Below are 228036 nucleotides of genomic sequence, written 5' to 3' on the forward strand. Positions count from 1 at the left end.
ACGCGCTGTACGACCAGCTGACGAAGGTGTCCGGCAACCGCGAGCTCGGCAGCTCGCCGGGCGACGTACGCCGGGTTGTCGGCAACGACCTCGGCCCGTTCCCGGCGCCGCTCGCGCTGAACGTCGTACCGTGGGCCGGCTCGCTCAAGGACGACGGCTGGTCCTCCGAGGAGCTGAAGGTCCGCAACGAGTCGCGCAAGATCCTCGGCCTGCCGGATCTGAAGGTGTCCGCGACCTGTGTGCGGGTCCCGGTCGTCACCACGCACTCGTTGTCGGTGCACGCGCGGTTCGTCCAGGAGGTCGACGCCGACGGTGCCCGAGAGGTACTGCGGGACGCTCCCGGCGTACTGCTGTTCGACAACCCGGCCGAGGGCGAGTTCCCGACACCGGCCGATGTCGTCGGCACCGACCCGACCTGGGTCGGCCGGATCCGCAAGTCCCTCGACGACCCGAACGAGCTCGAACTGTTCGTCTGCGGCGACAACCTCCGCAAGGGCGCGGCGCTGAACACCGCGCAGATCGCCGAGGTCGTCGCTAAGGAGTTCGCGCCGGCAAAGGCGTAGAAGAACGGTCGAAGGCCCGCACAGCGCTGCTGTGCGGGCCTTCTGCGCGTTCTAGAGCCAGTTCTCGCGAGCTGCGTGCAGGGCGAGCTGGAAGCGGGTGCTGGCGCCGGTGCGGTTCATCAGGCGTTCGAGGTACCGGAAGAACGTGCGGCGGCTGATGCCGAGCGTGCGGGCGATGGTGTCGTCCGCGGCGCCGGTGGCCAGCAGCGCGAGCAGGCGGCGCTCGATCGGCTCCAGGCGGTCGTCCTCGGTGCCGACCGAGGCGTGCAGCGGCAGCGCGTTGCGCCAGCACAGCTCGAACATCCCGATCAGCGCCGACAGCAGGCTGCTCGGCCGGATGATCAGCAGCGACCGGTTCACGTCGGTGTCGCGCGCCGACATCGACACGAACGCGATCGAGCCGTCGATGATCGTCAGCTTCGCCGGTACGTCGGGCAGCACCCGGGCCTGCTCGCCGGCCTCCACGCACGGGAGGATGTTCTCGGTCAGGTACCCGGGCACCTCGACCGATTCGGGCGAGTAGACGATCCGGTACGAGACGCCGCGCCGGAGGTGCTCGATCTCCTCCTGGTTCGGGCCGCCGATGTAGTACGGCGGGGAGTCGATCGCCAGGATCTCGCGCTGCACACCGCCCTTGATCTGGTGGATCCGCTCGACGATCGCGCTGCCGGTGACGACCTCGATCAGGTGCGTGGTCGACTCGTTGTGCACGGTACGGCGGAACTCGTCGTACGCGTTCAGGACCTCGATCCGGGCCTGCTTCAGCTCGGACTCCCGGCGCAGCGTCATCGCCTCCAGGCCCGCGTCCGGGGGCACCGGAAGGTAGCGGGAGTGGTCCGAGCCGGAGCGGCGGGCCAGACCGGCCTGCACGAGTCCGCTCAGGATGGAGTCGATCGAGCGTTCCCGGTCCGGGACCGCCTCATCCAGTTCGGTGATCGACGACGGTCCGGTCCGCAGCAGATGCTGGTAGACCTCGATCTCGTCGTCGTTGAGCCCGAGCACCTTCAAATGGTCGGCACGCTCCGTGTCCGTAGTGCTCACAACGCTCCCCTCCCTTCCCAGTGCTGTCACCGTCCGCTACCGTCCCTCAAGCGTAGATGGGGCGGTCCAATGCCGTCGGCACGTTCCGTGTCGACGTGTATGCGCCCAGCGATATTTGTTGTCCGATCAACATTCTTGTGCCGTGTCACCATCTGGCCACCATTTCCGCGCAGTTGTGAGCGAGAATTGAGGTCCAGCAGCCCGGCGACGGACCACCTGAGCGCCGCCGGGCTGCTGTTCCAATTCTGGCCCGAGTTGGCTGTCTCGTCAGCGGAGCCTGTTTCGGTTGGGTCTCGATCCCGGCGCATCGGTGCCCTCGCACTTCCGTGCCATCACCGGCTGTGCTGAAGGGTGTACAAACTGTGGCATCTCCAATCGTGAGGCCGATCAGGAGGAGAGCCCGATGCGACCGGTTCCGCCGTGTGCCGCCGCCCCTCGTGTCGGTGCTGCCGTCCCCAGCGCGCTGGCATCTTTGCAGGGATTCCAGCTAGCGCTGTCCTCCGCCGGCCTCCGGTCCCTCCCCACACCAGCTGCGCGCACCTGCCGGCGTCCGCAGCCGCTCTGGGGACGGACCAGAGGTGCGATGACCGCCGCCCTGGTCATCGTGCCGGTTGATCCGGCACGGCCCGCGTCCGCTTCCGCCCAGCGCGGACGCCGCCCCGGATCGATGGTGGAACCCCGGGAGGTGCAGACCGGTGCTCCGTGGATGGTGAGGCTGTCCATGGGGAGCGCGGATGTGATGTTGCGCGTCACGTCCTCCGTCCGGCTCGCTCCGGCCAGGAAGCATCTTCCGGGGTCCTGCCGATAACACCCGTCCCCTGTGACCACAGCAGTCACGGGACCGGTGTGGCAGGTCACGTCAACTTCGCATCGGTGCGTAGCGTCGTACCTGATGAATTGACGGCGATTTGACTTGGCTGCAAGGCGTTTTGGTCGGTGCCGCATGTCAAATGTATATTCCGGATAACGATCGGCGAAGGACGACTCAGGTGTTGCTGACGCAGTGTCGTACGGGGTTTCGTAGCCGTCTGTACGTCGTTGCTCACTAAGGAGGACCGCTGTGTCGTCGGCGTTGAAGCCGATCCGCTACTCTGCTTCCCGGTCTGCGTGGCACGCCGCCGTACCCCGGGCGGCAGTCGCCGAAACCCAGGTGCTCGGCCACGTGGATCCAACTTTCCGGCAGAGAGAGGCGTCGCCTGAATGAACGCGACTAGCGTCGACGAGGAGTTCAACCCGTCGGTGCACGTGTACGAACCACACCGGGTCGGCCTGCCGGCCCTGCGCCCGTACTTCAAGGCGCTGTGGCAGCGGAGAGAGTTCGCAGCGGAGATGTCCCGGACCAACATCCGGGGTGCGCACACGAACACCTTCTTCGGCCAGGTGTGGCTGGTGCTGAACCCGCTGTTGCTCGCCTTGGTCTATTACCTGCTCACCGACATCATCGCCGGTGGCGCAACGAAGGTGGACGCCGGCCTGCGGTTCGCTCACATGTGCGGCGGCCTGTTCGCCTTCTACTACTTCTCGGGTGCGATGACGGCCGGTGCGGCCAGCGTGGTCGGCGGCGGCAAGCTGCTGATGAACCAGTCGTTCCCGCGGATGCTGCTCCCGCTGTCCGCGGTGCGGACGGCGTTCTTCCGCTTCCTGCCGACGCTGGTCGTGTATCTCGCGATCCACGTCATCGTGGGGCTGAAGCTGCACTGGCAGATGCTGCTGGCACCGGTGTTCCTGGTGCTGCTGACGATCTTTGCCGCAGGCATGGGAATGATCTTCGCCGCCCTGCAGGTGTACTTCCGCGACACCACCAGCTTCCTGCCGTACTTCGTGCGCATCTGGCTGTACATGTCACCGGTGCTCTGGTTCGCCGAGCAGGCGCCGGCGAAGTTCAAGGGCTTCATCCAGTACAACCCGCTGTACTCGCTGCTGGGTGGCTGGACCGACCTGCTCGTCAAGGGCCACATCCCCGAGTGGAAGATGTGGGCCGGCGCCGTGGTGTTCGCGCTCGCCGCGTTCGTGATCGGCTCGTTGTTCTTCATGTCGAGGGAGCGTGAGTTCGTTGTCCGTCTCTGAGACCGAGAAGAAGCCGATGCAGAAGAGCCCGTCGGACATCCCCGCCGTCAAGGTGCAGGACGTGTCGATCACCTACCGGACCACGTTCGAGCGGGTGCCGACCTTCAAGAGCGCGATCATCCGGCTCGGCCGCGGCGAGCGGGCGGTCCGCGAGGTCAAGGCCGTCCAGAACGTGTCCTTCGACGTCAACCACGGCACCACGATCGGCATCATCGGCGCGAACGGCGCCGGCAAGTCGACGCTGATGCGGGCGGTGGCCGGCATCCTGCCGCCGACGTCGGGCCGGATCGAGGTGCACGGCCGGGTCTCCACGCTGCTGTCGCTGGGCGTCGGCTTCAACGCCGCGCTGTCCGGCAAGGAGAACGTGGTGCTGGGCGGCCTGGCGGCCGGCCTGAGCCGCAAGGAGATCGAGGCCCGGTACGAGGAGATCGCCGAGTTCGCCGAGCTCGGTGACTTCATGGAGATGCCGATGCGGACGTACTCGTCCGGCATGTTCAGCCGGCTGGCGTTCTCCGTCGCGGTGCACATGGACCCCGACATCCTGCTGATCGACGAGGCGCTGTCCGCCGGTGACGCGTCGTTCAAGTCCAAGGCCGCGGCCAAGATGGGCGAACTGGTCTCGAACAGCCGGACCATGTTCCTGGTCAGCCACGCGATGAGCAGCGTGCGCGAGATGTGCAACGACTGCATCTGGTTGCACAAGGGCAAGCTGATGATGCGTGGCGAGCCCAACGAGGTCATCCAGGCCTACACGAAGTTCCTGCAGGTCGGCGAAGCGGAATCCGTCTCACTCGAGGACCTCTGACCAATGTCACGCAGCACGGCGCCGGACGTGGGGATCATCACGACCGGTCACGACGTCGCCGACGCGCGCCTGCACAAGATCACCGCGGCCCTGCAGCAGCGCGACCTCACGGTCGAGCTGTGGGGCCTGGGTGAGGCCAGTGGCGGGCCCGCGGGCGCGGTCGTGCACGCCGGACCGCGCGGCACGATGGTGCAGCGGCTGGCCCGGACCGCCGTACTGCCGTGGCGGACCAAGGCGAAGGTGGTGATGACGGTCGATCCGGACATGATCCCGATCGCCCGTCTCGTCACCGGCCTACGGCGGCGCAAGCTGGTCGTCGACGTCCACGAGGACTACGAGCGGCTGCTGGCCGACCGGGCCTGGGCCAAGGGCCCTGCCGGTCTGCCGGCCCGGCTGATCGTGCGCGCCGGGTCGAAGCTGGCCGCGGGCGCCGACCTCACGGTCGTCGCCGACTCGCACCTGGCACCGCACCACGCCAAGCACCGCCTGGTGGTGCAGAACCTTCCTGACCACGGCTTCCTGGCTCCGGCCCCGGCGACCGGCGCACCGCGCGCTGTGTACGTCGGTGACCTCCGGGAGAGCCGTGGGCTCTTCGACATGGTCGAGACCGTCGCTGCGGCGCCGGAGTGGTCTCTCGACCTGGTCGGCCCGGTCGCACCGTCGGACCGGGAGCGGCTTGAGGCCCGGATCGAGGAGCCCGAGCTGGCCGGCCGTGTCCGGCTGCACGGGCGCCAGCCACCCGCGGACGCCTGGCGGATCGCGCAGGGTGCCTGGGCGAGCCTGGCCATGCTGCAGCCGACCCCGGCGTTCATCGAAGCGATGCCGTCCAAGATCTACGAGTACCTCGCCAGCGGTCTTCCCGTGCTGTCCACCCGGCTGCCCCGGCAGACCCGGGTGATCGAGGAGTCCGGTGGCGGAGTCCTGGTGGACTCGGTGGCGGAGGCCGCCGAGACCTTGCGGCGTTGGTCCGCGGACCCCGGTGAGCTGGAGAAGTTGCACGACCACGCACTGCAGTGGGCAGCGGAGCACCTGCCGACCAATACGCCGTACGACGACCTGGCCGACGCGATTCTCAATCTTTTAAGAGGAAGTGCATGACCGACCGCCCTCACCTGTTGTACGTCGCCTGGGGCTTCCCGCCCTGCCGGGGCGGCGGTGTCTACCGGGCACTGGCCACGGCCAACCGGTTCGCCGCGCTCGGCTGGAAGGTGACCGTGCTGACGGCCGACCGCGACACGTTCTTCCGGTTCACCGGTGCGGACCTGACTCTCGAGGAGCGGGTCGACCCCTCCGTCGAGGTGGTCCGGGTGCCGTTCGAGTGGCCGATCCTCGAAGCCGATCTGCGCAAGTGGTCCAAGCGCCGGGCGCAGAACCCGAAGCTGTGGAGCAAGTGGCGCACCAAGCAGGACCAGATCCCGTTCCCGGAGACCGGGTACGGGCCCTGGCGCTCGGTGATCGAGAAGGCCGCCGAGCAGATCCACAAGGCGAACAAGGTCGACCTGACCGTCGCCACCGCGAACCCGCATGTCGCGTTCACCGCGGCGTACCACCTGCACAAGAAGTTCCAGGTGCCGTACGTGATGGACTACCGCGACGCGTGGCTGCTGGACGTGTTCACCGGCGACCGGCTGCACGAGCCGAACAGCCGCGCGGCCAAGTGGGAGAAGAAGCTGGTCGAGTCCGCTCGCGAGGTCTGGTTCGTGAACGACCCGATCAAGGAGTGGCACGAGAAGCTCTACCCGGCGCAGGCGTCGAAGATGCACACGGTCGCGAACGGGTTCGACCCCGACCTGGTGCCGGACACCGCCGACCGCGGCGCGGTCACCGATCGCCCGCTGGTCTTCGGGTACGTCGGGACGGTGTCGCCGAAGGTGCCGCTGGCCGAGTTCGTCGAGGGCTGGAAGCTCGCCAAGGAGCAGTCCGAGGAACTGGCCGGCGCGAAGGCCAAGATCCACGGCTACCTCGGGTACTACGCGCAGCCGCGGGCCGACATGCTCGCGACGATCAACAGCGCGGCCGACGCCGGGGTCAGCTACGAGGGCCCGGTCGGCAAGGCCGAGATCGCCAAGGCGTACGACGAGTTCGACGCGCAACTGCTGATGCTGGGCAAGGGGCGGTACGTCACCAGCGGGAAGGTGTTCGAGTACCTCGCGACCGGCTTGCCGGTGGTGTCGGTGCACGACCCGGAGAACGCGGCGTCCGACGTACTGCGGGGTCATCCGTTGTGGTTCCCGGTGTCGGACGTGACGCCGGAGGCGATCGCGGCGGCGCTGGTCGAGGCGGCGCACGCGGCGCGGACCGCGGACGAGGGGATCCGGGCGAAGGCGCGTGAGTTCGGTGCGTCGTACCGGCGGGACCTGCAGCTGGATCCGCGGATCGAGTCGCTGGCAGCGTCTGTGAAGAAGGGGGTTGCCGCATGAGCACCGTCGTACTGCTGTCCACGCGTCGTCTTCCGCCGACGTACTTCGACCAGGTCCGCGAGGACCTCGGCGACCAGAACATCACCATCGACGTCGTCGGCTGGGTAGCCCCGTCCGCGTGGGTCGCCGACAAGGTCAACACCTTCACGCTGATCGGCCCCGGCCGCATGCCCGCCCAGCCGGCCCCGGAGCCCGAGGTCGAGGCGTCGGATGAAGCCCCAGACGCCGTCATTGCACCGGAGGCAGTAGCCAACCCGGAGGCGGTCGTTGCAGACGAGGCGAAGATCGCCCCGGCCGCCGCCGAGGTAGCAGCCGCCGCGCCTCAGCCGAAGCCTGCTCCGAAGCCCAAACCGACCGGTGCCAAGCGGGTTGTGAAGGCGGTTGAGTGGCGTGCCCGCAAGGCTCGTAAGGTTGCCGGGCGGATGTTGCCTAAGGCAATTAAGACGTCGGCGCCGGTGAAGTTCATCCGGGGGCAGCGGGCAACCAACGATCTCGGGAAGAACTACTGGGAGCGCGTGCTCAGCCGTCGTGACGTGATGGCGACCATCGACAAGGCGGATGTTGTCGTGGCGCTGGATGCCGGTGCGATCTGGGCCGGCTGGAACCTCGGCCAGCGGAAGGCGAGCACCCCGGTGGTGCTCGGTCTGCCGGCCGCCCGCCGCGAGTTCGACCAGTTGAAGGCACCAGCAGGTAATGGGTGACACGACGACGATGAGTATCCGCGAGCACCTGCCGGCGCCGCTGGCCCGGACCGCGGGAGCGGTCCGGCGGCGGCTGCGGGGCTTGCGGTACTCGTTCGCGCAGCTGCCGGCGTTCCCGCCGGCAGCGACGACGCCGGTGCGGATGTGGGTCGGACCGACCAACTCCGCCGGTCAGGGCAACGCCTGGGCACGGGCCGCCAGGACTGTCGACGGCGTTGACGCGGTCTCGTTCGTCCTGCAGCGCAAGGGGCAGTTCCAGTTCGCGGTCGACTACGGCGTACCGCTGGCATGGTTCGGCCAGCCCCGTTGGCAGCGCGCGCAGCAGCAGCACATCCTGTCGAACTACACGCACGTGATGGTCGAGTCGCTGCGGCCGGTCTTCGGCGCCCGCGGCTACGCGGACGCAACCCCCGACATCGAGGCGATGCTTGCGAAGGGCATCAACGTCTCGCTGCTCTTCCACGGCTCCGACATCCGCCTGCCCAGCCGGCACGCGAAGCGCGAGCAGTGGTCGCCGTTCACCCCGGGTGACGAGCTGACCGAGCGGCTCGAGACGCAGGCCCGCCGGCACGCCGAGCTGGTCGAGTCGCTGAACCTTCCCGTCTTCGTCTCCACGGTCGACCTGCTGGACGACGTACCGAACGCCCACTGGCTACCGGTCGCGATCGACCCGGTGCCGTGGCAGCAGGCGGCGCGGCCGCTGTTCGGCCACGAGAAGCCCGTCGTTGCTCACGTTCCGTCGAACGCCAAGCTCAAGGGCACCGAAGAGATCGACGCCGTCCTCACCGCGCTGCACGAGAGCGGTCGGATCGAGTACCGGCGGATCACCGGCGTACCGCACAGCGGCATGCCGGCCGTGATCGGCGACGCCGACATCGTTGTCGACCAACTCCACATCGGCCTGTACGGCGTGGCGGCCGCGGAAGCTCTGGCCGCCGGGCGGATCGTCGTTTCGTACGTCGGTGACGGCGTGCGCCAACGGGTGCGTAGTCTGGCCGGGCGAGAGGTGCCGATCGTGGAGGCGGATCCCGACACCCTGGGTGAGGTCGTCACCGGTCTGATCGCCGATCGTGACGCCGCCGCCGAGCGGGCGGCTGACGGCCCCGGATTCGTGACGGAGCTGCACGACGGACGCCGCTCGGCCGAAGTACTGAAACCCTGGCTGACCCAGAAGGAGACCCTGTGACGTCCCGCATCGCGCCATCCGCCGACGTCGACGACAGCGCTCAGATCGGCGACGGATCGTCGGTCTGGCACCTCGCGCAGATCCGCGAGAACGCCGTCCTCGGCAAGAACTGCATCGTCGGCCGCGGCGCCTACGTCGGGACCGGGGTCCGGATGGGCGACAACTGCAAGATCCAGAACTACGCGCTGGTGTACGAGCCCGCCTCGCTCGAGGACGGTGTGTTCATCGGACCGGCCGTCGTGCTCACCAACGACTACTTCCCGCGCGCGGTGAACCCGGACGGTTCGCCGAAGAGCGGGCACGACTGGGAACCGGTCGGGGTGACGATGAAGGAAGGCTGCTCGCTCGGTGCGCGCAGCGTCTGCGTGGCCCCGGTCACCATCGGCCGCTGGGCGACCGTCGCCGCTGGTGCGGTGGTGACCAAGGACGTGCCAGACTTCGCGCTGGTCGCCGGGGTTCCGGCTCGTCGGCTCAAGTGGGTCGGCAAGGCCGGAGTTCCGCTGCTCTCCGTCGGTGACGGCGAGTGGAAGTGCCCGAACACGGGCGAGATGTACATCGAAACCGACGGGCGGCTGCGGCCGGCCGAAGAAAACCTGGAGGAGAACTGATGGTGCAGCCGATTCCGGCCGCGAAGCCGATCATCGGGAAGGAGGAGCGCGAGGCCGTCGACCGTGTCATGCAGTCCGGCATGCTGGCCCAGGGCCCCGAGGTAGCGGCGTTCGAGCAGGAGTTCGGCGCAGCGCTGGTCTCCGGCCGTGCGTGCGTCGCGACGAACTCGGGCACGTCGGGTCTCCACCTCGGCCTGCTGGCCGCGGGCGTCGGACCGGGTGACGAGGTCATCGTCCCGTCCTTCACCTTCGCCGCGACCGCGAACAGCGTCGCGCTGACCGGCGCCACCCCGGTGTTCGTCGACATCGAGCCGACGTACTTCTGCCTGGACCCGAAGGCGGTCGAGGCAGCGATCACCGAGAAGACCAAGGCCGTCATGCCGGTGCACCTGTTCGGTCACCCGGCCAACATGACCGCTCTGCAGGAGATCGCGGACAAGCACGGCATCCAGATCTACGAGGACGCCGCGCAGGCCCACGGCGCCACCTGGAACGGCGCGCCGGTCGGTACCTTCGGCGAGTTCGCGATGTTCAGCCTGTACCCGACCAAGAACATGACGTCCGGTGAGGGCGGTATGAACTCGGTCGCGAACGCCGAGATCGAGCGCCGGATGCGGCTGTTCCGCAACCAGGGCATGCTCAAGCAGTACGAGAACGAGGTCGTCGGCCTGAACAACCGGATGACCGACCTGCACGCCGCCATCGGCCGCGTGCAGCTGACCAAGGTCGGCGGCTGGACCAAGCAGCGGCAGGAGAACGCGGCCTTCCTGGACGCGAACCTCGCCGGTGTCGGCGTCCCGGCCGTGGCCGCCGAGGCCAGCCACGTGTACCACCAGTACACGATCCGGGTCACCGAGGACCGCGACGGCTTCGCGAACGCGCTCCGGACCGAGTACGGCGTCGGCTGCGGCGTGTACTACCCGATCCCGAACCACCGGCTCCCGTCGTTCCAGCGCGAGCTGGACCTGCCGGAGACCGAGAAGGCCGCGGCCGAGGTGCTCTCGCTGCCGGTCCACCCCTCGCTGTCCGAGGATGACCTGAACCGGATCGTGGCCGCGGTGAACACCGTGGCGAAGGCGGGTGCGTGACGATGGCGAACCTGCGTGCGGGCCTGATCGGCCTGGGCATGATGGGACGGCACCACGCTCGCGTGCTGGCCTCCCTCGAGGGCGTCGACCTGGTTGCGGTCGCCGACCCGGGCGGTGACAAGTTCAACGTGGCCGGCGGTCGTCCGGTGCACGAGAACATCGAGCAGCTGATCGGCGAGAACCTCGACTACTGCATGGTCGCGGTGCCGACGCAGTACCACGCCGAGATCGCGAAGGCGCTGGCCGAGGCCGGCGTACACGCGATGATCGAGAAGCCGCTGGCCGGCTCCTCGTCCGAGGCGACCGAGATCGCGAAGGCGTTCGAGGCGGCCGGGCTGGTCGGCGCGGTCGGCCACATCGAGCGGTACAACCCGGCGCTGCAGGCGCTGCGGGTGCGGCTCGAGGCCGGCGAGCTGGGTGACATCTACCAGATCACCACCCGCCGCCAGGGCCCGTTCCCGGCCCGGATCGCCGACGTCGGCGTGGTGCTCGACCTGGCCACCCACGACATCGACCTGACCGCGTGGGTGACGCAGTCGCCGTTCGTCACGGTGTCCGCGCAGAGCGCCCACAAGTCGGGCCGGCAGTACGAGGACCTGATCGCGGTGACCGGCAAGCTGGCCGACGGTACCGTCACCAGCCACCTGGTCAACTGGCTGTCCCCGATGAAGGAGCGGCTCACCGTCGTCACCGGTGAGAAGGGCGCGTTCATCGCCGACACCCTGCTCGCCGACCTGTCCTTCCACGCCAACGGCACGGTTGCCACCGCCTGGGACGACGTCGCGCACTTCCGCGGTGTCAGCGAGGGCGACATGATCCGGTACGCGATCAGCAAGCCGGAGCCGCTGAAGACCGAGCACGAGGCCTTCCGCGATGCCGTACTGGGTAAGGAGGCCGACATCGTCACGCTGCAGCAGGGTCTGCGCACCGTGGCGGTCGCCGAGGCCGTGATCCAGTCGGCCGCCGAGGACCGCACGATCAAGATCGCCGGGGAGTCCGCGTAGTCATGAAGGTTCTGAGTGTTGTCGGGGCTCGCCCACAGTTCGTGAAGCTGGCGCCGGTCGCGGAGGCATTTGCCGCGACCGAGCACCAGCACGTGATCGTGCACACCGGGCAGCACTACGACAAGAACATGTCCGATGTGTTCTTCGCCGACCTGCGCATCCCGGACCCGGACGTCCACCTGGGCGTCGGGTCCGGCAGCCACGGCGTCCAGACCGGCGCGATGCTGGCCGCGATGGACGCCGTACTGGACGAGCACAAGCCGGACTGGGTGCTGGTGTACGGCGACACGAACTCGACGCTCGCCGGCGCCCTGTCCGCGGTGAAGATGCACCTGCCGGTCGCGCACCTCGAGGCCGGCCTGCGCTCGTTCAACCGGCTGATGCCGGAGGAGCACAACCGGGTGCTGACCGACCACGCGGCCGACCTGCTGCTCGCGCCGACCCAGGTGGCGATGGACCACCTGGCGAACGAGGGCCTGACGGACAAGTCCCGCCTGGTCGGCGACGTCATGACCGACGTCTGCTTCCGGGTCCGCGACGCGGTCCAGGACAAGCCGCTCGACCTGCCGTTCAAGCAGGGCGAGTACGTCGTCTCGACCATCCACCGGGCCGAGAACACCGACGACCCGGCGCGACTGGCCGGGATCGTCGACGGTCTGGCCGCGGCCGGTTCGCCGGTGCTGCTGCTGGCCCACCCGCGGCTGGTCGCGAAGTGCGCCGAGCACGGCATCAAGCTCGAGCGTCCGGACGGGTCGCTGCACGTCCGCGAGCCGCTGGCGTACCCGGAGATGGTCTCGGCCGTCCTCGGTTCGGCCGGTGTGGTGACGGACTCCGGCGGTCTCCAGAAGGAGGCCTTCCTGCTCGGCCGGGTGTGCACGACGCTGCGCACCGAGACCGAGTGGGTGGAGACGCTGGAGGACGGGTGGAACGTGTTGACATCCGACGTGAGTAAGCTGCCCGAGTTGGCCGCACGGCCGGCTCCCACGGGGGAACGCCCGATGCCCTACGGCGACGGCCACGCTGCTGAGCGTGTCGTTGCCACTCTCGCGGAGTAACTACATGACGAAGGCCGCCGAAGAGAACCAGACGCCGTCGACCCAGGAGCTGCCTGGGTCGACAGATGTGGGGACCCCGCCGCCCGGCGCGCCGTTCAGTGCCTTCCCCGGGGAGTCCGGCACACCGCCGGCTTCCCGCAGCGGACGGCTACCACGAGTCGAGTCGCTCACCGGCCTGCGCTGGTGGGCGGCCTTCTTCGTGTTCTGCCACCACATGACCAACCTGGCGCCGCTGCCGATCTACGACTTCCTGAAGTACGGCACCTCCGGAGTCACGTTCTTCTTCGTGCTGTCCGGTTTCGTGCTGACCTGGTCTGCCCAGAAGGGCACGAAGATCCGGACGTTCTACCGGCGCCGGTTCGCCCGGATCTTCCCGCTGTACTTCCTGACCCTGGTGGCGGCGTTCTTCGTCTTCTACCGGGCCGATCCGCCGGCCGGGATGTCCTGGATCAAGCCGATCTCGGTCACCGTGCTGGTGCTGTCGCTGTTCCTCGTGCACGGCTGGTCCAACAACCCGACGATCCTGTACGGCGGCAACCCGGCCGGCTGGACGCTGTCGGTGGAGGCGTTCTTCTACGCGTACTTCCCGTTCGTGTGGCGGGCCACGCAGCGGCTGAAGACGACCGGCGGCCTGATCCTGTGTGTCACGGTGATCGTGGCCGGCGGCGCCTATCGATTGGCGTTGTTCCATTACAAGGACGTCGTACCGATCCTGCCGCAACCGGTCCTGCATTCGGTCGCTTTCCTGTTCGGTATCGGTCTGGCGATCTCGCTGCGGTCGGGCTGGAAGCCGCGGATCCCGGTGTGGTTCGCGTTCCTGGTCACCGGCGGCGGCCTCTACATCCTCTGGTACTCCGGTGCGCACCCGGCGAACTTCCCGGGCGCGGTCACCATGGGCCTGTGCCAGAAGGAGATCCTGACCTTCCTGTACGGCTTCCTGATCCTCGCGGTCGCGGCCCGCGACACCCGCGGCGGCCGGTCGCTGCTGCGCAGCAAGCCGATGGTCGCGCTCGGCCAGTGGTCCTACGCCTTCTACCTCGTGCACGCCACGATCCTGTACGCGATCAAGGAGCAGCACGGTGTGGCCGGCCCGATCGGCTGGTCCAACCTGACGTGGTACGCCGGTGTCCTCGTCATCTCGATCATTGCCTCGTGGCTGCTCTACAAGTTCGTCGAGCACCCGCTGGAACGGAAGCTCCGGGGCCCCCGATGAAGAATCACTACCTAGTGGAGAACCTGTGCGTGTCAGTGTTGTTGCCTTAGGCAAGATCGGACTGCCGTTGGCGGTCCAGTTCGCGGCCAAGGGTCATCAGGTCGTCGGCGTCGACATCAACGAGAAGTTCGTCGAGCTGGTGAACGCCGGCAAGGAGCCGTTCCCGGGTGAGGCCCACCTGCAGGAGCTGCTCGCCGAGACCGTGGCCGACGGCCGTCTGCGGGCGACCACGGACTACGCGGACGCCATCCCGAACAGCGACGCGGTCGTCGTGGTCGTGCCGCTGTTCGTCGACGAGAAGACCGGCGAGCCCGAGTTCGGCTGGATGGAGAACGCGACCCGTTCGCTGGCCGAGCACCTCAGCCCCGGCACCCTGGTCAGCTACGAGACCACGCTGCCGGTCGGCACCACCCGCAACCGGTGGAAGCCGATGATCGAGGAGATCTCCGGTCTGACCGAGGGCACGGACTTCCACCTGGTGTTCTCGCCGGAGCGGGTCCTGACCGGCCGGGTCTTCGCGGACCTGCGCAAGTACCCGAAGCTGGTCGGCGGTCTGTCCGAGGAGGGCGCGAAGCGCGCCATCGCCTTCTACGAGGCGGTGCTGGACTTCGACGAGCGTCCCGACCTGCCGCGGGCGAACGGCGTCTGGGACCTCGGTTCGGCCGAGGCGTCGGAGCTGGCGAAGCTGGCCGAGACCACCTACCGCGACGTGAACATCGGCCTGGCGAACCAGTTCGCCCGGTTCGCCGGCCAGAACGGCATCGACGTACACGCCGTGATCGAGGCGTCGAACTCGCAGCCGTACAGCCACATCCACCGGCCGGGCATCGCGGTCGGCGGCCACTGCATCCCGGTCTACCCGCGGCTGTACCTGTGGACCGACCCCGAGGCAACCGTTGTCCGGGCCGCCCGCGAGGCGAACGCCGGTATGCCCGACTACACCATCGGCCTGCTCGAGGGCGCCTTCGGCGACCTGAAGGGCGCGAAGGTGGTCGTGCTCGGCGCGGCGTACCGTGGTGGCGTGAAGGAGACGGCATTCTCCGGAGTCTTCCCGGCCGTCGAGGCGCTCAAGGCGCGCGGCGCCGAGGTGTCCGTGCACGACCCGCTGTACACCGACGAGGAGCTCCAGGGCCTCGGCTTCACGCCGTACACGCTGGGTACTCCGGTCGACGCGGCGGTGCTGCAGGCGGACCACGCGGACTACGCGCAGCTGAGCCCGGCCGACCTGCCGGGTGTGCAGGTACTCGTCGACGGTCGTGACCGCACCGACCCGGCCCGCTGGGCGGGCGTGCGGCGGATTGTGATCGGAAGGTCGGTCAGCCAGTGACCACTGCCGACCTGCGGGTCGTGATGATTGTCGCGAACGACGTCACCAACGACAGTAGGGTCCGCAAAGAGGCCGCAGCACTGGCCGAGACCGGAGCAGAGGTAACTGTGCTCGGGGTCTCGGCCAGCGGCCTGCCGTCGAGGGAGATGCTCGACGGTGCGCTGATCGTCCGGGTGGCGGTGCCGTTCGCACTGCGTGAGGAACGGAAACGAAGCCGTACGGCGCGACGCAACTGGCGGCCGCCGATGGTGGGGTACAAGCACCGCACGAGCTACGTGGCGCGCAGCGAGCGGATCCAGGCCGAGCTGAAGGAGCTCAAGGCCGACTCCGGTCATGCGATCGCGCGGGCGAAAGCGGGTCAGGGAAATCCACTCAAGTTCAAGGCCGGCGTCGGGACCCGCCTGCTCCGCCGGGCGCGCTGGAAGGCCGCCGAGCGGGCCAGCTGGGTCCGCAAGGGCGTGGGCAACAAGGCCGACGCGCCGTTCAAGTTCAGCTGGCGGGCGTACGACGGTGTGCTGCACCGGCTGCCGTGGCCGGCGCCGTGGCGCAAGCTGCACCCCGAGGCGCTGGACCTGGAGGTCGCGTTCGGCGACCTGATCGACCGCCTCGAGCCGGACGTGGTGCACGCGCACGACATGCACGTGATCGGTGTCGCCACCCGCGCTGCCGGCCGGGCGAAGCTGCGCGGCCGCACCTTGAAGGTCGTCTACGACGCGCACGAGTACGTCGCGGGCCTGTCGATGTACGGCGCGCGCACCCGGCGTTCGATCGCGGCCTGGGCCAACCACGAGCGTGAGTACATCGGCGACGTCGACCGGGTGGTCACGGTCAGCCCGGCGATCGCGACGCGGCTGCAGGCCGAGCACAAGCTCAAGCTGAAGCCGACCGTGGTGATGAACACGCCGAACCCTGCTGACGTGTCGGTCGAGGTGGCCGACATCCGCAGCCGGATCGGTCTGGCTTCCGACGTACCGCTGCTGGTCTACAGCGGTGGCGTGACGCGGGCGCGCGGCGTCCACACCGCAGTACAGGCGCTGGTCGACCTGCCGGACGTGCACCTGGCTGTTGTGTGCGTGCCGGGTGTGGCGACGGACGCGGTCCGTGCGCTGCAGTCGCAGGCGATCGAGCTCGGCGTCGACAACCGGCTGCACTGCCTGGAGCCGGTAAAGCCCGACGAGGTGGTCGCGTTCCTGCGCACCGCCGACGTCGGCCTGATCCCGATCCTGCGCTACCCGAGCCACGAGATGGCGTTGCCGAACAAGTTGTTCGAGTACGCCTTCGCCGGCCTGCCGGTGGTGGTCAGCGACATGCCGAGCATGAAGGAGTTCGTCGACCGGACCCGGATCGGCGAGGTCTTCACGGCCGAGAACACCGCGGACCTCGCGGCCAAGGTACGCACGGTGCTCGCGGACCTGGACAGCTACCGGGAGCGGGTCGCGGACCCGGTGTACCAGCAGGAGGTGTCCTGGTCCGGCCAGGCGGCCAACCTGCGCACCCTGTACGGCGAGCTCACCGGGCGTCAGCTGGAGATCGTCCGCCCCGGCGGGCCGGTCGAGAAGAAGCGGCCGCACCTGCTGATCGGTCCGGTCAACAGTGCCGGTCAGGCCTGGCTGTGGGCGACCGCGGTCGAGCGCGAGGTGCCGAACGTCAAGGTCGAGTCGCTGACCACGGGCAGCGGCACGTTCGACTTCAAGGTGCACCGGACCGGGACGTACAAGCAGTACCGGACCGACCTGCGCTGGCAGCTCGAGCTGACGTCGTACGCGTTGCGTGAGGTCACCCATGTGCTGTTCGAGGCGGGGCGGCCGATGTTCGGTCAGCTGCGCGGGCAGATGTGGACCACCGACGTACCGATCCTCGAGCAGGCCGGGATCAAGCACGGCGTGCTGTTCCACGGCTCGGAGATCCGGGACCCGGCCCTGCACCGGGCGCGCTACCGGTACTCGCCGTTCCGCAACCCCGAGGACGAGCTGACCCAGCGGCTGCAGTCCGGCAACGACAACATGCGCCGGCACCTGCAGGGGTACGACGGCCCGGTCTACGTGACCACGCCGGACCTGCTGGAGTTCGTCGAGAACGGCATCTGGATCCCGCTGGCGGTCGACGTCGAGGGCTTCGCGTCGAACCGGCCGGTGCTCGAGCGTGAGGTTCCGGTGGTGCTGCATGCGCCGTCGGCCAGTGCGCTCAAGGGCTCGGCGTACGTCGACCCGGTGCTGACCGACCTCGACGCGCGCGGCCTGATCACGTACCAGCGGGTGCAGGGCGTGCCGCACGCGGAGCTGGCCGAGATGGTCAAGGACGCCGACATCGTCGTCGACCAGATGCTGCTCGGCTCGTACGGCGTCTTCGCCTGCGAGGCGATGGCGGCCGGCCGGGTCACCGTCGGCCACATCGCGGACCCGGTACGGGACCTGCTGCCGACCGATCTGCCGATCGCCGAGGCGACACCGGACGACCTGTCGGAGGTGATCGAGCGGCTGGTCGCCGAGCGCGACTCGGCCCGGAAGATCGCCGACGCCGGCCCCGGCTACGTCCGGGACCTGCACGACGGGCACCGGTCGGTCGAGGTACTGCTGCCGTTCCTGAAGAACGAGCTGGGCCCCAGGCTCGGAGCCGAGACCGAGGCCGGCGGCGAGTAAGTGCGGATTCTGATGATCGCGCAGTCCCCGATCGCCGGGGACTCGCGGATCCTGCGGGAGGCCACGGCGCTGGCCGCGGCCGGTCACACGCTGCACGTGATCGGCCGCGACGTCCCGGACGGCTTTGAAGTCGGCCCGGGGATCACAGTGGAGTCGGTCTCCCGCTCCTCCGGTCTACGGACCGGGAACGGCGGGCTGACCGTCGGGCACGGGCATTCCGGGCCCAAGGTGCTGGCGAAGCGGTTCGGGCGGTGGTTGCTGCTGCCCGAGCACCGCAACCGCACCGAGAAGCACTGGCGTACCGCTGCCGCTCCGGTTGTCGCTGCGGCAGGGCCTGTCGACGTCGTGCATGCGCATGACTTCAACACGTTGGAGCTCGCAGCGGAGTACGCCGCGAAGTGGTCGGCCAAGCTGGTTTACGACAGCCATGAGCTGTGGTTCGACCGGGCGCTCCCGGGCCGGCCGACGCCGTTGTGGCGGGCGCGCGGGCGGCGGTACGAGGTTTCTCTCGCGTCTCGCGCGCGGGTGGTGTTCACGGTGTCCGACGGGATCGCGGAGCGGTTGCGTTCGCGTGGGTTGTCCGACGTACGCGTCGTACGGAACACGTTCCCGCGCGCTGACGACGTACCGGCTGCGCCGGACCGGCCGGAGGGGTTGCTGTACGCCGGTCGCGTGGGTGCGGGTCGGGATCTGCCGACTGTTGTTGCTGCGGCGCGGCAGTTGTTGCCGTTCCGGACTGTGCTGATGGGGTCGGTGGATCCCAACTATCGCTTGGATCTGGGTCCGGTGGAGACCGTCGCGGAACGCTCGATCGACGAGGTCGACGACACGCTGCGGACGTACGGCATCTCGCTTGTCACGCTCACCAACACCTGCGAGAACCACCGCCTCGCCCTTCCCAACAAGCTCTTCCACGCGGTCCGCGCCGGCGTCCCCGTTGTCGCCGCTGACCTGCCCGAGCTGCGTGCGGTCGTGACGCAGTACAAGCTCGGTGGGCTGTACGAGCCTGGCAACGCGCAGTCGCTGACGGCTGCGGTCCGCTCGGTGATCGAGAACTACAGCACGTACACGGACGGCGTCCGCACAGCCGCCGCAGAGCTCAACTGGGAGCACGACGCAGCCACCCTGGTGACTGCCTACTCCGAACTGTAAGAACTTTCTGCGTCCTCCACGCATCAAGCTGGGTGAGGGGGACGCCATGAAGCGACGGATTGCGGCTTTGGCCGGAGGTGCGGCGCTCATAGCCGCCACGGTAGTGCCGACGAACGCAGACGCAGCTGGCAGCGCGGTGTGCCAGGTTTGGCTGGGATCGGTGACTGCGACCGGTATGCAGCGGAGTCTCACTGTGACCGCGAACCTCCCGCCGACGATCGAGCAGGGCCAGTCCCTCGCGGTCTATCAGCCTGGGCAGGTCCGGCTCAGTGCCCGGCAGACGTCCGAGCCGGGGCCTGGAGGCACCGACCGTTACGGGTACGTCGTCGTCGGCGACGGGCTCTACTACGGTGGCTATCGCACGGACATGGCCGGCGGCCTGGACCCGTCGAACCCGCCGGGCCTCGGCCGGATCGGCGGCGGCTGGACGAACTTCACCGCGATCGAGCTCGCCGACTACGCGAGCTATCCGGACGGCAAGATCTACCACACCGTGTTCTACGGACTGCGCAACGACGGCATCCTGTTCCGCTGGAACAAGGAGCGGGGAGGACTGCGGGCCAGCGGTTCGTACCCGGGCTTCGCGTCGGTCAAGTCGATGACGCTGATCGCGAAGACGCCGACGTACGACACCTTCCTCGCGAACACCCGCGGCGGTGCGCTCTACACGATCCGGATCCCACTGACCTCGCCGATGAAGCCGATCGTGACAGCGGTCCGTACGCGCACCTGGCAGGGATTCGAGACGCTGTCGGCGATGTCGTGCGGCAAGAACGGCACGCTGCTGCTGGCAATCGACAAGGACACCAAGACTGCCAACCTGTACGCCGTCGGCCATGCGAACGGCACGGCAACGGTGATCCAGTCGCGGGGCGTGGTCCCGGGCACGTTCGACGACCCTGTCTACTTCCGCTGGGTGCCGATCTCGCTCTTCGACGTCGCCAACGGCGACTGAGCCGCAACCTTTCGTGCTTGCTCTGTATCAGAGTGTGTGAAAGGGGTGGACATGAATCGACGACTGACTGCTTTGGCGAGCTGCGCGGCGCTCACGCTGACTGCATTGATGCCTGCGGCTGCCCACGCGGCGAAGCCTGACCCGACCAAGCCCGGGGCGACGGTCCCCGGGACCAACAAGAAGATCACCGCGGCGCAGGCCAGCGCCTGCTTCGTCTGGCAGGGCGGGGTGACCGCGAGCGGCGGGCACCACTTCGCGGACCCGACTGCGACGACGCCTCCGCTGGTGGCGGACAACTGGACCACCGACGGGGTGTACGCGCCCGGGCAGGTCCGGCTGAGCGCGCGGCAGACCATCGAGCCGGACATCTCCGGCACCGATCGCTACGGGTACGTCGTGATCGGCGACGCGCTCTACTACAGCTACTACCAGGCGTACGAGGACGGCACCATCGACAACCGGTCGCTGACCCGGGTCGGTGGCGGCTGGGGAAGCTTCACGTTCCTGGAGACCTCGGACTACGAGAGCCCGGACAACGGGACGAAGAAGATCTACCGCTCGACGTCGTACGCGCTGCGCAACGACGGCGTGCTGTACCGCTGGAACATCGGCGAGAAGGGCTGGCGGGCCGGCGGGTCGTACCCGGGCTTCTCGTCCGTCAAGACGATGACGCTGATCGCGAAGACCCCGACGTACGACACCTTCCTCGCGAACACACGCGGTGGGGCGCTGTACACCATCCGGATCCCGTCTGCGTCCCCGATGAAGCCGATCGTGAAGCAGGTCCGCACGCGCACGTGGCAGGGCTTCGAGACGCTGTCGGCGATGGGCTGCGGTCAGTACGGCACGCTGCTCCTCGGCATCGACAAAGACACCAAGAAGAACTACCTCTACGCCGTTGGCCACGCCAACGGCCTGTCCACAGTCATCCAGTCCCGCGGCGAGGTAGCCGGCGACCTCAGCGACCCGGTCAACTTCCGCTGGGTAACCATCCCCGTCTACGACACCGCCAACGGCGAGTAGCCCGACACCCCGGCCAAAGGACACCGCTTCGCGGCGGCTGTCTTTTTGGCCGGCTTCGCCGGGGTGCGGGTTGCGGCGATGCGGGACCGCTTCGCCCGGCCCGGCTGAGAGGGGTCGGGGCGACGACGCATTGCGTAACCGTGGTGGGGTGCGGAGCATCGAGGTAGGTGGGGGATCGACTGGGCGGTATCGGTCGACTGGAGGGTGCGGATCATGTGGCGACGGCTGATGGGAGCTGGAGTTGCGGTCGTGCTGGTCGCGGCGATCGTGACTCCGGATGCGGTGAATCTGCCGCACCTGATCATCCAGCCGTCGAAGGAGATCTAGCGCCTGTTCACCCGGGCTTCGTAGCGTCGCGCGTATGATCACGACGCGACGTACGTTGTTGAAGGCCGGCGCCCTGGGGATCGGGCTCGCTGCGACGCCGGGGCTTTCGTTGGCCGCCCGGCCGCGGCGGACTCGGGTGCTGTTGGCAACCAACGAGCCGTGGGGGACGTACCACGCCCAGCCGTTGCTCGCCGAGGCGAAGCGGCGGGGGTGGGAGCTGGTCCAGGTCGTACCGGACCTGACCCAGATCAAGCCGGGCGATCCGGTGACGGTTGCCACGCTCAACGACGTACCGCAGGCTGATCTGCTGGTCGTGAACGGGGCCGAGGACTGGCCGGCCGATGTGGTGAAGGCCCTGAAGCGGTTGCCGATGGCAGCGAGTTCGCTGGCGTACCTGAATCCGGTGGAAGCCGTGCGGGCGAAGGAGTTCCGGCATCGGCTGGAGTTGGTGACGGCGGCGTCGCCGGCCGAGTCCGACGTGTTCGCGAAGTACCTCGGATGGAATCGTCGGGTGCGGATGGTGGGGTCGGCTCAGACTGATGATCTGCCCGACTACAAGCCGCAGACGGATCGCGTTCTAGTGCTGACGAGCGTGACGCACCCGGATCAGACCGGCAATGCGGCGCCCGGCACCCAGCTGTTGCTCGACGCGGCCGCGAAATTGGAGGCCGCGGGCAAGCACATTGTTGTCGGGTTGCATCCGCGCGAGGACCGGACGTTGTGGGAGCAGTACGAGATCAGCGCGCTCGGCTCGGTCCCGGAGTCGGCGACGGTCGAGTGTGCGGTCGGAATTCCGGGTACGGTCTTCCCGATCGTCGCGGCGGTCGGCGTACCGCTGGTCGGGTGCGTGGACCCGAAGTTGCAGGTACCGGAGTACATCCTGAGCGTGTGTTCGTCGATCATCGACGCGCCGGAGCAGGCGGTCGACGCGATCGAGAACGCCGAGCCGGCCAGCCGCGGCGCGGTCTTCAACGCGGTCGGTCCGATCGGCGGCTCGGCCCGGCGGCTGTACTCGGCCTGGAACACGACCATTCAGACCACGAGGTGCAACTTCACCGCGGCCACGCCGACCTCGACGCGCTGACCCCAGCTCAGCGCGAGCGTGTCGGACTCCATCCCGTCGCCGAAGACGACCAGGTCCGACTCGGCTGTGATCGTCAACGAATCCGGTGCCTTCAGCAGCCCTTCGGTGTTGTCGGTGCCGGTCGCCGGTGACGGCCAGGCCTCACGTACGAACCAGCACAGCATCGGATCGGTCGGCCCCGGCAGCCCGAGCGGACTACGTCGTTCCTGCCAGGCCGATCGGCACCAGCCTGTCGATCCGGTGCCGGTGCCGATGAGGATCCCGGACGACGACTGCCGCTCTGGCAGCCCGTCTGGTGAGCTGAGGCGGTACCGGGCGGACTGGTGCGTGCGGTGGCCGACGTACACCTCGTTGAGGGCCAGCAGTTGCTGACCGTCATCGGTGCTGGCGGCAACCATTGTGCGTTCGGCGTACGTTCGAGTGACGAGCAGGTCGGCGATCGCGTCCGGTTCGTGCGGCACGAGTATGCCGGGGTTGCGGGCCGGCTCGGGGTTGATGCCGATCACCGGCTGACCGTCGAGGTACTTCGCGACGTTGGCGACCAGACCGTCCTGGCCGACCGCGATCACCACGTCCTCCGGCCCGAACCCGAACCGGTCGAGATCGTTGCGCTCGGCAACAGCTCGGCGCCAGTCGAGTGGGATCGCCGCCGAGACCGTGGCGAGCGCGTCCTGCTGGGCCTGGTGTCGTGCGTCGAGCTCGGCCAGGTCACGCCCGCGCCCGGCCAGGAAGAACCCGGCCTGCTGCCGCGTCCCGTGCCGGGCGACCAACTCGGTCAGCTCGGTCGCCCGATGCACGATCACCGCCCGGGGCGGGAGGCTCATGGTCGACCTCCCGTGGCGGGCCGCCCCCGGCGCGGCCCGCCACGCCACGGCCTCCGGATCATGCCGTCTCCCCGGAGGTCAGCTTGGTGAGGAGTGGGGTGAGGAGGTCCGGGGTCACGTTGAGGGTGCCGATGTCCGGCAGCGCGCCCTGCTTGATCGCGAGCGCGAGGATCGTGCCCTGGTCCAGGTCGGCGTACGCCTCGAGCAGCGCCTTCTCGGTGACGGCTTCGGCCGCGCCGATCACGCGCTTGGCGTCGGCCTCTGCCTCGGCCAGCGCCCGCTGTCGGCTGGCAGCGGCCTGCGTCTCGATCTGACCGGCCGCCGCGGCTTCGGTCGCGCGCATCCGTTCGTTCTGACCACGCTGGTTGACGAGCTGCTCCTCGCGGCGGGCGAGTTCGATCTGGTTCTGCAGTTCGTTCTCCGCGATCGACCGCTCCCGCTCGACGGCCATCGCGCGACGTTCGTACGTCGCCTTGTCCGCAGCCTGCTGCACCATCTCGCGAGTGGGAGTCTGCAACGCCTTCTCGACATCCCGCTCCGCCCGCACCGCCACCACGCGGACATCCTCGACCCCGATGCCGAGGCCGGTCAGGCGATGGTCCTCGCGCAGTCCGGTGCCGACCGCCTGGCGCAGCGACGTCATGCCCTCGGACAGGGCCTCGGTCAGCATCATGCGGGCCAGCAGGTCCAGCGCGGTCTGCTGTGCGAGCTCGGTCAGCAGGCCGCCGAGCTGCTCGAGCGGAGTGGCTCGCCATAGGCCGGTGTCCGGGTCGATCCCGAAGTCGAGGCGGCTCGAGGCAAGCGCCGGGTCGGTGACGCGGTACGTCACGCTCGCCTGCACGGCGACGTCCTGGAAGTCCTGCGTACGGCCGTGGAACAGCAGCGGCTGCTCGCGGTCGTCGATCGGGATCTCGCTCAGCGACGAGTTCAGCGCCCGGAACCAGAACGCCTGGTCGGCGCCGTCGTGCGCGACCTTGCCGTTGCGCAGGTGCCGCACGTGGGTGGTCGGGTTCGCGCGCAGGTGGCTGATGAAGCGGAACCGGGTGATGTCTGCCATCTCTTCGTTCTCCTTGTCGTCACTATGACGATAAGGGGTTGCGTGACTTCTCGTCAAGGTGACGATTAGAGTGGGTTGTTATGGACTTCGAGCCGCTCGGCCTGGCCGCCGACCTGGTCATCCTGACCGTCCGCGACGGCCGCCTCCAGGTGCTGCTGATCCGCCGGGGCATCGCGCCGTACAAAGGCCGCTGGGCACTGCCGGGCGGGTTCGTCCGGCCGGATGAGGATCTCGAGACGACCGCACGCCGGGAGCTGGCGGAGGAGACCGGGCTGTCCTCGGAGCGGATCCACCTCGAGCAGGTCGCGACGTACGGCGCTCCTGATCGCGACCCGCGCGGCCGGGTGGTGAGTGTCGCGTACCTGGCTCTGGTCCCGGACCTGCCGACGCCGGTTGCGGGGTCGGACGCGGCGTCGGCGCAATGGGTGGATGTGGCGGAGGTCGATGCGGGGCGGCTGGCGTTCGACCACCATCGGATCCTGGCGGACGGGGTGGAGCGGGCGCGGGCGAAGCTGGAGTACTCCCCGCTGGCGACGGCGTTCTGCCCGCCCGAATTCACAATCTCCGAACTTCGCGGCATCTACGAGGCCGTCTGGGGCACGCCCCTCGACCCCCGCAACTTCCACCGCAAAGTCACCAAAACCGCCGACTTCGTAACCCCCGCCGGCACCACCACAACCCGCGACGGCGGCCGCCCAGCCCAACTCTTCCACCGAGGCACCGCCACGACCCTCCACCCACCCATGACGCGGGGTTGACCTCCAGTCGGCTTGAGCTGCTTGCCTGTCGGGCATGACTCATGTCCTAGTCACAGGTGCCGGACGAGACACCGGCCGGAAGCTCGCCCTCGCGTTCGCTGCCCGTGGTGCCCACGTCCTCGCCACTGCCCGCACCCGAGCGGCCGCCGAGGAGACAGCCGGGCTGATCGAAGCAGCAGGCGGTACGGCGACTCCCGCCGTACTGGATCTCGCCGACCCGTCGTCGATCGCGCAGCTATCCATCGACCGCCTCGACATTCTCGTGAACAGCGGTGCGCGCTACCTCGGTCCGGAGGTGACGCCGGATGACATCACCGACACGATCGCCGGCGCCGCGACTGGCACCATCCTGCTCACCGAACGGCTGCTCCCGCTCCTCCGAGCCTCAGACCACCCCGACATCGTCAACCTGATCTCCGCCGCCGGCGAGCCCGGCCAGCACCGGTCCGACGCCCACGCAGCCTTCTACGCTGCAAAGCACGCCCAGGCCGGGTACGCCGAAATCCTCTCCGAACGCCTCCGCCCCGAGGGCATCCGCGTCATCTCCCTGTTCCCACCAGATTTCGTCCAAGCCGGCCCCCGAGAAAGCGCAGCCGACCTGACGGCGGACTCGGTCATCGACTGCCTCCTGTTCGCCGTCAACCAGCCCCGCGACTGCTTCATCCGTTCGTTCTACTTCGAACAGCTAGTTCTTCGGCGGTGATGAGGTTGGTGTGGGTGCCGGGGGAGCCGCAGGACCAGGCGCCGGCGATGGTGCCGGCTTGGGCGGCGGCGGGCCAGGGGGCGCCGTCGAGGTAGAGGGCGAGGAAGGCGGCTACATAGGCGTCGCCGGCGCCGTTGGTGTCTATGACGGGGCGGTCGGGGAAGGTGATGGCGGGGAAGTGGCGGACGGGTTCGCCGCGGACATGGAGGTAGCTGCCGTCGGCGCCGGCCATCGCGACCACGACCTCGGCGCGGCCGTTGGCGAGGATCCACTCGACGCCGTCGGGTGGCAGCGAGGTGGTCGAGACGAAGACGATGTCCGACGCGGTCGCGAAGTCCTTGTGGTGGCCGTTCCGGCCGTCCCAGTCGTGCAGGTCGGTGGAGATCGAGCGGTCCGCGGCGATCGCGTCTCCGAGAGCATCGCGGGCGAAGTCCATGATCGAGACGTGGACGTGCTGCGCCTGCCGGATCACCGGTCGCCACAGGCCCGGGTCGACCCGCAGCCCGGCCGGGTGGCGCCCGTCGTACATCGAGAGGCGGCGGCCGTCCGGGCTGACCAGGTTGACCGAACGCCGCGTGCCGCTCGGGTGCAGCGCGACGCGCAGCGGGAGGCCCAGCTCCTGGTACGTACGGCGGATGCGCGCGCCCTCGGGGTCGTCGCCGATCACGTCCACCAGACCGGCGTTGAGTCCGAGCAGGTGGCAGCCCAGCGCGACACCGTGCCCGGTGTGCCCCAGGTACGACTCGATCGGTTCGACCGCGATCGTGTCCACATCATCCAGCGGCAGGCTCGGCACCCGCACGATCGTGTCGATCCCGATTCCACCGATCACCAGCACATCCAACTCCACGGGTCCCGTCATACCCGACTTTCGGCGGGGATCACAGGTGTCTTTCGGAAGCTGAACGCACTATTCGTATCCGGGCACGGTCAGTCCGCGCCCGATTGCCGGAAGCTCATTGCTTGATCGGGGCGCCGGTCTTCTCCTGGAGTTCGTCGAAGCTGACGCCGTCGGCGAGCTCGACCAGCTGCAGGCCGTCGTCGGTGATGTCGAGTACGGCGAGGTCCGTGATGATCCGGTTCACCACGCCGCGGCCGGTGTACGGCAGGTCGCACTCCTCGAGGATCTTGTGCGAACCGTCCTTGGCGACATGCTCCATCAGCACGATCACCCGCTTGGCGCCGTGCACGAGGTCCATCGCGCCGCCCATGCCCTTGACCATCTTGCCGGGGATCATCCAGTTCGACAGGTCGCCCTTGGCCGACACCTGCATCGCGCCGAGGATGGCCGCGTCGATCGCTCCGCCGCGGATCATCCCGAACGACAGCGACGAGTCGAAGAACGACGCGCCGGGGAGTGTCGTGACGGTCTCCTTGCCGGCGTTGATCAGGTCCGGGTCCTCCTCGCCGGCGACCGGGTACGGCCCGACGCCGAGGATGCCGTTCTCGGACTGCAGTACGACGGTGACGCCGTCCGGGATGTAGTTCGGTACCAGCGTCGGCAGGCCGATCCCGAGGTTCACGTACGAGCCGTCGTCCAGCTCCGCGGCCGCCCGCGCCGCCATCTGCTCACGGGTGAGTGGCATGCTCAGGCCCCCTTCTGAACGGTGAGCTTCTCGATCCGCTTCTCAATATCCTTGCCGACAGCAACAACACGCTGGACGTAAACGCCCGGCAGGTGGATCGAGTCCGGGTCCAGCTCACCAGGCTGGACCAGCTCCTCGACCTGCGCGATCGTGACCCGGCCGGCCATCGCGGCCAGCGGGTTGAAGTTGCGCGCGCTGCGGTCGAAGACCAGGTTGCCGTGGGTGTCGCCCTTGAGCGCGTGCACCAGGCCGAAGTCGGTGGTGATCGAATCCTCCAGCACGTACGTCGTGCCGTTGATCTCCCGCGTCTCCTTCGGCTCCGACGCCTTCGCGACCGAGCCGTCCGCGTTGTACTTCTGCGGCAGCCCGCCCTCGGCGACCTGCGTACCGACGCCGGCCAGCGTGTAGAACGCGGCGATCCCGCAGCCGCCGGCGCGCAGCTTCTCGGCCAGCGTCCCCTGCGGCGTCAGCTCGACCTCCAGCTCGCCGGTCAGGAACTGGCGGGCGAACTCCTTGTTCTCCCCGACGTACGACGAGGTCATCTTGGCGATCCGCTTGTCCGCGAGCAGGATGCCCAGGCCCCAGTCGTCGACGCCGCAATTGTTCGACACCACGCTGAGCCCGCTCACCCCCTTGTCGTGCAGAGCGCTGATCAGCTGCATCGGGTTGCCGCACAACCCGAAGCCCCCGACCGCGAGGCTCGCCCCGTCCCCGATGTCCGCCACCGCTTCCTGCGGCGACCCGTACGTCTTGTCCATCAGCTGCTCCGTTGCAGTCGTCGGTGCGGATTCGCTCCCGACTCTAACCAGCACCACCGCCTCCCGCGATGTGGCTGGCACCACACCGCTAGGCGGAGGCTTCGGACGCGTTCAGCACGCGGAGCTCGTGCAGGGCCTCGAAGTGGGCGTCCTCGAGGTTGGGGAGCGTCAGGACGGCCGAGAGATGGCTACGAGCGGCTGGGACGTTGCCGGAGTACCGGGCTGTGCGGGCCAGTCCCAGTCTGGCCGCGGCGACGGTCTCCGGGAGGTCTGCGTGCTCACCGATGGACAGGGCGCGGCTGTAGTCCGCGTGAGCGTCCTCCAGCTTCCCCAGCCGCCGGTAGAGGTCAGCGCGCTCACACAGCAGCAGTGCGGTCTCCTCAGCCAGGCACAGCTGCTCGGCGAGCTCCAGCGCCTCGGTGGTGATGTCCAGCGGCTCGTCGACGACCTGGCGGAGCGAGCAGAGGGCCAGGAACATGCCCCAGCGGTCCTCGAGCATCCGGAAGCGGCCCAGCGCCGTACGCAGAGCCTGGGCCGCATCGTCCGGCGCAGCCGCTGTCAGCCCCGGGTAGCCCCGGCAGAGCTCCACCGCGGCCCGGGCCCAGGCGTCGCCGCTCTCGTTCCGCTCCAGCACGTCCTCGACCACATCGGCCGGCTCGAACGGTCCGAAGACCAGCGACCACAGCAGCACGGTCACGGAGTACTGGAAGGGGCCCGTGGTCGTCAGGACGATCTGCTGAGCGAGCTCCAGCTGCTCCTGCTCGGCCGACCCGGCGCCGTGGATGACAGCGAGCAGGTACTCCTCGTCCAGCCCGACCGGAACCGTCCGGCCGAGCATGCTGAGTACCCGCTCCGCCGCGGCCGCAGCCTCGTCCTGGAGCCCGTTGGACCACCAGTACGCCGAGTAACGCGCAACGAGCCGCAGGGCGGTTCGCAGGTCGCTCTCACACGCGCGCTCGATCGCGCTGACGACCTGGTCCGCCTCCAGACTGTGTGCCTCTCCGGAGCCCCCCAAGTTCACGTACCTCATTGTTGCGCGGCCCTGTTAACGCCACGTCACGGGGGTCACGGGGGTCACAGAGGTCAGAACCTGAGGACACCCCAGCGGTCCGGCCGGTGCATGTCCTCGATGCCCTGCGGGGACCAGACCCAGAACTCGATCTGGTCACCCTTCACGTACGCACCGTCGACGACGTCGTGCGGCCACTCGCACCGCATCAGGTTCATCCGCCACTCGTCACCCGGGTTCGGCGGGGTCGCCCGGCCTTCGTTGTACGACGCGAGGTCCGCCCACGGTACGGCGAGCTCCACCGACCACGCGGTGTCCGTGTCGGACGGGTCGTTGACCGTGCCGTCGACGTGGATCGCGGTCCGCAGCCCGGGCAGGTTGGTCGGGTCGATCGGCAGGCCGCCGTCGACGTACGGCTTGGGCAGCGTCAGCTCCCAGATCGTGCCGAGCGGGTTGATCTCGAACTCGTAGTAGTTCAGCCCGTCGCCGTCCGGGTCCAGGAACAGCTCGAAGTTGTTCTCGTGGAAGAGCTTGCTGTTCTTCTCGGTCATCGTCGACCAGATGTGCGGCTCCTCGAGCAGGCCGCCGACGTACAGGTACCGGTCGTCGTACATCAGCTTCGCCCGGGTCCGGAACCGCGGCGCGGGGCCGTCGTGGATCGGGACGAAGTCGGTGGTCCAGGGCGCGGCCTCCCAGGCGGGGTCGGTCAGGGTGCCGTCGAGGTTCGGCGCGGTGGTGGTCCGCGGGCACTCGTAGACGGGCAGGTCAGGCATCGGCACGCTCCAGCAGTCGGGCGACGAGATTGGCGAGCAGGAAGGTGATCGCGGTCAGCGCCGGTACGACGGCGATGATCCACGGCGAGTCGAGATGACCGGTCAGGAACGCGACGACGAGCGCCACCATGAACGCGATCCCGAGGAACGGGATCAGCTTCGGGTGCGGCATCGCCAGCCGGCTGAGGGCGAGGCCGCCGAGCACCATCGTGACGGCCACGATGACCACCAGCAGCGGAAGCCCGAGGGCGCCGCAGTTCGTGGTGTCGCGGAACCGGTCGCAGCTGCGCTCGCTCAGCCAGACGAAGGCGATCGTCGCGAACCCGCAGAGCAGGCCGACAACGGCCAGGATCAGCGCCGGCGGCAGCGGCGGGGCGTCGTACCGTCCCTGACTCATTCCCGAAGGTTATCGGGCTCCCAGGGAGTTCGCGATCGCGTCACGTACGTCGGCGTCGGTCGGCGTGCGTACGCCGCGTTCGGCCGCGAGCTCGGCCAGCGAGGTCATCGTGACGTCGTGCAGCCCGCAACTCGTGAACGTGTGAAACACGGTCATGTCCGGGTCGACGTTGACCGAGAAACCGTGACTGGTCACGCCGCGCCGGATCCGCATCCCGATCGAGCAGAGCTTCCGGCCGTCTCCGGTCCAGACCCCGACCAGGCTGCTCGCGCCCTTCGGCGTGTCCCGGCGTACCAGCGGGAAGCCGAGCGAGCCGAGTGCGTCGATCAGCCCGTTCTCGACCCAGCGGACAATGTCGACCGGGCCGCGCTGCTTCAGGTCGATGACCAGGTACCCGACCAGCTGGCCCGGTCCGTGGTACGTCGCGAAGCCGCCGCGATCCACCGCGATCGCCGGGGTGCCGGCGGGCAGATCCTCCGGCGACGTCCGCGGCCCGTAGGTGATCACCGGCGGGTGGCTCAGCAGGAAGAGACGGTCCTCGGCCTTGCCCTCGATCCGCTCCTCGACCCAGCCGCGCATGTCCTTCGCGGCAACGTCGTACTCGACCTCACCCAGCTCAACTCGCTGCATGCTTTCAGCCTAGGCATACGGCGCGCGGTGCAGGATGTCGTACAGCGTGAGGCGGTCGAGCAGCAGTCCTTCCGGCTGCAGCCACGCCTGGAGCTGGCTGGCCGCGGTCTGGGCGGGCAGGCAGGTGATGGCGGCCTCCGATCCCAGCGCGGCGGTGATGCCGCCCTGGCCGTCGACCATCGGGTGGACGACCAGGAAGCCGCGAACCTCGACCGGGGCGAGGCGCTGGCGCCAGGCGGCGACGGCAGCGTCCAGGCCGGAGACCGGGCTGTCGAGTGGTACGCCGTTCAGCTGCAGCGCGCCGTACACGTCCAGCGCGTAGTGCCCGGGCGGTCCGACGACCGATGAGATCAGGGCGACGCGGTGGCCGTTGAGAAGGAGGTGGCTGACGGCCATGTCGCCGATCCGCGCGCCGTGCACCAGCTTCGAGGCGGGGAGTGCGTTGACGACCGGGTCCAGGACGCGGGCGGTACGCCGATGCCGCAGTACGTCGGCCGGCGCGAGCCACGCCGTACGGCCGTCGTCCACGAGCGGTTCGCCGGGGCGGCCCCAGAGGTTGAAGTCGTACGCCGCCGTGGGGTCGATGGTCCGGTCCAACTTGTGCACCTTCGACCAGCGTCCGGTGAGGAAGCGCGTGAGCACCAGGCCGACGAGCAGGGCGATGATCACAACCCGCTGGAGCGCGGTCGCACCGCTCTTCGAGAAGGGAAACAGCACCAGGAAGTACAGGAGGGCGGTGACGATGCCGAACGCCTTGAGCACCCGATGCAGCGGAATCCGTTTGCTCCAGTGCGGCGGCATGGCGACCACGATCATCGCGACCGTGCCGACGGCGAAGACGATGTCCGACACGCCGTTGAGACCGCCGATGGCGATGATCGCGATGTCCAGCACCGTCAGGACAGCGAGCGACAGCAGCGCCGGTAGTCGCCAGCGTCCGAACGCCGGGACGACCTCGATGCCGCCGGACAGCGGCTCTGGCACCGGCTGCGAGGCCTGCGCCGAGGTCTGGGTCCAGGTGAACGGATCCGGTTCGGGCTCGGGCTCCGGGTCGGGCCGGCGGGTGTACGTCGGTTCTTCGTACGTCGGTGGGCTGTTGCGCGCGTCCAGGGTGCGGTCGTAGGCGGCCCGCTTCGCCGGATCGCCCAGCGTCGTCCACGCTTCCTGCACCATCCGGAACAGCGCAGCGTTGCCGCCCTGGTCCGGGTGGACCTGGCGGACCAGGCGCCGGTACGCCGACTTGATCTCTGCCGTCGTGGCGGTTCGCTCGACGTTCAGCACCTCGTAGTGGTCAGACACCCCAGCGCACCTCCACAAACAGGCCTGAAGCGCACTCAGGGCCAGCCACCTAAGTGACTGGCCCTGAGTGTTGGTCGGGCTGACAGGATTTGAACCTGCGACCTCTTCGTCCCGAACGAAGCGCGCTACCAAGCTGCGCCACAGCCCGAAGTCGCGGTTAGCTTACATGGGCCGAGCGTCCGGACGAAATCGGGTTAATCCGTGGGACGAGGGTGAGCAGTGTCGCCTCCGGCCGGCACGCGAACCGCACCGGCGCGTACGGCGAAGTACCGAGGCCGGCGGACACGTGCAGGGCAGCCTGGCGGCCGTCGTATCCCCAGGTGGACAGGCCCTTCACCCGAGACGTGTCGAGGTCGCAGTTGGTCACCAGCGCGCCGTACAGCGGCACCGCCAGCTGGCCGCCGTGCGTGTGACCGGCCAGGACCAGGGGATACCCGTCGCCGACGAACCCGTTCAGGACCCGCTGGTACGGCGCGTGCGTGACGCCGATCGAGAGGTCGGCCGTCGGGTCGATCTCGCCGGCGACCTCGTCGTACCGGTCGCGCTTGATGTGCGGGTCGTCGGTGCCGGCGAAGTCGAGGCGCACGCCGTTGACCTTGAGGGTGGCCTTGGCGTTGTTCAGGTCCGTCCAGCCGGCGCCGGTGAACGCGCGGCGCATCTCCTCGTACGGCAGGTCCGGGCCGTGCGGCTTGTGGCGCTGTTTGTGGGCCGGGAGCAAGTACTTGCCCGGGTTCTTGAAGTGCGGCTTCCAGTAGTCGTTGGAGCCGAACACGAACACGCCGGGCAGGTCGAGCAGGTCACCGTACGCACGGAGCAGCGGCCGGACCGAGTCCTCGTGCGAGAGGTTGTCGCCGGTGTTGACGATCAGGTCGGGCTCGAGCGCGGCGAGCTCGTTGACCCAGCGGATCTTGCGCTCCTGGGTGGGCCAGAGGTGCAGGTCGGACAGGTGCAGCACCCGGAGGGGCGCCGTACCTTCGGGGAGCACCGGGACGGTGACTCTGCGCAGGGTGAACCAGCGCACCTCGATGGCTGCCGCGTAGGCGACACAGGCGGCGCCTACGGCGGTGACAGCGGCCGTCGTCTTCAGGGCGGTCCTGGCGATGCTCATTTCACCAGCCTGCCACAATCGTGGTCATGTCCAACTCCGGAATGAAGCAGCGCCTGCACGACGACATGACCGCGGCCCTGAAGGCGCGCGACGATATCCGCAAGTCGACGCTGCGGATGGCGCTCACCGCGATCACCAAGGCAGAGGTGGCCGGCAAGGAGGCCCGTGAGCTCAGCGACACCGAGATCGTCGACGTACTCAGCTCCGAGGCGAAGAAGCGCCGCGAATCCGTCATCGCCTACCGCGACGCCGGCCGCGCCGAGCTAGCCGACAAGGAACAGGCCGAGGCGGACATCCTCGCCGAGTACCTCCCCGAACAACTCACCGAGGACGAGATCAAAGCCCTCGTCACCGAAACCATCGCGGCCACCGGCGCAGCCGACCTCGGCCCCCGAGGCATCGGCAAGGTAATGGGCGCCCTCCAACCCAAGGTCAAAGGCAAGGCCGACGGCTCGGTTGTCTCCGCCGAAGTAAAGCGCCAACTCGGCGCCTGATCCGAGCTGCCATGGGGATATGGCTGTACATCCTGAGCGTGCCGGTGCCCGGGCTCCTCGCCGCGAGCGTTCCGGTACGACGGATGCGCGCGCGAGCTCTCGCGTCCGACGACCTGTGCTGGCGCTACCTGATCCGGGTTCTGGTCCTGCTCGCGCTCACGTGCGTCGTGGCTGCGATTGCCGCGACGCACGACTACCCGAACAGTCCGATGTACCCGGTGGTCGCGTACGGGCCGGGCCTGGCACTGGCAGCCGTTCGCCTGGGACTTGAGGCGAAATACGTGCGGCAGGTGCTCGCCGGCCCGTGAGCCTTGTTAGCCGTGGCCGCGGCCGCCGCCGCCGCAGTTGGGGTATTTGGGGTTCCAGGGTGGGCAGTTGGGGTTGATGGTGGTGGGGCCGCCCGGGGGTTTGGTGGTGTTCTGGGGTTTGTTCGGCTGGTTCTTGTTGTTGCCGTTGGAGACGTAGATGGTGACCAGGGAGCCGTCGGGGGCGCCGTCGCGTTGGCGGGGATCGGTGTAGGCGACGGTGCCGGCGGTTTCCTCGGAGTTGACGGTGCCAGAGGCGATCGCTACGTCGAAGCCGGCCTGGCGGAGCTTGTTGGCGGCGTCGTCGGGGTTCATGCCGTTGACGAACGGAAGGCTCTTCACGTCACCGCGCTGGATCTTGTCCGACGGCGCGACGAAGTGCGTGGTCGGGTAACCCTGCAGGGCGGCCTTCATCGCGGCCTCCCAGATCGGCCCGGCGGTGCCGGAACCTGTCGGGTCGTGGATGCCGTGGCCGTTGAGCGTCTGGCCCTGCAGCGGCGAGTACGGCAGTGACGCGTCAGCCACCGTGGCAGCAGCGGCGAGCTTGGTCGAGTAGCCGGCGTACCAGACTGCCTTGGCCTCGTTGATGGTTCCGGTCTTGCCGGCCAGGTCGCTGTTACCGAACTTCAGCTTGCCACCGGTTCCGTTCGGCTCCATCACCTGGTGCAGTACGGCGTTGACGCCGTCGGCGACCTCCGGGGCCAGAGCCTGCTTGCAGTCCGCGCCGCGGGTGCTGACCGGCTTGCCGGCCGCGTCCTTGACCGAGGTGACCACCCACGGGTTGCAGTACATGCCGCGCGCGGCGAAGGCGGCGTACGCACCGGCCAGCTGCAGCGGGGTCACCAGGTCGACGCCCAGCGTCATGGACGGGACCTGCTGCAGCGGCCCCAGCGACTGGGCGTTGTACATGCCCAGGGAGGCCGCGATCTTGGCGATCGGGCACAGGCCGGTCCGCTGCGAGAGCTGCAGGAAGTAGGTGTTGGTCGACTTCTGCGCCGCCTGGATCATGGTCGGATCCGCGACGTTCTGCGTCGAGTTCTTCGGCGAGTAGTCGTCGGGAGTCTTCACCGTGCCGTTGCAGGTGCTGAACTTCGTGCCACCCAGCGGCAGCGGGCTCGGTGAGTTGATCTTGTAAGTGAGCGGAATCCCCTTCTGGATCGCCGCCGCGATCGTGAAGGCCTTCATCGTCGAGCCGTTCTGGAAGCCGCCGTACCCGCCGGCATACGTCTTCGGGGCGTTGTAGTTGTACGCCGTCTGCCCGCGCTTGCTGCCGTACTTGCGGCTCTGCGCCATCGCCTTCACCAGCCCGGTGCCGGGCTCGATGATCGTGATCGCGGCGATCGCCTGGTCGGTCGGCTTGGAGTGGGTGTCGATCGAGCGCTGCGCGTCCGCCTGGATCTTCGGGTCGAGCGACGTCCGGATCGTCAGGCCCGCGGTCTTCAGGTAGTTGGAGCGGTCGGTCTTCGTCTTCCCGAACGCCGCGTTGTTCTCGAGCTCGGAGACGACGTACTCGCAGTAGAACGGGTACGGCCCGTTGCCGCAGCCGAGCTTGTTCGAGCGGACCTTGTTCGGGTCGATGACCGGCGTCTTCAGCGCCGAGTTGGCCTGGGAGACCGAGATGACGTGCAGCTCGAGCATCCGCTTGATGACCACGTCACGGCGGTCCTTGGCGCGCTTGGCGTTGTTGGTCGGGTCGTAGCCGGTCGGGTTCTTCACCAGGCCGGCCAGCATCGCGGCCTGCGGCAGCGTCAGCTGGGAGGCGTTCACCGAGAAGTAGTGCTGGGCGGCGGCCTGGATACCCCACGCGCCGTCGCCGAAGTTGGCGAGGTTGAGGTACTTCTCCAGGATCTCCTGCTTCGAGTACTGCTTCTCGACCGCGATCGCGTACCGCAGCTCGGCGACCTTGCGCTGGTAGTTGTCGGCGGTCGCGGCCGCGACCTCCTCCGGCGTCTTCGCCTTCTCGACCAGGCTGATCTTCACATACTGCTGGGTGATGCTCGAACCACCCTGCTGCACCGAACCGGCGGACTGGTTCTGCATCAGCGCGCGCAGCGTGCCCTTGAGGTCCAGCGCGCCGTGCTCGTAGAACCGGTCGTCCTCGATCGCGACGATCGCCTTCTGCATGATCGGCGCGACCTGGGCGAGCTTGACCGGCGTCCGGTTCTGCTCGGCCAGCGTGGCGATGACGGAGCCGTCTGCTGCCAGGATGACGCTCTTCTGTTTGAGCGGCACCTCGTCGAACTGCTGCGGCAGGTCTTGCAGAGTGGTGGATGTCTTCTCTGTGGTGAACCCGGCGAGGCCGGCGAAGGGGATGGCGAGACCGGCGGCAAGAGCCCCCGACAGCACGCTCACCCCGAGGAACAGAACCACAGATTGGACGACTCCCCGGTCACCCTTTTCCCTGACGCGCATGGTTATAGAGACTACGGGACGCGCTGTTTGGGTTACCGCTCCGCTTATGACTTCAGTCACACCTGCTGGACAAAGTTCATCCAAAAGGACGAGGGCCCGAGCAGATCGCTCGGGCCCTCGCTTCGTACTTCGTTACGCGGCGTACTGGTGTGCCTGTACCTCGGCCGGCTCCAGCGCCAGCTCCAGCACCTCACGGACATCGCTCACCGGGTGAACGGTCAGCTCCGCGAGCACGGATGCCGGCACGTCCTCAAGGTCAGGCTCGTTCCGCTTCGGGATCAGGATCGTGGTCAGCCCGGCCCGGTGGGCGGCGAGCAGCTTCTGCTTCACCCCACCGATCGGGAGCACGCGCCCGGTCAGCGACACCTCACCGGTCATCGCGACCTCCGAACGGACCGGCCGTCCGGACAGCAGCGACGCCAGCGCCGTTGTCATCGTCACACCCGCCGACGGTCCGTCCTTCGGGACGGCACCGGCCGGTACGTGGATGTGGGTGTTCCGCTCGGCCAGGTCGCTGACGGGCAGCCCCAGCTCCGCGCCGTGCGAACGCAGGTACGACAGGGCGATCTGCGCCGACTCCTTCATCACGTCACCGAGCTGTCCGGTCAGCGTGACTCCGGTCGGGCCGGTCTCCTTGTCGGCCAGCGACGCCTCGATGAAGAGCACGTCACCACCCGCACCGGTCACCGCCAGGCCGGTCGCCACACCCGGAAGCGCCGTACGCTCGGCCGACTCCGGAGTGAACTTCGGCGAACCCAGGTACTCCTTCAGGTTGTCGCCGCCGATCGTCAGGGCGCCCAGCTCCTCGCCCAGGGCCAGCTTTGCCGTCACCTTCCGCAGTACGCGGGAGATGGACCGCTCCAGCTGCCGTACGCCGGCCTCCCGGGTGTACTCACCCGCGAGCACCCGCAGCGCCGAGTCCTCGATCTTCACCTCGTCCGCCGTCAGGCCCGCCCGCTCCAGCTGACGCGGGAGCAGGTGGTCACGGGCGATGATGACCTTCTCGTCCTCGGTGTACCCGTCCAGCTGCACCAGTTCCATCCGGTCCAGCAGCGGCGCCGGGATGGAGTCCAGCACGTTCGCCGTGGCCAGGAAGACCACGTCGGACAGGTCCAGCTCGACCTCCAGGTAGTGGTCCCGGAAGGTGTGGTTCTGCGCCGGGTCCAGGACCTCCAACAGCGCGGCCGTCGGGTCGCCCCGGTAGTCCGCACCCACCTTGTCGATCTCGTCCAGCAGTACGACGGGGTTCATCGAACCCGCCTCGGTGATCGCCCGGACGATCCGGCCCGGCAGCGCACCGACGTACGTACGCCGGTGACCGCGGATCTCAGCCTCGTCCCGCACACCACCCAGAGCGACCCGGACGAACTTGCGTCCCATCGCACGGGCCACGGACTCACCCAGCGAGGTCTTACCCACACCAGGCGGACCGACCAGGGCCAGTACGGCGCCACTGCGGCGTCCGCCGACCACGCCGAGACCACGGTCCGCGCGGCGACGCCGTACGGCCAGGTACTCGGTGATGCGCTGCTTCACGTCATCCAGACCGGCGTGGTCCGCGTCCAGCACGGCCCGCGCCTCGCGGATGTCGTAGCTGTCCTCGGTCCGCTCGTTCCACGGCAGCTCGAGGACGGTGTCCAGCCAGGTACGGATCCAGCCGACCTCGGGGGACTGCTCAGCGGTCCGCTCGAGCTTGTCGACCTCGGTGAGCGCGGCCTTGCGGACGTGCTCCGGCAGGTCGGCCGCCTCGACGCGGGCCCGGTAGTCCTCTTCCTCGGACTCGGCCTTGCCGTCCAGCTCGGCCAGCTCCTTGCGGATCGCGGCCATCTGCTGGCGCAGCAGGAACTCCCGCTGCTGCTTCTCCATACCCTCCTGGACGTCCTTCTGGATCGTCTCGGAGACCTCGAGCTCGGCCAGGTGGTCCTTCACCCAGCCGATCAGCTTCTCCAGCCGCTCGGACACGTTCGCGTTCTCGACCAGCCAGGACTTCTGCTCGTTGCTGAGGTACGACGCATAGCCGGCCAGGTCGGACAGCTCGGAGGGGTCGTCCACCTGCTTGATGGAGTCGATGACCTGGTACGCGCCGCGACGCTGCAGCACGGAGGTCGTCAGAGTCTTGTACTCGCGGGCCAGCTCGGCGGAGCGGTCGTCGGTGATCTCGTGCATCACCGTCGCGCCCACCCACAGCGCCGCACCCGGGCCGGCCGTACCGGCGCCGATGCGGACCCGCTGGGTCCCGCGGATCACGGCCGCCTGGGCACCGCCCGGCAGCCGGCCGATCTGCTCGATCTCACCGAGCGTTCCGGCCTTGGCATAGTTACCGTCCAGCCGCGGCACCAGGAGCACCTGGTCCTGACCCGCAGCCTGCGCGGCGTCGATGGCCGCCCGGGCCTCGCTGTCGGCGAGTCGGACCGGCACGACCATTCCCGGCAGGACCACGACGTCGTCCAGCGGCAGTACCGGAAGATTCAACGTATCGGTCACGCTGTCACACCCTTTTCCAAGTTGAGTCTGACAGGCTCAACCATTGGCGCCACCAGGTCATTCCCGGGGCCTTGGGGTGTTCGCTGACGGTGAAATCAAGTAATCATGCGGTCAGCAGGTCACCGATCTGGCGCAGACCGGTCAGGTCGTGCACATCGTCCGCGAGCGCCGGCACCTCGACGGTCCGGATCGCACGGTGGCCGCGGCGGAAGCGGTCGGCGCGGCGGTGGTCGCCCACGACCTGTTGCATCTTGTCCGCGTGCAACCGCAGTACTGCGGCCGTCAACGGTGACTTGTCCGCTTCCTCGAGTTTCTCGGCTGCAGCGAGTGACCGCTCCGCCGACAATTCCGTGGCCTGCGAGTTCGTCACCCTGTTCAGCACGACGCCGGCCAGCGGCATTCCCTCCGCCCGCAACCGCTCGGCGAAGTACGACGCCTCACGCAACGCGTCGTTCTGCGGCGCTGCCACCACGAGGAACGCGGTGTGCGGCTCGCGCAGCAACGCGACCGTCTGCTCGGCCCGCTGCCGGAACCCGCCGAACAACGTGTCGAACGCCGCGACGAACGTTTGTACGTCGGTCAGCACCTGCGCGCCGAGCACCTTGTTCAGCACCGACATCGCCATGTTCACGCCGGCCGACATCAGCTTGAACGGACCGCGCGCCGGCGCCAGCAGCAACCGGAGGAAGCGACCCTCGAGCAACGAGGCCAATCGCTCGGGCGCGTCCAGGAAGTCCAGCGCGGATCGCGACGGCGGGGTGTCGACGATGATCAGGTCCCAGTCGCCGGTCTGCTCGGCCTGCTTGTGCAGCTGGCCCAGCTTCTCCATCGCCATGTACTCCTGCGTGCCGGCGAACGACGAGGAAAGCGCCTGGTAGAAGGGATTCGCGAGGATCTGCTCGGCCTTCTCCGGCGTCGCATGCTGCAGTACGACGTCGTCGAACGTCCGCTTCATGTCGAGCATCATCGCGTCCAGCCGCCCGCCGTTGGCCACGTCCACCTCGGCCACCGCGCGCGGAGTGTTGTCCAGCTCGGTCAGCCCGAGTGACTGCGCCAGCCGTCGCGCCGGGTCGATCGTCAGTACGACGACCTTCCGCCCCCGCTCCGCTGCCCGCAGTCCCAGCGCCGCAGCTGTCGTCGTCTTACCGACCCCACCCGCACCGCAGGTGACGATGATCCGCGTCCCGGCATCGTCGATCAGCGCATCCAGATCGAGCTCGGTCATGCGCGCAGCTCCTCGGCCAGGTCGAACAGCGCGCCGTGGTCGATGCCCTCGGGCAGCAGTTCCAGCTCGACGACTTTCTTGCCCAGGGCATCTATCCGGTCGCGGTTCTCGCGTTCGAGCCCGACCCGGATCGCGTGGTCGTGCGCCTCGGCCGCGAGCGTCCCGACCAGGTCGTCGCCGATCGTGATCCCGGCCGCCTTGAGACCTCTGGTCAGCTCGGCGGTGGGCAGTTTCTCCTTCACCGCAAGGGCAAGTGCGTCGTCGTCGAGCGGGCTGTTGCGGACCATGTTCACCACGATCGACCCGATCCGCAGATCGATCTTCTCCAGTTGCTCGACCGCGTCCAGCGTTTCCTGGACCGGCATCTCCTCGAGCAGCGTGACCAGGTGCACCCGCGTGACGTCGGAGCGCAGCATGCCCATGATCGCGTCCGCCTGGTTGCGGATCGGCCCGACCTTGGCCAGTCCGGCGACCTCATGGTTGACGTTCAGGAACCGTCCGATCCGCCCGGTCGGCGGCGCGTCCAGCACGACGGCGTCGTATGCGAGCCGCCCGTGCGCCTTGCGGCGGGTCGCCTCGTACACCTTGCCGGTGAGCAGTACGTCGCGGAGCCCGGGGGCGATGGTGGTGACGAAGTCGATCGCGCCGACCTTCTCCAGCGCTTTCCCGGCGCGGCCGAGGTGGTAGTACATGTCGAGGTACTCCAGCAGCGCGGCCTCGGCGTCGACGGCCAGGGCGAACACCTCGCCGCCGCCGGGGCCCTGGGCGATGCGGCGTTCGACGTACGGCAGAGGAGGTACGTCGAAGAGCTGGGCGAGCCCTTGGCGGCCCTCGACCTCGCAGAGCAGAACCCGCTTACCCTCGTCCGCCAGGGACAGAGCCATAGCGGCCGCAACGGTTGTCTTCCCGGTGCCCCCCTTACCGGTGACCACGTGCAGTCGCGCCATAGGTCCCAGGGTAGGACGTGTCCCACAGCACACCGTTAGAGTCCCCTTCATGAAGAAGTTCGAGTACTTCACCGCGCCGCTGCTGGTCCACTCGACCAAGGAGATCCTGGACAACTTCGGCCAGGACGGCTGGGAGCTGGTCCAGGTCGTCCCGGGGATGAACCCGGAGAACCTGGTCGCCTACTTCAAGCGGGAGATCGAGGACAAATGAGCCACCCCGAGGAGAAGCTCGCCGAGCTCGGCCTGAAGCTGCCCGACGTGGCGAAGCCGGTCGCCGCGTACGTCCCGGCGGTCCGGACCGGTGATCTCGTCTACACGTCCGGCCAGCTGCCGCTGCGCGACGGCACGCTGATCGCCACCGGCAAGGTCGGCGGCGAGGTCAGCGCCGAGGTGGCGAGCGAGTGCGCCCAGCAGTGCGCGCTGAACGCGCTGGCCGCGGTGAAGGCCGAGATCGGCGACCTGGCGAACGTGAAGCGCATCGTCAAGGCGGTCGCGTTCATCGCGTCGACACCGGACTTCACCGGCCAGCCGCAGGTCGCGAACGGCGCGTCGGAACTCTTCGGCCAGGTCTTCGGCGAGGCGGGCCAGCACGCCCGCAGCGCGGTCGGCGTACCGGTCCTCCCGCTGGACGCCCCCGTCGAGGTCGAACTCATCGTCGAGGTCGGTTAACCACCCCGTGCGGGACCTGAACTCCGAACTGATGACCGGCCGAATGGCGGAAGTCGCGCTGGAATACGCCCGCGGCTCCCGCCCTCCGGCCGACCCCCGCCCGGCGTCCACAGTCATCCTCCTCCGCGACACCCCGGCGCCGCCGCCGAAGGCGGACGCGGAGGGAGCGCGCTCCACGCGGGACAGCTCCGGTGGACCGGAGGTCTACCTTCTCCGGCGGCAGCGGACGATGGCGTTTGCGGCGGGGATGACGGTGTTTCCGGGTGGGCGGGTTGATCCGGCTGACTCGGCGATTGCGGACTCGTGGTCCGGGCCGCCGCCGAGCGTGTTTGCCGAGCGGCTCGGGTGTTCCGCGGAGCTGGCTGCGGCGTACGTCGCCGCCGCGGTCCGCGAGACCTTCGAGGAGTCGGGCGTCCTGCTCGCCGGACCGTCCACCGAAACGGTCGTCGGAGACACCACCGGCGTGGACTGGGAAGCCGACCGCGTAGCCCTCGAATCCGGCGAGCTCCGCTTCGCCGACTTCCTCCACCGCCGCGGTCTCCTGCTGCGAGCGGACCTTCTGGGCGCCTGGGCGCACTGGATCACCCCGGAGTTCGAGCCCAAGCGCTACGACACCGCCTTCTTCGTCGCAGCCCTCCCCGCCGGCCAGGTCACCCGCGACGTGACCAGCGAGTCCGACCAGGTCACCTGGATCCGCCCAGCCGATGCGGTCGCCGCCGTCGATGCAGGCGAGGTGCTGATGCTGCCCCCGACCTACCTCTGCTGCCGTGACCTCACGCAGTACGACGACGTCAAGAGCATCCTTGCCGGAGCGGCCGACCGGGAGATCCGGACGATCATGCCCACCGTGCGCATCGACGGCGACCAGGCCTATCTGGAGACCACATGACTGAGTACGCGACCCTGATCCGGGCCGACAACCCCGGCCCGATGACGCTCGACGGCACCAACACCTGGATCCTGAAAGCGCCCGACGGCGAGCGATCGGTCGTCGTCGACCCCGGCCCGATGCTCGAGGACCACCTGACCGCGGTCCTGCAAGCGGCCGGCAAGGTCGCCGTCGTACTCCTGACCCACAAACACCCGGATCACTCCGAGGGCGCCGCCTGGTTCGCCAACCGGGCCGGCTGCGGCGTACGCGCCGTCGACCCCGCCTTCCGGATCCCCACCGATCACGCGCACGGCCTCGGCGAGGGCGATGTGATCACCGCCGACGGCCTGCGCATCGAGGTTCTCCCGACGCCGGGCCACACGCTCGACTCGGTCTGCTTCTGGCTCCCGCAGGACGGCTCGCTGCTCACCGGCGACACGGTCCTCGGCCGCGGTACGTCGGTCGTCGCGTACCCGGATGGTGCCCTAGGCCCCTACCTCGACTCCCTGAACCGCCTCCGCGCCTTCGCCAACTCCCCGGCCGGCGTAGAACGTCTGCTCCCCGGCCACGGCCCCGTCATCGACGACCCCGCCGCCGTACTCACCTACTACCTCGACCACCGCGAGGAACGCCTGAACCAGGTCCGTGCAGCCGTCGCCGAGGGCCACACCACCCCGGAGGCGATCGTCGAACACGTGTACGCCGACGTCGACAAGACCCTCTGGCCCGCCGCCGAACGCTCGGTGCGGGCCCAGCTGGACTATCTGAACGGCTAGCGCGCCCGCCGCTGCAGACGGTCGACGTCGAGGAGTACGACGGAGCGCGGCTCCAGGCGGACCCAGCCCCGGGAGGCGAAGTCGGCCAGCGCCTTGTTCACGGTCTCGCGGGAGGCGCCGACGAGCTGCGCCAGCTCCTCCTGGGTGAGGTCGTGGTGGACGTGTACGCCGTCGTCGGCCGTGCGGCCGAAGCGGCTGGCCAGGTCGAGCAGGGCCTTGGCGACCCGGCCCGGTACGTCGGAGAAGACGAGGTCGGCGACCACGTCGGAGACCTTGCGCAGCCGGCCGGCCAGCTGCAGCAGCAGGCCGCGGGCCACCGCGGGGCGGCCGTCCAGCCAGCGGAGCAGCTCGTCGTGGGTCAGCGACATCAAGGAGGCGTCGGTGACGGCGGTCACGGTCGCGGACCGCGGTCCCGGGTCGAACAGCGACAGCTCACCGAACATCTGGCCCGGGCCGAGCACCGCGATCAGGTTCTCCCGGCCGTCGGCCGACGTCCGGCCGAGCTTGACCTTGCCCTCGACCACGACGAACAGCCGATCACCGGAGTCGCCCTCGTGGAACAGCACCTGGCCGCGCCGCAGCCGACTCTCGGACATCGATGCGGCCAGGGCGTCGGCCGCCTCGTCGTCGAGCTGACTGAACAGCGGTGCCTGTCGGAGCACTGCGGCATCCACTTTGGGCCTCCTAGGACCTTCGACCACGACTGCGAGCGGGGGATCTGCCCCGTCCGGCACCGGGCCGTTCACACCCGGTCGCCACAAAACCGTAGCCCCTCCGGTGTCGGCACCGCCACGTAGGCTTGCCTCCATGCCATCCCCGCGTGTCGCGGAACCAGTCCCGGGAGCCCTCCCGACGGTCTCGCTGAACCTCCCCCGCAAGGCCCCGGTGTTCGTCGACGAGACCCACACCCAGCTGGTCCGGCGGGCCCGCAAAATGCACAAGGTGCTCACCGATACGTATCCGGACGCCCACTGCGAGCTGGACTTCAGCACTCCGCTCGAGTTGCTGGTGGCCACGATCCTGTCGGCCCAGACCACCGACGTCACGGTCAACAGGGTGACCCCGACGCTCTTCGCGAAGTACCCGTCGGCCCAGGCGTACGCCGAGGCCGACCGGGACGAGATGGAGGCCATCCTCAAGCCGACCGGCTTCTTCCGGGCCAAGACCAACAGCGTGATGAAGCTCGGCCAGGCCCTCGTCGACGACTACGACGGCATCGTGCCCGGCAAGCTGACCGAGCTGGTCAAGCTCCCGGGCACCGGCCGGAAGACGGCCAACGTGGTCCTCGGCAACGCCTTCGGCATCCCGGGGATCACGGTCGACACGCACTTCGGCCGTCTGGTCCGCCGGTTCGGCTGGACCGCCGAGGAGGACCCGGTCAAGGTCGAGCACATCATCGGCGAGCTCTTCCCGAAGAAGGACTGGACGATGCTGTCGCACCGGCTGATCTTCCACGGCCGCCGCCGCTGCCACGCCAAGAAGCCGGCCTGCGGCGCCTGCCCGATCGCCCAGTGGTGCCCGTCGTACGGCACCGGCCCGACCGACCCGGACGTCGCCGCGAAGCTGGTGAAGGTCCCGGCGTGAACCTCCCGGCACGATCGCGTACGACGTCCCGCCGCCTGCCACTGGTCTGTACGGCGACGGGCGTCGCGCTCGCGATCCTGCTGGCTGCCTGCGGCACCGAGAAGCCGGGAGCCGCTTCCAGCACGCCCCCGGTCGCTGGCGCCGACAAGCTGACGGCTTGTCCCTCGACGCCCTCGAAACCTCCGACGACCAACGGCCTCCCGGATGTCAGCCTGCCGTGTCTGGGCAGCGGCCCCGACATCCGGCTCGCTGACCTCCGCGGTCCGCTCGTGATCAACGTGTGGGCGCAGTGGTGCGGTCCGTGCCGCGACGAAGCGCCGTACCTGGCCAACCTCGCGAAGGCGGGGACCGTGAAGATGCTCGGGATCGACTACGACGACCCGCGGCCGGAGCTGGCGGTGAAGTTCGCGGCCGACGAAGGGCTGACGTACCCGCACGTCGTCGATCGGGACAAGGCGATCCAGCGCGCGTTGAAGATCGGCGGTCCGCCGCTGACCGCGTTCATCGACAAGGACGGCGCGGTTGCCTTCGTGCATCGCGGCGTACTCACGTCGCAGCAGCAGCTCGACCAGTTGGTGGAGGATCACGCGCGATGACCTTCGACGTGGAGATCCCGGACTGGCTGCGGCCGTTGGCGAAGGCGTCCGACGACGTCGACCCGAGCCAGTTGTCCCGGTTCCTGCCGCCGGATGATCCGTCGGTGCGGAAGTCCGCCGTCCTGATCTTGCTTGCTGATGGCAACGATGGTCCCGAAGTGCTGCTGACCGAGCGGGCCTGGACGTTGCGCAGCCACGCCGGGCAGATGGCGTTCCCGGGCGGGGGAGCCGATCCCGAGGACGGGACCGGCGACGAGGGTCTGGTCCGGACCGCATTGCGTGAGGCCGAGGAAGAGACCGGGCTGGACCCGGCCGGCGTCGTACCGTTCTCGATCTGGCCGGCGCTCTGGGTGCCGGTGAGCAACTTCGGCGTGTCGCCGGTGCTGGCCTGGTGGCGCGAGCCGTCGCCGGTCGTGGTGGTCGACCCGGCCGAGGTCGCGTCCGTGCACGAGGTGCCGATCAGCGCGCTCGCCGACCCGGCGAACCGGATCAGCTGCCTGCACCCGTCCGGTTTCACCGGCCCGGCGTTCGTCGTCGGCGACCTCTACATCTGGGGTTTCACCGCCGGGTTGCTGGATAAATTGCTGCTCCTCGGCGGATGGCGCCGCGACTGGGACCCCTCGGTCGTCGTACCGTTGCCCGACCGACTGGTCGAGGCGGCCTGGCGGAGGCACGGGGACAAGTCGGAAGGCGTGGAATGAGCTGGCTCGACTGGGCGGTGCTCGGCACCGCGGCACTGGTGGCGATCTCGGGGTACGTCGAAGGATTCGTACTCGGGGCGTGCGCCACGCTCGGCCTGCTCGGCGGCGCCGCGATCGGCGTCTGGGGTGTCCCCAGGATCCTGGACCACTTCTCACCGAGCGTGACGGTGTCGTTCGCTGCCCTCGTGCTGGTGGTGGGACTGGCCGCACTCGGGCGGATGCTCGGAGCGATGGTCGGCACCAGAGTGCGCAATCGACTGTCCTGGAAACCGATCCGCTTCCTCGACGCGCTCGGCGGCGCCGCACTGGCGGCCGCGTCGGTGCTGATCGTGGCCTGGGTGCTCGGCGTCGCGGTGAGCGGGGCGCGGATCCCGAGCGTGACGTCGGCGGTCCGCGGGTCGCAGGTGCTGGCGAAGGTCGACGAGTTCCTGCCGAACAGTGCGGACCGGGCGTTGCAGTCGTTCAACGACGTGGTCAACACCGATCTGTTCCCGCGGTTCCTCGACCCGTTCGTCCCGGAGCGGATCCGCGAGACGCAGCCGCCGGACAGCGCGATCGCGCGGCAGCAGCCGGTGCGGTCGGCGTACACCCGGATCGCGAAGGTGACCGGGGTCGCGAGCTGCTCGCGCGGTCTCGAGGGCAGCGGGTTCGTGTACGCGCCGCAGCGGGTGATGACGAACGCACACGTCGTGGCCGGTGTCAGTTCGCCGTCGGTCGAGGTGAACGGGAAGAAGTACGACGCCAGGGTCGTCGTGTTCGACCCCGAGACCGACATCGCGGTGCTGTACGTGCCGAACCTGAAAGAGCAGCCGCTGACCTTCGACTCCACCGGCAAGGCGGACGATTCGGCGGTCGTGCTCGGCTACCCGGAGAACGGTCCGTTCGACTCCGAGCCTGCCCGGATCCGCTCCGAGGAACGGCTCCGAGGCCCGGACATCTACGGTGACAAGACGGTCACCCGCGACGCGTTCTCGATCTGGGCCTCGGTCCGGCCCGGCAACTCCGGCGGCCCGCTGCTGTCGGCCAAGGGCACCGTGTACGGCGTCGTCTTCGCCGCCTCCGTCGAGGACAACCGCACCGGCTACGTCCTCACCGCCGAACAGGTCTCCACCGACGCCCGCACCGGCACCAGCGCCACTCAAGAGGTTTCCACCCAGTCCTGCACCTGATGCAGCAGGACGGAGTGGTCATCGCGTTGAAGGGGTGTGGCGGTGACAACTCGGGCGCTCCCCTTCGACGAGCTGGTGCAGTCGAGTCAGCAGCGGCTGCTGCGGCTCGGGCTGATGCTGACCGGGAGCGTGCACACCGGAGAGGACCTGGTCCAGACGGTCCTCGCGCGGGCACATCGCCGGTGGGAGCAGATCAGCGCGCTCGAACATCCTGAGGCCTACCTGCGGACGATGGTGGTCAACGAGTTCCTGAGCTGGCGCCGGCTGCTGAAGAACAACGAAGTACCGCTCGCCGAGCCGATCGAGCAGCCGACCAGCGAGGACCTCAGCGCCCGCCAGGCCCAGCGCGACGCCACCTGGCGACTGCTGGCCGGCTTGCCGCGCAAACAACGCGCCGTCCTGGTCCTTCGGTACTACGAGGATCTGCCGGACGCGGAGATCGCCGAGGTTCTGGGTATCACGCCCGGCACCGTTCGCTCCAACGCCGCCCGAGCCCTGGCAACGCTTCGCGACCGGCTACCCGAAGAGGAGGCCTGAGATGACCAAGCTGACCGATGAGGAGCTCGGCGACCTCCTCCGCGAAACCTTCGCGGACCGGGAGACCTTGGTCCGTCAGTTGCCTGAGGCGACGAAACGCCGCCACCCCGGCCCGATCCTGCTCGCGGCCGCCGCGATCCTCGCCGTACTTGCCGGCGTTCTGTACGGCGTCCATCGTGCCGACCGACCGGATCCTGCGCCGCCGGTGGCGGCCGCCACCGAGCCGGGCGACATCTGGGGCGCCGCTATCGTCGCCATCGCGCGTCAGTTCGCCCCGGCCGGCGGATGGCAGTCGATCGAGGTGTCCGGGCCGGGGGATCGGCCGTGGACCCTCCCGTCGGGGGCGACCCCGCCCCCCGTCGTGAAGTTCACTGCGGAGGACCGGAAGCGGATCGAGCAGGTGGTCGCGCCGGTCGCACCGGTGGTCTGGAACGGGCGAGACTCCGGAACTGCCTGCGACGGTAGGCGCGTGGCAAGCATCTCGGTCGGTCCGATCGTCGACAAGGGCGATCACCAGGAGGTTGCCGTCAGCATCTTCTACGACTGCGGTCGCGGCTACCTGCCGAAGTACCGCATCGAGAGGGTCGACGGCGTCTGGAAGGTCACCGGAACGATCGGTTATCCGACCGGCGTCGAGCCCCTCGGCGGCTGTCCTACGCCGGAAAAGACTTCAACCAGTCCACGACGAGCCTGTTGAACAGGTCCGGCGTTTCCTCGTGAGGGAAGTGGCCGGCTGGGGCGATGAGCTCGTCCCGTAGGGGCGCGGTGACGAGGCCGGCCGGGGTGGACGTGGTCGGGGAGATGGCGGAGTCCTGGGCGCCGTTGACCTGCAGGACGGGTGCGGCGACCGGCGTACGCATCCGGGACGAGTACTTGCGACCGTCTGGGCGCAATCGCGAGCGCGCGAACCAGCGGTGGTATTCGAGGGCGCAGTGCGGCGCCGGCCACACCTGGAGTGCCGCGCGGTAGCGGCGTGACGCTTCGGCGTCGGGGAAGGCGCCGTCCGGCGCGGCCCAGGCGCGGAGGAGGCCCTCGATGTGGATGCCGTCGTGAGCGAGCAATCGCCGTTCCGGAAAGACGGGTAGCTGGAACCACGCCGTCCGGCTCAACGCCTTGGCCCGGCCCGAGCGGGCCAGCACGAGCGGATGCGGCGCCGACACCGCAGCCAGCCCGCGGACCTGCCGGGGCGCCAGTACTGCGGCCGACCAGCCGATGAATCCACCCCAACCGTGCCCGACCACGACCGCGTCGGTCGCGCCGAGCGAGCGGATCACGCCGGAGACGTCAGCTGCTGCGGTGTACGGGTCGTATCCGCGCGGCGTCTTGTCGCTGGCGCCGTACCCGCGCAGGTCCATCGCCACCGCGCGGTAACCGGCGGCCGCGATCACCGGCAGTTGGTGTCGCCAGGCCCACCAGAACTCGGGAAAGCCGTGCAGGAACAGGACGAGCGGGTCGTCCGCCGCGCCGCACTCCGCCACGTGGAACCGGGCCCCGTTGGCCGCGACGAGCGAGTGCGACCAGGGGCCGTCGACCAGCAGATCGACGACTCCCGCCGGGCTCAGCGCCGTACGCCCGACTCAGGCAGGGCTGCGTGCTCCCCGTCGCCCTTGCCGATCGCCTTGAGCGCCTCGACCGACTCCTTCGAGGTCTCGATCGTCCGCTCCGGGCCCTTAGCGCTCTTCAGCGCCCGCATCCCGATGAACAGCAGGATCGCGCCGATCAGCAGGAAGGCCCCGGCCACGATCAGGAACGCGATGGCCGGGTGCAGGCCGGCCGCGGTCAGTCCGTACGCCGCGGCGATGCTCAGCAGGATGACCGCGAGCAGCGCCAGGAACGCGGCCGCCGCGAACAACCCGGCGCCGGTCCCGGCTGCGACCGCGGTCTTCTTCAGCTCGGTCTTGGCGAGCTCGACCTCACCGCGGACCAGGCTGGACAGTTCCTTGCTGGCGTTCGCGACAAGCTGGCCGACCGTGGGCTCGTCCCCGTTCTGCCCCATCGACATCGCAACTCCTTCCCACACGTCCGTGCCCCGACACTACAGTCCGTACCCGCGGTCAATCGGCGTACGCGCGGTTTCGGCGAGCCAGTAGGAGCGCGGCGATCAATGCGGCCAGCACCGAGGCAACCAGTACGGCGGCCTTGGCGCGCTCGACCTGGGCCGCATCCGATCCGAACGCGAGCTGGGCGATCAGCAGTGCGACCGTGAAACCGATGCCGGCCAGCACGGACACCGCGGCGACGTCGCGCCAGGCGAGGTCGGAGTTCAGCTCGGCCCGCGTGAAGCGCGCGGTCAACCACGACCCACCGAACACCCCGACGGATTTGCCGACCAGCAGCCCGGCGACCACACCGATCGCAACGGGATCGGTCAGCATCTGCCGTATGGCGGTCCCGCTCAGCGTCACGCCCGCGGCGAAGAGTGCGAACACCGGTACGGCGACACCCGCGGACCACGGCCGCAGCCTGTGCTCGATCCGCTCGGCCGGCGCGTGCTCCTCGCCTGGATCCGCGACGACGCGGGTGACGAGCCCGAGCGCGACGCCGGCGATCGTGGCGTGGATCCCGGACTCGTGCATGAACCACCACGTCGCGAGTGCGATCGGTACGTAGAGGAACGGCGTACGGACGCGGCGTCGCTGGAGGAAGTACCAGAGCGCGATCAGGACGACTGCGGCGAGCAGCGAGAGCAGGTGGAAGCCGTGCGAGAAGAACACCGCGATCACGAGGATCGCGCCGAAGTCGTCCACCACGGCCAGCGTCAGCAGGAACGCCCGCAGCGCACTCGGCAACGACGAGCCGACGATCGCGAGCACAGCCAGCGCGAACGCGATGTCGGTCGCGGTCGGCACCGCCCAGCCGTGCGGTTTGCCGTCGTCCGAGACCAGGTTGGTGGTCAGGTAGATGATTGCCGGGAGCACCATTCCGGCGATCGCCGCGACCACCGGTACGACGGCCTCGTTGAGCTTCGACAACGTGCCGACGACGAGCTCGCGCTTCAGCTCGACACCGGCCAGGTAGAAGAACAACGCCAGCGCCCCGTCCGACGCCCACGCCTCGACCGTCAGCGGGCCGAGCTGGATGTCGCGGACGTGGTGGTACGCGTCCTGCCACGGAGAGTTCGCCCAGACCAGCGCGACGACAGTGGCCGCGAGCAACAACAACCCGCCGGTGGTCTCAGCACGCAGCGTGTCGGCGAGGAACGCCCGTTCGCGCCCGAGGATGCGGGGGAACGCGCGCTTCTTCTGCCGGATCCGCGGGTGCTGGCTCATGTCGGCCCTTCATTTCGGGGTCGGTCGGACGGACGCCGACCAGACTTCCCGGCACACCCAGTAGCCGATTCTACCGGGTCGCGTGCGCTTTGCTAGCTGATCCAGACGCGCGGATCGGGACCCTTCGGGACGATGCCCGTCGGGTTGATGTTGGTGTGGGTGACGTAGTAATGCCGCTTGATCTGGTCGAAGTCGACCGTCTCGCCGAAGCCCGGGAGCTGGTACAGCCGGCGCGCGTACGCCCACAGGTTGGGGAACTCGGTCAGCTTCTGCCGGTTGCACTTGAAGTGGCCGTGGTACACCGCGTCGAAGCGGACGAGCGTCGTGAACAGCCGGATATCCACCTCGCGGAGCGTGTCGCCGAGCAGGTACTCACGGTCTGCGAGCCGTTCCTCGAGTACGTCGAGACGCGCGAACAGGGCGTCGTACGCCTCCTCGTACGCCTCCTGGCTGGTCGCGAAACCGCAGCGGTAGACGCCGTTGTTCACGTCGCGGTAGATCTCGTCGATCAGCACGTCCATCTCCGCGCGATCCGGCGGGATCAGCTGAGGCGCGCCCGGCTTGTGGAAGTCGGTCCACTCGGTGGAGAGGTCGAGCGTGATCTGCGGGTAGTCGTTCGTGACCACGTCGCCGGACAACGTGTCGACGATCGCGGGCACGGTCACGCGTCCGTCGTACGTCGGGTCTGTGCGCCGGTACGCCTCGGAGAGGAACTTGATACCGAGAACGGGGTCGGTGTCGTCCGGGTCGAGCGTGAACCGCCAGCCGCGCTCGTCGCGGATCGGGTCGACGATCGCCAGGCTGATCGCGTCCTCCAGGCCGAGCAGCCGGCGGGCGATGACGGACCGATGCGCCCACGGGCAGGCCAGGCTCACGACCAGCCGGTACCGCCCCGGCTCGACCGGCCAGCGACCCTGGTCGTCCGGACCCTCGCCCGGCGCCGACGTCGAGTCCCGCGTGATCCGCCCGGTGAATCTGTTGCCCTGCCGCTTCCATTCACCGGCCGACGACGTCTCCTGCACGAACTGTCCCGGGGTCATAACGACAAAACTACCCCTGCTGGGAATTGGCTGAGGCTGTGGATGGTCACTGGCCGTAAGGCGGCACTGGACGTTACAGTCGGGCTGACAAGGTCGTCCCGGGGCAGCGTGGTCGCCGGGCGTCTTGCGCGGTAAGACACACCGCGGTCCGCGTACCCCGGCAACCGGTTTGCCGGGCAGATTCCCAGGGATACTTGAGCTCATGGCCCGCCCACGGAACAACCCCGGCGATCTCGCCGAGCTCCCTACGGAGCTGCGGACCGATCGTCCGAAGGGTGACCAGATTCGCGAGATTCTGGAGAACCTCACCCGCTCGCTGGCCGTCGGTACCGTCCTGCCGTCCGAGCGCGTCCTGGCCGAGCGCTTCGGCGTGGCCCGGATGACGGTCCGGCAGGAAGTGGACCGGGTCGTGGCCGAGGGCCTGGCCAACCGCCGCCCGGGCGGCGGCACCTTCGTCGCCGAACCGCGCCCGTCGCGGATGCTCGCCTCGTCCTTCACCCAGGACATGATCAACCGCGGCATCCAGCCCGGCGCCAAGGTCCTCGAACACCGCGTCGGTGCCGCCGACGAGGACCTCGCCCGCGAGCTCGAAGAGCCGATCGGCACTCCCGTCCTGCACCTGGTCCGGCTCCGCACCGCGGACGGCGACCCGATGGCGATCGAACGCACGGCTTTGTCCCTGCAGCGCTACCCCGGCCTCGACGAGATCGACTTCGCCGAGAAGTCGCTCTACACCGAACTCTCCACCCGGTACGGCGTGACGCTGGGCATGGTCTCCGCCTCGATCGTCGCCGCCCCACCAGAACCCGGCGACGCCGAACTCCTCGAGATCGACAACTCCACCCCGTGCCTCATCATCACCGTGGCCCCCCGCACCGCCACCGACCAGGTCATCGAATTCGGCCGATCGGTGTATAGGTCGGACCGCTACGACATCACCGTCGCCTACCGCGCCACCTGATTTCTGCGGGTACTGCGGTCAACCCCCGCGTGCTTCGCAGCCGCCTCTCGTCGCTCCGCTCCTCGGCGCGGCAGCTCCGCGCGCTGCCCACCCGCCCCCGGGCTTATCGCCCGGAAGTGTCCTTTCCGGCTATCGCCGGGTGTTGCCGGCTATCGCCGGCGAGTTGCGGGCTGCCGCCCGCGGTGCGCTCGCTTTCGCTCGCGTGTGACTGCGTAGGCCGGGCGTCGCCGTGGAGGTGATGGCCGATTCACCCGTCATGCTCGCGCGGATCTTGGACGTAGATCGTTTGACCCGGCTGCCGAAGCCTTGCGGGACAACGTCAGCGGTTCGACATGGTCATGCACGCTGGGCGACTGCGTCGCTCGCAGCCCCGCGCATTTGAGCTGATGCGCGGCTGCTTGAACAACCACGAACGGGCACCGCCAGCAGGCAGTCAACGAGCGAGGCAGCGCGACCCGCGGGCGGCGACGTAGCTCGCGGGGCTGACCAGCACCCACTCGGAGTAGCCGCACGACGAGCAGACGCCGACCAAACGCAGTCACCTGCGAGCGACAGCGAGCAAACCGCGGCGGCAGCCGCCAACCCCGGCGATAGCCGGAAAGGACACTCCGGGCGATAAGCCCGGGGGCGGGCGCGTAGCACGCGGGGGCTTACGTCTCCAGGTACCTCGAGACCTCGTCCAGGATCAGGTCCATCGGCTTTGCTGCGTCCACTTGGAGGTAGCCGTCAGTCGGGCGTTTCGTCCGTTGGATCCACTCGCGGAACAGTTGTTCGCCGTCCGTGTCCGCGCCGCCTGCGTCGACCGCATGTTCGCCGACTGCTCGACGTTGGCTGCGGAGGGTGGGTCTGTCTCGGAGGCGGCTGTCGATGAGTGCGAGATCCTCCGTCCAGCACTCCACGTACTTGTACGCAGCACCCCGCTCCTCAGCGATCTCCCGGCCCGTCGCCAGGATCTCGTCGTACCCGCACGGGCTGTCCATCACCACGCTCACGCCCTGGTCCAGTAGATCGCGTGTGAGCGCAAACATGACCGGATACGCGGCCCGCCCGCTCGCCTCGACCGGAACGCCGCCGTCCAGGACCGCGCTCCGAATGACGTCGAGATCGACGACGATCGCGCCGTACCGCGCACCGACCTGCCGCGCGACGGTCGACTTGCCGGCCCCGGGAATGCCGGACATCTGCAGAAGGAACTGCTTCATACGTTCAGACTCCGGAGAACGTTCGGGGTCTCGCCGCGCTCCGCCAGACGGGCAACGACCTCCACGGTCAGCGCCTGGAGGAGCATCGCGCCGATCATCGTCGATGTGGCGCCGGTGCGTTCGGGGGAACCGGGCACCTCGATGAGCGCGTCACCCGGTACGCCGCAGTTGTCGATCACCACATCCGCAGTCTCGAACAACCGCTGGCCACCCGGCACCCGGGACGTCGTCGCCGTGGTGTGCGCCAAGGACGTCAGCGCGATCACCTGCGCACCCCGCTCCCGTGCACCCAGAGCGAACTCGACCGGTACGGCGTTCCGCCCGGAGTTCGACGCGATCAGTACGACATCGCCGGACTCCAGTTGGTTGATCTCCAGCAGAACCGCGGCCAGACCGGGCAGCCGCTCGAGCAGCGAGCTCTTCTGCAACCCCTCGTGCAGCATCAGCCCCGGCTCGAGGATCGCCCGTACGTCGGCCAGCCCGCCGGCTCGCCCGTAAACCTCCTCGGCCAGCGCGTGGCTGTGCCCCGTCCCGAACACCCAGAACCGCTTCCCGCCGGCGAGCGCGTCCGCGACCAGCCCGGCCGCCACCCGGATCGCCCCGAGTTGCGTCTCGGCCGCCTGCTGCGCGATCGCCAACGCCTTACCGAAGTACTCCTCAGCCCCAGCCATACGCCGAACCTATCGCCCGCGCCCCAGAGCCCGCGAGCACCCCGACTAGACCACTATTCCTGGCCCCGGAATCTTGCTCAGCGCAACGACGCCGGCAGGCGAATCGTGGGTGCGGCCAACGCTGAGATCACGGATGGCGGACCTCTCGCCCCATAGACTGCCCAGGTGGACGAGCAGCAGACTCCGACCGCCCTGATTCAGTTGCCGAGCTGGCTGCTGACCCAGAGCGCGGCCCAGGCGCACCGGATCGTCACCGAGTCGTTCGCCGCCGGGGGTGCGCGGGCGTACCACTTCCGGTTGCTCGCGACGCTGGTGGAGTTCGGCCCGGCCAGTCAGGCAGAGCTCGGTCGGCGCAGCTGCATCGACCGCAGCGACGTAGTTGCCGCGCTCAACGAGCTGGAGGGCGACGGGTACGTCGAACGCAGCCCGGACCCGGCCGATGCCCGACGCAACATCATCACGATCACCACGGCCGGCAAGCGGCAGTACAAGCGGCTGACGAACCTGGTCGGTAAGGCGCAGGAGGAGATCTTCGCGCCGCTCTCGGCCACCGATCGTGCCCGGCTGACCACGATCCTGACCAAGCTGCTGGGCTATCACCAGGAGCTGTAGGCCTACACGTCCGGCAGTTGGGCGCGAGCCGCTCGCTGGGTACGGCGTACGCGCAGCTCACGAGCGTGAACCCGGCGGCGCGCGGCCCGGGAGATCTTCCGGCGTTCCTCGGTCACAGGGGTCGGCTGGGAGTCGGTCTGCATCACGTTCACATGGTGTCCGATGCGCGGACCGGCGCGATGGTTCCGCCGTACGCCGGAATTTCTGCTCCGCCGGGCCCGGAATCGGTCCTGTTCGGCGCAGATTCGAAACGACTCGGCGATACCCCGGTTCCGTGGCAGGGTGAGCGTTGGTAGAAAGGTAGCCGGGCGCGCCGGCGCGCCGAAGCCAGCGATGAGGAGTCGTCGACGTGACGAATGCAGAGTCACCCAAGCCCGAGGCCCAGTCCGAGGCGCTGTCGAACCTGATGCACGAGGAGCGCCGGTTCGAGCCGCCCGCCGAGCTCGCCGCGAACGCCAACCTCAAGGCCGACGCGTACGAGCGGGCCGCGGCCGACCTGGAGGGGTTCTGGGCCGAGCAGGCCAAGCGCATCACCTGGGCCACCGAGCCGACGGAGACGCTGGACTGGAGCAACCCGCCGTTCGCCAAGTGGTACGCCGACGGCAAGCTGAACGCGGCGTACAACTGCGTCGACCGCCACGTCGAGAACGGTCTCGGCGACAAGGTCGCGTACTACTTCGAGGGCGAGCCCGGTGACACCCGCGAGATCACGTACGCGCAGCTCAAGGACGAGGTCAGCAAGGCGGCCAACGCGCTGCTCGAGCTGAACGTCCAGGCCGGCGAGATCGTCGCGATCTACATGCCGATGATCCCCGAGACCGTGGTCGCGATGCTCGCCTGCGCCCGGATCGGCGCCCCGCACACGGTCATCTTCGGCGGCTTCTCGTCCGAGGCGCTGAAGGACCGGATCCTGGACTGCGACGCCCGCATCGTGATCACGTCAGACGGTGGCTATCGCCGGGGCGCGGCGGCGGCGCTGAAGCCCGCGGTGGACGCCGCGCTGGTGGACTGCCCCGACGTACGCAACGTGCTTGTCGTGAAGCGCACCGGTCAGGACACCGAGATGGTCGAGGGCCGCGACCTGTGGTGGGAGGACTTCGTCGGCAAGCAGTCCGCGGACCACACGCCGGAGGCCTTCGACGCCGAGCACCCGCTGTACGTGATGTACACGTCCGGCAGCACGGGCAAGCCGAAGGGCATCCTGCACACGACGGGCGGCTACCTGGTCGGTACGGCGTACACGCAATGGGGTGTGTTCGACCTCAAGCCGGACACCGACGTGTACTGGACCGCCGCCGACATCGGCTGGGTCACCGGCCACAGCTACATCGTGTACGGCGCACTCGCGAACGCGACCACGTCCGTGCTGTACGAAGGCACGCCGGACACCCCGCACCAGGGCCGCTGGTGGGAAATCGTGCAGAAGTACAAGGTGTCGATCCTGTACTGCGCGCCGACCGCGATCCGGACGTTCATGAAGTGGGGCGCGGACATCCCGGCCAAGTTCGACCTGTCGACACTGCGGGTGATCGGGTCGGTCGGCGAGCCGATCAACCCCGAGGCGTACATCTGGTACCGGGAGAACATCGGCGGGAACAAGGCGCCGGTCGTCGACACGTGGTGGCAGACCGAGACCGGTATGCACATGATCTCGCCGCTGCCCGGCGTGACCGCTGGTAAGCCGGGCGCCGCGATGCGGGCGATCCCGGGCGTGAACGTGGACGTCGTCGACGACGCGGGCAACTCGGTGCCGGACGGGTCGGGCGGCTACCTGGTTATCACCAAGCCGTGGCCGTCGATGCTCCGGACGCTGTGGGGCGACGACCAGCGCTTCGTCGACACGTACTGGTCGCGCTTCCCGGGCGTGTACTTCGCCGGCGACGGCGCGAAGAAGGACGAGGACGGCGACCTGTGGTTGCTCGGCCGCGTCGACGACGTGATGAACGTGTCGGGTCACCGGTTGTCGACGACCGAGATCGAGTCGGCTCTGGTCTCGCACCCGAAGGTGGCCGAGGCGGCCGTCGTCGGTGCGTCCGACCCGACCACCGGTCAGGCGATCGCGGCCTTCGTCATCCTCCGCTCCGAGGCGGGCGACGGCGGCCCCGACGTGGTCCAGGAACTCCGCAACCACGTAGCCAAGGAAATCGGCCCGATCGCCAAGCCCCGCCAGATCATGGTCGTCTCCGAACTCCCCAAGACCCGCTCCGGCAAGATCATGCGCCGCCTCCTCCGTGACGTAGCCGAAAACCGCGAGGTAGGCGACGTAACCACCCTCGCCGACTCCACCGTCATGGACCTGATCAAAACCAACCTCGCCGCCGGCAAGTCCGACGAAGACTGACCAGTCCAAGTACTCCGCAGCAGACCCCCGGCACTTGCCGGGGGTCTGCTGTCGTCTGCCCCCGCGGGTGACTACCTGGGTGCTAGGAAGCTTGGGAGTTGTTCGAGGGCTGTGACTGCGGGTGGGGGGAACTGGCGGGTGGGGCCGTTCGGGCCTTCCTCTGGGCGGCGGAGGTAGTGGTTGATGAAGGTCTGGGTTTGGGTGAGGACGGTGGCGGACTGGGTGGGAGACAACTTCCCGGATTGGAGGGCGTCGGCGAATTCGTCGAGGTCTAGGAGTTGGTAGCGGTCCAGTGCGGGTGGGATGAGGAAGTCGATGTACATGTCGTGGACGACCAAGCCCTCGTCGGTGTGTGAGATGTCTACGAGGTCGACGTACCACCAGCCCTCGACCGGGCCCTCGAAGACAACCGGCTTTGTCAGTTGGATGCCTTCGTTTAACAGGAGGTAGCTGCGGTCGACGGTTGGGCGGCCGGCGACCTGGTACTTGGGCAGGATGCGGACGTCGTACGCGACGACATCATCGACTCGCCGCCCAGGACACCACTGGCCGCTTCGATGGAGGACCTGGATGTTCACGCCGACGGCCGGGCGCGGAAGATGATGATGCCGACGTGTTGGGCGAGCCAGGCCTGTTTGTGGGGATAGCGCTGCTGCTTCTCCTCCGACAGTTGCGGCTCGAGTACCCGCTCGACCACGAATCCGTTGTCGGTCAAGGAGTTGTGGATCGACGAGAACGTGTCGGTTGTGTGGGTGATGGTCACGTCCCGGTCCCACAGCGACGGGTACGAATACGGACCGACCGCGTGGTACGCCTCCCCGAGCCCGATGCCCTCCCGCTCCGAGCGTTCGACGGCCCAGCGGATCGGGTGGGCCATGGAGACGACGAGTACGCCGTCCTCGGTCAGCAGCGACCGCACCGCGCGGAGCGTGCGGTCACGATCCCGGGCGTACGCGAGCGACTGCAGGAACACCACCAAATCGAACCGCCGGCCCTCGAGCGCCTCGATCTCGTCGAGCGTGGAGAGGTCGCCGGTGAGCAACGTGACGTCGACGTCGTCCGGCGGCGTCACGAACTGCGCGCCGACGTCTACGCCGACCACCGACGCCGCGCCGTACTCCCGGGCCAACTCGACGGCCTTGCCGCCGTTCCCGCAGCCGACATCGAGGACGGCCTTGCCCGCCACCGAGCCGATCATCGAGCGCTGGGCGTCCCATTCCATCAATTGGTCGAGCGAATCCTCACGGACTCGGGACTGTTCGTATGCGGTCGTCAACGTCTGCCACGGATCCATGCCGCGAGGCTATAAGCCGGGTGCACCCGGACGTGACCTATTTTCGTGGCATGACAGCCGTGCTTGCGATCATCCACGCGGGGCTGGCGGCGGCGTGGGTCGGCGGGATGGCGTACTCGCTGTTCGTCGTGCAGCCGAAGCTCAAGCGGTACTTCGGGACCGACCAGGACGGTCGCGAGCAGCTCACCGCAGTCATTGCCTCAGGCAACCGCTGGAAGGTGATCGGCCTGATCGCCGCGATCGCGCTCACCGGCGGCGCGATGCTCGCGATCAACCGGGACCACTGGTGGATCCACGCGGTGAAGGGCCTGCTGTTGCTGATCGCAACAGCCATCTTCTGGTACGTCTCCTGGCGCCACTGGCCGCAGCGTGTCTTCGCGACCGCGGCCGAGCTGCCGGCGCTTCAACGCTGGCTGATCATCCTCGCGACCACGATGCTCGGGCTGGCGGGACTGGCGTTCGCGCTCGGCGTGGTCGCAGTACACCTCTGAGAGTTTGCTCACCCAAACGAGCGCTTGTGTCACTCCCTGCGAGAAATACATTGGGTGGGAATGCATCTCTCGAGGGACGAGGAGCGACCGTATGTGTGGCATCACCGGGTGGGTGGCGTACCGGCAGGATCTCGGCGCGGAGCGGGAGGTCGTCGACGCGATGACCGAGACGATGTCGTGTCGCGGGCCGGACGCGAGGGGCACCTGGTACTCGCCGCACGTCGCACTCGGGCATCGCAGACTCGCCGTCATCGACCTCCCCGGCGGCGAGCAGCCGATGACCACCGACGTCGTCCACGAGGGGCGCACGATCACGCTCGGGATGGTGTACAGCGGTGAGGTCTACAACTATACCGAGCTGCGCGACGAGCTCCGCCGCCGCGGGCACGCGTTCACGACCGACTCGGACACCGAGGTCGTGCTCCGTGCCTACGCCGAGTGGGGTACTGCGTTCGCGGAACGGCTGAACGGGATGTACGCGCTCGCGATCTGGGACCCGCGGACCGAGACCCTGGTGATGGTCCGCGACCGGATGGGCATCAAGCCGTTCTTCTACTACCCGACCGCGGACGGGGTGCTGTTCGGTTCCGAGCCGAAGGCGATCCTGGCGAACCCCGCCGTACCGGCCGTCGTCGAGGCCGAGGGTCTGCGCGAGCTGTTCACGATGTCGAAGACGCCCGGCAAGTCCTTGTGGGCGGGGATGTTCGAGGTCGAGCCGGGCACTGTCGTCACGGTCGATCGTGCCGGCATCCGTCGCAACGTCTACTGGCGGTTGGAGACCAGGCGGCACACCGACGACCAGGACACGTCGGTCGCGCATATCCGGGAACTGCTCGACGACATCACGCGGCGGCAGCTGGTGGCCGACGTACCGCGGTGTGTGCTGTTGTCGGGCGGGCTCGACTCGAGCGCGATCACGGCGCTCGCCGCCGGGCAGTTGGCGGAGGAGGGGAAGAAGGTCCGCAGCTTCGCGGTCGACTTCGTCGGGCAGGAGGAGAACTTCCAGCCGACCGAGCTCCGCGGTACGCCGGACACGCCGTACGTGCACGACGTTGCGGATCTGGTGCATTCGCAGCACTCGGACATCGTGCTGGACAACGCCGTACTGACCGATCCGGAGATCCGGCGGAAGGTGGTCCGGGCGAACGACGGGCCGATCGGCGGTGACATCTTCAACTCGCTGTACCTGCTGTTCGCGGCGATCCGCGAGCAGTCGACGGTCGCGCTGTCGGGCGAGTCGGCGGACGAGGTGTTCGGCGGGTACCTGTGGTTCCACGACCCCGAGGTCCGGAACCGGCCGATGTTCCCCTGGATCGCGTACTCGCTGTCGCGACGACAGGCCGGCCAGGTCAACGTCCTACGGAAGGACGTGCTGCGGCAGCTCGATCTCGGCGGTCATCTGCGGGACCGGTACGCCGAGGCCGTGGGCGAGATCGAGCGGCTCGAGGGGGAGTCGGACGACGAGTGGGCGATGCGGAAGGTCTGCTACCTGCACCTGACCCGGATGGTGCGGATCCTGCTCGACCGGAAGGACCGGATGAGCATGGCGGTCGGGCTCGAGGTGCGGGTGCCGTTCTGCGATCACCGGCTGGTGGAGTACGTCTACAACACCCCGTGGTCGATGAAGACGTTCGACGGGCACGAGAAGAGCCTGCTGCGGGCGGCGACCAGCGACGTACTGCCGCGGTCGGTGGTGGAGCGGCGGAAGTCGCCGTACCCGCAGACCCAGGATCCGGCGTACGTCGAGGCGCTGGCGGGGCAGGTCCGTGAGCTGGTGGCCGATCGGCATCCGGTGTTCGAGCTGGTGGACCGCGAGCGGGCCGATCAGCTGGCCCGGTCGGCGGAGGGGGCGGGGCGGCGGCAGCTGGAGCAAACGCTGTCGCTGGCGACCTGGATTGACGTTTATCACCCAGATATCAGGCTCTCGTTGTAGGAGTTGTTTGGCTGCCTGTGCCAGGATGGCGCTTCCCGACGGAGGTGATCCACATGGCGCACATGGCGGCGGCTGAGACTCTGCTACTCCTGGTGAGCATGCACCGGATCGTCAGGCACCTGCGCCGGAGCAGGACCACCACGGTCATGCACCCGACGCAGTTCCTGGCGCTGATGCTGATCGCCGACGAGCAACCGATCCGGATCGGCGAGATCGCCAGCCGGGTCCCGTGCTCCCAACCCACCGCGACCACCACGGTCGCGGCGCTGGAACAAGCCGGCCTGGTACGCCGCGAGCCGGACCCCGTCGACGGCCGCGCCACCGCCGTCGTCCTCACCGAGGTCGGCGCCGCCACCGTAGAAGCGTCCGGCCAGCAGGCAGCCGACGAACTCTCCAACCTCCTCAACCGCCTCGACGACCAAGACCGAGCCCTGGTCCTCAAAGCCGGCCAAGCCCTCTCCCGAATAACCAAAGACCTGTAGGCCAGGGTTTCCAGGGGCATCCAGGGGCAGATAGGAAAATCCGCTCGCCGACCCACAACTTCCGGCTACAGTTGATCTTGCTCGTGGACAGAAGAGTCCCTTGAAGTGGACCCGGCAGCCATCCGGACGGTCGGTGAGCCGGGTCTCGCGCTTTCTTCAGAGGTCGCGCAGGCCACTGAACGCCGCGACAGTGCGGCGCCAGTGTCCTGCGCGGGCCCACGCCCAGCCGACGGCATCGGGCACCCACAGCAGCGGATCGAGCTTCGGCACCATCAGCTCCCACCGCAGCTCGAAGCACTCGAAGCGCCGGCACGCGGCGTGCAGCGTCTCCCGGTCCCGCGCGATGGTCGACTCGTCCCGCTCGATCACGAGCCGCTCGGCGTCAGTTGCCGCATCGCGGACGATCGCCTCGAGACAGCGGCGCCTGTTAGCGAGCGTCTCTCGCTCGGTCGCATAGATGTCGACCAGCAGGTGTAGCCCTGCGATGACGTCAAGGATCTGCTTGCGGCGTGCATCGGTCTCGTGCCTGAAATGCAGACGCTCCTGTCCAGGCAGGAGCAGCCCGCGAAGAGCCTTGCGATTGACCGCGACATCACCTGATGGGCACCGAGCGGCAACCATCAGGAATCCCCGGGTCTTGTTCTCGTCGACGAACACGTGGGTTGGCATCTCCCCGCCCTGTTGAGTGGCAAGGTTCGACGTTCACACGTGTCGGGAGCTGCCTGAGGGAATGACACCGGGGCATCTCGGGGCAGGTTGGGGCAGATTGAAATGGAGCCGCCGGAGGGGTGAGTCCTCCGGCGGCTCCTGTTGGGTTAGTTGCGGTTGATGGTGAAGGTTGTGGTTGTGTTTTGGATGTCTTTGGCGTTGTTGGAGAGGGTTAGGTTGTTGAAGGTGACGGAGCCTACGGCTGGGCCTTGGCCGGGTTCTGGGAGTTCGTTGGCCCAGATTCCGAAGCCGGACTTGGCGTCGAAGGCGTCGCCGGATTTGCGGGCTCCGGTGATTGTCGTGTTGGTGAAGACGGTATCCGCGACCGGGAACTGCGGCTGGCCGCCGACGTAATTGGTCTGGAACATGATCCCGCTGTACGTCGGATCGACGATATCGAGATCACTCACGCGAATCCCCTGGAAGATCTTCGAGGCCGAGAAGATCCACACCCCGGGGAATGCCTGATTACCCCAGAAATGCCCGCCGGACCGCACCACCGAAGCATTCTGGAAGACGGTCGGCGGGGTCGCACCGAATCCGTTCATCGGAATGCCGAAGTCCAGCGAGCTGATCGTGATCCCCGGGTACGTGAGCATGTCCGCCGCGTACAGGTTCCGGAAGATGTTGTTCGTCCCGCCGTACACCGCGAACCCGGCGGCCCGCCAGGTCAGCGCCGCGGACAGGTTCTCGAAGACGTTGTCCCGCACTTCCCCGCCGCCGTTGTCGGTGGCGTTGAAGAGCGCGAAACTGTCGTCGCCGGTGGAGCGGGCGTCGTTGTTGCTGACGGTGTTCCCGGACGATCCGTTCGTCATGTTGATGCCGTCGGCGAACGTGTCCCGGATGCGCGAGTTCTTGATCGTCGACGTGTCGGTGTTCGAGCCCCAGTACATGCAGACCATGTGCTCGACCCAGATGTTGTCGATGGTCATGTTCGCCGTACCGGAGAAGTCGAACACCTTCCCGGGTCCGTCGATCCGCGACGTGTAGTTGCCGAAGTACGCGAATCCGCTGAACGTCGACCCGTTCGCCGATGCCTCGGACCGGAATCCGACATCGGTGTTGTCCTGCGTCGTCGGCGCGTGGAACCGGGTGAACCAGGGTCCGGCCCCGACGATCTTGACGGCCTTGCCGTACACCTGGAACTTCGACGAAGTGTCGTAGTCACCGGCCGGCAGGTAGACACCCTGCAGCGTGCTGTCCTGCCGCACCCGGTCGAGTGCGTTCTGCACGTCCTGCTGGGAGAACCCGGCCGGCGTCACGAATCCGGCGCCGGGGTTCGCAACCTGAGTCGCGGCCTCGGTGTCGACGAAGTCGATCGAGTACGTCGTGCTGTTGGCCGGATCCTTCTGCAGCCGGATCCTGGTCCCGGCCGGATACGTCTGGTCGAGCATCAGGTTGGCTTCGTCGTAGATGTGCCGCGCCGGCCCCGATCCGGGCGAGTTGTTCGGCGACGCCTCCGCGCCGTACAGCCAGGCGTACTTCGACGTCAGCGGCAACGTCTTCGCGAAGCTGCCGTTGATGTAGACACTGATCGACGAGCTCTGGCCACCGCCACCGGCGGAGTCCGGCATCGAGAACCGGGTGACCAGCGCGTTCGTCGATGCCCGCGTGGTGAACTCGACGTACGAGCCGTTCGAGTTGAGCGTCACCGCGCGCCGGCCGGAAGCCTCGCCGGCCAGATCGCCGATGGTCCGGTTCGGCCCGATGACGGTCGCACCGCCGCCGACCGAGGCGTCCTCTGCCTCGAGGTGGTCGTACGGCATGTTCGCACCACGACCGACGAAGAGCGGCCGCTCGCTGGTGTTGTTCGTCCGCTTCACCGGCAGCTCGTTCGCGTCGTCGGCCAGCACGACCCGCACGGTGTAGCGCCCGTTCGCCGCCGTCCAGTTGCCCAGAGCAACAGCAGGAGTGGTCGCACCGGCCGCGATCGCACCGTTGTACGACCCAGTCAGCGTCGTGACCACGGAGGACCCGTTCAGCACCGTCAGCGTGATCCCATGCGCACCAGACGCAGAGGCGACACTGCCCTGGTTGCGCAAAGCAACCGAGAATGCGACGGAGTTGCCTGCCGACGGGTTGCCCGGCGTCCAGTTGACCGCCGACGCGATCAGGTCCGAGCTCGCAACCGGCGTCACCACAAGAGGCCCGGAAGCGTTCGCGGTGTTGTTCCCGTCGTTCTGCTCGATCACCGTGTTGGCCTCGTCGACCTTGGCGCTCAACGAGTACGACCCGGCGTCGCGCGTGCCGATCGACGCGCTGACCGTCGTCGACGCCCCGGCCGCGAGCGCGCCGACCGCCGCCGTACCGACCTTGGTGTCGCCGAAGTAGAAGTTCACGTCGGTCGCCGCGGAGCCCGCCGTACCGCCGTTGTTCACCGTCGCGCGGACCGTGATCGCGTCGGTCTCCACCGGAGACGTCGGTGTCCAGGACACGTTCGACAAGGTGAGATCCGGGTTCGGAGCCGGTACGCCGAGCACCTGCAGCTCAGCGACCTGCCCGGCCGGCGCGCCGGTGTTCCCGGTGAAGTTCAGCCGTACGTCGGCCACCCGCGCGCTCACCGGGATCGTCACGCTGTTGCCGCCCGACGGGCTGAAGTTGTACGCAGCGGAGCCAACGATCGTCGTAAACGTTGACGAGCTCTGCTCGCGACCGAGAATCGAGAACGTCTGCGTCCGCGGTCCCCAGGCCGAGTCCGGGTTGAGCCGGACCACGATCGAGCTGAGATCCGCATTCGAGCCGAGCTGCGTGGTCAGCGTCGCCGGGTTGGCGTTGCCCTCCCAGTACGTCGTCACGTCGTCGTCGTTCGCGTTCGCCGGCACGTACGTGAACGTGTACCCGGACGCGGTGATCGGCTTGTGCAGCGCGAGGTTGCTACCCGGTCCGCCACTGCCGTTACGGGTGACGGTGTTGCTGTTCGGCGATTGGTTGCCAGCAGCATCCTTTGCTCGGACGAAGTACGACACCGAAACATTGGCCGGTTGGTTGTCTGTGTACGTCAGCCCGGTCACGCTGGTTTTCAGCTGGCCGTTGGCGTAGACGTCGTACCCGGTAACGCCGGCGTTGTCGGTCGAGGCGTTCCAGGTGAGGCGGATCTGTCCGGAGCCGGGCTCGGTGAAGGCCAGGCCGCCCGGGGCGGTGGGAGCCTGGGTGTCACCGGTCGCCGGCCCGTAGACCTCGAGCTCGGACAGCTGCCCGGCCGGCCACCCGGTGTTCGCGGTGATCCGGATCCGGACGTACCGCGTGGTCGCCGTGCCGTAGTTGACCGTCACGGTGTTGTTCGGCGGGCTGAACGTGCGCGCCGCGGACGCGGACAGATCGGTGAAGTTCTGCCCGTCGACGCTGCCCTGGACCGCGAGGGTCTCGTCGCGGGCGCCCCAGTTCGCGGTCGGCAGCTTGAGCACGACCTGGTTGGTCGCGACCGACGAGCCGAGGTCGACCTGGACCCACTGCGGGAACGCGTTGTTCGCGCTCTCCCAGTAGCTGCTCTGGTTGCTGTCCGTCACGTTCGACGCGACGTAGGTCTGGGTGCTGCTACTGGCCGAGGCGGCTTTGCCGGCGGCGAGGTTGGGTCCGGCGAGTACGGCGGCCTGCGCGGCCGGTACCGGTCGGACGAGTGGTGCCGCCGCGAGACTCGCAGCCAGCAAGGCGGTCAGCAACCGCCATCTCGGAATACGCATGGGCCTCTCCTGGTGGGCGGGTCAGGGAAGAGCTGCCGCGCTGGAGTCCAAAACTTTCGCTGACTTGCTCATTTCTTGCGCGGCGATGGCTCATTGTTACGGCACCGCTACGCAGCCGTCAACGGTTCATCAACGACGAAAGGCCCGGCTCGCACAGAGCGAGCCGGGCCATCGGGAGCAGCGTCAGTGCTTGGCGGGACCTTCCGCGCCGGCACCGGTGAGCGCGCGGACCGAGAGTTCCTTGTACCGCTCCTCGCTGGACTTGTCCCGGCCGAGGTACGTGCCGAGGACGCCGAACAGGAAGCCGAGCGGGATCGACACGATGCCCGGGTTCGACAGCGGGAACCAGGCGAAGTCGGCGCCGGTGATCATCGACGTCGGCTTGCCCGACACCACCGGCGAGAAGACCACCAGGACGACCGCGGAGATCAGGCCGCCGTAGATGCTCCATGCGGCGCCAGAAGTGTTGAACCGCTTCCAGAACAGGTTGAAGAGCAGCGCCGGCAGGTTCGCCGAGGCCGCGACCGCGAAGGCCAGTGCGACCAGGAATGCGATGTTCAGCTTCTGCGCCGGGATCGCCAGCGCGATCGCCACCGCGCCGATCCCGATCGCGGCGAACCGCGCCACCCGGAGCTCGCTCTTCTCCGACGGCTTCTGCTTCGCGATCACGTTCGCGTAGAGGTCGTGCGCGAACGACGACGCCGACGTCAGCGTGAGCCCGGCGACCACCGCGAGGATCGTCGCGAAGGCGACCGCCGCGATCAGCGCCAGCAGGATCGCCCCGCCGATCGATCCGGCACCACCGCCGACGGCCTCCGCCAGCAGCGGCGACGCGACGTTGCCCTTCGACTCGGCCACCGCCGAACCCTTGCCGGTGTCGAGCAGCGCCGCCGCGCCGAACCCGAGAGCCAGCGTCATCAGGTAGAACACGCCGATCAGGCCGATCGCCCACTGCACCGAGCGCCGCGCGGCCCGCGAGTCCGGCACCGTGTAGAAGCGGATCAGGATGTGTGGCAGGCCCGCCGTACCGAGGACCAGCGCGAGGCCGAGGGACAGGAAGTCGATCTGGCCGGTGAGGTCCTTGCCGTACAGCAACCCGGGCTGCAGGAACGACTCGCCGTGGCCGGACTTCGTCGCCGCCGCGCCGAGCAGGTCCGAGAGGTTGAAGTGGAACTTCAGCAGCACCAGGAACGTGATCACGACGGTGCCGGCCATCAGCAGCACGGCCTTCACGATCTGCACCCAGGTGGTGCCCTTCATGCCGCCGATCGTCACGTAGATGATCATCAGCGCGCCGACCAGGACGATCACGGCGGCCTTCAGACCCTCGCTCTTCACGCCGAGCAGCAGCCCGACGAGCGAGCCGGCCCCGACCATCTGGGCCAGCAGGTAGAAGATCGACACCACGATCGTCGAGGTCGCGGCCGCCGTCCGGACCGGCCGCTGCTTCATCCGGAACGCGAGCTGGTCGGCCATCGTGAAGCGGCCCGAGTTCCGCAGCAGCTCGGCGATCAGCAGGAGCGCGACCAGCCAGGCGACCAGGAAGCCGATCGAGTACAGGAAGCCGTCGTACCCGTAGAGGGCGATCTGGCCGGAGATGCCGAGGAAGGACGCGGCGGACATGTAGTCGCCCGAGACGGCCAGGCCGTTCTGCGCGCCGCTGAAGTTGCGGCCGCCGGCGTAGTAGTCGGCCGCGGTCTTGTTCTGCCTGGACGCCCACCAGGTGATGTACAGCGTCACGGCAACAACAGCGGTGAACAGGGAGATGGTCAGGGCCCGGTTGCCGGGCTCGGTGGCCATCGGGATGAGAAGCGAGTTCACCGGCGGCGCTCCCTCTTGTACTTGGCGTTCAGGCCGTGGGCCAGCGGGTCGAGCTTCCGGTTGGCGAACCGGCCGTACAGCGCGGCGATCACAAATGTCGACACGAACTGCAGCAGGCCGAAGATCAGCGCGACGTTGATGTGGCTGCCGCCGATCCGGTGGCTCATGAAGCCGCGGGCCCAGTTGTTGCAGGCGACGTACGCCAGGTACCAGGCCATGAAGGTGATGGTCCACGGCACCACGAAGTTCTTGTAGCGCCGTTTCAGCTCGGTGAAATCGGCCGCTTCGTACACAGCCTCGTATGCACGGGCATCCCGCTCGCGCACCGCCTGGTCGTCCATCAGATCCCCTTTTGCCCGGACACGAACAGGTGCACGTTAGCCGCAAGTCGCCCGTTTGTGACCTACCGCAACCAAAACGTTTCTACAGGTGCGGTGCGACCGGCCCGTCGACGGTACGGCGGTAATTGGCGAACTCGCTGGGGTGCGCCCGGAAACAGTCGGTGAAGTACGGCATCCGCAGCGCCTCCGGGGGCCGGGCGGTGTGCTCGTAGATCAGCTCGATCTGGTCCAGGACCTGGTCGCGCCGGGTGTCCTTGAGTACGGCGACCCGCGAGTGCGACTGGGCCAGCTGCCGCAGGCCTTCGCGGTTCAGGTCGTGCCAGTGCCGGAACCGGGCGAACTCGGGCGGGGTGAACAGGTTCGACTGGTCCAGGATCGGCACCGGGTCGAACCGGTCGCTGCCGCCGACACCGTCGCCCTGGATGGTCTGGAAGATCCGGCGGACCCACGGAACCACGGTGTCCGCGTTGTTCCAGAGCAGGCCCAGTACGCCGTTCGGCCGCAGCACCCGGGCGATCTCCGGCAGCGCGCGGGCGTGGTCGAACCAATGGAACGCCTGGCCGACGATGACCGCGTCCACCGAGGCGTGCGCGAGCGGGATCGACTCCGCGGCGCCGACCATCGTGTCGATACCGGACCGTCGGCGGCAGACCTCGAGCATCTCCTGCGACGGGTCGACCGCGATGACATCGTGCCCGAGCTCGGCGGCGACCGCGGCGAGCTTGCCGGTGCCGGCCCCCAGATCGAGTACCTGCAGACCGCGGCCCGGGCCCAGGATCCAGGTCAGCGACTCGACCGGGAACGTCGGGCGACCCACGTCGTACGCCGCCGCGACGGCGCCGAACGACTTCGCCCGCGCCGCGTGCGCGCCGTTGGCCGGGCCGTCCGCGGCGTCCCCGGCTGGGTCATCGGTGGTCATCACCGTAAATCATGCCGTAGTGGACGGCCTGCGTGCGGTCACTCGCCGAGCTTCTTCTGCTCGATGTGTGCGTTGAGCGCGGCCAGCTCCGGGTGGGCGTCCAGGATCGCGACCAGTTCCGCGCAGTTGAGCCGGGGTGCGTCGAAGTCCTCGATGAGTGCGTCGAGCAACTTCCAGTCGTCCGCGGTGTCCAGGGTCAGCCGGTACTGCGCCCCGCCGCCGGACCACGGAAGGTTCAGCAGCCGCATCTCGCCGGACCGGTTCTGGTGCAGGTACGGCGTGACGTGCTCGCGGTCGGCCTTGAGCGTGGCCTTCGCCTCCGCGTCGTACAACCGGGCGGTGGAGAAGATCTCGAAGTCCATGCCGCGCGGGTAGGTCCGCTCGAGGCAGTTCGAGATGTACAGGTCGAGGTCGTTCTCGGCCCGCCAGCGATCGACGCCCGCGGCAACGATCTCCGGGTCGATCAGCGGGCAGTCCGACGTCACCCGAACGATCGCGTCCAGCTCGTGCTCGCGGGCGGCGCCGGCGAACCGGCTCAGTACGTCGTCCTCGCTGCCGCGGAACACCGGGATGCCGTCCTCATGACACACCTGCACCACGAGGTCGTCGTGGACGTTCGTGGTGGTCGCGACGATCACCGGCAGGCCGGTGCGGCTCAGCCGGTCGAGATGGTGTTCGAGGTACGAACGGCCCGCGACGCTCAGCAGCACCTTGGCCGGCAGTCGCGTGCTGGTCACGCGCACCTGCGTGATGATGCCTACTTTCAGGGGTTCCATCGGAACATCTCCCGGATCTCGGCCGGACCGGCGACATGGTCGACGCCCAGCTCGGTATCGGTGAACTCACGCGCGACCGCCGCCGGGACGAACGGCTGGTCGAGCTCCGGCCACAGCCGCTTGATCCGTGCCTGGCCGCCGAACGACGGGTGCTCGTTCTCCAGCACCATGGGATCACCGTAGACCCCGGGCTGCAGGCCGAGCGAGGCGCCGTACAGAACGGCGGAGCTGAGCCGGTTGGACGCGACCCGCTCGTGCCGGCGGAGCTCGCGCAGCTGGTTGACCAGGAACTTGGCGTTGGTACGGCGCCAGTGCAGGCCGCGGTAGCCGTGCGTGATGACCCGGAAACCGGCGTCCTTGTAGACGTTGCGGATCGCGGGCTTGTCGTACTCGTTCCAGTACAGGCAGACGGTGACCGGGCCGGTCTCGTGCTCGTTGATCGAGGCAACGATCCGGCCGTGGTCGCCGAGCACGTGCTGGCCTTCCCAGCCGTGGAACGGATAGAAGATGGTGCCCTTGGCACGTTTCGCCGGGGTGGCGAGCTCCGGATGGATCTTGAGCAGGTACAGCCAGACCGAGCCGATCACCGAGTAGTTGCGCAGGCCGAGCGCGTGGCCGCGGCGGCGGACGCTGTCGGACCAGACGAACTTCGGCATCCCCGGCGCGAAGTTCGTGCCGTGCGCGAACCCGTCGAGGATGTTCCAGCCGTGCTGCAGGTAGCCCCAGATCCGCGGTGGTTTCGAGAGTCCGGCGTACGACGCCATGATGTTGGCGTGGCCGTAGAAGTGGTTGGCGTGGTGCATCAGCGACGCACCTTACGGAGTACGCGCTTGAGGCGGCGGCGGATCACCCGAGCCGGGTTGAGTACGCCGTGGCCGACGCGATACGGGAGCGAACGCCGGATGCCGCTGACGGTGCCTTCGAACAGGATCGCGCGGGCGCTGGCGTGGGCGAGCTCGTCGGCGAGCCGAGCGACCGTCGCGAGCTGCTCGGCGCTGCCGCGCGGGCGAATGACTTCATCCGGCGTGAACTCCTGCTCCGGGACGGTGATCCCGGCCATCGACGCCAACCGTGCCGTCAACGCGTGCGGATCAGCCGCCGCGGGCCATGGTTGCCGCGAGCCACTTTCCAACGCCCGCTTCGCGAACCGGGCCAGGTGCTCCACAACGTCCAGCTCCTGCGGCTCCCCGAACAGCCGGTACGACACCCCGTCGAGAATCACGTTGTCCGGCGACCCCGTACCACCCGACCCCAGCCAGGCCACATACCCAGGAATCACCTTCCGAAGCTCGGCCTGATCATCAGAGCGCAGGGCCGTCAGAAGGTGCTCCTCCAGCACAACACCTTCGCCGACCGGCACAACACCTTTGGGCAACTCAGTCGGCGTATCCGCCCCAACCACGAAGTACCAAGCCGGAGCCAGTTCCACGCCGAGCCCAACCGCGGCCGCATCAAGCACCACGCGGTACGGATCCATCAGCACCGGACCTTGGTTGCCTGCAGCAACAGCACGCGCACCGACGACAGCCGCGAATCCTTCGACCGAGCTGACCGCGACATCCGCCTGGACCAGCGACGGGAAGACGGCGTACGTGCGCCTCACCTGCACGCCGGCGTCGTCGAGAGCGGCTGCCAGCGGTCTAAGACCGGCGGGCGCGCGATCGGCGACATCCCGTCCCCAGTCCTCGTCCCGCGGAAGAGCCGCGGCAATATCCGGCTGCACCAACCGCTGGAACCCGAACGAGTTCTCCGCCCCCAACAACAACCGGCCACCGGGCGCCAGCTGCCGAACCAACCGCCCGAGCCCATCGCCCCAGCTGAACCGCGCAGTATCCGGCCCGACCAGCCGATCCATCCCATCCAACGCAACAACCACGTCATACCCACCACCGACGCCGCTCGCCGTGCCGCCACCGACTCCGTTCGCACCGGCGGCCGCGGCCCTCGTCCCTCCGGCTTCTTCGTCAACCGCGAAGCGGTCGACCGAGCCGCAGAAGACTTCGCCTTTGGTGGTGGAGAGGAGCTCCGCGAGTTCTTCGGCGTCCGGGGCGGAGCGGACGAGGAGGTCCACCGACGTGACCTGGGAAGCGACAGCGGTGATGAGATCGGCGGCGTGGGGGCCGGCGATCAGGACGGTGTCGTCGGGGTGGAGGGTGGCGGCCAGGAGTGCTGTCGCTGCGGGTCCGGCGGCCGCGGGGCGGGCGTCGCCCGGGTGCAGATCCGACCAGTTGAGCATCTCTCCGCCGATCAGATTCGATCGGGTCACATCCGTCACGTTAGCGAACCAACTCCACGAGAGTCTCGATCACTCGGTCGACGTCACCGTCGGTGAGGGCCGGGAAGAGCGGTAACGACAGCTCCTCGGTGTAGTACTGCTCCGCGTTCGGGCAGAGTCCGCGCTTGTATCCCTGCCGCGCGAACACCGGGTGCCAGTACACCGGAATGTAGTTCACCTGTACGCCGATCCCCGCGGCCCGCATCCGCTCGAACACCTCGCGGCGGCGTCCGCCGAGCACCCGGATCGGGTACAGGTGCCACATCGGATCGACGCCGTCCCGTTGCACCGGCGTACGCAGGCCGTCGATGTCGGCGAACGCCTTGTTGTAGCGCGCGGTGATCTCGGTTCGACGGCGTTTGAACTCAGCGAGACGGGCGAGCTGGGAGAGCCCGAGTGCGGCGCCGAGGTCGGTGAGGCGGTAGTTCACGCCGTACTCGTGGACCTCTTGGTGCCACGGGCCTTCGTCGGTGAGCTCGAAGCGCGACGGGTCGCGGACGAGACCGATGAAGTGGAACTCGTGGGCTCGCTGGCCAACAACCGGATCTTTGCAGACGACCGCGCCGCCTTCGCCGGTGGTCAGGTTCTTCGTCGGGAAGAACGACATCGTGGTCACATCGGCCAGGTCACCGACCGGACGGCCGCCTGCCGAGCCACCGACCGAGTGAGCGGCGTCGGCCAGCGTGCGAGCACCGACTCGGTCTGCAAGCGGCTGGAGAGCGTCATAGTCAGCGGACTGACCGGCATAGTCGACCGCCGCGATGACCCTGGACCGTTCAGAAAGCGACGCTTCGACGGCAGACGGGTCTATCAGGCCGGTGTCGTAGTCGATGTCGGCGAAGACGATCTGGGCGCCGAGCATGGCGGCGCAGGAAGCGGTGGCTACGAAGGTCATCGGCGTGGTGATGACCTCATCGCCAGGGCCGACGCCCAGGGCGGCGTACGCGATGTGAAGGGCCGCGGTCCCCGACGTACAGCTGACTGCGCGGTGGCCGCCGGCCAGCTCAGACACCGTCTGCTCGAAGGCGGTGACCGCCGGTCCGGTCGTGAGCCAGTCGCCCCGCAGTACGGCGGTGACCGCCGCGATGTCGTCCTCGGAGATCGACTGGCGTCCGTACGGCAGCACGGTCAGACGTCGCTCTCGAGGATCTTGCGGATCTCCTCGATCGAGTACCACTGGTCGTTGGTGTCGGACGCGTAGTGGAAATCGCCCGCGACCGGACGGCCGTCGGTGGGCGGCTGGTAGCCCCAGGTGGCGAGGTCGGGCTGCAGGACGAAGCGGTTGCCGAGGGACAGCGCGCGGCGGCCTTCCTCCGGGCTGATCATCTCCTCGTGCAGCTTCTCGCCCGGGCGCAGGCCGACGTCGTGCATGGTCGCGCCGGGCGCGATCGCCTCGGCCAGGTCGGTCACCTTCATCGACGGGATCCGCGGTACGTACAGCTCGCCGCCGGTCATCAGGTCGAACGAGTCGACGACGAACTCGACCGCCTCCGGCAGCGTGATCAGGAACCGGGTGCAGCGCAGGTCGGTGATCGGCAGCGACTGGCCGGCCGCGTGCAACGCGCGGAACTTCGGGATGATCGAGCCCCGGCTGCCCATCACGTTCCCGTACCGCACGACGCTGAAGCGGGTGTCGTACGCCGCCGCGTAGTGGTTGCCGTTGATGAACAGCTTGTCCGCGGTCAGCTTGGTCGCGCCGTACAGGTTGATCGGGCTGGACGCCTTGTCCGTCGACAGCGCCACGACCCGCTTCACGCCGCAGTCGATCGCCGCCTCGATGACGTTCTGCGAGCCGATCACGTTGGTCTGGACGAACTCCCACGGGTTGTACTCACCGCTGTCCACCTGCTTCAGCGCAGCGGCGTGTACGACGTAGTCGACCCGGTGCATCGCCCGCAGCAACCGGGACCGGTCGCGGACGTCGCCGAGGAAGAACCGCAGCCGCGGGTCGTCGCCGAACAGCTGGCGGACCTCCCACTGCTTCAGCTCGTCGCGGCTGAACACGATGATGCGGCGCGGATTCAGCTGGTCCAGCGCGTGCCGTACAAAGCTCCGGCCGAACGACCCGGTGCCTCCGGTGACGAGGATGTCTGAGCCGGTAAGGATTGACACGCGAGCGGGACCCTTCTGACGGACAGTTCCGAACCGCACACGCGCGGTACGGACCTCGAAACAATAGCTGCCCCGTGAGCCGGTCCTTCAATCCACTGTCTCAGCCCGGCGTGATCAAACGTACGCTCGGGAAGTAGAAGCGGAACGGGCGTGGGTCGCGGGTGATGACGTCGTAGCGCTGCACGGCGGCGTGCGCGCCGATGTAGAAATCCGGCAGCGGCGAGGTCTTCGCGCCGCCGGCGCGGCGGTAGGTGACGAAGGCGCGCGCGGCCAGGAAGCCGGCCGGGAACGGCAGCGGTTCGCGCCGGAAGTCGCTGACCGGCAGCGCGGCGTCGACCTCCTCGATGCGGTCGAACCCGGCCGAGACCTCGGCGTACACGATCGGGTTGATCACCAGCTCGCCCTGGTCGCGGGCGCCGGCCACCGCGGTCGCGGACCACTCGCCCCAGTCGCGGTCGTCGGTCAGGATGTCGAGCAGCACACAGGTGTCGATCAGCGACACCCGCTCCTCGGACTGCTCGGCCCGGCGGCGCGGGCCGAGCAACTTGTCGGGGCGATCACTCGCCACGCAGCAGCTCCATCAGCTCCTCGGTGCTCATCCCGCCGGTCGCCCGGCCGCGCATCTCCCGGACCAACCGCTGGCCGCGGCTCTCGGCCTCCTCGACCCGCACGATCCGCAGACCGTCGGCCGCCTCGATCACGGTCACTTCGTCCCCCTCGTGGAGATGGTGCTTGCGCCGGAGCTCGGCCGGGATCGTGACCTGGCCCTTGCTGTTCAGTCGCATCGTAGCCTCCCACGTATTACTTCTCCTACGTACTACTAGTCTATCCACAAGTGCGGATTCTCACCTCGGCCCGCCCCCGGCAACCGGATATGCAGCCGATACGGTCTGGGCGTGAAGCGCGTCGGGGTGCGATGTGATGTGGGGCCGGCCCGGGGCATCGGGCACGTGATGCGCTGCCTGGCGCTCGCCGAGGAGGTACGCCGCCGCGACGTCGAGCTGATCTTCCTCTGCGACGCGCACACCGTGCCGTGGGCCGCCGACCAGATCGCGGCGCGCGGCATCGACGTACATCCCGCGGTCTGGACGGCTGCCGAACACGTCGAGCTCTTCGAGCGGCTCGAGCTTGATGCGGTCGTCTTCGACTCCTACGACCTGGACGCAGCCGTCTACGCGGCCGCCCGGGTGCTTCCAACGCTGGCGATCGTCGACGGCGACTTCCGTGGCGCCGAGGCGGACGTGCTGGTCGACCAGAACCTCGCTGCGGAGCTCGATCACCCCGCGCTGCCGCGGGACTCGGTCCGGCTGGCCGGTCTGCCGTACGTGATGATCCGCGACGAGATCCTCGACCACCGTCCCGCCGAGCCGCCTGCGGCCCGGCATACCGCAGTACCGAAGGTGTTTGCGTTCTTCGGTGGCACAGATGCCTTCGGCGCCGGCCCGTACGTCGCACGCGCGCTAGCGGCGACCGGTCTGCCGTTCGAGGCCACCGTCGTCGCGCCCAGCCCCGACCTCGCCGCACAGATCGCGGCAGTCGAGCTGCAAGCGCAGCAGCAGCTCCAGATCATCGGTCCGACCAATCAACTGGCCGCAGAGGTCCGTGCCGCCGACCTGACCATCAGTGCGTCGGGTACCTCGACCTGGGAGCTGCTCTGTCTCGGTGCGACGACCGGACTGGTCTGTGTGGTCGACAACCAGATCATGGGCTACGAGCGCGCTGTCGGTACCGGTGCGGCGGCTGGACTGGGACTGCTGAGCGCGTTGCAGACGGACACGTCGTCCGCGGTCCCGACACTCAAGCGGCTGCTGTCCGACTCGGCTGAGCGTGGCCGATTGGCTGGTGCAGGGTGGGAGCTGGTCGACGGTCGGGGGCGGGAGCGGGTGGCTGACGCCCTCCTGCAGCTCATCTGAGCTCGTAGACCGTCGCGTCCAGAGTGGCGTGACGGAGGCGGACGAAGTTGCGGAGCGCGGGCGATACGCCGCCGGCGCGGTTGTCGGCGTACAGCCAGCGCACTCCGGCCTGGCGTAGTCGCTCGATCGACGCAGGCGTCGGCGACTTGAAGGCGGTGTCGTTGGCGGCCAGCTCGCTGTTGTCCCAGTACGGGATCAGGCTCGGGTTGTCGCCGGTGGTGAGGGCTATGCGGTTGGCCTGGTTGGAGTACGACCAGCCTTCGATGAGGACAGGGCGCTCCGACAGAGCAGCGAGCCAGAAGTGCCGGCTGTCGCAGAGGCCGTTGCGCTGGATGATGCAGTGCGCGTTCGTCGCGACCAGGTCGCCCGGTGTGCTGTTCTTCTGGAGCCACTGGGCAGCGCCTGCCTCAGCAGCCGTCGCACCGCCGCGGAACGGATGCGCGAAGACCAGATTCGACGCCTTGTCCGACACGAACGCCTGCAACGGCACCAGCGCCGCGCCGATCATGCACGCCGCGACCGCTGCACCGAGCAATGCCACGAAGAAGTTGCCCGGCCGCCGCGCCAGCTTCCAGACAACGGCCACCAGCACACCAACCACCAGGACAGCAGCCAGCGTCCACAGCCACGGCGCCTTGATACCGGGCAGATCAGCGGACTGCCATCGAGCGATCGCCAGCGCCACCAGACCCAGCAGTCCGGCCGAACCCACGAGCACCACGGCCCGCCGATCGCCGAGTCGCCCGACCAGATTCGCCAGCCCGACGGACGCCAGTACGGCGACCACGGGGAACGCCGTACGAAGGAAGTAGAGCTGGCTGACGCCCGACTGGGTGGTCAGCAACGTCCCCAGCAACCCGGCGACCACGAAGCCGGCCAGGAACACCGCACCGGTGTCCCGCCACCTCCGGCCGAGGAAGAACAACCCCGACGCGGCGAGCGCCCAACTCAGCAGAGTCGTTGCCCCGGTCAACAACTGCGCGTGCGGGTTCGACATCAACATCGGGTACGGCGCCAGCTGGACGAACGTCTCGAACGGCTTGATCTCCGTCCCCCACGTGCTCCCGCCGAAGATCGTGATCAGCGCCGCCACGAACACCGCCAGCGACAGCAGCCCGCCGTAGAACGCAGGCCGAGTACTCCGCCGCGCCAGCCCCAACTGCAGGAACGCGAACGCGAACCCGACCCCCACCAGCGGCAGGATCGTCGACTTCGCGCCGGCCGCTACCAGCGCGAGCAGCACCAGCAACACCCATCGGCTGCGTTCCCTCCCGCCGGACCGCAACAGGTCCACCGCCACGATGCACACGGCCAGTGCGATCAGTACTCCAAGGTTCTGCGTCGGGCTCAGGTACGCCGCCACCGCAGTGGAGACGCCGCCCAAGCCACCCCCGGCCAACGGCTGCATCGCCCCACCGAGTCCCGCGATGAACACAGCGAGCGGCCCGGCCCAGGTGGCGCCCGACTCCGCCGTCGGAGCGAGCCGAGTGGTCAGCGCGAACACCAGCCCGCAGCCGGCGAGGAACAACGGCAGCCAGCTCAGCGAATGGATCAGATCGGTCAGATCGATCCGCGTACCCCACTGCGTCGCGGCCGTCGCCTGGTGGAAGAACGTGTGGTACTTCATCGGCTCCCCGCCGAGCCACAACGTCGAGATCGGTACGTCGTACTTCGCGCTCGCCGCCAGCGCCTGCTGGAAGGCCAGATCCGGGTACGCACGCAGCGGATCGGTGTACGCCGGGAGGAACTGCCCCGGACCGCGCCGGTACACGATCAGCAGCACGACCGCGGTCGACGCCGCGAGCAGCCACGCCTGCAGGGGTCGCAGCGGCTTCTCGACCCGCCGCCAGACCCGCGCCCGGGCGTCGCTGTCGACGAACGCGACCACCAGCACGACCGGAGCCCACACCCACGACCACGCCTGCAGACCGATCGACGCACTGGCCAGATAGACCAGCACCTGCCCGGCCGTCCCGACAGCGAACCCCGCGGACAGGTCCTCCACCAGGTTGCGCCCGTACCCGCCGATCAGCCGCCACAGCGCGAACCCGGGCAGCAGGACCGCGACCCCGGTGAACAGCACGAAGCGGATGAGCTCGAAGAACGTCGCGTGCAGCGCGAGCAGGACGATCGCCAGGACCACGACAGCAAGCCCGGCGACCAGACCGGAAAGGGAAGGCCCCGCAGTACGCGGCCCCCGCCGCCTCGCTCTCGCGCGCATGCCGTAACACTAATGTGAAATTCGCCCCGGAGCGTGCCCGGCGATTCACAGGTGGTCACCTCCGGCGTCACCGACATGCCTTAAGCTCGTCGCCCTATGAGTTGGTACGACGCGCTCGAGGCCGGTGAACTGACCGTCCGGCCCTCCGTTGACGCGGCGAAGCGGTTCGGGGTCTCGATCGACCGGATGTCCGTCTCGGCCTCCGCCGGTACGCCGCTCGCCGAGGTGCTGGGTGCGGTCGAGCGGTCGACCGCGGACGTGATCGTGTTGCGCTACCCGGCCCGCGAGACCACCTGGTTCGCCGCGCTGGCCAGCGGCCCGCGGCAGGCGCTGCTCGCCGACACCGTCGTCTACTGGTCGCTGCCGACCGGCAAGGGCCGGCGTCCCGCGCCGCTGGCCGGCTTCAGCACGCAGCTCGAGCCCACGGTCGACGAGGAGCTGGTCGACGACGTGGTCGCGGACGTCTTCGGCGACTCCGGCAACCACTACTGCTCCAACCCGATCTTCGACCGGACGCTCGCGCTGGCCGGCCGGCAGGACTGGGCCCGGCGGCGGATCGCCGAGGCGGGCGCCGTCGTACTGCGTGGTCCGGACCGGCGGGTGCTCGCGCTGGCGGCGGTCGACCAGCAGCGCTCGTGGACCGAGATCCAGCTGGCCGGCGTCGTACCGGCCGAGCAGGGCCGCGGCCGGTACGGCCACCTGCTGGCCGCGATCGAGGACGCCTGCACGTCCCGGCGGCTGGTCGTCTCGACGCAGGGTCACCTGACCGGCATCCAGCGGATCTGGGCCCGGTACGGGTTCGAACCCGTGCATAACCTCCTGACCGTTCACCTCGTTGCCGCTACGTAGGAATCCGCTGGGGGCCAGCACGTAGCTGTCGAGGGAGGAAACACCGGAGTGACGCCGCGGCTGAGCGTGGTGGTGCCCTTCTACGGCGTCGGTGAGTACCTCGGCGACTGTCTGGAATCGATCGCCCGGCAGGCCTGGACCGATTTCGAGGCGATCCTGGTCGACGACGGTTCCCCCGACGACAGCGCCGTCATCGCCAAGGACTTCTGCGCCCGGGACCCGCGGTTCCGGCTGATCCAGCAGGAGAACGCCGGCCCCGGTCCGGCCCGCGATCGAGGCATCAGCGAGGCGACCGGTGAGTACCTGGCGTTCGTCGACGGCGACGACCTGGTCTCGCGGTACGGATTCGCGGCCCTGGTCCGGACCTTGGACCGAACCGGTTCAGACTTTGCCGGCGGCAACGCGCGGCGGTTCAACAACAGCTTCGGGGTGCGGCCGTCGTGGCTGCACAAGCAGCCGTTCGCCCGGGTCCGGCACGCCACGCACGTGACGGAGTTCCCCGATCTGGTCCTGGACCGGATGCTCTGGAACAAGGTCTACCGCCGCTCGTTCTGGACCGAGAACGGCTACACGTTCCCCCCGATCCGGTACGAGGACTACCCGGTCGCGCTCAAGGCGCATCTGGACGCGGTCACGGTCGACACGATCACGCAGGCCGTCTACTACTGGCGCGAGCGCGAGTCGGGCGAGTCGATCACCCAGCAGAAGTTCCAGCTCGGCAACATCCGCGACCGGGTCACCTCGGCGGGGATGGTGATCGACCTGGTCGAGGATGCAGTGCCGGTGGTACGTCGGCGTACGCACGCGCACCTGGCGCAGATCGACGTACTCACTCTGATGTCCGCGTTCGGCACCGTCCCGGCCGAGGAGGAGCAGCATCTCGTCGAGCTGTCGCGTGAGCTGCTCGACCGGATCGACGGCGACGTGCTGGCGGCAACTCATCGCTACGACCGGATCCAGCACGCTGCTTTGCGTGCCGGGGACGTCGACTTGCTCAGGCGGCTCGCGGTCTTCCGCAACTCCGGCGGGCTTCGTGGCGGCGCACGGGCTGTTCCGCGCGCCCGGCGGTCGCGGCAGCTCGACTACAACTACCCGGGCCAGGGCGAGACCGTCGTACCGCGGCGGCTGTACGGGCTGCGCGAGCAGGACCTGACCCTCGCGACGAGCGTGCGCGAGGTCGTCTGGGTCGACGGCAAGCTGTCGGTCAAGGGCACCGCCGAGATCCGCCACCTCGAGACGGACCGATCGTCGAACCTGCAGATCGCGCTGGTCGTCGACGACACCTCACATCCTCTTGAGGTACGCCGGTATGCCGCGCTGGATCTGCACGGGGACAAGTCGCTCGTCGGCTTCGAAGTACTGCTGGATCGGGAGGTCCTCGCTCATTGCACGGGGGCTCCCGCGCACTTCGAGGTGCGGATGCGGTCGGGGCGGCGGGACCGGAAGGGCATGCTCGGCGGCCAAGGACCGGGGAGCCCTGGCTGGGCGCCGGGTGCGTGGATCGACGAGACGAACTGGATCCAGCCGGGTCCGGGTAAGTACGGCTGGTTCTCGCTGCGGCGGCTGACGGATCCATGCCGGTTGACCGCGGTCGAGCACACGGCCGACGAGTTGGTGCTGCACGGACGGGCGTCGTTCGACGAGCCGGAGTTGCACCTCAGTCGGCCGGTCGTCGGTGGTGAGGAAGAGATTCCGCTGGAGGTCGACGGGCGTGATTTCACCGCCCGGCTGCCGATCCGGGACATCGTCGCGGCGGCCAACCACGACGATCCGTTCGGGCAGCGGACGACCCGTTCGTTCCGCGTTCATGGTCCGGATCGGCAGGAGCGCGTGCTCCTGTGGACGGCGGGCGACTCGGCTGTCTCGCGCGTCATGGACGATCGGGTTGTCACGTTGACCCGGTCGACCGGTGGGTACGTGAACCTGCACGAGTCGCCGATCCGCACGACCGCGGCGCAAGCTGTTGCTAAGAGCAATCAGTTGGTGGTGCGCGGCTCGGAGGGTTGCGACGCCACCTTCAGCTGGCGGCGGTACCTGGCCGACTCCGACGATCACCTGGACGTCGCCTGCCGTCGTACCGCGTCGGCCGAAGGCTGGTCTGCCGCGGTCGATGTGGACTCGCTGATCCCGGTGACCGCGGTGAAGGTGTCGGTCGACCCGCTTGCGGCGTTGGCCGACTGGATCCTGTTCGCGACCTCCCCTGACGGTGCGGCGCACGCCGTACAGTGCGAGCCCTTCCTGTGCAGCCGGTTGCCGTTGGCAATCACTCACGGGACCCATGCGCTCGCAGTCCGACCCCATGCCGGCACTCTGCACGTCGAGGTGCGCTGATGCATCACCACAACCACTACTACGGTCAGACGCACATCCTGTCGCGGTACGCCGGGTTCGACTTCGACCACCCGCCGCGGCTGCGGGGATATCTGCAGCACGGCTGGAACATCGGCTGCGGCTGGAACCCGGTGCACGAGTTCTACGACGGCGCCTGGCGGTTCACCTGGAGCGATGCGCCGCGTCGTCGCGGACATGCGCTCGGCCGGCGGAACTACCACAGCATCGGGGCGCCGTTCCTGTACCTGATGGAGCTCGAGCCGGAGAAGGAGGAGCCGGTCGAGCGTGAGGGCACGCTGTGGTTCCTCTTCCACGGGTGGGAGGGCGGCAAGATCCACGGCGACCACCGGCGGCTGATCGACGAGATCCGTGAGACCGAGCCCGGTCCGGTGACGTTCAGCCTGTACTACACGGAGTACGACCGGCCCGAGGTGCGCGGGTTCTACGAGGACGCCGGCTTCCGGGTGGTGTCGTTCGGGCGGCGCGGGTTCTCCTACGAGGGGACCGATCGGCGCTTCCTGTTCAAGCAGCTCGCGGAGCTGCGCAAGCACAAGCGGGTCGCGGCCAACCGGCTGTCGACCGCGATCTTCTACGGCATCGCGGCCGGCTGCGAACCGGCGGTGTACGGCGACCCGATGGAGATGGAAGGCGAGAACCCGTTGTTCGGCGGGCAGAGCCGGATCGAGCGGCTGTGGCCGGAGATGCTCGGCAAGTCGATCGACCTGGAGGCCGCGCGGGCCACCACCGACCTCGAGCTCGGGAAGCCCTGGATGATGCCGGCCGCGGAACTGCGCAGCCTGTTCGATTGGAGAGAGCGTGTCTGAGCTGCAGGTGGTCCGGGGCGAGATGCAGCCGTGGACCGATCACACGACGCCGCGGCCGGCGCTCGCGGCGCTGCTGACCGATGTCGTCCCGGCCAACCGCCGGACGCTGATCCTCGGGCCGCACGCGCCGCAGCAGATCGAGTCCGTGCTGGCGCACTCGGCTGACGTCACGATCCTGGTCCGCTCGGTCGCCGACGCGCAGCAGTTGGGCGAGGACTTCGGCCCGTGCCTGCAGGTGATCGCGGGCACGCTGGACGGACTGGAGGTCGAGCCGTACGACGTGATCATCGCGACCGACGGGCTCGATCGAGTGCTCGGGTACGACAGCGGCGACCTGTCGTGGACGGAGCGGTTGGCTGCCCTGTCCCGGCTCGCGACGGCGGATGCGGTCGTCGTACTCGCGCTGGAGAACGAGTTCTCGCTGCTGAACCTGCTGGACAGCCGGCCCGCGCACGAGCGGCACGGCGACGACGAGTGGCGCCCGCTGCACGACGACCCCACGCGCCCGGTCTCGGTCGACCAGCTGAAGGCCGCGCTGCCGTGGCGCGCCGAGGTGTACGCCGACTTCGCGTCGCGCACCTTCATCCGCGCTGATGTCGCCGCGTCCGCTCGCCCCGGGGAGTTGCCGACCCGGCTGGCGATCGGCGCACTCGAGTCCGTCGACGTGCCGCTTCTGTCGCCGCCGAACGAGGGCGTCGACACAGCTGCCCGAGCCGGGTTGCTGGCCTCGGTCCCCACCGGTTGGCTCGCGATCTGCGGCGCCCAGCCGTCGCACGACATCTACACCCAAACCGCGCAGGCAGTCCTCACCGCCGACGAAGACCTCACCGGCTGGTCCACCACCAGCACCATCGGCCCCGCCACCCCTGACTCTTCTGCGCCCGTCGAACTTCCCCATGAGAGTCTGCTGTTCTTCGACCCGTCTGTTGTCCCCGCCACCGTCCCGCCGGGTGTCTCGGTGGAGACTGTGCTCTTCCGGCTCGCCGCCGCCGAGGACGTCCCCGCCTTCCGCAAGTTGGCCGCCGACCTCGGCGAATGGGTAACCACCTCGCGCATCATCGTCCGCTGGGACGACATCGTCTTCGACGGCGAATCCTTCACGCACGGCGTCTCCCCATGGGTAGCCCACGAAGAGATGGAAAAGGACGACCTACTAGCAGCAGCCTGGGTCCGCTTCCACGATCGCCTGCTCGGCCAGCACCGCCGCCACCCGTGGCCGCCGTGGATGCTCGGCGACGACCTGGTATCCGCCTGGCTCGCCATGTCCGGCATTGAGCCGCCCGAGCAACTCCAGGCGACGTCACCCGACACCGCCCCCGCGACCGCGCAACAAGTTGCCCGTGGCAAAGAGCTCGCAGCAGCGCTCGACGTAGTACTCGAGACTCACAAAGCCACCATCGACGTACGCACAGCCCTCGCAGAAGCTGAAGAAGCAAAGCAGGAGCTGTTCGAACTCAAGGGCCACGTCTACGGCCTCGAACGCACGCTCGGCTTCCGCAACAAGGCGATGAAGACGCGCGAGAACCGCATCCGCGAACTCCGCGGCCAGCTCCAGCGGCTGACCACCGCCCACGAGCGGATCCGCGGTTCCCGCACGTACGCCGTCTCGCGCGTGATCTTCCACGCCGCGCAGGTCCGCAAGCCGAAGACCGTTGCCCGCAAGGTCGCCCGCCGGATCCGGAAGCGATGAGCGGTCCGCGCCTGAGTGTGGTGGTGCCGTTCTACAACGTCGGCGCGTACATCGGGGACTGCCTGGACTCGATCGCGCGTCAGACCTGGAGCGACTTCGAGGCGATCCTGGTCGACGACGGATCGCCGGACGACAGCGCCGTGATCGCGAAGGAGATGTGCTCCCGCGACTCGAGGTTCCGGATCGTCGAGCAGGACAACGCCGGGCTCGGTCCGGCGCGCAACACCGGGGTGGAGCACGCGACGGGGGAGTACCTCACGTTCGTCGACAGCGACGACCTGGTCACCCGGCACGGGTTCGGGCTGCTGATCAAGGCGCTCGACCGGTCCGGTTCGGACTTCGCCGGCGGCAACGCACGACGGTTCAACAACAGCTACGGCGTACGGCCGTCGTGGTTGCACGGGCAGACGTTCACCGAGGATCGGTTCGCCACGCACATCTCCGAGACGCCGCAGCTCGTGCTCGATCGGATGGTGTGGAACAAGGTCTACCGCCGGTCGTTCTGGGACGAGTATTCCTACCGCTTCCCGGCGATCCGGTACGAGGACTACCCGGTCACGCTCAAGGCGCACCTCGACGCGGTCACCGTCGACACGATCGCGGCGCCGGTCTACTTCTGGCGCGAGCGCGAGTCGGGCGACTCGATCACACAGCAGAAGTTCCAGCTCGCTAACATCCGTGACCGCGTCGTCTCCGCCGGCCTCGTGCTGGACGAGATCTCGGATGCACTGCCGGAGATCCGGCATCGGGTGCACGCGCATTTCCGCCAGATCGACCTGCACTCGATCCTGTCGGCCTTCGGTACGGTCCCGCCGGATGAGGAGCAGCACCTCCTCGAGCTGACGAGCGAACTCCTCGGCCGGCTTGACGACGCCGTACTCGAGACCGCGCCGCGAGTCGCCCAACTCCAGTTCGACGCTCTCCGCGCGGGTGACGTCGAGCTGCTGCGCCTGGTTGCCCTCGACCCGGAAGCGGCGGAGGAACAACTGCCGCTGTCCAAGACCGACTTCACGCTCGCGACCAGCATCCGCGACGTGACCTGGATCGACGGCGAGCTGTCGGTGCGGGGCACCGCCGAGATCCGTCACCTGCAGTCGAAGCCGTCGAGCCTCCGGATCGGCCTCGTCATCGCCGGTCGGAACTATCGTCTTCCGGTACGGCGGTTGCCGGCCACCGACCTTCGCGGCGAGGAGAGCCTGGTCGGGTTCGAGGTCCGCGTCAGCCGCGAGCTGCTCGCCAAGTGTCCGGCGGGACCGTCGCACTTCGACGTACGGATGCGCGTCGGCGGGATCCGACGCCGGGACATGCTGCGTGGTCAGAAGGCGGGCAGCCCGGGGTGGCCGCAGGGGATGTGGATCGACGGGACCAGCTGGATCCAGCCGGGTCCGGGCAAGGAAGGCGCGTTCGCCGTACGGCGGTTGGCGGATCCGTGCCGGCTGACCTCCGTCGAGCAGACGCCTGATGCGCTGGTGCTGCATGGCCGGTCGGCGTTCGACCAGCCGTCGTTGTTCGTCAGCCGGCCGTTGTCGGGCGGCGAGGAGGAGCTGCCGCTCGAGGTTCACGGCCGCGACTTCACCGCGCGGCTGCCGATCCGGCCGATGCTCGAGGAGATCAACCCGGACGATCCGTTCAGCCAGCGGACGACCCGGGCGTTCCGGATGCGTGGGCCGGAAGGTCGCGAGCAGGTGCTGCTGTGGACCGCGGGTGACCGCTTGGTCTCACACGCCGAGGACGGTCGGGTGGTGATGCTGACACGGTCGACCGGCGGGTACGTGAACCTGCACGAGTCCCCGATCCGGATGACCGCCACCGCTGCGGTTGCCGCTGGCAACATGTTGGTTGTGCGGGGCCCCGATTGGGGTGACGTCGACTTCAGCTGGCGACGGTACCTGCCAGATTCCGACGATCACGTGGACGTTGCGTGCCGTCGTACTGTCTCCGATGACGGCTGGGCCGCCGTTGTCGAGATGGCGGCGCTTGAGCCGGCCGACTGGATCCTGTTCGCGACGGCGCCGGACGGTACGTCGCATGCGGTGCAGTGCGAGCCGTTCTTGTCCAGCCGGTTGCCGTTGACGATCACGCGTGGCCGGTGCACGTTCGCCGTACGGCCGCTTGCGGGGACGCTGCATCTTGAAGTGAGCTAGCGCCTCGCTACCAGCAGCTGGTGGGTGACCGGCCAGTCGACGGGGTCGCCGGTCGGGGTGGTGATGGAGGCGACCGGGGCGATGCGGTTGTCGATGACCCAGTCGTTGCGCCAGGCGTTCGAGGCCGGGTCGATGGTGAAGCCGGCGCGTTCGGCGACAGCGGACCAGCCGGCGAAGTTCAGGCCGCAGAACTGTTCGTGGGTCTCGCTGAGCCAGTTGTCGACGTAGTCCTTGCGGGTGAGGAAGTCCATCGCGTCGGCGAGTCGGAGTACGAGCCCGCCGGGGCGTTCGTCGTACTCGAACGGGACCTTCGCGTTCCGCCGGAAGTCGTGGGCGAACTGGAAGAACCGTGCGCGGGTGGAGAGTTTGGCGATGTACGCCGCGGGGTCGTGGAGCCCTTCGAGCTCGGTGACGGCGTCCGGGTTCTCGCCGTCGCTGTCGTCGAGTTGCAGTACGACGGGGCGGTCGGGCTCGTCGGGGCCGCAGACGTCGGAGTTGATCCAGACGCCATGTGGCGCCGTGTGCGCGAAGAGGGCGTCGGCGAAACGTTGGACGGTGTCGGCGCGGGATCCATCGGCGTACGACCAGATCTCGTGGGTGAGCGCGAGCGTCAGGGTGGTGTCGATCGACCGCGGCGGGAAGACGGTCGAGCCGAGCATGTTGCGTTGGTAGAAATAGACATTCGGGTTGGTGAAGAGGCCTTGTTCCTTCTTGTGTACGCATTCGGCGTACAAATGCCGGGCGACCTCGACGCCGATCAGATCGGACTCGTGGAAACGGGGATCAGCATCGATCAGTTGCAGCGTCGCGCCGGTCGCGCAGCCGATGTCGAGAATGCGTCCGGGGCGGACAAAGCCCTTTATTTGCTGCCATTTTCGGTCGGCGGCGGTTTCGAACGCGTCGGCGTACGTCTTGTAGTCACGGGTCGTGGTCAGCCCGCCGTCGTCGCCCACCACCGGGTCATTCACACACCGCGCAACGTGTGCATCCAGGGCGTATCGCTCGAAGACATCCACTGTCGCCGGGTGTGCCAGTTCCTTCCACTGATTATTGCCCGCAGCAATCATCAGCAACACGTCCCAGGGGTGGGCGACGCCTTCGGGCTCGACCCCGATCACGCTGAATCCCAACCGCTCGTACAACTTGCTGACCGCCGGCGTCGAGCACGCCACAACTGTGTTGGCCGGCGTCAACTGCACCAAATCATCGGTCCCGGCCTCGATCGCCTTCACCGTCACCTCGGCGAACTCGTCCGTCGGCGGCGTATCCACCACCCCCACCACCAACGACCGAATCCCCGTCGCCACACTGAACCGCTCGATCGCCGCCTCCCGCCGATCGAACGCGACCGGATTCCGCTTCGTCGTCTGATGATTGGCCGACGTCACCGCCCACACCACGGTCCGGTCCGCAAACCGCCGCAGAAACTCCCCCTGAAACCGGGTCAACACGTGATGCCGCCCCGGAAACAACAAGTACTCGGTCACCCCGGCCAACCTTTCCTGCGTAGCATGCATCAGACAGAACATGATCCCAGGGGGAGGGACCCGAGTGACCCGGTGGTCCACGGCGGCTGTCTGCCTGGTGCTGACACTCGCAGGCTGTACGACGTCGGACCGGGCAACCGACCACACTGCACCGCCCGCCACACCGGTGCCTTCGACAATGGCGACGGTCCCTCGGGCGTCGACGACTCCCACGCCGGCCGAGTTCCGGTACAGCGCGAACGACCTGCAGTTCGCGCTTCCGGCGGCGTACGGGACGCACAAGCTGGAGAAGTCGCTGGACCCCTATCCACCGGCGGCCACTGCGACCTGGCGGCCGGATCCGCTGGCCGCCTCGAAGGTCGAACCGGCGATCTGCCGGGACGTCATCCGCTACCAGGGCGTCCCCGGCATACCCGGCGATTTCATCGCGCCGAGCACACCGTCCGCCGTGGGGTTCGCCGCCCTCGGACAGAGGAGCGGCAATGCGCGCCCGTTCGTCAGCGTCAACGTCGTCGAGCTGGCCGGCGCGCTCGGCGACCGGCTCCTCGACCAGCGCCTGCCGACACCACCCGAGTGCGCCCACATCCTGATCGACGGCAAGCCTCGCGCCTCGGTCGTCGAGCGCGCTCTACCCGGCTACGGCGTCCGAGCCCGCTACATCGTCCGCACGTACCCGGTCGGCGCCCAGACCTACACCGAGCGGACCTTGCAGTACCGCACCCCGACGTACGTCGTCCTCGTCCGCCTGGACGCCTTCGTCAACCCCGAACAGCCCTTCCTCGCCTTCGCAACCAAAGCCCGGGACAGCCTGAAAACCCTGACCCCGATGCGCTAGAGCAGGTCCCAGGTGAGGGGCGTGCCGGCCTTGGTGTCGGTGCGGAACGGGCGGCCTGCGACCTGTTGGAAGAGGTCGGGGGCCAGGCCGCCTGCTGGGCGGATGGAGCGGACGTTTTCGGGGGTGATGGGGTCGCCGGCCCGGACGTCGTGGGTGACGTAGAGGGAGCGGCGGAAGCGGAGCACGTTCTCTTCGGCCTGCTTGGGACCGATCACCGGCTTGCCCAACGAGAGCTGGGCGACGCGGGTGCTCTCGACCAAGAGCTCCAGCTCCCACGGCTCGAGCGAGAACGCCGAGTCGACGCCCCCATCGACGCGCTTCAGCGTCACGTGCTTCTCGATCACGGTCGCCCCGAGCGCCACAGCTGCCACCGCAGCGCCGATGCCCATCGTGTGGTCGGACAGGCCGACCTGTACGCCGAGGGCGTCGCGCAGGACCGGGATGCCGCGCAGGTTCGACTGCTCCGGCGGGGCGGGATAACTCGCCGTACACGACAGCACGATGATCTTCTCGTTGCCGGTCGAGCGTGCCGCCCGGACCGCGGCGTCGATGTCGGTGAGTGTCGCGGAGCCGGTGGAGATGATGATCGGCTTCCCGGTCTCCGCCATCCCGCGGACCAGCGGCAGGTCGCCGATCTCGTTCGACGCGACCTTGTACGCCGGCACGTTCAGCTTCTCGAGGAAGTCGATCGCGGTCTGGTCGAACGCGGACGAGAACGCGACCAGCCCGAGCGACGTCGCGAGCTCGAAGATCGGCTCGTGCCACGCCCACGGGGTGTGCGCCTCCTCGTACAGGTCGTACAGCCGCGCCTCGCTCCACAGCTCGTGCTCCGCCGGCAGCCGGAACGCCGGCAGGTCGAGGTCGAGCGTCATCGTGTCGGCGGTGTACGTCTGCAGCTTCAGCGCCTGCGCGCCGGAATCCGCGACCGCCCGGACGATGTCCAGCGCCCGCGCCAGGTCACCGTTGTGGTTCCCGGACATCTCGGCGATGACGAACGGCTGGTGATCCGGTCCGACCGGCACACCGCCGATGTCGATGGTGCTCATTACTTCCCCTTGCGTCGATCCTGCTTGCGCAGGCTGATAGGTATCACGGTGAGCTCGCGGCCATCGGCGTACCGGACCTCCGGCGTACCTTCGACGAACCGGAAGCGCCGGTTCATCTGCCGGACCACAGCGTTGTGCTCCAGCACCTCACCGGTGAGTACGTCGAGACCGAGTTCGTCGAACGCGTACGCCGTGGCCTCGCGCATCACCTCGATCCACGCGGGCAGCGTCTCGCCACGCTCGGCGAGCCCGTCGGCGTCCAGGAAGAAGCCCCACGCGCCCGACGAACCGTCGAGGTCGAAGAAGCTCACCACGCCGGCGGTCGCGCCGTCCCGTTCGTAGATCAGGACCCGGCGGCTGGGATCGACCGAGGTCTTCGCCCACCACGCTGCGTGCTCGTCCGCCGAGATCTCGTGCGAGGTGATGCTGACGTCGCGATTGGCCTGCTGATTCCGGAGCCGTCGGATGGTGTCGACGTCGGCTTCAGTCGCAGTCCGCAGCATGTACCTAACCTAGCGTCTTCTCTTCAAGCGCCTGTCTGTGTAAACATCTTTCGACTTCAGGTTGAACGACGGTCGGAGAGTGACATGAGAGTCTGGCGAGCCATGGGTGTCTTGGGCGTGACAGCGGGCCTGCTGATGAGCGGGCTGACCGGTACGGCATCTGCTGCGCCGGTTGACCAGCAGTCGTGCGCTCCCAGCGCGACCACACCGCTACGGCAGTTCCGGGCGAGCTGGGTCTCGTCGGTGGTGAACATCGACTGGCCGTCGAAGACCGGTCTGAGCGCCGCGCAGCAGCAGGCCGAACTGATCGGCTGGCTCGACGACGCGGTCCGTCAGCACCACAACGCGGTCGTCCTGCAGGTGCGTCCGACCGCGGACGCGTTCTGGCCGTCGAAGGTCGAGCCCTGGTCGCAGTACCTGACCGGAACCCAGGGCGGCGACCCTGGCTACGACCCGCTGGCGTTCGCGGTCGCCGAGGCGCACAAGCGGAATCTCGAGCTGCACGCGTGGTTCAACCCGTACCGGCTCTCGATGGGCACCGACATCAACGCGCTCATCCCGACCCACCCGGCGCGGCTGCACCCCGACTGGGTCGTCACGTACGGCGGGAAGCTCTACTACAACCCCGGCATCCCGGCGGCCCGCAAGCTGGTCGAGGACGCGATCATGGACGCGGTCTCGCGGTACCACATCGACGGCGTGCACTTCGACGACTACTTCTACCCGTACCCGGTCGCGGGCCAGACGTTCGATGACGCCGCGACGTTCGCGCAGTACGCCGACGGCTACACCGACCTGCAGGCCTGGCGGCGGCACAACATCGACCTGCTGATCAGCGAGCTCAGCCAGAAGATGCACGCGATCAAGCCGTGGATCAAGTTCGGCATCTCGCCGTTCGCGGTCTGGCGGAACAAGGCGACCGACCCGGAGGGCACCGACACCACTGCCGGCGTGCAGACGTACGACGACCTCGCGGCGGACACCCGCAAGTGGGTCCGCGAGGAGTGGATCGACTACATCGTCCCGCAGGTCTATTGGGCCGGCGGATTCGCACCCGCCGACTACAACAAGATCGTCCCGTGGTGGGCCGACCAGGTCCGCGGTACGCACGTCCACCTCTACATCGGCGAGGCGACGTACAAGGTCGGTACGTCGACCCAGTCGCCGGACTGGTCCGACCCGCAGGAGCTGAGCGACCACCTGGCGTTCGACAGCGCGATCCCCGAGGTGAAGGGCAACATCTACTTCTCCGCCAAGGACGTCCGCGCCGACCGCCTTGGCGCAACCACCCTCCTCAACAACACCTGGTACACCAAGCCGGCCCTCATCCCCGCGATGCCCGCCCTCGACTCCCGCCCGCCCCTCCCCGCCCACGCAGTCCACGCCAGCCGCACCGCCGACGGCGTACAACTCAAGTGGTCCCGCACCTCAAAGGACACCACGTCCTACGCCATCTACCGCCGCGACCTCCTAGGCACCGACCACTGCCCCGACAACGACGCCCGCAACCTCCTCACCACCGTCCGCTCGACGGGCGCCGCCCAGTCCTACCTAGACCCCACAGCCACCCCAGGCAAGCCCTACCTCTACACCGTCACAGCCCTAGACCGCCTCTCCAACCAAAGCATCGCCATCCCCACCATCTCGCTCCGCTGAGATCTGCTAACGGTAGTGTTGAGGTCCTGCTAACGGTAGTGTTCAACTGCTGCTAACGGTAGTCTGGTGGCATGGATGCGTACGTGGAACGGATCGTCGACGCGGAGCTGGACGAGTTGCTCGCCGGCCTGCCGGCGGTCACGCTCGATGGCCCGAAAGGCGTGGGCAAGACGGCAACCGCGGTTCGGCGGGCGCAGACTGTCTATGCGCTTGACGACCCGGCCCGACGACTTCTGCTGGAGGCGGATCCGGATCGGCTGGATCGGGCTGAGCCGCCGGTGCTGGTCGACGAATGGCAGCTGCATCCACCGGTCTGGGACCAGGTCCGGCGTAGCGTCGATCGGGACGCGACGCCGGGCCGCTTCCTGCTGACCGGCAGCGCAAGCCCGGTCAGCGCACCGACGCATTCCGGGGCTGGCCGGATCGTCCGCCTGCGTATGCGTCCGATGTCGCTCTCCGAGCGCGGGGTCGAGTCGCCGACCGTCAGCATCCGGAGTCTGCTGACCGGCGCGAAGGGACCTGTGGACGGTACGACCGAGGTGCAGTTGGCGCACTACACCGAAGAGATCGTCCGGTCGGGCTTCCCCGGCATCAGGCCGCTCACCGACCGGCCTCGGCGTGCCCAGCTTGCCGGATACCTCGACCGGATCGTCGAACGAGACTTTCCCGAGCAAGGACACCTGGTACGACGTCCCGCCACCCTGCGCGCGTGGTTGGCCGCGTACGCCGCCGCCACCGCGACCACCGCGTCGTACAACGCGATCCTTGACGCCGCGACCGCAGGTGACAGCGACAAGCCGGCCAAGACGACGACCATGGCGTATCGCGATGTGCTCAGTCAGCTGTGGCTGCTCGAGCCCGTGGAGGCCTGGTTGCCGACCCGCAACCGCCTCAGCCGGCTTGCTTCGTCGCCGAAGCACCATCTAGCCGACCCGGCGCTCGCGGCGGCTCTCCTCGGGGTCGGCGTGGACGCGCTGCTCGACGATGCGACCAGGGGACATCCGCGGATCCGCGACGGCGTGCTGCTCGGACAGCTCTTCGAATCGCTGGTCACTCTCGACGTGAGGGTTTATGCCCAGGCTGCCGAAGCGGCCGTCCGTCATCTTCGGACCAGGAACGGCGACCACGAGGTGGACCTGATCGTCGAGCGCGCCGATCACCGGGTGCTGGCCATCGAGGTCAAGCTGACACCGTTCGTGACCGACGACGACGTCAAACACCTGCTGTGGTTGCGATCCGAGATCGGTGCGGATCTTCTGGATGCGATGGTGATCTGTACCGGCACGGAGGCCTACCGCCGTCAGGACGGGATTCTCGTCGTTCCGGCCGCGCTCCTCGGACCCTGAACCTACGGGCTCTTGAGTGGTGGCGTGGTTGTTTGCTGGGGCGGGAGTGGGTCGGTTGGCACGGTGTTGGTTGGCAGGCTGCCTGTGGGGAAGGGCTGGGTTGGTTGGGTCTGGCCTGGGGACTGGGGGGTGGTTGGGAAAGTGGATGTGGTTGTTGAGGAGCTTGGTGTGCCCGTGGGGAAGCTGGGGGATTGGGTCGGGCTTCCTGTTGGGGAGGGGGTTCTGGTGGGGAAGGGGGTTTCTGGGGGTGGTGGGTAGATCTGGTAGACGCGGACTGTGCCTAGTTGGAACCTGAGCTCGGTGAGCTTGTCCAGGTTCTTCGGGGGTGCGCTGACGCGGTCGTCGAGAAGCAGCCACTGGACGTCGTACTTCGTGCGTAGGGTCTCGATCAGCTGGCGGGTGGGGTTGGTGAAGACCTCGTCGTTCAGTTGGAGTTGTTCCTGATCCCAGTACGGGCCTTGGACCCCAGCGGGATAGGTGTCGTCGACGCGGGTCTGGTACGACCACCCCTGGACCAGCACGCGCCGCTCGGCGTACCCGGCGATCCAGTACGAGCCGGTCTGGCAGTGGGACGCCCGTGCCTGGTGGCAGTGCAGATTGGTGGCGATGCGGTCGTCGGAGCCGGAGTTGCGGCGGATGAAGCGCGCCGCCTCGATCCCGCCCGGTGCGATCGACTCGTACGACGTCAGCGGCGGGCTGGCGAACTTCCGTATCGACGCGACCGTCGGCGACACCGTCGTACCCAACAGCACCGCCACCGCGATGACGGCCCACGTACGCCGGGAGCCGCGCAGCACCAGCCCGAATACGCCGATGCCGATCACGGCGATCACCAGTGCGACAACGAGACCCTGCCCGAAGCAGTTGCTCGACGTACACGACCTGTCCGACCGGTAGCGACCCCAGTAGATCGCCGCGGCGCCGATCGCGAGTGCAACCGCAGCGATCCAGAACTGACGCCGCTCCAGCGACCCCAGCCCCCACGTCGCAAGCAGTACGCCGAACATGAACCCGGTCCGTACGAAGAACAGTTGCGTGTCACCACGATCGGCCAACAGCGACGCCCCCAGCACCGCGGCAACGAACGCAGCCAGCAGGAAGACCACCATCGGATCCCGCGCCAACCGCCGCTCGATCAGCAACGCCCCGACCACAGGCATGACCCACCCGACCACGACCACCGCCGCGATGACCGGGACAGCGTTCCCGCCACCCATCCGATCCGCCAGGCTGTCGAACGTCGCTCCCGGATCGAACCGCACGCTCGACGCGGCACCGCGCAGTACGAAGAAAAACGTCAACGCGTACGCCGCTGCGACGACCACGCCAAGAACCAATGCGCGCAGATTGAGCCGACCGGCGCGGACCGTCAGATAGATCCACGCAACCGCCAGACCGGTCGCGTAGACGGGCAGTGCGGTCGCTTTCGTCAATGCCAGCGCGGCAATGAGCACACCGGCTGCAACGTAAAGCCGAAACACCTCACCCCGCGTTTTCGCCGTACTACGTCGCAGGAGCAACGCAGTGACCGCGATCAACGGCAGCAGCAAGACCGTGGAGAACGCCTGCGGCGGATTGGTCAGCTGACCGAGCGAAAACGGCCCGTCCGCGAACACCCGATCGGACACGGCCCACGGCCACGCAACCAGATCGCCTCCGGCCACCACGAGCCCAGCAGCGATCGGCGCGGCCACTGCACGACCCGTCAACACCATCCCGACCGCAGCCGCGCCCAGCACGGTCAGCAAGATCCACGCGAACGGCACCATCCGATGCGTCAGTACGTCGAGCGGCACGCTAGTGATCCAGTGCACGGACGCAATGTGGTCGTACGCCGCCCAGTGGCTCGTCAGCCACCCGCCATCGGCGTGCGGGACGCGCGGCGGGAAGTGGTGCGTCAGTTCACCTGCCAGCGCGAGGTTGTGGGGGGCGTCCGAGTTGGGCCGCAGCGCCTCCGACCCGTCGAGCGGAATGAGCCGCGAGCCGACGCGTACGAACCACGCGGCCGCGACACCGACCGCGACCATCGCGCCGGCCACCGACCACCACGGCGTCGGCCGCTCCGGCAGTTTGCGCGGCGGCAGCGCACGCCATACCCCGAACGCCAGCGCAGGCATCAGCAACGCCGCGAACGGCATCTTGAACAGCATCCCGATCGGGTAGACCAGCGCCTCGACGGCCAGTCCGAACGCAGTACCGAGGACGATGTCGGCCGAGAACCAGCCGACGCCACCGGTCAACCGACGCCAGAACAGCGTGCCCGGTACGACGATCACGACCAGCAGATAACCGAGGTACGCCGCGGGCATCCAGGGCGGATGTTCCTGCAGCGCGACGAACCAGGCCAGCGGCAGTACGGGCAGGCTCGCCAGGGCCGCGATCCGCTTGCTGCGTCCCGCAGTACGGCGCCTGCCCGCTCTGATCATCGCGCAAGTGTATGAGTCCGACGAGTCCCGTTCGTGGCCGGTGAGCCGTTTACCACGGTGAAGTTCGCATTTACACTCAGTAATCTCCCAGACCCCGAAGTCGCCGGGAGGTCCGGATGGTCAAACGGCTGACAGCCTGGGCAGTCCATGGTGACCCGCTAGGCTTCGGGACTATGAGTTCGGTGGCGCGGGGTCGGGTCAGGGAGATGATGGGTGAGGTGATGACGGCCCAGGGCCGGTCATTGCCGGCCGACGACACAGCGGACCTCCGCGAGATCGGGTTCCGATCGCTGGACTTCTCCGAGCTGGCCCTCCGGGTGGAGGACGAGCTGGGCGACGAGCTGAACTTCGATGCCCCTGGGCTGCGCCGGATCGCGACGGTCGGCGACGTACTGGACTTCATCGAGCAGCTTCAGCCTGCGTGACGGCCGTGACCAGCCGCCGCCGGACCACCGCCCTGATCGGCGATGACAACACCGTCGTCGTCGCCGGTAAGCGCCTGACCTGGCGGACGCTGCACAAGCTGCCGCAGCTGCCGTCACCCGCTGCAGTCCTCGTCGACAGCGGCGCCGACGCGCTCGCGGCCGTTCGTCATCACGCGGTCCACGGCACCGAGCTGCTCGTCGCCACGGAGTCCCGCGTCGACATGCGGACGCGCGAGGAGCTGGGCGAGTCCGGGTTCGCCATCGTCCTGCCCGATGGGGCAGTGACCCCGGCCAAGCTGAAGCGCGTCGAGGAGTCCGGCCGCGCCTGGCTGCTCACGTCCGGCTCGACCGGTCGCCCGAAGCGCATCGGCCACACGCTCGAATCCCTGACCACGGTCACGGCCGATCAACCGCCGCGCACCTGGCTGCTGCCGTACTCGCCCGGCACGTACGCGTGGTGGCAGGTCGTCACACTCTCGCTCACCCAGGCCGACCAGGGCCTGGTCGTGATCGAGCCGAGCGAGCTCGAGGAGTGGCCGACGATCGCCGCCGAGCACGGCGTCACCGCAGCCTCGGGTACGCCGACGTTCTGGCGGCAGGCGATCTACCGCGACGCCGACGCGCTCGCCCGCGTACCGCTGGAGCAGATCACGCTCGGCGGCGAGCCCGTCGACCAGGCGATCCTCGACCAGTTGCGCGAGATCTTCCCCAAGACCCGCATCTCCTGGATCTACGCGTCGTCCGAGGTCGGCGCCTCGATCGTGGTGCACGACGGCAAGGCCGGGTTCCCCAAGTCCTGGCTGGACCGCGAGCCCGACCCGGAGCGTCCGATGCTGACCGTCGAGGGCGACGAGCTGGTGATTCGCTCGCCGCACCACGGCGCGGGTCTGGTCGGCGCCGTACACACGGGCGACCGGATCGAGTACGACGGCGACCGCGTGCTGATCACCGGACGCCTGGACACCGACGAGATCAACGTCGGTGGGTCGAAGGTGTCGGCCGGTGTGGTCCGCAGCGTGCTGATGGGTCATCCGGGTGTCGCGTGGGCGCGGGTGTTCGCGCGGAAGGCACCGTTGGTCGGCCGGATGGTCGCGGCCGAGGTCGTGCCGAATCGTGCGCTCGGCCCGATCACGGACGCCGACCTGGTCCAGTGGTGCTCGACCCGCCTGCCCGATTACGGCGTACCCCGGAGGATCAAGTTCCTCGACGAGATCCCGCAGAAGGAAACCCTGAAGAGTGATGTCTGAAGTCAGTCTTGTCCCGCCGGCCTCGGTCGTGCTGGTGTCGGGCGGCTCGCGCGGTCTCGGCCTGGCGATCGTCACCGACCTGCTCGCGGCCGGGCTCAAGGTCGCTGCGTTCGCCCGGACCGTCACGCCCGAGCTGACCGCGCTCGGCGAGAAGTACCCGGACCACCTGTACTACGGATCCGTCGACGTCAACGACGCCCAGGCAGCACAGGCGTTCGTCAAGGCAGTCGAGAGCACCCTGGGGCCGATCGATGCCTTGGTCAACAATGCGGCGATCGGCCAGGACTCGTTGCACGTCCACACCTCGGCCGAACACCTGGCCGAGATCATCCAGACCAACCTGACCTCGCCGTTGATCCTGACCCGCTTCGTCCTGCGCCGGATGCTCGCGAAGGGCCTGAAGGGCCGGATCGTCAACATCACGTCGATCTGCGCGCAACGCGGCTATCCCGGCCTGGTCGCGTACTCGGCCACCAAGGGCGGCATGGACGCGGCCACCCGCTCACTCGCTCGTGAGCTCGGTGGCCGCATCCTTGCCAACTCGGTCGCGCCGGGTTTCTTCGCCTCGGAGATGTCCGCGGTCCTAGGTCAGACCCAGCTCGACCAGATCGTTCGCCGTACTCCGACAGGCCACCTGACCGAGCCGGAGGACGTGCTCCCGATCGTTCGCATGCTCCTGCTGGAGAACACGAACCTCAACGGTCAGGTGCTCGTCGTGGACGGCGCCGCCTCCATCTGAGTCAGGCTCTCGACCGGCTCCGGTTCGCGCCGGAGCCAGGTCCACGGCCGGACGCTGATCACGATCATGGCAAGGGTCAGACCGGCGTACACCAGCGCACCGATGAACGCCGCGTGGACCCCATCGACCAGGACCTGACGCGGTACGACGGAGGTCGAGTTGCGGCTCGCCGTACCGAAGATCGTGACCAGGATGCCCAGGCCCAGTGCGCCGCCGACCTGCTGGACCACGTTCAGCATGCCTGACGCGGCGCCCGAGTCCTCCGGTGCGACACCGGAGATGGCCCGGCCGACCAGCGGGATGAAGATCATCCCGGCGCCACCGCCGAACAGCAGCAGCGGACCGACCACGTCGTGCAGGTACGTGCTGTGCGCGTCCAGCCGGGTCAGCCACACCGTCCCCAGCGCGACCAGCGTGGATCCCGCCAGCATCAGCTTCGCGCCGTCGATCCGGGCGACCAGCCGCGGTACGACGCGTGACGCCGTGAACAGCAGACCGGTCATCGGCAGGAAGGCCAGACCGGCAGCCAGCGGGCTGAGCGCGAGCACACCCTGCAGGTACTGGGTCAGGAAGAAGAACATCCCGAACATGGTCCCGACGACCAGCAGCATCGTCAGGTACGACGTCGACCGGGCGGCGGACTTGAACAGCCGCAGCGGCACGATCGGGTGACTGACCCGACGCTCGATCAGCACGAACGAGACCAGCAGCACCACACCGACAGCGAAGGCGGCCAGTACTTCGGCCGACGTCCAGCCGGCCTCGGCGACCCGGATGAAACCGTAGACCAGCGACGTGATGCCGAGCGTCGAGGTGAGCGCTCCGGCCACGTCGAACCGGCCGGTCTCCGGCTCGGTCTCGGTCAGTACCCGTCGTGCGGCGAAGACCAGTGCGATACCGATCGGGACGTTGACGAACAGGCCCCAACGCCAGGAAGCCCATTCGGTCAGCATGCCCCCGAGCACCAGGCCGACGCTGCCGCCACCGGACGACACCAGGCTGTAGTAGCCGAGCGCCTTCATCCGCTCCGGACCTTCGCGGTACGTGAGCATGAGCAGCGTCAGCGCGGCCGGCGCGGCGATGGCGCCGCCGATGCCCTGCAGTACGCGGGCGGCGAGCAGCAGCTCCGCGTTCGGGGCGAGACCGCCGAGCAGCGACGCGAGCGTGAAGACGCTGATACCGGTGATGAACACCCGGCGACGGCCGAGCAGGTCACCGGCGCGGGCGCCGAGCAGCAGCAGGCCGCCGAACGCGAGTGCATAGGCGTTCTGCACCCACGACAGGCTGGACGGGCTGAAGTGCAGGGCCTGCTGGATGTGCGGCATCGCGATGTTCACCACGGTGCCGTCGAGGATCACCATCAGCTGGGTGACCAGGATGACTGCGAGAACTACCCCCGGCCGCCGAGCGGGCGTGCCGGATCTGGCGCCGGCCGGCGCCGCGGCTGTTGCCGACATATTGCTCCTTACCCCGGAGGGGTTACAGTTGTGAGAGGAAAGCGGAGCGCTCCTCCGGATACGATACGGAGGCATCCTCCGCTTTGCAAGCGATATTCTGAGCGGACCTGTGCGAGGAGGCTGGATGGCGCCGCAACCCCTGCCGTGTACGCGGCCGTCCCGTGCGGACGCGGCCCGGAACTACGACCGCCTGGTGACGGCCGCCCGGGAGACCTTCGCCGAGCACGGCACCGATACCTCGCTGGAGGAGATCGCCCGCCGCGCCGGTGTCGGCATCGGCACGCTGTACCGCCGGTTCCCGAGCCGGACCGCGCTGCTCGAGGCGGTCTACGTCGAGGAGATCCAGTCCGTCTGCGACCGGGCGTACGAGTTCGACCGGGAGCTGGAGCCGTTCGACGCGCTGGCCGCCTGGCTGCGTAGCTTCCTCGGGTACGGGCTGTCGAAGGGCACGCTGGCCGGCGAGCTGACGGTTGCTCTGGGCAAGGACTCGCCGTTCTTCAAGGCCTGCAAGGTCAACGTGCAGGACGCCGGAAAACTCCTGCTGGACAAGGCGAAGGCGGCCGGTGAGGTGCGGCAGGAGCTCGACCTGGCGGACGTGATGCGGCTCGTCGGCGGCATCAACATGGGCCGCGACATCGAGCCCGAGCAGGCGAACCGCCTGCTCGACATCGTGCTGTGCGGACTCAGGCCCGCTGCTGCCGCAGCTGCGCCAGCGAAGGGTTAGCGGCGTCCCGCTCGGTGTAGCTGAGCTTTTGGATCGGCCACTCGATCGCCAACTCCGGATCGAAGAGGTCGACGGCCATCCGCTCCGGCGACCAGTGCTCGTTCACCAGGAAGTTGTACGTCGTGTGCGGCGTCAACGTGCAGAACGAGTTCCCGACGTCCCGCGGCACGAACAACGCGTCCGCAGTACCGAGCTCAAAAGTCTCCACCTGACCGAACGTCGCGTTGTCGCGCAGGTCGACGATCGCCACGAACACCCGGCCGGACGACGGAGACAGGTACTTGTCCCACGGCTCCGCATGGATGCCCCGGACGATCCCCGCCTCGGCGAAGTACGCGACGTTGTGCTGTACGACGTCCATCCCGAGCTTGGCCAGCTTCTCTCGGTGGAAGTTCTCCTTGAACCAGCCGTCGTCGTTGGGCTTCACCTCCAGCCCGATCCGCAGTACTCCGGGGATCGTCGTCTCCTCGACCTTCACCGGCGCACCTGCCGGCGGCCCTCGAGCTGAGCCTGGTCAGCGGCCGTCAGACCTGCGTGCCACCCGGCGCCATTGGTGATGCGCGTCCGCCGGGTCGTCGTATTCGGGAACAGTTGCGCGAACAGCGCGTCCACCTGCTCCTTCCGCTTGGCCAGCACCGGCAGCAGCCGACCCGCATCTGCTTCCGGTACGGCGGCCTGTGTCGCCGCCGCGGTCTGCTCCAACCGCTCGCCGATCCGCAGCGCATAGGCCATCAGGAACGACTGCCGGAACGACCGCGTCCTGGACTCACCCCGATGCCCGATGTGCTTGCCAGCGGCAATCATCGCGCGGTTCGCCTGCACCAGCAGCGACGTACTGAGGATCTCGGTGTGCTGCAGATCCACCTCGGCACCGACGATGGTGACCACGGCCAGCTCGTCGATCACGACCGTCCGGCACCGGTTCGCCGAGGCCACCGCGCCGACCAGTTGCGCCTTGGCCGAGACGTACGGCGTCTCGACCCAGAGTCGCCGGCCCGCCGAGTCATCCGGGATCTCCACGTCCGCCTCGACCAGCGCACTGTCCAGCGAGAACTTCGCCATCAACTCCTGCGCCTTCCCCGACAGCGCCTCCGCCTCCTCCGGGAACTCGGTCGCCTCCGCCTTCGCAAGCAGTCCACGGATCCGCGCCAGCATCTTCCCGTTCGCCGGTACGACGTGATGCTCCCGCCGGACCGGCGTACCAGGAAGCGGAAAGAGACGCGCCAGGACCGGGAGCGTCTGCAGGAATCCGGCCAGGGAGAGGGCATGGCGCAAGGTGAGGTAGCGGCCGACGCGGGCACCGGCGGCCCAGGCGGTGAGGCTCAACTTTGTGAAGGGCTGCGGCACGCCGAGGTCAGTCAGTTGTTCGAGCCAGCGGGAGTCGATCGTCGAAGCCTTGTAGCCCACGTGTTCAGCGGAGATCGCGGCCAGCAGCAGCGGCTCGACGCCGGCCTCCAGAGTGCGGCGGCCGTGCTGGACGACGTCGGCCGGCGCCCAGCCGCGCTCCCACGTGGTGCGCAGGAGACCGGTGAGGAACGCCTGCACGCAACGATCCACCTGCGCCTGGTCCCGCTCGTCGTACGCGCCCAGGCGGGCCAGGTGTTCGTCGGCGCGATCGTCGCGCACCGCCACGGCAGCAGCCGTGATCGGTAACAATCGCAGGATTTCCTCGTCACTCACGTCGTCGAGTCTGACACTCACCGAAGTTCCTGCCCAAACGGGAATCGTTCCCCTTGTGGACAAACCCCGTGACTCTGCAGGCTGCCCGAAAGGACGCTGACGCAGCGGAGCCGGGCACCTAGCCTGGCGGCAACACATCGGGGAGGGGACTGTAATGACGCAGACTGTGGGGGAACTGCGCGCGGCCGTGAGCGGAGCCGTGTTCGCACCGGAAGATGACGGGTACGACACGGCGCGCCGGCTGTGGAACGCGGAGCACGTCCGGGAGCCGGCGCTGATCGCCCAGGTTCATTCGGCCGAGGACGTGCAGGCAGCCGTTCGGTACGCGGTGGCCGAGGGGCTGGAGATCGCCGTACGCGGTGGTGGGCACAGTATTGCCGGGCTGTCGTCGGTCGACGGCGGACTGATGATCGACCTGAGTCAACTCAACCAGGTCACGGTCGATCCCGAGGCGCGGCGTGCTCGTGTCGGCGGCGGTGCGCTGCTGCGGGATCTGGATGCTGCTACGCAGGAGCACGGCCTCGCCGTACCGGCCGGGCTGATCGGTCACACCGGAGTCGGCGGGCTCACGCTCGGCGGCGGCATGGGCTGGCTGACCCGGATGCACGGGCTCACCATCGATAACCTGGAGTCGGTCCAGCTGGTCACTGCGGACGGCAGCATCGTGCGCGCCGCAGATGACGAGAACGCGGACCTGTTCTGGGCTGTGCGCGGTGGGGGCGGCAACTTCGGCGTGGTCACCGAGTTCGAGTTCCGGCTGCACGAGGCCGGGCCGATCGTGAACTTCGGCCTGGCGTTCTGGGGGCAGGACCAGGGCGCGGAGCTGCTCCGGGCAGCCCGCGAGGTGATTCCGACGCTGCCGCGTGAGGTCAACGTGGTTATCGCCGCCTTGAACGCGCCGCCGGCGCCGTTCGTCCCGGAGGAGCATCACTTCAAGCCAGGGTTCGCTCTGGTGGTCGTCGGCTTCGGATCGCCCGAGCAGCACGCGGAGGCGGTCGCTCGGCTGCAGTCGATACCGCCGCTGTTCCAGATCGTCACGCTGATGCCGTACGTCGCCGTACAGCAGCTGCTCGACGAGGCGAACGGCCCGGGCATGTACCACTACGAGAAGGGCGCCTACCTCGAGACGCTGTCCGACGGGGCGATCGACGTCTACACGTCACAACAGCTGAACAAGACGTCGCCGATGTCGGCCGCGATGATCTACCACCTCGACCAGGGCTACCTCGAGACCGCGGACGACGCCACCGCGTTCGGCGGGCAACGGACCGAGCGCTACGCGATGTTCGTCATCGCAACCGCGCCGGTTCCGGAAGCCCTGGAGCCGGAGCGTGCCTGGGTCCGAGGGTTCTGGGACGCCATCCAGCCGTATGCGATCAACATCGGCAGCTACGTGAACGGTATGGCCGAGCCGGACGCGGCCCGGATCCAGGCGTCGTACGGCGACAAGTACGCCCGGCTGGTCGAGCTCAAGCGGAAGTACGACCCGGACAACGTGTTCCGCCGGAACCAGAACATCAATCCAGCGGCAACTGGTAGCTGATGAACTTCTTGTGAGTGACGAAGCCGAGGCCCTCGTACAGGCCGAGGGCTCCGGTGGGGTTGTCGGCGTCGACGCCGAGCGCAGCCCGCTGGTATCCGGCCTCCGCGGCCTTGGCGAGCACCTTCGCCAGGGCCGCGCGGGCCAGTCCACGGCCACGGTAGGCACGACGGGTGCCGACCTGGCCGATGTACAGCTCGCGGACCCCGGTCACCTCGGTGTCGGCTTCCCACTCGTAGCCGTTGACGTACGCCGCGACGGTGTCGCCGTCGAGAACGCAGTACGACTGCGCGCCGCGGAACGCCCGTGATCCGACGTTCCGGGCTCGCCACGCGTCCGTGGTGGGCGGCGTCCAGCCCCAGTGGTCGGAGAAGGCCTCGAAGTGGGCCAGCCGCAGCGCCTCCTCGTACGACGTGTCGTACGCCCTGAGCCGCAGCCCGTCCGGCACCGGCGCGGGCGGTACCGGCTGGTCCAGCGGCCGGCGCATGTCGAAGAAGTAGCGCGCCTCCTCGAACCCGAGGTTGCGCAGCAGTCGGTCCGCGCCGGCATTGGTGCTGCTTGCACCCGCGCCGACCAGACCGGGGTACTCCGGATGGGCGGCCGTGTGCAGCTCGCCGGCCCGCTGGATCAGCCAGCGCATCAGCGTCGTACCGAGGCCCTGCCGGCGCCACTCCGGGTCGATAGTGCCCTCGGTGTTGACCCGGTCCACGTCGACCACGTTGGCCCTGACGTGTGCGATGCCGTAGCCGATCATCCGGTCGCCGGACCACAGGCCGATGGTGTCCTTGGCCAGATCCAGATGCGGCAGCTCCAGCTCCTCGGCGAGGTCCTCGGCGCCGAAGTTCTCGCCGTCCTCGTCTGCCCTCTCCTTGGCGGTCATCAGTTCCGCCCACGCCTCCACGTCACCCTTGTCGATCGGGCGCGCCTGGATCCCCTCCGGCCAGCTCATGGGACGAAGGTACGGCGTCCATGGTGCCAAGGCACGTTAATTAGCTCAGCTGCTCGGCGAGCCATCGCACCGCCATCGGGTACCGGTATTCGATGCCGCCGTGGGTGCCCTCGAACAGCTCGAAGTGCATCCGCTCGTCCGGCAGACCGGCCTGCTGGGCGGCCCGGTGGAACGCGGTCGCACCCAGGTCGAGGTAGTACTCGTCCTGCTTGCCCGCGTCGATCCACACCGCCCGCAGTGAGAGCAGCGCCTCGGCGTACTGCGGTTCCTTGACCATCTCCACCGGGTCCCGCGACAGCCAGCGCGCCCAGACCTCCGGGACGATCGAGCCCAGGTCGTCGAACGGCAGCAGTACGGTGCCGTCGGGCTCAGCGGAGTACGCCGACGCGTAGCCGTACATCTCCAGCAGATGCAGGTCCTCGTTCGTCGTACGACCGGTCCGGGTGGCCAGCGCCTCGAAGTACTTCTCGTAGCTGCCCTCGTACTTGTCCCGCAGCGTGCGGGCGCGCTCCGGGAACTCGGGCCGGTAGCAGACGTCGAAGAGCGCGTCACCGGCGTGGGTAGCGAGCGCGCCGAACACATCCGGCCGCAGCAACGGCATCACCATCGCCGTGTACCCGCCACTCGACTTGCCGGTCACAGCGCGATGATCGCGGTCGGGAATGGTCCGGTACGTCGCGTCGATCCACGGCACGATCTCGTCGCACAGGTACGACTGGTACTGCCCGGTGCCCGGCGAGTCGAGACACTGGCTGCCGCCGTACTTCGTCCAGGAGTCGACGAAAACCACTACTGCCCGCGGGACGCTCTCGTCCGAGAACATCGCGTCCAGCAGCTCCGGGTACGGCTGGCGGAACGGAGTCCGGTTGAACCACATCCCGACGTGACCGGTGTACCCCATCGTCACGTAGATGGACGGGTAGCGGTCCTCCGAGTCGTCGTACCCCGGCGGCAGGTAGACCAGCACCGGACGCTCGTGCGGATCGCCGAGCGGGTTCCCGCGGAGCAGTTCGCTGGTGAACGTCAGTTGGTCCAAGCGTCCGTTGAGTTCGGCCGACCAGGGCAGCATCCGTACCTCCGATGAGTCACATCGCGTCAGGGGCCTCGATACCGAGCAGGCCGAGTCCATCCTGCAACACGTTGCGGGTTGCGGTGCAGAGGGCGATCCGGCTTGCTCTGGTAGCGCCTTCACTGCCGAGAACCGGGCACCGCTCGTAGAAGGTGGAGAGGGCGGACGCGACGTCGTACAGATAGGTGCAGAGCCGGTGCGGCTGCAGGGTCTCACCGACCTGTGCGACAACGGCGGCGAAGCCGGTAAGGAGGAGGGCCAGCCGCTGCTCGGCGGGGTCCTTGAGCTCGGTGACCTCTGTTGACGCGTCCGCCTTGGACAGGAGTCTCGTGAGCCGGGCGTGCGCATACTGCAGGTACGGTCCGGTGTTGCCGGTCATCGCGACCATCCGGTCCAGGTCGAACACGTAGTCATTGCCCCGGTCGCTCGACAGGTCGGCGTACTTGACCGCACCGATCCCGACTGCCCGCGCGGTGGCTTCCCCGCTGACGCTCGCCTTTGCGACAGCGCTCTCCAGCAGGTCGACGAGCTTGACCGTCCCGCCTTCTCTTGTTTTGAAGGGCTTTCCGTTCGGCCCGAGCACCGTTCCGAACGACACGTGCTCGGCCGGTACGTCGACCGGCAGCCAGCCCGCGGTCCGTGCCAGGGTGAAGATCATGTCAAAGTGCAGTGCCTGCCGGTGGTCCACGACGTAGACGATCCGGTCGGCGTGGAGAGTGCTGACCCGGTGTCGTACTGCGGCCAGGTCTGTTGCGCTGTAGCCGAAGCCGCCGTCGGCCTTCCGGACGATCACCGGGAGCGGACTGCCGTCGCGACCGAGGAATCCGGGCAGGAACGCGCACATCGCACCCTCCGACTCCGTCAGGAGGCCTTGCTCGTCCAGCTCGGCCACTACCTGTGGCAGGTCGTCGTTGTAGGCGCTTTCGCCCACCACGTCTTCTCTGACGAGGTTCGAGCCGAGCAGCGCGTAGACCTTCTCGAAGTCGTCCAGCGAGACGTCGACCATGTGTTGCCAACTCGCCCGCGTCTCCGGATCGCCGGACTGCAGTTTGACGACCCGTAGCCTGGCCTTGTCGGCGAAGTTGCCGTCAGCATCGAAATGCTTCCGGCCCCGCTCGTACAGGTGCTGCAATCCCTCCAGATCAAGGGATTCCGCAGTACCGCCCTCCTCGAGCAGTTGCTCGATCATCATTCCGTACTGCGTGCCCCAGTCGCCGACATGGTTCTGCCGGATCACGTCGTACCCGACGTACTGCAGCACGTTGCACAGCGCGTCGCCGATCACCGTCGACCGGAGATGGCCGACATGCATCTGCTTCGCGACGTTCGGCTGCGAGTAGTCGACGACGACCCGTTGGCCGTTGCTGGTAAAGGTTTCCGGCTCGTTGACCGCCTTGGCGAGGGTCGCCGGCAGCAGTGTCAGATTGATGAACCCCGGGCCCGCGATGGACGGCTGCTCGCAGAGGTCGTCTATGCGGAGTTCTGCGATCAGGCGCGCGGCGACCTCCCGCGGCGGCATGCCTTGGGCGTTGCCGATTCTGAGCGCGAGATTGCTCTGGTAGTGGCCGAACTCAGGCTTGGTCGCCGCCCGCAGCTCCGGGTCGTACGGCGTACCGAAGGCGGCCTCGGCGGCAGCGGACAGTCTGGTGGCAAGGACAGGCAGAACTGTAGACATAACGGGGTCCTTCAAAGAGACGCGACTGGAACAGGCTGAGGTGTTCAGACAGCGCGTCGTCGTCGCAGGCTGAAGCTCACGCGCAGGGCGTGGATGGGCTTCAGGCTGATCGACATGTCAGCCATTATGCACGAAGTACGCCGACGGTGCCGGTGACCGATCCGCCAACGGCACGACCGCCGGTACCTCAGTCTCGCCCAGGAAGACCCGCCGTACGACGCGTTCCGCCGCCTGGCCGTCGTCGAACTCGCAGAACTTCTCCCGGTAGAGGTGCCGGTGCTTGGCGGCCTCCGGCGTGGCGAACGTGCCGTTCCGCAACGCGGCGAACAGTTCGTCGGAGGACCGCGCCACCACCCCGGGCGGGAAGTCGGTGACGTCGAAGTACGTTCCGCGCCGGCCGTTGTAGAACCCCTGGTCCTCGACGTGCAGCATGATCGGCCGGTCGAGGTTGGCGTAGTCGAAGGTGATCGACGAGTAGTCCGAGATCAGTACGTCGGCTGCCAGCATCAGGTCCTCGACGCGTGGGTGCCGGGACACGTCCTGGACCTTGCCGGAGTGCGATTCCGGTGCCTTCGACAACGAGTAGTGCGTCCGTACCAGGACCCGGCCGTGGTCGCCGGCCGCGTTCGCCAGCTGGTCCAGGTCGAGCCGGATGCCGGTGCCGCCGAGATCCATCACGCCGGTCGGCATGCGGACCGAGTCGACCCCGTCGCGGAACGTCGGCGCGTACAGGATGACCAGGTGCGAGTCGTCGTACCCGAGGCTCGCCCGGATCGCGCGGACCTCGTCGAGGGTCGCGGTGAGCAGCCGGTCGTTGCGCGGGTAGCCGTACTCGAGCTCCTCGAAGTACGCCGGGTAGGTGCGCTCCCAGATCTCCGAGGAGTAGCGGTTCGAGGAGAGGTTGAAGTCCCAGCGGTCGACCTCGCGCATCAGCTCCTCGAGGTCGAGGCCCTTGCCGGCCTGCGGGAAGTTGCGCAGGTCGGTGCCCATGGTCTTCAGCGGCGTACCGTGCTGGGTCTGCAGGTGGATCTGGCCTTCGCGCTTCTCCAGCTCCTTCGGCCAGTTCATGTTGCTGACGAAGTACGTCGCCTTGCTGAGCAGCTTGTCGTACGCCGGGGAGTCCGCGACGACGTACTCGACACCTTCCGGGATCGCGCCCAGGTGATCGTTGTCGACGACCCAGACCCCGCGGACGTGCGGCGCGAGTTCCGCCGCCTTCTCGTAGATCGCCCGCGGGTTGCAGGCGTACTGCTTGAACCAGTACGCCGTGTACGCGGCCAGGTTCGGGTCGAGCTTGCCGCGGCGCAGCATCTTGCGAACCGTCTGGCGCGGACTCTGGCCGTGCAGCATCCGTGAGCTGAGCTTCAGGGTCGAATAGGTCGCGTAGTCGTCGTGGATCAGCAGCCAGCGTTTGAAGCCGCGCGCCGTCCGGTCCGTCGTGTAGCCCTCGGGCTTCCAGCGCTTGGCGAACGCATGGGCCGCGTGGAAGAACTCGGCCCGGTCGTCGGTGTCGATCCGCTCGGGCTTCGCGAGTACGGCGACGATGTGGTCCAGCGACCGGTCGAACGCGAACCGGCGCCAGCCGGCCAGCTCCGGGTCGGACTGGATGAACGCGTGCACCCGGTCGTACTGGTCGAAGATGTCCCACTGCCGGCGTCCGCTGGTCGCGTGGATGTTGCCGCCGGTCCGGTGTTGCCGGTAGTGCACGACGATCCGGTCCAGGGTGGCGATCCGCTGGGCGGTCAGCATCGTCGAGTACGTCCAGGGCGCGTCCTCGTAGAACCCGGAGGTGAATGCGAAGCCGTGCCGGGTGAGGAACTCCCGCTGGTACGCCTTGTTCCAGACCACCTCGAGGAAGGTCAGGAAGATCGGCCGCTCGGCCGCGGTGAACACCCCGGCGCCTTCCCGCGCGAACGCATCGTGTCGCTGGCTGCCGACCGCCCGGCCGTCCCAGAAGATCCGCTCGTAGTCGAACATCACGATGTCCGGCTGATTGGTGTCGTCGATCCGGGTGGCGATCGCCTCCAGCGAACCGGGCAGCCAGACGTCGTCGGCGTCCAGGAACAGCACGTACTCGCCGCGGCACTCCTTCAGCCCGGCGTTCCGGGTCAGCCCGAGCCCGATGTTCTCGTCCAGGTGCAGCGCCCGCACCCGCGGATCGGCAGCGGCGTACTCGTCCAGAATCCGCCCGGACCCGTCCGGGTCCGCGTCGTCGACCCCGATCACCTCGAAGTCGGTGAACGACTGGCTCAGCACAGAGTCCAGGCACGGCCGCAACCATGCCCGCGAGGCATGACAGGGAACCACAATGCTGAACCTGGGGACGGTGCCGAGCGCCATACGACGTCATCCTAGGCTGCGGGCATGAGTGTTGACGTGTTCGAGCCTTTGGCCGGGCTGGAGGGGGTCGGGTCGGCGGCGCGGGCGGCCCGGGATGCGGTTGACGTGTTGCTGCGGGACCGGGGGTTGCGCCGGGTCGGGTCGGACATGACTGCCGAGGCCCTGTTGCGCGGCGCCCACGCGTCCGCGGCGCTGGCCGGCAGCACGTCGACGCCGGACGACGTACGCCGTGGCGCAGCCGACGGACTGGCCTCCGGCGCGGTCCGGATCACCAGCGAGCTGATGGCGCTCGCGCCGCAGCTGGACAAGGCGCCGGTGCAGGTCTGGACCAGACTGCACCAGTTGGCCGCCGCTGACCTGAGCGGTGAGGACCAGTTGGGCCATCTTCGGACCAGTCGGGAGCCGGTGCCCGACGACATCCCGGGACTGCCGCCGGCGCCGGGCGCCGACGAGATGTGGGAGCGGTTGAGCGCTCTCGCGCAGAACCTGACCCGCCCGACCAAGGCGCCCGGCCTGGTCGTGGCCGCGATCGTGCACGCCGAGCTCGCCGTCCTCCGCCCGTTCCCGAGCGCCAACGGGCTGGTTGCCCGGGCCGCCGAACGCTGCCTATTGGTTGCCCGAGGCATCGACCCGGTGGCGGTCACCGTACCGGAGGGTGGTCACTATGTGTTGCAGGCTTCCTATGCGAGCGGTCTCACCGACTACGCAGTGCAAGGTTTGACCGGAGTTCGTGATTGGTTACTGCGGTCCTGCGAGGTCGTGACAAAAGGTGCCGAGCTGTCGCCACTCGTGTCCTGACATGCGAACGGCGTTCTCGAGTGAGAACGCCGTCGCTGGCACAACCTCCTGGTTACCATGCGTGCACCGGTTTGCCGCCACAGGACTGGCCTGGGTCGAGCTGCCCGTTTGGGATGGGCTGGTCGCCGCGTGGGTGCCTGGTTGCCGTGCAATCTCTACCGGACCCGAAAGTCCTTTGTGCTTCCTTTGTACTCCTGAAACCCCTTTCTGGGAAGGGGATGCGGCGTCTTCATGGAGTTGAGAACAATGAAGCTATCTTCAGCTTTCAAGCACTCCGCGAGCGCCGGCGGGAGGCCAGCAACAGCGCCCCGGCGGCAACGGCTGCGACCACGCCGGCGGCTACGGCGGGTCGCCGTACGCCGTTGCGGTGCGGCTGTTGCGGTTCCGCGAAGTCCAGCACCGGCCAGCCGCGCTCGACCGCGATCCGGCGCAACGCCTTGTCCGGGTTGACCGCGAACGGGTGCCCGACCGCGGCCAGCAAGGGCTCGTCGGTGATCGAATCCGAGTAACCGTAGGAGGTCGCGAGGTCGTAACCCTCGGCAGCGGCCAGCGCCTCGATCGCGGTCACCTTGTTCGGACCGTACGCATATTCGGCGATCTCGCCGGTGTACTTGCCGTCGGCAACTACCATCCGGGTGGCGATCACCTTGTCGGCGCCGAGCATCGCGCCGATCGGTTCGACCACCTCGGCGCCGGACGACGACACGATCACCACGTCCCGGCCGGCCGCGTGGTGCTGTGCGATCAGCTCGACGGCCTCGGTGTGGATCATCGGCCGGACGATGTGTTCCAGGGTGTCGGCGACGATCGCCTTGACGGTCGCGACATCCCAGCCGGTGCACATCGCGGAGATGTATTCGCGCATCCGCTCCATCTGGTCGTGGTCGGCGCCGCCGAGCAGATAGACGAACTGGGCGTACGCGCTACGCAGTACGGTCCGGCGGTTGATCAGGCCGCCGGCGTAGAACGGGCGCGAGAACGCGAGCGTGCTGGAGCGGGCCAGAATGGTCTTGTCCAGATCGAAGAAAGCGGCTGAACGAGCCGTCCCGGGGTGCGCCATGGGACCGAGCATAGGAGCCGGGGAGAAACGCCGAGGGACCCGGGCTTTTGCCTGGGCCGGTATCCAGTTAGACTGATGATCAGTGTGACAGTGACACTGGCTGGAAGCGCCCGTCCGGGTGCAACCGGCGCTCGGGCAACAGGCATTCGGTTGAAATCGAATCGAGATGTGTGAAGCCTGGTCTTGGGGGGTACATACCCCCTGACAGTGGCAGACTGTCGCCTCCTGAACGGCCCCCGGCTCCTCCCCCCGAGCCCGTGGCCGAAGACGGCCCCCGGTCACCCCCCCGCCGGGGGCCGTCGCCTTTCTCCGTTCAGCCAAGTAAGCGTAAAGATTCTCGCTTTTCTGTGCGTGAGAGCGTTCCCACTTTATGCAGGGTCTTGACAATGTAATTGCCTGGTCACACTTTGTAGAGCATGAAACCGCCTGCACACCGCCCCCAGGCAGCGGTCGTCATCAGCCTGCTCGCCGTACTCATGGCCTTCCTGGTCCCCGCTTCCGCCTCCGCGGCTACCAATCTCGTCACGAACGCCGGCTTCGAGTCCGGCACGCTCTCGGGTTGGTCCTGTCCCGCCGGCGGCGTCACGACCTCCGCCCCGCACTCCGGCTCGTACGCCCTCCAGGCGACCCCGAGCGGGAGCGACATCGCCAAGTGCTCCCAGTCCGTAGCGGTCCAGCCCAATACGGCGTACACGCTGTCGGCGTGGGTCAAGGGATCGAATGTCTACCTCGGCGTGGACGGTGGTCCCAGTACGTGGACAACTAGTTCCGGCTGGAGTCAGCTGACCGTGCCGTTCACCACGGGCGCCTCGGCGACGTCGGTGACGATCTACGTCCACAGCTGGTACGCACTCCCGGCGTACCAGGCCGACGACGTCGTACTGGATGGTCCTGGTGGAACGGCGGACACCACGCCGCCGTCGACGCCAGGTAGCCTGACGGTCGGCAGCCCGACCTCGAGCTCGCTCAAGCTGAACTGGTCCGCCGCGTCCGACGCGAACGGCATCGACCACTACGACGTGGTCCGCGGGACGGGCGCCGCGCAGAGCGTCGGCAACGTCACCAGCTGGACCGCGACCGGCCTGACCGCGTCGACGACCTACTCGTTCAAGGTGCGCGCCTGTGATCCGAGCGGCAACTGCTCGCCGTACGGCGCAACCGTGTCGGGCACCACGTCGGACGGCGGCACCAACCCGCCGGCCGGCAACCTGCCCGCGCATGTGCTCACCGGGTACTGGCAGAACTTCAACAACGGCGCGACGGTGCAGAAGATCTCCGACGTACCTGCGGCGTACGACCTGATCGCGGTGGCCTTCGCGGACGCCGACTCGTCCCGGCCGGGTGCCATCACGTTCAACCTGGACAGCGCCGGGCTCGGTGGTTACACGGTCGCGCAGTTCAAGGCCGACATCGCGGCGAAGCAGGCGGCCGGTAAGAAGGTCATCCTGTCCGTCGGCGGCCAGAACGGCACCATCTCGGTTGCTGATCCCACAGCGGCTGCCAACTTCGCCTCGAGCGCGCTGTCGGTGCTGCGTACCTATGGCTTCGACGGCATCGACATCGACCTGGAGAACGGCGTCAACGCGCAGTACATGGGTCAGGCGCTGCGGAGCCTGCAGAGCCAGTTCGGTAGCGGACTGGTGATCACGATGGCGCCGCAGACGATCGACATGCAGAGCACGTCGTTCGAGTACTTCAAGCTGGCGCTGGCGATCAAGGACATCCTGACCATCGTCAACGTGCAGTACTACAACTCCGGCTCGATGAACGGCTGCGACGGACAGGTCTACTCGCAGGGCTCGGTCGACTTCATCACTGCCCAGGCCTGCATCATGCTGCAGGGCGGGCTGCGTCCCGACCAGGTCGGCCTCGGCCTGCCGGCGTCGTCGCGGGCGGCCGGTAGCGGGTACGTCTCGCCGACGGTCGTCAACAACGCTCTGGACTGCCTGGCCAAGGGCACCGGCTGCGGCAACTACCGGCCGAGCTCCCCGTGGCCGTCGCTGCGTGGGGCGATGACCTGGTCGACCAACTGGGACGCGCTGAACGGCAACCAGTTCGCGAACCAGGTCGGCAGCCACGTGCACTCGCTGCCCTGATCATGCACAGCTATCGACCGGCTCCTGTGCTGGAGGCGCTCGGTGTCTGCTCGGAGGACGAGCAGCTCTACCGGGCGCTTCTGGCCCGCCCGGAGTCCACTGCCACTGACCTGACCACGTTCGTCGACTGGCCCGCCAACCGGGTCGGCCGGCACCTGCGGTCCTTACTGTCGCTCGGTCTGGCGTCGCGTACGCCAGGCCGTCCGGCCCGCTACCTGCCCGCAGTACCGGAGGCTGCGGTCGAGTTGCTCGCACTCCGGAAGCAGGCCGCGATCGTCGAGGCGCGGTTGGGCGCTTCGGTGCTCACTGCCGAGTTCCGGCAGCCAGATGCGTTCACGGTCATCCGGGGCGCCGAGGCGATCGCGCAGCGGTACTACCAAGCGCAGCAGTGCGCGCAGGACGAAGTACTCGTGCTGGATCGCATGCCGTACGCGCGGCGGTTGGATGGAGTGAGGCACCGGATCATCTACGACATGGCGTCGTTGTCGGAGCCTGGCGACCTGACCGCGGCTCGATCGGCAGGTTGCTGCCGGATGCTGCGCGACGTCCCGCTGAAGCTGGTCGTTGTCGACCGCCGGACAGCTCTGTTGCCAACCGCGGCCGACGTGGTTGTGGAACTCGGTCCGTCGAGTCTCCTGGACGCTCTGCTCCGCCTCTTCGAGCTGTTGTGGAAGCAGGCGAGCCCGCTGACCCCATCGGTGTCAGAAGGCCCGCTGACGTCGGACGACCAGCAGCTCCTCTCGCTGGCCGCAGCAGGTCTGACGGACCAAGCCATAGCCCGTCGCCTCGGCGTCGCGCAGCGAACCGTAGAACGCCGAATGCAACGCATCCTGAAGGCACTCGACGCCACCACCCGCTTCCAGGCCGGGCTGAGGGCGGGGCAACGCGGACTGCTCGTCTAGTCCGTGACGTCAGCAACGGTGGCGTTCAGAGCCTTGGCAAGCGCCTGAGCGTCCACGGTGATACCAACGCCATGGTCCCCACCACCGATGGAGATAGTGCCGGTGATGCGCTCGTCCGCGATCACCGGCCAGGCGTGCGTGCTGCCGAGCGGCGTGATCGTCCCGCGCACGTACCCGGTGACGTCGAACGCCGTGTCCTTGTCGGGCATCGAGATCCGGTTCACGCCGAGCAGTGCCCGCAGCTTCGGCCACGCGATCTCGCGGTCACCCGGCACCAGTACGAACCGGTAGTCGTCATCGGACAGTCGTACGACGATCGTCTTGATCAACCGGGCCGGCTCGATACCCCGCGCCGCCGCGGCCTCCTCCAACGAGTTCACCCGACCGTGCCTGGTCACCTCGTAGGTGAGCCCCAACTGATCAGCAGCATCCGTCGCCTTCGTCACCTGGCCAGTTTCGCATTCGTCTGCTTGAGCAGCACGGAAAGGACCAGGCCGACCGTGAACAGAGCCCCGGCCTCGAGCGCGACCCCGGTCCAGCCTCCGTGACTCCACGCCGTACCCGCCAGCCCGCCGAACACCGACGACCCCAGGTAGAAGGAGAAGAGGTACATGCTCGACGCCTGCGCGGTGCCGACGCCGCTCGCGTGTGCCCGAGCGGGCACCCAGCCACTGGCGACGCCGTGCACGGCGAAGAACCCTGCCGTCATCACAGCCAGCCCCAGGACTATCAGCGGCAGTGGGCTGGCCAGCGTGATGGCTACACCGGCCAAGGTGATCAGGCACCCGATCGGCACGACCTTCCTCCGCCCGTAGCGGTCCGCGAGTGTCCCCGCCGTCGCTGAGCCTGCTGACCCGAGCAGGTAGACACAGAAGACCAGCCCTGCGGCTCCGGCGCTCAATTTGTAGGGGGAACCGGACAGGCGGAACACCGCTCCGTTGTAGACAGCGACAAACGCGCCGACCGCCGTGGCGGCGATCCCGTACAGCGCGAGCAGCGCGGGGTCACGCAGTACCTTCACGCTCGGCCGCGCCGGGCTCGGGCGGAAGTTCCGCGACGCTGGAAGGAGCAGCCAGACGATCGCCGCGCACAGTACGCCGACCGCGGCGATCCCGCCGGTCGCGAACCGCCATCCGCCGAGGTCGGACAGACCTCCCGCGATGAGGCGTCCCGCCATGCCGCCCACCGCAGTACCTGCGATGTAGAGGCCGCTGGCTCTCGCGTGGCTGTCCTGGTGCACCTCCTCGCGCAGATAGGCCATCGCGACCGCCGGCAGGCCGGCCATCGCGATTCCCTGGAGGCCACGCAGCGCCAGGAGCGTGTGCCACGTCGGGGCGAACGCGCTCAGAAGTGCGAAGACCGACGTCGCTGCGACCGACCAGCGCATCAGATTGGTCCGGCCGAGGACCTCCGACGCCGGACCGGCGACCAGCAGCGCAAGACCGAGTCCGAACGTGGCGAACGACACGCTGAACGCGCTCTGGCTGGGGGAGACGTGGAACGCGTCGACGAGCTGGGGCAGCAGCGGCTGCGTGCTGTAGAGCAGAGCGAACGTGGCCAGTCCGGCCGCGAACAGCGCGACCGAGAGCTTGCGGTACTCCGGGTCTCCGGGCAGGTACCCGGTCTGGCGAGCAACGGACTGGTGCATGTCTTCGACGGTCGCACGCCCGCTGCGATACGTAAAATGTCGATCTCAGCGGAAATCGATACGCTTTCAGTATGCATGTCGAGGATCTGCGGTGGTTCGCCGTACTCGCTGAGACCGAGCACCTGACCGAGGCGGCGGCTGCGCTGGGGACCAGCCAGCCGAATCTGTCCCGGTCGCTGCAGCGGGTGGAGCGGGCGTTCGGGGTGGCGTTGTTCGAGCGGGAACGCCGTGGTGTGCGGCTGAATCCGTACGGCCGACTCGTGCTGGAGGCCGCGCGGGCTGGGACGGCGGCGGTCGATACCGCGAAGCGCCGGATCGACGCGCTCGTCGACCCGGAGTCCGGCACGGTGCGGCTGGCGTTCCTGCACTCGGTCGCGACGAGCCTGATGCCGGACCTGCTGAAGGCTTTCCGCGCGGACGCGCCGAATGTGGGGTTCGCGCTGCGGCAGGAGCCGGCGCACGACATCGTCCAGGATCTCGAGACGGGCGAGGCGGAGATCGCGATCATCGCGCCGCGGCCTGATCCTTCCCGCTTCGGCTGGCATCTCCTGGAACGGCAGCGGCTGTGTCTGCATGTGCCGCCGGGCCACGCTCTGGCTTCTCGGCATCGGGTCGAGCTGGAGGAGGTCCGGGACGAGCCGTTCGTCGCGCTGCAGCCCGGCTTCGGCTTCCAGCGGGTGACGGACAGGTTGTGCGAGGCCGCGGGGTTCACGCCGCGGTTCGCGTTCCAGGCGACGGACCTCGCGACGATCGACAGCCTGGTCGGTGCGGGCCTCGGCGTGGCGATCCTCCCGGCCGGTGCGGTCCGCGGCAACGACAGCGGTGCGGTGTCGATACCGCTGGCCGGCGTACAGGCTCGTCGGGAGATCGGAATGTCGTGGCGGCTGAGTACTCCGTTGACGCCTGCAGCCGAGCGGTTCCGGACGTTCGTCCGATCCCGACCGGTCACATCCAGCTGACTGCGATGACAACGACTTCCGTAGCGTTCGTCCAATTTTCCAGGTGTCGACTTGCAGTCAGAGGCCTTTCCACCGCACTCTTTCCTGCGTGAGGAAGCGTCTGGGTTCGTTCCGGCCGAGTCGCCGGCTGCTCTTCGCAGCCGGGACGGCGGCGGCTGCGTCGACGGTTGCGGCAGCGTCCGCGGCCGAGGCGGTCCCGGTTTCCCCGCAGTCAGAGACCGACGGCACGACCGGGCTGGCCTATCTGGGCAACTACGGCTCCGGTGTGCTCGGCGCCTGGGAGCGCCAGGCACGTGCGATCTCGAACGAAGCGCAGATCCGCCGGACGCGCGAGAACGACGGCGTCTTCATGTTCGGCGACAGCATCGGCGTCCAGGACGGACCGGCGCTGGCCCGCCAGCTGGCCCAGCTCGGCATCATGACGGCGGTCCACAACTGGGCCGGACGCCCGGTGACGCCGGCGGTCGACGCGCTGGACACCTGGGCCCAGGACTACGGCCTGCCGCACCGGATCCTGATGTCGGTCGGCTCCAACGACATCTTCACGCCGCCTGCGGTGGCCGCGCAGGTCGACCGGACCATGCAGATCGCCGGACCGGAGCGGACCGTCTACTGGGTCAACGTGCAGGCTGCCCGCACCGCGTTCATCCCGGAGATCAAGGTCGCCGACCAGCGCAACAGCGCCTGGATCAACCTGCAGCTCGCCGAGGCCGCTCGCCGTCACGAGAACCTGCGCATCATTCACTGGGCCGAGCACCTGGCCTCCAGCCCGAACCGGCTGGCCCGCTACCTCCGCGACGGTCTGCATCCGTCGATCCCGCTCGGGCGGAACGCCCGCAACGGCCTGATCATCGAAGCGATCAAGGCCGGCTGAGCGCGGCTCGTTCGCCGCACCCAGCCGACCCTGTCTCAGAAGCCCGCGGTGATGCGGGTGAAGTCCCAGTCGCCCTGGGCGATACCGCTGCAGTTCGAGACCACACCGCCGCCGGCGCAACCGCGGTCGCGGTTGACCGACCAGAACGCCAGCCGGCCGAGCCCGTTGCTCTTGGCCCAGTTGGTGATGTTCTGCCAGGTCGCGGTCGACGTCATCTCCTGCTGGTCCGACAGACCGTTCATGCCGGAGACGCCTTGGTGCGAGTACGCCTCCGCGGTGGACCAGCCGAAGGTCGACTTCAGCTTGTTGTTCAAGCCCTGCGACGCGGCGACCGTGTCGTTGTAGATGTTCGAGCTGCCGAAGTCGAACGGCATCAGCGTGAAGATGTCGATGTTCGCGCCGAGTGCCTTCGACTGGTCGATCAGCCGGTTACCGTAGTACGTCGGACCGGTCGTCGACGTACCGAACGTGACGATGGTCTGGATACCGGGGTTGTTCTGCTTGACGATCTTCAGCGCGGTCAGGATGCGGTCCTGTACGGCCTCGTTCTCGAACTCGTCGGAGTTCTCGATGTCGATGTCGATCGCCTTCAGGTTATAGGCGCTGATGACCTGCTGGTACGCGCCGGCCAGCGCCTCCGGGGTGCTGCAGTTCGGGCCGAGCTTGTTACCGCTCCAGCCACCGAACGACGGTACGACGTCACCGCCGCCGGCCCGGATCGCTGCGATCGCGCCGGCGTCCGCACCACCCTGGAGCGGCCGGGTGCTGTCCCAGGCCGGGCTGCAGCCGCCACCCGACAGGACGAACGCCATGGTGAACCACTTGATCCCGGTGGCGTTCATCACGGTCGACGGGCTCGGCGGGTCGCCCCAGCCCATGTAGAGGTACGGCGCTGCCTGCTTGGAGCCGGTGTTGCCGCCGCCGTTGCCGGTGGTGACCGAGACGGTGGTGCTCTTCGGCCCCTCGCCCGCGCTGTTGGACGCGCTCACCTGGTACGAGTACGACGTGTTCGCGCTGAGGCCGGAGTCCGTGTAAGACGTGCCGCTGGGCGAGCCGACCTTCGAGCCGTTGCGGTAGACGTTGTAGCTCGTGGCGCCCGACGCAACAGACCAGGACAGGTTCACCGACGTGCCTGACGCCGTACCGGACAGGCCTGTGGGTGCGCCGGGGGCGGTGCCGCCACCGCCGCCCGAGCACGAGCCGCCGTTCAACCGGCACGCGGCGACGCCGGCGAAGTTGCCCGGGCTGCCGTTGAAACCGAAGCTGACGGTTGCGCCGGGCGCGAGCGGGCCGGCCCAGCTCGGCGGAGTGAACGTGTGCGTCTGTCCACTGCTGGTGTGGTTGGCGTCCCAGGTGCTGGTGACGGTGTAGCCGGACGGGAAGTCCAGCGCGACCGACCAGGTGCTGAGGGAACTGGTGGTGCCGTTGGTGACAGTCACCTTGCCCTCGAAGCCGCTGCCCCAGTCGGACACTTTGGTGAAGGTGGCAGAGACTCCTGCCGCGCTGGCCGCCTGTGCGGTCAGCAGAGCGATGACCACGGCCGAGATGGCCGCTATCGCCAGGGTGATGCGTCGTTTCATGATGCTCCGATCAGTGGGCGGTACGTGATCAGACCTGGCCCCAGAGTGCGGGGACGTTCGGTGGCTCCCAGCCGGTCAGGGAGGTGTGGCCCTGGATGCACCTGTAGGTGACGCCGTTGTAGGTCACCAGCGCCCCGGTTGCGTACGTCGTGTTCGGCGCCCACGGAGTGGCCGATGTGGGCGGCGTCGTCGGGGGCGTGGTGGGAGGCGTGGTCGGGGGAGTTGTGGGAGGTGTAGTGGGCGGGGTGGTCGGCGGCGTGGTGGGCGGCGTAGTGGGCGGTGTCGTCGGGGGGCCGCTGCAACCGGCGGTGTTGGCGTTGACCGAGTCGACCGCGTTGTTGAAGAGGGTGACGCCGGGGTCGAGTGCCTCGAGGGAGTACATCATCGCGCCGGCCAGGCCGTTGCAGTGCTGGTAGTCCGCCTTGGCCTTGATCGACTGGGCGTTGTCACCCGACCAGAACGTGCCGTTGCTGTAGAACCAGGAGGACTTGGTCGCGTCGTCGAAGTACGTGAACGAGGGGTTGTCGACGAAGCCGGTCAGCTCTTTGTAGAACGAGACACCTGGGACGTTGCCGCTCAGCGCGTGCCCGTCGGCCGGTCCGGTCGCGGTCTGGTACTTGCCGTTGGCTGTGGCCGGTACGCCCTTCCATCCCCTGTAGTAGAAGGGATATCCGATGCTCAGCTTGTTCGCCGGGAACCCACCAGGGATGCCGTACGCCGAGTCGCCGGTCGTCCACGCCTTCACGGCTGCGTCGACGGAGTACTTGCCCTGACCCGGTGGGATCGGGTTGCTCGGGTCGTTCGGCGCTGTGTAGAGCGGGTCCTGGAAGTTCGTCGGCCCGGTGGCTTCCCAGCCGCCGTGCATGTCGTACGACATCACGTTGTTGTAGTCCAGGTACTGCCCGATCTTGTTGGTCTCGATCGTGGCGATCTTGTCCTGGCCGGCCGGAGTGGCGGCGGTCAGGTAGTACCGCTTGCCGGTCTGGCTGCCGTACGCGTCGAGCTGGGTGCGGAACTCGGCCAGCAGGGACGTGAAGTTCTGCTTGTCGGCAGCGCTGTAGTGGTTGCCGACGTGACCGTTCGGCGAGCCCGGGTACTCCCAGTCGATGTCGACACCGTCGAAGATGCCGGCTGCCGAACCGGCGCCGCCGAAGCCGTCGATGACCGGCAGATCGCCCTTCAGGAACATGTTCACGCAGGAGCTGACCAGGGCCTTGCGCTTGGCGTCGGTCGAGGCCGCGTCGGAGAAGTACTTCGAGTACGTCCAGCCGCCGATCGAGATCAGGATCTTCAGGTTCGGGTACCTCGCCTTGAGCTTCTTGAGCTGGTTGAAGTTCCCTTGGATCGGCTGGTTCCACACATCACCGACTCCGTCGACGCTGATGTCCGCGCCGTACGACTTGCCGTAGTCCGCGAACGCGTCACCCGCGCCGTCACCGGCGTTCGGGTTGTTCTCGTCCTGCGACGCGGCCTTGTTGGCCATGAAGCAGGTGTGGTTCGTCGGGTCGATGTTCGCGAACGCGTAGTTCAGGAAGTCCAGCTTCCCGGCCGCGCCGGTGGTGATCAGGTTCTTGGGGTAGAAGGCGTTGGCGTAGATACCCCACTGGGTGAAGTACGCCGTTTTGACGCCACCACTGCTGGCCTGCGCCATGGTGGCGGCGTTGGCAGTGGTGGCGGTGTCCGGGCCGGCAAGAGATACCCCGGCTGCGGTGAGCAGGGCGGTGGCCGCGACGGCTGAGGTGGCGGCGAGCAGGCGTAATCGACTCATCTGAGATCCTCCGGAGCGATGGGGCGGAAGCGGTCCGGTGAAATTTAGTTAAAGACGCTTCGAAAGGAACCGTAACCGTTCCCGGCGGGTTGGTCTCGGGCTCGTCGTGGCGGGTTCCCGCTGGTGACGGAAACCCGACAACGCTTTGTCCACAGGGATTCCGTTCGGGTGCGCGGAGCAGGCCGGACAACGGCATCTTCTTGGCATGGACACGAACTCACCAACCAATTCGGTGCTCATGGCAACTACCAACGACGCTCTCCTCGACGATCTGTTGCGGCTGGCCGCGGCCGCTTCGATCACACCTCAGGTCGAGCCCGACCTGCACGGCCTCCGGCGCAACTGGCACACCTGCTCACTGGTCGTGATCGGCCGCGACCTGGCTGAGCCGTTGGCCCGCCTCCAGCCCGCGCAACGACCTGGAGTCGTCGTGGTCGGCTCGGCGCTCGACGGCGACGATCTTTACCGCTGCGCCTTCGATGTCGGCGCCGATGTCGTGTGCCGCCTGCCCGACGACGAGACCACGCTCGCCGGGAAACTGGCCGACGCATTGGATGGTGTGAATCGCAAGGCCATCACCCTCGCCTTCGTCGGCGGCTGCGGGGGAGCGGGTGCCACCACGCTCGCCGCTGCGGTCGCGGTCCTTGGCAACCGGCGCGGGTTCCGGACGATGCTCATCGACGGGGACCCGCTAGGTGGTGGCATAGAGCTTGCCCTAGGCATCGAACGCGATCCGGGCGACCGTTGGCCCAAACTTCTCAACGCCTCCGGCCGCGTCAGCGCCGCCGCCCTCCGCTCGGCCCTGCCATCCGTCGACGGCCTCGCCGTACTGTCCTGGGATCAGTCCGACGTGACCGTCCTGCCTCCCGACACCATGAGTTCGGTCATCGGCGCCGCCCAACGCAGCAACGACCTCGTAGTCCTCGACCTACCTCGCCGCGCCGACCCAACCGTCGAAGAAGGCTTCATCCGCTCCACCGTAACCCTCCTCGTCGTCCCCTGCGACGTGCGCTCCGTCGCCGCCGCCAAACGCCTCTCCGGCCCTCTGCGCTCCGTCGCGGGCGACCTCCGCGTAGTAGCCCGCACCACCCGCCCGGCCCTCTCACCCGTAGACGTCTCCACCCATCTTTCCTTGCCCCTAGCAACAAAACTCGGCATCGACCGCACCCTCCCCACCGCCATGGACCAAGGCCACTTCACCCCCACCCCCCGAAGCCCCCTAACCCGAGCCGCCACCACCCTCCTCGACCTCTTCAACCTGACAGACCCGACCGCCGCATGACGACCACCGACGTCCCCGCACAGCTGCTCGATCGCGTCCGAGGCACCCTCGCGCTGACCGGCGCCGAGCCAACCCCCGTGCATGTAGCCGCAGTCCTCCGCGCCGACGGAACCATCTGCGGCGACTCGATGGTCCTCGCCGTCGTCACCGCCCTCCGCCGCGAAGCCCTGGGCGCCGGCCCCCTCGACAGCCTCCTCGCCGAGCCGGGCGTGATCGACATCCTGGTCAACGGCCCCGACGAGGTCTACATCGACCGCGGCCGTGGCCTCGAGTTCGTAGCCATCCGCACCGGCGACGAACCCGCCATCCGACGCCTCGCCACCAGACTCGCCGCCGCAGCCGGCCGCCGCCTCGACGACTCCACGCCGTACGTCGACGTCCGCCTCTCCGACGGCACCCGATTCCACGCCGTACTCGCCCCGATCGCCGCCCCCGGAACCTGCCTGTCCCTCCGCGTCCCCTCCCGCAAGGTCTTCACCCTCGACGACCTCGTAACAGCCGGAGCCCTCCCTCAAGCCGGCGTCGCCATCCTCCGCGACCTCCTGGACTCCCGCCTGGCCTTCCTCATCAGCGGCGGGACCGGCACCGGCAAAACCACCCTCCTGAACTCCCTCCTCTCCCTGACCGACCCGTCCGAACGCCTGGTCCTCGTAGAAGACGCCAGCGAGCTACGCCCCGACCACCCACACGTAGTCCGCCTGGAAGCCCGCCCGCCCAACGTAGAAGGCACCGGCGAAATCTCCCTCCGAGACCTGGTCCGCCAAGCCCTCCGCATGCGCCCCGACCGCCTAGTAGTAGGCGAAGTCCGCGGCCCAGAAGTCGTAGACCTCCTCATCGCCCTGAACACCGGCCACGAAGGCGGCTGCGGCACCATCCACGCCAACTCCGCCGCCGACGTACCCGCCCGCCTCGAAGCCCTAGGCGCCCTGGCCGGCCTGAACAGAGAAGCCATCCACAGCCAAATCACCTCAGCCCTACACGCCGTAATCCACCTGACCCGAACCCCATCCGGCCACCGCCGAATAGCCGAGATCCACACCTTCACCCCTCACCCCAACGGTCCCCCAACCACCCATCCCGCCGTCACCTTCCACCCCAACAACACCCTCACCCTCCACCCACCCGCCGGCCTCTTCACTAAAGCCCCTGGTACTGCGGCAGGTGCAGCGTGAACCCAGCCTTCCTGGCCGCCGTCCTCACCCTCCTCACCTGCACCCTCGCACTCCCACCCCCAACCGCAGCCCTCCGCCGCCTGCAAACCAGCAAGCCCTCCAACCTCACCCGCCCACAACCCACCGACGCACAGGTGAGCGACAAGCAGCCAACCCGCAGCCCGTTCCGAACCCGACTAACCCGCGCCGCCCTCCTCACCCCTCCAACCGCCATAGCCACAGCGATCCTCGGCCCCCAAGCCCTCGTCTCAACCCTCGCCATCACGGCCGTCCTGACCCTGATCGCGAACCAACGAACCCAACACCAACACCAGAAATCCACCGCCGCCCGCCGCGCCAACATCATCGAAGCCCTCGACGTACTAGCAGCAGACCTCTCCGCCGGCCGCCCACCAATCGCCGCCCTGGAAGGCGCAGCCTCCATCAGCCCCGACCTAGAGGTAGCCCACGCCGCAGCCAAGCTCGGCGCCGACGTCCCCACCGCCCTGATCCGAGCATCAACCAAGCCAGGCGCGGCGAGCCTCCGAGCCCTAGCCGCAGCCTGGCGCGTCACCGAAGAATCCGGCGCCGCCTTCGCCGCCCTCACCGAACGCCTCGCCAACTCCCTCCGAGCCGACGAAGCCATCCACCGCCAAACCGAATCCAGCCTCGCCGGCGCCCGCTCAACCGCCCGAATCCTCGCCATCCTCCCCGCCTTCGGCATAACCCTCGGCTACGCCCTAGGCGCCCACCCCCTCACCTTCCTAACCACCACCCCACCTGGCTGGCTCTGCCTAACAGCCGGCCTAGCCCTAACCACCACCGGCCTCCACTGGACCACCCACCTCTCCACCCACCCAACCTGACCGCCGACGCCGGTCCACCCACCTAACGCGGACGCTCTGCCTCTCCGTCACGCAACCCGGACGCCGCCCTCTCCGCCCAAGCAGCCCGACCGCTCGCCCTTGTCCACCCGCCAACCTGACCACTCGCCGCTCCCCACCCGCCCAAACCTGACCGCCCGCACGTCTTCCATTCCCCATCGCAGCGTCAACGTGAGCCCCCACATGTCCCAGGCCTTCGCCGCCGCAATAGCAGTTGCCCTAAGCATCTATCTCCTACTCCCACCCCGCCCCAACCTCCGCCGTCTAACCCGCCCCCAACCCCGCACCCGCCCACGAACCCCGCCCCACCACCGCCTAGCAGCCACCGCCACAGCCCTAGCCGCTCTACTCCTCATCGGCCTCCCCTGGGGTGCGATCCCCGCAGCCATCGCCCTGTACGCCGTCCCCCGAGCCCTCTCCCGCTTAGAACCAGCCGCCACCAAACAACGCAACGCCCAACTAGCCCGCGACCTCCCACTAGCCATCGACCTACTGACCGCCTGCCTACGTGCGGGCCGCCCACCCCAACACGCACTAACCCTCGTAGCCGAAGCGCTCCCCGGCCCTCTAGCCGACCTCCTCACAAAGATCGCTCACCACCTAGCCCTCGGCGCAGACCCATCCACCGCGTGGGCTCACCTACGCGCCGAGCCCTCCTGCGCCCCCATGGCCCGAGCCATCACCCGCTCCATCCGCTCCGGCGCCCCACTCTCCAAAACCCTCGAACACCTAGCCGACGAAACCCGCCGCTCCCACCACCACACCGCCGACCAACAAGCCAGAGCCACCGAGTCCCGAGCCGCCCTCCCCCTGGGCCTCTGCTTCCTCCCAGCCTTCGTCCTCCTCTCAATCGTCCCCACCATCGCCGACTCCCTGATCCCCTACGTCCTCACCCCCTAACCGAGAAATCCACAACCTCAAAAGTCCTTATAAAAAAGCCCATCCAACAACGGCATGTTGTCAACGACGACCCACCCCACGCCGAGCCCAGGAGGCCGCACATGTCCACCCCAGTAGTAGCCCCCAGCAACCACCCCAACCCCAATTCCACCCAAGCCAACCTCCATCCCGCCCAAGCCGACCCCCACCCCATCCAGGCCGCACCCCACCCCACCCAAGCCCGCCCTCTCACCACCCCCAAGCCCTCCGACTCTCACATCTCCGAGCCCCTCCCGTCCCGCACCCCGGAGCACCTCCTGCCCCACATCTCCAACCACCTGCTGCCCGACACCCGAGAACATCGCCGCGCCCGCACCCTCCGACGCCTCCGCCCGCGCACCCTCCGAGGCCTCCGAACCCGAACAGAACGCGGCGCCGCAACCGCCGAGTACGCCGTCACGATCGTCGCCGCCTGCGGCCTGGGCGGCATCTTGGTAGCCCTCCTCAAATCCCCCGTCATGCAGAACGCCCTCAAAGCCCTCATCAACTACGCCCTGAAAATCGCCGGCGTAGAAGGCGTCCACCTCTAACCACCCCCATCCGGCGACCGGTCGGCCCACCCCTCCCGACCGGTCGCCACCCCAAGGAGCCCCAATTGCCCCGCCGCCCGCCACCCAACTCGACCGCCCACCCCAACGGCTCCCTCCACACCGCCGAGTCCCGCCCGACAGCCGATTCCCCCGAGACCGCGTGTCCCCACCGCACCGCGTGCGCCGACCGCACCGCGTGCTCCGACCGCACCGCGTGCTCCCACCAGACCGCCGAGTCCCGGCAGACCGCCGATTCCGCCGAGACCGCGTGTCCCCACCGCACCGCGTGCTCCCACCACGCCGCGTGTTCCCACCGCACCGCCGGCTCCACCCAAACCACTCGCTGCCATTCCCCCAACAGCTCCCACCGCCCCAGGATGTCCCGCCGCAACCACTGCGGCGCCGTGACGGCGGAACTCGCGATTGCACTGCCCGTGCTGTTTTCCCTGCTCCTCTTAGGTATCTGGTCCATCGGTCTCGTCGTACTCAACATCCGATGCATGGACGCCGCCCGCGACGTAGCCCGAGCAGTAGCCCGGGGCGAACCACCCGATCAAGCAGAAGCCATCGGCCGCCGCACCATCCCGACCGGCACGATCACCATCACTCGCGAGTCCGAAGACATCCACGTAACCGTCTCCGCGACCCCGACCCACACCCCTCCACTCCTCACTCTCCTAACTCCCACCCGCCTAACAGCAACCGCCACCCTCCAAGCCGAACCAGAGGCGACCCCATGACCCGATCGGAACGAGGCAGCGCCACCATCCACACCCTGCTAGCCGCAGTCCTCCTCATCACAGCCCTAGCCGCAGCCACCCTCTGGTCCACCGTCTCGACCGCCCGCCACAAACTCACCACCGCGGCCGACCTGACCGCCCTAAGCGCCGCCCAATCACTCGCGACATCCGAATCGCCCACCGATCCCGCACCTGCCTCCGACGCGACTCGTGCGGCCGCCACTACCGACACGACTTACGCGGCCGCCACTACCGACACGACTTACGCGGCCGCCACCACCGACGCGACGGTCGCGGCCGCGACCACCGACGGCAAACACGCGACGGTCACCTCGCTGACTGCGCAGCGACATCCGGCAAGGCGCTCGTCAAACGGCGAGCAACCTCTGACCGGCGCTGCATCCCTCGCCGCACCCACCACGCCGTGCGAAACCGCGGCCCGTATTGCGATTCTCAACAAGGTTCGTCTCGCCGGCTGCGACGTGACCGCGGACTCTGTGACCGTGGAGGTGTCGCTTGAGCTCGATCTTCCGTTCGGCCATCGGACCCTCGTTGCGACCGCCAGGGCCGGTCCTCTCTGAACACCGCCAACAGGGCAAACTAGAGCCTGGTTCTGGTGTGGTCGCGATCTGGTCGCAATCTGGTAGAGATGCCGCGTTGATGTGGACGACTCGCGTCGCCGCGCTCCATGATCTGGAACCGAGTCCAACTCATCTTCCCGGACGTACTTCCCCGACGCCCGGACGGATACCTCGGAGGCCCGTTTGCCCGACCGGATTCGGCTGTTGCTGGTCGACGACCAGATCCTCAGCCGAGGCTTGCTCCGCAGCGGTCTGGAGCGCGAGCGCGATCTGGAGATCGTTGCCGAGCTCAACAGAACCGACGACGTCGTGGGTGCTGCGAAACGGCACCGCGCGAACGTCGCTCTGCTCGACGCGGGCGGACCGGGGAACCACAGCATCACCGTCACCACCAAGCTGCGTACGTCGATGCCGGAATGCCGGGTCGTCATGCTCACCACGTACGGTCGACCGGTGCACCTTCGCCGCGGGCTCGACGCCGGCGCCAAAGGGTTCGCGTTGAAGGGTTGTCCGGCACCGCAGCTTGCGGATGCAGTACGCCGGGTGCATCTAGGCCTCCGCGTGGTTGACGCAAACCTCGCCGCCGAGACGCTGCAGTACTCCGAAACTCCCCTCGACCAGAACGAGACCGAGACCCTGCGCGCCGCACGAGAAGGCGGTTCGGTTGCGCTGATGGCACGCAAGCTCCAGGTGTCCGAGCGCGTCGTACGCACCCGGCTCTGGTCCGCCATCGGTAAGACCGGAGCCCGCACGCGTTCCGACGCGATCCAGGTAGCCGAGCAAAACGGCTGGCTCCTCGATTAGCCGAGGCAGGACTGCTGGCTGCGTCGATTAGCCGAGCACGACGGCTGGATGCGTCGATTAGCCGAGCAAAACGGCTGGATGTGTCGACTAGCCGAGGCAGGCGGTGGCCAGGGTGCGGAGGCGGTGGACGGTTTGGGGGAGTGTCTGTAGGTCCTGGCTGATCAGGGCGGTCAGGTCTTGGCCTTGCATCCAGCCTGGTGGGGGTTCTTTGCCGACCTCGACGTCGAGGCGTTCGGCGAGGTGGCACAGGTTGAGCGAGAGTGTGCGGAGGAACAGGTCGTCGCCGATCGGGGCCAGCGCGCCGCCGGAGTCGACGTACTCCTGGAGGATGCGGGAGATCCGGGCAGGGTCGTCACCGCCGAAACTCAGCGCGGCGCGGGAGATTTCCAGGGTGGCGCTTTCGCAGGCCACGCTCTCCCAGTCGATCAGGACGAGGCCTTCGGCTGAGACCAGGACGTTGTACGGCTCGAGATCGCCGTGGCTCAGTACTTGGTCGTCGGCCGAGGCGAACGCGGCCCGGATCGACCAGCCCAGCTCGTCGAAGAAGCTGACCTTCTCACCGAGCGCATCTGCCCACGGCTTGTCCTGGCTTCGGCCGATTGCTGCCCATTCCTCCCAGCGGTCGCGTGGGAAAACTCCCCACCAACGCCACTCGGGATGTACGCCGGTCAGCGGCATCAGCCCGTGTAGCCGCGCGGCGACGCGTCCGAGCCACGCAGCCACGTCATCGGCGGGTGTGAGTGTGCGGTGATCGATCCAGTCGTACAGGCGAATAGTGCCGAAGTCGTCCACCCGGGCCGCGTACCCGAAGGCCGGAGCCATCGGTTCGACCGGCCGGGCGATTGGCAGGCCTTGGGCGAGTGCGGCCGCCTCCAGCGCCATGCCCTGCTCGATGCGGGGCCACCATGGTGGGTCCTCGAGGCCCCACAGCCGTTTGACGAGATAGTCGGCTGAGGGTGTTCGAAGGCGCCAGGTCTCGAAGCTGGTGTGCTGCACCGGCGTAAGAGGCTCGATGGACCGGCCGAGTCTGAAGGCCTTGGCGATGGATTCCGCCGCGTGCTTCAAGACTCGAGTTGGTCTAGGAGCCAGCGGGGGCCGACGGCCGTTGCGCCGGTGGGGTCTGTGCGCTCGCGAAGGCCGCGGTCGGCGGTGACCGCGGTGACCTCAGGACTGTGGGATTGCGCCGCGGCTTCGGCCGTGACGGCGGCGATCGTGTCGTCGCCGGAGCCTGGGGCGAGGACGACGCGAAGGTTGCCGGTGTCGGGAGCGTCGGGGCCGGTGACGGCGGCTCGGGCGGCGCCTTCGAGGATCACGACGATGTCGGTCGTGTCCTGCAGGCGTTGCTGGAGTACGGCGAGCTTCGTGAGGAGACGTCGCGCCGCGCCGGGGCGGTCGCGCCACCAGCCGTCGGGGCGGGAACCGACGACGTTCGCAGCGTCTACCACGATCACCTGAGGCTGCTCGCTCGTCATGAGGTCAGTCTGCCGGAAGGCGGGCGCTCCGGTAGAGAACCGTCGTCGCGGGTCAGGCGCACGTCGCCAGGAACTCTCCGGTGTGGGTGACGAGGATGTGCGGGCCGGGCGTGGCGGGGATGCGTTCGGCGGACGAACGGACGGCGTGGCGGGTGCCGTCGGGGGAGATGACGAGCGTGTCGGCCGCGTCGATCGCGATGAGTTCGTCGTCGGCTCGGACCAGGACAGGGGCCGTATAGGACCACGAGAGGGCGGTTCGGCCCGCAGACAGGCCGGCGAGGCTAGCGGCCGCCAACTCGTCCGGGCCTTCGGCGTTGGCGTCTACAGCGATCCAGGTGGTGGGGGAGCCGGGTGGCGTGAATGAAGTCGGGTTGTGCCAGTCGCTGCCGCCGATGGGGGTGGTGCCCTCGAGACCCCAGGCCTGCCACCAGGCGATGGGGCCGCCCCAGGTGTGGTCCAGCCAGGAGGAGTGCCAGATCTCGGCCAGGGGTGGGTGTTCGGGGACCGGATGACGCCAGGCGCAGTCGCCGCCCAGGGGATGGTTGATCGAGAGGAGCCCGCCGCGGCGGGCGACCTCGGAGACCCAGGTGGCGGCGGGTTGGCGGAAGTCGATCACGCCGATCTCGCCGAACGCGTTGGCGTGGCCGGTGTCGGTGGTGACTTCCTGGCCGGGGATGAGGCCGATGCCGAAGCGGCTGCTGAGCGCGGGGAGTTCGGCGTGGTGGGCGACGGTGTTGTGGTCGGTGACGGCGAGTACGTCGAGGCCGGCCGACACCCCGAGTGCGGCGAGGTTGGCGACCGGGGTGGAGCCGTCGGAGTGGAGCGAGTGCGCGTGGAAGTCGCCGGCGATCCATTTCAGGCCGGAGGATGCGGGGAGCGTACGGCGCGGTGGTCGCGGCGGTACTGCGATGGCGGCGGTCGCGTCGGCGTACTCGTTGAGGCCTGGGATGTTGGGGACCGGGCCTGTGGTCGCTTCGACGAGGAGTTCGACGCCTTCGAGCGGGATGCGGTGCAGGCCGAGGACGATCCACCAGGTGCCTGGTTCGAGTTCGCCGGGGAGGTAGCCGGGGGTGGCGGCGTCGGGGGTGATGGCGAAGGTTTGACGGGCGCCGCCGGACCAGCCGCGCCAGCCGGCCGCGCCTTCGCAGCCGATGTCGATGACGGCGCCATCGACCGGCGGGATGGTGAGGGTGACGTGCAGGCCGGGGCAGCCGGCCGGGATGTCGACGGGGAGCGAGTGCCAAGGGGAATCGGCTCGATCGTCCAGCGTCCAGCGGCGCCGGTAGGAGGTCACAGCCATCAGACGGTTTCCCAGCTCTCCGGTGCCATCGGGCAACCGAGGTTGATTGTCGCGCGACGAGCTCGCCGCCCGCGCGGCCGTGCAGCAGGACTCGAGGCGCGGGCGTGGTGACGAGGTCCCGAGATGCGGGGACGGTACGACGTCGTCGTCATGAGGCGACCGTGGCTGGTTGGCGGGCTAGGAGTTCGCCGGAGTCGCGGTCGTAGAGGAGGACTCGGGAGGCGGGGGCGGTGAGGACGACTGCGGTGCCTGGAGCGGGTTCGGTTTCTTCGGGGACGGTGACGCCGACGAGGGTGCCGTCGCAGTCGACGGTGACGAGCGACTGGGTGCCGAGGTTCTCGGCGACGACGACAACGCCGCGGAGGGCAGGTCCGGTGACGTCACCCGAGGCGACCGTAAGGTACTCGGGCCGGATGCCGACCGTCACCTCGGCGTCGGCAGGAACAGAACCGGTTGTGGCAGGCAACGAACCACCCGCCACCGAGACCGCCCCGGTGCCAGACGCGGTGACTGTGCCCGGCAGGAGGTTCATCGGGGTGGAGCCGATGAAGTTGGCCACGAAGGTGTTCACAGGCCGGGCAAAGACCTCGCGCGGTGAGCCCAGCTGACGGAGCTTGCCGGAGTCCATCACGGCGATCCGATCGGCCAGCGCAAGGGCCTCGGCTTGGTCGTGGGTGACGAAGACCGTCGTGATGCCGAGGTCCCGCTGCAGCTTCTTCAGGAACGTGCGGGCCTCGAGGCGGAGCCGGGCGTCGAGGTTCGACAGCGGCTCGTCCAGCAGCAGCACCTTGCCCTCGGATGCGATCGCCCGCGCAAGCGCGACACGCTGCTGCTGCCCGCCGGACAGCTGCGCCGGCTTGCGTTCGAGCAGGCCCTGCAAGGACAGCTCGCCCGCGGTACGAGAAGCAACATCGGCACGGGTGGCCGCGGCGACCCGGCGTACCTTCAAGGGGTAGGTGATGTTCTCGGAGACGTTCATGTGCGGGAAGAGCGCGTAGTCCTGGAAGACCATCGCGACGCCGCGCTTGCCCGGCTCGACCCGTGTCACATCGGCCGAGTCGATCCGGACCGTGCCCTCGCTGGCAGCTTCCAGACCGGCGATGGTCCGGAGCAGGGTCGTCTTGCCGCAGCCGGACGGGCCGAGGAGGGCGAAGAACTCGCCGTCGGCCACGTGCAGGTCCAGCCCGTCGACGGCGCGGACGCCGTTCGGGTAGACGGTTGCGAGGCCTTCGATGTCGATGCCCGCCATCAGCTCTTGATCCCTCCATGGAAGCGGAACCCGTACCGCGAGTTCACCAACAGGTACAGCACGACGACCGGGATCGAGAACAGCAGCGAGAACACCGGCAGCACCTGCAGGTTCACGCTGCCGCCTTCGTCGGTGAGGGTCTGCATCAGCACCGCACCGGGCTGCTTGTCGATCGACCGGAGAAGCAGGAAGGGCACCAGGAAGTTGCCCCAGGAGTTCACGAACGCCCAGACCATGATCGTCGCGAGCCCGGGCCGTGCGACCGGGAGTACGACGTCGCGCAGGATCTGGCCCGTCGACGCGCCGAAGACCCTTGCCGACTCCTCGTAGGATTTCGGCACCGCGTCGACGAAGTCCTTCAGGATGAAGATTGCTGCTGGCAACAACCCGCCGGTCATCACCAGCGCGACCCCGAACCGCGAGTCGATCAGCCCGAGCTGGAACATCATCACGAAGATCGGCACCATCGCCGCCGTACCCGTCACCACCGACGACAGCAGCAACAACCCGTAGAGCAACGCGTCCCGTCCCGGGATCCGCACCCGCGACAGCGCGTACGACGCCAACGCCGCGAACGCAGTCACGGCAACGGCCGTCGTCACGCAGATCAGCAGCGAGTTGACCATCGAGTGCATCGCGTACGGGTGCTCGAGGGTCTTGCGGAAGTTCTCCAGCGTCCAGTCCGGCCAGTGCACGCCGAGCCCGGGCGAGGCGTCGAACGGCGCCGAGGCGATCCACAGCATCGGTACGGCGAAGAACAGCGTGATCGCGCAGATCAGCACGTAGAAGCCGATGCGCCGCAGGACGAAGGCGGGGGTCGTCGGCAACGACTGCCTGCTCATGAGCGCCTCCGAAGCAGTCGCAGGTAGATCAATGAGACCAGCAGGTTCGCGATCAGCAGCAGGAACGAGATCGCCGACGAGTACCCGAGCTCACCGCCCTGCAGCGCCACGTTGTAGATGTACACCGGCACCGTCTCGGACTCGTGGTTCGGTCCGCCCTTGGTGAGCAGGAACGGCGAGAAGTCGTTCGCCGTCCACAGCGAGATCAGCAGCGTGTTCGTGAGCACATGTCCGCGAATGTGCGGGAACACCACGTCCCGCAGCGTCTGCCAGCCCGACGCGCCGACCATGCGCGCCGACTCGAGCTGCGACGGCGGGACGGCCTGCAATGCGGACGAGTAGAGCATCATCGAGAACGCCGTACCGCGCCAGGTGTTGAACACCACGAGGCAGGCCATCGGGTAGTCGATCAGCCACGCGGTTCCCGACGTACCCAGCAAGCTGTTCAGCGTCCCGCCGTCGCGGTCGTAGAACGCGACCCACAGATAGGCGACCACAGTCGACGGCAGGATCCACGCGAGCAGGACGAAGGCCTCGACGGTACGGCGTACGGCGGGCCGCGTCCGCCGCATGATCCACGCCAGCGTGAAGCCGAGGATATTCTGCCCGATGATCGCCGAACCGAGGACGAACACCAATGTCAGCCACAACGCGTTGTGGAACAGCGCGTCGTTCAAGGCCTTGGTGTAGTTCGACAGCCCCACGATCGACGGCGACACCGCCTCGACGCCGGTCAGCCGGTAGTTCGTGATGCCGATGTAGATCGTCCAGACCGCGGGGAAGATCAGGAACGCGCCGATCAGCAGGAACGCAGGCGCGACGAAGCCGAGGGCCCGGCCGACGCCGAGCCCTGCGACATCCCGGGCGGGCGCACGACCCCGCCCGGGCCCGACGCCCTCAAGAGGTGCGGAGGGGGAAGCCATCAGTTACTGGTGACCTTGTCCTTGCCGCCCGCCGCGGCCTCGACCGCCTTCTGGTACGCCGATGCCGCCGCGTCCGTGCTCTTGCCGGCCACCACATCCGCGGTCGCCTGCTGCAGCGCCGCCGAGATCTTCGGGTACTCCGCAAGCCCCGGACGGAACTGCGTGATCGGCAGGACCTTCTCGGCGATGAAGCTCAGCATCGGGTCGCTCGCCAGTACTTCGCTGTTGACGTCGGACCGCTGCGTGATCTTGGCCGCCCCGTCCAGCGACGCCTTCACCATCTCCGCGGAGTTCATGAACTGCAGCAGCTCCCACGCCTGCTGCGGGAACTTCGTGTTCGGGTTGATCACGGTCGCGCCGCCGCCCGACATCGAGACGAAGTCCTGGCCCTTCACGCCGGCGCCCGGCTTCATGGCCGGGATCAGCGCCCAGCCCACCGCGCTGTCGCGATCGGCCATCTTGGCGACGCCCTCCTTGGGCTCGACCACACTGCGCCAGAAGTAGTCGCTCTCGCCAAGGATGCCGATCTTGTTCGCCGCGAACTCCGCGAACGACTTGTCCCGGCCCTTGGCCTCCTTCTGCAGCACGGGGTCACCGAGACCGGTGCTGTAGATCTGGTGGTAGAAGTCCAGCACCTGCCGCAGCTGCGGGCTGTTGCCGAGCCACTTGCCGTCGGTGTTGACGGTCGCGCCGGTGCCGACCAGCAGCGGCAGTACGCCTTGCATGCTGGTCGCCTCGCCCATCGCCGTACCGGCGTTGATCTGGATCGGCGTCACGCCGGGCAGCTTCTTCAGCGCCTGGCCGGCCGAGATGATGTCGTCCCAGGACTTCGGCTGCCAGTCGGCCGGCAGTCCGGCCTGCTGGAACAGCTTCTTGTTGAAGTAGAGCACCCGGCCGTCGGTGCCGCCCGGTACGCCGTACCGCTGGCCGTTGTAGCTGCCCAGCGCCTGGACCGACTCCGGGATCTGCTTCCAGCCGTCCCAGTCGTTCACCTTGGCGGCGTCGCCGACGGTGTCGGTGAGCGGCTTGATGTACCCGGCCTGCGCGAACTCGCCGACCCAGATGCCGTCGATCTGGAACAGGTCCGGTCCGGACTTGTTCGACAGGTCGAGGGACAGCTTCTGCTTGTAGACCTCGTCGTCGGAGCCGTCGCCCTGGAACTTGACCGTGACGTCGACGCCCTTGCCCTTCTGGTCGGCGACGAACTTCGGGATCAGCACGTCGGACAGGAACGTCGCCCCGGCGCTGCTCTTACCGCCCTTGACCGAGTTCGAGCCGATGGTCAGCTCGACCTTCTTGGCGTCGGCGTTCCGGTTCGCGTCCTGACCGCCGCTGCTGCCCGCGTCGGAGGAGCCGAGGCATCCGGTGAGCAGCGCGAGGGCGGCGGCGCCGAGGACGCCGGCGGTGGTCAACCGCGAGAGTGATCGCATCGAGGCTCCTAGCGAAAGGCGAAAGTGGGCCGGGGAGAGTGCCGGTCAAAGATTGTCACTCTCAAACGACTATGTGAAGACTTTTTCCCAACCGCGCGTGAACCATGCAGGTGCTGTAGGCAACGAAGCGTGCGCTGTCAAGCCGGGATTCCGCGGCACGCATTGCGGAAGAGTTAAAGGATGCTCAAGGTTCTGTGGCAACAGGTAGTTGACTAGATACAGAGCGTGAGGATCGGAGCTACTGTCTTGCCGACCGGTTCAGTGGATCGGAGGTGACAGACATGGGACTGCTCCACGGAGTTGCTTGCCTTCTCGACGACCTGCTTGATCACTGCCATCACTGGTGTTGGTGGTGACCGTGGCCGCCTGGTGACGGCTGCGGACCTGACGGCCGAGCGGTGACGACGACGCCGGGCTCCCGCTGACGCGCAAGCAGCGGGGATTCCGAAACGTCATCCCCGAGCATCGAGCAGCCGTCGTTCGCTTCACCAGACACAACTGAAGATTCACGTCGATTCGAAGGAGAAGAAAACGGTCGGCCCCGACATGATGTCGGGGCCGACCGTGTGTCTGGCTGGAACCTCCTCAGGTCAGCTCTGCGCCAGCTGCATCATCTGCTTCGGCAGCACCGTCATCTGGGCCGGGATCGGCAGCTGCGGCCGCAGCAGCGACAGCAGGCTGGCCGCCGCGCCCGCGATCGGCAGCGGCAGGGCCAGGCCCAGCGACGCCAGCAGCGCGTTCACGAGCGCCAGCACCGCGCCCAGGATGTCCAGGCTCGGCACCGGGAGTCCGGCCCAGGCCTGGATCGGCGTGCCGGCCGCACTCATGCTGCCGGTCGGTTGTGCTTGCTTGGCCTTCCCCTTGCCAAGCAGCGAGGTCAGGGCAAGGCCGCTGGCAGCGTTCACGAACGTGCCCGCGTCCTTGTCGTAGCTCCACTTCTGCCCGGTGCCTTCACGGCAGGGCAGTACCAGCAGGGGCGCGGCGGCAGGTACCTTCGCGAGGTCCGCACCGCTGTCCAGGCAGGCGCCGGTCGTTGCAAGGGCGCCACCGACGCTCTTGCTCATCGCGACCTGCAGCTGGCCGGACTCGGTGTAGATCCACTCCTGGGTCTTGCCTTCCTTGCCCGGCGCGCAGGCCATCATGACCGCCATCGGGACCTTGGCGGCCGCGACGAACGTCAGGCAGTACCGCGTGTCGGAGCGGGTGGCGATCTGTTGTGCCACGCCCACCGTGACGCCCGGTGTCTTCGAGCCTTCGGAGACGGGGTTCGCGGCCTGGGCCGGTACGGCGGTGGCGAGTGCGACGCTGACTGCGAGCACTGCCACGCCGGTACGGCTGAACAGCTTACGGATGATCAAGACAACCTCCAGAGGTCGTGCTATCTCACGGCGTCAGGTCGTCGGGACCCCGTACGCGAGCCGGAACGCCGGCAGTGACTCAGCGCGACGTTGACGCCACAACCAGTAAGGCACAGGTGAGACCGGGGAGGTTATGCCGATCCTGTGAAACTTGATGCCAATGGCAACTAACTGCCAAGCCCGATCTCGTTGCGCAAGGCATCGAAATCGGGCTGCCGGGTCGCCGTGCGACCGCTGTGAGGTGATCGAGATCTTACGGCAATCCGGCGGTATTCCGGTAGCTTGCCGGGAGAGTTGATGCCGTAGGCAACAGAGTGGTCAGTGTGGCTGCTTGGTGTCATTGGGGTCCGGGGCGAGCTCCTGCTCGGAGGCCAGACGCTCGTCGGCGGGGGTGTCGCCGGCGGTCTCGAGGGCAGGTGCGGACGTGTCACCCTCTGTGATCTCGCCGCCGACGGTGTCACTCGGCGTGGTGGTGGCCTGGGCGCGCAGCTCGCGCATCTCCTTGCGCCGGCGGTAGCCGCGGCCGAGACCCTTCTTCAGCAGCCACAGCCCGAAGATCAGCGCGGCGCCGGCCAGGGCGCCGAGGAAGAACACGGTCGGTACCGAGACGCCGAAGTCGACGCCGAACACCTCGAGCTTGGTGGACGCGGTCGAGGACACCGAGACGCCCAGACCGAACAGCACCGCGAGGGCAATCAGAACAATTCCGAGGACGGCCATGGCAAGCTGCCTTTCCGCCGGCCCTACGCCGGCCCTTCAGGCCTCACTGCTCAGCAATGCGGAGAGCAGCGCTACCGCGCCGCTCTTGTCGAGTGGGTTGTTCTGGTTCCCACACTTGGGTGACTGTACGCACGACGGGCATCCGTCCGTACATTCACAGTGTGCAATCGCCTCGCGTGTCGCGGTCAACCACTCGCGCGCCGCGGCGTACCCGTGTTCGGCGAATCCGGCTCCCCCGGGGTGCCCGTCGTACACGAAGACGGTGAGGCAGCCGGTGTCGGCGTGGCGGGCGGTGGAGACGCCGCCGATGTCCCAGCGATCGCAGGTGGCGAACAGCGGGAGCAGTCCGATCGACGCGTGCTCGGCCGCGTGCGCCGCTCCTGGTACGTCGGAGAGGCCCAGGTCCGCGACCGCGGTGTCGGGCATCGTCCACCAGACCGCTTTGGTCCGCAGGGTGCGCTCCGGCAGGTCGAGAGGCTGCTCATCGAGTACGTCGCCCGTCGCGATCAGCTTGCGCTGGTACGAGATGACTTGGCTCTTCACCTGGACCCAGCCGCGCGACAACTCCGCCGTACCCCAGCTGCAGGTCTCCTCGGTCGCCAGGATGCTGATCTCGGTCGTGTCCCGCGCGAACGTCGTGTAGTCCGGGGAGGCCGGCTCGACGACAGCGGCGTGCTCCTCGAGGTCGAGGGACCGGACCAGGTACGACTCGCCGGCGTGCACGTAGACGGCGCCCTCATGGACCGACGAGTGCGCCGAGCCGCCGTCGACGGTGCCGAGCAAGCGACCGGTCTGGTCCTCCACGATCTGCACGGTCTTCCCGCCGGCCGATCGGATGTCGATGGCATCCACGGCCCGCTCGCGGCGCGTCCAGAACCAGCCATGGGGTCGCTCCCGCAGCGCGCCCTGCAGCACGAGTTGTGCGATGACCTGCGACGTCGTACTGCCGAAGATCTCGAAGTCGTCCGCGGTCAGCGGGACCTCCTGCGCAGCCGCACACAGCTGCGGACCGAGGACGTACGGGTTCGCCGGGTTGAAGACCGTTGCCTCGACCGGTCGACCGAAGATGGCGCGCGGATGGCGCACCAGATAGGTGTCGAGCGGATCGTCGCGAGCGATCAGCAACGCCACTGCATCCCCACCGGCTCGACCAGCACGCCCGGCCTGTTGCCACAGCGATGCACGCGTGCCAGGCCAACCAGATAGCAGTACGGCGTCCAGCCCGGCGATGTCGATGCCCAGCTCGAGCGCATTGGTTGCCGCGACACCGGTCAGCTCACCGCTCTGCAACATCCCCTCGAGTCGCCGCCGTTCCTCCGGCAGATAGCCGGCCCGGTACGCCGACACCTGGTCGATCAGCGTCGGGTCGACCTCGGCCAAGTTCTCGCGTGCTGTCATCGCAACCGATTCCGCACCGCGCCGCGAACGGACGAACGCCACAGTCCGGACACCACTGACGACCAGATCGCTCAACAGGTCGGCCACCTCGGCCGTGGCCGAACGCCGCACCGGTGCGCCGTTCTCACCATGCATTGCGGTCAGTGGAGGCTCCCAGAGACCAAAGGCGATGCCGCCGCGCGGAGAGCCGTCCTCGACCACCTCCACCATCGGCAGGCCGGTCAAGCGTTCGCCTGACACCGCCGGCTCGGCAACAGTCGCCGAAGCGCAGATGAAGATCGGATGAGCGCCGTACTGCGCGCAGACCCGCCGCAACCGTCGCAGTACGCCGGCGACATGCGCGCCGAAGACGCCGCGGTAGTGGTGACACTCATCCACCACGACGTACTGCAGGCAGCCCAGAAAACGTGCCCAGCGTTGGTGATTCGGCAGAACGGACCGGTGCAGCATGTCCGGATTGCTGAGCACGTACGTCGCATGGTCGCGCGCCCAGTCGCGCTCGCTCCGCTCGGAGTCGCCGTCCAGAGTCGTCGCGCGCAGACCGGGCACCGTGTACGACGAGACCGCGCGCAGCTGGTCGTGGGCCAGCGCCTTCGTCGGAGACAGGTACAACAACGACGCAGTACGCCGATGTGGTGACGCGGCTTGCGCAATGCTCAACGTGGCAAAGGCCGGCAGCAGATAGCCGAGTGACTTGCCCGATGCGGTCCCGGTCGCGACGACGACGTGCTTCCCGGCGTACGCCGCTTCGGCCGTGGCGACCTGATGCGTCCACGGTGCCGTGATGCCGGCGTCGCGCAGCTGGCCGAGCACCTCGTCCGGAACCCAGCGCGGCCAATCACACGTTTGCCCCAACCGGGGCGGCACGGACTCGACGTGGGTCAACCGGTCGTCACGACCGGCGGCCAGGCGTTTCAGGACAGCCTCCGCCTCACCACCTGCACGCATACCGCGAGCTTAGGGCGTGGCACGGACAGCGAATCGCTGAGGACGAGCTGAGAGTGCACGTGCGGCGTGCACGGTCGGATGCACACGGTCGGATGCACACGGCTTTTTGGGGAGGGGAATCGACTTCGGTCTGACGAGATGAAAGAGTTTTCGGTAGCGGGTCTTACTCACGGTCCGTACATGGTTGAATGCAGCAGTTCACGGGATCGGAGGCCGAAGTGGATCTGTCGCTGACCGCGCGCGCCGAGGGCGGGCGTACCGTCATCGAGGTGGCGGGGGAGATCGACGTCTACACCGCACCGAAGCTCCGCGAGAAGATCGCCGCGCTTGTCGATGAAGGGGTCTACGACCTGGTCATCGACCTGGAACGCGTGGAGTTCCTGGACTCCACCGGCCTCGGCGTTCTCGTCGGCGGGCTGAAACGGGTGCGCACCCACGACGGTTCGCTGTCCCTGGTCTGTACCCAGGAACGGCTGCTGAAGATCTTCCGGATCACCGGCCTGACAAAGGTCTTCGACATCCATCCGGACGTCGCCTCGGCGATCTGATCCCGGCGTCCCGAAGCGAAAAGGTGTCCACAAGGCTACGAAGAGTGAGCTGCTTGCTCAGACACCCGGGTATGGCGTAGACCACCCTGTCGTCAGGTCTGGTCGGGAACCCGTTAGAGTAGCCCACCGCGCCAGTCCATTGGCGTTGTGTCGTATTTCCCCAACCCTTCGGTTGCGGCAGATGGGGGCCGTCAAGCCTGGATGGGTTGCCTACAAGGAGGACGGATGTCCGCGCTGCTTGCACCACAAGCGGTGGATCTTTCGTCGAGCAACACCACTCTGGTGATTGTCGTCGGGGTGATCGCGATCCTCGCGGTCGTCATCGCGATGGTCTTCCGGGGCCAGGTGCTTGCCGCGAACGATGGCACCGAGAACATGAAGACGATCGCCGCGGCGGTTCAGGAAGGCGCATCGGCGTACCTGAACCGGCAGTTCCGGACATTGTCGATCTTCGCCGTGGTCGCGTTCCTGTTGCTGTTCCTGCTGCCGGCGCACACCGACGGCGGCAACGAGACCACGCTGAAGATCTTCCGCTCCGTCTTCTTCCTGATCGGCGCGGGCTTCTCCGCCGCGATCGGGTACCTGGGCATGTGGCTCGCGACGCGCGCCAACGTCCGGGTCGCCGCGGCTGCCCGCGACGAGGGACGCAACCCGGCGATGCGGGTCGCGTTCCGCACCGGCGGCACCGTCGGCATGGCGACCGTCGGCCTCGGCCTGTTCGGCGCCGCGCTGGTCGTGCTGATCTTCAAGGGCGACGCCCCGACCGTGCTCGAGGGCTTCGGCTTCGGCGCCGCGATGCTCGCCATGTTCATGCGTGTCGGCGGCGGTATCTTCACCAAGGCCGCCGACGTCGGCGCGGACCTGGTCGGCAAGGTCGAGCAGAACATCCCCGAGGACGACCCCCGGAACGCGGCGACGATCGCCGACAACGTGGGCGACAACGTCGGCGACTGCGCCGGTATGGCGGCCGACCTGTTCGAGTCGTACGCCGTGATGCTGGTTGCCTCGCTGATCCTGGGCAAGGCCGCGTTCGGCGAGCAGGGCCTGATCTTCCCGCTGATCGTGCCGACCATCGGCGCGGTCACCGCGATCATCGGTGTCTTCCTGACCCGTCCGCGGACCGGTGAGAACGGCCTGCGCACGATCAACCGGGCCTTCTACATCTCCGCGGTCATCTCTGCCGTGCTCTGTGCGGTGGCAGCGTTCGTCTATCTGCCGAGCAGCTTCAAGGACCTGACCGGTGCGACCGAGACGATCGCCGCGTACGACGGCGACCCGCGCCTCATCGCCACCGTTTCGGTGATCATCGGCATCGTGCTGGCGGCCGTCATCCTGGCGTTGACCGGTTACTACACGGGCACCGAGGACAAGCCGGTCCGGGACGTCGGCAAGACCTCGCTGACCGGTGCCGCGACCGTGATCCTGTCCGGTATCTCGGTCGGCTTCGAGTCCGCCGTCTACACCGCCGTGGTGATCGCGGCGGCCGTGTACGGCGCCTTCCTGGTCGGCGGTTCCGGTGTGGTCGCGCTGTTCGCGATCGCGCTGGCCGGCTGTGGTCTGCTCACCACCGTCGGCGTCATCGTCGCGATGGACACCTTCGGTCCGGTCTCCGACAACGCGCAGGGCATCGCCGAGATGTCCGGTGACGTGGACGGCGAGGCGGCCCAGATCCTGACCGAGCTGGACGCCGTCGGCAACACCACCAAGGCGATCACCAAGGGCATCGCGATCGCGACCGCCGTACTGGCCGCGACCGCGCTGTTCGGCTCGTTCACCGACGCGATCCGGACGTCGCTGGCCGACAACTACCCGAAGTTCGAGGCCGACGCACTGGTCTTCAACCCGGGCACGCTGGTCGGCATCATCCTCGGTGCGGCCGTGGTGTTCATGTTCTCCGGTCTGGCCATCAACGCGGTCGGCCGCGCCGCCGGTGCGGTCGTCTACGAGGTACGTCGGCAGTTCCGCGACATCCCCGGGATCATGGAGGGGACGGGCAAGCCGGAGTACGGCAAGGTCGTCGACATCTGCACCCGGGACTCGCTGCGGGAGCTGGCCACGCCTGGTCTGCTCGCACTGACCGCGCCGATCGCCGTCGGCTTCGGCCTCGGCGCCGCGGCCCTGGCCGGCTACCTGGCCGGTGCGATCGGCGCCGGCACGCTGATGGCGGTCTTCCTGGCCAACTCCGGTGGTGCCTGGGACAACGCCAAGAAGCTGGTCGAGGACGGCAACTGGGGCGGCAAGGGTTCGCCCGCGCACGAGGCCACCGTCATCGGTGACACCGTCGGCGACCCGTTCAAGGACACCGCCGGCCCGGCCATCAACCCGCTGATCAAGGTGATGAACCTGGTCTCGGTGCTGATCGCTCCGGCCGTCGTCGGGATGTCGGCGATCGGCGACGACCCGAACAAGACGCTCCGGATCATCATCGCGGTCGTCGCGGTGATCATCCTGGCCGCCGCGGTCTACGTCTCGAAGCGCCGGGAGTCGGTCATCTCCGACACTCCGGCCGAGGTCAACGCGGCCGCGTAGTTCGCAGTACTGACAGCAGCAGCTGATGAAGCGGCCCGCCGGTCTGATCGGCGGGCCGTTTCGCATGTCTGGACCCAGACCGGTGACCGCTTTACTGTCGATACGACGAAACGTCCGTTGGGGGGAGGTGGCAGGACCTATGTCTCCCCGTCGATCGGCGATCGCCCTGCTGCTTCTGGTCGTGGCAGGTCTGGTGGGTACGGCGCAATCGGCGTACGCCGCGACGCCCGATGCCACCTACCTCAACACAGCACACCAGCTCAATCTGACGATCATCCAGGCGTCCCACGCGGCGAATGCCCAGGGCCAGAGCTCGTGCGTGCGAAGCGTCGGTACGCAGATGGAACGCGATCACCGCCGGCTCGCCGCGCAGGAGTCCGAGCTCGCCGGCCGATTCGGCATCAAGCTCGCGACGCTGCCTTCACCCCAGCAGCGCGAGCAGCTCGACGCACTCGGAGCCAAGGCCGGGACCTCGTCGTACGACGCTGCTTGGCTCGCGTTGCAGCGGCAGCTGCACCAGGAGTACCTCGCGTTGATCAACGGCGATGTGCCGAAGAGCGCCTCGCCTGCCGTGGAGACATTGGCCGAGGGCGCCAAGCCCGTGGTCCAGATGCACCTGGACATGGTGACGCCCACCTGCCACATCGTGACCAGCAAGCCGGTCGTGCCGACCGGCGACGGCGGCCAGGTGGGCGATGCCCAGAAGGCCCGCTCGCGCGCGGCGTTGATCCTGCTCGGCATCGGAGTACTGCTGTTGCTCGGCAAGGCGATCTCGATGCGGCGTCGGCTCCTCGGTTTTGCGGCGATCGGCGCCGGGCTGGTGATGGTGTTCGGTGGGCAGCCCAATAACGCGGGACAGGTTCCGAAGGCCGGAAATTCCGCGGAAGAACGGGAAGCTGCCATCCCTCCGGTCCGGTTGAAGCTGCAAGGTGTCGAGAACGCGCCGGTGCAAGCGGTCGCGACCGGGAGCGACGGCCAGCTGCAGATGCCGACGTCGCCGAACGCCGTGGGCTGGTGGGCGGCGGGTGCGGCCCCGGGCTCGGACGGTGGCACTGTTCTGCTCGCCGGGCATGTGGACACGGCTCGGTCCGGACCAGCGGTGTTCGCAGGGCTCTCCGCAGTACCGGTGGGTGCCAAGGTCTCGGTGACGGGTGGGGACGGGCACGTGCACCGGTACAAGATCGTGGCTCGGCGCACCTATCTGCAGAGTGCCTTGCCGCGCGACCTTTTCCAGGGCGCTGGAAAGCCACGGCTGGTGCTGGTCACCTGCACCGGCTCGTACGACCACAAAGCCCACCGCTACACGCACAACCTGGTGCTGTACGGCGTGCCGGTGGTCTGAGCCGTTTGGTAGTCACTTCCACCTGCGACCGACCGAAGTACGGGCGTCCGTCGACTTTCGGCTGATGCGCCAAGACCCTCGCATAGGGGATCGTCGGGGTCGTGGTCAGGGCTTTAACCGATAGCTGCCGACGTCCGGCGGACGGCAGAATCAACCCACGGGTGGACACACCGGATCCGCCCGGGGTCCGATGATCCGGACCCCGGTGACCTCGATACTGAGAGCTACACAGTCCACTACCAGGTGCGCCACCGAAAGAGGAGTACGGCGATGATCGAGGCAAAGGGCCTCACCAAGCGATACGGCGCAACAGTTGCCGTTGACAACCTGTCTTTCGAGGTGAAACCGGGAAAGGTGACCGGCTTCCTCGGCCCGAACGGGGCCGGTAAGTCGACCACCATGCGGATGATCCTCGGTCTCGACACCCCGACGTCCGGCGAGGTCACGATCGACGGACAGCGTTACCGGGATCTGCACCGGCCGCTGACCAAGGTCGGCGCGCTGCTGGACGCCAAGTGGGTGCACCCGAACCGCTCGGCACGTGCGCACCTGACCTGGATGGCCGCCTCCAACAAGCTGCCGAAGGACTCGGTCGACAAGGCCCTGGAGATGGTCGGCCTGTCCGCGGTCGCGAACAAGCGGGCCGGCGCGTTCTCACTGGGTATGTCGCAGCGGCTCGGCATCGCCGGCGCACTGCTCGGCGACCCGGAGGTGCTGCTCTTCGACGAGCCGGTCAACGGCCTCGACCCCGAGGGCATCGTCTGGATCCGCACGTTCATGCACCGGCTGGCCGACGAAGGCCGGACCGTGCTGGTCTCGAGCCACCTGCTGTCCGAGATGGCGCTGACCGCCGAGGACCTGGTCGTCATCGGCCGCGGCAAGCTGATCGCGCAGAGCACGACGCAGGAGTTCGTCGACCGCGCCAGCGGTACGACGGTCAAGGTCCGTACGCCGCAGCTCGACCAGCTGGCCGGCGTACTGCACCAGCAGCAGCTGGTCACCCGGATCGAGGACGTCGAGAACGAGGGCAAGGTGCTCTTCGTCGAGGGCGACCTGACCACCGACCAGATCGGCGAGACGGCCGCCGCGCACGGCATCGTGCTGCACGAGCTGACACTGCAGCGCGGTTCGCTGGAGCAGGCGTTCATGCAGATGACCGGTGACTCGGTCGAGTACCACGCGCACGACGAGATCGCTGCCGTGACCCAGCTCGACGCGCCGTCGGGCGCCGAGGTGGCCGCGGGTCCGAAGGAGGACAACTGACATGTCGGTGATCACTGTCGAGCGGATCAAGCTCTTCTCCACCCGCTCGCCGTGGTGGTGCATGATCGTCGCAGCCGTGCTGACCGTCGGGTTCGCGGCACTGACGACCGGCTTCCTCAAGGGCGCCGACGAGCAGCAGGCGACGATCTTCATCACCCAGCCGGGCGCACAGCTCAGCCAGATGGTGATGATGGTGATGGCCGCGCTGGCCGTCACCACCGAGTACCGGTTCGGCACCATCCGGACCAGCTTCCAGGCCGTTCCGCAGCGCGCCGCGCTGCTGCTGGGCAAGACCGCGGTGGTCGCGTTCCTGTCCGGTGTCATCGGCCTGATCGCGTCCTTCGGCGCGTGGGGCGTCGGCAGCCTGTTCGCCAGCAACGCGGACCTGTCGATCAACACCGGGGCCGAGTGGCGGCTGCTGGCCGGTCAGGGCCTGGTCTTCGCGATCTCCGCGGTGATCGCGGTGGCGGTCGGCATCCTGATCCGGCAGAGCGCCGGTGCGATCGCGATCCTGATCCTCTGGCCGCTGCTGGTCGAGAACCTGGTCAACCTGATCCCCAAGGTCGGCGACGACCTGGCCAGGTGGGCGCCGTTCGCGAACGGCAGCTCGTTCCTGAACCAGGGCCAGGACTTCGGTCTGGCCGGCGCGGGCGCCGGGGGCAGCGACTTCGCTCTCGGTCCCTGGTGGGCACTGCTGTACTTCGCCGGCTGGGCGGCCGCGCTGATGGCGATCGCCCTCTTCTCGGCGAGCAAGCGCGACGCATAGAAGCCACCCCGGTCGAGGTTGAGGGGCCCTGGCCGGGGCAGGGAGCCCGGTCGGGCTGAGGGGTCCTGGCCGCGACGGCCCGTGGTACATCCGGGAGACCGGATGGACCACGGGCCGTTTCTCCTGTTGATCAAGGGTTGGCGGGGTGGCCCGGCGAGCGTCTACGGTGCCGCGCATGACCGATTGGGCGCAGGTGCGCGAGGCGGGCTACGCGGTCCCTGAGGGCCGCTCCACGGGCGAGTTGGTGGCCGAGTTGATGGGCATGCTGCGATCGCCGGATCCCGTCGTACGGGATCGCCAGGCGTACGCCGTACTCGCGACCTGGATCGGGCGCGGGGTGCTGACGGCCGAGGAGCTGCAGGCGCTCGGCGACGAGATGATTCCGCGGTTCGGCGACCCGGAGATCCAGGCGCGGACGTTCGCGCCGCTGATCCTCGACTGCATCGTGTCCGCCGGGGTCTACGAGCCGCACTGGGTGCCGCCGTTCGAGCGCTGGTACGTCGCCGAGGAGGACCTGCGTGGGTACGACGAGAAGCTCGGCTGGCTGCACGCGATCGCGCACGGGGCCGATCTGCTCGGGACGCTCGGGCAGCACGCGGCGGTCGAGCCGATCCAGATGCTGCGGCTCGGGATCGGGCGGTTGCTGACACCCACGTCGTACGTGCTGCGCGATATGGAGGACGACCGGCTCGGGTACGCGCTGGCGGCGACGCTGACGCGCGACGACCTGACCGAGTCCGACGCGGTCGAATGGCTCGATCCGGTGATCCGGGCGTTGTCGAACCCGCCTGCCGAAGGGATCACCCCCGAGGTGACGAACACTATCCGGACGTTGCGGGTTGTATACGTGCTGGCCGATCACAGCCTGCGGGTCGGGGATGAGAAAAAGCTCACGCCGATCCCGCACCGCGAACAGGTCAAGACAAGGCTGGCGGACGTGTTCCGGATCGTCACGCCGTACTATCTCTGAGCGTTCTCAGGTGATGCAGGGCTGTCGGCAACTACCTGACGGAGTACGACGCATCCGACTTTCGTCTTGTTTTTCCCTGAATCCTCCCCGAGCAACGGCATGTCGAGGTCCAGGGCGGAGTACAGGTGAAGTCAGGTGGCAGTGGAGGCTCGTCCGTGACAAGGTCTCTGCTGGCAGGCCATGGCCCCCTCCCATGGTGGTGCCAACGCCACTACCCAAGTAGTGCCAACACCATCAGATCTGGTCCCCGGCAAGGTTAGCTTTGAGCTACAAGGCCGTCGGGGGCAGCGGGTTCTAGAGAGGGCGCGTGGAAGTCATGGTTGCGACATACCTGAAGAGATGGGTCGGCAACCGCATTCTCAGTAGGACCACCCGCAAGGGTGGTCTCGACCTGTCGAAGATGCGGATGTTCCCCAGCTCGGTCTCGATGCCGCTGCGCCGGCAGGGTCTTGACCCGGTGCCGGAGCTCGCGGAGGTGCGGGAGACCGAGCCGGTGCACAAACTGGCCCACCTGTTCGGGCTGAACGTATGGGTGGTCAGCGGGCATGCCGAGGCGAAGGCCGTGCTCGCCGACACGACGAACTTCAGCAACGACATCCGGCCGCTGGTCGGCTCGGACCCGAACAAGCCGTCGGAAGGTATCGGCGGGCTCGGGTTCACCGATCCGCCGGACCACACGCGGCTGCGGAAGCTGCTCACCCCCGAGTTCACCAAGCGCAAGCTGGCCCGGCTGGAGCCGGCGATCGAGAAGATCGTCAACGACCAGCTGGACCAGATGGAGGCCAAGGGGCCGGTCGTCGACATCGTCGCCGACTTCGCGTTCAACGTGCCGTTCCTGCTGATCGCCGATCTGCTCGGGGTCGAGGAGCAGGACCGCGATCGTTTCCGTGCGCTCGGGCCGGCGCGGTTCGATCTTTCCGGTGGCGGGATCGGGGTGTTCGGATCGGCTTCGGAGTCGCGGGACTTCCTGTTCGAGATCGTCCGCAAGCAGCGGACGAACCCGGGCGACGGGCTGATCGGGTCGATCATTCGCGAGCAGGGTGACGATCTCGACGACGTCGAGCTCGGCGGTCTCGCGGACGGGGTGTTCCTGGGCGGGTACGAGACGTCCGCGAGCATGCTCGCGCTCGGGACGCTGGTGCTGCTGCGCGACCCGAAGAACTTCGAGATGATCCGGAACGAGCCTGGTGCGGTCGACGGGATCGTGGAGGAGTTGCTGCGGTATCTGACGGTTGTCCAGGTCGCGTTCCCGCGGTTCGCACGGCACGACCAGGAGCTGTTCGGCCAGCAGGTGAAGAAGGGCGACCTGGTCGCGGTGTCGCTGTCCGGCGCGGACCGCGACAAGCAGATCTTCGGCGCTGATGCCGAGGATTTCTACCCCCGTCGTACGGTGTCCTCCGCCCACCTCGCGTTTGGTCATGGCATGCACCGGTGTGTCGGCGCCGAGCTGGCGCGGATGGAGTTGCGGGCCGCGTTCACCGCGCTGGCCCACCGCTTCCCGGACCTGTCCCTCGCCGTACCCGAAGAACAACTCCGCTTCCGCGACTTCTCCATCGTCTACGGCGTCGAATCCCTCCCCGTCCAACTCCACGCAGCCTCCACCAACCAAGCCGCCGTCTAACAACCCTCCGCGACAGCCAAAGGACACCGCTTCGCGGCGGCTGTCTTTTGGCCGCTCCGCGGCGTGCGTGATCGCACCCCGAGCTGTCGGGTCCGGGTGAGGGGGCTGCGTCTGTGCGCTCAGCGAGCCACGAGGCCACCGGCAGGACGACCCTCGGCGCCTCCGGAGATGCCGGCGTCGGTCAGCGGAACGACCTGGTGTTAAGCCTGTTAGTACAGGCTGAAGCGTTGGGCGAAGGTGGTTAGGGCGGCGGGGGTTTGGGGGTTGATGACCAGGCGGGTGACGCCTTGGCGTTCGTACGAGGCGAGGGCCGCGGGGGTCAGGTCGGTTGAGGCCCAGCGGGTGTACTCGAGGTCGTCGCGGCCGGAGGTTTCGCGGGCCAGTTGCCATTGGGCTGCGCGCTCGGCCGGGGGCAGTGCACCGCCTGGGAAGTAGCCGTCGCCGTGGCGGCCGGCTCGGCGGGCGGCGGCTGGGCTGGATCCGCCGATGTGGATCGGTAGCGGGGCCAGTGGATGCGGGAAGCTGCACAGATCCTCGAACTCGAAGAACTCGCCCGAGTAGCTCACCCCGTCCGCCCCGCCGGTCCACAGCAGGCGCAGTACGTCGATGGCCTCGTCCGTACGGCGACCGCGGGTCGCGAAGTCGACGCCGACGGCGCGTGCCTCACCGGGCAGGCTGCCCAGCCCGACGGTCAGCAGGCGCATCCGGCCCTTCGACAGCACGTCGATCGTGGCGAGACGCTTCGCCAGCGTGACCGGATGGTGGTACGGCAGCAGCAGTACCGCGGTACCCAGCAGGAGACGCTCCGTCGACGCGGCGACGTACATCAGCAGGTCGAGCGGATCGGCGTACTCGAGCGTCGTCGGCAGCTCGAAGCCGCCCAAGGACGCACCGCGGTAGAGCGCGACGTGCTCGGGGACGTACAGCCCCTCGAACCCGCAGGCCTCCGCGTGCCGGGCGAACTCCACCAGCCGCTCCGGATCCATCCCCTGTCCTGGCGTGCTGTAAGTAACGGCGAATTTCACCCGCCGACCTTAGAACCCGGCCCCCAGGGTCAAGGCAAATCGCGCGGTATTTCCGGCACTGGTGGTTCTCGTGAGTAGTTTGTTTGTGGCACTAGGTGGTCGTTGGCCGGATCGGGTCGTGACAGGATGCGGGGTGGGTGGTCACAATGGGCGGTCCGGCCCGAAGTGCGGGTGACGGAACAGGGAAGGGCCGTCGGCGGGTATGGGGATTGGCGAGATGGCGACGGGCGATGTGCTGACCGCCCGGATCGCCGCCGCGATGACCGCCGCCCAATCGGGTGGGCATGCGAGTGCTGCGGCGGAGATCGAGGCGATCCGGTCCGAGTTGGGTGGGGTGCCGAGCTACCGGCTGGCCGCCGTCGAGTACGTGCGTGGCGTGTCGGCTCATCACGCGAGTGACGCCGACGAGGCGCTGCGGGCCGTCGACGCCTGTATCGAGGTCGCCCGCGCGATCGACGAGCCCGGCTGGGAAGCCAACGCGCTTCCGATCCGCATCATCAACCTCGCCCGCAGCGGTCGCGGCGGCGACACCGTCAACGACCTCGTCGCGGCTGAAGCGGCCTTGAGCCGGACCAGGGATCCGGGACTGACTGCCTGGGCGCACACCGGCCTCGGCTACGCGTACGACGTACTACGACTGTTCGAGCTCTGCATCCCGCATTACGAGCTCGCCACCGGGCTCGACGAGGACGTGTTCGAGCTGGCTGAGTCCGAGGCGATCGACCGCTTGAACCTGGCCGAGACGTACCTCCGCTGGGCGCACGAACTCGAGCGGCTCGGCGATCCTTTGTATACAAGGGAGATCGAGGAGCGGCTGGCGTCAGCGGCGTACTGGGCGCGTGAGGCCGAGCGGGTGATAGTGGACGACGAGAGCCAGGAGTTCTGGCGTCTGAGCGCCCGTCTGTGGCTTGCTGCGGCCGCTACCGCCGAGGATCCGGACCGCGCGGTCGTCGACCTGATCGAGATTCGCGACGAGATCAGTAAGCTCGGTGAGACCGAGCGGCTCGCGATCGCCGGCGCCTACCTGGCCAGAGGTCTGAAGGCGCAGGGAAAGTTCGAGGAGGCCAAGGCTGCGGCGGACCGGGCGGCCGCCGATCTGATTCCGTTGGCCGACCCATCGACGCATGTCCTGGTGCTGCAGACCCGTTCGGAGATCGACGCTCTCGACGGTACGCCGGGAGGCATTGCCGGCTTGGAGTACGCGCGTTCGGTCGCGCGCGCCTGGTGGAAGGAGCGGCAGCGGGCGCTGAACGCCGTACGGCATGCGCTTGCTGTGCACGATCTTCCGGCCCGGCACGACGCGGAGTGGCACGCCGCGCGCCAGGATCCGCTGACCGGCGTGGGGAATCGCCGTGCGCTGGACGAGCGGCTGACCGCGGCCCGCGACTCCGGGCGTGCGGTCACCTTGCTGGCCATCGATGTGGACAACCTGAAGATCGTCAACGACACTTTCGGGCACGCCTGCGGGGACGAATTGCTGCAGGTTGTGGCAAATCTCCTGGTAGAACAGGCGCGAGCGACCGATGCCGTGGTTCGATCGGGTGGCGACGAGTTCTTCGTGGTCCTCGACCAGCCTGATGCCAAGGGCGGTGCGCAGTTGGCCGAGCGGATCCGGATCGCCGTCGCGGCGATCGCGGCGGCGACGGAGAAACCGTGGCTGCGCCGGCTCGGGCTGAGTCTCGGGTACGCCGCAACCGCCGAGGGTCTCGGTGTCGACCAGCTGATCGCGCGGGCGGATCTGCGCCTTTACGAGGACAAGCGCCGCAGTAGGTAATGGGCACCGCAACAGAGTGAGTCAGGGTAGGGGAGGTGTGGTGCGCGAGACGTCGGGGGTGACGGCGCGGATTGCGGCGGCGATGACGCGGGCGCAGTCGGGTAGTCCGGCGGAGGCTGCGCTCGAGATCAACGAGCTGCTGGCCGAGCTGGGCCCGGAGCCGAGTCACGAGCGGGCAGCGGCCGAGTACGTGCGGGCCGTCGCGGCGCATCACGCCACCGACTCGATCGAGGCGCTGGACGCCGTCGACGGCTGTATCCGGGTCGCGCGCGCGATCGACGAGCCGGGCTGGGAGGCGAACGCGATCGCGGTCCGGATCGTCACGCTGATCCGCACCGGTGAGGGCGGGGACTCGGTCGCCGACCTGGTCGCCGCGGAGAACGCGCTGTCCCGGACCCGGGATCTCGGCCTGGCCGCCTGGGCACACACCGGCCTCGGCTACGCGTACGACCTGCTCCGGCTGTACGAACTGTGCATCCCGCACTTCGAGCTCGCCGCGGAGGGCGATCACGATCCGCTCGGCCTGCCCGAGGCGCCGACGATCAACCGGCTGAACCTGGCCGAGTCGAGCCTGCGCTGGGCGCACGAGCTCGAGCGGCTCGGCGATCCGTCGTACGACGAGGAGATCCAGGAGCGTCGCCGGGCCGCGCACCGGTGGGCGGGTGAGGCGGTCGACGCGATCCTTGCGGCCGATCTGCTCGGGTACTGGCCGATGGCCGGGCGGATGTGGCTGGCGGCGAGCAACGACGCCGGCGACGCGGCCGAGGCGGCGGTGATCCTGAAGGACTGCCGGGATCAGCTGGCGAAGCTCGGCGATCTCGAGCTGGCCGCGATCGCGGGCGCGTACCTGGCCAGGGCGTATCTGACGCTCGGCCGGATCGACGATGCGTTGGAGGCCGCGGGCCGGTCGGCGAGCGAACTGCCGCCGACGTCGGACCCGCCGGTCGAGGCGCTGATCCGGCACACCGCCGTACAGATCGTTGCCGAGTCAGGCGACGCTGGTGCGTCGAGCGGGCTCCAGTATGCGCGGGCGATCAGCAGAGGGTGGTGGGCGGAGCGGTTGCGCGGGCTGTACGCCGTACGGAGTGCGCTGGCGAACCATGAGCTCTCGATCCGCCACGACGCCGAGTGGCGGGCCGCGCGGGAGGATCCGCTGACCGGCGTGGGCAATCGGCGCGCGCTGGACGAGCGGATGTCGGTGGCGCGCGACTCCGGTCGATCGGTCGCCGTCATCGCGATCGACGTGGACAACCTGAAGGTCGTCAACGACAGCTACGGGCATGCGTGCGGGGACGAGGTACTGCGGCGCGTCGGGCAGTTGCTGAAGGAGCAGTGCCGCGCGGAGGACGTGGTGGCACGGGCAGGCGGGGACGAGTTCGTCGTCGTACTGGACAACCCGGACGAGCGTGGTGCGGGCGAGTTGGTCGAGCGGATCAAGACCGCGGCGGACCGGGAGGCGGCGCAGGCGTTGGCGCCCTGGTTCGCGATGCTGCGGTTGAGCGTCGGGCAGGCGAGCAGCACCGACGGTACGTCGGTCAGCGACCTGCTGACCGAGGCCGATCGGCGGATGTACGCCGAGAAGCGCCGTCGCCGGCGGGCTGCTCAGTAGTCGAGGAAGCCTTCTACGACAAGGTTTCTGATCTGCGGAAGGTAGTCGGAGAGTACGTCGACCACCGGGCGGTCCATCAGGTCCGCGAGCGCGGCGAGGATCTGGCCGGTGCTCAGGTCGCCGTCACACGCACCGACGAAGCCGGCCAGCACGGTGTCGACCTGCTCGGCGCGGCGCATGCCACGCTGGCGTCGTAGGACGATCGTGGCCGGGTCCTCGGCGCCTGGCTGACCAGTGGTCTCCTGGATGACGTCGTCGGCCACATGCAGGTGTAGTGCGGTCAGGTCGGCGGGCAGGCCTTCCAGACGCTCGAAGCGGTGCAGGACGTGCGGACCGATCGGGCGCTCGATCTCGTACGGCCAGGACTCGGCGGCGAGGCTGCCTTCGACGTTGTGCAGGGTGATCCAGCCCATGCCGATTGCCTCGACGTTCTGGTCGTCCAGGTACCGCATCCACTCGTCGTACCGGCTGGTGTACTGCGGTGAGCCGTGCAGGCCGGCGTCGCGCAGCCAGAGTTCGACGTACTCGGACGGGTCGAGCTGCTCGCGCTGGACGGCCCAGGCGGACCGGTCCGCTGTCCAGGAGGCGATGCGGTCCTGCCAGTCCTCGCCGCGCACACATGTCCAGTTGGCAAGTAGTTGGCACCAGCCGCCGTCGGTCAAGTGGTCAGGTGCTTGCCGGATGAGCTGCTCGACGACGGTGTCACCGGCGTACCCGGTCTCGCGGTACGTCAGGTCGCCGCCGGGCGGAGAGATGACGTACGGCGGGTTGCTGACGATGAGGTCGAACCGCTCACCGCGCACCGGCTCGTACAGGCTGCCGTCGCGGACGTCGAGGTCGATGTGGTTGAGTGCCGCCGTCCACCGGGCCAGCTGCAGCGCACGCGGGTTGACGTCGGTGGCGACGAGCTGGTTGACCCGGTCGGCCAGGTGGAGCGACTGGATGCCGCACCCGGTGCCGATGTCGAGCGCTCGGTCGGCCTTGATCGGGACCGTGAGGTGGATGAGGCTCAGGCTGGCCGGGGCGATGCCGAGGACGTAGTCGGAGCGCATCGGCTCGCGGCGACCGTCTAGCCCCGGGGTGGGGTCGGCAACAACCCACCACTCCCGCTCGTCCTCCGCGAACGGCCGGATGTCGAGCACGGCCCTTGCCTCGCCGCCCGAGGTCTCAATGATGCCTAGGGCAACCAGATCGATTCCCGGAAACACCTTATTTACAAGAGTTCCCGGCACGGGTCGTTGCAGCAGGAACAGCCGGATCATCGTGTCGAGCGCATCTCCGGATCCGGTACGGCGAAACGCCGGCGCCGTCTCGTTCCGCCCCAACGCGCCGTTGGCCTGCTCCCCGAGACGCTCGGCAACCCCGTCCACGGTGTACCCCGCGGACTCGAACGCCGTCCGCAGCCCTTCCACCACACTCTCCTGCATGCGCACATCCTCCCACCTCCCATCGAGGGAGGCGGGAGGATGCCCCGGCTGCTACGGGTTGCAGGTGAGTTTGGCGTCGGCCCAGTCGCCGTGGTCGCTGGTGTTGCCGTCGCCTCCGTCGGTGACTTGGAGGGTCAGGGTTTGGGCTCCGGTCACGTCGACCGTTGTGGTGGCGGTCGGCGATGTTCCGGTCAACTGGTCGGACGTGTACTTCGCGGTGCCGTCGGTGAGGACCTTGAACGTGACCTTGCCCCGGTCCTCCATCTCGTCGTCGATGCCCAGCTTGCTGGTGAATGTGGTGCAGTTGCCGCCCAGGCGAACGCTCACCGACGAAGGAGCGTGCGCGCCCAGGCCCTTGGCGTACGTGACCCCGTCGAGCGTGATCGGGCCGCCGTCGCCGGTGCCGTCCTCGCCGTTGCTGTGGTCGCGTTCGACCGGTCCCCAGCCGTTGGTCGAGTCCAGGAATTCCAGATCACTGACCCAGTTCTCCCCGGTGGGTGCCGGGGGCAACGGTTTGTCGGCGATCGTGGCGGCGAAGAATCCGAGCCCGCCGCCGGGCAGCTTGATCGCCTTCACGGTCTTGCCGGGATCGAGCGGTACGGCGGTGTAGAAGACGCGGTAATCCGTCGTCGTGTTGCCCAGACCGGCTGGTGTGTAACGGCCCTTGACCGAGACAGCGAGCTTGGCGCCGCCGGTGGTCGGGTCCTGGCAACACCAGTTCGGCAACTGGAAGGTGCCTTCGGACGTGGAGCCGTCGGTGTAGATGATGGTGACGGTTCCCCGGGCGTTAAGGCTGGCGCCCGCACCAAGGAGCGCGAGGTGTGAGCCGGTGCCTGATACCAGGATCGGAGCCGACTGGTCCTTCACCACGTTCGGCGTACCGGGTGCTCCGGTCGGCCAGGTGAAGCCGGCGCCCTGGACGTTCACCGTACCGCCTGGCGTGTAGCCGGCTGCCGCCAAAGCCTCGCCGTTGAAGCTGTCGCCGGAGCCGTCGAAGTTGCCCTTGGCGTACGTCGCTGCGTCGGTCACGCCAACCACATTGGCTGCCTGCGACAACGATGCGTACGGCAGCTCAGCTGTTGCCGACGCGGTGTTCGAGTAACTCTTGCCTTGAGCAACATACGACGCCTTCAACGACAGCGTGAAGCTCGCCGGTTTCACGTCTGCGCCCGGAGTGACCTGGAGCTTGGTGGTCACGGTCTTGCCGGGGGCAACTGACGAGAAGGTGTTCGCGCCGGCGACGGACCAGCCGGCTGGCAGTTGAGCGTCGAGGCGCACGTTGCGGACGGTGGTGCGGGTGTCGTTGCGGAAGGTCGCGGTGACCTCGGTGGCCTGGCCGGGTGCGTTCCACAGCGACGGGGTGGTGAGCTCGGGGGTGCCGAAGGTGTTGGTGACGTCGGCGCCGCCTACTGCGGACGTACCAGACAGGCGGACGACGGCGCTCCGTGAGGTTGGGATGGAGGTGGTCTGCACTCGAACCACTCCGTTGGAGTAGGACCAGTTGGCAGCCTTGCCATCGATTGTGACGTGGTGCGGGGCGGTGCCGGTGTGGAGTGTCAGCTCGTACGGGCGAGCGGTGGGCTTGCCGTCGTACGAACCGTTGCTGCGGCCGATGTTCACGGTGATGTCACCGCGGCCGTCCGTCGGTGCGTCGACGGCGAACGTCTGCGTCGCGGACTTCGTCGAGCGGGTGACGCGATCGTCCTCGTAGAGGTTGAACGACGACTTGCCCGATGGGTAGATGTCGACCGTGACGCGGTCGCCGAAGCCTTGTTCGGCGGCGTTGTTGATACCGGACTTCCACATCGGCACGACCGCGCCGGCCTTCACGAAGAGCGGCAGCGTGTCCAGCGCCGCGTGGTAGCCGTTGACCGTCGTCGGGCCTTGGTACACGCGACCGGTCCAGTAGTCGATCCACCGACCTGCAGGAAGGTAGATCCCGTTCTTCACCTCGTCCGCGCCGTACATCGGCGCGACCAGGAACTCCTTGCCGGCCAGGAACTCGTACTTCGTCGTGTCGTCCCACGTCTTCGGGTCGTTCGGATACTCCAGCACCAGCGACCGGTTCAGCGGAGCGCCGGTCCGGTGCGCCTCAGCGGCGTACGTGTAGAAGTACGGCAGCAGGCGCTCGCGGAGCTTGAGGTACTTGCGGTTGATCGAGGTGTACGGATCGCCGTACGCCCAGGGCTGCTTGTACGCCGGGGTCGACCAGCCGGACATGCTCATGAACGCCGGGTTGAACGTCTTCCACTGCAGATCCCGCACGTACGACGTAGCGCTGCCGCCGAAGATGCCGTCGACGTCACCCGCGCTGTACGCGATGCCGGAGTTGCCGGAGCCGGTGATCGCCGGGATCTGCCACTTGATCGCGTCCAGCGAGCCGCTGTGGTCGCCGGTCCACTGCACCGCACACCGCTGCGCGCCGGCCCAACCCTCGACCATCCACGCGAACCCGCGGGCGTTGCTGTACTGCTCGATACCGTCATGCGCCGTGTCGCAGGCACTCAGCGCGTACCGGTAGCCCGGACCGACCCACGCGACGTCCAGCTTCCGCACGCGGACGCCGGCGTCCCCGACCTCGGCCGGCTGACGGTCCAGGTTGGACTGGGTCCACAGCCCCATCTGGATGTTCCGGGCGCGGAGCTCGTCACCGGCCTGCTTGAGTGCCGGGATGTCGCGCTTGCCCCACCACGTCCCGTCGACCTGCTCGGAGTCGGTGGTGGCGGAGTACCCGCAGCCGTAGTCGTCGTTGACGAGCATCCAGCCGCCTGGCATGTCCTCGTCCTTGAACCGCTGCGCGACCTTGACCGCGTCCAGCGTGGTCACCTTGTCCGGGTTGACCTTCCAGTCGTTGCTGGGGTCCGGGTCCGTCGCGTAGTGACCGCGGTTGTAGCAGTCCGAGTCGCCGTACTCGAGTCCGTAGATCGGCGGCATGAACGGCCGGCCGGTGAGCTCGGTGTAGCGGTCCAGCGAGGTCTTCAGGTCACCGACGAAGTAGTACGCGTCGAACCGCTTCTCGTCGTGACTGGTTACGACCGGACTGGTGAAGCTGTAACTACCCGGGGCGAACGTGTTCCGCAGTACGCCGTAGCCCGCGGTGCTCATGTAGTACGGCGACGCGTTCGGGTTGCCGCCGTCCTCCCAGTTGAAGTCCTTGGTGATCTTGATCGTCTGGTCGCGGTGCGAGAAGCGGCCGTTCTGCATGCCGCCGCCGAAGAACTGCTCGTTCGCGCCACGGCCCAGGGTCTGCGTGGTGGAGGTGTCGGTCCAGGACAGCGGTGCGGTCTCGGACCAGACCAGCTGACCGTTCGACCGGTACAGCGAGAACTTCAGCGGGCTCTTCTGCGCACGGACCTCGATCTTGCCGGTCGTGAGCGAGTAGTAGGTGCCGCGGTCACGCCAGGAGGTCCGAGGCGTGCCGTAGTCCGTCTTGGTGACGATGTTGGACGCGGGAGCGCCCGGATCGGTGGGCGGGGTGTTCGCGGGATCGGTGAAGTTCCCGTCCGGCGCCATCCACAGCCGGAAGACGTCGTCCTTCAGGAACACCACCCGCACCTTCGCCGCGCCGGCGCTGAGGGTGTACGTCGCTTTGTCGGCCGCGAAGCCGGTGACGTCACCGAGAGTGGTGGCGGCGGCCTGGGCGGGAGCCGCGGTGTACACGAGTGCGCCTGCTAACAAAGCCAGGGCGACTACTGAACGTTTCATGCGGACAAAGATGCTCACGAGTGCCTCACTTCACGCATCAATGAACAAGATGCGCACATTGAAGCTCACCGGCGACTCGTTGTCATCAGGTCGGCCGTGATCAAGTTGGGACGGTGTCGCCATCACGGGGTGAAACAAGGCGATGACGATGAGCGCATGAGCAACCGGCGTCCCAGCAGCCCCAGCAGTCACGTCTTCACCAGGCGTCACGTCCTGGGCGCCGGTCTGTCGGCTGCCCTCGCCGCGGGTGCCGCGGCCGCGTGGCCGGGCTTGGCGCAAGCCGCCGCGATCGACCCGGACGCACCCGGCGGCCCCGCGCCGGACCCGATCCGGACGCAGGGCGACCCGGACTTCCACCCGGTGAAGTTCCGGCTGCCGGCGCCGACCGGGCGGAAGGCGCTCGGGACGACCGCCGTCCACCTGATCGACCGGTCGCGGCCGGATCCGACCATGCCCAGCGGGCAGCGGGAGCTGATGATCAGCCTCTGGTACCCGGCCGGGATGTTCGGTTCGGCGCCGTTCGCGAAGTACATGCCGCCGCGGACCGCGGTCGAGGTCGACGACGCGTGGACGGGCGAGTACGGGCTGGCGCTGCCGAGCGGGTCGTTCGACTTCGCCGGCACCGTGACGCACGCACGGATCGACGTACCGGCCCAGCCGATGCGGCATCCCGTCGTACTGTTCTCACCCGGTTTCCAGTACAGCCGGTTCGTGAACACCGCGCAGGTCGAGGACCTCGCGAGTCGCGGGTACGTCGTGGTGACGATCGACCACTCGCACGAGACGCCGGTGGAGTTCCCCGGCGGACGGTTCCTGCCGGGTGCGCCGGAGTCGGAACCGCCTGGTCCGGACCAGATCCGGGCAGCGGTCGAGACCCGGACCGCGGACGCGCGGTTCGTGCTGGATCAGCTCGAGCGGATGGCCGGCGGCCGGAAGGTCGATGCCGACGGCAAGGATCTGCCGAAGGACCTCGCGGACGGGCTGGACCTGCGCAAGGTCGGCATGTTCGGCATCGGGCTCGGCGGCTACGCGACCGCGAACACGATGCTCGAGGACGAGCGGATCGCCGCCGGGATCGATCTCGACGGCACGCTCCAGGACGACCGGAAGAACGGACCGCTCGGAGACGTTGCGAAGAGTGGTCTGGACCGACCGTTCCTGTTGTTCGGATCGGGCGAGACCCAGCGGACCGATCCGGCCGAGGACAGCTACGACGGATCCTGGGCGAGCTTCTGGAAGGCGCAGCACGGCGGGAAGCTCAACCTCGCGCTGGCGAACACCAAGCAGAAGGCGTTCACCGACTACCAGTTCATCTTCTCCCAGCTCTTCCATGACATCTACGGCGAGGACCCGATCATCACGTCGGTGATGAAGGCGCTCGTCGGCAGCGCGAAACCTGCGCGGAGTGTGCTGGCACAGCGCGAGTACATCGCGGCATTCTTCGACCAGACGCTGCGTCGCCGGCCGGCACTTCTGCTCCGCGGTGACTCCCCGAAGTTCCCTGAGATCCGCTTCGCCCGCTGAGACGGCGTACTCTCGTAGGCGACCTCGGGGCATCCTGTGGCGGTGCCGCGACGCGCGGTGACGATGGGTTGTTCGCCACTTTCTGACAGCCTGGGGAGCATGAAGGGGGCGGCTGCGGTTACGGTGCGTTGAGAAATGCGTTGCCGTCGGCCGTACTCTGTCCTCGGGTGGGGTCGGTCTGTGCCCGGGGGAACAGACACCGAGACAGGGGCGTTGGGTCGCAGGACGAGAGTAGGGAGCGCAGTGGCAGGGGCAGCAGCAGGGACGAAGACAACGGCAGGGACCCGTTTGGTGATCGTCGAGTCGCCGAAGAAGGCGCGGATGATCGCCGGCTTCCTGGGGTCCGGGTACGTGGTGGAGTCCAGCTTCGGCCACATCCGCGACCTGCCGAGCGGGGCGGACGAGATCCCGGCGAAGTACAAGGGCCTGCCCTGGGCACGCCTCGGTGTCAACGTCGAGGACCACTTCGACCCGCTGTACGTCGTACCGGCCGACAAGCGGGCGCAGATCCGCAAGCTGAAGGACCTGCTCAAGGGTGCCGACGAGCTCTTCCTGGCGACAGATGAGGACCGCGAGGGCGAGGCGATCGCCTGGCACCTGCTCGAGGAGCTGAAGCCGAAGGTCCCGGTCAAGCGGATGGTCTTCCACGAGATCACGCCGAAGGCGATCCAGGACGCGGTCGGCAACGCCCGCGACATCGACGAGGCCCTGGTCGACGCCCAGGAGGCGCGCCGGATCCTCGACCGGTTGTACGGGTACGAGGTCTCCCCGGTGCTGTGGAAGAAGGTCATGCCGAAGCTGTCGGCGGGCCGGGTCCAGTCGGTCGCGATCCGGATGGTGGTCGACCGTGAGCGCGAGCGGATCGCGTTCCGCAGCGCGTCGTACTGGGATCTCGACGCGACCCTCGACGCCGGTGAGAGCCGGACGCCGCGGCAGTTCCCTTCCCGCCTGGTCTCGGTGGACAGCAAGCGGGTGGCGCAGGGCCGCGACTTCAGCTCGACCGGTGAGCTCAAGGGCGCCAACACCGTCCATCTGAACGAGGAGACCGCGACCGCGCTGGCCGGTGCGCTGCGCGACTCGCAGTTCGCCGTCCGGTCGATCGAGTCCAAGCCGTACACCCGCAAGCCGTACGCGCCGTTCCGGACGACCACGCTGCAGCAGGAGGCCGGTCGCAAGCTCGGCATGTCCGCGTCGCAGACGATGCAGGTCGCCCAGCGGCTCTACGAGAACGGCAACATCACCTATATGCGTACCGACAGCGTCACGCTGTCGGAGACCGCGATCACCGCGGCCCGGGCCCAGGTCCGCGAGCTGTACGGCGCGTCGTACCTGCCGGACAAGCCGCGCGTCTACACCTCCAAGGTGAAGAACGCCCAGGAGGCACACGAGGCGATCCGGCCGGCCGGTGAGCACTTCCAGACGCCGGCGCAGACCGGGCTGAGCGGTGCGGAGTTCCGGCTCTACGAGCTGATCTGGATGCGGACGATCGCGTCCCAGATGAAGGACGCCGTCGGGAACAGCGTCTCGATCCGGATCGACGCGACCGCGTCCACCGGTGAGAAGTGCGAGTTCACCTCGTCCGGCCGGGTGATCACGTTCCACGGATTCCTCAAGGCGTACGTCGAGGGCCAGGACGACCCGTCCGCGGGGACGGACGACCAGGAGACCCGGCTGCCGAACGTCGAGGAGGGCGACGTCCTGCCCGCGATCGAGGTGCTCGCCTCGGGGCACGACACCAAGCCGCCGGCGCGCTACACCGAAGCGACACTGGTCGGCGGGCTGGAGGAGCGCGAGATCGGGCGGCCATCGACGTACGCCTCGATCATCGGCACGATCCAGGCCCGCGGATACATCTACAAGAAGGGTCAGGCGCTGGTTCCGGCCTGGCTGGCGTTCGCGGTGGTCCGGCTGCTCGAGGAGCACTTCACCCGGCTGGTGGACTACGCGTTCACCGCGACGATGGAGGACGTGCTCGACGAGGTCGCGTCCGGCGACCTGCAGCGCGAGGGTGTGCTGGAGCGGTTCTACTTCGGTGACACCGACCTCGAGGGTCTGCACTCGATGGTGAACGACCTGGGCGACATCGACGCCCGGGAGATGTCGACCTTCCCGGTCGGCGGGGACGACAGCGGCATCGTCGTCCGCGTCGGGCGGTACGGGCCGTACGTCGAGGACAAGGACGAGCGGCGCGCGAACGTGCCGGAGGATCTGCCGCCGGACGAGTTGACCGTCGATAAGGCGCAGGAGCTGCTGGCGCAGCCATCGGGTGTCGAGCTCGACCTCGGTACTGCGCCGGACACCGGGCTCCGCGTCGTCGCGAAGGCGGGCCGGTTCGGGCCGTACGTGACCGAAGTACTGCCGGAGGACGCGCCGAAGGGCGCCAAGCCGCGGACCGGGTCGCTGCTGAAGTCGATGACGCTCGAGAACGTCGGGCTCGACGACGCGATGAAGCTGCTGTCGCTGCCGCGGGTGGTCGGCAAGGACCCGGAGTCGGGCGACGAGATCACGGCGCAGAACGGGCGCTACGGGCCGTACCTGAAGAAGGGCACGGACTCGCGGTCGCTGGCGACCGAGGAGCAGATGTTCGACATCACGCTTGACGAGGCGCTGAAGATCTACTCCGAGCCGAAGCAGCGCGGGCGGCGGGCTGCTGCGCCGCCGCTGAAGGAGCTCGGCGAGGACCCGGAGTCCGGCAAGCCGGTGGTGGTGAAGGAGGGTCGCTTCGGCCCGTACGTCACCGACGGGGAGACGAACGCGACGCTCCGCAAGGACGACGCGGTCGAGACGATCTCGCTGCTGCGCGCGGCCGAGTTGCTGGCCGACAAGCGTGCGCGCGGCCCGGTGAAGAAGACCGCGAAGAAGTCCACGGCCAAGAAGACGACCGCGAAGAAGACGACGACCAAGAAGGCCGCCGCCAAGAAAACCACGGCGAAGAAGACGGCCACGAAGAAGACCGCAGCCAAGAAGAGCTGACGGGCTTCTGACGGGCCTCAGCCGCCGAAGCTGCTGAGGCCGTGGATGATGAAGTAGAGCACGAACGCGAAGAACGCGGCGAAGATGATCGCGACCGGCACGGCCACCCACACTGGTGGCCGCCGGGCGCGAACCGCGGCACCGGTGGCCTGGCTGACGATCTCCTTGGCGACGATGCGTCCGCTGCGCCATTTCCCGGTGACGGTCACCTCCTCGCCGTCGACGACCTGGCCCTCCAGAGCCGTCGCACGCAGCTCGACGAGAACGGGCTGCTGCGGATTCCCGACGGAGTCTTGCTGGGTGAGCCGGAAAGTCAGCACTTGGATGGAGCCGTTCTCGGAGCGGCCCTCGGAGCGGTACTGCACGTTCTGCGCGACGCCGCGCAGTTCGGCGGCGCCCCGGCGGGCGACGGCATTCGACCGGTCACTCATCGCAGTTCCCCAGGTGTGAGACGTAGTACTGGGAAAGTACATTGGTTTGCGTTGGGAACCCCGGATTTCAAGGAGCGCGGATGACGAGTCCAGTCGAGGTCAGCGCGCAGCGGTTGCGGGAGCGGGGCGAGCGCGTGACGCCGGCCCGGCTCGCGGTCGTCGAGGTGCTGGCCGGGACCGAGGAGCACCTGAGCGCGGAGCAGATCGGCGAGCGGGCCGAGCAGCTACGCCCGGGGATCCACCGCGCGACCGTGTACCGGGCGCTCGACGCGCTCGGGGAGTTCGGGCTCGTCACGCACGTCCACCTCGGGCGCGCGGGGACGACGTACCACCTGGCCGGCGACCTGGCCCCGCGCCACCTGCACCTGCGCTGCTCGGAGTGCGGCACGGTGTACGACGCTCCCGGCGACGTCCTCGAATCGGCCCGCAAGAAGCTGTCCCGCGAGCTCGGCTTCCATCTCGCGCCCGAGCAGGTGGCCCTCGTCGGGGTGTGCAAGAACTGCCAGGGCTGAGAGCCTCTGTCCATATCTGTTCATCGGTGTGGATTCGTGAACAGAGTTGGCTTAGGGTCGACTCCTGTGACGGACTATGTCGAGGACTTTGCGTCGGGTTTGAACGTGCTGGCGCCGCGGGCGTGGCTGGATGACGACTCCGGGCGGTTGCCGCTCAGCGGGGACTGGAGCTTCCGCCTGTCGCCGACGGTGGCGGATGCGCCGGACGATCTGAAGGACCCGGACACGTCCGGCTGGGACACGATCGCGGTCCCCGGCCACTGGCAGTTGAGCGGGTACGGCGCGCCGGCGTACACGAACGTGGTCTACCCGTTCCCGCTCGAGCCGCCGTACGTGCCGACCGACAACCCGACCGGCGACTACGTCCGGACCGTGACGGTGCCGGCCGACTGGGACGGCGCGCGGATCGTGCTGCGGTTCGAGGGCGTGGACTCGCGGTTCGCGGTGTACGTGAACGGCTCGGCGGTCGGCTGGTCGTCGGGGTCGCGGCTGCCGTCGGAGTTCGACATCACCGAGTTGGTTGCTCCGGGCAAGGACGTGCAGATCGCGGTCCGGGTGCACCAGTGGTCGGTCGGCAGCTATGTCGAGGACCAGGACATGTGGTGGCTGTCCGGGATCTTCCGCGAGGTCAACCTGCTGGCGCTTCGTCCGGACGCGCCGACCGACGTCTTCGTCAAGGCTGCCTGGGACCACATCGACGGCGCCGGCACGCTGCTGGTCGAGTCGGATGTGCCGGGCATCGTGAGTGTGCCTGAGTTGCAGTTGGAGCTGCCGACCGGTGAGCACACCCGGATCGAGGGCGTGCAGCCGTGGAGCGCCGAGGTGCCGCGGTTGTATGACGCCGTACTGCGGACGGCGGGCGGCGACGTGCGGCTGCGGATCGGGTTCCGGACCGTTGCGATCGTCGACGGGATCTTCACGGTCAACGGCAATCGCGTGCTGTTCAACGGCGTCAACCGGCACGAGTTCCACCCGGACCGGGGTCGCACGCTGACCGAGCAGGACATGCTGGACGACGTCCTGATCATGAAGCGCGCCGGGATCAACGCGGTTCGCACCAGCCACTACCCGCCGCACCCGCACTTCCTGTCGCTGTGCGACGAGTACGGGCTCTATGTGATCGACGAGTGCGATCTTGAGTCGCACGGGTTCGGGTACGAGCCGCAGCCGCCGAAGCTGCCGAACCCGGTGATGGATCCGCGGTTCCGGGACGATCTGGTCGACCGGATGCGGCGTACGGTCCATCGCGACAAGAACCACCCCTCGATCGTGATCTGGTCGCTCGGCAACGAGTGCGGGATGGGCTCGAACCTGAAGGACATGTACGACGCGGTGAAGGAGCTCGACCCGTCGCGGCCGGTCCACTACGAGCGCGACACCGAGGCGGAGTTCGTCGACATCTACTCGCGGATGTACACCTCACCGGAGGGGTGTGCGGAGATCGGGGCGGACACCTCGCTGTATCGGAACTTGCCTTTCATTCTTTGTGAGTACGGGCATGCGATGGGGAACGGGCCGGGTGGGTTGCTCGACTACCGCGAGGTGTTCGAGAAGTACCCGCGCTGCCAGGGCGGCTTCATCTGGGAGTTCATCGACCACGGTCTGCGGACGACGATCGACGGACGCGAGGTCTACGCGTACGGCGGGGACTTCGGCGAGACGATCCACGACGGGAACTTCGTCTGCGACGGGCTGCTGTTCCCGGACCGTACGCCGTCGCCGGGTATGCACGAGTACATCAAGGTGATCGAGCCGCTGCGGATCGTTGCTGATGGCAACCGGGTGGCGATCACGAACCGGTACGAGGTACTGGACACGAGCCACCTCCAGTTCACCCTGAAGGTCGAGGAGGAGGGTGAGCTGGTCGCCGGCGGCGGGCTGCCGGTGCCGGTGATCGCGCCGGGCGAGACGGTGTCGGTCGAGCTGCCGCCGGGCGTCGAGAAGCAGCGTGAGCGCTCGGAGAGCTGGCTGACGGTGACGGCCGAGCTGAAGGAAGCAACCTCCTGGGCGGACGCGGGGCACCGCATCGCCTGGGGCCAGATCCGGCTGGACGAGCCGGCCCTCCGGCCAGCTCCCCCGGAGGACGGCGCTTCCGCGCAAGCAGTTGGCGTGCCGGTTGCCGACGGGGTTGCTGGGGTCGGGGGGATCGCCGTGGGTGGTCTCCGCGATGTTCGGCTGGATGTTTGGCGGGCGCCGATCGACAACGACGCGATTCCTGGGGTTGCTGCTGCCTGGCGGGAGCAGGGGTTGCACCGGGTGCAGCACCGGGTTGTTTCGCAGGGCGAGCGTGACGGTGCTTGGGAGGTTGTCACCCGGACGGCGCCGCCCGCGCTGCAGTGGGGTTTGCGCAGTACGTGGCGGTGGACGGCTGTCGACAACGGCGTGGTGCTCGAGCTCAGCGTCGTACCGGAAGGTTTGTTCCCGGAGGTGCTGCCGCGGCTCGGCATCACGTTCGAGTTGCCGAAGGTGGAGCGGGTCGAGTGGTTCGGCACCGGCCCCGACGAGGCGTACGTCGACACCCGCGCGGCTGCCGCGGTCGGCAAGTACTCCGCGACAGTCGCCGAGCTGCAAACGCCGTACGTCCGCCCCCAGGAGAACGGCCACCGCATCGACACCCGCTGGGCTCAGCTGGACGGCCTACGCATCGAAGCGCTCAATGAACTCTTCGGCCTGACCGTCCGCGACTGGACCACCCACGACCTCGAAAAGGCCAGCCACACCCCTGACCTGATCCCCGGCGACACCACCCACGTCACCCTCGACATCGCCCAAACCGGCGTAGGCACAGCCGCCTGCGGCCCAGCCCTCCCCGACCGAGACAAGCTGAAAACCGCCCCAGCCACCCTGACCCTCCGCTTCACCACAGCCTGACCTGTCCTCCGCCGCGCCGGCAACGGCGCGGCGGAGAACGCACTTCAGCTGGCTCCGGGCGCGGCCGTCGGCAGGCCGATCTCGGCGGCCGCGGTCAGAAGACGCTTGTCGTAGGTGACCAGCGCCGTGAGCTCGATGCCTTCGAGGACCAGTGACTGGGCTGTCGCCAGGTCGATCGCATCGAGGGTTCGGAGCATCGGGTCGGCGTATGCCGCCGCAGTTGCGAGGACGGTGTCGTCGACCGGAACTCGGTCGAGCCTGGCCAAGACCGTCGGCACGGCTGCAAGCCGGGCGGGATCGGATCGCCGCAGTGCACGAGGAACCTCGGTGAGCACCAACGATGATGCGACGAGTTCCTTGTCCTCCTGGTTCGCGAGCCAGGACTCGAGTGCTGCGCTCTCAGCCTCCCGGCGGATCATTTTCACGATCGCTGCCGAGTCGAGGAAGATCACAGACGCTCCTCGCGAAGATCCGAGATGACCTCTGTTGAGTCGACTGACAGATCCGGCTCCCCCGGGGGGAGGACAAGCGGGCCTGGGTCGCTGGCCGGGATCAATCGGCCGCGGCGAATCAGCCCGGCGCGGATGCTGCTGTTGTCGCCGATCGGGACCAGCCGAGCCGCCGGGCGGCCGCTGACAGTGATCTCGAGGGACTCGCCGTTGGCAACCCGCGCCAGCACGGCGCTGGTGTGCTGGTTGAGCTCACGCACGGGGATGCTGTCCATGACTTCAGTGTAGAACGTTGTGTTCTACACCTGCTAGTCAGATCGCGATGGTCGGGCGTGGGGGGATGCGGGTGGCTGGTGGGTGGTAGGCGGACCAGGCCTTGGTCAGGCGGTGGACTGCTTCGGTGAGGGCTGTTTCGGGGGCTCGGAAGTGGAGGCGGAGGTGGGTGTCGCTGGCGCCGGTGACGTCTAGGCCGGCGCCGGGGAGGATGGCTAGGCCGTGGCGGAGGGCGGTTTGGGCGAAGGAGGTGCCGTCGCCGTACGGGAGGCCGACCCACAGGCATTGGCCGCCGGTGACTGTTGGGATGTCCCAGGTGGGGAAGGCGTGCGTCAGGAGCTTGTGCAGGTGGTCGTGGCGGGACTTGAGGGTGTGGTGAAGGTCAGGTCCGTCCAGGAGCGGTAGTAGGCGTACGGCGGCCAGCTGAGTCGGGACGTTGCCGCCCAGGTCGCGTACGGCGCGCAGCCGGGCCAATCGGTTGATGAGGGGTGTGGACGCGCGGATCCAGCCGATGCGGAGGCCGCCCCAGATGCTCTTGCTGAGTGAGCCGATCGAGATGACCGAGTCGGAGTACGCCGCCATCGGCGTCGGCAGCTCCTCACCAGGAAACCCGAGGTCCGCCGGCACCTCGTCCTCGATCAACGGGACGCCGGCGCCGGCCAACCGCTGGCGGGTCAACGCAGACAGCACGGAGCCCGTCGGGTTCTGGTACGTCGGGATCACGTACGCAACCGCCGGACGCCGCTCCCGCACCGCCGCCTCGAACCCGTCCAGCCCAACCGGCAGACCACGCAGTACTGCGCCCTCCTCACGAAACACCTCCAAGGCGCCCGGGTACGTCGGCGCCTCGACAAGCACCTGGTCGCCGGGCGACACCAGAGCGTGCGCCAGCAACGACAGGCCTTGCTGACCGCCGTTCGTGACCAGGATCTGCTCGAAGGACGTCCGTACGCCGCGCGCCATGTACCGCGCCGCCAGCGCCTTCCGCAGCGCCGGGTGACCGTACGGGTAGTAGCCGATGTCGTTGCTGATCCGACTGAGCTCCGGCGCGATCTCCACAAACGCCTCGGCCAGCTGCGGCGGCGGATCGCCGGGCGCGGCACAAATGGCCAGCAGTACTTCGTCGTCCCGCGCCTCCAGCGAGTCCAGGAAGATCGGGTCGACCGGAGCGTCCTCGACAACACCTGCAGTCGGTACGCCGGCCACGCGCGTGCCGCTGCCCTGCCGTCGAGTGATCCGCCCCTCGGCTCGCAGCAGGTCGTACGCGGCGACCACTGTCGTACGGCCGACAGCCAGCGCACCGGCGAGCGCGCGGTCCGGCGGCAGGACCGCACCCGGTGGCAGTTCGCCGTCGTCGATCAGGTGGCGGAGGCGGGCCGCGAGCAGCAAGTACAGCGGGCCGCGGCCCGATGACCAGCGGCCCAACCGGTCGACAACCTCGATTGGTCTCATCTGCGAACCAATTCTGCCGGATTGGCTCTGGGGTCGCCAGTGGAAGCCCAGAACCATGGCGTTATGGCCACCTTCCCGCGCAACGAGATCATGTCCCTGACCGCCGAGCAGGCCCAGCACGAACTGGGCGAGAGTTACGGGCCGGACCTCCGGCTGGCCGACGTGCTGACGCCGGACCTGGCGGAGCTCGAGCTCGGCTACGGCAAGGCGGCCGGCGATCCCCGGCTGCGGAGCGCGATCGCCGACCGGCACGGCGTACAACCGGATCAGGTTGTCGTCACCGTCGGCGGGATGCATGGGATCTTCCTGCTCTCCTACTTGCTGGTGGATCGCGGTGAGCAGGTCGTGACGACGGCGCCGTTGTTCCCGATGACGCGCAACATCTATGAGTCGCTCGGCGCCGATGTGCGCGTGATTCCTTTGTCCTTTGACGACGGCTATCGCGTGACCGCGGACGCCGTACGGGCGCAGCTGACGGCGGACACGAAGCTGGTCAGTCTGACGACTCCGCAGAACCCGTCAGGCGTTGCCGTATCGCTGGAAACCCTGCAGGAGATCGTGATTGCGATGGATGCGGTCTGCCCGGACGCGTATCTGATGGTCGACGAGACGTATCGGGTCGCGGCGTATGGCGATGATCCGGTCGCGCCGACGGCCGTGTCGCTTGGCTCCAAGGTGGTGTCGGTTGCGTCGTTGTCGAAGTGTCATGGGGCTGCGGGGCTGCGGATCGGGTGGGTGATCTCGACGGATGCCGGGCTGGTGGAGCGGCTGACCACGGCGAAGTTCAGCACGGTTGTTTCGGCGTCGCCTGTCACCGAGGCGCTGGCTGTGCGGGTGTTCGAGCAGGAGGACGAGATTCTCGGCGTACGACGGCGTTGGCTGGCGGAGAATCTGCAGATCACCGAGGAATGGGTGCGGGACAACAGCGACGTTGTCGAGTGGGTCCGGCCGGATGCGGGCGCGTTGTGCGTGGTGCGGCTCAAGCCGGGTGTGGATCTGGAGCGGTTCCGGCCGGCGGCTGCGGACCGCGGGGTGCGGCTGGCGGACGGGGACTGGTTCGGGGACGAGGCGCGGGTGTTCCGGCTCGGGTTCGGGTATCCGTCGGCGGGTGAGCTCAAGGCGGCGCTGGATGCGCTGCGTGAGGCTGTCCATGCCGCCCACTAGTCTTTAGGCGTGCCGGAGGCTTACGACCCGCTGACCGATCCTGCACCGGCGCATGATGTGCGCGCGGTGTTGCGGATCCGCGCGTTCCGGCGGCTGTGGATCGCGTTCGGGCTGTCGAGTCTCGGCGACTGGATCGGGTTGCTGGCGCTGACCGCGATGGCGAAGTCGTTCGCCGGCGACAACTACCAGGCAGCGAACTTCGCGATCGGCGGCGTGCTGTTCCTGCGCGTCCTGCCCGCGCTGGTGATGGGTCCGGTGGCCGGCTGGATCGCGGACCGGCTCGACCGGCGCTGGACGATGATCCTCGGCGACCTGATCCGGGCCGCGTTCTTCGTCACGATCCCGATCGTCGGCACGCTGACCTGGCTGCTGGTCGCGACCGTGCTGATCGAGATCGTCAGCCTGATCTGGGGTCCGGCCAAGGACGCCTCGGTGCCGAACCTGATTCCACGGCACCGGCTCGAGGCGGCCAACCAGATCAGCCTGATCACGACGTACGGCACGGCTCTTCCGGCGGCCGCGATCTTCACCGCGATCACGCTGGTCACGCGCTGGGCCGGCGACTTCTCCATCGATCTAGCTGTGTACGTGAACGCCGCGACGTTCGCCATCTCCGCACTCGCGATCGTGTCGGTCGCCGAGATCGGCCGCGCGGTCCACGATCACGAGGACCATCCGACGCTCTGGCGGACCATGGTCGAGGGGTGGTCCTACGTCACCGGTACGCCGGTGGTCCGCGGCCTCGTCGTCGGGATCTCGGGTGCGTTCGCGGCCGGTGCGGTCGTGGTCGGACTGGGGCGCACGTACGTCGAGGATCTCGGCGCGGGCGATCCTGGGTACGGCGTGCTGTTCGGGGCTGTGTTCGGCGGTCTCGCGTTGGGCATGGGGTTCGCGCCGCGTATCTTCTCGGGGCTGTCCCGGCGCCGGTTGTTCGCGGCCGGGCTGGTCGGATCGGGCATCTGCCTGGCCGGGCTGGCGTTGATCCAGCAGATCGAGATCGCGACGATGATCGCGATCCTGCTCGGGTTCTGTGCGGGCGGCTCGTGGGTTTCGGGGTACACGTTGCTGGGTCTCGAAGTGCCGGATGCCGTTCGCGGGCGGACGTTCGCGTTCGTGCAGTCCGCCGTACGCACGGTGCTTGCGGTGACGTTGGCGATCGCGCCGTTCGCTGCTGGTGCGATCGGGCGGCACACGTGGACGATCCGCGGGCACTCGGCGACGTACAACGGTGCTTCGATGACGATGCTCGCGGCCGCGATCCTGGCCGGCGTGATCGGCCTGCTTGCCTGGCGGCAGATGGACGACCGTCCGGGTGTCCCGTTCTGGCGCGACGTACGGAAGAGTTTCGGCAAGACCCGTGGTGACTACCCGACGACCGGCCTGTTCATCGCGATCGAGGGCGGCGACGGGGCCGGCAAGTCGACGCAGTCCGCGCTGCTGGTCAAATGGCTTGAGGAGCAAGGGCAACAAGTCCTGCTGACTCGAGAGCCCGGCGCGACTGAGCTCGGCAAGACCTTGCGGCAGATCGTCCTCGACCCGGCGACCGGCGACATCTCGCACCGGACCGAGGCGCTGCTGTACGCCGCCGACAAGGCTGAGCACGTCGACTCCGTGATCAAGCCCGCGCTCAAGGCCGGCGCGGTCGTGATCACCGACCGGTACGTCGACTCCGCGCTTGCGTACCAGGGCTCCGGGCGCGATCTCGACGTGTCCGATGTCGAGCGGGTGAACCGCTGGGCGACCGACGACCTCCGGCCGAACCTCACGATCCTGCTTGATCTGCCGCCGAAGCGCGGCCTCGGCCGGTTCGAGGAGCGGGACCGGATCGAGGCGCAGTCCGACGAGTTCCACGAGCGGGTGCGGCACGCGTTCCTCGAGCTGGCCGCAGCGGAACCGCAGTACTACCTGGTCATCGACGCGTCCCAGGACCGCGAGGACATCGCCAAGCAGATCCGCGCGCGTCTCCAGCCGATCCTCCCGAAGGTGGGCCTATGAGTGTCTGGGACGACCTGGTCGGACAGGAGCCGGCAGTCGCCGTACTGCAGAAGGCCGTCGCCGGCGCCGCCGCCGTACTGCGTGGCGAGAGGGGCGCCGCGGTCGCCGGGATGACGCACGCCTGGCTGATCACCGGTCCGCCGGGATCGGGCCGGTCGAACGCGGGCCGAGCATTCGCGGCCGCGTTGCAGTGCGCGGACCAGGGCTGCGGCGAGTGCAACGACTGCCGTACGACACTCAGCGGGGCGCACCCCGACGTGTCGTTGATCCGCACCGAGCTGCTGTCGATCCGGGTCAGCGAGGTCCGTGAACTGGTCCGTCGCGCCGCGATGAGCCCGACGCAGGGGCGGTGGCAGGTGATGGTGGTCGAGGATGCGGACCGCCTGACCGAGCAGGCCGCGGACGCGTTGCTGAAGAGCATCGAGGAGCCGGCGCCGCGGACCGTTTGGGTGCTGTGTGCGCCGACGGTCGAGGACGTCGTACCGACGATTCGTTCGCGCTGCCGCCTGCTCGTGCTGCGTACGCCGCCGGTCGCCGCGGTCGCGGAGATGCTCAGTCGGAAGCTCGACGTGGATCAGGATCTGGCCTGGTTCGCGGCGCGGGCGGCCCAGGGGCATATCGGCCGGGCGCGGGCCTTGGCTCGGGACGAAGATGTCCGCGAGCGGCGGAACAAGGTGCTCGAGGTCCCGTTCGCGTTGCGTGACCTCGGGGCGTGCCTGAAGGCCGCGCAGCAGCTGGTCGACGCGGCCAAGGTGGAGGCCAAGGCGAGCGCCGAGAAGGTTGACGAGAAGGAGCGGGCCGCGCTCGAGCAGGCGCTCGGGGTCGGCACGAAGGGCGCCAAACCGCGCGAGGCGAACGCCGCGGTGAAGGAGCTCGAGGACCAGCAGAAGGCACGCGCCAAACGCTGGGAACGCGACGTACTCGACCGCTCACTCGTGGATCTGATGGCGCTGTACCGGGACGTGCTCGTGGTGCAGACGCGGTCGGGCAGCGAGCTGATCAACGCGGAGCTGCATCGCAACATCGAGCAGCTCGCGGGGCGGACGACTCCGGAGCAGACCGTACGGCGGATCGACGCGATCGGGATGTGCCGCGAGGCGATCGAGGCGAACGTCGCGCCGCTCGTCGCGCTCGAGGCGATGACGGTCTCGTTGTTCGAGGGACGCAACGACGGGTTCACGATTCCGCGCCGGGTACTGCGCTGAGGCGTTAGTCACGTTCCGGGGTCCACGTCCGATAACTGGGCGGATGGTGTAACACCGAGACCGGCGGGTCCGATGACTGGGTGTCCGGGTGAAGCAGACCGCTCGGCACATTTCTGCGCGAACGGACACCGATGAACCAGCCGCCCTCCGAGATCCAGCCTGTGCGGCAGCCGTTGCCGTCGGCTGAGTCATGGCTCGAGGGCGTCCCGACTCCGGCCCAGCAGAAGCAGGACGGGTACGCCGTCGCGGCGCTCGCGACCAGCCTGCCCGGGCTCGTGCCGATCGCCGTCGTGCTGGCCGCGATCGCGTTGCGCCGGATCAAACGGACCGGTGGCCGCGGGAAACGGCTCGCGTACGGCGCGTTGCTGGTGTCGTTGTGCTGGGTGATCGCGACGGCGGTCGCGGTGACGCTCAATCTGGTCGGTGAGCACCGGGCCGGGATCGGCCGGACGGTGTCGATCTCGCAGGTCGCCGTCGGCCGCTGCTTCGACGCGGACCTGGACGCCGACGCGCTGAAGCTGGTGACGATCGCGGACTGCGCCGCGCCGCACACCGGGGAGGCGTACGCGAAGGTGCGCGCGGGGCTGGTGGGGCTGTCCGTGGCGCAGACCGGGACGGTGGCGACGCAGCAGTGCGCGGGGGCGTTCGTCGAGTTCGTGGGGAAGCCGTACGAGCGGTCCGAGCTGGACATGTACTACGTCGTACTGGAAAATCGTGACGTTGCTGACGGCAACGTCCTGTGTCTGGTCGGGATGCCGGGGACCAAGCTGACGGGTACGATGCGCGGATCACAGCGGTAATGCCCGCGGGGGAGCAGTGGGGATAGCGTGACTCAGCCACCGTACGATCCAGAACGTCCACAGGACCGGCCACACGACGAGCCCCAGGACGCCACCCAGTCGTTCCCTACTCAGGACCCGACCCAGGTGTTCCCGACGCAGGATCCGACGCGAGTCTTTCCGGCGCAGGATCCGGGCCAGGGGTTCCCGGTGGCGGGGTCGACGCGGGCGTTTCCGACGTACGGGCGGCCGGAGCAGGCGCATCCGCAGCAGACGGGTTCGTCGCCTTGGGCGGCTCCTGGGCAACCGCAGCCTGCTCCCGGACAACCGCAGTACGGGCAATCGGCTTACGGGCAGGCGCCGCAGGGGCAACAGGGTTATGGGCAGCCGTCCTATGGACAGCAGCCGCCGTCGTACGGGCAGGGATACGGTCCTGGGCAGTATCCGCCGCAGTACGGGCAGGCACCGGCGCCGTACGGGTATGGGTACGGCTACTCGGGGTCGGGCGGGACCAACGGGCTCGCGGCCGCGGCGCTGGCGACCGGGATCGGCGGGATCTTCATCGGCATCTCCGCGCCGGTCGCGATCGGGCTCGGCATCGCCGCGCTGGTCCAGATCAACCGTCGCCAGCAGGCCGGCAAGGGCATGGCGATCGCCGGGCTGGTGATCGGCTCGCTCGTGACGATCGGGTACGTGCTCCTGATCGGGCTCGTGATCGCGTTCGGCTCGTCGGTCAACGAAGGCTACAACTCACCCGAACCGGTCTCGTCGTACTCCGCCGGTCCGACAACCAGCGTCGACGATCTCGCCGTCGGCGAATGCTTCAACGACGGCACCCAAGAGGACGAGGTCGTCCGCCAACCGTGCACGCTCGCCCACGACGGCGAGGTCATCGCCGACGTCACCCTCCCCGAGGGCCCGTACCCCGGCGACAACGGCGTCGACAAAGCCGCCGACCGCGCCTGCACCCCGACCTTCACCAGCTACGTCGGCAAATCCCCCGACGACTCCGAGCTGGACCTCTCCTACTGGACCCCCACCAGATCCCTCTGGGAAGACGACGACCGCCTCGTAGTCTGCGCCGCCTACGGCCCCGACCACGACAAACTAACCAGCACAGTCAAAAACAGCCACCGCTAAAACGCAGTCGAGCCGGAGACGGTAGGTCTCCGGCTCGGCTGGTATCCGGTCAGGGAGTGGCTGGTACGACGATGTGCTTGGCGTCGGCCATGTAGCGGCCGGCGGCGGCGGAGGACTCGTCGGGGGTGCTGCCGCCCTCGCGTGCCACCATGTACGCCGCGTACCAGTCCCACCAGTCGTGCTGCGGGGCGACTGCCTCGAAGCGGCCGTGGTGCAGGGCGGTCTCCTGCAAGAGATGGGTCATAGCTGTGACGTCCATGGTCAGACCCTCCCCGGGATGCGTTCGGTGACTTCCTGCAGGACCCACTGGTTGCCGTCCGGGTCCGAGAACGCTGCGTGGCTCACGTACGAGCGGCCCTCGGGATCTCGGCCGGGCTCGGGCGCCTGTCCCGGGCGTGCGTGCCAGATCTCGCCGATCTCGTTACCGCGATCGACCAGCTCCGCACGTGCTGCCTCGATGTCCGTGACGACCAGTAGTAGGCGCTGCAGCCGGTCCGCGCCGGCTGGGGCGAACTGGATCGACGCCGGTGAGCCGGGTGGAGTGAACTGGATGCGGCGGCTCCCGGCGACTGTGATGTCGATGTCGAGACGCCAGCCGAGGCGTTGGTAGAAGGCCTTGGCGCGGTCGAAGTCGGTGACCGGGAGCGGGGTGGCTTCGAACCTCATCGGGACGGTCGCGAGGTCCTGACCTTCGGGCGGGGACGGAACGGTGAACTGGGTGGTGCTCATGACAACTCCTTGATGTTGTGGTTGGTGATGGAGGATCCGCGCCGTACGAGCATCACGATCGACGCGACGCCGACCCAGGCCCAGAACGGCGTGATGTTGACGTAGACCACGTCGAAGAGCAGGGCGATCGAGGCCACGATCCCCAGCCAGGCAAGCCATTTCGGGAACACGGCGGTGCGGAAGATCACCACGGCGGCGGCCAGAATGACGAGGATCCCGGAGAATCCACCGCCGAGCAGCAGGGCCAATCGACCCAACGGAGGCAGCACGCGGACCAGGTCGACATCGGTCACGGACGCACCACGCAATGCGATGGCGTACGGAATGGCGGCGTACGCCGCGGCAGCGCCCATCCAGACTGCGCTGAAGGCCACACCGGCGCCGAACGCGATGTTCGAAACGGTGCCCTGTCCGCCTTCAGCTCTTCGCAGTTCGTTGCGCAATCGGACCAGGAACCCCAGGAACGCAAGCGCGCCGAGGACCCAGAGGTAGGCGCCGATCAGGTTGGTGGTGTGACGACCGGCGTCGGCGAGGTAGGCGGTGATCTCCTGCGCCGGTGCATCCGGAAGCGGCACATCGCCGATCAGCATGCTGCCGACGACCATCAGTACGACGAACGCGAGACCGGCGATCGGCCCGGAACGCCCGAACCGGCTCGATGCCGTTACCTGGTTCGACTCCGCCGAACTGGCCTTAATGTAGGTATCCATGATGTCCCTCCAAGGGGCTCGTTGTTCAGGAGGACCACCGTGGCGCGTTGGTCGCTGGGTCGAGCCAGGCACGCTGCCTGGTCGGTGGTGACTGGCGGGCTCACGGTTGTTCACGGGCGGATGCGATAGCGATGGCGACGTCTGGTCCGCAGCTGCTCGGCCGGCACCGCGAGTGCCTGGCCCTGGACGAACTGCTGACCGGCGTGTGGTCCGGATCGAGCCAGGCGCTCGTACTGCGTGGTGAGGCCGGCGTGGGGAAGAGCGCGTTGCTGGACTACCTGGTGCAGCGCGCATCGCACTGCCGGGTCGCTCGCATCGGCGGCGTCGAGTCCGAGATGGAGTTGGCGTTCGCGGCGTTGCACCAGCTCTGCGCACCGTTCGCCGACCACCTGGAGGTGCTTCCGGATCCGCAGCGCGCAGCCCTCGGCACGGCCCTCGGTCTGCGCGACGGCGATGCCCCCGACCTGTTCCGGGTCGGCCTGGCCGTGTTGAGCCTGCTGTCCGACGTCGCCGAGGAGCGGCCGCTGATCTGTGCCGTGGACGACGCGCAGTGGCTGGACGCGGCATCGGCGCAGGCGTTGGGCTTCGTAGCCCGTCGTCTCGGCGCCGAATCGGTCGGACTGGTCTTCGCCGTACGCCATCCGGTCGCCGAGCAGCACCTGGACGGGCTCCCGGAACTTCTCCTTTCTGGTCTGGACAGCGGCGATGCGCAGGCGCTGCTGGAGGCCGTGGTGGCGGGACCGCTCGACGAGCGGGTACGCGATCGGATCGTCGCGGAGACGCGTGGGAATCCGCTGGCGCTGCTGGAGCTACCGCGTGGCCGTTCGCCCGCTGAGTTGGCAGGCGGTTTCGGGCTGGACGGCGCGCCCGCGCTGATGGGTCGCATCGAGCAGACCTTCCGCGAACGGCTCACCGACCTTCCACCTGCGACGCGGCTGTTACTGCTTGTCGCGGCTGCCGAGACGGTCGGCGATCCGCTCCGGGTGTGGCGCGCGGCCGCCGTACTGGGGATCGACGCCGACGCGGCCGAGCCTGCGACCGACGCGGGCCTGGTCGAGCTCGGTACGCAGGTGCGCTTCCGGCACCCGCTCGTGCGCTCTGCGGTGTACGGCGGGGCGGATCCGGCCGAACGTCGACGCGTCCATAGGGCGCTCGCTGATGTCACCGATGCCGAGTCCGATCCCGATCGCCGAGCTTGGCACCTCGCTCACGCAACGCCAGGGCTGGACGAAGACGTAGCTGCCGAGCTGGAGCGCTCGGCGGAGCGGGCCAGAGCACGAGGCGGGCTGGCCGCGGACGCCGCTTTCCACCAGCGCGCCGCCGAGCTCACACCCGATCCGGAGCGCCGCGCGCAACGTGCCCTCGCCGCAGCCCAGAGCAAACACAAGGTCGGAGCGCCGGAATCGGCTCTCCACCTGCTGACAGCTGCGCAGGCGGGACCGCTGCCCGAACTCGATCGTGCCCGCGCGCAACTGCTCCATGCGCAGATCACCTTCGCCACCACGCGTGGCCGGGACGCCGCGGCACTCCTGCTCGATGCGGCTCGGCGGTTGGAGAAGGTGGACGCAACCCTTGCCCGCGAGACGTACCTTGACGCGTTCGCCGCAGCGTTCTCGGCCGGTCGACTCGCAGAGCGCGGCAGCGTGAGCGAGGTCGCCGCCGCCGTACTCGCCGCAGACTATGGGCCGTCCAAGCGGTCGTGCGACCTGCTTCTCGACGGGCTCGCGCTGCTCACGACCGAGGGCTACCGCGTGGGAGCGCCGCCGTTGGCGGTTGCGTTGCGGGCGTTCCGTGACGAGCAGCTCTCCGAGGACGACCAGCTCCGCTGGCTCTGGCTGGCCTGCCACACAGCCCGGGCTCTGGGTGACGACGAGGCGTGGGACGAGCTCACCGCACGCCAGGTAGCGCTCGCTCGTCGGGCCGGCGCGTTCTCGGTACTGCCTGTCGCGCTCAGCGACCGCCTCAGCGTGGAGCTGTTCTCCGGACGGTTCGCGGTCGCCGCCTCACTGGCTGCCGAGGCGGACTCCGTCGTCGAGGCGACGGGCAGCCACCTGATGCTGCGTGGGCCGATCGCGCTGGCCAACTGGCGTGGGCTGGACGCGGAGGCGATGGCTCTCACCAAGGCTCGCCAGGACGACGTACTGCGTCGTGGCGAAGGACTCTGGCTCGTCGCCAACGACTGGGGCCACGCGATGCGGTACAACGGCCTCGGCCGGTACGACGATGCGCTGGCCGCCGCGCAGCGAGCCGCCGAGGATCCGTATGCGCTCGGACTGCCGATCCTGTTCTTCTCGGAGCTCATCGAGGCGGCCGTCCGCAGCGGTAACCCGGAGCGTGCCACCGATCCGCTCGCACGGATGGCCGAGATCGCGGAGTCGAGCGGCACCGGCTGGGCGCTCGGGACGTACGCCCGTTCAGCTGCCGTGTGCGCAGACGGCGCCGACGCCGAGGAGCTGTACCGCGAGGCGATCGAGCGGCTGTCGGGCATCCACATCCGCGGCTGCGAGACCCTCGCGCGCACCCATCTGCTGTACGGCGAATGGCTGCGGCGCGAGCAGCGCCGGGTCGACGCGCGCGAACAGCTGCGGATGGCTCACGAGCTGCTGTCCGGGATAGGCATGGAGGCGTTCGCCGATCGCGCCCGCCGCGAGCTGCTGGCCACCGGGGAGACGGTCCGCAAGCGTACGGTCGAGACGCTCGAGGACCTGACCCCGCAGGAGCTGCAGATCGCCCGGATGGCGGCCGAAGGGCGGACGAACCCGGAGATCGGCGCGCAGCTGTTCCTCAGCCGTCGCACCGTCGAATGGCACCTGCGCAAGGTCTTCGGAAAGCTCGGCGTCGGTTCCCGCCGCGAGCTGCGGGACGCGCTGCCCGACGGCCGCGCCGCGGTCTAGTACCTCACTGGGGCGCGACCAGTGAGGTAGCACCGGGCAGCGCGACGGGCTCGATCCGGGGCGTCTGCGAGGAGTTTTGGGGCATCCAGTCCGATCGCGACCAGGAAGGCCCGACTCCCATGTTGATCACGGAACTGACTCCCCGCCACACACTGTCCCGCCGCACCGGCTATGCCGTGGCAGCGACGCTGATCGGTGTCGCCCTGTTCGCCTCCGGTGTGCCGTCGGCGCTCTACGGCACGTACCAGCAGCTGTGGGGCTTCTCGCCGCTGGTCCTGACCCTCGTCTACGCGACGTACGCCTTCGGTGTGCTCACGACGCTGGTCCTCGCCGGCCGCCTGTCCGACGCCGCCGGCCGACGACCGGTCCTGCTCGGAGCGCTCATCGGACTGATGGCCGCGACCGTGCTCTTCGTCCTCGCCGATTCGGTGACCTGGCTGTTCGTCGCCCGCGCCCTCCAAGGTCTGACGACCGGCGCCCTGATCAGCACTGCCAGCGCTGCGTTGCTCGAGCTTCATCGAACCCGCGACGCCCGGGCCGTCAGTCTCGCGAACGGTGTCGCCAGCACGGTCGGCACCGGCCTCGGCGTCCTCGTCTCGGGAGCGCTGGTCGAGTTGCTGCCCGCGGCCCGGATCACGCCGTACGTCGTACTCTTCGCGCTGCTCGCGATCGGGTTCGTGGCGGTCTGGCGGATGCCTGAGCCGGTCGCGACGCGCACCCGTCCGCGGCTGACCCCACAACTCCCGCGCGTGCCGGCGGCGATCCGCAGTCCGTTCGTGCTGGCGGCTCTCGGCGCAGTCTCTTCCTGGTCGATCGCCGGACTGTTCCTCTCCCTCGGTTCGCACCTGTCCGCTGAGCTCTTCCACACCACCAACCACCTGGCCGCAGGCGTCGGCATCTTCGCCCTCACCGGCTCGGCTGCCGTTGCGCAGCTCGTCTTCCGTCGTACGGCGCCCTGGTCCGGGGCGGCCTTCGGATCGCTTGCTCTCGCGATCGGGATGGCACTGCTGGTCGTCGCCGCGGCCACCGACTCGGCGATCTGGTACCTCGCCGGCACAGTCATCGGCGGGAGCGGATTCGGCGTCGCGTTCCTCGGCGGACTGCGCGCCCTGACGGCCGTCATCCCCGCGGAGCACCGTGCGGCCGTGATGTCGGCCTTCTACATCGTCGCGTACGCCGCGATCTCGCTACCTGCCATCGCCGGCGGCACCGTCGCAGGCTTCGTCGGAGTACGTCCGACCTTCGAGATCTTCGGAAGTGCGGCTGCGATCGTCGCCCTCATCGTCGCCTATCTGGCCACCCGAACCCGCCCCAGCCCTCGCACCAGCCCGTTCCCCACGCGGCACCTGCAACCTGCTGACAACTATCGGGCGGCGCTGATGCCGCCGACCATCCAAAGGTGACCCCTGGTTGCGCAGTCTCGGCCTGTCCAGGTGTTCTGGAAGCGGTCGGCGCCTCCGCCGCCGATGGTCAGAGGGGTGCCGGATCGCGCGACGACCTTGTTCGTGCCGTCGAGGATCTCGAAGGACTTCGAGTCTCCGCGGACGGTGTACCCGCGAGGCCACACGAGAGTCACGTCGGATTGACCCGCTCGTACGCAGCCGTTCGCGTCGGCGGTCAGCGTGGTCTGCAGCGCCGCCTCCATCCCGCTGGGGCCGTCGAAATCAGACTGGACGAGCCGAGGCGGGACAGTCGAATGCTTGGCTGCTGGCGGCGGCTGTCCGCCGCCGGTGTTAACGGCCCAGGTGGTCCCTGCGATGACCACGGCCGCGGTAAGTGCCGCACCCCCGATCGCCAGCCGTCGGCTGCGGGTGCGACGGTGGCGGATGCGGGTGGCGACCGCGTCTTCGGCGAGGTCGACGGCGTTGCTGCCCTCGGCGGCGGTGGCTCGGAGCAGGTCTCGCAGGTCGTTGGTGGTCATTGGGTGCTCCTCGGTGACGCCGAGCTGCGTAGCGAGCTTTGTCCTGGCGTCGGCCAGGTGCCGTTTGACGGTGCCTTCGGCGCAGCCGAGCTCGTCCGCGATCTCGGTGATCGTCAGGTCCTCGTAGTAGCGCAGTACGACGCACGCCCGCTGTTTCGGGGACAGGGTCGCGAGCGCCTGCCGGACCTCGTCTGCGACCGCGAGTTGGTCGTCATCGTGGTGCGGTACGTCGACCAGCAGGTGGCGGGTCGCGTTCCAGCGTTTGAGTCGGCGGCGGCTGTCGATGTACTGGTTGAGCATTGCGCGGCGGACATAGGCCTCGAGCTCGTTGACGTCCGCACCGATCCGCCACCGACTGAACACCCGCGTGAGCGCTTCCTGCACCAGATCACTGGCCGTCGTCGCGTCGCCGGTCAGCAGGTAGGCATAGCTCCGAAGCGCCCCACCCCGCAAAGCCAGCAACGCCCGAAACACAGGCTCCCAGTCCGCCACCTCGCCACCCCTCTCACCCCCAAGGACGAACAACAGCTCCATCACGTTGGGGTGCCCCCACAACAATTCTCAGACTGACCTTGGCTGAGACCGGGCGAACCATCGCAGTTCTCGGGGTGACATGCGTGGATCGCGCGTCGGCTGATCCTCCTCGACGATCCCCGGCCCGCGTCACCAAGGGCAGGTCACAGGCGAGGGCAGCCCCTGCGAGCGACTCGATGAGCGACGAACACGCGCGACCGCGGGGCGGTCGCAGCCCTCATGGTCGGCGGATGCACCGCGACAGGCCGCGGGCGAGCAGGGGCGGTTCCTGCGTGTGGTTCGACGACCATGCGCGACCACGGGTGTGGTCGCACGCGGGGGCGGTTCATTTGCGCGGCTAGGACCATGCCTGACCACGGGGTGGTCGCACGGGCGGTAGCCCGCACGGTCCGGCGATAGCCGGAAGGGGATGCACGGCGATGAGCCGGGGGTGGGTGGGGTGCGTGTGGAGTGGCCGCGCCGAGGAGCGGAGCGACGAGAGGCGGCTGCGTAGCACGCGGGGGCTGCTCCTGCGCGGGCCGGCTGTCTGGGGCGTCAGATTGTCGTTCTGCAAGTACTCTGACGGCGTGGGTATGGTGATGGCGGTGTCGTTCGAGCGGTACGGGCGGCTTTATTACCTGGACCCGGGTGAGTTTCGGCCCCGGGTGGGGGACAAGGTGCTCGTGCCTACTGACGACGGGCCTGAGGTGGCTGAGTGCGTGTGGGCGCCGCAGTACGTCACCGAGGAGGTTGGTGGGCTGCCGCTGTGTGAGGGCATCGCCTCCACGAAGGACCTGGATCGGGACGAGCAGAACCGGCAGCGGCGGGCCGATGCGCGGGTGATTGCCAAGCGGACGATCCGGCAGCACGGGTTGCCGATGAAGGTGGTCGGGATCGATTTCGTCGACCGGCGGCCGGATGTCGACCAGTTGGTGATCGTGTACTTCTCGGCGCCGCACCGGGTGGATTTCCGCGAGCTGGTGCGGGATCTAGCCCGGGCGCTCCGGGCGCGGATCGAGCTGCGGCAGGTCGGTGCCCGGGACGAGGCGCGGCTGCAGGGTGGGATCGGGCCGTGTGGGCGGGACCTGTGTTGCGCGACGTTCTTGAAGGACTTCGAGCCGGTCAGTGTGCGGATGGCGAAGGACCAGGACCTCCCGTTGAACCCGCTGAAGATCTCCGGCGCGTGTGGCCGGCTGATGTGCTGTCTGAAGTATGAGCACCCGCTCTACCAGGAGTTCAACGCGAAGGCGCCGGCTCTCGGGAGCGCGGTGGAGACCCCCGCGGGTGATGGAGTGGTGGTCGGGCACAACGTGCCGAGCGACACCGTGGTCGTCCGGCTGGCGGCCTCGGGCCGGCGCTGCGCCTGCAGTCGCGCGGACGTGTGCTCGCCGCGGCAGCAGTACGAGGCATCCGGTACGACGACCCCGGACGCCGCGCCAGCCGAACCAGCCGCACCGATCAAACCAGCCGCGCCAGTCGAAGCAGCCGCACCCACCGAAGCAGCCGCACAAGTCGAAGCAGTCAGCGCGCCGGACGTCGTACCAGCAGCAGACGTCACAGACGCCGTACCCGAAGAGACGACCGAGACCCGCGAGGAGCGGCGGGTCCGGAAGCCGCGCCGGCGCCGCCGCCTGCACCATGACGACGAGGGAGAAACCGGGCAGTGAGATTCCGCAGGTCGACCGTGTTGGTGGCAGCTCTTGCGGTCCTGGCGAGCGGATGTGGGGTGGCCAGTCGCGCCCAGAACGCGGGCAGCGGTACCGAGGTGCCCGGCATCGGCAGCAACCCGCCGAGTGCACCTGTGGGCCCCATCCCCGCCGGGCTGGAGAAGTTCTACCAGCAGAAGCCGGACTGGGAACGCTGCGGCTCCAACCAGCAGTGCGCGACGATCCTGGTCCCGCTCGACTACAGCCAACCGGCCGGTCAGACGATCGAGCTGCGCGCGCGGAAGGTGCTGGCCCGGGACCGTGGCGGCCGGCTCGGCTCGCTGTTCATCAACCCGGGCGGTCCGGGCGCCTCGGGGCAGGACTTCGCCGCGCAGGCGCCGCTGCTGTTCGGCTCGTCGCTGCTGCGGAAGTTCGACATCATCGGATGGGACCCGCGCGGTGTCGGCGAGTCCACGCCGGTGAAGTGCCTCGACACCGAGCAGCTGGACACGATGATCGCCGCCGACGGCAGCCCGGACAACGCCGCCGAGATCAACGACCTGGACAAAGAGGCGAAGACCTTCGCTGCCGGCTGCGAGCAGCGGTCCGGTCGCCTGCTGCCGCATCTGTCGACCAAGGACGCGGCGCGCGACATCGACGTCCTGCGCGGCATCGTCGGCGACCCGCAGCTCTACTACATGGGCATGTCGTACGGCACGTACCTGGGAGCGACGTACGCCGAGCTGTTCCCGAAGAACGTCGGCCGGATGGTGCTGGACGGCGCGGTCGACCCGTCGATCACCAACGAGCAGATGGCGATCGCGCAGGCGAAGGGCTTCGACAAGGCGCTCGACGCGTTCGCTGACGACTGCGCGCAGCGGTCCTGCAAGCTCGGCAGCAGCAAGACCGAGGTGCTCGCGAAGGTCGACCAGCTGATCAAGGACAGCGACGCGAACCCGCTGCCCGGCGACGGGAACCGCAAGGTCACGCAGGCTCTGGTCGTCCTCGGCCTGATCTACCCGCTGTACCTGAAGGACTTCTGGCCACGCCTCGAGGACGCCGTCGCCGACGGGCTCGCCGGGAACGGCGCCCGCCTGCTCGCACTCGCCGACGAGTACACCGACCGTGAGCAGAGCGGCTACGCCGACAACTCCAACGAGGTCAACATCGCGATCAACTGCCTCGATCACCCCGACTTCACCTCGATCGCGCAGATCGAGGCGAACCTGCCGGCGTACAAGACGGCGTCACCGCGGTTCGGCGAGTTCCTCGCGTGGTCGTCGGTGTCGTGCGCGAACTGGCCGGTGAAGCCGCAGAACCAGCCGCACAAGATCACGGCGGCCGGCGCGAAGCCGATCATGGTGGTCGGTACGACCCGCGACCCGGCCACGCCGTACGAGTGGGCGGTCAGCCTCGCGCACCAGCTGGAAAGCGGTGTCCTGGTCACGCGGGACGGCGACGGGCACACGGCGTATCTGTCGGGGAACGCCTGTGTGAAGAACGTCGTGGAGAGCTACCTGGTGCAGGGCAACACACCGGCCGCCGACATCAAGTGCTAGTTGGGCCGGGTGTCGCCGGACGCGACCGGCAGTTTGAGCGTGTCGGTCGCATGCTGGAGTACGGCGCGGAGGCCGGCCTCGTCCTGTGGGCGCCCGCCGACGGTGATCTCGACGGCTGAGGTCTTGCCGCCGTCGATCGAGATCCAGCGCGACAGGCCCATCCGCGGCCCGCGGGCCTGGTCGGTGTACGTGTAGACCAGCGTGCCGTTGTCGCGGCTGAGCACCTTCAGGTTGCGCTCGTCGATGCTGTGCTCGCGGCCCGCGACCAGCTGGTCCGGGGTCTGCTTGCTGCCTCGCGTGTCGAACCGGACCTGCCAGACGCCGGTCGGGTCGAGGAACTTCGGCCGGGTGCCGTCCTGGGCGCTCTTCCAGCCGGTCGGGACCTCGGCGGACACCGGGTCGTCGTCGGTGCCGAAGTTCTGTACGACGTACTGCAGCGCGCCGGGCTGGAGACAACTGGCACAGGCCGGGGTGCTGGGCGGGGCCGAACTCACGATCCCCACCGAGGTGTTGTTGTCGGTGGCGAACGGATTGCCGCCGTTGATGGCGAGCACCGCGCCGAACACGGCTACGCCGACGGTCATTCCCGCCAGCGTCATCAGCAGCGCCTGGTGCCTGGGCGTGAGCATCCCGACCTCGCTTCCCTCTCTCCCGCCCGATTATCGCTGACGAGAGGGGCGTCACCGCAAACCCACGCGTACGCTGGCACGTCGTGGAGATGTCCGAACCCGCGTTCCTGCAGGCTTTGCAGCGCTACAACGACGGTACGGCGGAGCGCGCCGACTTGAAACTGCTCACCAAGGAACTGCTGAAAATCCTGGTGGCAAAGGCGCCGGGCCACGCCGTCGAGGTCCGAGTCCCGCCGTACGGCGCTGTGCAATGCATCGAAGGTCCGCGACACACCCGTGGTACGCCGGGCGCGGTGATCGAACTCCCACCGGACCTGTGGATCGACGTAGCGCTGGGCCGCACCACCTGGGCGGATGCCCGGTTGACCGGCAAACTCCGCGCCAGCGGCGAGCGCACCGACCTGTCCGGCCTGCTGCCGCTGGTCCGGGCGTGAAATGAGCCGCGGTGCTCCCCTGCGGCACCGCGGCTCACGTTTCATCGGATCAGTGCGCCGAGGTGGACCAAACCGCCGTACGGCCGTACACGATCACCAGGCGACCGTCGTTGTTCATCTGCAGCACGGAGCCCTTGCGGACGGTCTTGCTGGACCACAAAGCCTTCTTCGCGGCGCTGTAGACGACGAAGTTGCCGTCCTGCTGCATGACCGCGAACGCGCCCTTGCTGACGGTCTTGGTGGACCAGACCGGGGTCTTGCCGTTCTTCACCATGACCAGGTTGCCGTCGGTCTGCATCTGCAGGCGGTAGACCCGGCTGGGCGAGAAGAGCATGTCGTAGGGGTTCAGCAGCCGGCCGGAGCCGAGCGTGCCGATCACCATGTGCCGGAACCAGACCGCCTTGTTCCGGACGTTGTAGATCACCAGATTGGAGTCGTTCTGCACGGCGAGATACGCGCCGGTGCTGCCGCCGGTGTTGCTGGCCCAGACCGGCGTGCGGCCGGAGATGACGACCAGGTTGCCGTCGCGCTGCATGATCAGGCTGGAGGCCTTGCGGTTCGTCATCGAGGCCCACAGCGCGGTGCGGCCCTTGTAGAGGACGGCGTTGCCGTCGGTCTGCATGATCAGCGTGTAGATCCCGTTCGGCGAGCGACGGTACTGGCCCGGCTTCAGGTACTCACCTGGCTTGAGCACCGAGGACACAGCGGTGGTGCTCGCAGCGGTCGTGCCGGCCGCCTGTGCGGACGGGGGAACAAGCAGGGTGGCACCAGCGGCAGCGCCCACGGCGAGCGTGGCGAGCAGCCGGGTGCGTGCCGACTTGATCGAGATCATCCGGTTCTTCTCCGTTTCCCGAGAACCGGCCGGGCGTTCCCGGCCGGTGAGATTGACGCCCTGGGCAACCAATCGGTGCCACGCTAGGGCGCTCGGAGGGTCTCGACCGGACGTTTCGACGGTGCTCGAAAGGGTGGCCGGAAATCAGGTTCGTCCCTGCCGGTAGGACCTGTCACTATGTTCCGGTGGCAGCAAGTCTCCGCACGCGACTGGCCCGGTTGCGCGTCGATCTGACCCCGTGGCGTGGTTCCCGTGACTTCCGCATCCTGCTGGTGTCCGGATCGGTGTTCTTCCTCGGCGGCATGGTCGGGTACGTCGCTCTGCCGTACCAGCTGTACCAACTCACCGGATCGAACTTCGCCGTCGGCGCGATGGGCCTGGTGACGATCGCACCACTCGTCGTGTTCGGCCTGTACGGCGGTGCGCTGGCCGACCACGTGGAGCGCCGGACGCTGCTGGTCAGCACCGGGATCGCCCAGGTCGTGATCTCCGCGCTGATGGTCACCAACACCCTGCTGGCCCACCCGCAGATCTGGCTGATCTATGTCTGCGGCGCGCTGAACGCCGTCGCCTCCTCGCTCCAGCGGCCGTCGCGCGAGGCGCTGCTGCCGCGCGTGGTCCGCCACCAGGAGATCCCGGCGGCGGTCGCGCTGAGCTCCCTGACCTCGCAGGTCGGCCAGCTCGCCGGTCCGGCGCTGGGTGGAGTCCTGGTCGGTTCTGTGGGCGTGACCTGGGCGTTTGCGGTCGAGCTGACCGGGATCGTGTTCGCGACGCTGCTCTACACCCGGCTGGGCTCGTACCGGGCGGGAGACCACACCACCGCGCCGAGTCTGCGCGCGATCGGCAGCGGGATCATGTACGCGTACCGCCGCAAGGACCTGCTGGCGACGTACGTGGTGGACATGGTCGGGATGTTCCTGGCGATGCCGATCGTGCTGTTCCCGGCGTTCGCGACGGATGTCCTGAAGGAGCCGAAACTGCTCGGTCTCCTGTACAGCGCCGAGGCGATCGGGGCGATGTGCGCGAGCCTGACCAGCGGCTGGGCGAAACACGTCCATCACCAGGGCCGGGCGGTGGTGCTGGCCACGATCGGCTGGGGTGCCTCGGTCGGGATCGCGGGGCTGGCGCCGAACATCTGGTTCGCGATCGGGTTCTTCGCCCTGGCTGGAGCGGCCGACATGGTGTCGGTGCTGTTCCGCTCGGTGATCTGGAACCAGACGATCCCCGACGAGATGCGCGGCCGGCTGGCCGGGATCGAGATGCTCGGGTACTCGCTCGGCCCGCTCGGCGGCCAGGCCCGTTCCGGTCTCGTCGCCGACCTGACCAGCGTCCGTACGGCGATCGTCAGCGGCGGCGCACTGTGCGTCGTCGGCGTGGTGGGCACCGCTGCCTGGCTGCGCGAGTTCTGGCGGTACGACGCGCGTACGGACGAACACGCCGTACGCGAAAGGGACCTCCGCGCGGCCCGTTAGTCTTCAAGACATCATGCGTACCCTGATCGCCGCCGGGCTGGCCGTCGTACTCCTTGCGGGCTGTAGCGGTCCTGGGCAGGAGAACGCGCCGAGTGCGCCGCCGCTGGTGTCGGTATCGCAGACGCCGAGCGAAACGCCTTCCGAGACGCCGTCCGTGACACCGTCGTCGACCTCGAAGCTCGCGGAGACGTTGTGCGTGCGGATGGACGCCACCCTGGTGAAGTCGACGCTCGCCGTGCCGGTCGCGAACATCCACCCCGAGGCACCACCCGCCGATTTCGGTGTTCCGACGTACGACGTCTGTCAGCTGACGCTCAGCAAGGCCCCCAACGGGCCGGTGCTGAACGTGGAGACTTCGGTGCTTCAGGCAACAAAGGCGACGCTGGCGGCGACCCAGAAGGCGTACGCGGCGACGAAGAAGGAGCCGGCCAAGCCGGCGCTGCTCGGCGAGGGCGGATACGGGACGAGCAGCTTCGTGGTGTTCCTGCTGGACGGGAAGCTGTACAAGATCGCCGGGCCCAAGGCCACGCTGGCGAAGTACATCGTGCTCGGTCAGGAAGCGATCCGGCAGGTGCCGGGGCTGCCCGCGGCGGACCTGCTGATCACCCGGCCGGACTGCGAGCGCGGCTCGGATGCGGCCGAGAAGGTCCTGGGCGTGCCGGCGTCGGCCCGACGGGACGGACAGACGGCTCTCGGCGATCCGGTCTGCGGTTGGATCACCCCGACGGGCGCCCTTTACAGCTCGGCACGCCGTACGACGCAAGCCGCGGCGCTGATGGTCCCGATCCGCAAGGCCGCAACCTCGCAGCCCATCCCGCTCGGCGACGAGGGGTACGTCGACACCGCGACCGGCCGCACCACGATCCGCGTCGGCGACGACAAACTTGTCGACCTGGTCCCGCTTCCGGCCCGCGCGATCAACCCCGACCTCATGACCCAGTTCGCGCTCGCGATGTCCTCGCTCTACACGCGCTGAGCTCGCTAGCTGTTCGTCGGTACGGACGCGATTGTGGCGATGGCCTCGGTGATTTCGGTGGTGGTGCGGGCGGCGTACCCGAGGACCAGGCCGGGGGCGTGGGGGAGTTGGCTGTGCCAGGAGAGAGGGTGGGTTTTGACGCCCTTGGCCAGGGCCGACGCGGCCAGTTCTGTGTCGTTGATGGTGTCGGCGAAGGTGATCGTGAGGTGCAGGCCGGCGGCGGCGCCGTGGATGGTTGCGGTGGGCAAATAGTTGTGGATGGCGGTGACCATCGCATCGCGGCGGATGCGGTGGCGGCGGCGGAGGAAGCGCAGGTGGCGTTCGAGTTCGCCGGACTCCATCAGGTGGGCGAGGGTGAGCTGCGGGAGCGCCGCGTTGCCGAGGTCGGCCAGGCGTTTGCGGCCGATCAGGTCGTCCTTGTACTGCGCGGGCGCGAGCATCCAGCCGATCCGCAGCGCCGGCGCGAGCAGCTTGGAGATGCTTCCGGCGTAGATCACCCGGTCGGTCAGCATGGCGCGCAGTGCGGGGACGGGCGGCCGGTCGTACCGGTGTTCGGCGTCGTAGTCGTCCTCGATGATCAGTCCGCCGTCCGCGGCCCATTGGATCAGCTCACGTCGACGTTCGCCGTCGAGTACGACACCGGTCGGGAAGTGGTGCGCCGGCGTCACCATGACCACTTTGGCGGCGGAGTCTCGCAGTACGTCGACCTGCAGGCCGCGGTCGTCGACGGGGATGGGCGGGGTGTGCATCCCCCAGTTCTGCAGGTGCTGCCGGGATCCGAGCGAGCCGGGGTCCTCGACGGCGATCTCGTGTACGCCGCGCTGGTCGAGTACCTGTGCGACCAGCCCGATCGCCTGCGCGACACCGGCCACGATGATGAGGTCGTCCGGGTCGGCGGCGATGCCGCGGTTGCGGGCCAGCCAGTTGGCGACGGCTCGTCGTAGTGCAGGAGTTCCGGCTGGGTCGCCGTACCCGAAGCTCGCGGACTCGAGGTCGTTCAGGACGGCTCGCTCAGCTCGCAGCCACGCCGTCCGCGGGAAGGCCGCTAGGTCCGGGACTCCCGGCGTGAGGTCGATCCTGGCCGGTGCCGCGCGGAGGTTGTCGAAGATCTCCAGGTCAGGTGCGCCGAGGACGGCTGTCGAGGTGGTTCGCCGGGGCTCCGTCGGCGTCGTCCTGAACTGGGCTCGGGCGACGATCGTGCCGGAGCGGCCGTGGGTGGTGAGGTGGCCGTCTTCGGTGAGGCGTTGGTAGGACTCCGTCACCACGCCGCGGGAGATGCCGAGGTCGGTGGCGAGCGTGCGGGTGGCGGGGAGGCGGGTGCCGATCGGGAGGTGGCCGGTCGAGATCGCCGTACGGAGGCGGTCGGTGAGCCAGTCCGCGAGTCCGCCGGGCGTTGCCTCGGCCGGATCCAGTTGAAGGAAGTCCGCGCCTCCAATGGACCGACCACTTCTCCCCGGATTGGACCTGTTCACAGGACCATTGTGGCCGGATCGTAGAGGTTATGGGAACTGACTACGTCCACGGCTACACCCCGGCAGAGACCCGCCGCCTGGCGGACCAGGCCGGAACGCTGGCCGACCTCCTCCACGGCGGCACCACCTACCCGGCCGGTAGCCGAGTGCTGGAAGCCGGCTGTGGCGTCGGCGCGCAGACCGTGCAGCTCGTGACCCGCAGCCCCGGGATCGAGCTCGTATCGGTCGACATCTCCGAGGAGTCGCTCGCCCAGGCGAAGGCCCGCGTCGCCATACATGCCCCGGAAGCCACGGTCGACTGGCGTCATGCGGACCTGCATGACCTGCGGGACGAGAAGTTCGACCACGTCTTTGTTTGCTTCGTCCTCGAGCACCTCGTCGACCCTGGCAAGGCTCTGGTCGATCTGCGCGATCTCCTCAACCCTGGCGGCACGATCACGGTGATCGAAGGCGACCACGGGTCCGCCATCTACCACCCACGCAGTACGCGGGCCCAGGCCGCAGTCGACTGCCTCGTCGACCTTCAGGCCAAGGCGGGCGGCGACTCGCTCATCGGCCGGCGCCTCCAGCCGCTCCTCGAGCAGGCCGGGTACGACGACGTACACGTCGAGCCGCGCACCGTGTACGCCGATCAGACGCTTCCGGAGCTCGTCGACGGGTTCACGCGGAAGACGTTCATCGCGATGGTCGAGTCGGTTCGCGAGCGTGCGATCGCGGCCGGCCGACGTACCGAGGCCGAATGGGACGCGGGCATCCGCGACCTGGAGAAGACCGCCGAGCCCGGCGGCACATTCCACTACACGTTCTTCAAGGGGGTCGGTCGAACATGATCGCTCTACTCGTCCTCGTCGCCGCGATCTGCCGGGCGCTGAACCGCAACCAGCGCAGACAGATCCGCCCGACACTCAACGGCATCGAGGACCGCGACCTGCAACGACTGGTCGCGGATCTACGCGCTCTCACCTGACAGGGGCCTTGTCTCCCGGTCTCACGCCTACTGCGCGGCACTCGGCACGGCACCTCGCCGCACGGGTGCAAAGGCCACGATGCTCCGCATCGAGACCTTCGCCCCCGCGCGCCGATGCACCGCACCGAGCACCTGCTCGCGACGGCGTGAGACCGGGAGACAAGACCAATTCATGAACGCCTGGTAAACAAGTGGGTATGCCCCCGACTGAGCAGCTAGAGATCGAGACGAAGTACGACGTCGACGACAGTGTGATCCTGCCGGCGCTGCACGAGCTGCCCGGAGTCGCGAGCGTCGCCCAACCCGTCGAGCTGGACCTGGAGGCGGTGTACTACGACACCGCTGACCTCGACCTGGCCGCGAACAAGGTGACGCTGCGCCGCCGTACCGGTGGCGAGGACGACGGCTGGCACGTGAAGTTCCCGGTCTCGTCGGGTGAGCGGCTCGAGGTGCACTATCCGCTCGGGCGGTCGGTGCGGAGTGTGCCGATCGCGATCGTGCGGACGGTCCGGGTTCATGTGCGGGATCACGCGCTCGTACCTGTCGTGACGTTGCAGACGCGGCGCATCGTGCACCGCCTGCTCGACGCGGACGGCGCCGTACTCGCGGAGGTCGCCGACGACAACGTGACCGCGACGGTCGGGGACGGCGAGCCGGAGAGCTGGCGTGAGTGGGAGGTCGAGCTCGTCGGCGGGGACAAGCTGCTGCTCGAGGACGCCGGTGAGCTGCTGAAGTCGGCTGGCGCACGCCCCGCGGGCGGTCCGAGCAAGCTGGCGCGGGCGCTCGGCAGCCGGGTGCCGTCGTCGGTGGATTGGACGCTGCCCAAGAAGCCGCGGACGTCGGACCTGTTCCGTGCGTACGCCGGTGCGCAGGTTCAGGCGATCCGCGAGAGGGATCCTGAGGTACGGCGGGATGTGCCAGACTCGATCCACAAGTTCCGGGTCGCGACGCGGCGGCTGCGGTCGGCGCTGGCGACGTACCGTCCGGTGATCGATCGGTCGGTCGGGGACGAGATCCGGGCGGAGCTCAAGTGGCTGGCGGGTGAGCTGGGAGTTGCGCGCGATGCGGAGGTGCAGCGCGAGCACTTCGCGGCCGAGGTCGCGGAGCAGCCGGTCGAGCTGGTGATGGGACGCGTTGCCGGCCGGATCGACGATCACCTGCGCCGGGTCTACAAGGACGGCCGCACGGGGGCGCTCGCGGCGCTGGAGAGTGAGCGGTATTTCCGGCTGCTCGACACCCTGGACGAACTGATCGCGAAGCCACCGGTCACGGGCGACGACCGGAAGGCTTCCAAGCAGATCGGCGATCTTCTCGATCACGACCGCAAGCGGATGCGCAAGGCGGTCAAGCGCTCTCAGGCCGCGGAGACGGTTGCCGAGCAGGACCACGAGCTGCACGAGGTCCGCAAGGCGGCCAAGCGACTCCGGTACGCCGCGGAGTCCGCCGTACCTGTCCTGGGTGATGAGGCGAGTGCGCTGGCTGCTCGGGCCGAAGAGGTCCAGGAAATCCTCGGCGAACACCAGGACTCCGTGGTCTCCCGCGACCTCCTCCACCAACTGGCCCTCGAAGTCTTCGCCGACGGCGGCAACCCCTTCACCTTCGGCCGCCTCCACGCCACCGAAGAAGCCCGCGGCAACACCTCGCGCGAGTCCTTCTACAAACTCTGGCCAACCCTCAAATTCTGAGAACCACGCGCGGGAACCAGCCCATCGCGGTGCTACGCGCGGCTCCTTCGTCGCCGTGCTACGCGCCGCACCCGCCCACCCCCGGGCTTATCGCCCGGAGCATCCCTTCCGGCTGCCGCCGGGACCTTCCGGCTGCCGCCGGGACCTTCCGGCTGCCGCCGGAGTTGCGGGCTATCGCCCGGACCCGTGCGCGCTGCCGCGCGATCGACCGCCTCGTGGTGCGGCCGGTTCGTACCTGCTGAGGTGATGGCTGCGGTCAGCCCATCGCCGTGCTACGCGCCGCCCCTCCACCCTCCGGCTGTCGCAGGAGAGCCTGACGGGCCGTCACTTGGTCGCCGGTCATTCATCGCATAGACTGAATCACTCATCCGTCGAGTGATTCAGGGGGTGAGCCATGGCAGGGGTGGATGTTGGTGCGCTGATCGAAGGCGCTCGGGTGGCCGCGGGGTTGAGTCAGCGGGGGCTTGCCGATGTGACTGGGATCTCGCAGTCCACGCTCTCGCGGATCATTGCCGGTGATCGGGTGGCGAAGTTGCCTGAGATCGTGTTGATCGCTCAGGCGACCGGCCACACGGTCGCGCAGCTCACCGGGACGAGTGTGGTGGCTGACCGGGTGCAGTGTGTGGCGCGTGCGACAAACGACTGCAGCATGGATGGAATGCACGACACGTTGCTGCACTTCCTCGAGCTCGACAGCTACATGGACGATCAGGCGATTCCGCCCGCAGCCGGTCTCGACGGCCAGGTGACGGTGAGCCCAGAGGTCGACGGGCAAGAGGCGGCAGCGCAGTTCCGCGCGCAACATCACCTGGGCGTGCAGCCGCTCGGCGATCTCGTCGCGATCATCGAACAAGCGACCGGGATCGATGTCGCAGTACTCGACGCAGATCCCGACGAGCACGGCATGACGATGCGCGACCCGGAGCGCGGCGCGGTCTTCATCGGTGTTGCCCGGACGCTGAATCCGATGCGCCAGCGCAGCACTCTTGCTCATGAGCTCGGACACGTGCTCTTCGAGGATTGGGCCGAGAAGAGCTCCGGCGCTTGGAGCGCTCGGACACCGAAGGAGAGACGGGCCGATGCGTTCGCGCAGCACCTGTTGATTCCGCAGGACGGCCTGGCGGAGTTCCTCGGCAATCGCGATGCCGCGAGTCCGGCGACCCTCTCCGCGATCGTTCAGCGATTCTTGGTGTCGCCGGCGATGGCAGCGATCGCCCTGCATCAGCGCAAATACATCGACGCGAAAACCAAAGAGGACTGGAAAACCTGGACCACGCCCCAGCTCGCGGTCCGGTTCGGGTGGACCGATCACTATCACGTCCTGCAGGCGGACGCCGATCAACGCAGAGCGCCGCAACGACTGCTGGCAAGGGCGGTCGGCGGCTACATCGAGGGTGTTCTGCCTGCACGGGCGATCGCGACGCTTCGCGGCGTCAGCCTTGGTGACGTGGAAGCTGAGCTGAGTCAAGCCGGCGTTGTCGCCAAGCCACAAACCGTCGCCTGGGCCGCGGCCGAGGATCTTCCTGAGGTGGACGTAGACCTGTCGGACCTGGATGACGGCGGTACGGCGGATGAGTCGTAGGCCCATCATCGATGCTGGTCCCGGCCTGAACTTCCTGTCCATCAACAAAGAACGCCTGCTCATCGGCACGCTGGGTGCGCTCAGTGCGCCGGAGACGGTGCAGAACGAAGTACTTCGCAAGGCGGCGCAAGATCCTCGCTTCAAAGCCGCGGAGAAGGTCTGGCGCAAGCTGTCCGAGCGCTGGATGCAGATCCTGCCCGACGACAACACGCCGGAGCTCGCAGCAGTAGTCCAGCGGCTCACCGACCTGCAGATGCCAGACCGGATGACGCAGTCGAAGGACCTTGGCGAGACGATGGTCATCGCGCATGCCGTCGTCGCTGTCGTGGCGGGAGAGATCGTGACCGTACTCATCGACGATGGAAAGGGCGCTCTTCAGGCGACAGCGGAGATCAAGCGGCTCGAGAGGATGCGAGCTGCAGGCCGGGAGGTTGGGTCCATCAGGCTCATCGGCACGCTGACCGTCCTCGAGCGCGCCGCGGGCGGGAAGTACCTGACGGACAAGGCTGCGATGCGCGACGTCTACAGGCGGTTGCGTGAACTTGACGACGGCCTCCCGCCGATCGACTCCACCGACCTCTTGTCGCCGAGACTCTGGAACTGAGTCGTCCAGAAACGTGAGCCGGGCGGTCAGGTACTCGCCTACCTGGCCGCCCGGAGTTGGGGCTGTCAGGCAGGTCCGCGTCGAATCAGCAGGGCCTGCCTGACAGGTCTTAGTGGGTGACTGCCTTTTCGGCGCCTGCGCCGGTGAGGGAGCGGACTTCCATTTCGGCGAAGCGGTCTACGTCGACCGGCTCCTTGCTGGTGATCGTTCCGAGCCAGCCGAGGAGGAAGGCCAGGGGGATCGTGACGATGCCGGGGTTGTCGAGCGGGAACCAGTGGAAGTCGATGCTGGTGTCGGTGATCATCGACAGGCTGGCGTGGGTCTTCGCGTCGACCTTGCCGGAGACGACCGGGCTGAACACGATCAGGATGATCGTCGAGGCCAGGCCGCCGTAGATGCTCCAGAGTGCGCCGCGGGTGTTGAAGCGCCGCCAGAACAGCGAGTAGAGGATCGTCGGCAGGTTCGCACTCGCCGCGACCGCGAACGCCAATGCAACGAGGAACGCGATGTTCTGGCCGTTGGCGAAGATGCCGCCGATGATCGCGACGATGCCGATCACGACCGCGGTGTACCGCGCCACGCGGACCTCGCCGTCGCCGCTGATCTGGCCCTTCTTGATGATCTGGCCGTAGATGTCGTGTGCGAACGACGTACTCGCGGTGATCGTCAACCCCGCCACGACGGCCAGGATCGTGGCGAACGCGACCGCGGAGATGACGCCGAGGAGGACCTCGCCGCCGAGTTCGAAAGCGAGCAGCGGGGCGGCCGAGTTCGCCTTGCCCGGAGCGGCCTTGATTCGGTCCGGTCCGACGATCGCGGCAGCGCCGTACCCGAGGACCAGTGTGAACAGGTAGAAGATGCCGATGATCCAGATCGCCCAGCTGACGCTACGGCGGGCTTCCTTCGAGTCCGGCACGGTGTAGAACCGCATCAGCACGTGCGGGAGACCGGCGGTGCCGAGCACCAGGGCGAGAGCCAGCGAGATGAAGTCCAGCTTGGTGACGCCGGTGGCGCCGTACTGCAGACCCGGCGACAGGAGCTTCTCGCCGGCCGCCGGGCTCTTGTCGACCGCTGCGCCGAGCAGGCTGGACAGGTTGAAGCTGTACTTCGCGAGCACCCAGAGCGTCATGAGTCCGGCGCCGATGACCAGCAGCACGGCCTTGACGATCTGCACCCAGGTGGTGCCCTTCATGCCGCCGACCAGGACGTACGTGATCATCAGGATGCCGACCACGGCGATCACGATGCTCTGTCCGGCCCGGTGGCTGACGCCGAGCAGCAGCGCGACCAGGCCGCCGGCACCGGCCATCTGGGCCAGCAGGTAGAAGAAGCAGACGACCAGGGTCGAGATCGCGGCCGCCATCCGGACCGGCCGCTGCTTGAGGCGGAAGGACAGTACGTCGGCCATCGTGAAGCGACCGGTGTTCCGTAGTAGCTCCGCAACTAGTAGCAGCGCAACCAGCCACGCGACGAGGAAGCCGATCGAGTACAGGAAGCCGTCGTACCCGTTCAGCGCGATCGCGCCGGCGATGCCGAGGAACGACGCGGCGGACAGGTAGTCGCCGGAGATCGCGATGCCGTTCTGCGGGCCGGTGAACGACCGGCCGCCGGCGTAGAAGTCGGCCGCGGTCTTGTTGTTGCGGGAGGCCCGGAACACGATCGCCAGCGTCGCGACGACGAACAGCGCGAAGATGATGATGTTGACGGTCGGGTTTCCGATGTCCGTTGCCAGTGGCAACATCAGTGGGGCGGTCACTGCAGTTCTCCCTCGATCTGGCGGCGCAGCTTCGCGGCGTCGGGGTCGAGCCGGCGGTCGGCCCAGCGGACGTAGATCAGCGTGATCGCGAACGTCGACACGAACTGGCTGAGCCCGAACAGCAGGGCGACGGTGATGTTGCCGCCGACCTTGTGCGACATGAAGCCGTGCGCGTAGTCGGCGAGCAGGACGTAGACGAAGTACCAGACCAGGAACAATGCGGTCATCGGGAACACGAACCGCCGGAACCTGCGACGCAGCTCGGAGAAGTCCGGTGACAGTTGGACATCCCGATAGGTCGTCAGGTCCGGATCGCGCGTATCACTCATCGGCGAGCCTCCAGGTGGATCGAGCCGGGCGGAAGAGGCCGGGCACGTCGTACTGTGGCCTGGGTCACGATGCTTCGACAGCACCGGCGCGCATCGAGCGCTCAGCGGAGCAGACCAGTCGTCCGGTGGATCACTCCGCTGCGCCGAGCGGTAGGAATCACACGACGAGCGGTCTCAGCGCGGTGGCAGGCCGCGGTCCACGTCGACGGCCTCCGGGGTGTGCAGGCGGACCATGCTGCGAGCGGTCCCGGCCGGGATGCGGTCCGGGGTGAGCTTCGAGACCACGATCACGGTGACGAATGCGAGCGGCATCGTCCACGCGGCCGGCTGCCCGACGAGCGCCCGCGGCCAACCGCCCTGAGGCGCGCCGGCCACGTTGATCAGAGCGGCAGCGCTGGCCGCGATCCCGCCGACGACCAGCCCGGCCGCGGCGCCCGTGGTCGACATCCGCCGCCACCAGATCCCCAGCACCAACAACGGGCAGAACGTCGACGCCGCGAGGGCAAACGCCAGCCCGACGGTGTCCGCGAGGCTCAACGAACCCGTCACCGTGAACGCCAGATACGGCACGATCATCGCGATCAGCGCCGCGATCCGGAAGCTGTTCACCGCCACGTAATCGCCGCCGGTCCACTCGCGCAACCGGCTCCGCAACAGATCCTGGTCGATCACCCCAGCGATCGCGACGGTCAACCCCGACGACGTCGAAAGGAACGCCGCGAACGCCCCCGCCGCGACCAACGCACCGAGTAGATCCCCTGCTGTACCGGGGAAAACTCGTCCCGGCAGCTCGAGTACGACGGTATCCCCGCCGCTCGCCACCAGGTCAGGCGCGAACGTCCGCCCGAGCACGGCGTACATCGGCGGGAAGAGGTAGAACAGACCGAGCAACGCCAGGACGACGACGGTGGTCCGCCGGGCCGCGCGCCCGTCCGGGTTCGTATAGAACCGGACGAGGACGTGCGGCAGCCCCATCGTCCCGAAACAAAGGGCCAAGAGCAACGAATACGTCGCGTACAACGGATGGTCGCGGCCGCCCGCGCGAGACAGCGGTTCCGCCCAGGCGGCCGCCGCGCCGTGCAACGAGTCGAGTACGCCGGTGGGCTGGTGCCACATGAGCAGGATCACGAAGATTGGCGTGGCCAACGCTGTCAGCTTGAGCCAGTACTGGAACGCCTGGACGAACGTGATCGACCGCATCCCGCCGGCAGCGACGTTGATGACCACGATCACCGCGACGATCATCGCCCCGACCTGCGGCGGTGCCCCGGTGACGGTTTGTACGGCGAGACCCGCGCCGTGCAGCTGCGGCAGGAGGTAGAGCGTCCCGATCCCGACCACGAGACCGGCGCAGATCCGCCGTACCAAGGGGGATTCGAAGCGGGTCTCGGCGAAGTCCGGCAACGTGTAAGCACCGGACCGGCGCAAGGGAGCCGCGACCAGGACCAGCAGCATCAGGTAGCCGACCGTGTAGCCGACCGAGAACCACAGCATGTCGGCGCCGTTGACCAGCACCAGTCCGGCAACGCCGAGGAACGACGCGGCCGACAGATACTCGCCGCTGATCGCCGACGCGTTCCAGCGCGGGCTGACGGCGCGACTGGCGACGTAGAAGTCGCTCGTGGTCCGCGAGATCCGCAGCCCGAACAACCCGATCCCTATCGTTGCCGCGACCACCAATCCGATCGCGCTCAAACTGATTGCCGACGACATCTATTGCCGACCCACGAACTCGGTGAACTCGGCCTCGATCCGCTCGGCGTTGCGGACGTAGATGCGCGCGGCGATGTAGACGACCGGATAGACGAGGATGCCGAGGATCACCCAGGGCAGCGGCAGGCCGAAGATGGACAGGGTTCGGACCGGCGGGACGAGCCAGAAGAGCAGCGGGATGCTGCCGAGGACGAGCAGTACGACGCCGATGACGGCCAGCGTCAGCCGTAGCTGGGACTGCACCAGCGAGAGCATGTAGATCTCGCCAAGCCGGGTCTGCTCGTCGATCTCGCGGGTGCCGGTCGGGATGATCGGACGCCGTGCCGCGCTGGTCCGCGGACTGGTGACGCGGACCCGACGCGGTCCCTCCGGAGTACTCATCGCAACGAGGTCGATCGGACCAGGAGGTCGCGTAGCTCGCGGGTGTGCCGTCGGCTGACCGGGAGCCAGTCGCCGCCCACGCGGACCGCGCACCGGCCGCCGTCGACGCGCATCTCGTCGATGTGCGCCAGCGCGACCAGCGTGCTGCGGTGGATTCGCGTGAAGCCGGCGTCTCGCCAGCGCTCCTCCAGAGTGCTGAGCGGGATGCGGACGAGGTGGGAGTTCTGGCCGGTGTGCAGGCGGGCGTAGTCGCCCTGCGCTTCGACGTACCGGACTGTGGAGCGCTGGACGAACCGGGTGACGCCGGCCAGCTCCACCGAGATCGTCTCGTCCTCGGTGTCGTCAGGCGACTGCAGTGCGGCCGGTGCGCCCGCAGTGACCACCCGGCGGACCGCCTCGGCCAGGCGCTCGGCCCGGACCGGCTTCATGACGTAGTCGGCCGCGTCGAGCTCGAAAGCAGCCACGGCGTGTTCGTCGTACGCGGTGACGAAGACGATCCGCGGGCGCGGGGGGCGGAACTTGGACAGCACGCTGGCCAGGTCGATGCCGTCCAGACCGGGCATCTTGATGTCGCAGAACACCACGTCCAGGTCGCTGGCCTGCAGGATCTTCAGCGCCTCCGGGCCGTCGGATGCCGTCTGGATAGGGCCGATCCGGGGGTCCTGGCTCAGCAGGTACACCAGCTCGGCGCGGGCGGGCTCCTCGTCGTCCGCGACGAGGGCGCGCAGCGGAGTGTCGGCCATGCCCACACACTAAGGGGACGCGTGCACCCCTGAGGAGTATTTGGGGATGCGGAAAGTTACCTTCGTGCCGGCCTCCAGCGCTGTCTCCACGACGAGGCCGTACGTGTCGCCGTACACCTGGCGCAGGCGGGCGTCGACGTTGCCCAGGCCGACCGAGTCGCTGCCGGTCTCGCCGGAGAGCGCGGCCCGGATCACCTCAGGGTCGCTGCCGGCGCCGTCGTCCTCCACGCTGATCTCTGCCTCGTTGATCCGGTCTCGCGCACGGATGGTGATCGATCCGGCTCCTGCCTCGAGTCCGTGCCGTACTGCGTTCTCTACCAGCGGCTGGACGACCAGGAAGGGGATGACCACCGGCAGCACCTCCGGCGCGATCTGCAGCGACACCTTGAGCCGATCACCGAAGCGGGCCTGTTCCAGCACCAGATAGCGCTCCACGTTGCGCAGCTCGTCGGCCAGCGTGGTGAACTCGCCGCCACGGCGCAGTGCGTACCGGGAGAAGTCCGCGAACTCCAGCAGCAGTTCACGCGCCCGCTCGGGATCCGTGCGGACGAACGACGCTATGGCGGCCAGAGCGTTGTAGATGAAATGCGGGCTGATCTGAGCCCGCAGTGCACGCAGCTCAGCCTCCATAGCGCGCGTGCGTTCCTTGTTGAGCTCGGCGAGCTCCACCTGGCCGGAGACCCACCGCGCGACCTCTTCGGTCGCTCTGACCAGGGCAGCCGAGGTGTTGTTGCTGTACGCGACCAGTACGGCGACCACCCGCTCCTCGGTGACGATTGGCGCGACCACCGCCGTACGAATCGGGCACTGCGGATCGCCGCAAGCCACGTCATGCGCACCTAGTACTGCGGTCCGGCCCGAGCGGAGCGTCGGCGCGGCGAGGGCCTTGGCGTCGCGACGGTGATTGCTCTCGTACGGTCCGCCGACGCCGTCCCAGGCCAGTACGCCGGACGAGTCGCAGATGGCGATGGCCGCCGTACCCAGGAGGTCTCTGAGGTGACGGCTCGCTTTACCGGCCGCTCCGGGTGTCAGGCCTTCGCGCAGGTGCGGGCTGGCCAACGAGGCGGTATGCAGGGTCGCATACGTCGCCTTGTCGGCCGGAGTCCCGAAATGCTTCCTCCGCCGGGTGAACACCCCCTGACGGTAACCGCTCAGCCCTCCGCACGCGGCCTGAACGCCTCCAGCGCCTCCGTGTCGGAGTACGTGCTCAGCAGGTACTCCGCAACCCACGCCTCCCGGCCTGGGTACGCCGACTCACGCACGATCCGCTCCGCCGCCGCGGCAGCGTCCATCGCGGACCGACGCAGCTGTACGCCGTCTTCGGTCAGGAGCGCCCAGCCCGGACCCGGTGCGCCGTACGGCATGCCGACGCTGCCCGCGTTGACTACCAGACGCCGATCGACCTGCCGGGCGAACGGCATGTGGGTGTGACCGCACACCACCGTCCGGACGTCAGCCGGCAGCCCGTTGAACACCGTGGACCACCGCGAGATCGGACTGTCGACCAGCACCATCTCCTCGTCGTCGCGTGGAGTGGCGTGGCAGTACAGCACGTCCCCGATCGTCACCGTGGTCGGCAGCCCGGCCAGCAGCTCGACCTGGTCCGGCCGCAGCTGCTCCGCGGCCCACGGACTCACCGCATCCGGCGGCTCGGCGTCGTACGTCCCGCGGGCCATCTCCACCAGCTCCCGGTCCGCGTTGCCGCGCACCCAGACGGCCCGATCGCCCAACGCCGTCAGGACATCCAGCGTCTCCACCGGCTGCGGCCCACTGGCGATGTCCCCGGCCAGCACGATCACATCAACGTCCTGAGCCTCGGCCAGAACCGCCTCCAGCGCAGGCAGCACCCCGTGAATGTCAGCCAGTACGGCAACCGTCGTCATACCCGCAGTCTGCCGCGAAAACCCTTGCTGCAAAGGGACATCTGCTCAGAGCAGATCAGCGTGCGAAGTCGATCTGCTTGGCGGCGACGATCCCGGTAGCGCGTTCGCACGTGGCGGTGTCGAGGGAACAGCGCACGACCGTGCTCTTCGTGTTCGGGTCCTGACCGCCGCCGGCCACGACCGCGACCATCAGCAGGTTCTGCTCGTCCTCGGCGGTGGCCTCGTAGAAACAGCCGCTCCACTGGCGCTTGACGTCCCCGGTGCGCGAGTCCAGCGCGGTGATGATGTTGCTGCAGTAGCTGTCGCCGTACGCCGGTGTCGCGATCGCGACCGAGCCGTCGGGGGTGAATCCGGTGACTCGGTAGTCGCAGGTCTTGAACCGCTTCTTGCCGGTCGCGATCTCGACGACTGTCGAGCAGCCGTCACCGGTGTTGTTCGCGGGCAGTGCGGACGCCAGACGGCCGTCCTGCGAGACGGCCATCGCGTCGCCGGTGACCGTCTTGACCGGAGTGGCCTTGGCGGCACCCGGCGTCCATGAGTAGAGCTTGAGGGTTGTCTCAGCGCCCTTGACAGAAGCCTTGTAGTAGATCGTTTCCTTCGTATATGCGAGCACGTAGATGCTCTGCACGTCGGGGAGATCCAGCGACTTCACCGAGGAGCCGTTGTCAGCGTAGAGCGTCGCGCCGTACGTCTGCTGTCCGACGACCACGGGTGGGGTGGTCGCGTACGCAACGGCCGACTGGTCGGCTGTCCCGGCGAGGGTCATGACATGCGGCGTGCGGCTGACCACTGCGCCGCTGGAGCCGACCTTGAGCAGGTCGCCGCCGGAGGTCGTTGCGAGCACGCTGCTGCCCAGGCGGGCGACCTCCATCAGGCTCCCGTTGCTCGGGACCTTCAGCTCCTTGCCGGCGCCCAGCACTGTGCGATCGAAGCGATACGCCAGCTGCGGATCCCGGCCCTGCGTCAACTTGGCCGCCTCGAGAGCGACCGGGCCGGAGGGAGCCTCAGGAGTCGTCGACTTGGGCGTCAGCGACAGCTTCGGCTTCGGGGTCTGGGTGGGCACCACGACCGGAGTCGAGGTGAGCATCGGGGTCGGCGATGGCGTGGTTGACGGCGTCGGAGCCGGTGTGGGGCTCGGGGTGCCACCCAGCGGCGCGGCGAGGGTCGAGGAGGCTGACTCGGGGCCCTGGCGGTACGCGAGGGCTCCACCGATAGCAACAGCAGCGACTGCGGTGGCCGCTACGACAGCGATGAGGCGACCGTTCAGCTGTCGCTTCGGCGGAGTCGTCAACTCAGTCCCCGATCAGTAGTGCGCCCTTGGCGAGCGGCGTGGCGAGTTCGCAGGCGCCGGTCGACACCGTGCAGCGGATGATCGAGGCAGCTGTCTCCTGGCCGGTATCGGCGAGGAGCAGCAGGTGCTCGTCGTCTTCGGGGACCCACTGCCGGAACACCCCGGACCACTCGTGCAGCAGTGTGCCCTTCTTCGCGTCCAGAACAGCGGCAATGCCGTTGCCGTACCCGTCCTGGTAGATCGGACCGGCGATCGCAGTCGCGCCGTCCGGGGTGAAGCCGACGATCTGGTAGTCACAGGTGCGCCAGAGCCGTTTGCCTGCCGGCACCGTCAGGAGGCTGCTGCAGCTGTTCTGGTCGGCCAGCGTGGTCAGCGAACCCGCCGTACCAATGCTGGACACCGCCATAGCGCTCGGGACCGCGTCGATCGTTATCACCTTCGACTGAGCGGGCGTCCACTCGTACAGGGTCGAGGTCCCGTCCTGGGTCTTCGACGCGTCGAAGTAGACCTTGCCGTTGAGGTAGCCCAGCAGTGCTGCGTTCCAGATGTTCGGCATGGTGACCTTCTGGACCTCTGTCTGGCCCTGGGCCTGCTCGGCGTAGAACGTCGTCACGCCGGTCTCTTCGCCGGTGTCCATCAGGCGCGAGCCGACGTACGCCGCGCCGTTGCCGTCGTCGGTGGTGACGATCTGGGTGATGTCGGGGGTCCGGGCGATGACCTTGCCGTCGGTGTCGATGGTCAGCATCTCGGTGCCGTAGCCCTTGGTGACGACGGCGAGTCCCGAGGAGCCGAGCCGGGCGACCTCCTGGATCTCGGCGGTGCCCGGGACCTTGATGTCACCGCCGGCGCCGCCGCGGATCGTCCGGCCGGTCAGGTACGCGATCTGCGGCGCGCGACCGGTAGGGAGCTTGGCGAGCACGATCTTGGTCTTCAACGGTCCGGTCGACGACGGGGTGCTGGTCGGCGTCGGTGAAGTGGACGGCGTCGGCTTGGACGTCACGGGCTTGCTGGTGACGGGAGACGGGGAGGTGGAGAGCGGGGCGGCCTCGGCCGCTGCTGTCTCCGGGCCCTGGCGGTAGGCGAGGGCGCCGCCGCCCGCGATGGCGGCTACGGCGACGGCTGCGACGAGGGCGACCAGGCGGCCGTTCTGCACTCGCATCGGCGATCTCCTATCGAACATGGTCTTGGCACGGTTGATCCGGACCGTGCGGCGGACCACGGCCGAGCGGGCCTCAGGGCCCGCTGTCGGGAGATGTGACGTCGGGAAACACCGCTTTGTTCACTCCAGCGAACGGGTCGCAGGAGGGATCGAGCATAATTGCGCCATGGACCAGCCACCCCGGATCGGCCGGTACTCCCTGGTCCGCCGGGTGGGTGCCGGAGGTTTCGCGACCGTTTGGCTGGCCCGGGACGAGCAATTGGACGCCGAGGTCGCGGTCAAGATCCTGTCCGAGAACTGGGTCGAGGACGAGGACGTCCGCCGTCGGTTCTTGGCTGAGGGCCGGTTCCTGCGCAAGGTCGATTCGCTGTACGTCGTCGGCGTACACGACATCGGCGAGGCCGATGACGGGCGGCCGTTCATGGTCCTCACGTACGCCGACGGTGGGACGCTCGCGGAGCGGATCAAGGCCGGCCCGCTCGAGTTCGGCGAGGCGGTCCGGATCATCACGCAGGTCGGCCGCGGCCTGAAGCACCTGCACGCGCGCGGCGTACTGCACCGGGATGTGAAGCCGGCCAACGTGCTCTTCCGCACCGACTCTGCTGCCGGTGACCGCGCGATGCTGTCCGACCTCGGTCTGGGCAAGTCGCTGGCCGAGGTGTCGCGGATCACGATGCCGGGCGGCACTCCGGCGTACGTCGCTCCGGAACAGGTCATGGGCGACCGGCTGGACCACCGTGCCGACCTCTACTCACTTGGTGCGGTTGCGTACGCCGCCTTCACCGGACAGGCGCCGCACGGTGTCGCCAGCCTCGGTGCGGTGATGCAGATCGACGCCCCGCCGCCGTCGATGACCACGCTGCGCGAGGACGTGCCGGACGCGATCGATGTCGTCGTACGGCGTGCTCTGGAACCGGACCGCGATCAGCGCTGGCCTGACCTCGACAGCTTCCTTAACGCACTTCGTGAGGCGCACACGACGGGCAAGGTGCCGGCTGGGTTGGTTCCGGCGGCGGAGATGCCCGCACCGGCGCCCGCAGCCGCACCGGTCGACCAGGCGACCGCACTGGCCAGCTCCAACGAACCGACTGTCCCGGTAAAGCCCAAGCGGCGCCGGCGGGCTGTGGTGATCACTACGCTCGTGGCGCTGGTCCTCGCAGCAGCTGGTGGGTACGGCGGGTACGAGTACGTTCTGACCCGCCCGATCAAGGTGGACGACAAACCGCTATCGGTGGAAGTCCCGCGCGCGTGGAAGCAGAAGGCCGTCGACTCCACCCAAGCGCTCGTGGTCAGCACGAACACGGCGGCGTGGCAGAACGACCCGAAGATCGAGGGCGTGTTCGTCGGACTGGTGCCTGCGAGCAGCCTGCCGACGGTTGGCACCGCGCCGGCCGGATGCACTGCGGGCACGACGAACACCGGTCAGACGACGGTTACCTTCAATTACACCTGCGACTCGAATCCCGCGGTGGTCGAGCAGTATCGGAAGGTGAACGACAGCACGCTGCTCCGGATCCAGGTGCGGGCATCCGACGACAAGACCCGGACCAGCGTGCTCGACTCGGCGGCGTACCAGCCTTAAGGCACCAGCGACGTCAGCGACGAGATCGACGCCTTGTGCATGCGGGGGATGACGTTCAGCGTGGCCGGGTCCGACGCGTACAGGTATGAGCCGGACTCGTAGACCAGGTACGCGGTTCCGTTGTACTCCGTGATGCCCTCGGTCATGCTCGGGGCGCGGAAGCAGCTCAGTGCGGGCGCGTCGAGGTCCTTCTGGCCGCGCTTCACCACGTAGATGTTGCTGCGGTTCCCACGTCCGTACGACGTGCTGTAGATGAAGTGGTTCGCCGTGACGGTCAGACCCTGGGTCTTGGTCGGGATCTCCCACGCACCGGCCTGAGTGGTCAGCGTGCCGTCGTCGGCGATCTTGTACTCGTACATGGTCCCGCGGCCGGTGTCGTTGAACGTCCCGGCGAACAGCGAGTCCCCGTAGGTCCCGATGAAGGACGATCCGGCGACGTCGCGCGCAGTACCGACCTGTGCGAGGTACGGCGTACCCGCCGCCTTCAGCGCGTCGCGCAGGTCGGTCAGCCGGTACTTGCGGATGCTGCTGCCCTGGCCGGCGACGAACGCCCAGCCCTTGCTCACGGCGATCCCGCCGACGTGTGACTCGGCGATCGCGACCACGCCGACCGTGGAGCCGGTGGACGGGTCGATGCCGTAGATCTCGGAGTCGGCGCCTTCGCGGTACGCCGCGACGAGGAGCAGGTTCTTGCCGGAGCCGTCCCAGTTGTACCAAGTGCCCGCGCCTTGCGGGGTGTACGTGCTGAGGTTCGGGATGCTCGCGCTGTTGCTGAACCGGGCGTCGTACTTCTTGGACGCGGACGGCCCGTCGTAGAACGTGGAGCCGCCGGTGGTGGCGGTGTCGCAGCTGATCGCGGCGTACCCCGGCAGGGCCGTGGTGAGGGCGGCGGCTGTGGTGAGGACGGCGGTCGAGATGGCGAGAATGCGCATGGTGACCTCTGGAGGTTGGGCGGAAACCTACGAGAATTTCAGAGTAGATCGCCAATGAGTAACAATCGAGGGCTCACCGGGCGTCGGATCGGCAAACGGACGCCGTACGGTTGTCGCATGACCGATCTGTCCGCGGCGATCGACCGCGTTCTGCCCAGCGTCCGTGCCGACCTCGAGGACCTCATCCGGATCCCGTCGGTCAGCTACGAACCGGCCCGCGCGGCCGACGTCCAGCGGTCCGCCGAAGCGACCGGCGCGCTGTTCGAGGCCGAAGGCTTCACGGTGAAGATCGTCCGCGCCGGCGACGGTGCGCCCGCGGTGATCGCGAAGAAGCCGGCGCCGGCCGGGAAGCCGACCGTGTTGCTGTACGCGCACCACGACGTCCAGCCGACCGGGCCGGTCGAGCAGTGGACCTCGGACCCGTTCGAGCCGACCGAGCGCGACGACCGGCTGTACGGGCGGGGCGCCGCCGACGACAAGGCCGGGATCGCCGCGCACCTCGCCGCCGTACGGGCCTTCGGCAACGATCTGCCGGTGGGCGTGACGGTTTTCGTCGAGGGCGAGGAGGAGATCGGCTCGCCGACCCTGCTGCTGCTGCTCGACGAGTACTCCGAGGACCTCGCCGCCGACGCGATCGTGATCGCCGACTCCGGCAACTGGGAGGTCGGTACGCCGGCCCTGACCGTCTCGCTGCGCGGCCTGGTCGAGGCGTACGTCGAGGTGCGGACGCTCGATCACGCCGTACATTCAGGTCTTTTCGGCGGGCCGATCCCGGATGCGCTGTCGGCGCTGTGCCGGTTGCTTGCGACCTTGCATGACGACAAGGGCGATGTCGCGGTCGACGGGCTGCACGCTTCGCGGGCAGCGGACGTGGTGTACCCGGAGGACCGGCTGCGGGCCGAGTCGTCTGTGCTCGATTCGGTTCGGTTGACCGGCTCGGGTTCGCTGGTGGATCGGCTGTGGACGCGACCGGCCGTTGCAGTGGTCGGGATCGACGCGCCGTCGGTCGCGGAGGCCAGCAACACGCTGGTGCCGGTCGCGCGGGCCAAGGTGAGTCTGCGGGTCGCGCCCGGCGACGACGCGATCAAGGCCAGTGCAGCATTGCGTGAACACTTGGAGAACCACGCGCCCTGGGGCGCGCAGGTCACCGTGACCGAGGGCCAGAACGGCCAGCCGTGCAGCGTGAACGCGCGCGGCGCCGGGTACGAAGCGGCCCGGGAGGCCTTCAAGACTGCCTGGGGTGTCGACCCGATCGACATGGGGATGGGCGGCTCGATCCCGTTCATCGCGGAGTTCCAGCAGACGTTCCCGGAGGCAACGATCCTGGTCACCGGCGTCGAGGATCCGGACACCCGCGCCCACGGAATCGACGAGGGCCTGCACCTCGCCGAGTTCACCAAGGTCTGCCTGGCCGAAGCACTTCTCCTTCAGAACCTGGCCAACCAGGCATGACCGGGCTTTCCGGCGACCCAGTGTTTGGCATAGGTTTCGGCGAGTGAAGATCGCAGTCGTACGGGAGACGAGACCGGCGGAGCGCCGGGTCGCGCTGGTGCCGGAACAAGTCGCGAAACTGATCGAGCTCGGCTACGAGGTCGCGGTCGAGCCGGCCGCCGGTGAACGCGCGCTGTTCTCCGACGACCAGTACCGCGACGCCGGCGCCGAAGTGGCCTGGGGCGCCGACCATGCGGCGACGATCGTGGCATCGGTCCAGCCCCTGGAACGCGAGCGTCTGCAGCGGTTGCACGCCGGTACGGCGCTGATGTCGTTCCTGCCGACCAACCCGCCGGATGTGGTCCGTACCGCCACGCGGGCCAAGCTGACCGCGTTCGCGATGGAGCTGATCCCGCGGATCTCCCGGGCCCAGTCGATGGACGCACTGTCCTCCCAGGCGCTGGTCGCCGGATACCGGGCCGCGATCGTTGCGGCGGAACGGCTCCCGCGGTTCTTCCCGCTGAACATGACCGCGGCCGGCACAGTCCCGCCGGCACAGGTCGTCGTACTCGGAGCCGGTGTCGCCGGTCTGCAGGCGATCGCCACCGCCAAGCGCCTCGGCGCGGTGGTCAAGGCGTACGACGTCCGTACTGCTGCCGCCGAGGAGATCGCGTCGATGGGCGCCGTACCGATCGAGCTCGAACTGGGCACGCTCGACGGACCGGGTGGATACGCCCGCGAGATGACCCCGGAACGCGCACAGCTCCAGCGCGAACTGCTCACGCCGTACATCGCTGCTGCGGATGCGCTCATCACCACAGCCGCCGTACCGGGCCGGACTGCGCCGATGCTGGTGACGCGCTCGATGGTCGAGCAGATGAAGCCGGGATCGGTCGTGGTCGATCTGGCCTCCGAGCAGGGCGGCAACGTCGAGGGATCCGTCGCTGGGACCGAGCTGACGATCGGCGAGGCGCTCGTCTGGGGCGGCGCCAACGTACCGTCGCAGATGGCCGGGCCGGCATCACGGCTGTACGGGCAGAACATCGCGAACCTGATCCGCCTGATGACCCGGAACGCCGCCTTCGACCCCGACTTCGACGACGAGATCGTCCGCGGCTGCTGCGTCACCCATGACGGCAGCGTGCTCCACGAGCCAACGCGCCAGCTTTTGGAAGGACATCCCCAGTGACCGAGTCCATCGCACTCCTCACGATCTTCGTGCTGGCGGCGTTCGTCGGGGTCGAGGTGATCAGCAAGGTCTCCTCGACGCTGCATACCCCGTTGATGTCCGGTGCGAACGCGATCCACGGCGTGATCCTGGTCGGCGCCATCATCGTCACCGGTGCGGCCGACTCCGTGATCGTGGTGATCGTCGGGCTGCTGGCCGTCGTACTCGCGACCGTGAACATGGTCGGCGGGTTCGTGGTCACGGACCGGATGCTGGAGATGTTCAAAGGTCCGGGGGCTCGTAAGAAGGAGCTGCACAAGTGATCCCCACCTGGGCCCAGATCGGGTATCTGGTCTCCGCGGTCTGCTTCATCGTCGCGCTGAAGGCACTCTCGTCGCCGCGCAGCGCCCGGACCGGCAACCTGATCGGCGCCGCGGGTGCGGTGCTCGCGGTGATCATCACGTTCGCGGCGTACAAGCCGAACCACCTGGCGCCGATCCTGATCGCGCTGATCATCGGCACGATCGGCGGTGTGGTCGGTTCGCGCCGGGTGCAGATGACCCAGATACCGCAGCTCGTTGCCTTGTTCAACGGTGTCGGCGGCGGCGCGGCTGCTTTGGTCGCACTGCTCGAGCTCGACGAGGTCTCCTCCGACGCGACTGTGGCGGCGATCGCTTCGGCGTTCACGATCCTGGTCGGGGCGGTGAGCTTCTCCGGATCGGTGGTCACCTTCACCAAGCTGCAGGAGCTGATGACGACCCGGCCGGTGACGTTCCCGGGGCTGCCGGTGCTGTTCATCGCGTCGATCCTGGGCGGGGTCGCGCTGAGCGTGTGGCTCGTGTCGGACCCGCGCGTGTGGGTCGGCGTACTGCTCTGCCTCGTGGGTCTCGCGATCGGCGTGATGCTGGTGCTGCCGGTGGGCGGTGCCGACGTACCGATCGTCATCTCGTTGCTGAACGCATTCACCGGTCTGACGGTGGCCGCGAGCGGTTACGTGCTGGGCAACACGCTGCTGCTGATCGCGGGCACGCTCGTCGGCGCCGCCGGTACGTTGCTGACCAAGCTGATGGCGGACGCGATGGGGCGGTCCGTGTTCAACATCCTCTTCGGCGCGATCCGCGGTGGATCGACGCTGGGCGCCACTACGGCGTCCGAGCGGCCGGTGATCTCGGGCGGGCCGGAGGACGTGGCGATCCTGCTCGGGTACGCGAACAAGGTCATCATCGTGCCCGGGTACGGTCTTGCTGTTGCGCAGGCGCAGCACACCCTGCGTGACCTGGTCGAGGAGCTGCAGTCCCGCGGCGTGAAGGTCGACTACGCGATCCACCCGGTCGCGGGCCGGATGCCCGGTCACATGAACGTGCTGCTCGCCGAGGCGCAGGTCCCGTACGACCAGCTCCGCGAGATGGACGACATCAACGGCGACTTCAAGACGACGGACGTCGTACTCGTCGTCGGCGCGAACGACGTGGTCAACCCCGCGGCTCGCAATACCCCGTCGGCCCCCATCTACGGCATGCCGATCCTGAACGCGGACGAGGCCCAACGAGTCATCTTCCTCAAACGCTCGATGCGCCCCGGCTTCGCCGGCATCGAGAACGAACTCCTCTACGACCCGCGCACCACGCTGTTGTTCGGCGACGCCCGGGACTCGCTGACGAAGCTGCTGGCGGCATTGAAGACGGTCTGACGAGTACATGCGAAAAGGCGCGTACTAAACCACAGGCGCGCCTTTCCCCGCAACCATCTGGCACCTTCCTGCCCGAAATTCCCCCAGCCGGTCCAGGCCGGTAAGTAGATCGCATCCCCATGGCCACCCCCGGTCAACGACCTACCCCGGCCGAGCCCTCTCGTTGCCCCCAGCTCCACCCCTCTGTTTCACTTTTCCCACCCGAGAGGTCGAGCCAGGCGCCCCGCCTTTTCCCTCTCCCTTCCGCCCCAGAGGAGACAACTATGCCCTGCCCACCCTCACCACCCCGAGCCTGGGACTGGGGCTAATCCACCCACCCCCGCTGAGCCGCCCGAACCCCCAGTTCAAACCGCCCCGAAGCCCCAACTTGCTCACTGAGCTTCGCGGCAATCCGCCGCACGGTCCGCATAGACACACCAAGCTTCCGAGCAACTTGCTCATCGGTGGCGCCGCGCACGAGCAGGCGCAGGAACTCGGCCTCCTGAGCGGTTGGTTCGCCGTGCTTGTCCGCCGTGCCATCCGTTACCGGGCGGGCATCCGCCCAGCAACGCTCGAACAGATCCACGGCTATCCGCAGCACCGCCTTGCTGTGATGAACCATCGCTCCGACCGAGTTCTGATCGGGGTCGATCCCCACGACGGCCGCCTCGCCGTCGAAGATGATCATCTTCAGCGGAACCGTCGGCAGGGCCCGAATCTGACCACCGTACTTGTGTACGAAATCGATGAACCCGCGCATTCCGCTGGTCTTGAGCTGCGACTCGACGATGAGATATCGAGAGTCGATTCCGCGGTCCAGCAACCTCTGGTCGCCAGATTCTTCGGGATCGCGTTTCGGCATCGGGTCGGCGGGCGGGAACATTCCCCACATTGATTTCACCGGGGAGAAATGCTGCATTCGCTGGTAGGCGCGTTCGCCCTCTAGTACTTCAACGCCGGCTGCATTGTGCTGGACTATGAATTCGGTGTAGTCGGCGACGAATTTCCCCGCCGCCGCTCGGTCGGCGTTCAATTCGCTGGTGAGGTTATCGAGTTCTTGCTGCCGACGGGCGACGAGGATCTCGAATCCAGCCTGGGGGTGCAGCGGGTATTCCTCGTCCGGACTGCTGAAGCGGGCTACCAGCAAACCCAGGTCGCGAAGCTGTGTGAGCCGTGCATCCACCTGCTCGGCAGGCAGCCCGGTCGCCGCCGCCAGTTGGTCCCGATGTGCGACCCGAATCAGTTGTGGCTGCCGGAGTAGCGCGTGGTAGACGGCGAAGTTCTCCTCGCTCAGCCCAAGCGCTTCGAACACCAGTGTCAGACCCAACCGCGCTTCGCCGCAGCGACCCCGAGCTCGAAGCGGCTGGCGGCGTCGAGGCGTTCGGAGAGGTTGGCGGTGATGCGCCGGGCGGTACGGAGGGAGATGCCCAGGAGGCGAGCAACCTGCTCGTCCTTGGCGCCGCCGGCGAGAAGGCGCAGTACCTCGGCCTCGTGCGGGGTGAGCGGGGCGTCGTTGTCGCGCTCGTCTGGGTCGAAGAGGTCACTTGCCCGAGACCAGTAGGCGTCGAAGAGTGCCAAGGCAACTGACACGACTGCCGGACTCCGGTGGATCACCGCGCCGGCGGTCGGGTTTGCCGGATCCATCGGCATGACGGCGATCTCCTGGTCGAAGATCAGTAGGCGCATGGGGATCGTCGGGGTCGCCCTGACCTCGCCGCCCAGGCGGTGGATCATCGCTGCGTAATCCATCGCCTGCTTCGACGTGGTCATGCTTTGCAGATATACCGTCCGCATCCGGAGTCCTCGCTCCAGCAGCGGTAGATCTGGCGAGCGTTCCAGCGGTTGGACAGCCTCATCGACGTGCGCGGGCAGCAGACCCCAGAACGTCTCCCTAGCCTTGAGGCCGAGCTCCTCGATCCTGCGGGACGCGTTGGCGCGCCCCTTGAGCACCTCGACATCGCCGCTGCTCCGAGAGGTGAGCAGCTCGTTGTACTGCTCCGCAATGACCTCGGCAGATGCCTCTGCATCCTTGAGTTCGCTCATCAATCTGCCGAGCTCGGCGCGGCGCCGCTCTGCGAGGCCTGTGAGTCCCACTCGGGGATGCACGGCATGTTCGCCATCGGGGTTCGTCCAAGTAGGCACGAGAAGCTCGAGGTGTCGAAGCTTCTCCATCAGTTCCGCAACCTCGGTCGCCGAGAGATTAACTAGCGCGGCAATCTGGTCAGGCGTACTGTCTGGGTGGTTGAGCAGGGCGTGATAGACCGCAAAGGTGGCTTCGTCCACCCCCAGCGGCTCGAGCACGTCCTTCTCCTTCAGAGCTAGTCGGAACCGACCATATACAGAGTGCGTCAATAAAGAGCACTCGACAGTGGTTGTGAATTATTTCCGAAAGGACAAGGTGTGATCAAGAAGCTGCTGATCGTAGTCAGTTCGGCTCTGTTCGTCGCAGCGGCCGCCGCCCTCCCGGCGTCCGCGGCTGGTGGCAGCGAGCCGAGCTGCAACGCTGCAGGACTCTGCTGGTAGCCGGTGCGGTCATGGGGCGCTTCGGCGTCCCGTAGACTGTGGGGGTGGCTCGTGGCGATGGTCGGCTTACTCATGAACTCGACCCGCAGGATCTGGGTCCGCAGGATGCTTGTGGGGTGTTCGGGGTTTGGGCGCCTGGGGAAGAGGTTGCCAAGCTCACCTACTTCGGCCTGTACGCGTTGCAGCACCGGGGGCAGGAGTCGGCGGGGATCGCGGTCAGTAATGGGTCGCAGATTCTGGTCTACAAGGACATGGGGCTGGTCAGCCAGGCGTTCGACGAGGCGACTCTTGCCTCGCTGCGCGGGCATATCGCGATCGGCCACTGCCGGTACTCGACCACCGGTTCCAGTGTGTGGGCCAACGCGCAGCCGACGTTCCGGTCCACGGCGACCGGTTCGATCGCGCTGGGCCACAACGGCAACCTGACCAACACCAGCGAGCTCGCCGCCAGTCTGAACGGCGAAGGTGACCTGGATCTCGGTCTCGACGCCGACGTCGACCACGCGAAGGCGAACGCCAAGCACGGTGCGTCGTCCGACACCGACATCCTCACCTCGATGCTGGCCGGCTACCCGGACCTCACCATCGAAGAGGCCGCGGCCAAGATCCTCCCGAAGGTCAAGGGCGCGTACAGCCTGATCTTCATGGACGAGAACACCCTGTACGCCGCCCGCGACCCGCAGGGCATCCGCCCGCTGGTCCTCGGCCGGCTCGAGCGTGGCTGGGTGGTCGCCAGCGAGACCGCCGCCCTCGACATCGTCGGCGCCTCCTTCATCCGCGAGGTCGAGCCCGGTGAGATCGTCGCGATCGACGCCGACGGCCTGCGCTCGACCAAGTTCGCCGAGCCGGACCCCAAGGGCTGCCTCTTCGAGTTCGTGTACCTGGCCCGCCCGGACACCCAGATCTCCGGCCAGCGGATCTACTCGACCCGCGTCGAGATCGGCCGCAAGCTCGCCCAGGAGCACCCGGCCGACGCCGACCTGGTGATCGCGACCCCCGAGTCCGGCACCCCGGGCGCGATCGGGTACGCCGAGGAGTCCGGCATCCCGTACGGTTCCGGCCTGGTCAAGAACGCGTACGTCGGCCGCACGTTCATCCAGCCCAGCCAGACGATCCGCCAGCTCGGCATCCGCCTCAAGCTGAACCCGCTGCGCGAGGTGATCGAGGGCAAGCGCCTGGTCGTCGTCGACGACACGATCGTCCGCGGCAACACCCAGCGCGCCGTCATCCGGATGCTGCGCGAGGCCGGCGCCAAGGAGATCCACGTCCGGATCACCGCGCCGCCGGTGAAGTGGCCGTGCTTCTACGGCATCGACTTCGCCAGCCGCGCGGAGCTGATCGCCAACGGGCTGAACACCGAGGAGATCTGCCGTTCGCTCGGCGCCGACTCGCTCGGGTACATCAGCCTGGACAACTTGGTCGAGGCGACGACGGTCCCGAAGGAGCGGCTCTGCCGGGCCTGCTTCGACGGCGTCTACCCGGTCGCACTGCCGGAGCCCGAGCAGCTCGGCAAGCACCTGCTCGAGGAGCCGGCGCGGACCGACGTGGACGGGTTGGCGACGATCTCCGGTGGTGGCGGCGCGGCCGACGCGCTCAGCCGGCCGTAGCCCGTCCGGACCGGTCGGCGTGGTGTGTCAGCCGGTCCGTCAGACTGGGCGGGTGACGCCGGAAGTACGCCGTACCGGCCGGACAGCTGTCGTATCGAGGAGAGAAACGTGAGCGAAGGGGCGAGCTACGCCGCCGCTGGGGTCGACATCGAGGCCGGTGACCGGGCCGTCGAGCTGATGAAGGAGTGGGTGGCGAAGGCAACCCGCCCCGAGGTGGTAGGTGGGCTCGGCGGATTCGCCGGCCTGTTCGACGCCACCGCCCTGACGTCGTACCGCCGGCCGCTGCTGGCGACGTCGACGGACGGGATCGGGACCAAGGTCGCGATCGCGCAGAAGCTGGACAAGCACGACACGATCGGGTTCGACCTGGTCGGGATGGTCGTCGACGACCTGGTCGTGTGCGGCGCGGAGCCGCTGTTCATGACTGACTACATCTGCACCGGCAAGGTGGTCCCGGAGACGATCGCGCAGATCGTGAAGGGCATCGCGGAGGCGTGCGTCGAGGCTGGTACGGCGCTGGTCGGCGGCGAGACGGCCGAGCACCCGGGGCTGCTGAAAGCAGACGAGTACGACGTGGCCGGCGCGGCGACCGGTGTGGTCGAGGCGGACGAGTTGCTCGGCGCTGACCGCGTGCGCGCGGGGGACGTCGTACTGGCGATGGCGTCGTCGGGACTGCACTCGAACGGGTACAGCCTGGTCCGGCACGTGTTCTTCGACCGGGCGAAGTGGACCCTTGACCGTGAGGTGCCGGAGCTCGGTACGACGCTGGGCGACGTGCTGCTCACCCCGACGCGCGTGTACGCCAAGCACTGCCTGGAGCTGATCCAGGAGCTGAACGACGGCGAGGACCGCCCGCTGCACGCGATGTCGCACATCACCGGCGGCGGCTTCGCGGCGAACCTGGCGCGGGTCATCCCGGCCGAGCTGTCGGTCCGGATCGACCGGTCGACCTGGACGCCGGCGCCGATCTTCGGGCTCGTCGGGCTGCTGGGCGATGTCGCACTGCCCGAGCTGGAGAAGACGCTGAACATGGGCGCCGGCATGGTCGCAGTACTCGACCCGTCGGCCGCCGATGCGGCGATCCAGGCGTTGGCCGCCCGCGACATCCCCGCCTGGGTGTGCGGTGAGGTCACCGCGACACCGGGCGGCACCGTCACCCTCGAGGGTGCATACGCCAAGTAGGCCTGCATCCAGCACCACCTGGGAGCGGCTCTGGAACGAGCTGTCCGACGCCTCGGGCAGCTACGACCGCTGATCCGCTACAGGTGGTGCTGGTGTGGGTTCTCGTCGGACGCACGGTGAACTGCTCAGTCACCCCGAAGGGCGCCTGAGCAGCTCAGCCGGGCTGATGTTGCTTACCGACGGGGGTGGTAGTCGTCGGCGTCGTCTCCGTCGCCGTCGTTCTCGCCGTTTGCAGAACGGTCGCCACCCTGGTCACCGGACAGCTCACGCTTGAGCTGGTCCAAGTCGGTGTCCCAGGTGCGGTACTTCAGGTCGCGTGCGACCTTCGTCTGCTTGGCCTTTGCACGGCCGCGCCCCATAGCGTCGACCCCCTCGCACAAGTCAACCGGGTACGCTGCGTGGCGCCCACGGATCAGTCGTCAGTAATCGTGGTTCAAGGATACCCGGAGCGCGGGATCGACACACGCACCGCCCCCGTCCAGAGGTCCGATCACAGCATCGATGGGGCGGGCCGATCCCCTCTAACCGGCCCGCCCCACCGCGTCCGGCCCCGCTACTTCACCTCGCGACGTGAGCTAGCCCACAGTCCGACGATGGTCGGAAGCACGATCCACACCCCGACCGCGGTCAGTGTCTCGGGCACCATCCCGTGCAGATCCCGCTCCGCGATCCGGCCGAGAGCGCCGAACACGTCCAGGTAGTTCGCGTTGTCCTTGAACAGCGCCGGCCCGGCCAGCGACCATGCGGTCGGCGCGATGAAGAAGGCCAGGATCGCGACCGCGGTCTGCGGGATGACCGCACCGAACGCGGCACCCATCACGACATTCAGGGCCACAGTCAGGTAGGCCCCGGCGAGCTGCCCGCCCAGTCCGGCGTACGACGCAGCGTGGTCGGTGACTCCACCGGCGAGCGCAGTGCTGGCCAGCGCCAGCGCAACGACCCCGGTCATCACGACCACGCTCAGTACGACGGCGGAGACGAACTTGGCCAGCTGCACCCGGACCCGGCGCGGCGACAGCGTGAACGTGGTCAGCGCGGTCCGCTGGGTCCACTCCGACGTCATCGCCATCACGCCGATCACCGGCAGCAGCAGCATGACGCCGGTGGATGCGGCGCCGAGGAAGCCGTCGAAGCCGGCCGCTCCCTGCGGCAGGTGGGTGATCTGCCAGGCCAGCGCAGCCAGCGCGACCAGCAGGATCGCGGCGATCAGGACGCGGCCGCTCCGGGTGTTGACGGATTTGCGTAGTTCGATTGCAACTAGTTTCAGAAAAGACTGGCCGCGGGCGGGCGGGAGCGCGGTGGCTACCTCTGCCCGGTGCTTGGCCGGTGCGGTGGTCGGGACGTCTTCGGTCACGGTGGTCATAGCGATGAGCTCCTGAAGAGAAGTAGGTGTGATCAGGCGGCCACGGCGGCGGGCGCTGCGGTCAGCTGGAAGAACAGGTCCTCCAGGCCGGCGCCGTCGCTCTGGCGGAGTTCGATCAGGATCTGACCGGCAGCGGCGGCCGCCCGGCCGACCTGCTCGGCGGTGGCGTCGACGCGCAGCGAGCCGTCGGAGAGCGGCTCGAGGTTCAGGCCGGCCGCGGTCAGGGCCTCGTTCAGGCCGATCGGGTCGAGGCCGCGGACCAGCGTGCCGGTCCCGGCGAGCAGCTCGTCCAGCGAGCCGTTGGCGACGATCCGGCCGCCGCCGATGACGACCAGGCGGTCGACGGTCGCCTGGACCTCACCGAGCAGGTGGCTGGACAGGATAACGGTGCCGCCGCGGGCGGCGAAGTCCTGCAGCAGCCCGCGCATCCACCGGATGCCCTCCGGGTCCATCCCGTTCGCAGGCTCGTCGAGGATCAGTACGGCGGGGTCGCCGAGCAGCGCGGCCGCGATACCGAGTCGCTGCCGCATTCCGAGCGAGTACTGACCGACGCGGCGCTTCGCGGCGTGGCTGAGGCCGACCGCCTCGAGCATCTCGTCGGCGCGGGTCTTCGGCACCCCGAGCAGGCTGGCGTTCAGCAGCAGCGTCTCGCGGCCGGTCCGGCCCGGGTGCTGTGCGGCGGCGTCCAGCATGACTCCGACGACCCGGCCCGGGTTCGGCAGGTCGGCGTACCGCTTGCCGGTGATGGTCGCGGTGCCGGAGGTCGGTGGCGTCAGGCCGGTGAGCATCCGCAGCGTGGTCGACTTGCCGGCGCCGTTCGGGCCGAGGAAGCCGGTGATGCTGCCGGGCTGAACGGTGAACGACACGTCCTGGACAGCCGTGGTGCTGCCGTAGCGCTTGGTCAGGTTCTCGACGGTGATCATGACATCGAGTCAACCGTCACCGACCCCTCCCGCACATCGGACGAGCGGCTGCGGTCACCCCCTACGAAAGTTGTCCGAAGCGGCCCGGAACCCACCCGGAAGGGGGACGTGATCGCGTCGACCGTCGAACTACAGTGACGGAATGCGACGGTTGCGCCGGTGGTACGCCTGGTGGGTCAGGCATGCCGCGCGCGTGCGTGACTTCCTGTACGTCGCCTTCAGCCTGCTCACGATCGTCGCCCAGGCCGCGTCCGGCGGTCACTGGACTGCCAAGGACTGGTATGTCCTGGGCGCCGGCATTGTTGCCTCCGTCGCCCTACTCTGGCGTCGCCGCTTCCCGGTGACCGTCACGGCCCTCACCGTCGTCGCGATGCTGACCGGCGGGATCTTCGTCCCGATGGGCCTCGCCCTGTTGACCCTGTCGATCCGTCGCCGCGATCTGGCGCTCGCGATCCTCGGCCTCGCGTCGTACGCCGCCTATGTCCTGAACACCTGGGGTGGCAAAGGCTCGATCTGGGTGTCCATCTTCACCGGCCCGTTCCTGGTCGGCGCCTGGATAGCCGTCGGTGCGTACGTCGGCGCTCGTCGCGACCTGATGGCCTCACTGCGGGACCGGGCCGAGCGCGCCGAGGCCGAGCGCGAGCTCCGCAGCGAGCAGGCCAGGCTGGGCGAGCGCGCCCGGATCGCCCAGGAGATGCACGACGTCCTCGCCCACAAGGTCTCGCTGATCGCCCTGCATGCCGGCGGTCTCGAGGTGAACCCGGCCGTCGGCGCGGAGAAGGTCGAAGGCTCGGCCAAGCTCATCCGCGAGACCGCACGGCAGGCCATGGAGGATCTCCGCGAGGTTCTCGGCGTACTGCGGACCGACGTCAGCGTGGCCGGAGCCGATCTGGCGCCCGTGCCGCAGGCGGCCGATCTGGAGCGCCTGATCGAGGCCTCGCGCGACGCAGGCGTGACCGTCGGGTACGACGTTGCGCTGCCGGACGACGTACCGGATTCGGTCGGCCGGACCGTCTATCGGCTGGTGCAGGAGTCGCTGACCAATGTCCACAAGCACGCGCGCGGCGCGGCGACCGAAGTACTGGTCGATGGCGCTCGCGGTGAGGGCGTGACGGTGAGGGTGACGAACGTGCGCCCGGTGGCTGCTGGTTCACTGCTGCCTGGCGCCGGTGCGGGTCTGGTCGGGCTGCGCGAGCGGGTGCAGCTGGTCGGCGGCCGGCTGACCACCGGGCCGACGATCGAAGGCGGCTGGCGGGTCGAGGCCTGGCTGCCGTGGGATGACCGCAAGCAAGATGCCGAGCCTGTGCTCCTGGACGAAGCGATGAAGGGGAACGATGACGCGGCTGCTGATCGTTGACGACGAGGCCCTGGTGCGGGCCGGGCTGAAGATGATCCTCGAGTCCGACGACGAGCTCGAAGTGGTCGCCGAGGCCGACGACGGCGCGGACGCTGCGGCGATGGTGAAGGAGCACCGGCCGGACGTCGTACTGATGGACATCCGGATGCCGCGACTGGACGGGCTGGCCGCGACGCGGGAGGTGCAGGCGCTGCCGGATCCGCCGAAGATCGTCGTACTGACGACCTTCGACCTGGACGACTACGTGTTCCGTGCCCTGCAGGCCGGAGCCAGCGGGTTCCTGCTCAAGGACACGCCGCCGCGCGAGCTGGTGCAGGCGATCAAGGTCGTCGCGGCCGGGGACGCGATGCTGTCGCCGGCGGTGACGCGGCGGCTGATCGGGCACTTCGCCGGCGACCCGCGGACGGACCGGCGACGGGTGGCGCGCGAGCGGATCAGCAAGCTCACCGAACGCGAGCGGGAGGTGCTGGTCGAGGTCGGCCGCGGCCTGCAGAACGCCGATATCGGCCGGAAGCTCTTCATGAGCGAGGCCACCGTGAAGGCGCATGTCTCGCGTGCGCTGGTGAAACTCGATGCCACCAACCGCGTGCAGGTGGCGATCCTCGCGTACGAAGCCGGTCTGCTCGACGACTAGTCGCGGGAGAAGAAGTACCAAGCGGTGACGGCCACGGTCACGACGGTGAGCGCGATCAACGCGGGGTAGTACCACCCCGGCGCGCTGTGCCAGATGAAGTTCTCCTGCCCGGAGAAGAACACGCGCCAGAAGGACTTCCCGGTGGCGTGCGCCTTCTCGGACACGCCTTTGACCGTGCCGTAGAAACCTGTCGCCAGCGTGACGACCCACAGCAGCCCGGTCAGTGCCTTCACTCCCCAAGAATAGGAAACCGGCCCGGCCGTCGGAGGGGTGGGGGATCGACGGCTCGGACCGGTTTCATGGCCAGCGTGCCTGGGGGGTAGGACGCTGACGACCAGCGGCACCCGATGGGGGGAAGGGCGCCGCCGGTCAGGACTCAGATGCGGCCGAAGGCCACGCTGCTGGTCCAGATCTTCGCCTTGGCGACCGGACGACCCGGCTTCGAGGCGTGCCACAGCATGTTCCCGCCGGCGTAGATGCCGACGTGGTACACGCCGCCGCCACCGCTGCGGAAGAACACGAGGTCACCCGGCTTGGCGGCCTTGCGGCTGATGTGCTTGGTCGCGCTGTACTGCTGGCGCGACGTACGCGGCAGCTTGTGGCCGGCCTTCTTGTACACGTAGCCGGTGTAGCCGGAGCAGTCGAAGCCGCGGGTGGTCGTGCCGCCGTAGCGGTACGGCGTGCCCTTGAGCTTGGCCGCCTCCCGGAGCACCTTGGCCCGGAAGGTGGTGGTGCCGCTCGATGCGCTGGCGCCGTACTTGCCGTAGAGCACCTTGTGCTTGGCGGCCCAGGTGAGCCGGCCCCAGGTGTTCTTGTCCATGTAGCCGGTGGCCTTCAGGCCCCAGGACGCCTGGAACTTCTTCAGCACGCGAACGGTGCTGGAGCCGAAGTAGCCGTCCGGGCCGAGGTGCAGCGCACGCTGCACGTACTTGACGGTCGGGCCGGAGTCACGGAACCGGAGCAACGGCCGGCTCGGGATGCTCATGTGGCCGCGCTGCTGAGCAGCGGTCATGGTGGCCGCGGATGCGGTCGCCGGGGTGGTGCCGATGCTGAGGGCGGCTCCACCGCCGACAGCGAGGCCGACCGAGAGTACGGCAGCTGCGGCACGGGGCGCCGCGGGCTTGCTGGTGGTCCTACGGTGCTTCGCCAGGGTCCGGCCGGTAGGCCGGTCGGTACTGGAAAGCTGGCTGACGGCGCGCGAAAGCGACGTCCGTCGGGCAGTGACGGGCATGGTTGTCTCCCGACGCCTGTGAAGTTAGCTGTCGGGTTCGGGCTGGGATTCATAGCCCGGTCCGCTCCCGCGGACTTCACCCCAGGGTTTCGACCACTCACGGTCGAGACCCAACTTCCTGGGTCCCCCACCCCTGCCATGGTTTTCGAGGGGAGCACATGGGCCCTGGCAGGGCTCGGCGTTGACCCACGTGCGGTTCGTGTTGTTTACCGAACCGCCGACGACTGTATAACAGGATGATCACGACGCAAACCCTCAGATCCACAAAGACCCTCCCGAATGCCTCTGAGAGGGCATCTGACGGATCAGCAAGCCTGGGTGAACACCAGGTGTCCTGAGCGCATCTGAGCGGGGCTGAGGCGGGAAATGAGGGCTTCGATGTGACCTCGGTCACAATCGATGGTGGCTGTCTGTGACAACGGGCACAGAGGGTGGTCAGGGCACCCTAAAATCCTTGCGAATTCAGCTATTTTCCGAGGAGCTCGCGGAACCGCTCCAGGCCCACGTTGCCGCCCGACAGCACCACTCCGACGCGCTCCGGCGTCCCGTGGATCCGTCCGGCCAGCAAGGCGGCCAGCGCGCTCGCCCCGCTCGGCTCCAGCACGATCTTCAGCCGCTCGAACGCGAACGCCATCGCGGCCACGATCTCCTCGTCGCTGACCAGCTCGAACGACTCCACCAGCCGCCGGTTCACCGCGAACGTCAGCTCGCCGGGCGTCGAGATCGCCTGCCCGTCCGCGATCGTCCGCGGTACGTCGATCTCCACGCGCTCGCCCGCGGCCAGCGACCGGGCATGGTCGTCGCCCGCAGCCGGCTCGACCCCGATCATCCGGATCCCCGGGCTCATCAGCGTCGCCGCGGTCGCACAGCCGGCCATCAGCCCGCCGCCGCCGACCGGGACCAGCAGCGCGCCGAGGTGCCCGACCTCCTCGAGCAGCTCGAGTGCGACCGTCCCTTGCCCGGCCATCACGTCGTAGTTGTCGTACGGCGGGATGAGCGTGCGCCCGCGTTCGGTCGCCAGCTCCTGCGCCAGGGCGGCCCGGTCCTGCGTATAGCGGTCGTACGTGACCACCTCAGCGCCGTACCCGCGGGTGGCGGCGACCTTCGTCGGCGGCGCGTCCTCCGGCATCAGGATCACCGCGCTCGTGCCGGCGAGCTGCGCCGCGAGCGCGACCGCCTGCGCGTGATTGCCCGACGAGTACGCCGCGACGCCCGCCTCGAGCTGTTCCGGGGTGAGCCGGCTGATCGCGTTGAATGCGCCCCGGAACTTGAACGCACCGATCCGCTGGAAGTTCTCGGCCTTGAGGAACACCTCTGCCCCGACCCGCTCGTTCAGCGTTCGCGACGTGAGGACCGGCGTACGGTGGGCGACACCCTTCAGGCGCTCTGCGGCGGCCCGGACATCTGTGAGACTCAGCACGATCCGAACTTATCCGCGGGCGATGTCAAAGTGCGGCGGCCCGCTCCGTACTGATGAACGAGAGGCACCCACTCCGGGGGCCGCGGGTGAAGGAGAAACCGTGAAGTACCTACTGGTCCTGAACATCAACCCCGACGTGATCGCCGCGCTGCCCCAGCAGGAGCAAGAGGCGATCGGCTCCGGGCACCAGAAGTTCATGGACACGATCAAGGCCTCGGGCGAGTTCCACAGCACGGTCGCGCTGCAGCAGCCGGCCCAGTCCGCCGTCGTCACGGTCCGGGGCGGCCTCCCGGCGGTGACCGACGGGCCGTTCGTCGAGTCGAAGGAGTTCCTCGGCGGCTACTACCTGGTGGACGTGGCGTCCCGGGAACGCGCGCTGGAGCTGGCCGCGATGATCCCGGACGCGGCGATCGAGGGCCTCGGCGTCGAGGTCCGCGGTGTCGAGTTCGCGGACGGGCTCTGAGACAAACCAAGGGGGTTTCTCCGCCGGATCGGTGGAGAAACCCCCTTGTTTTCTTGACGTTTCAGTCAGTCTGGTCGTCGATGTTCGCCTCGCCGGCGTTCCGTTTGATCGAGTCGATCCCGTTCAGCGCGGACGCCTTGGTCTTGTAGCTCTCGCTGCTGGTCGCGATCACCTCGCCGTTGCCGGCCTTCAGACGAAACCGGAACTCGCCGGACTTGTCCTTGTACAGCTCGAACTTCCCCGCCATCGATGTACCTCCATAGAGAGTGGTATCGCTCCGTTTCGGAGCGTAGTCCTCTCGGGCCCGTGGCGGGGTGCGTACACGCCCTACGCGCGGAGGCGGCGGATGCCCGCGACGACCAGGTCGAGGCCGATCTCGTAGTACCGGTCCCGGGACTCCGGGCAGATCAGCGCGCCGGCGGCGGACGTGATCAGCGGGTACCGATCCGGGGAGAGTGCGCCCAGGGACGCTCGCTTCCGGCGCAGCGAGGCCTCGCGAGCCTCGGGGTCGCTCACCTCGCGGGCGATCGGGTCGGTGGTCACCAGCGAGATCAATGAGCAGATGGCCTGCCGGCCGACCTCGGCCGCGTCGTCGACGGCGAAGCCGCCCTCGGTCAGCAGCTCCAGCGCCCGCTCGGCCAGCGCCAGCCCGGGCTCGGCGATCAGGATCCTGGGCAGCGTCAGATCCGCCAGCCGTGGGTGGCTGCGGAGCGCGGTCACGAACGCGGTCAGCAGCTTGTGGAGCTGCTTGTCCCAGGGCTCGTCGTTCGGCTCCGGGAGTACGACGTCGGCCAGGATGCGGTCGCCGATCGCGGCCAGCAGGTCGTCCTTGTCCTTGAAGTGCCGGTACAGCGCCATCGGCGTGACGTCGTGCTGCGCGGCCAGCTTCCGGAACGAGACCGCGGCCGGTCCTTCGTCGTCGGCGATGGCCAGCGCGCTGTCGACGACCTTCTCCGGATCGAGGCGGCGGGAGGTCTCTTTGGTGATCACGTTGACAAGTCTACACCGTAGACCTAGTGTCTACTCCGTAAGCTTACGGCGTATACATACAGCGTAGACTCTCAACCGAGTGAGGTACGGCAATGCGACGCAGTCCTTGGGCCACCCTGGCGGTGCTGGCTCTAGCGCAGTTCATCGTGGTGCTCGACGTGACGATCGTGAACGTCGCGTTGCCCCACATCCAGGCGGACCTGCACTTCTCCGCCGATTCCCTGCAGTGGGTCATCAACGCGTACACACTGCTCTTCGGCGGCTTCCTGCTCCTCGGCGGGCGGATGGCCGACCTGCTCGGTCCGCGCCGCGTGTTCACCGCGGGCCTCGTGCTCTTCGGCGCGACCAGCCTCGTCGCCGGCCTCTCCAACTCGCCGGAGTTCCTCATCGGTGCCCGTGCGATCCAGGGTCTTGGTGGAGCGCTGCTGTCACCGGCGGCGTTGGCGATCCTGACGATGACCTTCGCGCACGGACGTGAGCGGAACATCGCGATGGGCGTCTGGGGTGGTCTCGCCGGTCTTGGCGGCACGCTCGGCGTGGTCGCGGGCGGCGTACTCGTGGATTCGCTCAGCTGGCAGTGGGTCTTCTTCGTGAACGTGCCGATCGTGATCGCACTGATCGCCCTGATCCCGGTCTTCGTCCCGGACCTGCGGCACTCGACGGGTCGCCGTACGTTCGACACCCTCGGCGCGGTGCTCGGCACGGCTGGATTGATGTCGGTCGTGTACGGCGTGGTCCGGTCGGAGCCGGCTGGGTGGGGATCGTTCGAGGTCATCGGCGTACTGACTGCTGGTGTGCTGCTGCTGGCGGCGTTCGTTGTGGTGGAGTCGCGGTCGGCTGCTCCGCTGGTGCCGTTGCGACTGTTCCGGTCGCGGGCGCTCAGTGTGTCGGGTGCGACCCTGGCGTTGAACGGCGCTGGGTTCCTGTCGATGTTCTTCTTGACTGCTATCTACCTGCAGCAGGTGCGTGGCGACAGTGCGCTCGAGGCCGGCATCCACTTCCTGCCGATGGGCGGCGCGGCGATCGTCGGTGCGGTGCTGGCGTCGCAGTTGGTGCAGCGGCTCGGCACGCGGACGGTCCAGCTGGCCGGTGCGGTCCTCAGCGTTGTCGGACTGCTCCTCCTGTCGCAGGCCGACGCCACCGGTAGCTACAGCTCGCAACTCCTGCCCGGCCTGATCATCTTCGGCTTCGGCATCATCGGCGTCGGCGTACCCGGCCAGATCAACGCCGTCTCCGAAGTACGCCCCGCCGAAGCCGGCGCTGCTTCCGGCGTGGTCAACGCGATGTACCAGGTCGGCGGCGCGCTCGGCCTGGCGATCGTCACTACCCTCTCCATCTCCCACACCACCAACGAACTCACCCACGGCGCGACTCAGCTCCAGGCTCTCCAGTCCGGCTACGAACGCGGCCTCCTCGCGGCAGCTGCCTTTGCCGTAGCCAACGTTCTGCTGACCCTGGCTTCACCCCAGCTGCAGCCCACCTCGGAGCAACTCACCGAGGCGACCGCAGCAGCATAAGTTGCTCAGGGCAATATCCGGCCGGGCCCTTTGCGGGCCCGGCCGGATTGCTTTGCCCCGAGTGGTCTAACCGGGTCATTCCCGGGGCGATCCCCGATGTTTGTGATGTTCCGTGCGGGGAGGGTTGGAGGCTCGGACGGAACAAGAGGAGATCGGGATGCTGGTTCAGGGAATGGTTGCGTTGGTGACGGCCGCGGTGACCGCGGTTGTGCCGGCTTCTAGAGGTGCTGACTTGCAGAAGGGGCTCGACGGGGTGGCGTCCATCGGGGCGTTGGCTGAGGTGCGGAACGGTGCGCAGGTTTGGCGGGGGAGTAGCGGGGTTGCGGAGTTGGGCACCTCGCGGAAGGTGCCGGTGGACGGGCGGTTCCGGGCCGGGAGTATCACGAAGACGTTCGTTGCCACCGTCGTACTGCAACTGGTTGCCGAGGGCAAGATCCGGCTGGATGACTCGGTGGAGCGTTGGTTGCCTGGCGTTGTGCCGAACGGCGAGAACATCACCGTGCGCCAATTGCTCAACCACACCAGCGGTTTGTACGACTACAAGAACACGTTGCCGATGCCGCCGAGCGAGGGGTTCTACGCGCTTCAGTACCGGACCTGGACGGCG

At 68.2% G+C, this 228036-nt stretch carries 207 protein-coding genes, 1 tRNA gene and 1 riboswitch (2 of these 209 running past the window's edge); of the genes, 108 read left to right on the top strand and 100 right to left on the bottom strand.

The features are described from left to right. Nucleotides 1–563 carry the 3' portion of an aspartate-semialdehyde dehydrogenase gene (locus tag ACFWUU_RS30385; RefSeq protein ID WP_202877510.1) on the top strand. Its footprint begins 544 nt before the window's first position, so only the last 563 of its 1107 coding nucleotides appear in the window; its start codon lies beyond the left edge, outside the window; its stop codon occupies nt 561–563. A gap of 51 nt (nt 564–614) precedes the next feature. Here ACFWUU_RS30385 and ACFWUU_RS30390 read toward each other — a convergent pair whose 3' ends face one another. Next, nucleotides 615–1604 carry a helix-turn-helix domain-containing protein gene (locus tag ACFWUU_RS30390; protein ID WP_137252082.1) on the bottom strand — a complete coding sequence of 330 codons (990 nt, stop codon included), beginning with the start codon at nt 1602–1604 and terminating at the stop codon, nt 615–617. A gap of 1200 nt (nt 1605–2804) precedes the next feature. Here ACFWUU_RS30390 and ACFWUU_RS30395 point away from each other — a divergent pair. The 17 genes from ACFWUU_RS30395 (at nt 2805) to ACFWUU_RS30475 (ending at nt 22258) form a co-directional block, all read left to right on the top strand. Next, a complete protein-coding gene (locus ACFWUU_RS30395) occupies nt 2805–3671 on the top strand; it encodes an ABC transporter permease (protein ID WP_137252083.1) in 867 nt (288 codons plus the stop codon). Beyond that, nucleotides 3658–4476 (top strand): ABC transporter ATP-binding protein, encoded by an 819-nt coding sequence (locus ACFWUU_RS30400; RefSeq protein WP_233714436.1) that lies wholly within the window; start codon nt 3658–3660, stop codon nt 4474–4476. The genes ACFWUU_RS30395 and ACFWUU_RS30400 overlap by 14 nt, the downstream gene beginning before the upstream one ends. Before the next feature lie 3 nt (nt 4477–4479). After that, nucleotides 4480–5574, top strand: a complete 1095-nt coding sequence (locus ACFWUU_RS30405) for a glycosyltransferase (protein WP_380180569.1) — start codon at nt 4480–4482, stop codon at nt 5572–5574. Then, nucleotides 5571–6896 carry a glycosyltransferase gene (locus ACFWUU_RS30410; protein ID WP_380180571.1) on the top strand — a complete coding sequence of 442 codons (1326 nt, stop codon included), beginning with the start codon at nt 5571–5573 and terminating at the stop codon, nt 6894–6896. The genes ACFWUU_RS30405 and ACFWUU_RS30410 overlap by 4 nt, the downstream gene beginning before the upstream one ends. After that, entirely contained in the window at nt 6893–7597 is a 705-nt protein-coding gene (locus ACFWUU_RS30415; protein WP_380180572.1) for a hypothetical protein, read from the top strand. The genes ACFWUU_RS30410 and ACFWUU_RS30415 overlap by 4 nt, the downstream gene beginning before the upstream one ends. After that, on the top strand, nt 7590–8783 hold the full coding sequence (locus ACFWUU_RS30420) for a hypothetical protein (protein WP_380180575.1): 1194 nt from the start codon (nt 7590–7592) through the stop codon (nt 8781–8783). Before ACFWUU_RS30415 ends, ACFWUU_RS30420 begins: the two co-directional genes overlap by 8 nt. Beyond that, nucleotides 8780–9391: an acyltransferase gene (locus ACFWUU_RS30425; RefSeq protein WP_137252087.1), complete on the top strand. Its 612-nt coding sequence runs from the start codon at nt 8780–8782 to the stop codon at nt 9389–9391. The genes ACFWUU_RS30420 and ACFWUU_RS30425 overlap by 4 nt, the downstream gene beginning before the upstream one ends. Then, nucleotides 9388–10479 carry a DegT/DnrJ/EryC1/StrS aminotransferase family protein gene (locus tag ACFWUU_RS30430; protein ID WP_137254034.1) on the top strand — a complete coding sequence of 364 codons (1092 nt, stop codon included), beginning with the start codon at nt 9388–9390 and terminating at the stop codon, nt 10477–10479. The genes ACFWUU_RS30425 and ACFWUU_RS30430 overlap by 4 nt, the downstream gene beginning before the upstream one ends. Nucleotides 10480–10481: 2 nt before the next feature. Beyond that, nucleotides 10482–11483: a Gfo/Idh/MocA family protein gene (locus tag ACFWUU_RS30435; protein ID WP_137252088.1), complete on the top strand. Its 1002-nt coding sequence runs from the start codon at nt 10482–10484 to the stop codon at nt 11481–11483. A 2-nt stretch (nt 11484–11485) separates the two neighbouring features. Then, entirely contained in the window at nt 11486–12538 is a 1053-nt protein-coding gene (gene wecB, locus ACFWUU_RS30440; protein ID WP_137252089.1) for a non-hydrolyzing UDP-N-acetylglucosamine 2-epimerase, read from the top strand. 4 nt (nt 12539–12542) lie between these two features. After that, complete coding sequence (locus ACFWUU_RS30445) at nt 12543–13751, top strand: acyltransferase family protein (RefSeq protein WP_380180578.1); 1209 nt, start codon at nt 12543–12545, stop codon at nt 13749–13751. A 25-nt stretch (nt 13752–13776) separates the two neighbouring features. Further along, a complete protein-coding gene (locus ACFWUU_RS30450) occupies nt 13777–15078 on the top strand; it encodes a nucleotide sugar dehydrogenase (protein ID WP_137252091.1) in 1302 nt (433 codons plus the stop codon). Further along, nucleotides 15075–17717: a glycosyltransferase family 4 protein gene (locus tag ACFWUU_RS30455; protein ID WP_380180581.1), complete on the top strand. Its 2643-nt coding sequence runs from the start codon at nt 15075–15077 to the stop codon at nt 17715–17717. Before ACFWUU_RS30450 ends, ACFWUU_RS30455 begins: the two co-directional genes overlap by 4 nt. 12 nt (nt 17718–17729) lie before the next feature. Further along, the gene (locus ACFWUU_RS30460) at nt 17730–18869 is read left to right on the top strand and encodes a glycosyltransferase (RefSeq protein WP_137252093.1); all 1140 of its coding nucleotides are present in this window, start codon (nt 17730–17732) and stop codon (nt 18867–18869) included. Between the two features lie 160 nt (nt 18870–19029). Continuing rightward, nucleotides 19030–19824: a hypothetical protein gene (locus ACFWUU_RS30465; protein ID WP_380180583.1), complete on the top strand. Its 795-nt coding sequence runs from the start codon at nt 19030–19032 to the stop codon at nt 19822–19824. A gap of 51 nt (nt 19825–19875) precedes the next feature. Further along, nucleotides 19876–20847, top strand: coding sequence for a hypothetical protein (locus tag ACFWUU_RS30470; RefSeq protein WP_380180585.1), 972 nt, complete (start codon nt 19876–19878; stop codon nt 20845–20847). A 361-nt stretch (nt 20848–21208) separates the two neighbouring features. After that, nucleotides 21209–22258, top strand: a complete 1050-nt coding sequence (locus tag ACFWUU_RS30475; protein ID WP_380180587.1) for a hypothetical protein — start codon at nt 21209–21211, stop codon at nt 22256–22258. Here the strand turns inward: ACFWUU_RS30475 and ACFWUU_RS30480 are convergent. Beyond that, nucleotides 22207–23082, bottom strand: a complete 876-nt coding sequence (locus tag ACFWUU_RS30480) for a hypothetical protein (protein ID WP_380180589.1) — start codon at nt 23080–23082, stop codon at nt 22207–22209. The genes ACFWUU_RS30475 and ACFWUU_RS30480 overlap by 52 nt on opposite strands. A 58-nt stretch (nt 23083–23140) precedes the next feature. Beyond that, nucleotides 23141–24139: an SPFH domain-containing protein gene (locus ACFWUU_RS30485; protein WP_380180591.1), complete on the bottom strand. Its 999-nt coding sequence runs from the start codon at nt 24137–24139 to the stop codon at nt 23141–23143. 80 nt (nt 24140–24219) lie between these two features. Between ACFWUU_RS30485 and ACFWUU_RS30490 the strand changes: the two genes are divergently transcribed. Next, nucleotides 24220–24897, top strand: coding sequence for an NUDIX domain-containing protein (locus ACFWUU_RS30490; protein WP_380180593.1), 678 nt, complete (start codon nt 24220–24222; stop codon nt 24895–24897). Nucleotides 24898–24931: 34 nt separating this feature from the next. Next, nucleotides 24932–25600 (top strand): SDR family NAD(P)-dependent oxidoreductase, encoded by a 669-nt coding sequence (locus tag ACFWUU_RS30495; protein ID WP_380180595.1) that lies wholly within the window; start codon nt 24932–24934, stop codon nt 25598–25600. Here ACFWUU_RS30495 and ACFWUU_RS30500 read toward each other — a convergent pair. The 10 genes from ACFWUU_RS30500 to ACFWUU_RS30545 all read right to left on the bottom strand — a co-directional run bounded on the left by ACFWUU_RS30500 (nt 25557) and on the right by ACFWUU_RS30545 (nt 33160). Next, nucleotides 25557–26462, bottom strand: coding sequence for a carbohydrate kinase family protein (locus tag ACFWUU_RS30500; protein WP_380180597.1), 906 nt, complete (start codon nt 26460–26462; stop codon nt 25557–25559). The two genes, ACFWUU_RS30495 and ACFWUU_RS30500, sit on opposite strands and share 44 nt — an antisense overlap. Before the next feature lie 94 nt (nt 26463–26556). Continuing rightward, complete coding sequence (locus ACFWUU_RS30505) at nt 26557–27186, bottom strand: CoA transferase subunit B (RefSeq protein WP_380180599.1); 630 nt, start codon at nt 27184–27186, stop codon at nt 26557–26559. A gap of 2 nt (nt 27187–27188) precedes the next feature. Next, a complete protein-coding gene (locus tag ACFWUU_RS30510) occupies nt 27189–27944 on the bottom strand; it encodes a CoA transferase subunit A (protein WP_137252103.1) in 756 nt (251 codons plus the stop codon). 88 nt (nt 27945–28032) lie between these two features. Then, nucleotides 28033–28965 (bottom strand): hypothetical protein, encoded by a 933-nt coding sequence (locus tag ACFWUU_RS30515; RefSeq protein ID WP_380180601.1) that lies wholly within the window; start codon nt 28963–28965, stop codon nt 28033–28035. A 62-nt stretch (nt 28966–29027) separates the two neighbouring features. Next, entirely contained in the window at nt 29028–29726 is a 699-nt protein-coding gene (locus tag ACFWUU_RS30520) for a carbohydrate-binding family 9-like protein (protein WP_380180603.1), read from the bottom strand. Continuing rightward, the gene (locus ACFWUU_RS30525; protein ID WP_380180605.1) at nt 29719–30123 is read right to left on the bottom strand and encodes a hypothetical protein; all 405 of its coding nucleotides are present in this window, start codon (nt 30121–30123) and stop codon (nt 29719–29721) included. Before ACFWUU_RS30525 ends, ACFWUU_RS30520 begins: the two co-directional genes overlap by 8 nt. Before the next feature lie 9 nt (nt 30124–30132). Further along, on the bottom strand, nt 30133–30753 hold the full coding sequence (gene lipB / locus ACFWUU_RS30530) for a lipoyl(octanoyl) transferase LipB (RefSeq protein ID WP_380180606.1): 621 nt from the start codon (nt 30751–30753) through the stop codon (nt 30133–30135). A gap of 9 nt (nt 30754–30762) precedes the next feature. Next, nucleotides 30763–32052 carry a J domain-containing protein gene (locus ACFWUU_RS30535; RefSeq protein WP_380180608.1) on the bottom strand — a complete coding sequence of 430 codons (1290 nt, stop codon included), beginning with the start codon at nt 32050–32052 and terminating at the stop codon, nt 30763–30765. A gap of 71 nt (nt 32053–32123) precedes the next feature. Beyond that, a tRNA-Pro gene (locus tag ACFWUU_RS30540) sits at nt 32124–32200 on the bottom strand. Between the two features lie 9 nt (nt 32201–32209). After that, nucleotides 32210–33160, bottom strand: a complete 951-nt coding sequence (locus tag ACFWUU_RS30545; RefSeq protein WP_137252108.1) for a metallophosphoesterase — start codon at nt 33158–33160, stop codon at nt 32210–32212. Nucleotides 33161–33186: 26 nt separating this feature from the next. On the opposite strand from ACFWUU_RS30545, the gene ACFWUU_RS30550 reads away from it, so the two are divergent. Together ACFWUU_RS30550 and ACFWUU_RS30555 are read left to right on the top strand one after the other, a co-directional pair. After that, nucleotides 33187–33654 carry a GatB/YqeY domain-containing protein gene (locus ACFWUU_RS30550; protein ID WP_380180609.1) on the top strand — a complete coding sequence of 156 codons (468 nt, stop codon included), beginning with the start codon at nt 33187–33189 and terminating at the stop codon, nt 33652–33654. An 11-nt stretch (nt 33655–33665) separates the two neighbouring features. Next, nucleotides 33666–33962 (top strand): hypothetical protein, encoded by a 297-nt coding sequence (locus ACFWUU_RS30555; protein ID WP_137252110.1) that lies wholly within the window; start codon nt 33666–33668, stop codon nt 33960–33962. 6 nt (nt 33963–33968) lie between these two features. Here ACFWUU_RS30555 and ACFWUU_RS30560 read toward each other — a convergent pair whose 3' ends face one another. From ACFWUU_RS30560 to ACFWUU_RS30575, 4 genes are all read right to left on the bottom strand, one after another. Next, nucleotides 33969–36371: a penicillin-binding protein gene (locus ACFWUU_RS30560; protein ID WP_380180611.1), complete on the bottom strand. Its 2403-nt coding sequence runs from the start codon at nt 36369–36371 to the stop codon at nt 33969–33971. A 132-nt stretch (nt 36372–36503) separates the two neighbouring features. Further along, nucleotides 36504–38855, bottom strand: a complete 2352-nt coding sequence (gene lon / locus ACFWUU_RS30565) for an endopeptidase La (protein ID WP_380180613.1) — start codon at nt 38853–38855, stop codon at nt 36504–36506. A 103-nt stretch (nt 38856–38958) separates the two neighbouring features. Beyond that, nucleotides 38959–40080 (bottom strand): ArsA family ATPase, encoded by a 1122-nt coding sequence (locus ACFWUU_RS30570; RefSeq protein ID WP_380180615.1) that lies wholly within the window; start codon nt 40078–40080, stop codon nt 38959–38961. Continuing rightward, nucleotides 40077–41027: an ArsA-related P-loop ATPase gene (locus ACFWUU_RS30575; protein WP_380180617.1), complete on the bottom strand. Its 951-nt coding sequence runs from the start codon at nt 41025–41027 to the stop codon at nt 40077–40079. Before ACFWUU_RS30575 ends, ACFWUU_RS30570 begins: the two co-directional genes overlap by 4 nt. A 49-nt stretch (nt 41028–41076) precedes the next feature. Here ACFWUU_RS30575 and ACFWUU_RS30580 point away from each other — a divergent pair, with 49 nt between their 5' ends. Genes ACFWUU_RS30580 through ACFWUU_RS30595 form a run of 4 tightly spaced genes read left to right on the top strand, consistent with a single transcriptional unit; the run spans nt 41077 to nt 43343 of the window. Beyond that, nucleotides 41077–41238, top strand: coding sequence for a DUF4177 domain-containing protein (locus tag ACFWUU_RS30580; RefSeq protein ID WP_130386959.1), 162 nt, complete (start codon nt 41077–41079; stop codon nt 41236–41238). After that, complete coding sequence (locus ACFWUU_RS30585; protein WP_380180619.1) at nt 41235–41696, top strand: RidA family protein; 462 nt, start codon at nt 41235–41237, stop codon at nt 41694–41696. The genes ACFWUU_RS30580 and ACFWUU_RS30585 overlap by 4 nt, the downstream gene beginning before the upstream one ends. 43 nt (nt 41697–41739) lie before the next feature. Further along, nucleotides 41740–42585, top strand: a complete 846-nt coding sequence (locus ACFWUU_RS30590; protein WP_380180621.1) for an NUDIX hydrolase — start codon at nt 41740–41742, stop codon at nt 42583–42585. Then, nucleotides 42582–43343 (top strand): MBL fold metallo-hydrolase, encoded by a 762-nt coding sequence (locus ACFWUU_RS30595; RefSeq protein WP_380180623.1) that lies wholly within the window; start codon nt 42582–42584, stop codon nt 43341–43343. Before ACFWUU_RS30590 ends, ACFWUU_RS30595 begins: the two co-directional genes overlap by 4 nt. Here the strand turns inward: ACFWUU_RS30595 and ACFWUU_RS30600 are convergent. Then, the gene (locus tag ACFWUU_RS30600; protein ID WP_137252118.1) at nt 43340–44017 is read right to left on the bottom strand and encodes a Crp/Fnr family transcriptional regulator; all 678 of its coding nucleotides are present in this window, start codon (nt 44015–44017) and stop codon (nt 43340–43342) included. The two genes, ACFWUU_RS30595 and ACFWUU_RS30600, sit on opposite strands and share 4 nt — an antisense overlap. Before the next feature lie 133 nt (nt 44018–44150). Here ACFWUU_RS30600 and nth point away from each other — a divergent pair, with 133 nt between their 5' ends. From nth to ACFWUU_RS30630, 6 genes are read left to right on the top strand one after another with little or no spacing between them, the layout of a single operon-like run. Beyond that, entirely contained in the window at nt 44151–44927 is a 777-nt protein-coding gene (gene nth, locus ACFWUU_RS30605) for an endonuclease III (RefSeq protein ID WP_137252119.1), read from the top strand. After that, complete coding sequence (locus tag ACFWUU_RS30610) at nt 44924–45523, top strand: TlpA disulfide reductase family protein (RefSeq protein ID WP_233714439.1); 600 nt, start codon at nt 44924–44926, stop codon at nt 45521–45523. The genes nth and ACFWUU_RS30610 overlap by 4 nt, the downstream gene beginning before the upstream one ends. Next, entirely contained in the window at nt 45520–46224 is a 705-nt protein-coding gene (locus ACFWUU_RS30615) for an NUDIX hydrolase (protein WP_380180625.1), read from the top strand. Before ACFWUU_RS30610 ends, ACFWUU_RS30615 begins: the two co-directional genes overlap by 4 nt. Then, the gene (locus ACFWUU_RS30620) at nt 46221–47393 is read left to right on the top strand and encodes a MarP family serine protease (protein WP_137252121.1); all 1173 of its coding nucleotides are present in this window, start codon (nt 46221–46223) and stop codon (nt 47391–47393) included. Before ACFWUU_RS30615 ends, ACFWUU_RS30620 begins: the two co-directional genes overlap by 4 nt. A 42-nt stretch (nt 47394–47435) precedes the next feature. Then, complete coding sequence (locus ACFWUU_RS30625; RefSeq protein ID WP_380180627.1) at nt 47436–47930, top strand: SigE family RNA polymerase sigma factor; 495 nt, start codon at nt 47436–47438, stop codon at nt 47928–47930. A gap of 1 nt (nt 47931) precedes the next feature. Then, nucleotides 47932–48627 (top strand): hypothetical protein, encoded by a 696-nt coding sequence (locus ACFWUU_RS30630; protein ID WP_380180629.1) that lies wholly within the window; start codon nt 47932–47934, stop codon nt 48625–48627. Here ACFWUU_RS30630 and ACFWUU_RS30635 read toward each other — a convergent pair. The 4 genes from ACFWUU_RS30635 to ACFWUU_RS30650 all read right to left on the bottom strand — a co-directional run bounded on the left by ACFWUU_RS30635 (nt 48584) and on the right by ACFWUU_RS30650 (nt 52239). After that, a complete protein-coding gene (locus tag ACFWUU_RS30635) occupies nt 48584–49408 on the bottom strand; it encodes an alpha/beta fold hydrolase (protein ID WP_380180631.1) in 825 nt (274 codons plus the stop codon). The two genes, ACFWUU_RS30630 and ACFWUU_RS30635, sit on opposite strands and share 44 nt — an antisense overlap. 80 nt (nt 49409–49488) lie before the next feature. After that, a complete protein-coding gene (locus ACFWUU_RS30640) occupies nt 49489–49932 on the bottom strand; it encodes a phage holin family protein (protein ID WP_380180633.1) in 444 nt (147 codons plus the stop codon). Between the two features lie 52 nt (nt 49933–49984). Next, the gene (gene nhaA, locus ACFWUU_RS30645; RefSeq protein ID WP_380180635.1) at nt 49985–51199 is read right to left on the bottom strand and encodes a Na+/H+ antiporter NhaA; all 1215 of its coding nucleotides are present in this window, start codon (nt 51197–51199) and stop codon (nt 49985–49987) included. Nucleotides 51200–51291: 92 nt separating this feature from the next. Continuing rightward, a complete protein-coding gene (locus tag ACFWUU_RS30650) occupies nt 51292–52239 on the bottom strand; it encodes a glutathione S-transferase family protein (protein ID WP_380180637.1) in 948 nt (315 codons plus the stop codon). A 202-nt stretch (nt 52240–52441) separates the two neighbouring features. On the opposite strand from ACFWUU_RS30650, the gene ACFWUU_RS30655 reads away from it, so the two are divergent. Then, nucleotides 52442–53200 (top strand): GntR family transcriptional regulator, encoded by a 759-nt coding sequence (locus ACFWUU_RS30655; RefSeq protein WP_137252129.1) that lies wholly within the window; start codon nt 52442–52444, stop codon nt 53198–53200. Between the two features lie 650 nt (nt 53201–53850). Here the strand turns inward: ACFWUU_RS30655 and ACFWUU_RS30660 are convergent. Together ACFWUU_RS30660 and ACFWUU_RS30665 are read right to left on the bottom strand one after the other, a co-directional pair. Beyond that, nucleotides 53851–54402, bottom strand: coding sequence for an AAA family ATPase (locus tag ACFWUU_RS30660; RefSeq protein ID WP_380180639.1), 552 nt, complete (start codon nt 54400–54402; stop codon nt 53851–53853). After that, nucleotides 54399–55073, bottom strand: coding sequence for a sugar isomerase domain-containing protein (locus ACFWUU_RS30665; protein ID WP_380180641.1), 675 nt, complete (start codon nt 55071–55073; stop codon nt 54399–54401). Before ACFWUU_RS30665 ends, ACFWUU_RS30660 begins: the two co-directional genes overlap by 4 nt. A gap of 165 nt (nt 55074–55238) precedes the next feature. On the opposite strand from ACFWUU_RS30665, the gene ACFWUU_RS30670 reads away from it, so the two are divergent. Continuing rightward, nucleotides 55239–55685 carry a MarR family winged helix-turn-helix transcriptional regulator gene (locus tag ACFWUU_RS30670; protein ID WP_380180643.1) on the top strand — a complete coding sequence of 149 codons (447 nt, stop codon included), beginning with the start codon at nt 55239–55241 and terminating at the stop codon, nt 55683–55685. Nucleotides 55686–55687: 2 nt separating this feature from the next. Here ACFWUU_RS30670 and ACFWUU_RS30675 read toward each other — a convergent pair whose 3' ends face one another. Continuing rightward, nucleotides 55688–55831 carry a hypothetical protein gene (locus ACFWUU_RS30675; protein WP_380180645.1) on the bottom strand — a complete coding sequence of 48 codons (144 nt, stop codon included), beginning with the start codon at nt 55829–55831 and terminating at the stop codon, nt 55688–55690. A 260-nt stretch (nt 55832–56091) separates the two neighbouring features. Between ACFWUU_RS30675 and acs the strand changes: the two genes are divergently transcribed. Beyond that, on the top strand, nt 56092–58026 hold the full coding sequence (acs, locus tag ACFWUU_RS30680; RefSeq protein WP_380181779.1) for an acetate--CoA ligase: 1935 nt from the start codon (nt 56092–56094) through the stop codon (nt 58024–58026). A 71-nt stretch (nt 58027–58097) separates the two neighbouring features. On the opposite strand, the gene ACFWUU_RS30685 is transcribed toward acs, so the two are convergent. Both ACFWUU_RS30685 and ACFWUU_RS30690 read right to left on the bottom strand, forming a co-directional pair. Continuing rightward, nucleotides 58098–58604, bottom strand: coding sequence for a hypothetical protein (locus tag ACFWUU_RS30685; protein ID WP_380180647.1), 507 nt, complete (start codon nt 58602–58604; stop codon nt 58098–58100). Then, on the bottom strand, nt 58601–59320 hold the full coding sequence (locus tag ACFWUU_RS30690) for a methyltransferase (protein WP_380180649.1): 720 nt from the start codon (nt 59318–59320) through the stop codon (nt 58601–58603). Before ACFWUU_RS30690 ends, ACFWUU_RS30685 begins: the two co-directional genes overlap by 4 nt. Before the next feature lie 50 nt (nt 59321–59370). Between ACFWUU_RS30690 and ACFWUU_RS30695 the strand changes: the two genes are divergently transcribed. From ACFWUU_RS30695 to ACFWUU_RS30705, 3 genes are all read left to right on the top strand, one after another. Continuing rightward, nucleotides 59371–59811, top strand: coding sequence for a hypothetical protein (locus tag ACFWUU_RS30695; protein ID WP_380180651.1), 441 nt, complete (start codon nt 59371–59373; stop codon nt 59809–59811). Nucleotides 59812–59902: 91 nt separating this feature from the next. After that, entirely contained in the window at nt 59903–61744 is a 1842-nt protein-coding gene (gene asnB, locus ACFWUU_RS30700) for an asparagine synthase (glutamine-hydrolyzing) (protein ID WP_380180653.1), read from the top strand. Between the two features lie 53 nt (nt 61745–61797). Further along, on the top strand, nt 61798–62226 hold the full coding sequence (locus ACFWUU_RS30705) for a MarR family winged helix-turn-helix transcriptional regulator (protein ID WP_380180655.1): 429 nt from the start codon (nt 61798–61800) through the stop codon (nt 62224–62226). Nucleotides 62227–62382: 156 nt separating this feature from the next. Here the strand turns inward: ACFWUU_RS30705 and ACFWUU_RS30710 are convergent, their stop codons facing one another. The 12 genes from ACFWUU_RS30710 to ACFWUU_RS30765 form a co-directional block, all read right to left on the bottom strand. Beyond that, entirely contained in the window at nt 62383–62895 is a 513-nt protein-coding gene (locus ACFWUU_RS30710; RefSeq protein ID WP_380180657.1) for a hypothetical protein, read from the bottom strand. 146 nt (nt 62896–63041) lie between these two features. Next, nucleotides 63042–66614: a discoidin domain-containing protein gene (locus ACFWUU_RS30715; protein ID WP_380180658.1), complete on the bottom strand. Its 3573-nt coding sequence runs from the start codon at nt 66612–66614 to the stop codon at nt 63042–63044. Between the two features lie 183 nt (nt 66615–66797). Further along, nucleotides 66798–68414 carry a cation acetate symporter gene (locus tag ACFWUU_RS30720; protein WP_380181781.1) on the bottom strand — a complete coding sequence of 539 codons (1617 nt, stop codon included), beginning with the start codon at nt 68412–68414 and terminating at the stop codon, nt 66798–66800. Between the two features lie 17 nt (nt 68415–68431). Beyond that, nucleotides 68432–68776: a DUF485 domain-containing protein gene (locus tag ACFWUU_RS30725; protein ID WP_137252138.1), complete on the bottom strand. Its 345-nt coding sequence runs from the start codon at nt 68774–68776 to the stop codon at nt 68432–68434. Between the two features lie 82 nt (nt 68777–68858). Then, on the bottom strand, nt 68859–69695 hold the full coding sequence (locus ACFWUU_RS30730; protein ID WP_380180660.1) for a methyltransferase domain-containing protein: 837 nt from the start codon (nt 69693–69695) through the stop codon (nt 68859–68861). Between the two features lie 38 nt (nt 69696–69733). Further along, nucleotides 69734–70471, bottom strand: coding sequence for a cytidylyltransferase domain-containing protein (locus ACFWUU_RS30735; RefSeq protein WP_380180662.1), 738 nt, complete (start codon nt 70469–70471; stop codon nt 69734–69736). Beyond that, the gene (locus tag ACFWUU_RS30740) at nt 70459–71274 is read right to left on the bottom strand and encodes a hypothetical protein (protein WP_137252140.1); all 816 of its coding nucleotides are present in this window, start codon (nt 71272–71274) and stop codon (nt 70459–70461) included. The genes ACFWUU_RS30735 and ACFWUU_RS30740 overlap by 13 nt, the downstream gene beginning before the upstream one ends. Then, nucleotides 71274–72737, bottom strand: a complete 1464-nt coding sequence (locus tag ACFWUU_RS30745; RefSeq protein ID WP_380180664.1) for a hypothetical protein — start codon at nt 72735–72737, stop codon at nt 71274–71276. Before ACFWUU_RS30745 ends, ACFWUU_RS30740 begins: the two co-directional genes overlap by 1 nt. A 10-nt stretch (nt 72738–72747) precedes the next feature. Continuing rightward, nucleotides 72748–73872, bottom strand: coding sequence for a UDP-4-amino-4,6-dideoxy-N-acetyl-beta-L-altrosamine transaminase (gene pseC, locus ACFWUU_RS30750; protein ID WP_380180666.1), 1125 nt, complete (start codon nt 73870–73872; stop codon nt 72748–72750). Between the two features lie 2 nt (nt 73873–73874). Beyond that, nucleotides 73875–74858: a UDP-N-acetylglucosamine 4,6-dehydratase (inverting) gene (gene pseB, locus ACFWUU_RS30755; protein WP_137252142.1), complete on the bottom strand. Its 984-nt coding sequence runs from the start codon at nt 74856–74858 to the stop codon at nt 73875–73877. 100 nt (nt 74859–74958) lie between these two features. Further along, nucleotides 74959–75426: a type II toxin-antitoxin system VapC family toxin gene (locus ACFWUU_RS30760; protein WP_233714444.1), complete on the bottom strand. Its 468-nt coding sequence runs from the start codon at nt 75424–75426 to the stop codon at nt 74959–74961. After that, nucleotides 75416–75643 carry an AbrB/MazE/SpoVT family DNA-binding domain-containing protein gene (locus tag ACFWUU_RS30765; protein ID WP_130445939.1) on the bottom strand — a complete coding sequence of 76 codons (228 nt, stop codon included), beginning with the start codon at nt 75641–75643 and terminating at the stop codon, nt 75416–75418. Before ACFWUU_RS30765 ends, ACFWUU_RS30760 begins: the two co-directional genes overlap by 11 nt. Nucleotides 75644–75754: 111 nt before the next feature. Between ACFWUU_RS30765 and ACFWUU_RS30770 the strand changes: the two genes are divergently transcribed. Beyond that, the gene (locus ACFWUU_RS30770; protein ID WP_380180668.1) at nt 75755–76771 is read left to right on the top strand and encodes a PseG/SpsG family protein; all 1017 of its coding nucleotides are present in this window, start codon (nt 75755–75757) and stop codon (nt 76769–76771) included. On the opposite strand, the gene ACFWUU_RS30775 is transcribed toward ACFWUU_RS30770, so the two are convergent. Beyond that, nucleotides 76764–78992: a hypothetical protein gene (locus ACFWUU_RS30775; protein ID WP_380180671.1), complete on the bottom strand. Its 2229-nt coding sequence runs from the start codon at nt 78990–78992 to the stop codon at nt 76764–76766. The two genes, ACFWUU_RS30770 and ACFWUU_RS30775, sit on opposite strands and share 8 nt — an antisense overlap. A 96-nt stretch (nt 78993–79088) precedes the next feature. On the opposite strand from ACFWUU_RS30775, the gene ACFWUU_RS30780 reads away from it, so the two are divergent. The 5 genes from ACFWUU_RS30780 to ACFWUU_RS30800 are packed head-to-tail and all read left to right on the top strand — an operon-like array spanning nt 79089 to nt 86830. Then, nucleotides 79089–79841, top strand: coding sequence for an N-acetyltransferase (locus tag ACFWUU_RS30780; RefSeq protein ID WP_380180673.1), 753 nt, complete (start codon nt 79089–79091; stop codon nt 79839–79841). A gap of 48 nt (nt 79842–79889) precedes the next feature. Continuing rightward, a complete protein-coding gene (locus ACFWUU_RS30785) occupies nt 79890–82172 on the top strand; it encodes a glycosyltransferase family 2 protein (RefSeq protein ID WP_380180675.1) in 2283 nt (760 codons plus the stop codon). Continuing rightward, nucleotides 82172–82996 (top strand): hypothetical protein, encoded by an 825-nt coding sequence (locus ACFWUU_RS30790; RefSeq protein ID WP_380180677.1) that lies wholly within the window; start codon nt 82172–82174, stop codon nt 82994–82996. Before ACFWUU_RS30785 ends, ACFWUU_RS30790 begins: the two co-directional genes overlap by 1 nt. Further along, nucleotides 82989–84686 carry a hypothetical protein gene (locus ACFWUU_RS30795; RefSeq protein WP_380180679.1) on the top strand — a complete coding sequence of 566 codons (1698 nt, stop codon included), beginning with the start codon at nt 82989–82991 and terminating at the stop codon, nt 84684–84686. The genes ACFWUU_RS30790 and ACFWUU_RS30795 overlap by 8 nt, the downstream gene beginning before the upstream one ends. After that, the gene (locus tag ACFWUU_RS30800) at nt 84683–86830 is read left to right on the top strand and encodes a glycosyltransferase family 2 protein (protein WP_380180681.1); all 2148 of its coding nucleotides are present in this window, start codon (nt 84683–84685) and stop codon (nt 86828–86830) included. Before ACFWUU_RS30795 ends, ACFWUU_RS30800 begins: the two co-directional genes overlap by 4 nt. Here the strand turns inward: ACFWUU_RS30800 and ACFWUU_RS30805 are convergent. Then, nucleotides 86827–88317, bottom strand: coding sequence for a class I SAM-dependent methyltransferase (locus ACFWUU_RS30805; protein ID WP_380180683.1), 1491 nt, complete (start codon nt 88315–88317; stop codon nt 86827–86829). The two genes, ACFWUU_RS30800 and ACFWUU_RS30805, sit on opposite strands and share 4 nt — an antisense overlap. A 178-nt stretch (nt 88318–88495) precedes the next feature. Between ACFWUU_RS30805 and ACFWUU_RS30810 the strand changes: the two genes are divergently transcribed. Beyond that, nucleotides 88496–89152 carry a hypothetical protein gene (locus tag ACFWUU_RS30810; RefSeq protein ID WP_380180685.1) on the top strand — a complete coding sequence of 219 codons (657 nt, stop codon included), beginning with the start codon at nt 88496–88498 and terminating at the stop codon, nt 89150–89152. Here the strand turns inward: ACFWUU_RS30810 and pseI are convergent. Together pseI and ACFWUU_RS30820 are read right to left on the bottom strand one after the other, a co-directional pair. Then, nucleotides 89149–90198, bottom strand: a complete 1050-nt coding sequence (gene pseI, locus ACFWUU_RS30815; RefSeq protein WP_380180687.1) for a pseudaminic acid synthase — start codon at nt 90196–90198, stop codon at nt 89149–89151. The genes ACFWUU_RS30810 and pseI overlap by 4 nt on opposite strands. Next, nucleotides 90198–90701, bottom strand: coding sequence for a GNAT family N-acetyltransferase (locus tag ACFWUU_RS30820; RefSeq protein ID WP_380180689.1), 504 nt, complete (start codon nt 90699–90701; stop codon nt 90198–90200). Before ACFWUU_RS30820 ends, pseI begins: the two co-directional genes overlap by 1 nt. Before the next feature lie 84 nt (nt 90702–90785). Here ACFWUU_RS30820 and ACFWUU_RS30825 point away from each other — a divergent pair, with 84 nt between their 5' ends. Beyond that, complete coding sequence (locus ACFWUU_RS30825) at nt 90786–92357, top strand: glycoside hydrolase family 10 protein (RefSeq protein ID WP_380180691.1); 1572 nt, start codon at nt 90786–90788, stop codon at nt 92355–92357. 71 nt (nt 92358–92428) lie between these two features. After that, a complete protein-coding gene (locus tag ACFWUU_RS30830; protein ID WP_380180693.1) occupies nt 92429–93703 on the top strand; it encodes an ATP-binding protein in 1275 nt (424 codons plus the stop codon). Between the two features lie 2 nt (nt 93704–93705). On the opposite strand, the gene ACFWUU_RS30835 is transcribed toward ACFWUU_RS30830, so the two are convergent. After that, nucleotides 93706–96129 carry a hypothetical protein gene (locus ACFWUU_RS30835; RefSeq protein WP_380180695.1) on the bottom strand — a complete coding sequence of 808 codons (2424 nt, stop codon included), beginning with the start codon at nt 96127–96129 and terminating at the stop codon, nt 93706–93708. Nucleotides 96130–96302: 173 nt separating this feature from the next. On the opposite strand from ACFWUU_RS30835, the gene ACFWUU_RS30840 reads away from it, so the two are divergent. From ACFWUU_RS30840 to ACFWUU_RS30850, 3 genes are read left to right on the top strand one after another with little or no spacing between them, the layout of a single operon-like run. Beyond that, the gene (locus tag ACFWUU_RS30840; protein ID WP_380180697.1) at nt 96303–96554 is read left to right on the top strand and encodes a phosphopantetheine-binding protein; all 252 of its coding nucleotides are present in this window, start codon (nt 96303–96305) and stop codon (nt 96552–96554) included. Then, a complete protein-coding gene (locus ACFWUU_RS30845) occupies nt 96551–97801 on the top strand; it encodes an AMP-binding protein (protein WP_380180699.1) in 1251 nt (416 codons plus the stop codon). Before ACFWUU_RS30840 ends, ACFWUU_RS30845 begins: the two co-directional genes overlap by 4 nt. After that, nucleotides 97794–98540, top strand: coding sequence for an SDR family NAD(P)-dependent oxidoreductase (locus tag ACFWUU_RS30850; RefSeq protein WP_380180701.1), 747 nt, complete (start codon nt 97794–97796; stop codon nt 98538–98540). Before ACFWUU_RS30845 ends, ACFWUU_RS30850 begins: the two co-directional genes overlap by 8 nt. On the opposite strand, the gene ACFWUU_RS30855 is transcribed toward ACFWUU_RS30850, so the two are convergent. After that, nucleotides 98504–99997, bottom strand: coding sequence for an MFS transporter (locus ACFWUU_RS30855; protein ID WP_380180704.1), 1494 nt, complete (start codon nt 99995–99997; stop codon nt 98504–98506). The genes ACFWUU_RS30850 and ACFWUU_RS30855 overlap by 37 nt on opposite strands. A gap of 124 nt (nt 99998–100121) precedes the next feature. Between ACFWUU_RS30855 and ACFWUU_RS30860 the strand changes: the two genes are divergently transcribed. Further along, nucleotides 100122–100721 (top strand): TetR/AcrR family transcriptional regulator, encoded by a 600-nt coding sequence (locus ACFWUU_RS30860; RefSeq protein WP_380180706.1) that lies wholly within the window; start codon nt 100122–100124, stop codon nt 100719–100721. On the opposite strand, the gene ACFWUU_RS30865 is transcribed toward ACFWUU_RS30860, so the two are convergent. Further along, complete coding sequence (locus ACFWUU_RS30865; protein ID WP_380180708.1) at nt 100681–101199, bottom strand: dTDP-4-dehydrorhamnose 3,5-epimerase family protein; 519 nt, start codon at nt 101197–101199, stop codon at nt 100681–100683. The two genes, ACFWUU_RS30860 and ACFWUU_RS30865, sit on opposite strands and share 41 nt — an antisense overlap. Further along, entirely contained in the window at nt 101196–102401 is a 1206-nt protein-coding gene (locus ACFWUU_RS30870) for a DUF2786 domain-containing protein (protein WP_380180710.1), read from the bottom strand. Before ACFWUU_RS30870 ends, ACFWUU_RS30865 begins: the two co-directional genes overlap by 4 nt. A 154-nt stretch (nt 102402–102555) precedes the next feature. Here ACFWUU_RS30870 and ACFWUU_RS30875 point away from each other — a divergent pair, with 154 nt between their 5' ends. Further along, nucleotides 102556–103944: an FAD-binding oxidoreductase gene (locus ACFWUU_RS30875; RefSeq protein WP_380180712.1), complete on the top strand. Its 1389-nt coding sequence runs from the start codon at nt 102556–102558 to the stop codon at nt 103942–103944. Here the strand turns inward: ACFWUU_RS30875 and ACFWUU_RS30880 are convergent. From ACFWUU_RS30880 to ACFWUU_RS30895, 4 genes are all read right to left on the bottom strand, one after another. Then, nucleotides 103919–104890: a GNAT family N-acetyltransferase gene (locus ACFWUU_RS30880; protein ID WP_380180714.1), complete on the bottom strand. Its 972-nt coding sequence runs from the start codon at nt 104888–104890 to the stop codon at nt 103919–103921. The two genes, ACFWUU_RS30875 and ACFWUU_RS30880, sit on opposite strands and share 26 nt — an antisense overlap. A 40-nt stretch (nt 104891–104930) precedes the next feature. Continuing rightward, nucleotides 104931–105959 carry an alpha/beta hydrolase gene (locus ACFWUU_RS30885; RefSeq protein ID WP_380180716.1) on the bottom strand — a complete coding sequence of 343 codons (1029 nt, stop codon included), beginning with the start codon at nt 105957–105959 and terminating at the stop codon, nt 104931–104933. Nucleotides 105960–105975: 16 nt separating this feature from the next. Further along, entirely contained in the window at nt 105976–107622 is a 1647-nt protein-coding gene (gene argS, locus ACFWUU_RS30890) for an arginine--tRNA ligase (RefSeq protein WP_380181783.1), read from the bottom strand. A 129-nt stretch (nt 107623–107751) separates the two neighbouring features. Then, nucleotides 107752–109974, bottom strand: coding sequence for a CDP-glycerol glycerophosphotransferase family protein (locus ACFWUU_RS30895; RefSeq protein WP_380180717.1), 2223 nt, complete (start codon nt 109972–109974; stop codon nt 107752–107754). A 24-nt stretch (nt 109975–109998) separates the two neighbouring features. Between ACFWUU_RS30895 and ACFWUU_RS30900 the strand changes: the two genes are divergently transcribed. After that, complete coding sequence (locus ACFWUU_RS30900; RefSeq protein ID WP_380180719.1) at nt 109999–110772, top strand: cell filamentation protein Fic; 774 nt, start codon at nt 109999–110001, stop codon at nt 110770–110772. A gap of 265 nt (nt 110773–111037) precedes the next feature. Here the strand turns inward: ACFWUU_RS30900 and ACFWUU_RS30905 are convergent, their stop codons facing one another. Next, the gene (locus ACFWUU_RS30905) at nt 111038–111844 is read right to left on the bottom strand and encodes an HAD family phosphatase (protein ID WP_137252166.1); all 807 of its coding nucleotides are present in this window, start codon (nt 111842–111844) and stop codon (nt 111038–111040) included. Between the two features lie 404 nt (nt 111845–112248). On the opposite strand from ACFWUU_RS30905, the gene ACFWUU_RS30910 reads away from it, so the two are divergent. Both ACFWUU_RS30910 and ACFWUU_RS30915 read left to right on the top strand, forming a co-directional pair. Further along, nucleotides 112249–113928 carry a chitinase gene (locus ACFWUU_RS30910; RefSeq protein ID WP_380180721.1) on the top strand — a complete coding sequence of 560 codons (1680 nt, stop codon included), beginning with the start codon at nt 112249–112251 and terminating at the stop codon, nt 113926–113928. 2 nt (nt 113929–113930) lie between these two features. Then, nucleotides 113931–114830 carry a helix-turn-helix domain-containing protein gene (locus ACFWUU_RS30915; protein ID WP_380180723.1) on the top strand — a complete coding sequence of 300 codons (900 nt, stop codon included), beginning with the start codon at nt 113931–113933 and terminating at the stop codon, nt 114828–114830. On the opposite strand, the gene ACFWUU_RS30920 is transcribed toward ACFWUU_RS30915, so the two are convergent. Both ACFWUU_RS30920 and ACFWUU_RS30925 read right to left on the bottom strand, forming a co-directional pair. Further along, nucleotides 114827–115276, bottom strand: coding sequence for an aminoacyl-tRNA deacylase (locus tag ACFWUU_RS30920; RefSeq protein ID WP_137252169.1), 450 nt, complete (start codon nt 115274–115276; stop codon nt 114827–114829). The genes ACFWUU_RS30915 and ACFWUU_RS30920 overlap by 4 nt on opposite strands. Continuing rightward, nucleotides 115273–116478: an MFS transporter gene (locus ACFWUU_RS30925; protein WP_380180725.1), complete on the bottom strand. Its 1206-nt coding sequence runs from the start codon at nt 116476–116478 to the stop codon at nt 115273–115275. The genes ACFWUU_RS30920 and ACFWUU_RS30925 overlap by 4 nt, the downstream gene beginning before the upstream one ends. 71 nt (nt 116479–116549) lie before the next feature. On the opposite strand from ACFWUU_RS30925, the gene ACFWUU_RS30930 reads away from it, so the two are divergent. Together ACFWUU_RS30930 and ACFWUU_RS30935 are read left to right on the top strand one after the other, a co-directional pair. Beyond that, a complete protein-coding gene (locus ACFWUU_RS30930; RefSeq protein WP_380180727.1) occupies nt 116550–117437 on the top strand; it encodes a LysR family transcriptional regulator in 888 nt (295 codons plus the stop codon). Between the two features lie 88 nt (nt 117438–117525). Further along, on the top strand, nt 117526–118311 hold the full coding sequence (locus ACFWUU_RS30935; protein ID WP_380180729.1) for a hypothetical protein: 786 nt from the start codon (nt 117526–117528) through the stop codon (nt 118309–118311). 35 nt (nt 118312–118346) lie between these two features. On the opposite strand, the gene ACFWUU_RS30940 is transcribed toward ACFWUU_RS30935, so the two are convergent. After that, entirely contained in the window at nt 118347–119891 is a 1545-nt protein-coding gene (locus ACFWUU_RS30940; protein ID WP_380180731.1) for a cellulose binding domain-containing protein, read from the bottom strand. 28 nt (nt 119892–119919) lie between these two features. Next, nucleotides 119920–121659 carry a glycosyl hydrolase family 18 protein gene (locus ACFWUU_RS30945; protein WP_380180734.1) on the bottom strand — a complete coding sequence of 580 codons (1740 nt, stop codon included), beginning with the start codon at nt 121657–121659 and terminating at the stop codon, nt 119920–119922. A gap of 205 nt (nt 121660–121864) precedes the next feature. Between ACFWUU_RS30945 and ssd the strand changes: the two genes are divergently transcribed. The 8 genes from ssd to ACFWUU_RS30985 all read left to right on the top strand — a co-directional run bounded on the left by ssd (nt 121865) and on the right by ACFWUU_RS30985 (nt 128570). Continuing rightward, nucleotides 121865–122941: a septum site-determining protein Ssd gene (gene ssd / locus ACFWUU_RS30950; protein ID WP_380180736.1), complete on the top strand. Its 1077-nt coding sequence runs from the start codon at nt 121865–121867 to the stop codon at nt 122939–122941. Next, on the top strand, nt 122938–124113 hold the full coding sequence (locus tag ACFWUU_RS30955; RefSeq protein ID WP_380180738.1) for a TadA family conjugal transfer-associated ATPase: 1176 nt from the start codon (nt 122938–122940) through the stop codon (nt 124111–124113). Before ssd ends, ACFWUU_RS30955 begins: the two co-directional genes overlap by 4 nt. Continuing rightward, nucleotides 124110–124958: a type II secretion system F family protein gene (locus tag ACFWUU_RS30960; RefSeq protein ID WP_380180740.1), complete on the top strand. Its 849-nt coding sequence runs from the start codon at nt 124110–124112 to the stop codon at nt 124956–124958. Before ACFWUU_RS30955 ends, ACFWUU_RS30960 begins: the two co-directional genes overlap by 4 nt. A 201-nt stretch (nt 124959–125159) precedes the next feature. Next, nucleotides 125160–125876 (top strand): type II secretion system F family protein, encoded by a 717-nt coding sequence (locus tag ACFWUU_RS30965; RefSeq protein ID WP_380180742.1) that lies wholly within the window; start codon nt 125160–125162, stop codon nt 125874–125876. A 101-nt stretch (nt 125877–125977) separates the two neighbouring features. After that, nucleotides 125978–126445, top strand: coding sequence for a DUF4244 domain-containing protein (locus ACFWUU_RS30970; protein ID WP_380180743.1), 468 nt, complete (start codon nt 125978–125980; stop codon nt 126443–126445). A 377-nt stretch (nt 126446–126822) separates the two neighbouring features. Beyond that, entirely contained in the window at nt 126823–127185 is a 363-nt protein-coding gene (locus ACFWUU_RS30975) for a TadE family type IV pilus minor pilin (protein WP_380180745.1), read from the top strand. Further along, nucleotides 127182–127766 (top strand): flp pilus-assembly TadE/G-like family protein, encoded by a 585-nt coding sequence (locus ACFWUU_RS30980; RefSeq protein WP_380180747.1) that lies wholly within the window; start codon nt 127182–127184, stop codon nt 127764–127766. Before ACFWUU_RS30975 ends, ACFWUU_RS30980 begins: the two co-directional genes overlap by 4 nt. A gap of 183 nt (nt 127767–127949) precedes the next feature. Next, the gene (locus ACFWUU_RS30985; protein ID WP_380180749.1) at nt 127950–128570 is read left to right on the top strand and encodes a response regulator; all 621 of its coding nucleotides are present in this window, start codon (nt 127950–127952) and stop codon (nt 128568–128570) included. A gap of 87 nt (nt 128571–128657) precedes the next feature. On the opposite strand, the gene ACFWUU_RS30990 is transcribed toward ACFWUU_RS30985, so the two are convergent. The 10 genes from ACFWUU_RS30990 to ACFWUU_RS31035 all read right to left on the bottom strand — a co-directional run bounded on the left by ACFWUU_RS30990 (nt 128658) and on the right by ACFWUU_RS31035 (nt 140210). Continuing rightward, nucleotides 128658–129635, bottom strand: coding sequence for a phosphotransferase (locus ACFWUU_RS30990; protein ID WP_380180751.1), 978 nt, complete (start codon nt 129633–129635; stop codon nt 128658–128660). Continuing rightward, nucleotides 129632–130042, bottom strand: a complete 411-nt coding sequence (locus ACFWUU_RS30995; RefSeq protein WP_380180753.1) for a hypothetical protein — start codon at nt 130040–130042, stop codon at nt 129632–129634. The genes ACFWUU_RS30990 and ACFWUU_RS30995 overlap by 4 nt, the downstream gene beginning before the upstream one ends. Before the next feature lie 52 nt (nt 130043–130094). Further along, nucleotides 130095–131342: a CehA/McbA family metallohydrolase gene (locus tag ACFWUU_RS31000; protein WP_380180755.1), complete on the bottom strand. Its 1248-nt coding sequence runs from the start codon at nt 131340–131342 to the stop codon at nt 130095–130097. Between the two features lie 148 nt (nt 131343–131490). Continuing rightward, nucleotides 131491–132591: an ABC transporter ATP-binding protein gene (locus tag ACFWUU_RS31005; RefSeq protein WP_380180758.1), complete on the bottom strand. Its 1101-nt coding sequence runs from the start codon at nt 132589–132591 to the stop codon at nt 131491–131493. Beyond that, nucleotides 132591–133433, bottom strand: a complete 843-nt coding sequence (locus ACFWUU_RS31010; protein ID WP_137252185.1) for a carbohydrate ABC transporter permease — start codon at nt 133431–133433, stop codon at nt 132591–132593. The genes ACFWUU_RS31005 and ACFWUU_RS31010 overlap by 1 nt, the downstream gene beginning before the upstream one ends. Continuing rightward, on the bottom strand, nt 133430–134356 hold the full coding sequence (locus ACFWUU_RS31015) for a carbohydrate ABC transporter permease (protein ID WP_380180760.1): 927 nt from the start codon (nt 134354–134356) through the stop codon (nt 133430–133432). Before ACFWUU_RS31015 ends, ACFWUU_RS31010 begins: the two co-directional genes overlap by 4 nt. Next, nucleotides 134356–135786 carry an extracellular solute-binding protein gene (locus ACFWUU_RS31020; protein WP_380180762.1) on the bottom strand — a complete coding sequence of 477 codons (1431 nt, stop codon included), beginning with the start codon at nt 135784–135786 and terminating at the stop codon, nt 134356–134358. The genes ACFWUU_RS31015 and ACFWUU_RS31020 overlap by 1 nt, the downstream gene beginning before the upstream one ends. Before the next feature lie 590 nt (nt 135787–136376). After that, complete coding sequence (locus tag ACFWUU_RS31025; RefSeq protein ID WP_170989541.1) at nt 136377–137144, bottom strand: ricin-type beta-trefoil lectin domain protein; 768 nt, start codon at nt 137142–137144, stop codon at nt 136377–136379. 318 nt (nt 137145–137462) lie between these two features. Then, nucleotides 137463–137864 carry a hypothetical protein gene (locus ACFWUU_RS31030; RefSeq protein ID WP_137252189.1) on the bottom strand — a complete coding sequence of 134 codons (402 nt, stop codon included), beginning with the start codon at nt 137862–137864 and terminating at the stop codon, nt 137463–137465. Nucleotides 137865–137900: 36 nt separating this feature from the next. Further along, nucleotides 137901–140210: a DEAD/DEAH box helicase gene (locus ACFWUU_RS31035; protein WP_380180764.1), complete on the bottom strand. Its 2310-nt coding sequence runs from the start codon at nt 140208–140210 to the stop codon at nt 137901–137903. Between the two features lie 218 nt (nt 140211–140428). Here ACFWUU_RS31035 and ACFWUU_RS31040 point away from each other — a divergent pair, with 218 nt between their 5' ends. The 7 genes from ACFWUU_RS31040 (at nt 140429) to ACFWUU_RS31070 (ending at nt 149249) form a co-directional block, all read left to right on the top strand. Continuing rightward, nucleotides 140429–140758, top strand: a complete 330-nt coding sequence (locus ACFWUU_RS31040) for an STAS domain-containing protein (protein WP_130387202.1) — start codon at nt 140429–140431, stop codon at nt 140756–140758. Between the two features lie 225 nt (nt 140759–140983). Beyond that, a complete protein-coding gene (locus tag ACFWUU_RS31045) occupies nt 140984–143287 on the top strand; it encodes a sodium-translocating pyrophosphatase (RefSeq protein ID WP_137252190.1) in 2304 nt (767 codons plus the stop codon). 139 nt (nt 143288–143426) lie between these two features. Then, complete coding sequence (locus ACFWUU_RS31050; protein ID WP_380180766.1) at nt 143427–144629, top strand: DUF4142 domain-containing protein; 1203 nt, start codon at nt 143427–143429, stop codon at nt 144627–144629. A 270-nt stretch (nt 144630–144899) separates the two neighbouring features. Next, nucleotides 144900–145892, top strand: a complete 993-nt coding sequence (locus ACFWUU_RS31055) for an ABC transporter ATP-binding protein (protein WP_380180768.1) — start codon at nt 144900–144902, stop codon at nt 145890–145892. Nucleotide 145893: 1 nt separating this feature from the next. Next, nucleotides 145894–146658, top strand: coding sequence for an ABC transporter permease (locus tag ACFWUU_RS31060; protein WP_137252193.1), 765 nt, complete (start codon nt 145894–145896; stop codon nt 146656–146658). 175 nt (nt 146659–146833) lie between these two features. Continuing rightward, a complete protein-coding gene (locus tag ACFWUU_RS31065; RefSeq protein WP_380180770.1) occupies nt 146834–147628 on the top strand; it encodes a DUF2785 domain-containing protein in 795 nt (264 codons plus the stop codon). Nucleotides 147629–147944: 316 nt separating this feature from the next. Beyond that, on the top strand, nt 147945–149249 hold the full coding sequence (locus tag ACFWUU_RS31070) for a cytochrome P450 (RefSeq protein ID WP_380181786.1): 1305 nt from the start codon (nt 147945–147947) through the stop codon (nt 149247–149249). A gap of 209 nt (nt 149250–149458) precedes the next feature. Here ACFWUU_RS31070 and ACFWUU_RS31075 read toward each other — a convergent pair whose 3' ends face one another. Then, nucleotides 149459–150274 (bottom strand): TIGR03619 family F420-dependent LLM class oxidoreductase, encoded by an 816-nt coding sequence (locus ACFWUU_RS31075; protein WP_380180772.1) that lies wholly within the window; start codon nt 150272–150274, stop codon nt 149459–149461. 217 nt (nt 150275–150491) lie between these two features. On the opposite strand from ACFWUU_RS31075, the gene ACFWUU_RS31080 reads away from it, so the two are divergent. Together ACFWUU_RS31080 and ACFWUU_RS31085 are read left to right on the top strand one after the other, a co-directional pair. Next, nucleotides 150492–152048 carry a diguanylate cyclase domain-containing protein gene (locus ACFWUU_RS31080; RefSeq protein ID WP_380180775.1) on the top strand — a complete coding sequence of 519 codons (1557 nt, stop codon included), beginning with the start codon at nt 150492–150494 and terminating at the stop codon, nt 152046–152048. Nucleotides 152049–152088: 40 nt separating this feature from the next. Further along, nucleotides 152089–153657: a diguanylate cyclase gene (locus ACFWUU_RS31085; RefSeq protein ID WP_380180777.1), complete on the top strand. Its 1569-nt coding sequence runs from the start codon at nt 152089–152091 to the stop codon at nt 153655–153657. Here the strand turns inward: ACFWUU_RS31085 and ACFWUU_RS31090 are convergent. Then, the gene (locus ACFWUU_RS31090; RefSeq protein WP_380180779.1) at nt 153651–155084 is read right to left on the bottom strand and encodes a methyltransferase; all 1434 of its coding nucleotides are present in this window, start codon (nt 155082–155084) and stop codon (nt 153651–153653) included. The two genes, ACFWUU_RS31085 and ACFWUU_RS31090, sit on opposite strands and share 7 nt — an antisense overlap. 51 nt (nt 155085–155135) lie before the next feature. Continuing rightward, on the bottom strand, nt 155136–158789 hold the full coding sequence (locus tag ACFWUU_RS31095; RefSeq protein WP_380180781.1) for an NPCBM/NEW2 domain-containing protein: 3654 nt from the start codon (nt 158787–158789) through the stop codon (nt 155136–155138). A 156-nt stretch (nt 158790–158945) separates the two neighbouring features. Here ACFWUU_RS31095 and ACFWUU_RS31100 point away from each other — a divergent pair, with 156 nt between their 5' ends. Both ACFWUU_RS31100 and topA read left to right on the top strand, forming a co-directional pair. Then, the gene (locus ACFWUU_RS31100; protein ID WP_380180783.1) at nt 158946–160313 is read left to right on the top strand and encodes a hypothetical protein; all 1368 of its coding nucleotides are present in this window, start codon (nt 158946–158948) and stop codon (nt 160311–160313) included. 291 nt (nt 160314–160604) lie between these two features. Further along, a complete protein-coding gene (gene topA, locus ACFWUU_RS31105; RefSeq protein WP_380180785.1) occupies nt 160605–163286 on the top strand; it encodes a type I DNA topoisomerase in 2682 nt (893 codons plus the stop codon). Between the two features lie 17 nt (nt 163287–163303). Here the strand turns inward: topA and ACFWUU_RS31110 are convergent, their stop codons facing one another. Beyond that, on the bottom strand, nt 163304–163717 hold the full coding sequence (locus ACFWUU_RS31110; RefSeq protein WP_380180787.1) for a hypothetical protein: 414 nt from the start codon (nt 163715–163717) through the stop codon (nt 163304–163306). An 80-nt stretch (nt 163718–163797) separates the two neighbouring features. Between ACFWUU_RS31110 and ACFWUU_RS31115 the strand changes: the two genes are divergently transcribed. After that, nucleotides 163798–164229: a Fur family transcriptional regulator gene (locus ACFWUU_RS31115; protein WP_137252202.1), complete on the top strand. Its 432-nt coding sequence runs from the start codon at nt 163798–163800 to the stop codon at nt 164227–164229. A 66-nt stretch (nt 164230–164295) separates the two neighbouring features. After that, nucleotides 164296–167100 carry a glycoside hydrolase family 2 TIM barrel-domain containing protein gene (locus ACFWUU_RS31120; protein ID WP_380180789.1) on the top strand — a complete coding sequence of 935 codons (2805 nt, stop codon included), beginning with the start codon at nt 164296–164298 and terminating at the stop codon, nt 167098–167100. Between the two features lie 44 nt (nt 167101–167144). Here ACFWUU_RS31120 and ACFWUU_RS31125 read toward each other — a convergent pair whose 3' ends face one another. From ACFWUU_RS31125 to ACFWUU_RS31135, 3 genes are read right to left on the bottom strand one after another with little or no spacing between them, the layout of a single operon-like run. Continuing rightward, nucleotides 167145–167552 (bottom strand): type II toxin-antitoxin system VapC family toxin, encoded by a 408-nt coding sequence (locus ACFWUU_RS31125; protein WP_380180791.1) that lies wholly within the window; start codon nt 167550–167552, stop codon nt 167145–167147. Further along, nucleotides 167549–167824, bottom strand: coding sequence for a type II toxin-antitoxin system Phd/YefM family antitoxin (locus ACFWUU_RS31130; RefSeq protein ID WP_380180793.1), 276 nt, complete (start codon nt 167822–167824; stop codon nt 167549–167551). The genes ACFWUU_RS31125 and ACFWUU_RS31130 overlap by 4 nt, the downstream gene beginning before the upstream one ends. Nucleotides 167825–167861: 37 nt before the next feature. Next, nucleotides 167862–169274, bottom strand: a complete 1413-nt coding sequence (locus tag ACFWUU_RS31135) for a PLP-dependent aminotransferase family protein (RefSeq protein WP_380180795.1) — start codon at nt 169272–169274, stop codon at nt 167862–167864. A 63-nt stretch (nt 169275–169337) separates the two neighbouring features. Between ACFWUU_RS31135 and ACFWUU_RS31140 the strand changes: the two genes are divergently transcribed. From ACFWUU_RS31140 to ACFWUU_RS31160, 5 genes are all read left to right on the top strand, one after another. After that, nucleotides 169338–170438 (top strand): pyridoxal phosphate-dependent aminotransferase, encoded by a 1101-nt coding sequence (locus tag ACFWUU_RS31140; protein ID WP_380180797.1) that lies wholly within the window; start codon nt 169338–169340, stop codon nt 170436–170438. 9 nt (nt 170439–170447) lie between these two features. Next, nucleotides 170448–172433 carry a dTMP kinase gene (tmk, locus tag ACFWUU_RS31145; RefSeq protein ID WP_137252208.1) on the top strand — a complete coding sequence of 662 codons (1986 nt, stop codon included), beginning with the start codon at nt 170448–170450 and terminating at the stop codon, nt 172431–172433. Further along, a complete protein-coding gene (locus ACFWUU_RS31150; RefSeq protein WP_380180799.1) occupies nt 172430–173638 on the top strand; it encodes a DNA polymerase III subunit delta' in 1209 nt (402 codons plus the stop codon). The genes tmk and ACFWUU_RS31150 overlap by 4 nt, the downstream gene beginning before the upstream one ends. Nucleotides 173639–173769: 131 nt before the next feature. After that, nucleotides 173770–174438 carry a DUF4190 domain-containing protein gene (locus ACFWUU_RS31155; RefSeq protein ID WP_137252210.1) on the top strand — a complete coding sequence of 223 codons (669 nt, stop codon included), beginning with the start codon at nt 173770–173772 and terminating at the stop codon, nt 174436–174438. A 126-nt stretch (nt 174439–174564) separates the two neighbouring features. Then, entirely contained in the window at nt 174565–175557 is a 993-nt protein-coding gene (locus ACFWUU_RS31160) for a DUF4190 domain-containing protein (RefSeq protein ID WP_380180801.1), read from the top strand. Between the two features lie 49 nt (nt 175558–175606). On the opposite strand, the gene ACFWUU_RS31165 is transcribed toward ACFWUU_RS31160, so the two are convergent. Genes ACFWUU_RS31165 through ACFWUU_RS31175 form a run of 3 tightly spaced genes read right to left on the bottom strand, consistent with a single transcriptional unit; the run spans nt 175607 to nt 176996 of the window. Next, nucleotides 175607–175816 (bottom strand): hypothetical protein, encoded by a 210-nt coding sequence (locus ACFWUU_RS31165; protein ID WP_380180803.1) that lies wholly within the window; start codon nt 175814–175816, stop codon nt 175607–175609. A gap of 2 nt (nt 175817–175818) precedes the next feature. Next, on the bottom strand, nt 175819–176286 hold the full coding sequence (locus ACFWUU_RS31170; protein ID WP_380180805.1) for a VOC family protein: 468 nt from the start codon (nt 176284–176286) through the stop codon (nt 175819–175821). Further along, entirely contained in the window at nt 176283–176996 is a 714-nt protein-coding gene (locus tag ACFWUU_RS31175; protein ID WP_380180807.1) for a hypothetical protein, read from the bottom strand. Before ACFWUU_RS31175 ends, ACFWUU_RS31170 begins: the two co-directional genes overlap by 4 nt. A 131-nt stretch (nt 176997–177127) precedes the next feature. On the opposite strand from ACFWUU_RS31175, the gene ACFWUU_RS31180 reads away from it, so the two are divergent. Continuing rightward, entirely contained in the window at nt 177128–179890 is a 2763-nt protein-coding gene (locus tag ACFWUU_RS31180; RefSeq protein WP_380180809.1) for an ATP-binding protein, read from the top strand. A gap of 119 nt (nt 179891–180009) precedes the next feature. Beyond that, nucleotides 180010–181293: an MFS transporter gene (locus ACFWUU_RS31185; protein ID WP_380180811.1), complete on the top strand. Its 1284-nt coding sequence runs from the start codon at nt 180010–180012 to the stop codon at nt 181291–181293. Here the strand turns inward: ACFWUU_RS31185 and ACFWUU_RS31190 are convergent. Next, the gene (locus ACFWUU_RS31190) at nt 181254–182303 is read right to left on the bottom strand and encodes an RNA polymerase sigma factor (RefSeq protein ID WP_380180814.1); all 1050 of its coding nucleotides are present in this window, start codon (nt 182301–182303) and stop codon (nt 181254–181256) included. The two genes, ACFWUU_RS31185 and ACFWUU_RS31190, sit on opposite strands and share 40 nt — an antisense overlap. Nucleotides 182304–182917: 614 nt before the next feature. On the opposite strand from ACFWUU_RS31190, the gene ACFWUU_RS31195 reads away from it, so the two are divergent. Beyond that, a complete protein-coding gene (locus ACFWUU_RS31195; RefSeq protein WP_380181788.1) occupies nt 182918–183991 on the top strand; it encodes a stage 0 sporulation family protein in 1074 nt (357 codons plus the stop codon). A 59-nt stretch (nt 183992–184050) separates the two neighbouring features. After that, on the top strand, nt 184051–185529 hold the full coding sequence (locus ACFWUU_RS31200; protein ID WP_380180816.1) for an alpha/beta hydrolase: 1479 nt from the start codon (nt 184051–184053) through the stop codon (nt 185527–185529). Here the strand turns inward: ACFWUU_RS31200 and ACFWUU_RS31205 are convergent. Further along, the gene (locus tag ACFWUU_RS31205; protein WP_380180818.1) at nt 185526–186158 is read right to left on the bottom strand and encodes a hypothetical protein; all 633 of its coding nucleotides are present in this window, start codon (nt 186156–186158) and stop codon (nt 185526–185528) included. The genes ACFWUU_RS31200 and ACFWUU_RS31205 overlap by 4 nt on opposite strands. Before the next feature lie 89 nt (nt 186159–186247). Here ACFWUU_RS31205 and ACFWUU_RS31210 point away from each other — a divergent pair, with 89 nt between their 5' ends. Further along, nucleotides 186248–186592, top strand: a complete 345-nt coding sequence (locus ACFWUU_RS31210) for a sterol carrier family protein (protein WP_380181790.1) — start codon at nt 186248–186250, stop codon at nt 186590–186592. Nucleotides 186593–186641: 49 nt separating this feature from the next. On the opposite strand, the gene ACFWUU_RS31215 is transcribed toward ACFWUU_RS31210, so the two are convergent. After that, a complete protein-coding gene (locus ACFWUU_RS31215; RefSeq protein WP_380180820.1) occupies nt 186642–187424 on the bottom strand; it encodes a hypothetical protein in 783 nt (260 codons plus the stop codon). Nucleotides 187425–187609: 185 nt separating this feature from the next. Here ACFWUU_RS31215 and ACFWUU_RS31220 point away from each other — a divergent pair, with 185 nt between their 5' ends. Both ACFWUU_RS31220 and ACFWUU_RS31225 read left to right on the top strand, forming a co-directional pair. Next, nucleotides 187610–188896 carry an MFS transporter gene (locus ACFWUU_RS31220; RefSeq protein WP_380180822.1) on the top strand — a complete coding sequence of 429 codons (1287 nt, stop codon included), beginning with the start codon at nt 187610–187612 and terminating at the stop codon, nt 188894–188896. A 13-nt stretch (nt 188897–188909) separates the two neighbouring features. Further along, nucleotides 188910–189872 carry a hypothetical protein gene (locus ACFWUU_RS31225; protein ID WP_380180824.1) on the top strand — a complete coding sequence of 321 codons (963 nt, stop codon included), beginning with the start codon at nt 188910–188912 and terminating at the stop codon, nt 189870–189872. Nucleotides 189873–189877: 5 nt separating this feature from the next. Here ACFWUU_RS31225 and ACFWUU_RS31230 read toward each other — a convergent pair whose 3' ends face one another. Further along, nucleotides 189878–191344 (bottom strand): PLP-dependent aminotransferase family protein, encoded by a 1467-nt coding sequence (locus tag ACFWUU_RS31230; RefSeq protein WP_380180826.1) that lies wholly within the window; start codon nt 191342–191344, stop codon nt 189878–189880. 29 nt (nt 191345–191373) lie between these two features. On the opposite strand from ACFWUU_RS31230, the gene ACFWUU_RS31235 reads away from it, so the two are divergent. The 5 genes from ACFWUU_RS31235 (at nt 191374) to ACFWUU_RS31255 (ending at nt 196182) form a co-directional block, all read left to right on the top strand. Then, nucleotides 191374–192174, top strand: a complete 801-nt coding sequence (locus tag ACFWUU_RS31235) for a methyltransferase (protein WP_380180828.1) — start codon at nt 191374–191376, stop codon at nt 192172–192174. Further along, nucleotides 192171–192311: a hypothetical protein gene (locus ACFWUU_RS31240; protein ID WP_380180830.1), complete on the top strand. Its 141-nt coding sequence runs from the start codon at nt 192171–192173 to the stop codon at nt 192309–192311. Before ACFWUU_RS31235 ends, ACFWUU_RS31240 begins: the two co-directional genes overlap by 4 nt. 197 nt (nt 192312–192508) lie before the next feature. Beyond that, nucleotides 192509–193996, top strand: coding sequence for a CHAD domain-containing protein (locus ACFWUU_RS31245; protein WP_380180832.1), 1488 nt, complete (start codon nt 192509–192511; stop codon nt 193994–193996). 394 nt (nt 193997–194390) lie between these two features. Continuing rightward, nucleotides 194391–195578, top strand: coding sequence for an XRE family transcriptional regulator (locus ACFWUU_RS31250; RefSeq protein WP_380180834.1), 1188 nt, complete (start codon nt 194391–194393; stop codon nt 195576–195578). Beyond that, nucleotides 195568–196182 (top strand): hypothetical protein, encoded by a 615-nt coding sequence (locus ACFWUU_RS31255; protein ID WP_380180836.1) that lies wholly within the window; start codon nt 195568–195570, stop codon nt 196180–196182. Before ACFWUU_RS31250 ends, ACFWUU_RS31255 begins: the two co-directional genes overlap by 11 nt. A gap of 109 nt (nt 196183–196291) precedes the next feature. Here the strand turns inward: ACFWUU_RS31255 and ACFWUU_RS31260 are convergent, their stop codons facing one another. The 9 genes from ACFWUU_RS31260 to ACFWUU_RS31300 all read right to left on the bottom strand — a co-directional run bounded on the left by ACFWUU_RS31260 (nt 196292) and on the right by ACFWUU_RS31300 (nt 205437). Beyond that, nucleotides 196292–197923, bottom strand: a complete 1632-nt coding sequence (locus ACFWUU_RS31260) for a cation acetate symporter (protein ID WP_137254057.1) — start codon at nt 197921–197923, stop codon at nt 196292–196294. An 11-nt stretch (nt 197924–197934) separates the two neighbouring features. After that, nucleotides 197935–198267, bottom strand: a complete 333-nt coding sequence (locus tag ACFWUU_RS31265) for a DUF485 domain-containing protein (RefSeq protein ID WP_380180838.1) — start codon at nt 198265–198267, stop codon at nt 197935–197937. Between the two features lie 174 nt (nt 198268–198441). Further along, a complete protein-coding gene (locus ACFWUU_RS31270) occupies nt 198442–199980 on the bottom strand; it encodes a cation acetate symporter (RefSeq protein WP_380180840.1) in 1539 nt (512 codons plus the stop codon). After that, nucleotides 199981–200361 (bottom strand): hypothetical protein, encoded by a 381-nt coding sequence (locus ACFWUU_RS31275; RefSeq protein WP_380180843.1) that lies wholly within the window; start codon nt 200359–200361, stop codon nt 199981–199983. Continuing rightward, the gene (locus ACFWUU_RS31280; RefSeq protein ID WP_137252229.1) at nt 200358–201104 is read right to left on the bottom strand and encodes a LytTR family DNA-binding domain-containing protein; all 747 of its coding nucleotides are present in this window, start codon (nt 201102–201104) and stop codon (nt 200358–200360) included. Before ACFWUU_RS31280 ends, ACFWUU_RS31275 begins: the two co-directional genes overlap by 4 nt. Nucleotides 201105–201113: 9 nt before the next feature. After that, nucleotides 201114–202238 (bottom strand): histidine kinase, encoded by a 1125-nt coding sequence (locus tag ACFWUU_RS31285; protein WP_380180845.1) that lies wholly within the window; start codon nt 202236–202238, stop codon nt 201114–201116. Nucleotides 202239–202255: 17 nt separating this feature from the next. Beyond that, nucleotides 202256–202987, bottom strand: coding sequence for a metallophosphoesterase family protein (locus tag ACFWUU_RS31290; RefSeq protein ID WP_380180847.1), 732 nt, complete (start codon nt 202985–202987; stop codon nt 202256–202258). A 55-nt stretch (nt 202988–203042) separates the two neighbouring features. Further along, the gene (locus ACFWUU_RS31295; protein WP_380180849.1) at nt 203043–204278 is read right to left on the bottom strand and encodes a hypothetical protein; all 1236 of its coding nucleotides are present in this window, start codon (nt 204276–204278) and stop codon (nt 203043–203045) included. Between the two features lies 1 nt (nt 204279). Continuing rightward, nucleotides 204280–205437, bottom strand: coding sequence for a hypothetical protein (locus ACFWUU_RS31300; RefSeq protein ID WP_380180851.1), 1158 nt, complete (start codon nt 205435–205437; stop codon nt 204280–204282). Nucleotides 205438–205603: 166 nt separating this feature from the next. Between ACFWUU_RS31300 and ACFWUU_RS31305 the strand changes: the two genes are divergently transcribed. Beyond that, on the top strand, nt 205604–207019 hold the full coding sequence (locus tag ACFWUU_RS31305) for a serine/threonine-protein kinase (RefSeq protein ID WP_137252234.1): 1416 nt from the start codon (nt 205604–205606) through the stop codon (nt 207017–207019). On the opposite strand, the gene ACFWUU_RS31310 is transcribed toward ACFWUU_RS31305, so the two are convergent. Continuing rightward, nucleotides 207016–207951: a hypothetical protein gene (locus ACFWUU_RS31310; RefSeq protein WP_380180853.1), complete on the bottom strand. Its 936-nt coding sequence runs from the start codon at nt 207949–207951 to the stop codon at nt 207016–207018. The two genes, ACFWUU_RS31305 and ACFWUU_RS31310, sit on opposite strands and share 4 nt — an antisense overlap. Nucleotides 207952–208068: 117 nt before the next feature. Here ACFWUU_RS31310 and ACFWUU_RS31315 point away from each other — a divergent pair, with 117 nt between their 5' ends. From ACFWUU_RS31315 to ACFWUU_RS31330, 4 genes are read left to right on the top strand one after another with little or no spacing between them, the layout of a single operon-like run. Then, nucleotides 208069–209403, top strand: a complete 1335-nt coding sequence (locus ACFWUU_RS31315; protein WP_380180855.1) for a dipeptidase — start codon at nt 208069–208071, stop codon at nt 209401–209403. Nucleotides 209404–209446: 43 nt separating this feature from the next. Then, entirely contained in the window at nt 209447–210571 is a 1125-nt protein-coding gene (locus tag ACFWUU_RS31320; protein WP_380180857.1) for an NAD(P) transhydrogenase subunit alpha, read from the top strand. Continuing rightward, nucleotides 210568–210873 (top strand): NAD(P) transhydrogenase subunit alpha, encoded by a 306-nt coding sequence (locus ACFWUU_RS31325; protein WP_130387084.1) that lies wholly within the window; start codon nt 210568–210570, stop codon nt 210871–210873. The genes ACFWUU_RS31320 and ACFWUU_RS31325 overlap by 4 nt, the downstream gene beginning before the upstream one ends. Continuing rightward, complete coding sequence (locus tag ACFWUU_RS31330) at nt 210870–212240, top strand: NAD(P)(+) transhydrogenase (Re/Si-specific) subunit beta (protein ID WP_380180859.1); 1371 nt, start codon at nt 210870–210872, stop codon at nt 212238–212240. The genes ACFWUU_RS31325 and ACFWUU_RS31330 overlap by 4 nt, the downstream gene beginning before the upstream one ends. Before the next feature lie 304 nt (nt 212241–212544). Here the strand turns inward: ACFWUU_RS31330 and ACFWUU_RS31335 are convergent, their stop codons facing one another. After that, nucleotides 212545–213546 carry a helix-turn-helix domain-containing protein gene (locus ACFWUU_RS31335; protein ID WP_380180861.1) on the bottom strand — a complete coding sequence of 334 codons (1002 nt, stop codon included), beginning with the start codon at nt 213544–213546 and terminating at the stop codon, nt 212545–212547. Beyond that, nucleotides 213537–214520: a LuxR family transcriptional regulator gene (locus tag ACFWUU_RS31340; protein ID WP_233714458.1), complete on the bottom strand. Its 984-nt coding sequence runs from the start codon at nt 214518–214520 to the stop codon at nt 213537–213539. The genes ACFWUU_RS31335 and ACFWUU_RS31340 overlap by 10 nt, the downstream gene beginning before the upstream one ends. A gap of 99 nt (nt 214521–214619) precedes the next feature. On the opposite strand from ACFWUU_RS31340, the gene ACFWUU_RS31345 reads away from it, so the two are divergent. From ACFWUU_RS31345 to purM, 3 genes are all read left to right on the top strand, one after another. Next, a complete protein-coding gene (locus tag ACFWUU_RS31345; RefSeq protein ID WP_267901731.1) occupies nt 214620–214742 on the top strand; it encodes a hypothetical protein in 123 nt (40 codons plus the stop codon). A gap of 44 nt (nt 214743–214786) precedes the next feature. Further along, nucleotides 214787–216349, top strand: a complete 1563-nt coding sequence (gene purF, locus ACFWUU_RS31350) for an amidophosphoribosyltransferase (RefSeq protein WP_137252240.1) — start codon at nt 214787–214789, stop codon at nt 216347–216349. Between the two features lie 108 nt (nt 216350–216457). Continuing rightward, entirely contained in the window at nt 216458–217531 is a 1074-nt protein-coding gene (purM, locus tag ACFWUU_RS31355; RefSeq protein WP_380180863.1) for a phosphoribosylformylglycinamidine cyclo-ligase, read from the top strand. A 173-nt stretch (nt 217532–217704) separates the two neighbouring features. Here purM and ACFWUU_RS31360 read toward each other — a convergent pair whose 3' ends face one another. From ACFWUU_RS31360 to ACFWUU_RS31370, 3 genes are all read right to left on the bottom strand, one after another. Further along, on the bottom strand, nt 217705–217890 hold the full coding sequence (locus tag ACFWUU_RS31360; protein WP_130387089.1) for a DUF3073 domain-containing protein: 186 nt from the start codon (nt 217888–217890) through the stop codon (nt 217705–217707). Between the two features lie 194 nt (nt 217891–218084). Next, nucleotides 218085–218894 carry an ABC transporter permease gene (locus ACFWUU_RS31365; RefSeq protein WP_137252243.1) on the bottom strand — a complete coding sequence of 270 codons (810 nt, stop codon included), beginning with the start codon at nt 218892–218894 and terminating at the stop codon, nt 218085–218087. 32 nt (nt 218895–218926) lie between these two features. Then, on the bottom strand, nt 218927–219817 hold the full coding sequence (locus tag ACFWUU_RS31370; RefSeq protein ID WP_380180865.1) for an ABC transporter ATP-binding protein: 891 nt from the start codon (nt 219815–219817) through the stop codon (nt 218927–218929). A gap of 142 nt (nt 219818–219959) precedes the next feature. Between ACFWUU_RS31370 and ACFWUU_RS31375 the strand changes: the two genes are divergently transcribed. Next, nucleotides 219960–221174 carry a sensor histidine kinase gene (locus ACFWUU_RS31375; protein WP_137252245.1) on the top strand — a complete coding sequence of 405 codons (1215 nt, stop codon included), beginning with the start codon at nt 219960–219962 and terminating at the stop codon, nt 221172–221174. Continuing rightward, nucleotides 221152–221808: a response regulator transcription factor gene (locus ACFWUU_RS31380; protein WP_134105885.1), complete on the top strand. Its 657-nt coding sequence runs from the start codon at nt 221152–221154 to the stop codon at nt 221806–221808. The genes ACFWUU_RS31375 and ACFWUU_RS31380 overlap by 23 nt, the downstream gene beginning before the upstream one ends. Here ACFWUU_RS31380 and ACFWUU_RS31385 read toward each other — a convergent pair. The 3 genes from ACFWUU_RS31385 to ACFWUU_RS31395 all read right to left on the bottom strand — a co-directional run bounded on the left by ACFWUU_RS31385 (nt 221805) and on the right by ACFWUU_RS31395 (nt 224459). Next, nucleotides 221805–222041, bottom strand: coding sequence for a hypothetical protein (locus ACFWUU_RS31385; protein ID WP_380180868.1), 237 nt, complete (start codon nt 222039–222041; stop codon nt 221805–221807). The genes ACFWUU_RS31380 and ACFWUU_RS31385 overlap by 4 nt on opposite strands. Nucleotides 222042–222184: 143 nt before the next feature. Next, nucleotides 222185–223039: a C40 family peptidase gene (locus tag ACFWUU_RS31390; protein ID WP_380180870.1), complete on the bottom strand. Its 855-nt coding sequence runs from the start codon at nt 223037–223039 to the stop codon at nt 222185–222187. Further along, nucleotides 223039–223230, bottom strand: a riboswitch (cyclic di-AMP (ydaO/yuaA leader). It overlaps the preceding gene by 1 nt. Before the next feature lie 275 nt (nt 223231–223505). Then, nucleotides 223506–224459, bottom strand: a complete 954-nt coding sequence (locus ACFWUU_RS31395) for a pyridoxal-phosphate dependent enzyme (RefSeq protein ID WP_380180872.1) — start codon at nt 224457–224459, stop codon at nt 223506–223508. A gap of 100 nt (nt 224460–224559) precedes the next feature. Between ACFWUU_RS31395 and ACFWUU_RS31400 the strand changes: the two genes are divergently transcribed. After that, nucleotides 224560–224922 (top strand): YciI family protein, encoded by a 363-nt coding sequence (locus ACFWUU_RS31400; protein WP_137252250.1) that lies wholly within the window; start codon nt 224560–224562, stop codon nt 224920–224922. A gap of 61 nt (nt 224923–224983) precedes the next feature. Here the strand turns inward: ACFWUU_RS31400 and ACFWUU_RS31405 are convergent, their stop codons facing one another. Together ACFWUU_RS31405 and ACFWUU_RS31410 are read right to left on the bottom strand one after the other, a co-directional pair. Continuing rightward, nucleotides 224984–225169 (bottom strand): YegP family protein, encoded by a 186-nt coding sequence (locus tag ACFWUU_RS31405; RefSeq protein WP_137252251.1) that lies wholly within the window; start codon nt 225167–225169, stop codon nt 224984–224986. 80 nt (nt 225170–225249) lie between these two features. Then, on the bottom strand, nt 225250–225912 hold the full coding sequence (locus ACFWUU_RS31410; RefSeq protein WP_380180874.1) for a TetR/AcrR family transcriptional regulator: 663 nt from the start codon (nt 225910–225912) through the stop codon (nt 225250–225252). 92 nt (nt 225913–226004) lie between these two features. Here ACFWUU_RS31410 and ACFWUU_RS31415 point away from each other — a divergent pair, with 92 nt between their 5' ends. Together ACFWUU_RS31415 and ACFWUU_RS31420 are read left to right on the top strand one after the other, a co-directional pair. After that, nucleotides 226005–227429, top strand: a complete 1425-nt coding sequence (locus ACFWUU_RS31415; RefSeq protein WP_380180876.1) for a DHA2 family efflux MFS transporter permease subunit — start codon at nt 226005–226007, stop codon at nt 227427–227429. A 157-nt stretch (nt 227430–227586) separates the two neighbouring features. Continuing rightward, nucleotides 227587–228036, top strand: partial view of a serine hydrolase domain-containing protein gene (locus ACFWUU_RS31420; protein ID WP_380180878.1) — the start only. The gene runs 615 nt beyond the window's last position; 450 of the gene's 1065 nt are visible here — the first part of the coding sequence; the start codon lies at nt 227587–227589; its stop codon lies beyond the right edge, outside the window.

Origin of the sequence: Kribbella sp. NPDC058693, from assembly GCF_042715335.1 — a bacterium.
Classification (GTDB): domain Bacteria; phylum Actinomycetota; class Actinomycetes; order Propionibacteriales; family Kribbellaceae; genus Kribbella; species Kribbella jiaozuonensis.

What these genes read in the sequence shown, in the direction of transcription:
- ACFWUU_RS30510 (WP_137252103.1), bottom strand. Translation starts at nt 27,944, where the DNA reads ATGGACAAGACGTACGGGTCGCCGCAGGAAGCGGTGGCGGACATCGGG.
- ACFWUU_RS31275 (WP_380180843.1), bottom strand. Translation starts at nt 200,361, where the DNA reads ATGAGTACTCCGGAGGGACCGCGTCGGGTCCGCGTCACCAGTCCGCGG.
- ACFWUU_RS31045 (WP_137252190.1), top strand. Translation starts at nt 140,984, where the DNA reads ATGTCCGCGCTGCTTGCACCACAAGCGGTGGATCTTTCGTCGAGCAAC.
- ACFWUU_RS30655 (WP_137252129.1), top strand. Translation starts at nt 52,442, where the DNA reads ATGGCCCGCCCACGGAACAACCCCGGCGATCTCGCCGAGCTCCCTACG.
- ACFWUU_RS31270 (WP_380180840.1), bottom strand. Translation starts at nt 199,980, where the DNA reads ATGTCGTCGGCAATCAGTTTGAGCGCGATCGGATTGGTGGTCGCGGCA.
- ACFWUU_RS30490 (WP_380180593.1), top strand. Translation starts at nt 24,220, where the DNA reads ATGGACTTCGAGCCGCTCGGCCTGGCCGCCGACCTGGTCATCCTGACC.
- ACFWUU_RS31150 (WP_380180799.1), top strand. Translation starts at nt 172,430, where the DNA reads ATGAGTGTCTGGGACGACCTGGTCGGACAGGAGCCGGCAGTCGCCGTA.
- nhaA (WP_380180635.1), bottom strand. Translation starts at nt 51,199, where the DNA reads ATGAGCCAGCACCCGCGGATCCGGCAGAAGAAGCGCGCGTTCCCCCGC.
- ACFWUU_RS30480 (WP_380180589.1), bottom strand. Translation starts at nt 23,082, where the DNA reads ATGAGCCTCCCGCCCCGGGCGGTGATCGTGCATCGGGCGACCGAGCTG.
- ACFWUU_RS30420 (WP_380180575.1), top strand. Translation starts at nt 7,590, where the DNA reads ATGGGTGACACGACGACGATGAGTATCCGCGAGCACCTGCCGGCGCCG.
- ACFWUU_RS30585 (WP_380180619.1), top strand. Translation starts at nt 41,235, where the DNA reads ATGAGCCACCCCGAGGAGAAGCTCGCCGAGCTCGGCCTGAAGCTGCCC.
- ACFWUU_RS31310 (WP_380180853.1), bottom strand. Translation starts at nt 207,951, where the DNA reads ATGCGCATTCTCGCCATCTCGACCGCCGTCCTCACCACAGCCGCCGCC.
- ACFWUU_RS31050 (WP_380180766.1), top strand. Translation starts at nt 143,427, where the DNA reads ATGTCTCCCCGTCGATCGGCGATCGCCCTGCTGCTTCTGGTCGTGGCA.
- ACFWUU_RS30495 (WP_380180595.1), top strand. Translation starts at nt 24,932, where the DNA reads ATGACTCATGTCCTAGTCACAGGTGCCGGACGAGACACCGGCCGGAAG.
- ACFWUU_RS30880 (WP_380180714.1), bottom strand. Translation starts at nt 104,890, where the DNA reads ATGAGCTGGCCGGAGGGGATCCAGGCGCGCCCGATCGACAAGGGTGAC.
- ACFWUU_RS30690 (WP_380180649.1), bottom strand. Translation starts at nt 59,320, where the DNA reads ATGGATCCGTGGCAGACGTTGACGACCGCATACGAACAGTCCCGAGTC.
- ACFWUU_RS31155 (WP_137252210.1), top strand. Translation starts at nt 173,770, where the DNA reads ATGAACCAGCCGCCCTCCGAGATCCAGCCTGTGCGGCAGCCGTTGCCG.
- ACFWUU_RS31035 (WP_380180764.1), bottom strand. Translation starts at nt 140,210, where the DNA reads ATGCGTGCAGGTGGTGAGGCGGAGGCTGTCCTGAAACGCCTGGCCGCC.
- ACFWUU_RS31255 (WP_380180836.1), top strand. Translation starts at nt 195,568, where the DNA reads ATGAGTCGTAGGCCCATCATCGATGCTGGTCCCGGCCTGAACTTCCTG.
- lipB (WP_380180606.1), bottom strand. Translation starts at nt 30,753, where the DNA reads ATGCAGCGAGTTGAGCTGGGTGAGGTCGAGTACGACGTTGCCGCGAAG.
- ACFWUU_RS30665 (WP_380180641.1), bottom strand. Translation starts at nt 55,073, where the DNA reads ATGGCTGGGGCTGAGGAGTACTTCGGTAAGGCGTTGGCGATCGCGCAG.
- ACFWUU_RS31405 (WP_137252251.1), bottom strand. Translation starts at nt 225,169, where the DNA reads ATGGCGGGGAAGTTCGAGCTGTACAAGGACAAGTCCGGCGAGTTCCGG.
- ACFWUU_RS31250 (WP_380180834.1), top strand. Translation starts at nt 194,391, where the DNA reads ATGGCAGGGGTGGATGTTGGTGCGCTGATCGAAGGCGCTCGGGTGGCC.
- ACFWUU_RS31095 (WP_380180781.1), bottom strand. Translation starts at nt 158,789, where the DNA reads ATGAAACGTTCAGTAGTCGCCCTGGCTTTGTTAGCAGGCGCACTCGTG.
- ACFWUU_RS30520 (WP_380180603.1), bottom strand. Translation starts at nt 29,726, where the DNA reads ATGCCTGACCTGCCCGTCTACGAGTGCCCGCGGACCACCACCGCGCCG.
- ACFWUU_RS31005 (WP_380180758.1), bottom strand. Translation starts at nt 132,591, where the DNA reads ATGGCGGGCATCGACATCGAAGGCCTCGCAACCGTCTACCCGAACGGC.
- ACFWUU_RS30925 (WP_380180725.1), bottom strand. Translation starts at nt 116,478, where the DNA reads ATGCACCAGTCCGTTGCTCGCCAGACCGGGTACCTGCCCGGAGACCCG.
- ACFWUU_RS30485 (WP_380180591.1), bottom strand. Translation starts at nt 24,139, where the DNA reads ATGGCAGACATCACCCGGTTCCGCTTCATCAGCCACCTGCGCGCGAAC.
- ACFWUU_RS30405 (WP_380180569.1), top strand. Translation starts at nt 4,480, where the DNA reads ATGTCACGCAGCACGGCGCCGGACGTGGGGATCATCACGACCGGTCAC.
- ACFWUU_RS31260 (WP_137254057.1), bottom strand. Translation starts at nt 197,923, where the DNA reads ATGTTGCCACTGGCAACGGACATCGGAAACCCGACCGTCAACATCATC.
- ACFWUU_RS31240 (WP_380180830.1), top strand. Translation starts at nt 192,171, where the DNA reads ATGATCGCTCTACTCGTCCTCGTCGCCGCGATCTGCCGGGCGCTGAAC.
- ACFWUU_RS30980 (WP_380180747.1), top strand. Translation starts at nt 127,182, where the DNA reads ATGACCCGATCGGAACGAGGCAGCGCCACCATCCACACCCTGCTAGCC.
- ACFWUU_RS30720 (WP_380181781.1), bottom strand. Translation starts at nt 68,414, where the DNA reads ATGGCCACCGAGCCCGGCAACCGGGCCCTGACCATCTCCCTGTTCACC.
- ACFWUU_RS30705 (WP_380180655.1), top strand. Translation starts at nt 61,798, where the DNA reads ATGGCGCACATGGCGGCGGCTGAGACTCTGCTACTCCTGGTGAGCATG.
- ACFWUU_RS30410 (WP_380180571.1), top strand. Translation starts at nt 5,571, where the DNA reads ATGACCGACCGCCCTCACCTGTTGTACGTCGCCTGGGGCTTCCCGCCC.
- ACFWUU_RS31245 (WP_380180832.1), top strand. Translation starts at nt 192,509, where the DNA reads ATGCCCCCGACTGAGCAGCTAGAGATCGAGACGAAGTACGACGTCGAC.
- ACFWUU_RS30885 (WP_380180716.1), bottom strand. Translation starts at nt 105,959, where the DNA reads ATGCTGCCCTGGTCGGCCGAACTCAACGGACGCTTGGACCAACTGACG.
- ACFWUU_RS31315 (WP_380180855.1), top strand. Translation starts at nt 208,069, where the DNA reads ATGACCGATCTGTCCGCGGCGATCGACCGCGTTCTGCCCAGCGTCCGT.
- ACFWUU_RS30615 (WP_380180625.1), top strand. Translation starts at nt 45,520, where the DNA reads ATGACCTTCGACGTGGAGATCCCGGACTGGCTGCGGCCGTTGGCGAAG.
- ACFWUU_RS30415 (WP_380180572.1), top strand. Translation starts at nt 6,893, where the DNA reads ATGAGCACCGTCGTACTGCTGTCCACGCGTCGTCTTCCGCCGACGTAC.
- ACFWUU_RS30470 (WP_380180585.1), top strand. Translation starts at nt 19,876, where the DNA reads ATGAATCGACGACTGACTGCTTTGGCGAGCTGCGCGGCGCTCACGCTG.
- ACFWUU_RS30910 (WP_380180721.1), top strand. Translation starts at nt 112,249, where the DNA reads ATGAAACCGCCTGCACACCGCCCCCAGGCAGCGGTCGTCATCAGCCTG.
- ACFWUU_RS30460 (WP_137252093.1), top strand. Translation starts at nt 17,730, where the DNA reads ATGATCGCGCAGTCCCCGATCGCCGGGGACTCGCGGATCCTGCGGGAG.
- ACFWUU_RS31380 (WP_134105885.1), top strand. Translation starts at nt 221,152, where the DNA reads ATGACGCGGCTGCTGATCGTTGACGACGAGGCCCTGGTGCGGGCCGGG.
- ACFWUU_RS30695 (WP_380180651.1), top strand. Translation starts at nt 59,371, where the DNA reads ATGACAGCCGTGCTTGCGATCATCCACGCGGGGCTGGCGGCGGCGTGG.
- ACFWUU_RS30740 (WP_137252140.1), bottom strand. Translation starts at nt 71,274, where the DNA reads ATGCACCACGCCAACCACTTCTACGGCCACGCCAACATCATGGCGTCG.
- ACFWUU_RS31415 (WP_380180876.1), top strand. Translation starts at nt 226,005, where the DNA reads ATGCGACGCAGTCCTTGGGCCACCCTGGCGGTGCTGGCTCTAGCGCAG.
- ACFWUU_RS30895 (WP_380180717.1), bottom strand. Translation starts at nt 109,974, where the DNA reads ATGGCGCTCGGCACCGTCCCCAGGTTCAGCATTGTGGTTCCCTGTCAT.
- ACFWUU_RS31305 (WP_137252234.1), top strand. Translation starts at nt 205,604, where the DNA reads ATGGACCAGCCACCCCGGATCGGCCGGTACTCCCTGGTCCGCCGGGTG.
- ACFWUU_RS30765 (WP_130445939.1), bottom strand. Translation starts at nt 75,643, where the DNA reads ATGCGACTGAACAGCAAGGGCCAGGTCACGATCCCGGCCGAGCTCCGG.
- ACFWUU_RS31090 (WP_380180779.1), bottom strand. Translation starts at nt 155,084, where the DNA reads ATGCAGGAGAGTGTGGTGGAAGGGCTGCGGACGGCGTTCGAGTCCGCG.
- ACFWUU_RS31360 (WP_130387089.1), bottom strand. Translation starts at nt 217,890, where the DNA reads ATGGGGCGCGGCCGTGCAAAGGCCAAGCAGACGAAGGTCGCACGCGAC.
- ACFWUU_RS31055 (WP_380180768.1), top strand. Translation starts at nt 144,900, where the DNA reads ATGATCGAGGCAAAGGGCCTCACCAAGCGATACGGCGCAACAGTTGCC.
- ACFWUU_RS30555 (WP_137252110.1), top strand. Translation starts at nt 33,666, where the DNA reads ATGGGGATATGGCTGTACATCCTGAGCGTGCCGGTGCCCGGGCTCCTC.
- ACFWUU_RS30915 (WP_380180723.1), top strand. Translation starts at nt 113,931, where the DNA reads ATGCACAGCTATCGACCGGCTCCTGTGCTGGAGGCGCTCGGTGTCTGC.
- ACFWUU_RS31065 (WP_380180770.1), top strand. Translation starts at nt 146,834, where the DNA reads ATGACCGATTGGGCGCAGGTGCGCGAGGCGGGCTACGCGGTCCCTGAG.
- asnB (WP_380180653.1), top strand. Translation starts at nt 59,903, where the DNA reads ATGTGTGGCATCACCGGGTGGGTGGCGTACCGGCAGGATCTCGGCGCG.
- ACFWUU_RS30735 (WP_380180662.1), bottom strand. Translation starts at nt 70,471, where the DNA reads ATGGAACCCCTGAAAGTAGGCATCATCACGCAGGTGCGCGTGACCAGC.
- ACFWUU_RS30995 (WP_380180753.1), bottom strand. Translation starts at nt 130,042, where the DNA reads ATGACGAGCGAGCAGCCTCAGGTGATCGTGGTAGACGCTGCGAACGTC.
- ACFWUU_RS30505 (WP_380180599.1), bottom strand. Translation starts at nt 27,186, where the DNA reads ATGCCACTCACCCGTGAGCAGATGGCGGCGCGGGCGGCCGCGGAGCTG.
- ACFWUU_RS30660 (WP_380180639.1), bottom strand. Translation starts at nt 54,402, where the DNA reads ATGAAGCAGTTCCTTCTGCAGATGTCCGGCATTCCCGGGGCCGGCAAG.
- ACFWUU_RS31210 (WP_380181790.1), top strand. Translation starts at nt 186,248, where the DNA reads ATGTCCGAACCCGCGTTCCTGCAGGCTTTGCAGCGCTACAACGACGGT.
- ACFWUU_RS30570 (WP_380180615.1), bottom strand. Translation starts at nt 40,080, where the DNA reads ATGACCGAGCTCGATCTGGATGCGCTGATCGACGATGCCGGGACGCGG.
- ACFWUU_RS30830 (WP_380180693.1), top strand. Translation starts at nt 92,429, where the DNA reads ATGGATGCGTACGTGGAACGGATCGTCGACGCGGAGCTGGACGAGTTG.
- ACFWUU_RS31110 (WP_380180787.1), bottom strand. Translation starts at nt 163,717, where the DNA reads ATGAGTGACCGGTCGAATGCCGTCGCCCGCCGGGGCGCCGCCGAACTG.
- ACFWUU_RS30550 (WP_380180609.1), top strand. Translation starts at nt 33,187, where the DNA reads ATGTCCAACTCCGGAATGAAGCAGCGCCTGCACGACGACATGACCGCG.
- ACFWUU_RS30810 (WP_380180685.1), top strand. Translation starts at nt 88,496, where the DNA reads ATGGCGACGGTCCCTCGGGCGTCGACGACTCCCACGCCGGCCGAGTTC.
- ACFWUU_RS31100 (WP_380180783.1), top strand. Translation starts at nt 158,946, where the DNA reads ATGAGCAACCGGCGTCCCAGCAGCCCCAGCAGTCACGTCTTCACCAGG.
- pseI (WP_380180687.1), bottom strand. Translation starts at nt 90,198, where the DNA reads ATGAGCACCATCGACATCGGCGGTGTGCCGGTCGGACCGGATCACCAG.
- ACFWUU_RS30775 (WP_380180671.1), bottom strand. Translation starts at nt 78,992, where the DNA reads ATGCGCGCGAGAGCGAGGCGGCGGGGGCCGCGTACTGCGGGGCCTTCC.
- ACFWUU_RS30640 (WP_380180633.1), bottom strand. Translation starts at nt 49,932, where the DNA reads ATGTCGATGGGGCAGAACGGGGACGAGCCCACGGTCGGCCAGCTTGTC.
- ACFWUU_RS30970 (WP_380180743.1), top strand. Translation starts at nt 125,978, where the DNA reads ATGTCCACCCCAGTAGTAGCCCCCAGCAACCACCCCAACCCCAATTCC.
- ACFWUU_RS31070 (WP_380181786.1), top strand. Translation starts at nt 147,945, where the DNA reads ATGGTTGCGACATACCTGAAGAGATGGGTCGGCAACCGCATTCTCAGT.
- ACFWUU_RS31195 (WP_380181788.1), top strand. Translation starts at nt 182,918, where the DNA reads ATGGTGATGGCGGTGTCGTTCGAGCGGTACGGGCGGCTTTATTACCTG.
- acs (WP_380181779.1), top strand. Translation starts at nt 56,092, where the DNA reads ATGCACGAGGAGCGCCGGTTCGAGCCGCCCGCCGAGCTCGCCGCGAAC.
- ACFWUU_RS30545 (WP_137252108.1), bottom strand. Translation starts at nt 33,160, where the DNA reads ATGAGCATCGCCAGGACCGCCCTGAAGACGACGGCCGCTGTCACCGCC.
- ACFWUU_RS30955 (WP_380180738.1), top strand. Translation starts at nt 122,938, where the DNA reads ATGACGACCACCGACGTCCCCGCACAGCTGCTCGATCGCGTCCGAGGC.
- ACFWUU_RS31235 (WP_380180828.1), top strand. Translation starts at nt 191,374, where the DNA reads ATGGGAACTGACTACGTCCACGGCTACACCCCGGCAGAGACCCGCCGC.
- ACFWUU_RS30835 (WP_380180695.1), bottom strand. Translation starts at nt 96,129, where the DNA reads ATGATCAGAGCGGGCAGGCGCCGTACTGCGGGACGCAGCAAGCGGATC.
- ACFWUU_RS31165 (WP_380180803.1), bottom strand. Translation starts at nt 175,816, where the DNA reads ATGGACGTCACAGCTATGACCCATCTCTTGCAGGAGACCGCCCTGCAC.
- ACFWUU_RS30445 (WP_380180578.1), top strand. Translation starts at nt 12,543, where the DNA reads ATGACGAAGGCCGCCGAAGAGAACCAGACGCCGTCGACCCAGGAGCTG.
- ACFWUU_RS31010 (WP_137252185.1), bottom strand. Translation starts at nt 133,433, where the DNA reads ATGAGCAGGCAGTCGTTGCCGACGACCCCCGCCTTCGTCCTGCGGCGC.
- ACFWUU_RS30580 (WP_130386959.1), top strand. Translation starts at nt 41,077, where the DNA reads ATGAAGAAGTTCGAGTACTTCACCGCGCCGCTGCTGGTCCACTCGACC.
- ACFWUU_RS30395 (WP_137252083.1), top strand. Translation starts at nt 2,805, where the DNA reads ATGAACGCGACTAGCGTCGACGAGGAGTTCAACCCGTCGGTGCACGTG.
- ACFWUU_RS30725 (WP_137252138.1), bottom strand. Translation starts at nt 68,776, where the DNA reads ATGGACGACCAGGCGGTGCGCGAGCGGGATGCCCGTGCATACGAGGCT.
- ACFWUU_RS30790 (WP_380180677.1), top strand. Translation starts at nt 82,172, where the DNA reads ATGCATCACCACAACCACTACTACGGTCAGACGCACATCCTGTCGCGG.
- ACFWUU_RS30710 (WP_380180657.1), bottom strand. Translation starts at nt 62,895, where the DNA reads ATGCCAACCCACGTGTTCGTCGACGAGAACAAGACCCGGGGATTCCTG.
- ACFWUU_RS31225 (WP_380180824.1), top strand. Translation starts at nt 188,910, where the DNA reads ATGCGTACCCTGATCGCCGCCGGGCTGGCCGTCGTACTCCTTGCGGGC.
- ACFWUU_RS31300 (WP_380180851.1), bottom strand. Translation starts at nt 205,437, where the DNA reads ATGCGAGTGCAGAACGGCCGCCTGGTCGCCCTCGTCGCAGCCGTCGCC.
- ACFWUU_RS31370 (WP_380180865.1), bottom strand. Translation starts at nt 219,817, where the DNA reads ATGATCACCGTCGAGAACCTGACCAAGCGCTACGGCAGCACCACGGCT.
- ACFWUU_RS31180 (WP_380180809.1), top strand. Translation starts at nt 177,128, where the DNA reads ATGGCGACGTCTGGTCCGCAGCTGCTCGGCCGGCACCGCGAGTGCCTG.
- ACFWUU_RS30975 (WP_380180745.1), top strand. Translation starts at nt 126,823, where the DNA reads ATGTCCCGCCGCAACCACTGCGGCGCCGTGACGGCGGAACTCGCGATT.
- ACFWUU_RS30500 (WP_380180597.1), bottom strand. Translation starts at nt 26,462, where the DNA reads ATGACGGGACCCGTGGAGTTGGATGTGCTGGTGATCGGTGGAATCGGG.
- ACFWUU_RS31170 (WP_380180805.1), bottom strand. Translation starts at nt 176,286, where the DNA reads ATGAGCACCACCCAGTTCACCGTTCCGTCCCCGCCCGAAGGTCAGGAC.
- ACFWUU_RS31000 (WP_380180755.1), bottom strand. Translation starts at nt 131,342, where the DNA reads ATGGCTGTGACCTCCTACCGGCGCCGCTGGACGCTGGACGATCGAGCC.
- ACFWUU_RS30840 (WP_380180697.1), top strand. Translation starts at nt 96,303, where the DNA reads ATGAGTTCGGTGGCGCGGGGTCGGGTCAGGGAGATGATGGGTGAGGTG.
- ACFWUU_RS31030 (WP_137252189.1), bottom strand. Translation starts at nt 137,864, where the DNA reads ATGGCCGTCCTCGGAATTGTTCTGATTGCCCTCGCGGTGCTGTTCGGT.
- ACFWUU_RS30965 (WP_380180742.1), top strand. Translation starts at nt 125,160, where the DNA reads ATGTCCCAGGCCTTCGCCGCCGCAATAGCAGTTGCCCTAAGCATCTAT.
- ACFWUU_RS30945 (WP_380180734.1), bottom strand. Translation starts at nt 121,659, where the DNA reads ATGAGTCGATTACGCCTGCTCGCCGCCACCTCAGCCGTCGCGGCCACC.
- ACFWUU_RS30595 (WP_380180623.1), top strand. Translation starts at nt 42,582, where the DNA reads ATGACTGAGTACGCGACCCTGATCCGGGCCGACAACCCCGGCCCGATG.
- ACFWUU_RS31135 (WP_380180795.1), bottom strand. Translation starts at nt 169,274, where the DNA reads ATGAGACCAATCGAGGTTGTCGACCGGTTGGGCCGCTGGTCATCGGGC.
- ACFWUU_RS31130 (WP_380180793.1), bottom strand. Translation starts at nt 167,824, where the DNA reads ATGGACAGCATCCCCGTGCGTGAGCTCAACCAGCACACCAGCGCCGTG.
- ACFWUU_RS30780 (WP_380180673.1), top strand. Translation starts at nt 79,089, where the DNA reads ATGAGTTGGTACGACGCGCTCGAGGCCGGTGAACTGACCGTCCGGCCC.
- ACFWUU_RS31290 (WP_380180847.1), bottom strand. Translation starts at nt 202,987, where the DNA reads ATGACGACGGTTGCCGTACTGGCTGACATTCACGGGGTGCTGCCTGCG.
- ACFWUU_RS31140 (WP_380180797.1), top strand. Translation starts at nt 169,338, where the DNA reads ATGGCCACCTTCCCGCGCAACGAGATCATGTCCCTGACCGCCGAGCAG.
- ACFWUU_RS30630 (WP_380180629.1), top strand. Translation starts at nt 47,932, where the DNA reads ATGACCAAGCTGACCGATGAGGAGCTCGGCGACCTCCTCCGCGAAACC.
- ACFWUU_RS30900 (WP_380180719.1), top strand. Translation starts at nt 109,999, where the DNA reads ATGAGTGTTGACGTGTTCGAGCCTTTGGCCGGGCTGGAGGGGGTCGGG.
- ACFWUU_RS30475 (WP_380180587.1), top strand. Translation starts at nt 21,209, where the DNA reads ATGATCACGACGCGACGTACGTTGTTGAAGGCCGGCGCCCTGGGGATC.
- ACFWUU_RS30560 (WP_380180611.1), bottom strand. Translation starts at nt 36,371, where the DNA reads ATGCGCGTCAGGGAAAAGGGTGACCGGGGAGTCGTCCAATCTGTGGTT.
- ACFWUU_RS31080 (WP_380180775.1), top strand. Translation starts at nt 150,492, where the DNA reads ATGGCGACGGGCGATGTGCTGACCGCCCGGATCGCCGCCGCGATGACC.
- ACFWUU_RS30525 (WP_380180605.1), bottom strand. Translation starts at nt 30,123, where the DNA reads ATGAGTCAGGGACGGTACGACGCCCCGCCGCTGCCGCCGGCGCTGATC.
- ACFWUU_RS30435 (WP_137252088.1), top strand. Translation starts at nt 10,482, where the DNA reads ATGGCGAACCTGCGTGCGGGCCTGATCGGCCTGGGCATGATGGGACGG.
- ACFWUU_RS31390 (WP_380180870.1), bottom strand. Translation starts at nt 223,039, where the DNA reads ATGCCCGTCACTGCCCGACGGACGTCGCTTTCGCGCGCCGTCAGCCAG.
- ACFWUU_RS31365 (WP_137252243.1), bottom strand. Translation starts at nt 218,894, where the DNA reads ATGACCACCGTGACCGAAGACGTCCCGACCACCGCACCGGCCAAGCAC.
- wecB (WP_137252089.1), top strand. Translation starts at nt 11,486, where the DNA reads ATGAAGGTTCTGAGTGTTGTCGGGGCTCGCCCACAGTTCGTGAAGCTG.
- ACFWUU_RS30850 (WP_380180701.1), top strand. Translation starts at nt 97,794, where the DNA reads ATGTCTGAAGTCAGTCTTGTCCCGCCGGCCTCGGTCGTGCTGGTGTCG.
- ACFWUU_RS30800 (WP_380180681.1), top strand. Translation starts at nt 84,683, where the DNA reads ATGAGCGGTCCGCGCCTGAGTGTGGTGGTGCCGTTCTACAACGTCGGC.
- ACFWUU_RS30860 (WP_380180706.1), top strand. Translation starts at nt 100,122, where the DNA reads ATGGCGCCGCAACCCCTGCCGTGTACGCGGCCGTCCCGTGCGGACGCG.
- ACFWUU_RS30940 (WP_380180731.1), bottom strand. Translation starts at nt 119,891, where the DNA reads ATGAAACGACGCATCACCCTGGCGATAGCGGCCATCTCGGCCGTGGTC.
- ACFWUU_RS31185 (WP_380180811.1), top strand. Translation starts at nt 180,010, where the DNA reads ATGTTGATCACGGAACTGACTCCCCGCCACACACTGTCCCGCCGCACC.
- ACFWUU_RS31375 (WP_137252245.1), top strand. Translation starts at nt 219,960, where the DNA reads ATGCGACGGTTGCGCCGGTGGTACGCCTGGTGGGTCAGGCATGCCGCG.
- ACFWUU_RS31015 (WP_380180760.1), bottom strand. Translation starts at nt 134,356, where the DNA reads ATGGCTTCCCCCTCCGCACCTCTTGAGGGCGTCGGGCCCGGGCGGGGT.
- ACFWUU_RS30825 (WP_380180691.1), top strand. Translation starts at nt 90,786, where the DNA reads ATGAGAGTCTGGCGAGCCATGGGTGTCTTGGGCGTGACAGCGGGCCTG.
- ACFWUU_RS30575 (WP_380180617.1), bottom strand. Translation starts at nt 41,027, where the DNA reads ATGGCGCGACTGCACGTGGTCACCGGTAAGGGGGGCACCGGGAAGACA.
- ACFWUU_RS31265 (WP_380180838.1), bottom strand. Translation starts at nt 198,267, where the DNA reads ATGAGTGATACGCGCGATCCGGACCTGACGACCTATCGGGATGTCCAA.
- ACFWUU_RS31175 (WP_380180807.1), bottom strand. Translation starts at nt 176,996, where the DNA reads ATGGATACCTACATTAAGGCCAGTTCGGCGGAGTCGAACCAGGTAACG.
- ACFWUU_RS30930 (WP_380180727.1), top strand. Translation starts at nt 116,550, where the DNA reads ATGCATGTCGAGGATCTGCGGTGGTTCGCCGTACTCGCTGAGACCGAG.
- ACFWUU_RS30620 (WP_137252121.1), top strand. Translation starts at nt 46,221, where the DNA reads ATGAGCTGGCTCGACTGGGCGGTGCTCGGCACCGCGGCACTGGTGGCG.
- ACFWUU_RS31115 (WP_137252202.1), top strand. Translation starts at nt 163,798, where the DNA reads ATGACGAGTCCAGTCGAGGTCAGCGCGCAGCGGTTGCGGGAGCGGGGC.
- ssd (WP_380180736.1), top strand. Translation starts at nt 121,865, where the DNA reads ATGGACACGAACTCACCAACCAATTCGGTGCTCATGGCAACTACCAAC.
- ACFWUU_RS30590 (WP_380180621.1), top strand. Translation starts at nt 41,740, where the DNA reads ATGGCGGAAGTCGCGCTGGAATACGCCCGCGGCTCCCGCCCTCCGGCC.
- ACFWUU_RS31205 (WP_380180818.1), bottom strand. Translation starts at nt 186,158, where the DNA reads ATGCTCACGCCCAGGCACCAGGCGCTGCTGATGACGCTGGCGGGAATG.
- ACFWUU_RS30715 (WP_380180658.1), bottom strand. Translation starts at nt 66,614, where the DNA reads ATGCGTATTCCGAGATGGCGGTTGCTGACCGCCTTGCTGGCTGCGAGT.
- ACFWUU_RS30730 (WP_380180660.1), bottom strand. Translation starts at nt 69,695, where the DNA reads ATGACCACCGATGACCCAGCCGGGGACGCCGCGGACGGCCCGGCCAAC.
- ACFWUU_RS30650 (WP_380180637.1), bottom strand. Translation starts at nt 52,239, where the DNA reads ATGACCCCGGGACAGTTCGTGCAGGAGACGTCGTCGGCCGGTGAATGG.
- ACFWUU_RS30820 (WP_380180689.1), bottom strand. Translation starts at nt 90,701, where the DNA reads ATGCTGCGGACTGCGACTGAAGCCGACGTCGACACCATCCGACGGCTC.
- ACFWUU_RS30855 (WP_380180704.1), bottom strand. Translation starts at nt 99,997, where the DNA reads ATGTCGGCAACAGCCGCGGCGCCGGCCGGCGCCAGATCCGGCACGCCC.
- ACFWUU_RS31020 (WP_380180762.1), bottom strand. Translation starts at nt 135,786, where the DNA reads ATGCGATCACTCTCGCGGTTGACCACCGCCGGCGTCCTCGGCGCCGCC.
- ACFWUU_RS31280 (WP_137252229.1), bottom strand. Translation starts at nt 201,104, where the DNA reads ATGGCCGACACTCCGCTGCGCGCCCTCGTCGCGGACGACGAGGAGCCC.
- nth (WP_137252119.1), top strand. Translation starts at nt 44,151, where the DNA reads ATGCCATCCCCGCGTGTCGCGGAACCAGTCCCGGGAGCCCTCCCGACG.
- ACFWUU_RS30905 (WP_137252166.1), bottom strand. Translation starts at nt 111,844, where the DNA reads ATGCTCGGTCCCATGGCGCACCCCGGGACGGCTCGTTCAGCCGCTTTC.
- ACFWUU_RS31215 (WP_380180820.1), bottom strand. Translation starts at nt 187,424, where the DNA reads ATGATCTCGATCAAGTCGGCACGCACCCGGCTGCTCGCCACGCTCGCC.
- ACFWUU_RS30875 (WP_380180712.1), top strand. Translation starts at nt 102,556, where the DNA reads ATGACGCAGACTGTGGGGGAACTGCGCGCGGCCGTGAGCGGAGCCGTG.
- ACFWUU_RS31060 (WP_137252193.1), top strand. Translation starts at nt 145,894, where the DNA reads ATGTCGGTGATCACTGTCGAGCGGATCAAGCTCTTCTCCACCCGCTCG.